Here is a 230,686-nt window from a genome sequence, read left to right as displayed (position 1 = left end):
GCTCGAAAGCATTGTCAACGGCACTGAATCAGTGGGTGATGCTTTATCCACAATGATTTCAGGTTTCGGCCAGACCGTGATCCAAACCCTGGCAGACATGGCCGCTCAATGGTTGGTTTATCAGGCCGTTCAATTGCTTGTAGGAAAAACAACCCAAGCCTCGGCTATTCCTGCAATGGTAGCTAACGCTCAGGCAACGGCATTTCAGGCACAATTGGCCGCATACGCTTCAACAGCAGCCATCCCTATTGTCGGTCCAGCACTGGCGCCGGCTGCCGCAGCTGCGGCTGCAACTTATTCTCAGACTCTGGTTGCCGGGGTTTCTGCGTCAGCTCTTTCTGGTATGGCTCATGACGGTATTGATGCAGTTCCTGAAACAGGAACCTGGTTGCTTCAGAAGGGGGAGCGCGTGACTACCGCTTCAACCTCAGCAAAACTAGATCAAACCCTTGACCGGGTTGGCAGACAGTCAACTGGGGGTGGTTCATACAACCCATCCTTTGAAATGACGATCAATGGTGATCCCGATGCTAGGACCATGGCCATGATGGAGCAGGCAGTAAAGCGAGGTGCACAGCAGGGCTACGATATGGTTACCTCGGATATAGCCGCAGGCACCGGGCGCGTAAGTAAAGGCCTTGGCACTGGATGGCAAACTAAGCGGAGAGCACGCTAATGGGTATCACTTCAGATATTAATTATCCTGATGAATATTTGCCGATGCCGATTCAGGAGGGATATGCACTCAAACCGGTGAGCCCGCTGCTTAGAACAGATCTGACATCTGGACGCGCCCGTCAGCGGCGACTTTACACATCTACGCCATCTCAGGCTCAGGTAAGTTGGTTATTTCTCGAATCAGAGGCCCAGCTTTTTGAGGTATGGTTTAGAGATTCCATCTCTGATGGTGCCGCATGGTTCAACGCAAATCTTAGAACCCCACTGGGGGTGGAAAGTTATGTTTGCCGGTTTGTGGATATTTACGACGGGCCAATCATTACTGGTGGAAAATACTGGGAATTCACTGCGACGCTGGAACTGTGGGAGAGGCCAATCCTTCCACCTGGTTGGGGGGAGTTTCCCGACTTCATTATTAACAGCAACATTATTGATTTAGCTTTGAACCGGGAGTGGCCAGAAGCATGACAATTCTAAATCGCCTTTACGCCTCATCAGGTTCAGAGGTCATTATTGAGACGTTGGAGATTCAGATCGGCAATTCATCATACTGGCTGACGAAGGGGTGGGAAGATATCACTGCCACGTTGGAAGATGGCACAGCGCAAACTTTCGAAGCGTGCGGTATAGATATCGCTCTGCCTGCGCGTAATGCTGATGGTACGCAAGACCTTAAATTTGCAATCAGCAATATTAAGGGCGTTGTTTCCACGGCGATACGCAAGGCATTGAAAGATTTGAGCTCTGCGTCTCTGACCTATCGTTGCTTTATTTCAACAGACCTTACTACTCCCACCGAAAATCCTTACTCAATGTCGATAAAGGGGGGCTATTGGACCGCCATAGAAGTTCAGATAACAGCTGGTTATTTAAACGTACTTGATACGGCGTGGCCCCGCTACCGCTATACCCTGCCTTATTTTCCCGGTCTGCGTTACATCTCGTAAGGAATCCCATGCTCAACATTGACAAATACCTTTCCGTCACCTGGCGGATGGGCGGGCGCTGCTATCCATTCCTTGACTGTTATGGAATTGTTCATGAGATCCGCAGGGATTTAAATCTTCCTGAGTGGCCAGCTTTCGAAGGCATTATCCAGGAGGATTCACAGATGGATCTGGCTGCGCGGGAACTGATGCTTTCTGTCGAACAGTGCAAAGCGAGTCATGGTGTGGTGGCCGCCTGTTATAAGTCTGGCATGGTTACGCATGTGGGTATCGTTGTTGAAATTAATGGTTTGCTTCACGTGATTGAAAGCAATCCAAAAAGCAACGTGACGATTTTGCCGATCGGCCGATTTGAACGCCGATATGCGAAAGTGGAGTATTATCAGTGACGATTAAAATTTATCCCTCTCGGCTACCGGGCGAGCCTCTGGAAACCCATGAACACAGGGAAGCAACCATCCACCGCTGGTTTCTCGAAAACGTAACCGGTTATGAAAATGGGATGGATCACCCTATTAGGGTTGAAGTTAATGGGGTGAATATCCCGTCATCTGAATGGCCGCTATGCTTCATAAAGCCTGATTCTGATGTGAGAATTTACCCAGTTCCACAGGCAGCGTTTATGGCGGCGTATGGCGCATATATTGCCATCGCAGTAGCCGTGGCCGCCGCTGCGTATTCAATCTATATGCTGAGCACCTTAGATACGGGTGCCAGCAGCCAGGCATCGGGTGATTCCCTCGACCTCAGTCCGGCTAAGGCCAACAATGTCAGTCTTGGCGATCCTATCCGAGAGGTATTCGGGAAGTACCGCGTGTTCCCGGATTATGTGGTTCAGCCAATTTCTCGTTTTGATCCTGATGACCCTGAAATTTTCCGCACAAGCATGTTTCTCTGCGTCGGCGTTGGTCATTTCAGCATCCCGCAATCAGGAGTTCGGATAGGTGCAACGCCAGGGGCAAGTTTCGGCGCTGACCTTTCCTATACAATCTTTCCTCCTGGCGCGAACGTGGGTGCAGATTTCAGGTCAGAAAACTGGTGGTCATCAACAGAAGTTGGCGGGACGGCAAGCGGTTCCGGATTAGATACAAACTCAACGGCGCCCGGGAGTATTTATGCCAACTCTGACGCCATTCTTTTCGATGGAAATACCATTACCCTAATTGGCGTGAATAACGAAAACGATGACGACAATGATGATTCGGATGACCTCAGCATTCCAAGTTCCTGGGTGGAAGGCACGGTATTAACCATCGTCGCGCCTGACAGTTACGTCATTAGTACAGCTGGTGGTTACAGTATCATTTATGGTGATTTTTCTGAGCTTGTGCCGGTCGTCGGGATGCCGGTCACGCTCACCTACAATGACAACAGCTACAACCTGTTTGTTTCTTCCTATACAGAAGCGGTCGCACCAGTGCCCGGCGTTGGTGGTAGCGCGGCAAGTATCACCGCCAGCGCCGCACCATCAACCTACGACTTTACGACCAGCAGCTACACGTTCACTATCACCTGGCAGGGCATTACCTATACGGTGAACCTGGTCACAAATTACGTGAACATGAGCGGGTTGGTTGACGCTATTACGGATTCTTTGACGGGCTCAGGACTGGTAGCCATCGACAGTTCGGGTAAGGTAGTGATCCAGGAGGAGTCCAGCCCATTCACAGGGGGCACTATCATTAATTCGACGTTACCGATCGAAGTATTTGGTAGCAACCCGGTTAATACTGCTGGCGTGGCATCAAGCGGAGGCGCGGCGGGTGTTCAGGCTCACATCAATCTGTCCTATACCTCAGCAACAGGATCTGCTTTCAGTGGGATCCCGGTCGGTACCGAACGCCTGTCCGTTATGTATGGGGCCGGACAGTTCGTGATCACAGATGTTGATGATACGACCATCACTGTCGCCAGACTCTTGGTCACAGAGGATGGATCAACGGTAATTGATAACTCTTGGCCGGGCTTTAATAGTCGTACAGTCCTCGATGCCTCGGTGTCTGGGGAAAATGACGCCGAAAACTGGCTCGGTCCTTTCCTGGCATGCCCCAATGGAGAAACTACGACAACTATCGAGAATAACTTCATCTTTCCTAATGGACATATCCAGTACAAAAATAATGGTGATTCTCAATCACACAGTGTTCACGTGCTGGTGCAGTATCGTAATGCCGCAACAGCTGGAGCATGGAGCCAGACCGCGTATGACTTCAAAGGAAGGACTGTAAACGGGCACGGGTACACGAAGCGCATCAGCGGCCTGCCCGCCGCGCAGTATGAAGTTCGCGTGCGGCGGACAACTAAGATTGGCGGTTCAAAAACCGTCAATAATCTGTTCTGGCAGGCATTGCGTTCCCGACTTGCAAACAGGCCATCAGCTTATGCCGGTGTCACCACTTTAGCGCTGACCATCCGCACCGGTAACCGGCTGGCGAGCCAGTCAGATCGCCGCGTTAACGTAGAAGCCACACGGCTTTATGACGGGTACGCGTCACGCTCTATCAGTGGTGCTCTGATGCATGTCATGACCAGCCTTGGTATGACTAACATTGATAGCGATACTATATCTTCTCTGGAAAGCACCTACTGGACGCCAAGAGCCGAGACATTTGATTTTGAAGCAAGCGACAGCAGTGCTTCTGCTCTCGATATATTGCAGAAAATCACGAATGCTGGGATGGGGTATTTTCTTCTGTCGGACGGCCTGGCATCGGCGGGGCGGGAGGGTGTGAAGAATTGGACTGGTGTTATCAGTCCGCAAGAAACTACTGATATGTTGCAAACATCATTCTCCGCACCGTCTCAGGACGATTATGATGGAGTCGATGTGACATATATTAATGGCACTACATGGGCTGAGGAAACAGTACAGTGTCGTATCGCTGGTAACCTTACGCCAAGCAAGGTGGAGAACTACACGCTCGATGGGGTATTAACTGCCGACAGGGCCTATCGGATCGGTATGCGTCGTCTCATGAAGTATCAGCAACAGCGCCTGACTTTCTCGGTCAGTACCGAGATGGACGCGCTTTGCTACAACTACATGGACCGGCTTGTGCTGACCGATGATATCCCGGGTAACAACACAATCAGTTGTCTTGTGGTATCAGCGTCGTTGTCTGACTCGGTTCTAACTCTTGAGGTGAGCGAGCCGCTCGACTGGACATTCCCTAATCCTCGGGTATTGCTCAGGCTGCAGGACGGAACGGCGACCGCGTTGATAGCTCCGACGCGTATTGATGACTATGCGCTATCGATACCGCTGAGCAACACATTAAATTACGAAGAATGGGAAATGGATAACCCATCTCGAGAGCCACCGCGTCTAATTTTCTGCTCATCTGAGCAAGTTGGTTACGATGCGATTGTTACAGAAATATCACCATCTTCAGACGGGACATGCCAAGTTACAGCTTCTGAATACAGTTCTGAATATTACACTTATGACGACGCCATATATCCCGGCGACGTCGCTTAAATAAAATCACTTAAAAAAACCCGCCTCGGCGGGTTTTTTTAGTTTATGAGGCCACCAATGACGACGTATAACACTGGCAACCCGCTGGGGTCTGCTGCTGCAAAGGATTTGTTCGATAACGCGCAGAATCTGGATTTTGCGGTTAACAGCATTACTCAGATTATCTGGATGGACCGTTTTGGTAGAGGACGTAAAACCTGGTACGGAATTGAAAAAGAAGCTGAGCAGGCAATGCTTGCATTTGGTTATGTAACCATTGATAGCTTTGAGGAAGGAGCTACGCTGACACTCCCAAACAAAGTGTTACGTTTGGAGAGCAATGGTGAGTATTACCGCTGGGACGGAACCTTTCCAAAAGATGTCCCAGTGGGCTCTACACCTGCGTCTACAGGTGGAATAAGCATCGGTGCTTGGTTATCTGTAGGTGATGCAACCCTGCGATCCCAGATATCAGATGTTGATGGAGCTACTAAATATCCTGAGTTGCAACGCGCCCGCTGGAAAGATGAGGGAGATGTACGCTACTGGGGTGCAAAAATGGATGGTGTGACAGACGACACGCTTGCGCTAAGTGCCGCTTTTAGTAGTGGTAAATTGGTTAAGTTTCCAGAACCAGCAAATGGTCCTTGTATTATTTCGGCTCCGATTGCGGTTTCTGACAATACAAAAATTTACGGACCCGGTAAGGATTTCATTGTTATTAAGTGTTCAGATAACATGGATCCAGATCTTCATGCCATTGTCACAAATAACTATTCAACAGGCACAGCCTCAGCAAATAAAAATATACATATTGAAGGCGTTTGCGTTGATGGTAATGGCTATATTCGTGCGCCTGGTACAGATAAGCCTGATGGATGCTGTTTTGTTATCAATGCTGAAGACTCAACCCTAAAAAATTGTCATGGAATCGCCGGACCCGTTTGGAATTTATTCGTAACATCAGCAAATCCGTTCGATACTGTGGGCCATAATGGCACAATTTCAGCTCCTTCCAAGAGGATTGTCATTGAAGGCTTTACCTCAACCGACCCAATCCATGGCGATGGCGGTATCATCCAAGGCGCTTTTGATACACTCATTCGCGACTACTCAAGTATTTATACTGCACAACTTGTCTCACTTGGACAAAAAGTTAGAGCAGATACCGGCATTCAAATAATCGAAGGGTGCAGGGGCGTAACAGTTGATAATGTTATGGCAGATCACGGCGGCACTGTAACCACTGCCGTTGGGGTTAGCGCTCACACCAACAAACCCCACTTGCGTGACATAACGATAAATGGGGTAAATGGCTATGGATTAAATACCCTGATAGGGGTATTTAACGACACATCGGTTGTTGCAATCACTGATAGCTCGTGGAACTGCAAAGGGCTTTCGATTAGCAACTGTGTACTTAATCAGCCAGTTACAGACAGTTCAAGCACTGTCATGCAGGCCAGAATCGTTGACGTGCAAAATATGTACGATGTAAAAATTAACGATGTGAAAGTTGCCCTGTCAAATTCTGATGGTAGCTACAATTCACCAACCGCTGTAGTTAATTTAGATGGTGCGAGGAATGTTGATATTTCTGGAGTGTCATTTGTAGGAGTGCCATTAATTATTGCAACGCTGAATGTGTCCAGGGCTAATGGATGGATAATGCTGCGTAACGCTAATAACAGTAATGTCAGTGTTAGCGATGTTTCATTGGACTCAGCAGGATATTTCAACCGTATAATTGGTGACTCAACATCGAACGCCCTCGTATCCGTTCATGGCGTCAAGGTTCTTACCCTTCCTGCTGACTCGCAAACAAAAGAGGGCATTGTTTCCGGGTCTGGCGTGGTTAACGTTAGAAATATGTCACTCCCCTCTGGCATGACTCAGGGCCGCTTCGGTGGTGTATTTACCGCTATTAACGGCGCGAACGTTGACGTGAAGCAGTCTGCTCCTCGTAGGACTTTGGGATCACATCAAATTAGGGCGTATAACGCCTCAAACGTACAGTCTTACCCTACCTTGGTTCTAGAGCGAGGGTACGTTGGTTCGGGGGGTAAGGGCAACCTTGCTTTCTGGACAAGTGATGGAACTTTAGGAACGCTGGGTGTTGGGGCATGGAATGAAGATACATCAACTTTTACTCCTATCCATATTACTGCATATCAACCAGCGCAAAGCGTAACGAAATATCTTTCTCCGGCCGTAAACGGAGACACTAATCTTGGAAATTCATCATCAGCGTGGCTCAATGCATATTTCGTTAATGCACCTCAGACCGTATCTGATGCAACCCTGAAAACAGACGTTAGAGATATGACCGAGGTGGAGATGTCTGCTTTCTATGAGATAGCCAAGCTACCAATGGTCTGGAAGTGGATAAATCGCGTTGATGAGGAGGGTGACACAGCTCGCTGGCACTCAGGACCCACAGTACAAGCCGCTATACAGGTCATGGATGCTTACGGCCTGGATTGGACGCTCTACTCATGCATATGTTACGACCACCAGGAGTCTGTTCCTGCCTCTACCAAAACAGTGGAAACGATTTTTGATGAGGATGGGACAGTACTTGCGGAAGGGTATGAAGTAATAACCCCCGCAGTTGAAGAGGTGAGCAAATACTCATTCCGTAAAGAGGAACTATCCTGGTGGTGTATGAGGGCTATCATAGATAAGCAGGAAAAGATGGAGGAAAGGCTGTTGAAGCTAGAGTCTAAATAACATAAGGCCCGATCCACCGGGCCTTTAACTATAAATTTATTTCAATTCCTTTATTATGAACTCTTCATCTCTTTCATAATTGAACTCATAATCTGAAATGAAGGCCTGAGGGGACCATCCATTATCATGCTTCACGAGAGAATCTGCCCAAATGTATGTCAGATCAATTCCTTTGATGGCGCATATGTAATATTCATTATTGGCGGTGTATGAATCAGCACCTATAATGAACATTTTCTTAATGCTAGAAGAAAACATTGCATTAAATGTTCCGCTTCCAGCATATCCTGCTATCTCCGTTGCCTCTGAAAACACTTTTTCCTGTTCTTCCCATGGGTGATTCTCTGGGTGATAAAACTCAAATCCACTTTCTAGGAACAATCTTTCAACCCTTTCAGGGTTAAGGCATTTCCTGCGACCACCTTCTGGTCTTGCTATGAAAATCTTTCTATCTTTCTTGCCGGTTTTTCTAGAAATACCTGTTGACCCTATTTTATTCCACACGTATTTAATTTCTGGATTTATAAAACTTCCGATTACATACATTGGGGTAGCGCAGTAAAGCTTTTCAACATGAACTGGTGAGTCGAATGTGACTATGTCGCAATCTGAAACGTCAAATCGATTCAATATGGCTTTTACAAATCCTGGTAATGACTTACCTTTTTCTAGGCTCAACAACACTTTGACTGGGCCATCTATAAATCGAATTTTCTCCAACGACCAAAGCCTTGATACTACTTCCGATGTGAAGTGCCCAAAGTGACAGTAAAACTCAGAGTCGAGGTACAAATAAGAACCATGAAGGGTAGTGCTCGTTGATGTATTATCATTTATAATAAAATTATCATCATAAACTTGTGTTAAGTTTTTATTAGATAAATTATTATGATGCTGCAACCTGAATGAGTCTGGCAAAGCAACGGAACCCTTAGTAGCTATTTGACCAGGGTAACAAACTGCATCTTCATAAGAGACAATGAAAGAGTTAGGGGTCTTAAATCTCTTTGGAAACCTTGACTCCAAAGATGCACTGTTTGTTTTTGTTTTAATTTTCGCGTCAAAGTTGCTATGTGACTCGTCGTTAAATACCAACTTGCCATCCAATAAGCCATCAGAAATCATTTCTATAGCCTGATAATTTCTAATTCCCTTAAATGTATCAACCTCCTTAACCATTACGCCAAGCCTTCCACGCAACTCAACCTTTTTACATATATTTGAAAGTGACGCAGCTAAGGAACCATAAGACGATTTAGCGTTAGGTGGGCAAATTTTTGCCTGAGCTATGCTGTTTAACAAATCTATAGCATGCGGACCATCACAATCACTGAGCCCTTGAATGAACTTCGCATGCAACTCCTCTATAAAATAAAACCCTCCTGAAATTAATTTCAGGAACATGCTTTTAATTAGCTTTATTTTTTCGGACTTTTTGTTGTTTCCATGCTCAATTATAGCGCTTAGCTGATTGAACTCATGACTTAATGCCAAGTCATCTACGGATTTAAATTTGTGAAATCTTATATTACCCACACTGAAATTGGTGTCAGACTCTACCCCATAAGAGGCAATATGTATTTCAGCAAGAGGGTATTTTTTCGAGAAAACATTACCTAAGTTTATTTGGTTCTGATTGGATATAATGAGTATTTTAAATTTCTCATTTTCAAAATATGATAGTTCTTTCTCATAGATTGAAAGATATCCGTTTTTATACGATGACTGAGGCAACTTTTGCTCTAACCCAAGAGCGTCCAGAGAAAACATAGATGAAATCCTATTTACTTTTTAATAAATGATACCCTCACAAGCCATATAAATCAGCAATTTTTATGAAAAATCATAGCAATATCACCGAGCATTACCGTCTGGTATCAGCAAGTCTTTGCAAGACATCCACATGCTAACCTCAACTATATTCCCTTTCCCATCAATCCCTTCGCGATCCACCATCTTGCTGCAGGCACAAAAAAAACGGCTCGATGGCCGGGTTCATATCAACTCGCGTAACAGCGCAAATACTGGGAATATATCAGGGGATAGTAAGATAGAAAATTTTATGGAGATGGGTTGAGACAGGCGAAAAAAAACCTCCGTTGGTGACGGAGGTTCTCTTAACAGAAGGAGCCGCGTATCTTTTACGTATCCTTTTCTGTCTAGATGGTGTCAGCGCTGGGTCTTAAATCTGCTCATAAGTTACTGGTTTATATGAGCTTGTCCTGCCACTGTCCTATCTAAATTGGTGGAGCTGGGGGGATTTGAACCCCCGGATATTTCCTGTCAATTATCGCGGCAAAAAATTAAAAGTCCCAAAAAACCTTTCCCCAAAACCATTTTCAACTATTTGAAGTAAAAGGGATTTATTTAGCACTCAAAGGCATTGGTAATACTCGGGAAATTAGTGTTATGTAATTGATTCCAAAGTTTTTAATACGGTTTTTACCGTGCTGCCGCACAGGCAGCTTAGAAAGTTACTGATGTCGTAATCAATAATCGACTGAAGTTCACTGCCGCACAGGCAGCTTAGAAATGCGTCACCAGGGCGGCGGAAGTCCACTGCTGCCAGCCCCCCAAAACTCATCCCACCAAATCCCGTTCAACAAACCCCTTGCGCCATTGTGTCGGCGACATGCCCAGCCGCTGGCGGAAATGATGACGTAAAGTTTCCGGCGAACCGAAACCGGCCTGTTCGGCAACGCGGTCAATACTCAGTGTGCCGTTTTCCAGCAGGGCGCAGGCTTTTTCCAGCCGCACGGTCAGCATCCATTCTCCCGGTGTGGTGCCGGTAGCATCATGGAAGCGGCGCAGGAAGGTGCGGCGGCTCATACCGGCTTGTCTGGCGAGCTGATCAATCACCAGCGGTGTATTGAGATGGCCGCGTAAGTCATCGAGCAAGGGCGCCAGCGTTTTTGTCTGATGCCGTGGTACCGGTTGCTGGATCAACTGAGCCTGATTCCCTTCGCGCAGCGGCGGCGTCACCATGCGGCGCGCTGTACGGTTAGCGACTTCGATACCATAATCGCGGCGGATCAGATGCAGACACAAATCGACGCCCGCCGCACCTCCGGCAGAAGTGATGATGCTGCCTTCATCGACATAAATCATGCCGTGCTCAACCTGCACGTCAGGGAATTTTTGCGCCAGAACATCGGTGCTGTTCCAGTGCGCCGTCGCGCGTTTACCGTCCAGCAAACCCGCAGCGGCCAACACGAAACTTCCCGCGCAGATCGACACAATTCTTGTCCCGTTGTGATGGGCTTTTTGCAGCGCAGCAATCAGCCGCTCAGACGCCGGTTCGTGAATGCTTCGCCAGCCGGGGATCACAATCGTACCGGCGTCTTCCAGCAGTTCCAGCCCGCCATCCACCACCAGCCGCACGCCGCCTTGCGCGCCGAAAGTCCCTTCTTCTACCGACGCGACGGCTAACTCGTACAGCGGTTCGCCCGTGAGTTCATCGGCACGGCCAAAGGCTTCGACGGCGATGCCAAACTCGAAGGTACACAGACATTCATAAGCCAGCAGCACCAGTCGCCGGTTGGGCGCAGCGGGATGGCGGGAGGAAGACATCAGCGGCAGATCAACTTTTTGCATGAAAGGATAACCCTCAGGTTGGCACGATCTTGACGATACATGGCATACCGGCAGATTTCTACTCTGACGCCAATCTTCCATGCTATGCGTCTCTTATCCCCGCAGGATTTAATCATGAAAAACACACTCGCACTGATGGCGGTTTGTCTGGCCGCCCTGATGTCGGGGCTGGAAATTTCCAGCGTCCCCGTATTATCACCGGTACTCGAACAGGAACTGCATGCCAGTTTCCGCGAGCTTCAGTGGATCATGAACGCTTACACGCTCGCCTGCACCACGGTACTGATGGCGACCGGTACGCTGGCAGACCGCTATGGACGGAAACGTGTTTTTATCATCAGCATTACAGCGTTCGGGCTGACCTCGCTGATGTGCGGTCTCGCCGGTAGCGCGCAATGGCTTATCGCAGGACGTTTTCTTCAGGGACTGAGCGGCGGCGCAATGCTGACCTGCCTGATTGCGATCCTTTCGTCGCAGTTTCCGCAAGGGAAAGCGCGCAGTCAGGCGTTTGCCGCATGGGGGATTACGTTTGGTTTCGGGCTAGGGTTCGGCCCGATCATTGGTGGCACGCTGGTCGCCTGGCTGAGCTGGCGATGGGTGTTTCTGATCCACGTTGTTATCGCCGTACTGACCCTGATTCTGGCGCTGAAAAACGTGGTGGAATCCCGTGACGGACAGGCTAAAAAACTGGATCTGGGGGGATTGATTACCCTTTCGGTCACGGTCTTGGGCGCGACGTTCCTCATTACTCAGGGCAGCAGTCTGGGCTGGAGCAGTGTTACAGCAGGCGCTGTTCTGCTGGCTACCGCCGTCAGCGCGGTGATGTTCATCCGCATTGAAAAACGCCATCCGCACCCGATGTTTGATTTTTCGGTCTTCCGCGTCCGGGCATTTTCTGGTGCGCTGATGGGGTCGGTAGGGATGAATTTCAGCTTCTGGCCGCTGATGATTTATCTGCCGGTGTATTATCAGGGCGGGCTGGGTTATGGCAGTGTCGCTACCGGTATGGCACTGCTGGCTTATACGTTACCCACGTTGCTGATGCCACCGCTCGGTGAAAAACTGACAACACGTTTTGGCGCGTCACGTCTGATCCCGCTGGGATTATTCACAATAGGCGCAGGTTTTATGCTGATGCAAATCGCCGTCGTTCATCACCTTAGCCTATTGCCGGGTGCGCTGCTGGCAGGCATTGCGCTGGGGCTGACCAATACACCGGTCACCAACACCACAACCGGCTCTGTTGCGGCCAACCGCGCGGGAATGGCGTCGGGGATTGATATCAGTGCGCGCCTGATTACCCTGGCGATCAACATTGCGCTCATGGGAAACCTGCTGGTGGCGGGAATTGCCGCGAGCCTGAAAAAAGTCATGCCCGCAGCCGGGGAATTATCTTCGCTGGCAGAACGTATTGCAGGCGGCTCAGCCATTGAACCCCTGCAAAGCGGACAGATTGCGCAGGCACTGACTGATGGCTTTGCAGGCATTCTGCTCTATGGCGCGGCAGGCGTCTGGGTACTGGCACTTCTCAGTTATTTGCTTTTTAACGGCAGGGGGCGGCGTAAAACGGTGTCTTGCGAGCCGTCCTGAGTTTACAAATCCGCGTTGCATATCGTGCAGCGCGTTTTTGCGTAATGTCTTCCATTTGTCTGAAAAATAATCATTTTCCCTGCGCATCTTTTTACTGAATATGGCGTGATAGCCCTGCGGGACGGGGCTTCACGGAAATAGTCGTGATGCAAAATGATAATTTGATTAAGTACGACAACTGGCGTACATTGAGGGCTCATGAGTTTCAGAGAGATCAAATGGAAGGTGATCGAATGTTTGAAGAATGGAAATATTGAATTTGAGGCAAGACGCGGGATTCAGCTTAAGAATTTGTTAAGTACGGGTGACATCTCGCCCTTTGAAGTGGCTGCCTTAATCGGCAGGGCATCCGGAGATCATTATCAGGTTCGCCCCTACCATTTTGACAGCAGTATTGATGTCCACATCATCACCGTCAGTAGTGCCGGAGTACCCTGGTACATCAAGTGGTATTTTACAGAGCCCACCAGTGTTTTTATCAGCGTTCATCATTAAGGAAGAATATGATTATTTATAAAGTCGGGGACGAGAAAAAGGCGATGTGTGGTGTCTGTGAGGCTTTTCGCATTGTCAGCTATCAGCTGCGCGATGTGCCGTTTGATGACGGCAGCGGTATGGTGAAAAATATCATTGCGGGCGTATGTAAAACCTGCGACAGCGTTGCGGTGATCCCTTTTCAGTCTGTGCCTGCCATCAAAAAGCAGTTGCAGATACAACGCAAAGCCGTGGAAACCCGTGTGCCTGCGCACATGATTGATCTGCTGAACATGGCGAGTGCGGAATTGGGGGCAACCCCTGATTTCGTACCGTTACTGCTCAAATATTATATTCATCAGCTGGCATCAAACCCTGAAGCGGCCCTGCGCCTGGTGACCTTGCTGACGTCCGAACTGGCGACCGGTCTGGCCAATAAGCGCCTTTCCCTGAAAGGGCGCGAGATCGGTAATGATATCGAAAAACTCAAATCCCTGTCCCAGATCGACAACACCACAGAGTTACTTAAAGGCGTGGTGCTGATGATTCATCACGACCTTCTGGTCAATCCGGATGCCCATCGCATCGCAGTTTTAAAGAGTTTTGTCGCCACCGTTGCCTGATCATTTCCCCCGAAAAAATTTGACCCCCATCACATAAAGTTCCTGTTCTTCCTGCCGATAACTGTTCCAGATAATTCTCATTTGAAAAGGAACAACATGTTTAACCGTATGAAAGTGGTCACGGGCATCGTGATCTTACTGGTGGTCTTCGGTGCTTTACAGTTGGTATCCGGTGGCCTGTTCTTTAAATCGTTAAAGACAGACAAAGATAATTTCACCACGTCTCAGCAAATCCGTTTACAACAGGCAGAATTTAACGCCAGCTGGATTTATCTGCTGCAAACCCGCAACACCCTGAACCGTGCGGGTATCCGTTTCATGCTCGACGCCAACCAGATGGGCAGCGGCGCAACGGTCAAAGAACTGATTGATACCGCCACCAAAGATCTGCAAATCGCCGATCAGCACTTTGCCAGTTATCAAAAAATCCCCGCTGATGCCAGCCAGAACCCGCAATTTGCCGCCGACGCCAAAAAGCAATATCAGGTGCTGCATGACGCGCTTTCGGAACTGATTGAGCTGATTGGTCTGGGGCGTATCAATGACTTCTTCGAACAACCGACTCAGCAGTATCAGGACAACTTCGAAAAAGCTTTCGTCACCTATATCGATCAGAACGACCGTCTGTATAACGAGGCGGTGAAAGTGAGCGAGAATTCCTTCACGCATGCCATATGGATGCTGGGTACCGTGTTGATTGTGCTGGCGATTTTCATCCTGCTGGCCTGGACTGGCGTGCAACGCATCCTGATCCATCCGCTGAAAAATATCGTCGATACCATCCGTAAAATTGCAACCGGTGATCTGACGCACGAAATAGTCGTGAAAAGCCGTAATGAAATCGGCCAGCTTGCCGATAGTCTCAAGTACATGCAGGACGAACTGATCCGCACGGTCTCCGGTGTACGTCATGGCGCTGATGCAATTTACAGCGGTGCGAGCGAGATCTCCGCAGGCAACAGTGATTTGTCTTCACGTACTGAACAGCAGGCGTCTGCGCTGGAAGAAACCGCCGCCAGTATGGAACAGCTGACCGCGACCGTGAAACAGAACGCCGAAAACGCCCGTCAGGCCAGCCAGCTGGCACTGAGCGCGTCCGAAACCGCACAGAAGGGCGGGAAAGTGGTAGCAAACGTGGTCGATACCATGAATGACATCGCCAGCAGCTCGAAAAAGATCACCGACATTACCGGTGTGATCGACGGGATTGCTTTCCAGACCAACATTCTGGCGCTGAACGCCGCCGTTGAAGCGGCGCGTGCCGGTGAGCAGGGCCGTGGATTTGCGGTCGTGGCCGGTGAAGTCCGTACCCTGGCGCAACGCAGCGCGCAGGCAGCAAAAGAAATTAAAGGGCTGATTGATGATTCTGTCAGCCGCATTAATACCGGTTCAGTGCTGGCGGAAAGTGCCGGTGAAACCATGCATGACATGGTGAATGCCGTTACGCGTGTGACTGACATTATGGGCGAAATCACCTCGGCATCGGATGAACAAAGCCGCGGGATTGAGCAGGTCGCACAAGCCATCACTGAAATGGATCGGGTGACGCAGCAGAACGCCTCACTGGTTGAAGAATCCGCGTCCGCTTCTGCGGCGCTGGAAGAGCAGGCGAGCCTGCTGACGCAATCAGTGGCCGTGTTTACGCTGAGCCAGACCGCAAATAACAACGTGCGCCAGAATCCGGCATCTTCGGCGAGGCTGTCTCTGTTGACTCCGAACCTTTCTGGTTCTAAAGCCGGTAAGGGTGGAGCGCAGGGAACAGATTTAACCGAAAACTGGGAAACCTTCTAAGCACGTACATAACATCGCGACCCGAAAGAGTCAGGTTTGCCGTTAACGCAAAGGCAGTCCCGAGTATGTAGGGTATAAGAATAAAGGTGCCGGTCTGGGCTGGCACCTAATGAGGTTATCCATGTTTAAGCACATCCGTGTGTCCACCTGCATGTTTTTGTTATTGATAGTGTTCTTTGTTATGCAACTGGTTAACAGCGGGTTATCGCTGCAGGCCGCCCACACGGATAAATTGAATTTTGAGCAGATATCCAACACCGCTGAACAGCGTGATGCGCTCAGCCAGTCCTGGTCTTATCTGTTGCAGACCCGTAATACCCTTAACCGCGCGGCAACGCGTCTGGCGCTGAAACAGCCCCAGGAAAACATCACTCAGCTGATGTCGGATGCCAAAGCCAGCCTGAAAAAGGCCGAAGACGCTTACGCTGCATTTCTGGCTCTGCCCCGCAGAACAGAAAAAGCGGTGGCACTGACTGCTGTGAACAAGGCGAGTTATCAGCAACTGCACGATATGTTGCAGACGCTGACTGAGCTGCTGTCCAGCGGCGACATGAACGGTTTTCTGAACGGTCCGGCGCAAAAGTATCAGGATCAGTTCCAGAAAGATGTCGGTGATTACACTGCCTACGTCAGTGCCCGCTTCGGGGAAGCGCAAACGCAAACCGCAGCGTCTTACCAGAATGTCATGATCAACACCTCCGTCGCCCTTGTTCTGCTGATTGCCCTGACGGTACTGGCGCTGGTGGTGACCCGCCGCATTCTGTTTACTCCGCTGACCATTATGCGCGGACATTTTGACCGCATCGGGGCCGGTGATATCTCTTCGCCCATCGTTGCAGAAGGGCGCTACGAAATTAAAGTCATGCTGGAAAGCCTGCAGCAGATGCAAACGTCGCTGGCAGACACCGTCCGCACCGTGCGTCACGGCGCTGACACCATGTTCTCCGGCCTGAAAGGGATCGCGGCGGGCAACACTGATCTGTCTTCACGGACTGAACAGCAGGCGTCGGCGCTGGAAGAAACCGCAGCGAGCATGGAACAACTGACCGCCACCGTGAAACAGAATGCCGAGAATGCCCGTCAGGCCACGCAACTGGCACGCGATGCGTCGAATACCGCAGAAAAAGGCGGTGAACTGACCGGCAACGTGGTGAAAACCATGAATGATATTGCAGGCAGCTCGAAGAAAATCAGCGCAATCACCAGCGTCATTGATGGCATTGCGTTCCAGACCAACATTCTGGCACTGAACGCGGCGGTTGAAGCGGCACGTGCCGGTGAGCAGGGCCGTGGATTTGCGGTCGTGGCCGGTGAAGTACGAACCCTGGCACAACGCAGCGCACAGGCCGCGAAAGAAATCAAAGCACTGATAGATGAATCTGTCAGCCGCGTCAGTCAGGGTTCCCAACTGGTTGAATCCGCCGGAAATACCATGGATGACATCGTTCGTGCTGTCACCCGCGTAACTGACATCATGGGCGAAATCGCCTCGGCGTCTGACGAACAAAGTCGTGGCATCGAACAGGTATCGATTGCCGTGACCCAAATGGATCAGGTTACACAGCAAAACGCCACGCTGGTTCAGCAGGCCGCTTCTTCCACGCATGCGCTGGAAATCGAGTCTGAAAATCTGACCCGTGCGGTATCGGTGTTTCGCCTTGCCACCACTGACGGCGCAGGTCAACGCCGCAGCGGACTGGCTCAGGGCCTGACATCCCGCCAGGTGGCCCAACCCGCATTACTTCCGGCAACCGCAGGCGCGGTATCGGCAGATAACTGGGAAACATTCTGATACCAGATGAAGAGTGAATTGGGTACCCGTTACACCACCTGTCCCTCTAATGGAGCTGCACCATGAATCAACCAGGCTCGCCAATGAGTGCTGATAACACTTCGATCATGGCACAGATGATCCAGCGTTTACCGCTGTCCGATACCCATTTCCGCCGGATAAGTGAGCTTATCTATCAGCGCGCGGGTATTGTGCTGGCGGATCACAAACGCGAAATGGTCTACAACCGCCTGGTCCGGCGGTTGCGGATACTCGGGCTTAATGATTTCACCAGCTATATGGCGCTGCTGGAAAACGACAGCAACAGTCCGGAATGGCAGGCGTTTATTAATGCGCTGACCACCAACCTGACGGCGTTTTTCCGCGAAGCGCATCACTTCCCGATCCTGGCAGAACATGCCCGTTCGCGTCCGAACAGTTACAGCGTCTGGAGCACGGCGGCGTCGACCGGCGAAGAACCTTATTCCATCGCCATGACGCTGAGTGAAGCGCTGGGGCCGCGGATGGCAAGCTGCCGCATTCAGGCCAGTGATATCGATACGCAGGTGCTTGAGAAAGCCACCGCCGGGGTTTACCGCCTCGAAGAACTGCGCACGCTCAGCCCGCAGCAGTTACAGAAATTTTTCCTCAAAGGCACAGGCCCGCACAGTGGCCTGGTGCGTGTGCGTCCCGAACTGGCGCAGATGGTGGCTTTCCAGCAACTGAATCTGCTGGCGAACCAGTGGCAGCTGAACGGTCCGTTTGATGCAATTTTCTGCCGTAATGTGATGATTTATTTCGATAAAGAAACGCAGGAGAAAATTTTACGCCGATTTGTTCCGTTACTTAAACCGGGTGGTCTGATGTTTGCCGGACACTCCGAAAACTTCAGCCAAATCAGCCGGGAATTTTATTTGCGCGGTCAGACTGTCTATGGCCTCGCCAAGGAGAGGTAATGAATAAAATCAGAGTGTTGAGCGTCGATGACTCGGCGTTAATGCGTCAGCTGATGACTGAAATCATCAACAGCCATCCGGATATGGAAATGGTCGCGACCGCCCCCGATCCGCTGGTGGCGCGTGATCTCATCAAGAAATTTAACCCGGACGTGCTGACGCTGGATGTTGAAATGCCGCGTATGGACGGCCTGGATTTTCTCGAAAAGCTGATGCGTCTGCGTCCGATGCCGGTGGTGATGGTCTCCTCACTGACCGGCAAAGGCTCGGAAATTACCCTGCGTGCACTGGAGCTTGGCGCGATTGACTTTGTGACCAAACCGCAACTGGGTATCCGTGAAGGTATGCTGGCCTACAGCGAGATGATTGCCGATAAAATCCGCACGGCCTCAAAAGCGCGTCTGAACAAAAGCGTCAACATTGATCAGCCGCGTATTCTCAGCCATACGCCGCTGCTGAGCAGTGAAAAACTGATTGCCATCGGCTCATCAACGGGCGGCACAGAGGCTATCCGCCACGTGCTGCAACCGCTGCCGCCGACCTGTCCGGCGCTGATGATTACCCAGCATATGCCACCGGGTTTCACCCGTTCTTTCGCCGACCGTCTGAACAAGTTATGTCAGATCACGGTGAAAGAAGCGGAAGACGGAGAGCGTGTTTTGCCGGGCCATGCGTATATCGCACCGGGTGACAGACATATGGAACTCACGCGCAGTGGCGCCAACTACCAGGTTAAGTTGAACGACGGTCCGGCGGTGAACCGCCATCGTCCGTCGGTCGACGTTTTATTCCGTTCGGTGGCGCAGTTTGCCGGACGCAATGCCGTTGGGGTGATCCTGACGGGAATGGGCAATGACGGCGCCGCCGGCATGCTTGAGATGCACCGGGCAGGGGCTTACACCCTTGCACAAAACGAAGCCAGTTGTGTGGTGTTCGGTATGCCCCGTGAGGCTATCGCCACCGGTGGCGTAAACGAAGTGGTGGATCTCAGCCAAATCAGCCAGCGGATGCTGGCGCAAATATCAGCCGGTCAGGCATTACGTATTTAATTTTTCAGCCTTGTGCTGGGTAGCAAACCTTAGGAGTAGATAAAACATGGCCGATCCAAATCTGAGATTTCTGGTAGTAGACGATTTCTCTACCATGCGTCGTATCGTGCGCAACCTGCTGAAAGAGCTGGGCTTCAACAACGTTGAAGAAGCAGAAGACGGTGTTGATGCGCTGAACAAACTGCGCGCCGGGGGCTTTGACTTCGTGGTATCCGACTGGAACATGCCCAACATGGACGGTCTGGATCTGCTGAAAACCATCCGTGCTGACGCTGCGCTGGGCAAGTTGCCGGTGCTGATGGTAACCGCAGAAGCGAAGAAAGAAAACATCGTCGCCGCCGCACAGGCCGGGGCCAGTGGTTATGTGGTTAAACCCTTTACCGCCGCCACGCTGGAAGAAAAACTGGGCAAAATCTTCGAAAAACTGGGCATGTAGGAGTCCGTATATGGCAGAGATACCAATGCCTGCAAATGATGCAGCAACCGCGGGCGAAATTATCGCCCGCATTGGGCAACTGACCCGCATGTTGCGTGACAGCATGCGTGAACTTGGTCTGGATCAGGCCATTGCTCAGGCAGCCGAAGCAATTCCGGATGCCCGCGATCGTCTTGATTATGTTGTCACCATGACGGCTCAGGCGGCTGAACGCGCCCTGAACTGTGTTGAGGCTGCGCAGCCTCGTCAGAACAAACTTGAATCTGCCGCGAAGAAACTTGATAAGCGCTGGGATGAATGGTTTGAAAATCCGATTGAATTATCGGATGCCCGCGAGCTGGTCACTGACACCCGCAGCTACCTGAAAGAAATCCCTGAGCACACCAGTTTTACCAATGCTCAGTTGATGGAAATCATGATGGCACAGGACTTCCAGGATCTGACCGGTCAGGTCATTAAACGCATGATGACCGTGGTACAGGAAATCGAAAATCAGCTGTTAATGGTGCTGATGGAAAATATTCCTGAACAACAGGCTAAAGCGAAGCGCGAAAACGACAGCCTGCTGAACGGCCCGCAACTCGATTCCAACGGTGTCGGTGTTGTGGCCTCACAAGAACAGGTAGACGATCTGCTGGATTCATTAGGTTTTTGATGTGCCAGCACGTCAGCAATAAACACCTCTCCGTCTCGCACTGAGGGGTGTTTTTCTTATCTGGAATTTTTACAAATAAATTCATCTGCTGAATAGCCGCCATTTTTCCTCTCTAATTCACCAATAAGACTTCGCCGCTTTTGTCATGCTATCCCTGCGTCATTGAATCTGTAGCGTCGTTCGTTCACCCGAATCACTGACTCATATCAGCTCATCGGGATCCTCTCGCTTGCTGCCTTGCTACAACTCCAGTGACGTTGGGAGTTTGCATGAAATTGTGCCCGTCGTGTTTTACATGCCGGGTAAACCCTGACAGGAACCGCCGGTGGCTGAAGAAAGCGATCTCGAAAAAAGTGAGGCCCCCACCGCACACCGGCTTGAAAAAGCGCGTGAGGAAGGGCAGATACCGCGCTCGCGCGAACTGACCTCAATTCTGATGCTGGGAGGCGGCTTAACGCTGCTGTGGATGTCGGGCGAATCTATGGCGCGGCAGCTTGGCGTGATGATTTCGCAAGGTCTTAAGTTTGATCACGGCATGGTCAGCGATGACCGGCAGGTTTTGCAGCAGATGGCGACGCTGCTGGGCCGCGCAGTCTGGGCATTATTGCCGGTGATCGGCGGCCTGATTTTGATCGCACTCGCCGCGCCGCTGTTACTCGGCGGCCTGATGTTCAGCGGTAAATCCTTTGAGTTCAAGTTCAGCCGTATGGATCCGATTGCCGGTTTGAAACGTTTATTCTCCGGTCAGGTGCTGGCGGAACTGCTGAAAGCCGTTCTGAAAGCCTTGCTGGTCGGCACCGTCGCCGGGTTGTATTTGTGGCATAAATGGCCGGACATGATGCGGCTCATGGCGCAACCGACCATTCCGGCGCTGGGTGAAGCACTGAACATGGTGGTGTTCTGCGGGCTGATGGTGGTACTGGGATTAACGCCGATGGTGGGTTTCGACGTGTTCTGGCAAATCTGGAGCAACCTGAAAAAGCTGCGCATGAGCAAGCAGGATATCCGCGACGAACATAAAAGTCAGGAAGGTGACCCGCACGTTAAAGGGCGTATCCGCCAGCAGCAACGTGCAATGGCCAGGCGCCGCATGATGGCCGATGTGCCAAAAGCGGACGTTATCGTGACCAACCCGACGCACTACGCCGTTGCGCTGCAATACAGTGAAAACAAAATGAGTGCACCGAAAGTACTGGCGAAAGGCGCGGGAGACGTGGCGCTGCGTATCAGGGAACTCGGTGTCGAGCACAAAATTCCGATGCTGGAAGCGCCGCCTCTGGCGCGTGCGCTTTACCGGCACAGTGACATTGGTCAGCAAATTCCGGCGACGCTGTATGCCGCCGTGGCTGAAGTTCTGGCCTGGGTTTATCAGCTGAAACGCTGGAAGCGCGAAGGCGGGCTGATCCCGAAAAAACCTCAACATTTACCAGTCCCTGAAGGTCTGGATTTTGCAGCAGGAGAGAGTGATACCCATGGCTAATCTGGCCGCGATACTGCGTTTACCCGCCAACTTTAAGTCCGGACAATGGCAGGTACTGGCAGGCCCAATTCTTATCCTGATCATCCTGTCGATGATGGTGTTGCCGTTACCACCGTTCATCCTTGACCTGCTGTTCACCTTTAACATTGCGTTATCCATCATGGTGTTGCTGGTGGCAATGTTTACCCAGCGCACGCTGGATTTCGCGGCATTCCCGACCATTCTGCTGTTTTCCACCTTATTACGTCTGTCGCTGAACGTTGCCTCAACCCGTGTGATCCTGCTGGAAGGGCATACCGGCGGCGCGGCCGCGGGGCGGGTGATTGAAGCCTTCGGTCACTTCCTGGTCGGCGGCAACTTCGCCATCGGTATCGTGGTGTTTATCATCCTGGTGCTGATCAACTTCATGGTTATCACCAAAGGTGCCGGGCGTATTGCCGAAGTGGGCGCGCGTTTTGTGCTTGACGGGATGCCCGGCAAACAGATGGCGATTGATGCGGATCTGAACGCCGGTCTGATTGGCGAAGACGAAGCGAAAAAACGCCGCAGCGACGTGACGCAGGAAGCGGACTTCTACGGTTCAATGGACGGTGCAAGTAAATTCGTGCGGGGTGACGCCGTTGCCGGTCTGATGATCATGATTATCAACGTCGTCGGCGGCCTGCTGGTGGGTGTGTTGCAACACGGTATGGATCTCGGCCATGCGGCTGAAAGTTATACGCTGCTGACCATCGGTGACGGTCTGGTTGCGCAGATCCCGGCGCTGGTTATCTCTACTGCAGCCGGTGTTATCGTCACCCGCGTCGGCACCAATGAAGACGTCGGCGAGCAGATGGTGACCCAGTTGTTCCGCAATCCGCGCGTCATGATGCTGAGTGCCGGTGTTCTGGGGTTACTCGGTATGGTGCCGGGCATGCCGAACTTTGTCTTCCTGATGTTCACCGCCGGGCTGCTGGCGCTGGCGTGGTGGACTCGCGGTCAGGAGCTGAAAAAACCGGCCACCGCAGCGGCCGCACCGGCCGTGGCAGACAACGGTAAACAAATGGTAGAAGCCAGCTGGCAGGACGTTCAGCTTGAAGACCCGCTGGGTATGGAAGTGGGCTACCGTCTGATCCCGATGGTGGACTTCGCCCAAAACGGCGAGCTGCTGGGACGTATCCGCAGTATCCGTAAAAAATTCGCACAGGAAATGGGCTATCTGCCGCCGGTTATTCATATTCGCGATAACCTCGAACTGCCGCCAGCGGGCTACCGTATCCTGATGAAAGGCGTGGAAATCGGCACGGGTGCGGCGCATCCGGGCCGCTGGATGGCGATCAACCCGGGCAGCGCGATTGGCGAATTGCCAGGCGAAGCGACGGTTGATCCTGCATTCGGGCTGGCGGCGGTCTGGATTGAACCTGCTATGCGTGAGCAGGCGCAAATTCAGGGTTATACCGTGGTGGAAGCCAGTACCGTGGTCGCAACGCATCTGAATCACCTGATCAGCATGCACGCCAAAGAGCTGTTTGGCCGTCAGGAAACGCAGGAACTGATGGAACGTGTCACCAAAGAAATGCCGAAGCTGACGGAAGATTTCATTCCGGGCATCATTTCCCTGACCAATATGCACAAAGTGTTGCAGAACCTGTTATCTGAACGCGTTTCGATCCGCGATATGCGCACCATTGTTGAAACACTGGCGGAATATGCCCCGAACCAGCCGGATCCTAACGAACTGACGTCCGTGGTGCGTGTTGCGCTCGGCAGGGCGATTACCCAGCAGTGGTTCCCGGGCAGCGGTGAAGTGCAGGTTATCGGACTGGATACCTCCCTGGAACGTCTGTTGTTACAGGCGCTGCAAAGCGGCGGTGGTCTGGAACCGGGTCTGGCTGAACGTTTGCTGACCCAGTCCGAGGCGGCATTACAACGTCAGGATATGCTCAGTGCGCCACCGGTTCTGCTGGTGAATCACGCACTGCGTCCGCTGTTGTCACGCTTCCTGCGCCGTTCACTGCCCAATATCGTCGTGATGTCGAATCTGGAAATGAGCGACAGCCGCCAGATCCGCATGACCGCCACCATCGGCGGTGAATAACATGCGCCGCGCCACACTGTTGTTGCTGACCACACTGAGCCTGCCCGCGCTGGCCGCGTCCGGTTCATGGTCTGATACCCAGCGCGGCGTGGTGCTGCAAAACCGTGGCGTGATGATGTCGTCGGGCGCGTTAGCACCGCCGGCATCCGCGCCCGTGCGCAGTTCAGGTTCTGCAACCATCACAACCCTAAGCTGGAAATATGAAGTGCTCGGCGCAAGACCCGCCGGTTTACAGGTCAGACTCTGCAACACCATGAATCACTGCATCAATCTGGACGCCGAAGGCGGGGTGACAAAATCGTTTTACGGCCAGTCCGCCACTTCACCATTAAGACTGGTTTATTTTGTCCCCGGCGCTGGCGCAATGAATACGCCGCTGCGGGTGATCAGTAATGAAGTGATCGTGAACTATAAGTAAGCCCTCCACCGGCTCTAGTAATCCCTGAAAACCTTCCGGACGCCGTCTCCCATTCTCAATGTTTGCCCATTTTATCTGTATGGATGTTCAGCTATCACCGGAACTCATCTGGCCGGGTCGCTACACCAGGATCACCTGTAACTGAGAACGGCTCCCTCCCCTGCGAAGGGGAGGGTTGGGGTGGGGTATTAAATAAAAATCAATATGTTGAAGTTTGCACTGACCAGGTGTTAGCCCTTAAAACCCCCTCCCAACCTCCCCCTTCGCAGGGGGAAATATCACACTTGCAGGCCATTGCACACCATTGCATCATCGGTATAACCAATTGTTTTTAAAGTGATTTAGTGTTGCTTGCGCTGGCGTGCAATTGCTAGACAGCGCACATCAAACCGGATATAAAACCGGATATCAACTTACTCGAAAGGATATCCGAATCATGCCGATCACAGACACTAAAGCCCGCACCTTTTTCTTTAAAGATACCTTCATCTTTTTTCATCAAAAAAAATAATAATGAGCAATTAAGAAAATGAAGATAATTGCGGATATTATAATCAAAGAAACTTCAATCATTCCCCATAATTTAAACTTACTTGTATTTATAAAATCATGCCAAAAATAAAAATCCTTTTTGATCAGACGATTTTCTTCCTTAAAAAAAGTGGGAAGTAAACATAGGATATTTTTTCAACCGGGACACTTATATATACAATATTAAAATTGAAATATTTAAATGACATAACTCCGGGGGGGGTGATGTTATGTTTCTTTTTGTATTCATTACATAGTTCTTTATAACGTCTTTCATTGAAAAATGTTACTACCAACTCTAATATTATTACTAATATAAGTAGTAAGAATGTAATCATATCAATGACGTTTTTATCACTCACTATAGAATGCCTCATACAGAGCTTGCCCGGCACTACTACCGAGGTCTTGCCCTACCGATCCTAAAACCTCTCCCCCGGCTAAACCTCCTGTCACTGCTACAGCAGAACATAACAACGCTCCTGCACCACCAATTTCACTTGTAAGCAAACCCAGCCCCCACACACAGGCCGCCCCTGATAATCGAGCACCTATTATCCCACCGAATAATCCGCCAGTTTGAGAACCAGCAAATTTACTGTACTCAACAACTGTCATTTTCTTACACTCTGACTCTCTACCAACTGTACAAGCATCATAAATAGTATTAGTCGTGTTTGCAAAATCTAAGGTGATACCAACATATCCCAATTTTTTCATTGCTTTAATCAGCTTCGCTGATTTTTCAATATACGTTGCATAACCTTCTATCTCTGTTACGCCAGTTTGCGACCAATGCCGCATTATGCTTCTACTTGATAGACCTAATGCCCGTCTAATGTCAGAATACTCATTCATACCCAATTTGTATTTCATGAAATTATTAAGCAACAAATTGAGCTTTTTGAAATGAATCTTCCTTTGAGTATAGAATTGCTCACCAATTAATGCACCTCTTGTAATATAAGCATTCTTGTAAGTTTCTTGTATTTCTTTTAATACCTTTTCAATTTCTTCAAAATATTTTCCGCCGACTTCTGATGCCATGCCAGTAATACCACTTCCAAAACCGATGAAAGTATCTATTGTATCTTTGTGTTTATGTAAGAAACTGGCTTCATCCATAGTTAAATCACTTAATGCTGTATCAACTTTTGCTTTTGCTTTCTTCAAAGTTTCGATTTGGTTTGGATCTTGTTTCTCAGGATCAACTAACAAAAGAATAGAAGCGGGTTTGATTGGTCCGCTGCCGTTGAGTGTATCGTATAATTCTCTTGCACCTGCTACAGGGTTATAAAATAAATAGTCACCAAAATCTTTTACATTCGCAGGTAAATCAACAATACAGAATCCAGCATCCACCGGTTCGCGTGGTGGTATATCCTCTTTTAGAGGGGAAGCTGGTGCCGATTCTGGTTTAGTTTCAGTAACCATCTGTTTCTTTGCCGCCTGTGCGTGTTGCTCAGGTTCATTGTCAGTGGTTTTCTGTGACGCCATTTTCGGCGCTTCAGGATAGTAACTGGATGAAAATTCACTTGCGAATAATCTCGCCTTACAAGGGCAACTACTAGAACTCTCAAGCGTACCGATGCAGGGCAGACCGTCGCTCGTATAGTTATGAATTCCACCTAATAAGATAAACACACCTTCATTTTTACCGCATGTAACTTTGTCACCAAGTCGAGCTAAATTTAAACCGTGGTGTATAATACGACTTGTTGCACTTACTACTTTTCCGCCGCATGAGGTTTTATCACCCAGCCGTATAAAATATCCAATAGCCATTTTTATTTCCTTCTAGTTAAATGAAATTATCCATTTTTGTTTGTCTATTGAATAATGTGATATGCAGTCACAGTCATTAACTTTATCTATTTTTGATAGGTTCATTTTCTTTATAGCTTCTAACGCTATATTCATAAGCAATGAATTATCCATTAAATTCTGTTTTTTGATGCTTTCGCAATAGTTTTGGTAACATTGCTCCCAATAAAAATTAATTTCATCAAAATACGACTTATTAAATTTAAGCGTTATGGGTGATAATGCAGACATTTCCTTTTCAATTGTAAAACTCTGTATAAAACTTCGGGTTTTCAAATTATCGTTTTTAAATAATAGGCATTCTTTATTATCTATACTGAAACCGAATGCTATATGGATGTGATATTTTGCTGTGATTGGTGCAACATCGATCATCATTTCTGTAACGCTGACATCATTAAACGAATATACATTCCAAGATTCACCAGAGCTTTTGTTTAGTACAAAAGCACATATTAGAGCGTCAAGTTTTGAAGTGAATAAAAGCAGCCCGTTTTTATCGGGCGTCAGGCCAGTTGACCAAACCGGTTCCAGCCAGTGAATGCCATTCTCTCTTACAGATATCTTTGAGACTACGTACATATCAAGAGGGGCAAGATGGAAATGATCACCGGGAGCATAGAAGTAGAGACGCTTTGTCGTGTGAGGCATAATGATTACCGTTTCGTTGAGAAAACGATAATATACACCTGCATTTTATGTGGAAATAATGTCAAATTTCAATGAATTCAATGAGTAAAATTTATCCAGTGAATTGTAGTTTTGAATAACGCTTGAACTATTTGTGCTCTTTTCTTCACAACAGAAATTAGTTTGTATAAGATTTATTTGCTGGATAAAAAACAGGATATAAATTCATAATAGAAAATTAATATCTTTAATATTCAATATGATGTGTAGGCTATCCTCCCACTTCGCAGGGGGAGGAGCCAGGTAAACCACGTTGACAACTTATCTGAACCGGGGGCAGGGCAAAGCCCAGCAGGCAAGCCATTCTGCTCATCAGACGGGTGGAAAAAATCGGAATAAATCAGAAGACTGGCTAATCTGACAGAGGTATCAGCAGAAGTCGGGATGTGAATAGCGGGGAAAATACGAATACGGAGGGGAAACCGTTCCCCTCGTCTGGCGTTAAACGGAGATCTTCCTGACGGTTTGCCCCGATACGGTTTCCTGCCCGTTCGGTCCGTAGAATTTCTGCGTCTGACTGGCGTTAAGGATCGCCAGCGCCTCGGTGTTATAGGCGATTTGTTTGCCCAGTAACATGCCGTTGTGACGATTTATCTGACTCAGCCTGGCGGTCATTTGCACAATATCTTGCCACATCGCGGCGATTTCCGGCTGACTCTGCCCTTGTGGATCTGAGTAGGGTGCGGTTTGTCTGAGGCGTTCGTCATGCTGACGACGCTGTTTATCAAGATAGTCTACCGTGGCTAACAATGAACTTTTCTGCTCGGTTATATGCTGCAAGGCTGCACCATTTACGCGGCCAGAGCACAGTATCGTTTGTTCGTGATTAATCACCTGATCCAGCGCTTGCAACGTTTCAACCAAGGTAGTCATGGTCTTGATAAAGTTCTTCATCGGGCCTTATTACCTTCCAACTTTTTGTCTTCACACTGAGGTCTTCAGCTTAAAAACCTTTGAGATAATCCTGCGTGTCCTGTAACAAAGCATCAGCGATTTTGCCGGTATCCATCGTCAGTTTACCGTCGCGGATAGCTTGTTTCAGTTCTTCGACACGTGCCGTGTTAATGTCCTGCGCACTTGACTGAGTCAGAGATGCCTGTGCTGAACTCAGGGTCACCGCCGTACCGCTGGTGGTGGTGCCAGAAACAGTGCCTTCTTTACGCGTGTTCTGTACTGAAGCTTCAGACGGTTCGCGTTGCTGGATCGAGGTTAAAGGTGAAACACCTTGAGTACGATCGATAGCCATAAATTTCTTCTCCAGTATGGGGATCAGGGTTTTGAAAATCTCATGAAAACCCTTAAAAATGCCGTCGCGGACGACTCTGATACGTGTGTTATCGACATGTGGCGAAATAACTTTAGCTTTTATTGCAGCTTTTTGCAGAACAACGGCTGCACTTTAGGATTATATCGTCACTGTCACAGACCCATCTGAGCCTACTGTTCCGTTCACAATTGCACCTGACGGCATTCTGATCCGCACTGATTCATTCGCTGCAGCATTGTTCATCGCCTTACCGGCACTCGATACATTAAAACCACTGCCTGTTGCCTGAACCTGAACTTCCTGCCCCGCATGCACCATCCACGGACGGCGCAGCATGGATAAGGTTAACGGCTGGCCGATGCTGATGTTTCGCAGCGTGATGCCATTCACCGCCTGTTGACTGTCAAGAATGGTTTTCGGTGGCAGCAGATCCAGTCGCCCGGTTTTTTGTTGCATATCGGTTTGTGTCAGGTGAGCGCCCGCTGGCACGTTCTTCGCCGCCACCCAGTACGTTCCGCTGACCTGCACTTTGGTCTGTACGTAACTTTTCTTGCCGTTACAGTTCACCGCCACGGAGACATTGCCCCAGGTGCGACTGTTCGGTGAAAGCATAAATTGTGGTGATAAACATTGGGGCTGACGCGCCGCCGGGGTGTTCACGACCACGGTCACCTGCATTCCGCTTTCAGCATATTGCTGGCGGAAGAACTGCTGAATTTGCGAGGACAGCAGTGTATCGCTATTGGACGAGGCCGGCACGCTTTTGACTTGCACTGGCAAAGACTGCGCATAGCTCACAGCACCAGACGTCGCACCGGTCATGATGCAGCCCAGCGTAATGCCTGTACGACATATTTTCAGCATGTTCATTCGCGTTTTACCTTTGTGCCAACCTACTACTGGCCACAAGTCTACGCTCACTTTGCAATTCCTAAAGGGACAAATAGCGCCCGATTTCATGCTTATTCAGACGATAGCCAGTTGACACTCGCATTTATGCTGTCGACTCCAAAATCTCACTTTGCGGAGGGCGCATGCTCGACAAATTGAACGCCGCACTACAGTTCCAACAGGAAGCGCTCAACCTGCGCGCCCAGCGGCAAGAAATTCTTTCAGCCAATATCGCTAACGCCGACACCCCCGGGTATCAGGCGCGCGATATCGATTTTGCCAGTCAGTTGCAGAAGGTGATGGAGCAGGGGCGTGCGAGCGGCAGCGGCATCTCCTTGTCTCTGACGTCTGACCGCCATATCCCGGCGTCCAACGTACAGCCTGCTGATATGGATCTGATGTACCGGATCCCTGACCAGCCATCGGCAGATGGCAACACGGTCGATATGGACCGTGAACGTACCAATTTTGCGGATAACAGCGTGCGCTATCAGACCGATTTGACCGTTCTCGGCGGGCAAATCAAAGGGATGATGTCGGTGCTGCAAGGATAATAGCCCATGTCAATGCTTGGTATTTTTGATATCGCCGGTTCTGCGCTGGCCGCGCAGTCTCAGCGCCTGAACGTCAGCGCCAGTAACATGGCCAACGCCGACAGCGTCACCGGCCCGGATGGTAAGCCGTATAAAGCGAAGCAGGTGGTTTTCCAGGTGGATGCGGCACCGGGTCAGGAAACCGGCGGCGTGAAAGTGGCGCAGGTCGTTGATGACCCGGCACCCATGCGCATGGTGTATGAGCCGGGCAATCCGATGGCGGATGCAAAAGGCTATGTGCAGATGCCAAACGTAGATGTGGTCAGCGAAATGGTGAACACCATCTCCGCTTCCCGCAGTTATCAGGCCAACGTCGAAGTGCTTAACACCACCAAGTCGTTGATGATGAAAACCCTCACTCTGGGGCAATAGCGGAGCGAATCATGGCAATTACCACGTCGATAAATGACACCACTGATAACACCACGATCGCCAGCACCAGTTCCGGTGGTTCGTCCACAACCGGAACCAGTTCTGCGGATGATTTATCCAGCAGTTTCCTGACGCTGCTGGTCGCCCAGCTGAAAAACCAGGATCCCACCAATCCGATGGATAACAGTCAGCTGACCAGTCAGCTGGCACAAATCAGCACCGTCAGCGGGATTGAAAAACTCAATACCACGCTGGGCAGCATTTCCGGACAAATCACCAGTGGTTCATCTGTTCAGGCAAGTTCATTGATCGGTCACGGCGTGATGGTGTCCGGCAGCGCAATTCTGGTCGGCAGCGACACTGACGGCACTGTCAGCACCACGCCATTCGGATTTGAACTGGAAACGGCCTCCGATACCACCACCGCTACAGTCAGCGACGCCACCGGTAAAGTGGTGAAAACCATCACGCTGGGCTCCCAGACTGCCGGTGTGCACAGCTATACCTGGGACGGTACACAGGACGATGGCACCAAAGCACCGGATGGCAGCTACACCTTCAGCATCAATGCCCTGAACAATGGTCAGCAAATGGTGGCGACACCGCTGAACTATGCGCTGGTCAATGGTGTAACGACAGATTCAGCCGGGAATACCGCGTTGGATCTGGGCGTACGCGGAACCGCGAAAGTCGATTCTGTACGCCAGATTTTGTAAGTGAGTCACTCAGACCGCTCCCTCCCCTTCGCCGGGGCAGGAGCTAAAAACACTACACACAGTACAATGGAGCTAACATGAGCTTTTCCCAAGCAGTCAGCGGCCTGAGCGCGGCATCGACTAACCTCGATGTGATTGGTAACAACATTGCCAACTCCGCGACCGTCGGTTTTAAAACAGCCACCGCCTCTTTTGCCGATATGTTTGCCGGTTCCCAAACCGGTATGGGCGTTAAAGTCGCCGCTGTCACTCAGAACTTCAATGACGGTACGACCACCAACACCTCCCGCGGTCTGGATGTGGCCCTGAGCGGCAACGGTTTCTTCCGTCTGACGGACACCAGTGGCGCGGTTTATTACTCCCGCAATGGTCAGTTCTCACTGGATGCCAACCGTAATCTGGTGAACATGCAGGGTCTGAGTGTCACCGGTTTTCCGGCCACCGGCACCCCCCCGACTATCGCCGCAGGCGCACAGCCGGTTGCCCTGAACATCCCGACCACTCTGATGAGCGCGAAAGCCACCACGGTGGGTACGATGGTGGCCAACCTGAACTCAACGGATACGGCGATCCCGGCCGCCAAAACGTTCAGCAGCAGCGATGACACCAGCTACAACTACGTCAACAGCATCACCACCTATGACTCACAGGGTAATGCTCACGATAACAACGTCTACTTCGTGAAAACCTCTGCGAACAACTGGGATGTTTACGCGCAAGACGGCAGCGTCACAGGTTCAACAGCTGGCAAAATTGGTGCAATGCAATTTGATACCAGTGGTGCGCTGGTGAGTACCACTAACGCCGCAGGCGTCGCCAATGCCGGTCTGGCACTGACGTTGCCAATGAACACCGCGACTAACGGGACGGTGACGCCACAAACCGTTTCCCTGGATTTCACCGGCAGTATCCAGCAGAGCACCGGCAGCGACAGCATCGGTTCCCAGACTCAGGATGGTTATGCAGCGGGTCAGATGACCGGTTACACCATCAATGACGACGGCACAATCTCCGGCACTTACTCCAACAACAAAACCCAGTTACTGGGCCAGATTGTGCTGAGTAACTTCTCCAACCCGGAAGGTTTGAAATCTGAAGGCGACAACGTGTGGACGGCTACCGCGTCTTCCGGCCAGGCTGTAACCGGTATCGCGGGTCAGGGCGGTTTAGCGTCAATGACCAGCGGCGCGCTGGAATCTTCCAACGTCGATCTGAGTGCGGAACTGGTCAACATGATTGTTGCTCAGCGTAACTACCAGTCGAATGCGCAGACCATCAAAACTCAGGACTCCATCCTGAACACGCTGGTTAACCTGCGTTAATACGCGTTTTATCACCTGAGAACAGGGCAGCATTATGGATCACGCTATCTACACCGCAGGCGGCGCAGCCAGCCAGACGCTGGTTCAGCAGTCGGTGACGTCGAGTAACCTGGCTAACGCCAATACACCGGGCTTCCGCTCGCAGCTTTTAGCGATGCGCGCAGTGCCGGTAGACGGTGAAAGCCTGCAAACCCGCACGCTGGTCACGGCATCCACGCCGGGCGCAGATATGACGCAGGGCAAGCTGAACTACACCGGCCGTCCGCTGGATGTGGCTTTACAGCAGGACGGTTTCCTTGCGGTGCAGATGCCTGATGGCTCTGAAGCCTATACCCGTAACGGTGACATGCAAGTGTCACCGACTAACCAGCTGACCGTTCAGGGTCATCCGGTGATGGGGGATAACGGCCCGATTGAAGTTCCGCCGAATTCTCAGCTCACGGTTTCTGCGGACGGGACCATTGCCGTGCTTGAAGCCGGTGCTGACCCCAACACCATGGGCCAGCTCGGTAAGCTCAAGCTGGTGAAAGCGGCCAACAATGAAGTCACCCGTGGCGATGATGGTATGTTCCGGCCAACGCCGGCGACCGTTCAGGCACGGGGTGCGGCTTTACAGCCTGACCCGACTATTCACGTTATGCCCGGAACGCTTGAGGGCAGTAACGCGGATCCGGTTTCAACCATGGTTGACATGATCGCCAACGCCCGCCGCTTTGAGATGCAGATGAAAGTCATCCACAGCGTCGATGAAAATGAACAGAGTGCCAACAATCTGCTGTCAATGAGCTGATGATGGCAGAGGAGTAATGACATGATCCCATCGCTGTATATTGCGAAAACCGGTCTGGATGCCCAGCAGACCAATATGGATGTAATCGCCAACAACCTGGCGAACGTCAGCACCAACGGTTTTAAACGCCAGCGTGCGGTATTTGAAGACCTGCTTTACCAGACAGTCCGTCAGCCTGGTGCGCAGTCTTCTGAGCAAACCAACCTGCCATCCGGTTTACAGATTGGTACCGGTGTGCGTCCTGTTTCTACTGAGCGTTTGTTCTCGCAGGGCAACCTGTCGCAGACCAGCAACAGCAAAGACATTGCCGTCAAAGGGGAAGGTTTCTTCCAGGTTCAGTTGCCGGACGGCACGACGGCCTATACCCGTGACGGGTCTTTCCAGGTTGATCAGAACGGTCAGCTGGTGACCTCCAGTGGTTATCAGGTTATTCCTGCGATCACCGTTCCGGCGAATGCGCTGAGCATGACGGTCGGGCGTGACGGTATCGTGAGTGTGACCACGCAAGGTCAGACGGCGGCACAGCAGGTGGGGCAACTGACGCTGAGCACCTTCATCAACAACAGCGGCCTGGAATCACTCGGTGAAAACCTGTACCAGGAAACCCAAAGCTCCGGCGCACCAACCGAAAGCACCCCCGGTCTGAACGGCGCGGGTCTGCTGTATCAGGGTTATGTGGAAACCTCTAACGTCAACGTGGCGGAAGAACTGGTCAACATGATCCAGACCCAGCGTGCTTACGAAATTAACAGTAAAGCCGTGTCCACCTCGGACGAAATGCTACAGAAACTTTCCCAGCTGTAATGTTTGGCGGTTGATTGAAAACAAGAGGGCAGGGGCGGAAACGCTTCTGTCCTGAACCGGTTCAGATCCCTACCAGGTCGATTTTTTAAAGGCGATAACTGTGGTGACCAAAAAAAACACGTCGGTAATGACTTCTTCTAAAGACCGACCAGGCAAGCTGGTGCTGCCGCTGTTAATCACGTTACTGGCGAATGGCTGCGCGTATATGCCGCATACCCCGCTGGTACCCGGAGCAACCACAGCGACCCCTGCGCCTGCGGCACCGCCGGTTCCTAACGGTTCGATTTTCCAGTCAGTTCAGCCGATGAACTACGGTTATCAGCCTCTGTTTGAAGACCGCCGTCCACGCAATGTCGGCGACACGCTGACCATTGTCTTGCAGGAAAATGTCAGTGCAAGCAAAAGCTCCTCAGCGAACGCCAGCCGCAACGGCGCGACCAGCTTTGGCGCAGCGACAGCGCCACGTTATCTGGAAGGTCTGTTCGGTAATGCCCGTGCCGACCTCGATATGACCGGTGCCAACACCTTTGCCGGTAAAGGCGGCGCAGCGGCCAATAACACCTTCAGCGGCACCCTGACCGTGACGGTTGGGGAAGTGCTGGCAAACGGCAACCTGAAAGTTGTCGGAGAGAAACAAATCGAAATTAATCAGGGAACTGAATTTATCCGGTTCTCCGGTGTGGTCAACCCGCGCACCATCAGCGGTTCGAACGCCGTTATCTCCACGCAGGTGGCAGATGCACGCATCGAGTACGTCGGGAATGGCTACATCAATGAAGCGCAGAACATGGGCTGGTTGCAGCGGTTCTTCTTAAACTTATCGCCGTTATAACGAGGCAATCATGCGAAAACTCCTTTCCGGTATTCTCTGTCTGGCGATGTCCGCCCTGGTGGTACTGCCCGCATCCGCCGACCGTATTCGTGATCTGACGACGGTACAGGGGGTGCGTGATAACGCCCTGATCGGCTACGGTCTGGTGGTGGGCCTTGACGGTACCGGTGACCAGACCACACAAACACCTTTTACCACCCAGACGCTGACTAACATGTTGTCCCAGCTCGGTATCACGGTACCGGCAGGCACCAACATGCAGTTGAAAAACGTGGCGGCGGTGATGGTCACCGCCAAAATGCCGCCGTTTTCGCGTGCCGGTCAGGCCATCGATGTGGTGGTTTCATCCATGGGTAATGCCAAAAGTATTCGCGGCGGCACCTTGCTGATGACCCCGATGAAAGGGGTGGATAATCAGGTTTACGCACTGGCGCAGGGTAACGTGCTGGTCGGCGGTGCAGGCGCTTCCTCCGGTGGCAGCAGCGTGACAGTTAACCAGGTTTCAGGTGGGCGTATTACCGGCGGGGCAACCATTGAACGCGAATTGCCGAGTACGTTCGGCACCGAAGGCGTGATCAGCCTGCAACTTAACGACGAAGATTTCAACCTGGCGCAGCAGGTCAGTGACGCCATCAACCGTCAGGGAATGGGGGTGGCGTCAGCACTGGATTCCCGCAATATTCAGGTGGTGGTGCCGCGTGGCAACACCTCTCAGGTGCGCATTCTGGCGCAGATCCAAAATATCGAAGTGAACGTCGGGCCGATGGATGCGAAAGTCATCATCAACTCCCGTACCGGTTCGGTGGTCATGAACCGCGATGTGACCCTGGATAACTGTGCGGTTGCACAGGGCAATCTGTCTGTGGTGGTCGATCGCCAGAACGATGTCAGCCAGCCGAATACGCCATTTGGCGGCGGTCAGACGGTAGTGACGCCGAACACCAATATTTCCGTACGCCAGTCCGGCGGGTCGATTCAGCAGGTGCGTTCCAGTGCCAGCCTGAACAACGTTGTCCGTACCCTGAACGCGTTAGGCGCGACGCCTATCGATCTGATGTCCATTCTGCAGGCGATGAAAACAGCCGGATGCCTGCGTGCTGATTTGGAAATTATCTGATGAGCGATCTGATGTCGATGTCAGGGGCGGCGTATGACACGCAATCCCTTAACAAACTGAAGCGGGATGTGGCGCAGGATCCTCAGGCGCACATCAAAGAAGTCGCGAAGCAGTTTGAAGGGGTGTTCGTGCAGATGATGCTGAAAAGCATGCGTCAGGCACTGCCGCAAGGGGGGATTCTGGATAACGAATCCACCAAACTTTATACATCGATGTACGATCAGCAAATTGCTCAGGACATGTCCGACAAAGGGCTGGGCATGGCCGACATGATGGTCGAACAACTGACCGGTGGCAGCAAGCAACCGTCAGAACTGGCGGGAACGGTGCCGATGGCGCTGGACGGCGAAGTGCTGAAAACCATGCCGTTGCAGGCAATGGAACAGTATCTGCGCAAAGTCATTCCGACTGCGCCGGACCGCACCACCGGCGGCGCACCGTTGCCAGCCGACAGCGGACAGTTCGTTTCCAGCCTCACCATTCCGGCACAGGTCGCCAGTAAAGACAGCGGGATTTCGCATCAGCTGATCATGGCGCAGGCCGCGCTGGAATCTGGCTGGGGGCAGCGCGAGATCCCGACTGCCGACGGCAAACGCAGCTTCAACCTGTTCGGTATCAAAGCGGGCAGCAGCTGGGACGGTCCGACCACCCAAATCACCACCACGGAATATACCAGCGGCGTGGCGAAAAAAGTGCAGGCCAGTTTCCGCGTGTACGGCTCCTATGTGGAAGCCATCAGCGACTACATCAAATTGCTCACCAACAACCCGCGTTATGCGCAGGTTGCCTCGGCCAGTACTCCTGAACAAGCCGCGCATGCCTTGCAACGAGCAGGTTACGCGACCGACCCGAATTATGCCGACAAACTGGTGAGTGTGATCCAGAAAATCAAAGGCGCGGGCGAGCAGGCGGTGAAAGCCTATAGCCATGATTTAAAAGATATCTTCTAGACCCGCAAATCCTCGTTTTTTTTCTCAAGTTTTAGCGGTGCAGGCCGATAACACGATCAGAATGGGAAAAGGGGAAACCCCCGGCTCAGCTTCCTTAATTACACGGTGGTAAAAAGTCACCGGCAGCCAAAAGGTCACTCATGTCCAGTAGCTTAATTAATACCGCAATGAGCGGACTGAACGCAGCGCAGGCGGCGCTCAGTACCACCGGGAACAACATCGCTAACGTGAGTGTGGCCGGTTATAACCGCCAGACCGCCATTATTACGCAAAGTAATGGCATCTCTACTCCTGCCGGTTATATCGGCAACGGTGTGACGGTGACCGGTGTGAATCGTGAGTACAACTCTTTCGTGGTGAAGCAGCTTCTGGGTGCCAGCGCAACCGGCAGCGCGCTGTCAACGCAGCTTGATCAGGCCAGCTCTATCGATGACCTGCTCGGCGACAGTTCCACAGGTATCGATGCCACCATGTCGACCTTCTTTAAAGGCCTGCAAACGCTGACCAGCAATGCCAGCGACAGTGCGGCTCGTCAGGCAGTGCTGGGTGAGGCACAGGGTTTAACCGCGCAGTTCAACAGTTCAGCCAAATACCTGAACGACATGAATACCGCCGTTAACCAGCAAGTCACGCAGAATGTTGACCAGATCAACACCTATGCGTCGCAGATTGCCAAACTAAACAGTCAGATCACCGCGACGCGTGGCAGCACCGGACAGGAACCTAACGCCTTGCTCGATCAGCGTGACCAACTGGTCAGTCAGCTGAACAACGTCACCGGTGTGGTCGTGACCCAGCAGGACGGCGATACTTATAATATTTCATTCGCCAACGGCACGCCGCTGGTGAGCGGCGGCAACGCCAAAACGGTGGTTGCGATGCCGTCCAGTGCCGATCCTTCCAAACTGACGGTCGGCATGACCCAACCGGACGGTTCGGTTTCAGAAATTCAGGAAAGCCGTCTGACCACCGGTTCGCTCGGCGGCACGCTGACTTTCCGTAAAGACAACCTGGAACCGGCCATTAACCAGCTCGGGCAACTGGCGCTGGCGCTGTCTGACAGCTTCAACACCACCAACAAAGCCGGTTTTGACCTCAACGGTGACGCGGGGACGGACTTCTTCTCCTTCACCGGCGCGACCACGGTCAGCAACACCAAAAATACCGGCAGCGCCCAACTGAGCGTGGCATATACCGACACGGCAGCGGTGAAAGCCAGCGATTACACCATGGCTTACAACGGCACCAGCTGGGATGTAACCCGCGTTTCCGACGGGGCAAAAATCACCCCGACGGCGGGCACCGACAGCAACGGTGATCCGACGATGAATTTCGATGGCTTGTCGGTTTCCGTCACCGGCACGCCGAATACCAATGACAGCATCACCATCAAAACGGTCAGCAATGTTGCGGGCAGCATGAATCTGGCTATCAGTGATTCTTCATTGATCGCCGCAGCGGGTGCGGCAGACAGCGGCGTGAGTGACAACACCAACGCGCAGAAACTGCTGAATCTGCAAACCGCGAAACTGGTGGAAGGTAAATCCACCCTGTCGGGCGCATACGCCAGCATGGTAAGTAACGTGGGTAACCAGGTTTCCACGCTGACCACCACCAGCACCTCACAGGCGAATATCGTCACGCAGCTCACCGCTCAACAGCAGTCTATCTCCGGGGTTAACCTCGATGAAGAATACGGCGATCTGCAACGTTACCAGCAATATTATCTGGCGAACGCGCAGGTCGTGCAGACGGCTTCGACGATATTCGACGCGATCATCAACATTCGCTGATCCCAGAACTGATAAGGAACTGATGCCATGCGTCTTAGTACCAATATGATTTACAACCAAAACATGAATGCGGTACTGGATGGTCAGAACCGTTTCCAGGCGACCGGTTTACAGTTGTCGACCGGCAGCAAAGTGAGCAAGCCTTCGGATGACCCGCTGGCGGCGTCGCAGGCGGTGCTGGTACGGCAGGCGCAATCGGAGAACAGCCAGTTTTCCGTGGCCCGTACCTTTGCTAACCAGAGTATGAGTCAGGAAGAGTCGATTTTAAGCAGCGTGACCTCGACCATTCAGGATGCACAGACGTTGATCGTTCAGGCCGGTGACGGTTCTTTAAGCGATGACGACCGTTCTTCTCTGGCGACCAAACTGGACAGCCTGAAATCGCAACTGGTGAACCTGGCGAACAGCACCGACGGTAACGGCCGCTTCATCTTCGCCGGTTACAAAAGTGATACTCCGCCTTATACGCAGGACGCTACTACGGGTGCGGTAACCTATTCCGGGGGCACGACGTCTATTACTCAGCAGGTTGATACCAGTCGTACCATGACCATCAACCATACCGGTAACCAGATTTTTAATGCCTTAACCGGTGATGCGAAAGCCGAACCGGACGGTTCTCCGAGCGAATCAGATTTATTCAAAACCATCGACGGTGCGCTGACTGCGCTGAGAACGCCATCGGCGGATAACACCACGGATACGCAATACACCGATGCCATCGATAAAGCTAACCGTGGCCTGAGTAACTCACTCAACAACGTGCTTTCCGTGCGTTCAGAGTTGGGTACGCAGATGTCCGAACTGGATAATCTCGATACACTGGGCGACAACCGTGATGTATCGAACTCGACCAAGCTCAGTAATCTGGTCGATACCGAATGGACCTCAGCAATTTCGACCTACACCTTGCAGCAGGTTGCGCTTCAGGCATCCTATAAGACCTACAGCGCCATGCAGGGTATGTCACTGTTCCAGATGAATTCGTAATACTCTCCGGCGCGTAAGCTTACGCGCCAGGCTCCATCTCTTCGTTATCGCTGCCTGTCTGCTTTTACGGCAGACCGGCAGATTCTTTTCTGACTGTACTTAAACCGGGTACTTTCAGCTTTGTATGTCACTTTTTCTAAGGTTTAAGTGACATACACTTTTTCCTCGTCCTGCTTCAAATTGTCTCTGCGTTGGCTGCCTTCGTTCACCCCAGTCACTTACTTATTGTAAGCTCCCGGGGATTCGCTCAGTTGCCGCCTTGATACAATCCGAACCCGTTAGAGGAATCTGTGCTCGTTATAGGTTAATGACCGAAGAGGGCGAGAAGGACGGGGAACAGGAACGGGGCGAGCAGGGAGGTGATGATGCCGCAGATCACCAGCGCCAGTGAACTGAATGCGCCTTCCTGATAATCCATTTCTGCACAGCGGGCGGTACCCAGTGCGTGTGATGCGGTACCCATCGCCAGCCCGCGTGAGGCTTTGGTGGTGATCTTCAGAACATTCAAAATCGTATGACCAAAGACCGCGCCGAGGATGCCGACGAAAATCACGCACACGGCGCTGATGGCCGGAATACCATTGATCGACTGCGCGGTGGCCATGGCAATCGGCGTGGTGACGGATTTCGGTAATACCGATGCGGCAATTTGCGGCGTTGCTCCCATCCATAATGCAATCGCGGTGCCGCTCACCATCGCCACCACGCTGCCGATAAAGCAGATACTGATGATGGATTTCCAGCGGGCGCGGATCTGATGCAGTTGTTCGTACAAGGGAAACGCCAGCGCCACGACGGCGGGTTGCAGCAGATCATTGAGGATCTTGCTGCCCGCGAAATAGCGTGCGTAAGGGATATGGGTGACCAGCAACAGCGGAATGATCACCACCATCGACATCAGCAGCGGGTTGAGCAGCGGCATTTTAAGTTTAATAGCGAGCTTACGGGTGGCGAAAAACACCACCAGCGTCAGCGGCAGCGACCACAATATATCAATCATTTTTATCCTCCGCTTTATCCGTCACCGCACCGCGTTCGCCATGGATATAGTGGGAACAGTAGGCGACAACCAGCAATACAATCAGAGTACTGACCAGACACGACACCACCAGCGGCCCGAACTGCGTGCGCAGTTGCTCGTAATAATTCATGACCCCGACGCCGATAGGGACGAACAGTAACGCCATATAGCGAATCAGAACATTACAGCCCGGTTTGACCCATTTGAACGGCAGAATTTGGGTTGAAAGCAAACCAAACAGGATCAGCATGCCGATGATGCTGCCAGGAATGGTGAGCGGTAAAAGAGATGAAATCGCATTCCCGGCGAATAAACAGAGATAAATCAGAATAAACGCCCGAACATATTGGAATACCAGAGAGATTGCGGTGCTCATGGTGTATCACCCAGTTGAATAATGTATTCATCATACAATTAAGATGTGATCTGCGCCACAAAACGGAGTATGAAATTTAGGAATGAAGTGTATTCCAAAATGGCGTTTGGTAAACGGGGAAAATACGGATTGTGGGTTGCGGGCGATTCAGAAAGCTTGCTGAATGAGAGGTTCCAGCCTGTCGCGGTGATACCTGAAACATAGCCAGCGAGCGGAGCGCTGGTTGAAAAAGCGAAGGGAGATCCGGGAGGGAGAAAGCACTTCTCCCTCCCGGGCGGTTTCGGCGCAGTGCGTCAAATGAGCACTGCACGTAAGAAACCGAAATATTCCCGGTCTTAAGAAATACTAAATTTGCCAGTCTTAAAGCACCTTCTCCAGAAAAGCCTGGGTTCTGGCATGAACCGGCCGTTCCAGCACCTGTGCGGCAGCGCCGCTTTCAACCACGCGACCATCCACCATAAACACCACCTGATCCGCCACCTGGCGCGCGAAGCCGATTTCATGGGTGACGACCACCAGCGTGACGCCCGACTGCGCCAGCTTCTTAATCACATCCAGCACTTCGCCAACCAGTTCGGGATCGAGGGCGGACGTCGGTTCATCAAACAGCATGACTTTAGGATTCAGCGCCAGCGCACGGGCGATGGCGATGCGCTGCTGCTGTCCGCCGGACAAATGACGCGGCCATGCGTGCGCTTTTTCGCGCAGACCGACCGTGTCGAGCAGTTCATAGGCACGGGCGATGGCGTTTTTGCGGCTCAGCAGACCGTGAACCACCGGCGCTTCGATGATGTTATCCAGCACCGTCATGTGCGGGAATAAATTGAAATTCTGAAAAACGTAACCGACATGTGTGCGTTGTTTGAGGATGGCGCGCTCTTTCAGTTCATACAGCGTATCGCCTTTGCGGCGGTAGCCGATGTAATCGCCGTCAATCTGAATAAAACCTTCGTCGACGCGCTCAAGATGGTTAATCGTGCGCAGCAGGGTCGATTTCCCCGAGCCGGACGGGCCGAGGATCACGGTCACGGTGCCCGGTTCGATGCACAGACTCACGTTATCCAGCGCTTTGTGCGCGCCGTAGTATTTGCTCAAATTATTGATTTCGATGCGCCCGACGGTAGCAGCCTGAGGTTTGCGTGGAAACAGCTGCTCAACAGGCGCTTCCTGCGGGCGGTTAACGAATAAATCAAAGGCTTCTGACATAGTGCTTTCCCTTTATTAAGAACGGGCGACGCGCCACTGACGCAGGCGCTGCAAGGGTGTCGGCGCGACCTGACGCACGGTGCCGCGGGAGAAATAGCGTTCGACGTAATACTGCAAAACCGACAGCACGGTGGTGATCAGCAGATACCAGATGGTGGCGACCATCAGCAGCGGGATCACCTGCTGTGTGCGGTTGTAAATCACCTGCACGGTGTAAAACAGTTCCGGCATCGACAGGACGTAAACAATCGATGTGCCTTTCGCCAGGCTGATCACTTCGTTAAAACCGGTCGGCAGAATTGAACGTAACGCCTGCGGCAAAATGATGCGGAAGGTCCGGCGGTAGGCCGGTAATCCCAGCGCGGCCGCAGCTTCATGCTGGCCGTGTTCTACCCCTAAAATACCGCCGCGAATGATCTCGGCGGTATAGGCCGACTGCACCAGCGACAGACCGAGCACGGCAACGGAAAACTGATCCAGCAAATCCACCGTCGGGGTACTGAAAAAGGAAATCGTGGTGAACGGAATGCCGAGCGAAAGGTTGTCGTAGAGATAGGAAAAGTTGTAGAGAATGATCAGCACCAGCAACAACGGCAGGGAACGGAACAGCCAGATATACCCCCAGGCCAGTGCGTTCAGTAAATAGGATTTCGACAGGCGGGCGAGGGCCAGTGCCGTGCCGAAAATCACCCCAAAAAGGGTGCCCAGCAGCGTGAGCAACAGGGTTTTGCCAAGCCCGGACAGGATCACCGGATCAAAAAACCACTGACGAAATACGCCCCATTCCCAGCGGGAATTCGTGGCAATCGACTGGATGATGCCCAGCAGAATAAACGCCGAAAAAACCGCACCGGCAAGACGCCACGGATAGCGCGCTGGCACCACTTTCAGCGGCGGATGATTCACAGATGAAGGGGCATTTTCGCTCATCATTTTCTCTTTCTGTTACGTTGCAGATGACGTGACCGGCACGTCCGCTTTCAGCGTTTTGGTAAACGGCAGGCGCCCGTCATACGGTGGCCGGGAATAGACCTCCGGATCGAGGCGGGTGTCGAATTGCGGCTGATAACCGTGGGACAAATATAATCCGACCGCTTCGGGCTGGCGGAATCCGGTGGTGAGAAATACCCGCCGGTAACCGTACGCGGCTGCGCGACGTTCCAGTTCATGCAGGATTTTTTGTGCCAGTCCCTGACGGCGCAGCGCGCGGTGAGTCCAGATGCGTTTGAGTTCGGCAGTCTGCTCGTCGTAGCGTTTGTACGCGCCCATTGCAATGGGCGCGCCGTTTCTCAGCAGAACAATGAAGGTGCCATCGGGCGCGGAAAACACGCTGTCATCTTCCGGCGGCTGGCTCGAGAAGAAATCGCCGTAACGGTCGCGGTATTCACCGAATAATCCTTCGATGACCGGCGCAATCAGCGGGTCTTCCGGCACGGTCTGAATGAAAATATCTTCGCTCATCGTTTCTGCTCCTGATCAGTCGCCCAGCCCCGGCGGGTTAATTTCAGAGTGATCGATTTTCTCGACGCTTTCGCCCCAGCGGTCCAGCACTTTGATATAAGCCCCGCTGGCAATGGCGCTGTTCAGCGACGCCTGCACGGCATCCACCAGGCCATTCCCTTTTTTCAGCGTCACAGCGATATTGGCGGTTTTCGGCCAGCCGCCCGGCACCGTGCCGACCAGTTTGGTTTTGCCGGTCAGCAACGCTTTATACGCGCCGGTGACGTTCGGGCCGAACGTGGCATCGGCGCGACCGGACTGGATAGCCAGCGTCGCGGCAGCGTCATCGGTGACATATTGCGGTTTCAGCGCCGGTAATCCTTTGGCCTGATTCTCTTTGTCCCACGCCAGCAACACGGCTTCCTGATTGGTGCCGGAGCCGACAATAATGCGTTTACCGGCGATATCCGGTGCAGAAGTAATGGATGTGATTTTGCTGTCGCTTTTCACGTAAAAGCCCAGCGTGTCCTGACGATAGGTGGCGAAATCAAACTTGGTTTTGCGGTCTTTGGTGACGGTAATGTTGTAGATGGCCGCATCGTATTTCCCCGACGTCACGCCCAGCGGCCAGTCTTCCCACGAAGCCGGAACCACTTTGAGTTTCAGGCCTAAACCGTCGGCGACCAGACGGGCGATATCCGCCTCGCTGCCGATCACGGTTTTATTGTCACGGGCGTACAGCCCGAAGGGTGGGGCGCTGCCGAGCACAGCCAGCGCCACGGTCAGCGTACCCGGTTCGACAAACTTAAAGTTGGCCGGGATTTTTGCCACGGCTTCCGGGCTTTTCGGTGTATTCACCGGCGTTTCATTGGCAATCAGATCAATACCTGGCGCGGCGTATGCCGCTGATGAAAAACTTAATATTGCCGCGATGGCGGTGGCTGTGATGGTTACGCTATGTTTCATCATTATTATTTTTACCCTGCATTCTTATTTTAAGGGGTGATGACCGTGAGGTGACGCTTTCACTATTCCCGAGTGTTACAGGGATGTAAAACAACAAAATTAAATAATCAAAGAGAGAAAGTGGAAATACATTGCGCCGGAAATTTTGCACGAAAAATGCCCGGAATATCCGGGCGTGAGGAAATAAAGTCAGGTATGAAAAGGTTATTTTCCGGTTAATTCACTCAGCGCTTTTTCTGCCAGTTGCTGGAAATAATTCGCCGCCGGGTAAATAGCCGACTCATCAGGATTAAATTGCGGATGATGCAAGCCGAAATCGCTGGCAGAGCCGATGCTGACAAACGCACCCGGCACATGATGCAGATAAAATGCAAAATCCTCTCCACCCATTTGTGCCTGCGCCACTTGCGCGTTATAGCCAAATTCCGCAGCGGCCTGTAAGGCAAAGTCTGCCCAGCGCGGTGTATTCACCACCGCTGGCGGCCCGCCAAACCAGTGCAGTTCGGCCTTCGCCCCCAGCGCATCTGCCACCCCGGTAATCACCTTGCGGATCCGCTGAGGGATTTGCTCGCGGATCCCGTTGCTGTAGGTGCGCACCGTGCCTTCCAGTTCCACGGTTTGGGGTAATACGTTCCAGGTGTTGCCGCCTTCAATACGGGTGACGCTGACTACCGCCGCCTCCTGAGCGCTGACGTTGCGGCTGACTACCGTTTGCAGCGCGGTCACAATGTGGCTGGCGGTGACAATGCTGTCGGTACCTTCTTCCGGATGTGCGGCGTGCGCGCCTTTGCCGGTCACGGTTATCTGGAAGCGGTCCACATTGGCATAAAATGCGCCGCCTTTTGTCTCAAAGGTGCCGACCGGCAGTTCTGGCGCATTATGCAGGCCGAAAATCGCATCAACGTTTTCCAGTGCACCGGCTTTAATCAGTTGCGACGCACCGCCAAACCGTTCTTCAGCAGGCTGGAAAAACAACCGTACGCGGCCCGGTAGCTGGTCTTCCCTTGCTTTAAGCAGATGGGCCGCGCCGAGAATAACAGAGGTATGAAAATCGTGGCCGCAGGCGTGCATCACGCCGGGTTGTTGCGAACTGAACGGCACACCGGAGGCTTCTTCAATCGGCAGGGCATCGATGTCACCGCGCAGGGCAACAACCGGGCCGTGTTCCGGGCCAATTTCAGCCACCACGCCGGTTTTCAGCCCGAGCGATAAAATGCGGATCCCGGCAGCATTCAGCCATTGGGTAATCTTTTGCGTGGTCACAAATTCCTGATTGGATAATTCAGGATGCTGATGTAATTCACGGCGATAAGCGATGAGTTGTTCTTCCAGTCCTGTCTCATGTCGGGGGGCAATGCTATTCGTTTCTTCGGCAAGTGAAATGCTCATGGCGAAATAACCTTATTGTCTGAAAATGATTGTTACCCAAATGTAGCGCTTCATTTCATGCTAGTCAGACAGAAGCCAATCACTAAATACTCAGTCGCTATAATTTATAGTCGTTTTGCACAGTGGCCTGCATAGCAAAATACTGACTATAGAAACGTGTTTTTATTATTTAGCTTTGAACTTATTTCGTGGAACTCTTTTTATCACAACGGATAAAAAGGGATGCGCAGGTGAATTACCGACTGAGTTTATTAGATCAAAGCCCGATCAATGACGGGCAGACCGCTGCGCAGGCGCTAGACGCCACGCTGACTTTTGCGCTGGCAGCAGAAAAACTGGGCTATCACCGTTTATGGGTGTCAGAACATCACGATACTGAAAAGCTGGCCGGTAGCTCGCCGGAAGTGTTGATCGCCTGGCTGCTGGCGCGCACTTCCCGGCTGCGGATCGGCTCCGGCGGTGTGATGCTGCAACATTACAGCCCGTTTAAAGTGGCAGAGAATTTCCATCTGTTGTCATCACTGGCGCCGGATCGCGTGGATATCGGCATCGGCAAAGCGCCCGGTGGTTTACCCCTGTCAACCAAAGCGCTGCGTGCCCACGCACCGGCCGAATCATCGCCTGGTTTCCCGGCGCAGTTACAGCAACTGACACATTATCTCACGCATCTGGATGACCATCTGGCGGGCACAGAAGCCCGTGCGTTGCCGCGTCCGCCGGTGGCACCGCAGCGATTTTTACTCGGTGCCAGCAAAGAAAGCGCGCGTCTGGCCGCGTCACTGGGCTGGAACTTTGTCTTCGCCGGTTTTATCAATGCTTCAGCGCAAGTGATGACCGAATCGGTGCTGGCCTTCCACGAATATTCCGCCGGACAAGGGCAGGCGCTGGTCAGTCTGGCGGCCCTGGCGGCACAAACCCGCGAGCAGGCCGCTGAACTGGTGACCGGCCAGCATAATTTTCGCGTCACGCTGGGCGACCGGCACGTTACGGTGGGTTCCCGCGAACAGGCTGAAGCCTTTGTGCGGCAGTCAGGTGCGACGCAATACCAGATCGAACAGCAGCAAATCAGCGTGCTGCACGGCACGCCGGGCGATATCCACGAGCAACTGCGCGATATTCAGCGCCGCCTGTGCGTGAACGAATTTGTTATTCACACTCCACTGACTGAAGCCGGTGTGCGGCTGAAGTCCATCGAATTGCTGGCTGGCCAGCTTTAAGGAGATTTCATGAGCCATTCAAAAAGTATCAAGCTGGGTCTGATGTTGCACGGTGCCGGCGGCCACATGAATTCGTGGCGTCACGAAAAAGCGCCTGCGGATGCCAGTGTCAATTTCCCCTATTTCCGTGATTTAGCCTTGCGCGCCGAAGCGGCTGGTTTTGATTTCCTGTTTGTGGCCGACGGATTACACATCAACGAAAAATCACTGCCGCATTTCCTCAACCGTTTCGAACCTGTCGCGTTGCTGTCTGCGCTGGCTTCGGCTACCCACAGCATCGGGCTGGCAGGCACTATTTCCACTTCCTACAGCGATCCCTTTACCGTCGCACGTCAGCTGGCGTCAATAGATAACATCAGTCAGGGACGGGCGGGCTGGAACGTGGTGACTTCGCCGCTGGCCGGTTCGGCGAAAAACTTCGGCAAAGACCATCCTGAACATGCGCTGCGCTATCAGATTGCCGAAGAATACATCAGCGTGGTGCAGGGACTGTGGGATTCGTGGGAAGACGGCGCGTTTGTGCGTGACCGCGAAAGTGGTGTGTTCTTCGACGCGGCGAAGCTGCATAAACTGAATCATCAGGGACAGTTTTTCTCGGTCGAAGGGCCGCTGAATATCCAGCGTTCACCGCAAGGGCAGCCGGTGATTTTCCAGGCTGGCGCGTCGGATGCCGGTATCGCGCTGGCAGGTAAATCTGCCGATGCCGTTTTCACTAACGCCCGGACGCTGGAAGAAGCACAGGAATATTCGGTAAAATTACAGGCACAGGTCAGCAAAAATGGCCGCCATCCGGTGGGGATTTTCCCTGGCATCAGCCCGATTGTCGGCAAAACCGAAGAGGAAGCCGAGGCCAAATATCAGTATCTTCTGTCGCTGTTGTCACTTGACGATGCGCTGGCCTATCTCGGGCGATTCTTCGATCACCATGATTTCAGCCAGTATCCGCCGGACGGCCCGTTCCCTGAACTGGGCGATTTAGGCCAAAACACTTTCCGCTCCACCACCGACAGCATCAAGAAGCTGGCGCGGGAGGAAAACCTGACGCTGCGTGAAGTGGCGTATCAGACCACGCTGCCGCGCGGCGAATTCTTCGGCACGCCTGAGCAGGTCGCCGACCAGTTGATCCGCTGGGTGGAAGAGGGCGGTGCCAGCGGATTCATCATCAGCGGACCGGTACTGACCGAAGCGCTGGACGACATTACCCGGCTGGTGTTACCGGTGCTGGAAGCCCGTGGCTACTGGCATCCCTCGCAGGTAACGACGTTGCGTGAGCGCCTGAATATTCCGTTCAAAACCAACCGTTACAGCGTGCAGGAAACCCGCCGCGAGACAGTGAACGAAAAATAGTTACAACATACTCATGCTGTATCACAGGCCCGCTCCGGTAACTCCGGGCGGGCTTTTTGCTTTGCAGGTTTTTTAGGTCCGGGACTTTTTACCCTGTAAAAACATTCACGGACTTGCCCGCCTAAAAAATTGGGCGTAGGCTTTCTGCAATTAAAAAACGATCGGTCTAAATGATGAGTGCTGAGCTTTCTACTGAACCTGACGTGCCAGTCAAACCGCGCCGCGGGCGTCCGCCGAGAACGGCACGCGAGTTTGATGATACGCGTGAAGCGCTGATCCGTTCGGGGCTTGAAGTGATCACCGAAACGGGCTACCTGTCGGCAGGCATCGACGCGGTGATTAAAAACATCGCGGTGCCGAAAGGATCGTTTTATCACTATTTCAAAAGTAAGCAGGATTTCGGCATGGCCGTTCTGACGGCTTACGGATCATTTTTCGCCCACAAACTCGACAAGTTTCTGCTCAGGGCTGAGGTGTCACCGCTGCAACGCATCGGTGCGTTTGTGACCCATGCCGGTGAGGGAATGGCAAAGTTTGATTTCAGACGCGGCTGTCTGGTCGGCAATTTATTGCAGGAATCCCCGCTGTTGCCGGAAGATTTTTCGCAGAAACTCAAATCGATTTTGGGCGAATGGGAAGGCCGTGTTGCCACCTGTCTGGAAGAAGCCCGGCAGGCCGGAGATATCGCATCAGACATGCCGCCTGCGCAACTGGCGCAGATTTTCTGGTCTGGCTGGGAAGGCGCGGTGATGCGCGCAAAACTGTACCGCTCGGCCGAACCGCTGGATCAGTTCTGGGCGTATTTCCGTCATACGCTGCAGTCACCTGTTCATTCATAAACTCGTCGGCCATAAATTCAAAAAATAGCACCTGCAATCATTACGTGAGTCATCGCATATCTCATGACAAAAACTTTAATCTCCTGAAATCATAAAGGGAAAAAAATGAAAGCATTGGTTCTGGAACAACAAGACAAGGCCACGCTGGCCGAAGTGAAAGAGATTGCGCTGCCGGACATGGCGGCAGGCGACGTACTGGTTGATATCAGCTGGTCAGGGCTGAATTACAAAGATGCACTGGCCATCACCGGGAAAGGCAAAATCATTCGTCAGTTTCCGATGGTGCCGGGCATTGATTTTGCGGGCCATGTCAGCCGCAGCAACGACCCGCGTTTCTCCGTCGGGCAATCCGTCATTCTCACCGGCTGGGGCGTCGGCGAAACGCACTGGGGCGGTCTGGCGGAGCAGGCTTGCGTCAAAGGTGACTGGCTGGTCGCGCTGCCGGAAGGTCTGGCTGCGCGCAATGCCATGATTATCGGCACCGCCGGTTTCACTGCCATGCTGTGCGTCATGGCGCTGGAAGAGGCGGGCGTGACACCCGAAAGCGGCACCGTGGTCGTGACGGGTGCCAGCGGCGGCGTGGGTAGTACGGCGGTGGCCTTGTTGCATACCCTCGGTTACACCGTGGCTGCGGTGACGGGTCGTGAATCTACGCATGATTATCTGCGTAAACTGGGTGCCAGCGAAATTCTCTCCCGCGATGATTTTGCAGAGACCCGTCCGCTGGAAAAACAAGTCTGGGCCGGTGCGGTCGATACCGTCGGCGACAAAGTGCTGGCTAAACTGCTGGCGCAAACCAACTACGGCGGTTGCGTGGCGGCCTGCGGTCTGGCCGGGGGCTTTAACCTGCCGACGACCGTGATGCCGTTTATTCTGCGCAACGTCCGTTTGCAGGGGGTGGATTCGGTTTCGGTTCCCGCTGAACGCCGTGCTGCCGTCTGGGAGCGTTTACTGAATACACTGCCGGATGATTTTTATCAGCAGGCCGCGACGGAAATTACCCTGGAACAAGCTCCGGCTGTCGCAGCCGATTTCCTGAACAATAAAATTCAGGGACGGACGCTGGTAAAAATCGGCGGCTGACCCTTTTTGCCCGGTATTTCCGTGATACCGGGTGCTTTCCCTTCAATTTTCTCCCCGCTATAAAGAATTCCTCCTGAGCGGCCGATATAAAGAATGTCCCTCTGAGAAAAAAGAGAATGGAATTCCTTATTTTCCGAATGACGTACAGCGCAAACATAGTCAAAAACGAATAACAACAGGCATGGGGAAAGTATGGATAATTTTCAGAAAGAAATTGATGAGAGAACCAATCTCACTTCATCAAACCGGTTTGAGCTTTTGCTGTTCCGTCTGGGGACCTCTCCGGATGATGAGCAATCTGAACTTTTTGGTATCAACGTTTTTAAATTGCGCGAAATCGTGCCGATGCCAACGCTGACCAAAGCCGCCGGAATGGTCTCGCCGATGATGGGCATGGCGAACATCCGTGGCGAAATTATTCCGGTCATCGACCTGCCTGCCGTGGTGGGATGCGTACCAAAAACCGGCCTGAACATTTTGCTGGTCACCGAATATGCGCGCAGCACCCAGGCGTTTGCAGTGGAATCCGTAGACGACATTGTGCGTCTTGAATGGAGTCAGGTGCTGGCCGCCGAAGCCGGTGTGAAGAGCCGCAACATCACCAGTATTGCGCGTCTGGACAGCGATAAATCCAGTAACCGTCTGGCGCTGGTGCTCGACGTCGAACAAATTCTCCATGACATTATTCCCAACAGCAATATCAACATGGATAAGAAGAAAACCAGCGCGTTTAAACTCAAGCCGGGTACGGTGGCGATTGTCGCCGAAGACTCTAAAGTTGCCCGTCAGATGCTGGAAAAAGGCCTGAACATGATGGAGATTCCGGCGCAGATGCATGTCACCGGTCTGGAAGCCTGGAATAAAATCCGCAAAATGGCCGAAGAATGCAAAGCTCAGGGGCTGCCTATTTCCGATAAAATCTCCTTTGTCTTAACTGATCTGGAAATGCCGGAAATGGATGGCTTTACGCTGACACTCAATATCAAGCGTGATGAATTCCTGAAAAATATTCCGGTGATCATTCACTCTTCATTATCCGGCAGCGCCAACGAAGATCACGTGCGTAAAGTGGGCGCAGACGGTTACGTGGCGAAGTTTGAAATCAACGAACTGGAAGCGGCTATTCATAAAGCGCTGGATGCGAAGAAAATCGCCCATGTGTAATTTCATCAAACACTGATGTATAAAAGGCCCGTTCTCTTGTGCGGGCTTTTTATTATCAGCGGCATACCGAACAACGTGCAGAAAAATTATTGCCTGCAATTCCTGCTGCGCAGCATTTCCCCGGTCAGTCTGTTCCTTCGCCACGTTTTCCCCTATTAAGATCTGCCCCGTATCTACAATTTCGATAGTGATATCGAAATTATCCATTAGAGCGACGATAAGAATTGTTCTAATAATAACAGCGTTAACAACGTATTTAAGGCTGACCCTCATAACGAAAAAATTTATTTGTATGAAACTGAAAAAATAATATCAGCATGTCGTTATGAATACGTTGCGACTATGGCGTAGCAGAATTCATGGTTCTATAAGCAGGACGAGACGTCGGATCAGGTAATGCGTGACGGAGAGCCGACGAAACAGAAGCAAAAAGAATATGGAGTATTAAATGTTTATCCGGCCACTTAAATTAACTCAGCACGTCGATGTGCAAGGTTCTGAAAATGCAACGACATTGGTACTTCTTCATTCTTTGGGGACGGATTTGCACCTTTGGGATTTGCAAATGCCGCGTCTGAGTGAACGTTATCGTGTTATTCGCCTGGACATCCGTGGGCATGGATTAAGCGCAGTCGATTCCCTGCAGTTTTCAATGTCAGATTTGGCCGACGATGTGGTGGCGGCGTTGGATCATCTTCACATTAACGAGTTCTATGTTGCCGGGGTCTCAATCGGCGGAACAATAGCGCAATGGATTGGGTTCAAGATCCCCAAACGAGTTCAGGGAATGATCATTGTTGATACTGCACTGGTGAATGCCGCTCCGCCTTCGCTCTGGCGCGCCCGGGCTGAAGATGTATTTCACCACGGTGTTGAGCATCTCGAAATGGGGATTCTGAGCAAATGGGTCACACCGAAATTTATCGACTCGCCCTATGCGGATGGTATGAAACAGATGTTGCGCCGCACTTCGGTTGAAGCCTTCGCGGGTTGCTCTTATGCCATCGCCGACACCGATCTGACCGATATGAATATTCCGGGGGTAAGGGCTGTGGTGGTCAGAGGAAGTGAGGATCAACTTACGCCTCCGGACTACGCGCAACGTCTGGCCGATAAGCGCAATGCCCAATTGCATACCCTACCCGGCGCCGCCCATTTACCGAATTATGAGCAACCCGAAGCGCTCACTGATGAAATCATCTCGTTCATTGATAACAAGAATACGCATTAACAATCAGCGCAGGCAGTCAGCGCCTGTAAGGACGTACGGGCGCTGTTAATGAGCAAATCTGGCATGGCAGACGATGAAAAGTCTGATGCGCGAACGGAGTAAATTCTATGAATCGTCGGTTATTTATTGGTGGAAGCCTGGGCTTGTGCGCGGGTGTTGCAATGCTTCCGGCTGCCTTCAAAGGGGTAATGGCTCAGAGAGATATTATCGAGATGCAACTGGAGAGTGGAACCGTGAGCATCCGCTTATTTCCCGATTTGGCCCCCGGGCATGTTGAACGCATAAAATCGCTGGTACAGGCCAAATTTTATGATGGCATGCCGTTTAACCGGGTCATAGAAGGCTTTATGGCACAAACGGGTGACCCGATAAAAGATACAGGGCTGGATTACACGAAATTACCGGCGCTGGCCGCAGAGTTTAACCGATTGCCTTTTGAACGCGGTACCGTCGGCATGGCCAGATCACGGCATCCGCACAGCGCCCGTCATCAGTTTTTCATCACCTCCGCGAGGGCAGGTTTTTTAGACCAGAATTACACTGCTTTTGGGAAAGTAACGAGTGGCATCGAGTTAATTGACCAACTCCGCCGGGGGGCTTCGGACATTGGCACGGTGGTAAATCCCGATGTCATAAAAAGCATGCGATTAGTGTCTGTCAGAGCCGTATAAAATAACCTGGCGGCGTAAATATCCATTCGAAGGAGTCGAAGATGCCCAGTATTACTCTCTATACCGCTGCAAGCCACCGGTTAGATGCAGAGGCCTTTGCGGAATTTTCAACGGCTTTAGCCCGTCTCGCCATAGAGATCCTGAAAGCGAAAGAAAATAATATTCACATCAGCTACCTCACCGCAGAGATAGGTTTTGGCACACCGGTCTATTTCGAAGCAAGACTACGCCAGGAAGTTTTCCGAACCCTGTCGGTGTTGGATGAATTCATGCATCAGGTTGATTTATTAATTAAGGAGAAGACAGGAGTCATAGCGAGAATTCGCTGTTTCTCTTTTGAAGCGGGTAATATTTATGCAAAGAACTAAGGAACGGATTATGAATGTTAATTTTCCAACAAGAGATCTCGGCGATATATCAGTTACTGCGGTAAGTGATGGATATCTGCATGTCGACTTCGGAATGCTTTCAAATGTGGATGAGGACGAGTGCAAGGAAATTCAGCGCAGTGCACAAGTCAGTGAACTCAATGCGGTGCATATTAATACTTTTTTAGTCCGCCAGAAGGGTAAAAATATTCTTATCGATAGCGGGGCAGGAGGCGTTAAGGGCTGGGGCGGCAAACTGGTTGCTAATCTGGATCTGCTGGGGATACAACCTGGCAATATTGACGCGGTATTACTCACACATGCCCATCCTGATCATATTGGCGGATTGTTAAACGCAGAAGGTGAGGCTGTATTTGCTAATGCCGAATTGATCATAAACAGCGATGAATTTAATTATCTGCAAGATGATGAAAATTTCGCTGCCGTCAGTGACCGCGTAAAAGGCAATTTCCTGCTGGCGCGAAGTATATTCAAAAAGTATCAGAAAAATCTTCGTCTCATCGATAAAGGCGAGGTATTTCCTGGTGTTTTTGCGATCCCGCTGAAAGGTCACACGCCGGGTCATACAGGTTACCGGATTGAGGGTAACAGAGATAGCCTGTTGATTTGGGGTGATATTGTTCATTTTCCTCATATTCAACTGCTAAAACCGGATGTTGCCATTGCCTTTGACTATGATCCTCAAATGGCGGCAGAGACACGTTCCCGCATACTTGAAAGCGTGAGCTCGGACAGCGTTCTTGTCGGTGGTATGCATTTTGGCGAACAAGGATTTGGTTATATTGAAAAACGTAAATCCGGATACGTGACCGTCGATATCCACTAGTTAAAACTTTCATCAGAACGTTCTGCTCTGAAAATACTTTATTTCCTGACCGGCAACGCAACGGTTAATTATTGGTAACCGGTCAGGCTCTGCTTAAGTTGCTTTGCCGCTATTTATTTTTGCTGTGTAACATTGTCGCTATGCTACTGAATAAATCTTCCGGTATAAAATACTATCCTCAGGGGGAACACCATGAATCCTGCAATAAACAGAGAAATAAGTATTGATGCTATTCATGCTGACGCCATTGAAATGGCGGGGAGTCAGCCAATAACAACCGGGAAATTACCCCCGCAGATCAAACTTCCATCGCTTACCGGAAGCAGATTCTGGGCGGCTTTATTAGTTTTTTTATTTCATTCATCGCTACCCAGCGATCTCGCTCCCTTTTCAGATCCAACCATACAGCACATTTTCACCGTTATTGTGGGTAAAGCGGGCTGGCTCGGCGTTTCATATTTCTTCATACTCAGTGGATTCATTATGGTGTGGTCTGCGAGAGATAATGACACCGTGGGAGATTTTTACCTGCGACGTTTTGCAAAGATTTACCCTACGCATTGTCTGACCTGGGCTATAGCATTCATTATTGGTGCCATGAGTATCTATCAATATAAACTTTGGTCATCAAACCTTCTGTTATTGAATACCTGGGTTGATGATGTTCACTATTTTTTCGTCGGTAACAGACCCAGTTGGTCTCTTTGTATAGAAGCGATGTTTTATCTTTCTTTCCCCTTTCTTTTCAGAGTAATGAAGACAATACCTGAAAAATTCGATTTAGCCGGATTAATAATAGTAACGGCGGCATCCTTATTGGTTCAAACATATATTTACCTCTGGGTTGAGCCGGACAAGATGATGGGGGCGTTTCCGATCTCGCAGCAACACTTTTGGGTTTCGTATATTTTTCCCCCATCACGCATATTTGAATTCCTTGCCGGTATGTTTGCAGCCCGGCTGCTGATGAACGGACGAATGCTCGTGCTGACGAAAACGGCGTCGTTTACCCTGCTTGCAGCAACTTACATCGGTTCCATGTATATCCCTTACCAGTTCAGTATGAGCGTGGTTTTCATCATCCCGGTGTGTTTATTAATCGTTTCGATTGCGGGTGATGATTTAAAATACCGAAACACTCTGTTAAACAGTAAAACATCGGTGTGGTTAGGAGAAATATCCTATTCCTTCTATATGGTTCATTTCTTAGTGCTCTTTTATTTTTTGAATCTTACGGCAGGAAGAAAGTTTAGCTTACCGGAGGGAATTGCGCTTATCGCCGTCGCGTTGGTTTTATCCGTCTCATTTGCCTCTTTTTTATATAAGTACTTTGAAGTGCCCGTGATGAAATTAATACTGGAGAAGTGCAGAGCGAAAGCCTTAGTGGCTCTGCGTAAACCTTCATAACGGATAACGGAGTATTGATCATCTTGTCGTCAGAATACGACGAACGGGGGAGGGCAGGCTTATGGGATGGGAGGGCATACGGCAGATGTATGCTCTCCCATTTGTATTTGAGATGAGGGAATTTCACTAACATGGGGAGTGTACGTGTTGGTTACGAATGCCCTAATAACCGATATTGTGCAGCCGGGGATCCTGAAAAAGTGAGGTCATTATGCCTCTGAATTTAGTGCTATCCAGATAAGGTGAATCTGTACGATAAACAAGCTCTATTTTGAAGTCATTGAACTGGCCACTGAGTTCATGAATTTTTATCTTATTTTGTACCTCGCCGCTGATAGAACAACGTAAAACTAACGACACGCCTTTGCCGGCAGCGATGCTGGAGAACAGTACGGGATAGGAACCACATTCTACCACCCGCTTAGGCGTGATATGCCCTTCATTAAAAAGAACATTATAATTGCGGGTAGTGGTTGCACATTTTTTGCTGCTGAGTAAAAAAACTTCGCCATCCAGACTGGAGATGTCTTTAATGGTGGGGTAATTTTTCTCTGTAATAATAACCAGTTCGCTGGAGAGTAATATGGAGCGCGCATGTTGCGTGTTTGAAAAACCTGCACCGATTATTACCGCATCAAATTCGTTTTGGTCGAAGGCATTAAGCAAGCTTATGGTGTTCCCAATCGAAATATCGATATTCCAGCCCAAATCATGACCTAAATCGATCAGTGAACTGACAATATAGGGGGGTAGACATTCGATTATGCCAATACGTATATTCAGCTGGCTATTTTTGGAGTGGGAAATGTTGTTTTTACAATCATCCGCAAGATTCAATATTTTAAGTGCGTAGTCATAAAGTATCTGGCCTTGCGCAGTCAGTGAGCACCCATCGGTTTTTCGATCTAACAGGGTGACATCCAGATTATCCTCCAGGCTCCTGATTCGGTGGGAAATACTCGATTGCACGCGATTCAGACGCTCGGCTGCCTGGGTTATGTTCCCTGTCTCCACGACTGTCACGAACGCAAGAAGTTCACTTAGCTTCATTTGAGACCTCATGCTAAAAATTAGTTCACCGTCACAACAATTATTTATATTCTGTATTAGTGAGTTTGTCACTATGTTTTAAAATCTCCGCTCCGGGCTACCACTGCGGGCACTGCGTGGCCACATCAGGGTGCGTGTCATTATTATTACCTTTCCGGCAGACATTAATTCTGAATTACGAATTTCAACAACAGACTGTGCTTATTTTCACGCTCTGTAACTCATGCTCATTTCCCTGAACTTTCCGTCCTCCTCAACAGGCATTTTGTCAGGGCATCAATACTTTCGATGAATGCCTCGATTTTATTCGCTGGTCTTTTATTGCCATGCCCATTACGATTTTATGAGTGATGGAGAGTATTCTCATATAAATCAACGCGTTGTCTATTTCTATTATCTGGATATATATATTACCGGATCTCAATTACGTGTATTTCGACAATTCATTTTTGTTTATGGGGTGAAATATGGCGCATGCAGAGTTTGATGAGGTAATGGTTGAGCTGGTTGACTACGCCTATGAGCGGACAACCTTTGATAATGAGACTTTACGCCTGGCGCGTTATTGTCTGCTGGATTCGATAGGTTGCGCAATTGCCGCCTCTGCCGATCACGACTGTCTGAAACTAATGGGCAGCGCTCAGTTCAGCAAGAGCCAGGCGGGTGTCCCGGTTGTCGGTACCGGACTCAGACTGGGACCGATCGAGGCGGCCTTTCATATCGGTTCGATGATCCGCTGGCTGGAGTTCAATGACACCTGGCTTGCGCAGGAGTGGGGGCACCCGTCCGATAATCTGGGGGCCATCCTGGCTGCCGCAACCTGGCATAGCCTGACTGACGGTAATCAGCCGCCCGCTGATATGACAGCCGTCCTGAATACGATGATTCGTGCTTATGAGATCCACGGCGTGCTGTGTCTGTCGAACTGTTTTAATGCGCTGGGGATTGACCATGTGGTGTTGGTGAAAGTGGCTTCTGCCATCGCCTCAGCTCAACTCCTCGGCTTGTCAAAAGACCAGGCACTGAGTGCACTGTCCAACGCTATTATCGACGGTCACTCTCTCCGAACCTACCGGCATGCGCCAAATGCCGGTACCCGTAAGTCATGGGCCGCCGGAGACGCCACGGCGCGTGGCCTGCAACTGGCGCTGTTCGCGCAAACCGGTGAAATGGGTTATCCCACCGCGCTGACGGTCAGCCGGTGGGGATTCAATGATGCTGTTTTGCGGGGCAAACCCTTCAATCTGTCGCGCAACCTGTCAGATTTTGTCATTAAGAACATCTTGTTCAAGGTTCCCAATCCCGCTGAGTACCACGCCCAGACTGCTGTAGAAGCGGCCATTAACCTTCGGGAACGGATACTGGCAGCCGGGTTTACGTCTGAGAGCATCGAGTATGTGCGGGTAGAAACAACCCGACCGGCGATTCAGATTATTGATAAATCAGGGCCGCTGAATAACTCCGCCGATCGCGATCACTGTCTCCAGTACATGGTTGCCGTGGGGCTGCAAACCGGAAATCTGACGATTAAAGATTTCCACGAACCGCTCGCCAGCGATCCTCAACTGGATGCACTGCGATTGAAAATCACCTGCACTGAACGCCCTTCCTTTACAGAGAGCTACTACGACCCTGATAAGCGCGCCATTCCCAATGCGCTCTATCTGAAGTGTCATGGCATGACTGAAGAGATCTCTGAAACCATTGAATATCCGCTCGGCCATGTTCGTCGCCGTGAAGAGTGTTTCGGGGCGCTGCTGACGAAATTCCATCTGAATCTTTCAGACAGCCCGCTGCGTGACCGCGCCCATATTCTGGCCGAAACCCTGATTTCGGAATCGAAGCTTGATGCCATGTCCGTCACTGATTTGCTGAAAATGTTCTCCTGGGACTAGGCCGCATTTAACACACTTACCTATATTCATTTAGCGCGAGGTGATGAAGTGAAAAAAGCCATATTAGTGGGTTGCGGAGCGGAGATCGGCGCGAATTTGCTGATTCAGAATGATCCGGCGAAGGATGGTTTTGCTATTCAAACCGTCGTCACGAATCCTCCTTCTTTAGATAAACATTATCCTGAGCTGCGTCCGATAGATGGCATTGTGGCCCGTCTGGCGATGGCGCATCCCGGCATCCAGTCTCACATCGACATTATCGATCATGACACCCTGCGGATCGACGGTCGTGAGGTTCACTTTTTCTTTGGTGATCTTGCCAAAGATCTTCCTCCGCAGACAGGTCGCTTCGACATTGGCTTTATCGCAACCAGCAAGCTGGATATGGACAAAAACAGCCCTGTCGCCCGCAACATGCAAGAACTCGCGGACGTGGTGCTGGGCGTTGCAGAGGCCAACGAACTGCCGAGTATCTATGGCTGTCTGGAAGATCTGACCCGCGATGATATCGACACGATACAACGCCAGGTGGTCGGTTCGGGCATGTATTGCCTCGGCTCCTGCCAGACCAATGGCATGCATGCCTCACTGCGCGTACTCACCGAGGCGCTCAGGGCTATCCAATGCAACGCCTCGCATATTGTGTCGGTTGAAACCGATATCGTGCATCCGGATACGCCTAACGGTGTACTCGGCACCCGATCGTTTGAAGGACGCCTGCAGGATGCGCGCGACAATCTCCGTCCGAGCTTCTCACAAATTGCCATGAGTCAGGACAAGGTGATGCCCTGGGCACCGTTAGTGAATACCGTCTCATTACGCGCGCCTGTGCATGCACCCGGCTATCAGATTAACCGTTTCATCGTTAAGGATGGCGGTGCGTTAACCCCCGGTCTCATTGAGGCGGCGATTGAGCGGGTGAGCGGGACGCATCCTCATGTTGTGAAAGCATCGCGGTCACCGTTAGGAAGCCGTGCATATGCCTTCGAGCGCCGGTGTTCAACCATTCTTTCCGATCAGAATCACTTGCTCATTCTCCGGCCAGCCTATCTGGCCAGTCAGAATTTGAGTGAGGTCATCATCCAGTCGTTTGTTAACAACACCGTCGGCTACAGCGCTGTGGTACGTGCTGTAGCGCGCAGCCTCGCGCTTGGCCTGCCAGTGGCAACTTTCCAGGGGATTGAAAAATGACAAGCTCACATACTGTAGATTTTTTGAGTTCAGGCTTCGTTGTGAAGACGGCCATGTCCGAAATGTTCAATGGCAAACTGAAAGCCGAAGTCGATCAGATCCGGGCATTGCACGATATTTATCCGGAACTGATGGTGCCGGTCTTGCACGACGGACTGGCAGCCGGGCGGCAATTTTATATTCTCGAGAAGATGGATTCCCTTCCGCTGTCCAGGATCGTCTTTGACGAACAACGGTCGCTGGCTGAGCGCAGGATGATCGTCAGAAACGCACTGGAAAATGTACAGAAAGCGATCAGCCTGGAATCAGAAACCTCGTCGGCAATAACCCACGAGATGCCTGCCAGATTACAGGAAGAGTGGGAAGGCACGCGCTTCGCTCATGAGCTGTTTGATAAACCTATTCTGCTTAACGGGGTGCGTTTCAGTACCACGGCCCGGGAAGTCTATGAAAGAGCGCTGGAGCTGGCCCGGACTGAAGAGTTCAGATCGGTAGAAAAAGCCCATTTCAATTTTCACTTCGGCAATGTGCTCTATAACGAGGAGCATGCTCAGACACGTTTCATTGACCCTGACTTTTCCGTACGCGGGCTGGATCCGCTTTTCGGCTTCTCGCGGTTTGCTTTTTCGTTCTGGCATGAGCTTGCGGCAGAGGTAAAGGATGCAGTCAAAATGGTCCCGATGGCGGATGCACTGATGTTCGTGCTGGCGAAACCGGACTACGGCAGCATTCTTAGCGAGATCCCTGAGTTAGGCGGTATTTCCGGCCTGCTGCCGCTGATGGGGGAAAGTATGCGCAACCGGTTCTATGTCCTCACCACCTACTGTTTCCTGAGGAGTATCCGCATCAACGGCAGTAAACAGCCCTGGAAAGCGCCGCGCTCTCCCGTTGTTGCCAGCCCGGAAGAAGTGCTGATGCTGGGCCTGCTGGCCTACCTCGAAGGACCGGTTGCTGAGGCTGAAAGCCTCTGTGCGTAATTTCAATTCAATATAGGATGATAAGGATATGTCGCTGGTAAGCAGTAGTCCCTTAGAACAAGGATTTGAGGCGCCAAGGCGCTATCTGGCGGCTGCCGCCATTTTGATTGGCGTGGTTATGGCGGCGCTGGACAGTTCCATCGTCAATATATCCTTGCCCTCTATTGCGGAGGCTTTACGGGTAGATTCTGCCTCTGTCATCTGGGTGACCAACGCCTATCAGGTTGCCAGCGCTGCAACGATGTTGATCTGTGCATCGCTGGGTTCGAGGATAGGGGAGCGGCGCTTCTACACCGCTGGCATGGTGCTGTTTACGCTGGCATCGCTGGGCTGTAGCCTCTCCCCGACCTTCGGCATGCTGGTTGCCATGCGTATACTTCAGGGGGTGAGCTATGCGGTCATGATCAGCGTCGGGCTGGGTCTGTACAGGGTTATCTTTCCGCCGCATACGTTGGGCACCATTTTAGGGCTGAACGCGCTGGCTTTTGCGGTGGGGACGGCCATCGGCCCGGCGTTAGGCGGCCTGATCATCTCTTATCTGGACTGGCCATGGTTGTTCTACATCAATCTCCCGCTGGGTGCACTTGCCATTGTCTTCTCCCTGATCTCCCTGGGCGTCGATACTGAGAAGGAAAAAGGCTTCGACTGGGGAGGTGCGGTGACCTCAGCCGTCGCTTTAGGGCTGATGGTCATCGCTGTGGATCAGATCGGGCGCTGGGATAGCCGCATACTCATGCTTTGCGGCGTCGCCTCGGTGCTGCTGCTGGCCATCTTTGTCAGCGTGCAGACGCGCTCAAAAAGCCCGTTGTTGCCGCTCGATATATTCCGTTCAAGGCGGTATACCTTTGCGGTGATCTCTTCTGTCTCAATGTTTGTGGCACAGGGGATGGCGCTGGTGGGGTTGCCCTTTGTACTGCAGCATGCCTATCACTATTCGGTGCTGGAATCGGCGTTCATCTTTACACCGTGGCCGGTTGCCGTTGCAATCTGCGCCCCGGTGGCGGGCAGGCTGTCCAATCGTTTAAATCCTACCCAGATATCGACAGCCGGCGTGGTGATTTTCTCTCTGGGTTTAGGATCTCTGGCTCTGTTGCCGCAAGCGGCGACGGTGAATGATTTTCTCTGGCGCGTGGCGGTTTGCGGGATTGGCTATGGACTGTTCCTGCCGCCGAATAATAAAGAGATGTTCTCGAATGTGGCACCGAACCGAACGGTCACGGCCTCGGGGGTATTGTCAACCGCCAGGACAGCAGGGCAATCCATTGGTGCGGCGCTGGTCGCGATGGTTATTGCACTGTTGAACGGACTGACGGGGCAGGCGGGGGCACAGTTCGCCGTCTATGTCTTCGGGCTGGCCTGTCTTATCTCTGCGCTATCTTCTGTCTCAAGTATGCTGCGCCTGCACCGGTAACAGAGGTTATGCGTTATGCCCGCCGCAGGATAAATGCCATTCTGCGGCGGCTTTTCTGACGAATGGGTTATTCAGGCATTCACCGGTCAGATGACAAAAAATCCGCATATCCTGCTTTAGTGTCCGCGCTCTTTGACGCGTTAATGGCGATGCTGGCAGTCATGCCCGCCACTAATTCGACCCCGTTGGGCAGATGATCAATATGGATGCGTACCGGAATACGCTGAGCGAGTCGCACCCAGCTAAACGTGGACTCTACATCCGGCAGGCCCTGGCTACCGGGTGCGTCATTGCTATCATCTATCCCGCGACCAATGCTTTCTACGTGGCCTGTCAGCGCAGGTGCATATCCCATCAGCACGATTTTTGCCGTGCTACCGACATGAATACGCTGCATTTTCGTTTCCTCAAAATAACCCACTACCCAGAAACTGCTGGCATCAATAATGGCAACTTTTGTCTCCCCCGCGTTGGCATAATCGCCGGGACGCAGTCTCAGATGCGTGACATAGCCGTCTGCCGGAGAATGAATTGTCGCGCGGGAAAGATTGAGCTTTGCCAGTTCCAGCGCGGCCAGTGCCCCCTGATATTCCGCCGCCGCAACGCCCGCCGCACTGCTGGTATTTTGTATATCTTCTTTAGAGATTACTCCGCTAATCTGACTGCGACGTCTGGCAGCATCCTGACGCATTTGCATTTCATTTCGCTTCGCATCAACCTCAGCCTGAGCGCTGAGCACCGCCAGTTTCAACCATTGCGGATCGATTGAATAAAGAATATCTCCGCGATTAACCCATTGGTTATCCATCACGGCAACGCGGTTTACCGGCCCGGAAATATCTGGCGTGATTTGCACCACATCTGCCCGTACCCGACCGTCACGCGTCCAGGGCGTCTGTGCATAATGTTTCCACATCATGAAGGCAATAATGGCTGCCACCATGACGGCGCTTAGTGTAAATATATAGCGGCCTAACAGCGAAAAAAATGGTTTCATACTGATAATCCTGACGCGTCCAGCCCCTGCATTAACAAGGCAAAGATAATAATAAAAGTCGTGAAATCAATGAGCGGCCGGCAGGGTAAACGCCGATAGAATCTGCTAAAAGATAAAAAGGGTGTGATTAAAATCGTGCCGGAAAATGCCATCAAAGCCATGACTAATAAGCCAGGCAAAAAGACGCCACCGATATTAATGTCAGTAATCATGTGACTGTTCCTTATCCCTCTCTTTTAATGCACAGTTTTTTAACGCACAGTGCAGATCAATAATATGCTCAATAAGAGCGTGCGGTTGTTGATGTGAAACCGGCGGGTTAATGGCGAGTATCAGGCTAATACGTTTCTGTAATTCACCGGGCTGCGCACCGCGGGCCAGCAGGTTGAGAAGTGTATTTACCTGTAATGCGGTTTCTCCCTCCAGCTTATTCAGTGAGCGTTTTAAATAAGTCACTGCAAGTCCAATATTTAAATAATGCAGCAGGCTATTAAGCACCGAGTCCGCCGTCTGGTTACTGTGCGGGAGCCGGGGCAGGATCAGGGCAGTTCGATCTATCATCAGATTCACCCAGGCCACATCATTCATGGATGAGAGACCCTTTGCGCGATATCTGATGTCACGGCGACATCGGTGCAGCAGACGACGGATCGCAGAATCCGCCTGTACGGTCTGTAATAAACCCATACTGACCACGGCATAGCCGGTTGCGGCAAATAACGCGACCGCCGTGTTGATGGCAGTGGCAAAGTCACCACTGTAGCGCGCGCCTAATTCAGACAAGATGGGCAGTGTCAGCGTGATGCCCATAGCCATGAACGTGGTGGGCGGTCTGGCCTGCAGAGATCCGGCCAGCAAATAAGCAGGCGCAAGTACCGCAACCAGCACACTAAATTCGGTCACCTGGGGAAGAAGGATGAAGCTATAAATCAGGCTGATAATCACGCCATAGACGGAGCCTGCAATATATTTAACGATATGAGGAACCGGCGTGTCGAAACTGCCAAATAATGTGCAGCAGACGCCGAGAATCGATACCGCTGTGGCGCCATCGGGCCACGCGGAGTAAATCCACAGCAGACAGCCACTGAAGATGATGGCAAACGCCCCCAGCGCAGCACGCGCAGCCGTAAAATGATCCCGGTGATAAACGTAACCTTTTGCCTCTTCGGCTCCATCAATCATATGCTCAGGTTTGGCCAAAAGGAGGGCATGAGAAAGCTGTTCGCATTGCTGCAAAAGCATGATTGTCTCTTCCAGCCGTTTGACAAAATTAACGCGCAGCGCTTCTTTAAAATTTAATTCGTCAGCGGATGACCGGTGTCGCAACGCCACACAACGTCGCCGCAGCCTTTCAGCACCGGCCTTACGCGCGGTTGAATCCTCACAGGCGAGCCAGTCTGTGACCTCACTGACCAGCGTCGCAATGCTGTCCGGTAAGAGGTTTAATTCGTGCAGATAATCATGTAACTGGTTACTCACAACCAAGAGCCGCGACAATCTGTCATGTATTAACTGACGTGCTTTACGTGATGATTTTGATATCGCGAAGTCATAGGGCAGATGATGACCAAACCCGTCAAGGGACTGTAACGTCAGCGCAAGCTGAAGCTGCTTTTCTTTCTCGCCGGCTACTCTTTTTAACGTGTCAATCACCATCCGGCGGGCATCACGCTGTGTTACCGCGAGCTTGCTGTTGAAAAGACCCGTAATGCGTTTGGGTATGACATAGCGGTGGATAAAGCTGGCACACAGGATCCCGATCATGATCTCCTGTACCCGGGTGATGGCGATGTCAAAAATTGCGCCGGGTTCGAACACCGCAGGAAAACCAATAAGACTTGCCGTGTAGCCCGCCAGAACAAAAGCATAGGCGCGGGGGGTACGGTCAAGCTGCGAAAAATAAAGGCAAAGTGTTATCCAGCCGGTCAGTACCAGACTGCAAATTATCGGTGTGTTGACAAAATTGGGCACAATCACCACCGTCATCGCCGCGCCTGTGATCGTGCCCGTCAGGCGATAAACGCTTCGGCTCAGTGAGGCACCGACGGATGTCTGCGAAACGATATAGACAGTAATAATTGACCAGGAAGGCCTGTCCAGACCGACAGACAAAGCGATGTAATAGGCCAGCATGGCAGCGGTAAACGTCTTGGCTGAATATAACAACGCATTCGCATCGTTAAGAAGCAAGGAGGAGGGGAATGCCCTGCGTAAAGAGTTGAACATGAGAGTAATGGCCCCTGGCAAGCGGTGGTGGCAAAGAGTCATTTGCGCATACCGGCAATTATTGCCAGATTACTCAGGGGTGGAAATACTCTATACTGCCAGAAAATACCTGAATCCGGCCAATATGACGCTTTCCCGCGACGTTATTTCACTTTTTGATCCCGACTCCACCGGCTGTGCGGCTGTGGCGCGCCACATTGATTTCACCGAGTACGAAGCGGAAGTCCCCGTTCACACCCATCGAAAGGGACAGTTCATCCTTGCCCTTTATGGTGCGGTAACCTGTCGGGCTGAGAATGACATATGGATTGTGCCGCCTCACTGCGGCGTATGGATCCCCGGAGGAACTCCCCATAGTGCGAGAGCCACCTGGAATGCGCATCTCAGCTATTTATTTGTTGAGCCGGGAGCCGCCGCACTACCAGAACAATGCTGCACATTTGCTGTTTCTCCCCTTATTCGCGAACTGATTAGTCGTCTGGTCGGGGAAGATGCGCATTACCCGCCGGACAGCCATGCGGCACGGCTGGCACGGGTCACGCTTGATGAACTGGTGAATATGCCGCAGCAGAATTTTAATTTACCGGTCTCAGAAAATCCCAAAATACGAGAGATGGCCGATGCGCTGGTCAGCCATCCGCAAGACCGCAGTACATTGCGTGAGTGGGCAAAACGCCTGGCATTAAGTGAACGTTCCCTTGCACGACTTATGGTGCGCGAAACAGGACTTTCATTCGGACGCTGGCGTCAGCAACTGCATTTGATTATTGCGCTACGGGGGCTTGCCAGCGGCCAGTCCGTACAAAATGTGGCGAATGAATTAGGCTATGAGTCAGTCAATGCTTTCATCACCATGTTTAAGAAGTCTGTCGGCTGCACGCCTGCGCTCTATTTTAGTGAAAGAAAATAAGCCTGATACGGCCCGCGGACGATGACCTTCAATGCGCCGTGGCGAGGCATCTGCTGCCAGAACCCGCAAAAATCCCCTGTTGTTAATCAAATAAACTGAATCAGTATGTTAAACAAATGATATTTATTCTCATCCTGAGTCGCGTAAAGTAAACCCATCACTAAGCCCTGTTCCGCATGACAGAGACAGGGCACCGGTTTACGGATTATGAGGATGAAGACGCTATGAAAAAGATTGGATTTTTATCATTCGGGCACTGGACGCCATCCCCCCAGTCGGGCACGCGCTCGGCGGCTGATGCCTTATTGCAATCTATCGATCTGGCTGTCGCAGCCGAAGAACTGGGGGCCGATGGTGCTTATTTCCGGGTGCATCATTTTGCGCGCCAGCTTGCGTCGCCTTTCCCGTTGCTGGCAGCCATCGGCGCGAAAACCCGCAAGATTGAGATCGGTACCGGCGTTATCGATATGCGCTATGAAAATCCGTTGTATATGGCGGAAAGCGCCAGCGCTGCGGATCTGATTTCCGGGGGGCGTTTACAGCTCGGTATCAGCCGTGGTTCGCCTGAGCAGGTCATCGACGGCTGGCGCTATTTTGGTTATCAGCCGGAAGAAGGCGAAACGGAAGCCGATATGGCGCGCCGTCATACAGAGAAACTGCTTGATGTCCTGCGCGGCGAAGGTTTTGCGAAACCTAATCCGCAACCGATGTTTGCGAATCCGCCGGGTTTGTTACGCCCTGAACCCTATTCTACCGGGCTGCGTGAACGTATCTGGTGGGGCGCGGGCTCGAATGCTACCGCCGTCTGGGCGGCGAAACTGGGCATGAACCTGCAAAGCTCCACGCTGAAAGATGATGAAACCGGCGAGGCGTTCCATATTCAGCAGGCGCAGCAAATTCGCGCTTACCGTCAGGCCTGGGCTGAGGCGGGGCATGAGCACACACCGCGTGTGTCCGTCAGCCGCAGTATTTTCGCCCTGATGGATGACCGCGACCGCGCATATTTTGGCGGCAGCGGCGATGATGGCGACAAAGTTGGCTTCCTCGATGAGAAAACCCGGGCGATTTTCGGCCGCAGCTATGCGGCGACACCGGACAGGTTGATCAAATTGCTGAAGCAGGATGAAGCGATCGCCGAAGCCGACACCTTATTGCTGACCGTTCCGAATCAGCTTGGCGTTGATTACAACGTGCATGTGATTGAGTCAATCCTCAAATATGTCGCCCCTGAAATGGGCTGGCGTGAATAATCGCTGAAGAAAGTTTTAGAAACCCAAAGCCCGCATGAGGAAACTCAGGCGGGCTTTTTGCATTTTGAGACGCTGACAGAGAAACCTCTGTCAGTCAGGGGCTATTCTATAATCAGAGCGGGTGGCATTTTGGTGATAAAACCCGCAAAAAGCGCGTATAAGTCCTAAGGCAAAATCTATCAAATACATAGGGTGATTCAGATGTGACTGGTTTCAATCCGCGTATAGAGTAGCAATGAGACTACATAACAGGAGTGTGAGCATGAGCAGTTCTATTGATGAAGAAGCAAACGACGCAAAGCCAATTGTTGAAGCAGACAGAGAAGCCGGTGCCGGTAAATGTCCTTTCCATGAAGGAAACTCAAATAAAGCCTCTGGCGGCGGGACAACTAACCGTGACTGGTGGCCTAACCAGCTCAGGGTTGACCTGCTGAATCAGCACTCAAATCGCTCAAACCCGTTGGGCGAATCCTTTGATTATCGTAAAGAATTTGCCAAATTAGATTACTCCGCACTGAAAGCCGACCTCAAAGGGGTGCTCACTGCGTCGCAGCCCTGGTGGCCGGCGGACTGGGGCAGCTACATCGGTCTGTTCATCCGTCTGGCATGGCACAGCGCCGGGACGTATCGCTCCGTCGACGGACGCGGCGGTTCCGGTCGCGGCCAGCAGCGCTTCGCCCCGTTAAACTCCTGGCCGGACAACGTCAGTCTGGATAAAGCGCGCCGTCTGTTGTGGCCGGTGAAACAAAAATACGGTCAGAAAATTTCCTGGGCCGATCTGTATATTCTGGCGGGTAACGTCGCGCTGGAAAACTCCGGTTTCCGCACCTTTGGTTTTGGTGCCGGGCGTGAAGACGTCTGGGAACCGGATCTGGACATTAACTGGGGTGATGAAACCACCTGGCTGGAACACCGCCATCCTGAAGAGCTGGCCAAATCTCCGCTGGGCGCAACGGAAATGGGGCTGATTTACGTCAACCCGGAAGGGCCGAATCACAGTGGTGATCCGGCGTCGGCTGCTCCGGCCATTCGTGCCACGTTCGGCAATATGGGCATGAACGATGAAGAGATCGTCGCGTTGATTGCCGGTGGTCACACGCTGGGTAAAACACACGGCGCAGGTCCGGCCGATAATGTGGGTGTTGACCCGGAAACTGCACCGATTGAATCACAAGGCCTGGGCTGGAAAAGCAGTCACGGAACCGGTGTCGGTGCGGATGCCATCACCTCCGGCCTGGAAGTTATCTGGTCGCAAACCCCGACGCAGTGGAGCAATTACTTCTTCGAGAACCTGTTCAAATACGAGTGGGTGCAGACCCGCAGCCCGGCAGGGGCGATTCAGTTTGAAGCCGCTGATGCGCCGGACATTATTCCTGATCCGTTCGATACCTCAAAAAAACGCAAACCGACCATGCTGGTGACCGATCTGACGCTGCGTTTTGATCCGGAATTCGAGAAAATTTCCCGTCGTTTCCACGGTGATCCGCAGGCCTTCAACGAAGCTTTTGCCCGTGCATGGTACAAACTGACCCACCGCGATATGGGGCCGAAAGCCCGTTACATCGGACCGGAAGTGCCAAAGGAAGACTTAATCTGGCAGGATCCGTTGCCGGTGCCGGTGTATCACCCGACGGCTGGCGATATCGCGCAGCTTAAAGAAAAAATTGCCGCTTCCGGCCTGAGCGTCAGTGAACTGGTCTCGGTGGCGTGGGCGTCAGCGTCGACCTTCCGTGGCGGTGACAAACGCGGCGGTGCGAACGGTGCGCGTCTGGCGCTGCGTCCGCAAAGAGACTGGGAAGTGAATGCCATTGCAGCCCGCGCACTGCCTGCTCTGGAAGCTATCCAGCAGTCATTCCAGAAGGTGTCTCTGGCGGATGTGATCGTTTTAGCCGGTTCGGTTGGTATTGAAAAGGCGGCGAAAGCGGCTCATATCGACATCGACGTGCCTTTCACGCCGGGTCGGGTGGATGCGCGTCAGGATCAGACGGATATTGAGTCGTTCGAACTGCTTAAGCCTAAAGCGGATGGTTTCCGTAACTACCGTGGCGAAACGGCCAATACATCGACTGAAAATCTTCTGATCGACAAGGCTCAGCAACTGACCCTGACCGTGCCGGAATTAACGGTGCTGGTCGGCGGATTACGTGCGCTGGGGGCTAACTACGACGGCAGTAATCTGGGCGTGTTCTCGGAAAAAACCGGTGAGCTGAACACGGATTTCTTCGTCAACCTGCTGGATATGCGTACCGAATGGAAACCTGTTGATGGCTCCGGTGAGCGTTTTGAAGGTCGTGATCGCGTCAGCGGAGAAGTCAGATTCGCCGCCACGCGTGCCGATCTGGTGTTTGGCTCGAATGCCATATTACGTGCCAACGCGGAGGTTTACGCCAGCAGTGACGCCAAAGAGAAGTTCGTGAAAGACTTTGTCGCCGCCTGGACTAAAGTGATGAATCTGGACAGATTCGAGCTTTGATCTGAACTGACCGTTTGAAAGCCAAAAGCCCGCTTAAATTTTATTAAGCGGGCTTTTTTTTCAGTCACGCAATAAAAGAGGATTGTTATCTAATTCCAGGGTGTCGCGTACCTCCCAGCCCCTGAGCTTGCCGGGGTTAAGTAACCCGTCGGGATCAAGACACTTTTTAACCGAAACGACGTCAGGTTTAATTTCTCCCTGTTTACCCTCTTCAATGCGATAAACATGCGGGTTATTTATTTTCACGTCATTATCACGGAAGATTTTCATTATTTCGTTCAGTCTTTCTTCGGTGGAATAACGCACAAGTTGTAAACCGCTGGCGGTGATATTGCCGTCATTGTCACGCAGGAACTCAATATGCGAAATCACCTCGTCGCCGAACAAAGCCGCCATATCGATGATCTGCTGGCGATAATTCGTATAATTAAACGCCGTCTGTAAATAGGTCAGGGTGCTGTCAATTTTCAGCGCGTGCAGCGTGGTGTGGTTCCAGCAATATTCCATCAGCGACGCATTAGCCTCACGCGCCGCGTCGGCAGACTGACGCACTGCGCTGTGCCCGTGGTACTTTTCCAGCAGATGGGCGCAGAAACCTTCGCTTTCCTGCGCAATCACGCTGATCACCGCATGCTGGCTGGCCTGATAATGCCCGTTCAGATGACTGAAATAAGACGGGATCGGCGCGGCAAACAGCGCGAGCTGGCGTTTGACCAGCCCCGGTGAACGGGCAACGGCGTTGGCATAATCCAGTGCGTCGGTGAAGTCGTCGAACACGTCCAGCCGTTCAATCCACTGATGAACCGGTGCCAGCGCCAGTTCAACCTCAAGCACAATGCCGTTGCTGCCATACGCGTGATGCAGCAGCAATGCCTGCGGGGCGGGCACATGCAGAATGCGCGGTTCGGCTTCCATGGTCATGACTTTTACGCTGAGCACATTGCCCGGCGCGCCGAGCGGGCCGTAGTTGATCGAGCCGATACCGCCAAAGCCGCCGCCGTAAAGGCCACCCAGGCTGGCGAGCCGGTAAGTGGAGGGCATGCAGCGCAGTTCCCAGCCTGCCGGACGGGTCAGGGTTTCAATCTCCGCCAGCCGGATCCCCGCCTGTGCCCGCACCACGCCGTTGCCCAGTTCGCAAACCTGATTAAACCCGGTCATGTCCACCAGAATTCCGCCTTCCAGCGGCACCAGTTGGCCGTAGTTGCCGGTCGCGCCGCCGCGCAAAATCAGCGGTAACTGGTGCTGAACGCAGGCTTTCACCAGCAAAATCAGCTCTTCTTCGCTGCGCGGCCTGACCACAGCATCGGCCTGTTTGTCTTCCAGTTGCCGCTTGAGCACCGGGCTGAACCAGTGAAAATCACGGGAAAGGCGTTTAACCTTCGGCGCCTGTAAAGTCCAGTCGAGATCAGGCAGCGCCTGCTGAATCAGGGCGAGCGCCTGTTGACGTTGTTCGCTGTCCATATTCTTCCTGCCAAAAATGAATGAGGTTAATGAGATTGCACGGCTTCGCTTTCATGCCAGGCGCTCAGGGCGCGCCTCGAAATCCACGACATCACACCAAACAGCGCGATACCGGTGAGTGAAATTAACAGCAGGGCGGCAAACATCAGCGGGATGTCGAGCTGATAGCCCGCCTGCAATATCTGGTAGGCCAGACCGGTGTTATTGCCGCCGGTGCCCGCCACGAATTCAGCCACCACGGCACCAATCAGCGACAGGCCACTGGAAATGCGCAGCGCGCCGAAAAAATACGGCAGCGCAGAAGGGATGCGTAAGCGGATCAGGATTTGCAGACGGCTGGCGCGGCTGAGCTGGAAATAACTCAGCAGGCCGGGCGAGACACTGCGCAACCCCTGCGTGGTGTTAGAAATGATCGGGAACACCGCCATCAGCGTCGAACACACCACCAGCGACAACGTGGTGTCTTTGACCCAGATGATGATCAGCGGCGCGATGGCGACAATCGGGGTCACTTGTAAAAACACGATGTACGGGAACAACGCGGTTTCAACAAAGCGGTTCTGCACCAGCACGAAAGCCACGACCGAACCGATGACGATAGAGAGTAAAAACGAGATCAAAGTGATTTTCAGCGTAAACAGCAGTGACATGGTCAGCGTACCGAAGTTGGTCCACAGGCTTTCCAGCATCACTACCGGCGAAGGCACCAGAAACTGGGGGATTTTGAAATAACTCACCCAGCCCTGCCACAGCAAAACCACCACAATCGCGACCACTGCCGGATACAGCACCTTGCGAAAGGTTTGGTTATTGATCCACGGAGAGGATTTTTGAGTTTGCATAGCGTTACTCCATACCCGATTGGCTGGCTTGCAGCAGGCTGTCCTGCAACTGCTTCGCATAGCGTGAAAATGCCGGACTGACGCGGAAATCGTCGTTGCGCGGGAAGGGTTCGTTAATGGCGATATCTTCCACTACCCGCCCCGGACGGGCGGCCATCATGATCACCCGCTGCGACAGAAATACCGCTTCGTGAATCGAATGCGTGACGAACACCACCGTCAGCCCCTGTTCCCGCCACAGGCGCAGCAGATCGCTGTCGAGCTTGTTGCGGGTGATTTCATCCAGCGCACCAAAAGGTTCATCCATCAGCAGCAGTTTCGGACGCGTCACCAGCCCGCGGGCAATGGAGACGCGCATCTGCATGCCGCCTGACAGTTCGCGCGGCAGGACTTTGGCAAATTTCCCCAGTCCTACCAGTTCCAGTGCTTCACTGACGCGGGTATTGGCTTCGGCTCGCGGCACGCCCGCCAGATCCAGCGGCAAACGAACGTTGTTCTGCACGTTGCTCCACGGCATCAGCGTGGCTTCCTGAAACACGAATGACAGCGGCACCTGCGCTTTTTCACGGCTGTCGCGCCGCCACAGCACCAGTTTGCCGTCGCTGGGTTCCGTCAGCCCGGCGACCATTTTTAACAGCGTACTTTTGCCACAGCCCGACGGGCCGAGCAGGGTGACGAATTCACCCTGATTGATGGTCAGATTGACCGGCAAAAGGGCGCGGGTGCCGTTGCTGTAAATTTTCTCCGCCGACAGCACTTCGATGGCAGGCACGGGCGGCGGATTGGCTGAGCGGACATCGCTCATCACGGTCAGTTTGGGGGCTGAATTCATGGCATAACCTTCGCGTCTTTGATCATGTCGAGGGTATAAGTCTGCTCAAACGGCACTTTATCCGCGTCGATCAGCTTGTTTTTCACCAGCATGTCCCAGGTCTTTTTCAGACGCGGTTCAGTGATGATGCCGATACCGCCGGTTTGTGCGTCGCCGCCGGTCACCAGCTCATACTTCTTCATCTGTGCGATGCCGAAGGCAATCTGGTCTGCCCCCATACGCGGGTTGGCCTGAGTGATAAGCTGGTTGCCTGCGGCCGGATCCTGCAAATACTCTTTCCAGCCCTGCATCGACGCTTTCACGAAAGCGGCCACCGCTGCCGGGCGTTTTTTAACAGTATCCGCCATGCAGATAATCGAGTTGCCGTACGGCGGGTAACCCCAGTCGCTGAGCATGTAGACGTAGAACGGTTTGCCGCCTTTTTCGATCGAGAAAGGCTCGGAGGTGACATAACCCTGTTGCACCAGATTATTGTCTGCCAGGAACGGCTGCACGCTGAAGGTGTACGGACGGATTTTGGCACTCCCCAGCCCCAGTTCACTTTTCGCCCACGGCCAGAAAGAGGTATATGCCTCGGTGGCCAGCAGGAAGGTTTTGTCTTTCAGTTCCTGACCTTTCTCCACTTTGTCGTGGCTGATAAACACCGTCGGCGAATGCTGGAATACCGTCGCGACGGTCACCGCATGCACGCCTGCCTGCCAGGTTTCCAGCGCCTGTCCGTTGTCGCCGAGCGTACAGTCAGCCTGTCCGGCGGCCATCAGTTGCATCACATTGACCTGCGGGCCGCCCATTTTGATGCTGACATCCAGACCGGCGGTTTTGTACAACCCTTTGGCCTGCGCCTGGTAAAAACCGCCGTGCTCCGCCTGCGCGTACCAGTTGGTCAGGAAGGTAAATTTCTCTTCCGCCATGCTGGTGGTGGAAACCCCGGCCAGCAGCACGGCCAGCAGGCTGTAAGTGAAGGGACGCTGTATTTTCATCTTGAGAATTCCTTTATTCAGAGGCCAGAGAAGACGAAGGAGGAGTGAAGCTGGTTTGCACAAAGCCGTTCCAGTGGTGTTTTCCCCAGGTTGGCTCGCTGCGGGCTTTCCATTGCATGTGATGGATTTCGGTGATCGCCTGCGCCCAGCTTGCCGCCAGCGAATCGAGGATCGCGTGGCCCTGTTCAGCGGTTGCGCCGGTCGGGTCGCCAATGACGCCGCTCGGGCCAAAATCATAGGAAACCCAGGCAGCGGCAGGGCGGCCCGATGACAGCGTCGGGCACGGGAATTCCGGCGGATAATTGGCGACGGCATGTTCGATGTGAACACATTCCGGTGCCAGCGCCAGCATTACAGCGGTTTCGCTGTGACCGGCATGCATCGCCATTTTCTGCTCCTGCGCGCTCAGGAACTGATTTTCCACGTTGGGCACGCGGAACACGTCGTGAGGGATCATGATCATGTCGCCGTGACGCAGGCGCATTTCCCGCGAAGCCATTTGCAGCACCTGCGGTTGTCCGCCGTGACCGTTAATCATCAGCAGCTTGCGGAATCCGGCGCGATACAGGGATTCGGCAATTTCTAAAACCGTCTGCAACAGCGTGTCGCCGGTTAAGGTCAGCGTGCCGGGGAAATTTAAATGTTCGTCAGATTTGCCGTAGGTGATGGGCGGAATAGCGTAAGCCGGAATAGCTTCCGGCAGCCGCGCCAGCGCATGGCCCGCCACGCCGGAGGAGATTACGCTGTCAACCGAACACGGCAGATGCGGCCCGTGCTGCTCAATCGCACCGGTCGGTAAGACGATCACGGTGTTGGCTTTGTCGGGCAGGGCGGCAATGGCCGTCCAGCTCAGAAAAGGGAGAAAACGCGCTGCGGGAATATAACCGTTAATCATGCTGTGCCTCGTGGTCGGACATTTTAGGGTTAGCGGGACTGGGGTAACCAGGCGGTGGCTTCCACCTCAATCAGCACCCCGGCGTCTGGCAGCATTTCGCTGACCTGTACCACGGTAGAGACCGGTGGCTGCCCGGGATAAAAGAGTTTTCTGACCCGGCTGTAATACGGGAAGTGATCGAGATTGCGAAAATACTGCACCAGCTTGATCACATCGCTCATTTGCCCGCCCGCGTCTTCAATGGTGTGGCGGATGCTTTCGAGCACATACCAGCTTTGCGCCAGAACCGGCCCCTGTTTGGCGTCAGTGGAGAATTCGCCTGTTTCGCCCAGCAGCAGGCGTGCTTCGGCGGGGATATCCTGAAAACCGCGCACGATGGTCGCCGTCTGCGGGTTAACGGGAATAATGCCGGAGAGAAAAACGAAATCACCGGCACGACGCCACGCGGCATATTTGGCGAGCGGTTTTCCCGCTCCCGCTTCAAGACTCATGGGATAACTCCTGATTCCAGGTACGTTGGTGCGTCAGCCTGCCGTGGTGAATAACCAGACGGGCCGCGCTGTGTAAAGGCCAGGTCAGGCTGTCGCTGCCCGGAAAGAGAACCAGCGTTGCGTCGCTGCCGGGCGCAAACGGCAGGGCGTTCTGAGCCTCACCGGTCAGTGCGCCGACATCGCAAATAAGCCGTGACTGCTGATCAAAAACGTTTTCAAGCTGAAGCGCGAACAGGGCGCAGCTCAGCGTATCCAGCGGGTCATAACTGCCCGCCGGACAAAAGGCGTCCTGTACGTTATCGCAGCCAAGCAGCATCGGAATACCCGCCGCCTGTGCTTCTTTCAGCAGGGTGATACCGCGCTGGCGCGGCGTGCGACTTGTGACGGCGTCCTGCAACAGCAGGTTGGTCATCGGCAGCGCAATCAGCGTGACGCGCTGCGCCGCCAGCACACTCAAAATCTCCTGCGCCTGTTGTTCACTGCCGGAAGCCAGCGCACAGCCGTGGCTGCAACAGATATGGCTGCTGAATGTGCTCTCCGACAGGTAATCCGCCAGCCAGCTCAGGCCGTGTGCCACCGGCGAAAGCTCCTCGTCGATATGCAAATCCAGATTCAGTTGCCAGCGTGCGGCACTTTGCATCAGGTGGGTCATCGCCGCCGGATCCCAGTTTGAGGAGTGGATAAATCCGCCCAGCAGGCAGTCTTTTCCGCTTTGTGCCACCGCGCGGGCGATGCGGTCAGCCGCTTCGGCATCGGCGAAAAAGCTCAGCGGTGCCAGCGCCACCCGCTCCAGTGTGACGCCCGGTTGCGCCATCCCGCCCAGCTCAAGCCAGGCCTGCGGTGGCACCACGTCAAACCAGTCAATGTGAGTGCGCAAACGGGTCACGCCGTTCGCCGCTGCCCAGGTCAGTGCCTTGCCGGCACGCTGGCGAATGTCAGCCGCCGTCCAGTGCTGACGGTCCTGATGCAGGGTTTCAATGGCCACCAGCAGACCGGGTTTTGACGGGCGGCTGCGGGCAAGGGTGAAGGTTTTATCGAGATGCGCATGGGGTTCAACCAGCCCCGGCAGCGCCAGTGCGCCGTGTGCGTTCCACAAATCATCTTGTTCTGGCTGATAAGGCGTCACGGACGCAATTTTGCCTGCATCAAAACGCACATCTGCCGTCACCGGTTCGCCTGCCTGCAAAGGCCATCCGTCGGGCAGCAACCACGCGGGGAGGCGAACGTTAGCAATGCCATTAAGTGTTGCAGCGGGGGTGGGAATGTTCATCGTCAGGCTCCGCGTGGACATTACAGGTCGAGGACCAGAACGGGACTTTTGGATCGCGAACAGCACAGCGTTATCTGCGTGTTCTCCGCTTTCTCTTCTTCAGTCAGCACGCAGTCACGGTGATCGGGAATACCGTCGATCACGTCAGTAATACAGGAGCCGCAAATACCCTGTTCGCACGACAGCATAATATCGACTCTGGCACTTAATAAAATTTCAGCAATCGTCTGGTGCGGGCCGACTAAATAACGTTGTCCGGTGGAGTTAAGCTGAATATGAAATGCCTGGCTGTCGGTTTCATTATTCAGATTCGCATTACTGAACCGTTCGAAAGATAATTGATTTTCCTGCCAGTGATGGGTCTGCATAATGTCTTTAAGCCGCTGAATAAATCCGTCCGGGCCACAGGCCAGCACCCGCGTATTTTCATCCGGCTGCAACAAACTCAGTGGCGTGTTATGGCGCAGGGAATCGTTTGCGCTGCTGTCATGAAAAAAGACGTGTTTCGCTAAGGCAGGCGCGGTTAAACGCGGCAGAAACGCAATGTGCTCGCTGTCTGAAACAGAGTAATGCAGTTCAAATTCAATCTGTTGCTCAGCCAGGTGTTCCGCCATCGCCAGCAACGGCGTGATGCCGATCCCCCCGGCAAACAGTAAATATCGCCCGGCCTGTGGCAGCGGAAAATGATTGCGCGGTGCCGAGATCATCAGGTTATCGCCGGGGCGGAAATGATGATGAATGAAGTGCGAGCCGCCGGTGGAGTGTTCCGCCAGTTTGACGCAAATTTCATAATATTCACCGCTGCTGTTTTCACTGCACAAAGAATACTGGCGCGGGCCGAGTTCGGGAATAAAAACGTCAATGTGTGCTCCCGGTAAATAAGCCGGTAATAAACTTCCTTGCTGCGCAACAAGCTGCAGGGAAATATTCCCGACACCGTTGATATTGGCGGTTTTAATTGTGACAGGGATTAATCCGGCATCTTTCATCGTCATTTACCGTATTGACTCTGGTGAAACATTCATAAAAAGGGGAGTCGGTCCGTTTGCCGCATAACCCGCTGTCTTAACGCGCATTACTGCGCGGAGCCGGCCTGATGAGCGGTGAAACGATTGTTCCCGTTGCAATGAAAGCTACGTTATTGTTATAAAACTGTTGCGTCCAGCGCTTTGATTCGCACATCCCGTTGCATAAAAGAGAGCACTCATTATGTTCGCATTCTCCCGGTTTCTGCTGTACTTCACTGAGGTCGCCCGCCAGGGATCGTTCCGTAAGGCGTCGGAAACCCTGCACGTTGCCGCATCGTCAATTGACCGGCAGATATTGCGGGTTGAAAAAGAATTAGCCATGCCGCTGTTTGAGCGACATCCCACCGGGCTGCGGCTGACGGCGGCGGGCGAGCTGTTACTGCATGCTGCTAATAACTGGAAAAAGGATTTCTCGCGTGTCTGCGAACAGCTCGACGATCTGCGCGGGTTACGGCGCGGACACGTGCGCATTGCCACCATCGATGCCATCAACCGGCAGTTTTTCTCGTCGATGCTCAAAAAGGTGCATCTCGAGTATCCGAACATTTCATTCACACTGACCACCATGAACAACGTGGACATCCAGCAGGCGCTGATGTCGGGCGATGCTGATTTCGGACTGATGCTGAATCCGCAAAGCTCCCGCGAGTTGCAGGTGCGGGCTTTTGCCGAAATCGATTTGGGTGTCGTTGTGCCCAAAGGGCATCCGCTCGGGGGCAGAAGCGGCGTGCGTTTTAATCAGTGCATGGAATATCCGTTTATCCTGCCCGCCGCGCCGCTGATGCTGGCCGAGCCGGTGCAGGCGCTGATGAATATCAACGGCGACATGATTAATGAGGTCGCGGTATCGAATAACATCCACATGATCCGCTCGCTGATTAAGGAGAAAATGGGCATCGGCATTCTGTGCTGGCTCGATATCATGGATGAGGTGGAAAGCGACGAACTGCAGTTTATTCCGCTGACCGATCCGCAGTTAAAAACCTTCACGCTCTCCCTGTGCGTCGCCCCTTCACGACAACTTTCTCTGGCCGCTTCGATGATGCTCAAACAACTGGAGATGCTATTCAGCCAGATCCAGACGCCGGGGCGCGACCGGCACTGATTTGGTGCCTGGCGCTCTGTGATGAATCAAAGGTTGCAGGGTGTGATGTCTGTTTATCCCGACAAGGCGCAGGGAAAGCGCGTCTGCGAAGTTGGCATCGTTTTTGTATAGTTAAACGTGAGTAGAAGCGGTCAGTGCAGGCAACTGCGCGGGACATTGCTCAGCAACCATTTCGCGGTTCATTTTGAGCCGGTCAGGGGGCTGAGCCGCGTTTGCTTATCCTCCCTCCGGCGATGATTAGGAGAGGAGCAATGAAGTCAATTTCCCGCATTCCCCTGTCTTGCTGCGTGCTGAGCACGCTGATTGCTGGTGCTTTCTCACTGTCGGCGCAGGCCGATGAGAAAATCGCGCTGCTGACTTCCTGGTACGCGCAGGCTGAACAGGGCGGCTATTATCAGGCGCTGGCGACGGGCATTTACAAACGTTACGGGCTGGATGTCAGTATTCAGTCCGGCGGCCCGCAGATCAACGGCATGCAGTTACTGTTGTCAAAACGCGCGGATGTGATCATCGGTTATGACCTCCAGTTGCTCGAATCCGTGCAGCGTGGTTTTCAGGCCAAAGCTATCGCCGCCCCTTTCCAGTTCGACCCGCAGGGTTTACTGACGCATGCGTCCGTGACGTCGCTCGACGGCCTGAAAGACAAAACCATTCTGGTGTCCAGCTCCGGGCAATCGACCTGGTGGCCGTGGCTTAAGGCGCGTTATCAGCTCAGTGATTCTCAGGTTCGTCCGTATACCTTCAACATTCAGCCTTTCGTCGCCGACGGGAACGTGGCGCAACAGGCGTATGTCAGCTCTGAAGTGTTTCAGGCGCAGAAGGCTGGCGTGAAATCCAATTTCTTCCTGTTCTCGGAGCACGGCTATCCGCCTTACGGTGGCATTCTGATCACCCGTCCTGAGCTTATCAGCAGCCGCAAAGACGCGATGGCGAAATTTGTGCAGGCGTCGATGGAAGGCTGGGTGAGTTATCTGCAAAATCCCGCGCCGGGTAATGCGCTGATCAAAAAGGATAACCCGAAGATGACCGACGACCTGCTGGCCTGGGGTGTTGAGCAAATCAAAGCGCACCACCTGATTGATGGCGGCGACGCAGCGACGCAGGGCTGGGGCACCATGACCGAAGCCCGCTGGCAGAAAACCCGTGATTTCATGGTGAACGCCAAACTGCTAAACGCGGATACCGACTGGAAGCAGGCGTATACCACCGAATTTGTTGAGCACATGCAGGTTAAACCCTGAGGAGTGTTGCGATGTCATCTGACTCTTTACTGATTAAAAATGCGCACGCCATCCTCACCGGTCTGCCGGGAGAAGCCGCGCGTCACGCCGGGCCGGATATCCGTGTGCGTGATGGCGTCATCGAGGCGATCGGCTCCCTGACGGCGTTGCCCGGCGAGCGGCTGATGGATGCCCGCGACTGCGTGGTCTATCCGGCCTGGGTCAATACGCATCATCATCTGTTTCAGTCATTGCTCAAAGGCGAACCGCAGGGGCTGAACAAAAGTCTCACTGCATGGCTAAGCGCGACGCCTTACCGCTTTCGCGCCACGTTTGATGAATCCACCTTTCGCCTCGCGGTGCGTATCGGCCTGACCGAACTGCTGCGTTCCGGCTGCGCCACCGTGGCGGATCACAATTATCTTTACTGGCCGGATATGCCGTTCGATACCTCGGAAATCCTGTTCAGTGAAGGGGAGGCGCTGGGCATGCGCATTGTGTTGTGCCGGGGCGGCGCAACGCAGGGGCGGGCGATTGAGCAGGATTTACCGCAGGCGCTGCGACCGGAAAATTTCGACCACTATATGGCGGACATGGAACGGCTGGTTGGCCGCTATCACGATCCAAAACCGGCGTCTCTGCGTCGTGTGGTGATGGCACCGACGACGCTGCTGCATTCGGCGCCCGGTGCGCAGTTGCGTGAAATGGCGAAACTGGCGCGCAGTTTAGGTATCCGGCTGCACAGCCATTTGTCAGAAACCGTGGATTATCTCGATGCGGCGCGCGCTAAATTCGACATGACGCCGGTGCAGTTTTGTGCGGAACACGACTGGCTGGGGGACGACGTGTGGTTTGCGCATCTGGTTAAGTTACTGCCGCAGGAGATTGCGATGCTGGGGCAAACCCGTACCGGTATCGCGCACTGCCCGCAAAGTAACGGGCGTCTGGGCAGCGGCATCGCTGATTTGCTGGCGCTGGAACAGGCTGGCGTACCGGTTTCGCTGGGTGTTGACGGCGCGGCATCCAACGAAGCCGCGGATATGCAAAGTGAAGCGCATGCCGCCTGGCTGTTGCAGCGCGCCCGAAAAGGCATGCTGGCGAAGCCGCGCTATGACGGCGGCACCTTTGAGGGCGGCGGCGATGCGGCATCCATCGAAGACGTGGTGCGCTGGGGCAGCGCGGGCGGGGCGCAGATCCTCGGCCTGCAACAGAGTGGCACCGTGCAGGTGGGCATGCTGGCGGATATCGCCATTTACCGGCTGGACGACCCGCGTTACTTCGGCCTGCACGACATGGCAATCGGTCCGGTGGCCTGCGGCGGCCGCGCCTCACTGAAGGCGCTGATGGTCAATGGCCGCGTCATCGTCGAAAACGACGTCATTTCCGGTCTCGATCTGGACGCCATGCGCCATGAGGCAATGTCTGCCGTTCGTACCCTGCAACAGCGCGCTGCGGGCCAACCTAATTGATTCTGAAGGATAAAAAAATGACACAATCCACTCACACATCATCAGCTCAAACACAAGGCTATGCATTACAGGAACTGGAGAAAGAAGCGGGAATGGGCGCGATGGGCGAAGAGACATTTACCCGCGAAGTGCGTTGCATCGATCTTTCAGATTTCGAAAACCGTAAAAGTGAGATCGCCGACGAACTCTGGCGTGCAGCGGTGGAAATCGGCTTCTTTCAGGTGAGCAATCACGGCATTGCGCTGGCCGATATCCGTCAGGCATTCAGCATGACAGAAGATTTCTTCTCGCTGCCCGAGGAAGTCAAAGCGCAGTATCCGCTGGCGCGTAACGCCGGTTGGGAAAATAAGTCTCAGGTACGTCCGTCGACCCGAACGCCGGATCAGAAAGAGTCCTACCAGATCACCCGTCCGCTGATGGAGTCGCTGTGGCCGGGCGAACAGGAACTGCCAGCCTTTAAAGACACCATGCTGAGTTTTGAATCGCAATGCTGGCAACTGGGCATGAAATTGCTTTCCTGTTTTGCGCTCAGACTGGGTTTCCCCGAACACTTTTTCGAGCAGGCACACAATCCTGATCAGCAAACCTATCAGAGTACGCTGCGTATGTTGCACTACTATGCCACTGAACAATCGGAACAAGGGATGTGGCGTGCCGGTGCGCACACGGATTTTGACTGTCTGACGCTGCTGTTCCAGCGTCCCGGTCAGGGCGGCTTGCAGGTTTGTCCGGGCAAGGATCGCGAAAGCCAGCAGTGGACCAGTATCGAACCGCGCGAAGACGTGATCACCTGTAATATCGGCGACATGCTGATGCGCTGGAGCGACGATCAGTTGCCCTCCAATTTCCATCGGGTGAGAAGTCCGCTGCCCGGCGAATATCAGGGCGCGCGCTATAGCCTGGCGTTTTTCTGTCAGGCTAACAAAGACGTCGAAATTCTGGGGCCGCAGGCGAAGTATCCGGCCATCAGCGCGGAAGCTTATCTGCAACAGCGTATTCAGGCGAATTTCGCTAAAGGGTAAGCGTCCATAAAAAACAAAAAGCCCGCTGAGTTTACTCACGCGGGCTTTTTTGTCTCTGTCAGGCGGTGGTATTGATATTGCGACCGATTGCCGGATTAGCAGGTAACGCGGGGATCGCGTCAATCATGCTGGTCACTGCCGTCTGCTGACTATCCAGCGACTTTTTCAGCAGGATATTGTTGACCTGAGTGCTGGTATCCAGACTATTAAGGCCGGTCGCCAGCGATGCAATTTGCGAAACATCCATTTTGTTCTCCTGTTCGGTACAACATAAAAGGAACTGATGCGGGCGTGAAACTGAAAGGTTATCGGCAGTTTCCGTAATAACTGTAGCGATAAATACTGCTGACGGAGCAGCCGCTTAAAGACGCTCCCGATTCCGCACGCAAGTGGAAAAGGCTCTGTAGCCTGTATCGCCTCAGGAATTACGGTTATAATCGCACAAATTATTCAACGGATTTAGAAACGAAAATGACAAAACTCTCCTTACAAGAGCAACTGCTGAAAGCAGGATTAGTCACCAGCAAAAAAATGGACAAAGTGCAGAGAACGGCGAAAAAATCACGCGTTCAGGCGCGCGAGGCCAGAGAGGCGGTGGAAGAAAATAAAAAAGCGCAGATGGAGCGTGATAAGCAACTGAGCGAACAACAAAAACAAGCTGCCTTATCTAAAGAATATAAAGCGCAGGTGAAGCAACTGATTGAAATGAACAAAATCGTCATTTCAACAGGCAATATTGATTTTAACTTCACCGATAATAATCTGATTAAAAAAATGGTGGTAGATAAGACCACCCAGTCTCAGCTGATTAGTGGTCGTCTTGCCATCGCGCGTCTGGTTGCTGATCACAGCGGCGAGACGCAATATGCCATTATTCCCGCAAGCGTTGCGGATAAAATTGCCCAGCGCGATGCCAACAGTATTGTATTAAACAGCGCGCTGAGTCAGGAAGAGCAGGATGAAGAAGATCCGTATGCTGATTTCAAAGTACCGGATGATTTGATGTGGTAGTTCCGCTTGCCCGGCGCTGCCCGTGACAGATAATGACACTCAGTTACGGGCATCTGCCGGGGCGTCTGAATACAGCCACTTTTCTGCCGCTGCGCGGATCCGGTGTTAACCTGAGACGATCAGTAGGGGATGCCCTCACCAAAAGCGCCGTCAGTTAAACAAATCTCTGCTGCGAAAAGGGCGCCCTGACGCAAGCTTTGGGACAGCGTATCGCCTTTAACATGCGCCAGCAAAAAAGCCGTGATAAAAGCATCTCCTGCCCCAAGCGTGTCTGCCGGCGTGATATTTTCCGATGGCTGACTGATCCAGATACTGCCATTGAACAGTAACGCCCCCTCAGACCCGCGCGTTGCAACAGGCAGGCGACATCCCGCATGCCATGCGGTTTCCAGTATCTCGCGGGTTTCTTCCATGCTGCGTTCAGCGCATGAGAAAAACCCGTAGTCTAACTGACGACATAACGGGCCTATCTTTCCGGCATCAAAATCATCAGAAAAATCATAGGATAAGCTGCCGGGTAGCATACTTAATTCGGGCAATAGCGCATCAACATAGCTATAAGCGCTGGTATGTATCAGCGAAAACTGACCTAGCCAGGGCATATCGGTTAACACAAAATCCATCGACGTCGTCTGCCGGATCCCCCCGGCGTTGGAGTCAATAAACCGTCGCTCCCCCTGATCAACGGTCAGACTGGCATAACCATTTTCACCCGGTACAACCCGGCAATGAGAGGTATCAATCTCCCTTGCTGCCAGGACGCGGCGAATATGTTCTGCCGCGCTGTCGTCGCCGAAAACGCCCAGATACGCCGCATTTGCGGATAATAAGCGGGCGTACACACTGAAGTTAAGCGCGTTTCCTCCCGGATAACCGATACCTGTATGGGTATACCGGTCAATCACGTTATCGCCCAGGCCAAGTACTCTCATGTTGTCATCTCCTAATAAGCGACCTGTCCCATGTATCGTCGTGTTTCCAGCGGATGTTGACGTATCTTCGCTAATGCCGCGCGATATTCGCACATCACACTGTAGAAGAGGACGGGGTTAAAATACTCCACCACGCTGGCGGGTATGACGCCAAGCCCCAGCTCTTTTGCATCCACAATTTCCACCTTATTTCCGTACTGCCGAAGGAAATCGCGCACTCTTTCATCAAGTGCCCTGGTGCGGCCTTCGTTCATCATCAGGATCCAGGGGGTATTCATATCTGTCACTTCAAACGGACCATGGAAGAATTCGCCACTATGAATCGATGCCGCATTCAGCCACTGCATCTCCATTAATGAACATATGGCAAAACCATAAGCATGTCCGTAGGAAGCCCCGCTGGACAGAATGTAAAAAAGTGATTCCCGGCTGTAGCGCTCAGCAAAGGCGGCGCAGCGCGCCTGAACCTGCTGTCTGGCCCGGAAGATAATCCCATCAATTTGCGCCATGCCTGCCTGGAAATCGGCATATCCGTCATAACCCCCGGTCTGTTGCAAGGCTTCGACGCAAAGACTCAAAATGATTGCCATCGGGTTATTAATCACCTGGCTGTCATCTCCCCAGGCATAAAGCAAATTACTGTCAGAAAAGCCGATAAGGTCTGCATTTTCATTGTGCGTCAGTGTCACCGTAACGCTGCCCCGGCTTTGGGCCAGTTTGGCCGCCGCGACAGACTCTGTGGTATTCCCGCCATGTGAGCAAACAATCGTCAGGGATTGAGGGCCTAATGTCTTTGGCGCGGCATGAACAAACTCGTTTGCGGTCATCATGTAACTGTGTAAAGCCGTCGACTCACTGTTAAGAAAATAATTTGCCGGATACATATCCACCAGCGACCCGCCGCAGGCCACAAGAAACACCTGTTTCAGCCCCCCCTGCGGGAGGAAACGCTGTTCGATAAGAGAGGAGATAATTGCTGAAGTATTCATAAATCAGTCACCGTACACATTGAAATTGAAATATTTTTTAGCCAGCCGGTCATAAGTACCGTCATTGCGTATCGCCTTAATCGCCCCGTTGAGTTGTTCCAGCAGTTCGGCATTTTGCTTCGAAATGCCAATACCGGTACCCGGGCCAAAAATGGCATCATCTTTTACCTGCGGTTCAATCAGGCTGAAATTCTTTCCCTGGGGTTGGTCCAGCAACGCGGTGGTCACCACCGTCGCATCGTCCAGCGTCGCGTCCAGACGGCCGACGACTAAATCGGCATAAACTGCCTCTGCACCCGGATAGGAAACCAGTTCGACGCCTTGTGATTGCCAGTGTTTCTTCGCGTAGGCTTCGAACACTGAGCCTTGCTGCACGCCCACACGCTTACCACGCAGAGATTCGGCCAGAGGTTTGAGGCCGCTGTCTTTTGAAGCCACCAGATACGCCGGTGTGTTGAATAATTTATCGGAGAAGTTGATCGCTTTTTTACGCTCATCTGTAATCGACAACGAAGAAATAATGGCATCGAATTTACGCGCCTGGAGCGCGGGGATCAGACCATCAAATCCGTTTTCAACCCAAATACATTTCGCCTTGAGCTGAGCGCAAATCGCATTACCCAGATCAATATCAAACCCCTGCAGGCTGCCATCGGCAGCTTTAAACTCAAAGGGCGGAAATGTCGCGTCAGTACCAAACCGGATTTGTTGCTGCGCTGATGCGTGACCGGAAAGCCCGATCATCGCAAGGCCAAGGGAAAATAGGGCAAGCGTTTTTTTCATCATTCACTCCCGTTAAATATACCGTAAAATGTACCATGAGAGATATACGCCAGCAGGTAAGAATACGCAATCAATTTAATGATTTTAATCAGGTATAATAATAAGTTATGATGTCATGGTCTGTTTTTTTATCGGTAATCACCGTTCTGTGAAGGATATTTCCGGTGACAGATCAACGACTCATTGGCTAGAATAACTCCTGTTTTTTAATTTTATTGGGCTATAAAACAGACCATGACTGAGTTAAGTGAAAGTAAACGCCGCCCGCGGAAAGCCTATCTGGCGGCCAGGCAGGTGCTGCTGAATTTGTTAAACACGGAATTCAACGAAGGCGATCAAATTCCGGCAGAACGTGATCTGTCGGGCCTGTTGGGTATCAGCAGGATGACATTACGAAAAATTACAGATGAGCTTGTGAGCAGCGGAATGCTGGAAAGGCGGGGAAACCAGGGGACATGGCTGACTGAGACCACGATACAGCGGCCACTGACGCAGACAATCGAGCACGGCATCAGCAAAATCACGGAGTTAAATGGTGCGGTAGCGGGCAGCCGGTTGATTTATTTTCAGGAGGCCCAAGCCAGCCCGCGTATTGCCGCATTACTAAAAATTCAGGCTGGCGACCCTTTGGTGATGATTAAACGCCTGCGTCTCGCTGACGGTGAGCCTTTTTGTCTGGAAACCAGCTACCTGCCAAGGGCGATTATTCCGGACCTGACCGCTGAGATGCTTGAGCAGAGCGGTTCGCTGTATCGTCTTCTGGCAGAAAACTACGGTGTTTTAGGCGTTTCAGACGAAGGCACGCTCCGCGTGACCCTAATGAATGAAGAAGAACAGACGTTATTAAATGCACAACCCCATAGTCCTGCTCTGGTGTATCGGGGGGTGATTACTGACCGCTTGAATCAACCGGTTGAATATTTAGTGTCAGTAAACCATCCCCAGCGGGTGACATTTCGCATAAGCCACGGTAAATAGGTTTCAGTTCAGGCTCATGAATCACCAGACATCCCGGTGCTCAAAATCCGGCTGCGGCAAACCTCCAGAATCTCATCCGCAAGAGACGAATCATCAGGGCAGGCGCGGGATAACACCAGCGCACCGACAAGATGGGCAATCGTGTCAATCAGGTCGGCACGCGTGCTGCCTTCCACCTCTTTTTCATTTCCTAAAACTGCCAGCTGACGTTCAATTCCGGCGGCAAATGCCGCCCTGATTGACGCAGACTGACGGGCTGTATCGGCGCCCAGTGCCGACATCACACAACCTTTTCCCATATCAGCCCGATGTTGTCGGGAGAGGTAGTATTCAATAAATTTTTCCCGGTCCACACCTGCCGTGCTTTCTGCGGATCGCCTGAAACCGCAGCTCATCGCCTCCGACATCAGATCAGCCTTGGAACCAAAGTGTTTGTAGAACCCGCCGTGGGTTAAGCCTGCCGCAGACATCAGTTCCGCCACGCCCACGCCATCGTAACCGCGCTCACGAAAAAGTTCTGAGGCCGTTTCTACAATGCGCATCCGGTTTTCCCGAACCTGCTCTTTTGACACTTTCATGCTTTCCTGCCCCTCTCAAAAATAGGGTTTAAGTATACATTGATGATGACCATAATCAAACCGGTTGACTTTATAGATGATGATCATCATCATTACATTAACCTTTGACCCACCACTTAGCAGGCGAATAAACATGACCAACCGACCACTATTTCAACCCTATGATCTTGGCTCAATAACACTGGCCAACCACATCGTGATGGCACCGCTGACACGTAACCGGGCCGGAGTGGGGCTGGTGCCGGGCGAACTGGCAGCGACCTACTACGCCCAGCGTGCCACCGCAGGATTGCTGATTACCGAAGCGACGCAGATCTCCGCACAGGCGCAGGGTTATCAGGATACACCGGGGATCTATACACAAGCTCAGATCGATGGCTGGCGCAAAGTGACTGACGCCGTGCATGCCAAAGGCGGGCGCATATTTGTACAGTTATGGCACGTGGGACGAATTTCGCATGTCGATTTACAGCCCGGTGGCGCTGCGCCGGTTGCGCCGTCCGCCATCCGTGCTGAGACCAAGACCTTTGTGAACAACGGTTTTGCTGATGTCTCTGAACCACGTGCGCTGGCGTTGCAGGAAATACCGGGGATTATCGACGATTTCAGAAAGGCATCGGCCAATGCCATTGCCGCCGGATTTGACGGCGTGGAGATCCACGGCGCGAATGGATATCTGCTGGAACAGTTCCTGAAAGACGGCGCAAACCAGCGTACCGATGAGTACGGCGGCTCTGTCGGGAATCGTGCGCGCCTGCTGCTGGAAGTCACGGCGGCCGTAAAAGATGAGATCGGCGCAGAACGCACTGGCGTACGCATTTCACCGGTGTCACCTGCTAATGCGATTTCATGCAGTGATCCGCAGCCACAATATGATTACCTCGCTGAACAACTCGATGCATTGGGCATCGTGTATCTCCATGTGGTTGAAGGCGCGACGGGCGGCCCGCGTGATGTATCACCGTTCGATTACGACTCCCTGCGCCGCCGTTTTAAAAACACCTACATCGGTAACAATGGCTATGACCTGGAACTGGCGTCCGCTCAGCTTGCGCAAGGCAAAGCCGATCTGTTCGCGTTCGGTCGTCCGTTCATCTCCAACCCGGATCTGGTCGAAAGGCTGAAGACGGGCGCGCCTCTGGCCTCACTCAATCCTGAAACTCTTTATGGCGGTGGCGCAGCGGGATATACCGATTACCCGTCGCTGACGGAGACCAGCAAGTAAAGCCCTACCTACATCGCACATTGCGGATTCTGTTTACACATTAAGAAAGAAGATCAACTTATGACTAAAGCTTCAGTTCTCATCACAGGCGCATCCACGGGTATTGGTGCTGTTTACGCGGAACGGTTTGCCCGCCGGGGCCACGATCTGGTTCTGGTCGCGCGCGACAAAGCGAAGTTAGAAACACTGGCCGCGCGTCTGCGACAGGAAAATGGCATTTCTGTCGACGTTCTGCCTGCCGACCTCACGCAAACGCGTGATTTAGCCGCGGTTGAAGCCCGTCTGCGTGAAGACACACGGATTGGCATCCTTATCAATAACGCGGGTATCGCGCAGTCCGGCAGTTTTACAGAGCAGACGCCTGATTCGATAGAAAGCCTTATCGCGCTTAACGTCACCGCCCTGACCAGACTGGCCAGTGCCGTGGCACCACGCTTTGTGCAAGCGGGGGGAGGATCGATCGTCAACATCAGTTCCATCGTCGGACTCGCCCCGGAATTTGCCATGACGGTTTACGGTGCAACCAAAGCCTTTGTGCTTTTCCTGTCTCAGGGAATGAATGTCGAGCTGTCATCTAAAGGCATTTATATCCAGGCGGTGCTCCCTGCGGGCACTTACACGGAAATCTGGGACCGTGCGGGTATCGACATCAGTAACTCGGCAAAATTCATGGAAGTGGGCGAGTTAGTGGATGCCGCACTGGTGGGCTTTGACCGCCGTGAACTGGTCACCATCCCGCCTTTACATAATGCTGCCCGCTGGGACACCCTTGATGCTTCACGTCAGGCGCTGCTCTCAGACATCAAACAAGATGAAGCCGCTGAACGATATAAAACACGGTAATCAATGAGGTGCACTGTGCAGAACGGTCTTCCGGCTGTTCTGCACAGCGGTAAATCCGACATAAATCCCTTACAGCCTGTCGTCTCATCAGCGATGAGAAACCTTAAACACATCATGAAGGCCTTATTCAGCATGACAAAAAAACGTGTAGCACTGGTTACCGGTGCGTCCTCAGGTATTGGCGAAGCGTCTGCCTGTAAACTTTTAGCCGCTGGATTTACTGTATATGGCACGAGCCGGCGTGGTTCACAGGCGGGAAAACATCCGTTTCCGTTACTGACGCTGGATGTGACCGACGACGCTTCTGTCGGGGCCGCCATTGAGGAGTTGCTGGGTCTGGAGGGGCGGATCGATGTTCTGGTGAACAATGCGGGCTTTGGGGTCGCTCCGGCGGCGGCGGAAGAAAGTTCTGTCGATCAGGCCAAACACATTTTCGACACCAACTTTCTGGGCATCGTCAGGTTGAGCCGGGCAGTGATCCCTCATATGCGCCGTCAGGGCAGCGGGCGCATCATCAATATCGGTTCGATACTCGGCATCGTTCCGTTGCCGTATGTGGCACTTTATGCGGCCAGTAAGCATGCGGTGGAAGGGTATTCGGGTGCACTGGATCATGAACTGCGCACGCAGGGCATCAGAGTTTCTGTCATCGAACCTGCTTACATGAAAACACAGTTTGAAGCCAATAATATCGAGCCGGATGCCAGGCTTGAAGAGTATGACCAGATCCGGGCTAAGCTGACGAAAGTGGTGAGCAAGGCAATGGCTGAGGCGGAAAGTCCGGAGGTGGTGGCTGACGTGGTGGTTAAAGTGGCTCAGACTTCACGTCCGAAGATTCGCTATACGGCGGGAAAGCTGGCAGGTCAGTTGAATTTTATTCTCAGATTCGCCCCTGCGTCATTCCTGGATAAGGTGGTGCGCAAAAGTCTTCAGCTTGATGCGAAAAAATAAATGAAGAATAAGACGATGAAAGCATTTACGTTTAAACGCTACGGTAAATCCCCTGAGCCGTACACTAATCAGATATCTTTGACACTGACGCCTGTTTGGCGCAGGCGGATGCGCCGGTTAATCCTGAGGATTTTAGCGGTCAAAAACGACACTCTGAGTTCGGAGTGTCATTCGACGTTGGAAAAAAGAGTATTTCATTTCAGCGGGTTATTTGCGCAGCGGGGTTTTCCTGAATTTCCGATAAAACCGTATCAGAAGCCACATGCCAGGGGGTAAGCGCCGCCATTCGTGCAAGAACCTCAACCCCCTGCGACATACCGGGTGCAGCAGATGACATATCCTGCCCCAGTTCCCCGAGGTTGATGGACGGGTGATAACCCGCATATTCAGCACAGTCTTTCAGACCGTTAAGGACAAGCTGGCGGGCAGTGTCATCCGCCATACCTTTCCCGGTCAGCCAGCACGCTAAGCCCTCCGCCAGAAAATAAAAGCCATGACTCATACAAAGACTGACCGTGGCTAAGTCAAAGTCCGGCTCGTCAGGCAATACGGTCAGGGGGCCCAGCAGGGAAAATAAACGCTGAACCTCTTGATCAGCACCAGTCAGGATCACGCTCGATTTATTGATTTCAGCGGCGAAGGAAAACATCAGTCTGACACAATCAGTGTGTCTGAATAGCTTTCGCAGACTCTGTGATGGCAGCCCCGGCACCAGTGAAACCAGCGTTTGCGCGCTTCGCAACTGCACCTGATTTGCCATTTCATTCAGAGCATGGCGATCTACGCCGGTAATAATGACATCAGTCTCATTGATGACATCCTGGTAACTGTCCAGCGTCCAGCAGGGGAACTCTCTTCCCAGCTTGCGCACGCGTTCGTTGTTTCCCGAAACCAGAAATACCTGTGCATCAGGCGCGGCAAGAAACAATCCTCGTACCAGTTTTTCAGTTAACGCGTCTACCTCCAGAATACCTATCCTTTTCATCAGTCCCCCGGTTATCAGTACGGCTCTGTCGTGTTATCAACGGTAAAAAGGTCGTCACGTCTGTGACACAAGTAAGGGAAGATCTGCGGCATCTTATGGTGTGGCCGTTTCCGGTGGCTGCCAGCCTCCGCCGAGCGCCCTGAACGTTGCAACAGCCGCGCGCGCAGATTCTGTCTGCGCCTGCGCCCTGGCGTCGGAAGCCTGTAACAGGTTTTCATCGTTGTGCAGGACGTCCATCAGGCTGGCCGTTCCCTGCCGGTAAGCGATAAAAGATGACTGGCGGGCGCTGGCCAGGGCGGTTTCACCGCGGGTCAGCGTGGCGGCCTGTGTTTCACGATTGACCAGAGCAGAGAAAGCATTTTCGACGTCTTCGGTGGCGCGTAATACCGACAGGCGATAGGCCGCGAGCGCTTCGGCTTCCTGGCCTTTCGCCTGATCTATCTGGGCGTTGATGCGACCAAAATCGAAGAGCCGCCAGCGCAGTCCCAGCACGGCTGCCGACTGGCTGGCACCGCCGGAGAACAGGTTGTCGCCCGACACAGCCGTCGCGCTGCCGAGCAGGGCACTGAGTGAAAACTTCGGATAATACTCACTGACCGCCACGCCGATACGTGCACTCGACGCCGCGAGATGGCGCTCCGCCACGATAATATCGGGTCTGCGGCGCAACAGGTCGGCAGGTGTGCCCGTTGAGGTTATCTGCGGAGCCTGCGGTATGGCACCCGGCAACGCTAACTCACTGCGATGGGTGCCGGGAGGCGTGCCGAGCATGACATCTAATGCATTCATGGCCGCATCAAGCCCGGTACGGAGAACCGGTACGGTTGCCTGAACCTGCGCCAGTTCCCCTTCGGTCTGGCGAACCTGATACGCCGGAGCCAGTCCTTTAGCATTCAGGAGTTGTACCTTTTCCAGCAGTTCCTGCTGCGTACTGACCTGTTTCTCCGCGATGGACAGCCGGGTTTGTAATCCGCGCAGGGTGATATAGGTATCGGCAGTCTGAGCCGCGACGGCAAGACGGGTGGCGGTGACACCCGCTTCGGAAGCCTGATAGTCAGCCAGTGCAGCCTGACGCCCGCGTCGCAGCCCCCCAAAAACGTCAATCTCCCAGCTTGCGTTGAGATCGGTTTCATAGCTATTGCCGTAGCGATTATAATCCGGTGTTGCGCTGAGAACCTGACCCAGCGGGGTTTCGGCCGACTGATACGCGCGTGCCGCTTGCCCGCTGACGTTCCCTGAAGGTAACAGCGCTGCTGTGGCCGCGCCCAGTCCGGCGCGTGACTGGGCCATGCGGGCGGTGGCCTGTGCGAGATCGAGATTCTGCGCGAGGGCGTCGGTAACGTACTGACTTAACAGGGGATCGCCGAAGCCGTCCCACCAGACGGCAAAACTGGCGGGTCTGGAGGCGCTTCTCTGCTGGACGGCAGACTGTGCCTGATAGCGTTCAGGAAGGGGGGCATCCGGGCGATGATAATCCGGCCCGACGGCGCAACCCGCCAGTAAGGCGCTGCTCACCACCAGTGCAAGAGTACGGAGGGGGAACATTGATATTCCTTGAGTCAGTTTTGAAGTGTGACTACATTACCAAATGGTCACTCGTTGTCAATCAGGGCTCATTGAGCTAAGCTGGAAAAATGACTAAACACATAAATGTACATCCCCCAAGGGGGCCATCAGATCACAGTGTGCGTGATCAGGTCGTTGACGCTGCCACAGAGCATTTCGGGCATTTTGGTTACGAGAAAACCACGGTGTCAGAACTGGCTAAATCAATAGGGTTTTCAAAATCCTACATCTATAAATTTTTCGATTCCAAGCAGGCGATCGGCGAGGTGATCTGCACTAACCGGCTGGCGATGATCATGGCGATTGTCAATTCAGCGATTGCAGATGCCCCGTCGGCCTCCGAAAAATTGCGGCGTTTATTCAGGGCACTGACTGAAGCCGGCAGTGATTTGTTTTTTCACGATCGCAAGCTTTATGACATTGCTGCCGTGGCGGCGCGGGATAAGTGGCCGTCGGCAGAGGCTCATGAAGAGCGTCTGAGAACACTGATTGAACAAATCATTGTTGAAGGGCGGCAGGCGGGCGAGTTTGAACGAAAAACGCCGCTGGATGAGGCGGCGCACGCGATATATCTGGTCATGCGGCCTTACATCAGTCCGGTACAGTTGCAATACAATCTGGAAACGGCACCGGCGGCTGCGGCACTCCTGTCCTCACTGATACTGAGAAGTCTGTCACCCTGAGTGGTGACTATTGACATTATTGGTCACTAGTCTGAGAATGCGGTTACTGTCCTGCTAATTCAATTAAGGGAACCCATGCTCAGGCTTAATCCTGCCACCTTTGCTGTTTGCCTGTTGCCGCTTGCCCTTGTGGCCTGCGGCGACTCTTCCGGCACCGACGATCCCCGTACTCAGCCTCCTCTGGTCAGGTCTGCGACCGTGGTGAGTGCTGCCGATGCCTCCCGCGCATTTACCGGCGTTGTTGTCGCCCGGATTCAAAGCGACCTCGGTTTCAGAGTGCAGGGCAAAATCCTTGAACGCCTGGTCGATACCGGCCAGACCGTTAAACGCGGTCAGCCATTGATGCGTCTGGATCCGGTTGACCTGAGTCTGCAGGCACAGGCTCAGCAACAGACCGTCGCGGCGGCACGGGCCCGTGCAAGACAAGCGACTGATGACGAGGTGCGCTATCGCGGTCTGGTCGCTGCAGGCGCAGTGTCGGCATCGGCCTACGATCAGATAAAGGCCGCCGCCGATACGGCCAAAGCGGAACTCAGTGCGGCTCAGGCCCAGGCCAATGTGGCGCAAAACGCCACGGGCTACGCCGTGCTGCTGGCTGACGCCGACGGCGTGGTCATGGATACGCTGGCTGAACCTGGTCAGGTTGTCAGTGCCGGGCAGCCAGTGGTCCGGCTGGCCAGAGCAGGGCAACGCGAGGCCATCGTGCAGTTGCCTGAGACGTTACGCCCGGTTGCCGGAAGCGAGGCCGAAGCAACGTTGTACGGTACCGGTAAACAGGCTGTCCCTGCGAAACTGCGGCTCCTTTCCGATGCGGCAGATCCGCTAACCCGTACCTTCGAGGCGAGATATGTACTTGAGGGAGCACTGGCGAATGCCCCGCTGGGATCCACCGTGACGCTGCATATTGCAGACGATAAATTACCGGGCCAGGTGATGCAGGTGCCTTTAGCGGCCATCTATGATCCGGGCAAAGGGCCGGGTGTCTGGGAGATTTCGGGTAAGCCCGCCAAAGTGTCATGGCGGCCCGTGCAGGTGCAGGGATTGGGTGACGATGCGGCGAGGGTGACCGGTTCCCTTAAGCCGGGAGAGCAGGTGGTCGCTCTCGGGGCGCATCTGCTGCATGACGGTGAGGCCGTACGCCTGGCCGAACAAAGCGATGCCAGCGTCGCCGGGAGCCAGCCATGAGCGCGGGGCGATTCAATCTTTCTGCGCTCGCCGTGCGTGAGCGCTCAATCACGCTGTTCCTGATTATCCTGATTACCGTGGCCGGTATTCTTTCGTTTTTTGAACTGGGACGGGCTGAAGATCCGCCGTTTACGGTCAAGCAGATGACCATTATTTCTGCCTGGCCGGGTGCCACCGCGCAGGAAATGCAGGATCAGGTGGCTGAACCGCTGGAAAAGCGTATGCAGGAGCTGAAGTGGTATGACCGCAGCGAGACGTACACGCGTCCCGGTCTGGCTTTTACCATGCTTTCGCTGAAGGACAGCACACCGCCTTCACAGGTGCAGGAAGAGTTTTATCAGGCACGTAAGAAGCTGGGGGATGAGACCAAAAACCTGCCAGCAGGCGTCATCGGGCCAATGGTCAATGATGAATTCTCTGACGTGACCTTTGCGCTCTTTGCGCTGAAGGCCAAAGGGGAGCCACAGCGACTGCTGGTGCGCGATGCGGAATCGTTGCGCCAGCAAATTCTGCATGTGCCGGGGGTCAAGAAGGTCAATATCATCGGCGAACAGGCCGAACGCATCTTTGTGTCGTTCTCGCATGACCGGCTGGCCACGCTGGGTATTTCGCCTCAGGATATTTTCTCCGCCCTCAACAGCCAGAACGTCCTGACGCCCGCCGGTTCGATTGATACCAAAGGGCCGCAGGTCTTTATCCGCCTGGATGGCGCCTTCGACAAACTGGAGAAAATCCGCGAAACGCCCATCGTCGTACAGGGCAGAACCTTGCAGCTTTCTGACGTGGCAACCGTTGAACGGGGCTACGAAGATCCTGCGACCTTCCTGATCCGCAATCAGGGTGAACCGGCGCTGCTGCTGGGCATCGTTATGCGCGACGGCTGGAACGGTCTGGATTTGGGTAAGGCGCTGGATGCGGAAACGGCCAAAATCAATGAGGGCATGCCGCTGGGCATGACCCTGACCAAGGTCACCGATCAGTCAGTCAACATCAGCTCCGCCGTTGACGAGTTCATGATCAAATTCTTTGTCGCGCTGCTGGTGGTGATGGTGGTGTGCTTCGTCAGTATGGGCTGGCGCGTGGGCGTGGTGGTTGCCGCCGCGGTGCCGCTGACGCTGGCAATTGTCTTTGTGGTGATGGAGGCTTCCGGCAAAAACTTTGACCGTATTACCCTGGGCTCGCTGATCCTGGCGCTCGGGTTGCTGGTCGATGATGCCATCATCGCCATCGAGATGATGGTGGTGAAAATGGAAGAGGGCTACGACCGCATCAAAGCCTCGGCCTATGCCTGGAGTCACACGGCAGCCCCGATGCTGGCAGGCACGCTGGTCACCGCCGTCGGATTCATGCCCAACGGTTTTGCCCAGTCCACTGCCGGTGAATACACCAGCAACATGTTCTGGATTGTCGGTATCGCCCTGATTGCTTCCTGGATTGTGGCGGTGGTGTTTACGCCTTATCTGGGCGTGAAAATGTTGCCGAAAATCAAAAGGGTGGAGGGCGGGCATGCGGCGATTTACGACACCCGTCATTACAACCGTTTTCGCCGGGTGCTGACCCGCGTCATCGCGCGCAAGTGGATAGTCGCCGGTACCGTTATTGCCGTCTTTACGGTCGCTATACTTGGCATGGGGCTGGTGAAAAAACAATTTTTCCCGACCTCTGACCGCCCGGAAGTACTGGTTGAAGTGCAGATGCCTTATGGCACTTCTATTGAGCAGACCAGCGCCACCACGGCGAAAATCGAAGCCTGGCTGAGAAAGCAGAAAGAGGCAAAAATCGTCACGTCCTACATCGGGCAGGGGTCACCGCGTTTTTATCTGGCCATGGCGCCTGAGCTGCCTGATCCGTCGTTTGCGAAAATTGTCGTGCTGACGGACAGTCAGGAAGCACGCGAGGCGCTCAAGTTCAGGCTACGTGAAGCGGTGGCCAGCGGCCTGGCACCTGAGGCGCGCGTGCGTGTGACCCAACTGGTGTTCGGTCCGTATTCTCCTTATCCGGTGGCCTACCGGGTGATGGGGCCGGATCCTGATAAACTGCGCGAAATTGCAGACAAGGTCGAAAAGGTGATGCAGGCCAGCCCGATGATGAGGACCGTCAACACCGACTGGGGGCCGCGTGTACCGGCGCTGCATTTCACGCTCAATCAGGATCGCCTGCAGGCGGTGGGGCTGACATCGAATGCGGTCGCACAGCAGCTTCAGTTCCTGCTTTCAGGGGTTCCGATCACCTCGGTGCGTGAAGATATCCGTTCGGTGCAGGTGATGGGGCGGGCGGCAGGAGATATCCGGCTTGATCCGGAAAAAATCGCCGGTTTTACCTTAGTGGGTTCTTCCGGCCAGCGCATTCCGCTGTCGCAGATCGGGGAGGTTGAGGTGCAAATGGAAGATCCTGTTCTGCGCCGTCGCGATCGTACGCCGACCATTACCGTGCGGGGAGACATTGCCGAAAACCTGCAGCCGCCGGATGTCTCCACGGCAATGATCAAAGCGTTACAGCCGGTCATTGATACGCTCCCGGCCGGATACCGTATCGAGCAGGCGGGTTCTATTGAAGAATCCGGGAAAGCCACCGAGGCGATGGCACCGCTGTTCCCGATCATGATTGCCATGACGCTGTTGATTATTATCCTGCAGGTGCGGTCAATGTCGGCGATGGTGATGGTCTTCCTCACCGCGCCGCTGGGGCTGATTGGGGTGGTGCCAACGCTGCTGCTCTTTAACCAGCCGTTTGGCATCAATGCGCTGGTCGGCTTAATCGCGCTGTCGGGCATCCTGATGCGTAACACCCTGATCCTGATAGGGCAGATCCATCACAACGAACAGGAAGGGCTGCCGCCATTCCATGCGGTGGTGGAGGCAACAGTGCAGCGGGCCAGACCGGTGTTGCTGACGGCGATGGCGGCCATTCTGGCGTTTATCCCGCTGACCCACTCGGTGTTCTGGGGAACGCTGGCTTATACGCTGATTGGCGGGACGTTTGGCGGCACTATCATCACGCTGGTCTTCCTGCCGGCAATGTATGCCATCTGGTTCAGGATACGGCCCGATGAACAACAGCAGAACGCACGGACGGAATTAGCGTAAGCAGTCCCGGACGAATGGCTGAAGCGTATTTTTGTCGTGCAGTCTCACCACAGATCCTTGTCACAGGGCAAGGGTCTGTGGTTTTTCCCGTCCCGGCTGGCTTTTCTTGAGCAGCAGGGCATTCTTGCGAGAGTGCCCGGCCCCGACGACAGGCGCAAAGATTTCTGCACGCTGACCGAGAAAGGCCTCGACCTCATTCCTGTCGTGCTCATTTCTGCGAGTGCAGTGAGCGGAGCTGAAATCAGATTGCGGGTGTCCGCATCTGTTATTGTTATGTTGCTGGTTTGCGGATCGCCCGGGTATTTGGAATTCAGTCTTTCAGATCATTAAGCAAAGGAAACAGTACTTCTCCGGCTTTAACTGCCGGTAGTTGTGAAGCCCTCAGAAGGGATGGGCAGTAATGGAGTTCTTTCGTAAGGTAAATGGCGGTTATAACGATTAAAGGGGAGTCATTATGGGAAGATTTCACGGTAAACGTGTACTTATAACGGGGGGCACCAGCGGTATGGGGCTGGCAGGAGCGCTGCGAATTGTGAAAGAGGGTGGACAAGTTGCCATCACAGGGCTGAGTGAAGAACGTCTGGCCCGGGCCCGTAAGCTGTTGCCGGACACTGCACTGATCCTGAAAAGTGATGCTGCAAGTGAGGCAGATATTGATGCGCTCGCAACGGCAGTCTGCGGCTGGGGGCACCTCGACGGATTGTGGCTGAATGCGGGTTACGCAGAGGTTGGTGCACCGGAATCCGTTACGGCCGACGCCTTTAATCGCATGATGAATGCCAATGTTCGCGGGCCTATGCTCCAGCTTGCATCACTTTCCAACATTTTGAACCCAGGTGCATCAGTGTTGGTCACTGCATCGTCTTCAGTCTATGAAGGTGCGCCAATGACGAGCTTATATGCTGCAACAAAAGGTGCCGTTGTCGCCATGGTAAAAAGCTGGGCCGCCTCGCTGGCTACACGCAACATTCGCGCCAACACGCTGGTGCCAGGGCCTGTCGAGACTAATTTTAGACACTTCATGCCCGAGGAGTCTCGGCAACAGTTTGAAGATTTTGTAGTAAGCCAGGTGCCTCTCAGACGAGCCGGTACAGCTGATGAAGCGGCTGCCGTCGCACTTTTTCTGCTCTCAGATGATGCGTCTTACGTAACCGGAAGCCAGTACGCTGTGGATGGCGGACTGGTTCACTTGTGAGTTCAATCTGCCTCAGCGGCTTATTAACCGTATTTTCACTCATTGGTTTATAGAAATTACGGATGCCGGGGCAACGTGTTTAAAGGATTTTTGCGGATGGTTTAATTTGCGGATTTTTGAATCGTTAAGAGATATTTGGGGGTCACTGCGTCATCGAACTCACCTGACCCCAAATCTGACCACCAAATTCTCCCGATGCGGAGGGAAAACTGAAAATGCATCGGGAAGGTTTTCACGTTCACTGATCGCCTCAACGCCATACAGGCAGGGGCTCCGGCGTATAAAAAGCAAAAGGCCCGCTTAAGTTTCCTTAAGCGGGCCTTTCTAATTTGGCTCCTCTGACTGGGATCGCCTTTGCCAGTAACTGGCTAATAAGTAAGCTAAACTTGAATCTTCATCCTGTCAAGACCCCCAGACTGACCCCTATATCAGAAAGTTAAAATAATATGCTATTTATGAGTATGTTTGGGCTGTCACTCTAAGCGTGAATTGGGCTTTTTTAATATCTTGCTAAAGGGTAAGAGCTTTGGAGTAGTATAAGAATGTTATCTTTTGACCTTCGGTGGAGGGGCTCGTCCCACAGTGCATCGTTGGTAGCGAAGAGCACAAATACTTTTAGCCTACACATGCTTGATCACTAAACGATGTCAAGCTACTTTTTACACAGCCAAAGAATTGAAATAAAATAAATATCTTTAAATTCATATAGTTATGGTTATTTCTTTATATAGATAGAACTCGCAAAAATATGTTAAGATTACGATTATTTTTTTAGCGTGGTTGACGGATGTCTAAACCTTCTCATTTCAAAACTCCCCTCCGTTATCCGGGAGGTAAGGCAAAATTTTCACACCATATTGAGCAAGTCATTCAACATAATGATCTTGTCGGTGGTAGCTATGCCGAACCATATGCAGGCGGTGCGGGAGTTGCATTAGGGCTTCTAATAAACGGGCTTGTAACAGATATTTATATTAATGATATTGATCCAGCTATTTATGCATTCTGGTTTGCGGTAATAAATCACAATGAAAAATTATGTGAAATGATAGAAGAAGCTTCTGTTACGATTGAAAATTGGCATTTTCAACGTCAGATTCTATTAAATAATGAAGAGCATAATATAATTGATACTGCTTTTGCTACATTTTTCCTCAATAGAACTAATCGCTCGGGTATCCTCAAAGCAGGAGTAATTGGTGGTAAAACGCAAAGTGGGAAATGGAAGTTAGATGCCCGCTTTAATAAGCAGGATCTTATAAAGAGGATTAAATTAATTGGGACTTTAAAAGATAAAGTCCATGTGTCGAACCTTGATGCAATTGATTTTATCTTTGAAAAGGTAAAACCGTTACCTAATAAAAAACTTATTTATTTAGATCCTCCTTACTATGTTAAGGGAGCTGAACTTTATAGAAACTTTTATCAGCATGAAGATCATGTGAAAATTGCCAAAGTACTTGAGGCTATAAAGTCACCTTGGATTGTTTCATATGATAATGTTGATGAGATTAAAGAGATTTACAAGTCTTTTCGTATGGCTGATTACTCGTTAAGTTATACAGCTCAAGACAAGAAAAAAGGGTCAGAGGTAATTATATATAACAATGGATTGATTGCTCCAAAAATTGGAGTTTAAGAAGGTGATGAAATGATAAAAGAAATTGATTTCAGAAAATTTAAGAAACTCATAAATATCAATTTTTCTTTTGATGATTGTGTTAATCTAATCTCTGGAACTAATGGTACATGTAAAACAACACTACTCCATTTAATTAGTAATAGTTTTCAAATGCCACTTATTCGGTCACCTAACTACGCAAATACCAATTGTCTCAAAGTAATTAAAACAATAAATAAAATAGCGAATCCTAAAATGGAAGCTATCGTTAGAGAATCCAAAAATTATACAGACCCGGCAGAAGGGACTAAAGGAAATTTATTCTCTATCAATTACTTAGACGATACAACACTCGATTTTCGAAAGCATAATTCTAAAAACCCTGATGAAGCTCATAGATATGCTATTAAGCCTTTATATCCTAGAGGGGGGGTTAAGCAATCCCTTCCTTCAAAACCAGTTTTATATCTTGGCCTTTCAAGACTTTTTCCGATTGGAGAGACAAAAGATGGGGATCTTACAGCAATACCGTTAAACCTGCCTGAGAAATATGTGGAAATTATTTCCAATATATATAAAGATTTTTTAGGTATTAATATAACAAATATTCAATCAAATAACATTGGGGATTTTAAATCTGGGCCTTCTTTTGATACGGATAATCCAGAGATTGACTCAAATACTATATCTTCTGGTGAAGATAATCTTTTTATAATAGTTAAAGCACTAGTCAGTCTGCGCTACTACTTTGAATCACTAATTGAGTCCAATGATAGTAAGGAAAGTATTCTATTAATTGATGAGTTTGATGCAACTTTACATCCATCGCTACAAATTAGACTTCTTGATAAGATACATGAATATGCGAAAGCTTTTAAAATTCAGGTTTTCTTTACTACGCATAGTTTAACTTTATTAGAACATGCCTTTCATAAAAAGTATTGTGTCATATATTTAATAAATAACATTACTAAAGTGTTGCTTATGGAAGAGCCAAACCTTTTAAAAATAACTATGCATTTAAAAACACAAACTAAGGACGAAACCTATACACGAAATAAAATACCAATATTTACTGAAGATCGTGAAGCAAGATTTCTTTTTAAAGAAATATTTTCATACTGGATTAGTAAAAATAGCAAGTTAGCGATTGTTGAAAGCTATCTCCACCTTGTTGATTGTTCCATTGGTGCCGATAATTTAAAAACAATTTTTTCCGATCCACATTTGAAAGAAACATCATTAAAGTCAATTTGCGTTTTGGATGGTGATCATGGCTCCGATTTGAATAAGGGTATTGTGGCTTTACCTGGGGGGAAAGCTCCAGAACAGTTAATTTTTGAACATTGCGAAAAAACATTTAACGATGATGATGCTTCATTCTGGGAAAATGAAGATATATTGAATAATGGTTTTACTAAAGAATTGTATCTTTCAGTAATTAGGCCAAAAATAATATCCATTGAAGAAAAAATTCAGCAGAAAAAAAATAACGAAGAATCAGTTTCTGGTTTAAGACGTGCGTTAAATAAAGATGTTTTCATAAAACATATTGAATTCTTTAGAATGATTACAAGAAATTGGTTGGATAAAGATGAAAATAAAGCTGTGCTTTCTTTTTATTATAAGGGATTGCAGACATTATTTTTCAAAGCAACCGCTACTACCGGAGTTGATAGGAAAATTTGGGATTTCGATTATTCTGAGATATTTAAAAAGTAGCAGGGTTAGTTTTTAAATGGGTTTTGTGAATTAATAGGGGGCACTTAAAAATTGCTTCAGTTACTCACCTGTATTTAGACTCATAAAACCGCATGGATTGTCTCTTTTGAATTTATCAATCCATGCCAGCATAAGAAGTATTTCTTGCCGAAAATAGTTAGGGAATGATCAATCTACACACCACTTTTTGATAACTTAATATAATTGTAGCTTTGAAGACTGTATGATTTTTAACCGCCAACTGACTTGCACTCACTTTTTTTCAGAAAAGACACATATAATAATTGGATAGATTCAGGATTTTTTATTACTGCCAAAACTGGGTCAGTCGCAGGTGAGGGTTCAAGCATTAGAAGAACGTTGCTTAATCCTATCAACTTGTTGACTTTCTTGATATACTACCGTCAATGGTTTAAAAAATTATGGTCATAAAGTGAAAGTATCTGTTGTTTTGGAACATGGGAGACAAAGGTAATGGTCTATATCCCTAGTAAAAATTCACAAGAAATTTCATGCAAATGCAGATTTTGTGAAATTGTAAACAAAAATATTAGCATTGACATTGATAGTCCGTGGCTTTTTGACGAGCATCATGCAGCTCTCGTATCACTTGGATCGTTAGTTCCGGGGTGGGCTTTGGTTTGCCCCAAAAAACATGTTCTTAATCTGAAAGAGAGCTATCTTGAAGATAGTTTTTGGGAATTTACTTCTGAAGTGGTTAGAAATCTTGAACTGCGCTATGGGAAAGTTACTATTTTTGAACATGGTTCAATTAAAGAAAACTCCCTAACTAGTTGTGGGACCGCTCATGCGCATCTGCATGTTGTTCCGTTACATTTCTCGTTAACTAATTCTGCTAAGTTGTTTTCCGATAAACTCAAATGGTTTGAATGTAAAGTCTCGGCTATAAAAGAAATTTCGCAGGGGCAAGAATATCTTTTTGTTTCTGATAGTTATGATGCTGGAAATTCTAAGGGTATTATTTGCCTCTTGGGCGATGAGGTTTCTCAGTTTTTCCGAAAAGTTATTGCTAAAGAGTTGGGTATTGCTGAAAAGTATAACTATAAAGAATTCAAAATGAATGAATTAAGCGCTAGTACTTTTGAAGAGCTAAAGAATAACCATTCTGAAGTTAATGCTTTTTGATATAGAACTCACAGAAGAGAATGTTATGCAAAGAGATGACGATACTCCAGCTTCTACTGCATTTTCTCCCCCTGCAGATAATATCAACCATGATGGACGCAAAGAACTTGATTGGAAGAGCAGATGGCCAAAAGAAGCCATAAATCATATATGTTTTGATGCCATATTTGTGGGTGTGATTCTTTTATTTACATTGGTAATGATATTCTTAATATGGCGCGGAACTGCTTTTTCGATTTTAGCAGGAGATTGTCAAACCTGCAGTATTAAAAGATTCAACCAATTTGCATTGTTTTATTTTGGGGGAATGCTCGGTGGAACAATGTTTGGTATAAAGTATCTTTATAAGGTAGTTGCTCGAGGATATTGGAATCTTGATAGACGCTTATGGCGTATCTTTACACCTTTCTTGGCTGGTGTTTTGGCTCTAGCTATTGGTTCCCTAATAGATTCAGGGATGCTTGGGTTAAGCATGAAGTCATCATCGTCAACATTTTATTTTTCTTTGGGTTTTATCTCAGGTTACTTTGCTGATAGTGCTTTAGCAAAAATGCAGGAAGTAGCTAATACAGTATTTGGTACAGATAAAAAATAAATTAAGGATCTTATAATGAGTTCCGTTGTTAAAACAAAATTCACTCCTCTGAATCCAATAAATATTATAGAAAATAATAATATTATTCATCTTAATATTGAAGATATTCTTCCTGATAGAGTTGGCCTTAAAGCGTTTGGATTATGTTCTATACCTAATAAATGGACTCCTCCTTTCTTTGTTATTTCTAGCAATAATCCAGAATCTATTAATTGCTTAGAGGGTTTTTTAAAAGAATTTGAAATCTCATCTGCGACACAGCTAATTGTCCGTTCTAGTGGAATTGATGAGTCAATTGATGATCGTGGATCGTTAGAGTCTCAGGTATGTAATGCTAATGATGTTCTTTTAACTATATCAAATTTAAAGTCAGTATTGTTATCAAGATACGAAAAATTAGATTTAAATAAAATCCATTGGGTGATTCAAATCTTTATTTCACCGCAAATGAAAGGTCATCTCTCAAATGAAAGACGGCTGAGTAAAGTACCCCGTGACTGGATTACAGAGATAGAAGGTAGTGGTGAGTCTTCAAGCGAACGAAATTCATTGTCTATACGAGCATGGCGAGACTCCAGAATTCCTGAGATAACTGAACTTAATTGTGAATACAGAATGCATTATGCTGATAGTTTAAAATCAGTTGCTGTATGGGCTTATAATATGTTATCTCGGCTTCATTTTGAATGGGTTTGGGATGGACGGACAATGTATATTGTCCAGGCAGACGAATGTGATGCTGTAGAAAAAGGAGTTAATCCAACAACTTTAGTTAAAGAATATATTACCGAAAACGTAAGTGAACATTTGAATTTATTTAGCACAGCATCCGAGGGCGATTATAAAGTATATAGAAAACTTAATAATGCCAAACTGTATAGAGAATTAGGTTATAAAGGAACGAAATTTTATATTTTAAAAGATGCCCAAACTCTATCAAAGCTATTAAATGAGGCTCAATGTTCTACTGAATTAATAAGTGACTTAGAGCAATTAACTAAGCAACCGTTAGTAATTAGAACCGATGGGACTCATATTCCTTCTAAGCATCATCAAATGCTGCCCAGAAGTGATGAACTGCGTAGTACAGACGATGCTGTAAAATGGTTAATTGAAGTCTTTAGGGAAAAGATATTAAGCCTTGATATAAAGGATAGTGGCTTGTGTCTTATTGCTCACCATTTTATACCTGCATCTGCATCTGCTTGGTGTTTAGCGCACCCTGACAAAAGAAAAGTCAGAATAGAGTCTTTATGGGGGATCCCGGAAGGATTGTATTGGTATCCACACGATGTATATGACGTAGATACAAAATTGTCGACCATATCTGCTTCCTCGGAAAAGCCTGGAAAATTTATCGTTCGTGAGCGCTTGAGATATAAAGATAAATTTATTGCTCCAAATAATAATGGCCAATGGGTTCTTCATCAAACATCAAAAAGTTTTGATTGGAAAGCGACTATTAATAAGCAAGAATGGATCAATGAGATCGCGTGGACATCTAGAATTATAGCTAATAAATTAAATCAGTCTGTAGTAATCATGTGGTTCATTGACGTTAATAATAATGCTTCTTCAAGCCCTGTAATTCCTTGGTATCACGAGTTCTGGGATTCATCACAAAACTCACCAGTGTCTGCACCAAAAAAGAAAAATATGGGAGACGCCTTCTTTTCTATAAAAACAAGAAATGATTGGGAAAATTTAAAGGGTACTAATTTCAAAAAATTTAAAATATCTAGAATATTAATTGATCCGATGGAACCCGAACTTGTCAGAGACCCTGAGTTTGCTAAAGAGCTTGCTGATCTAGCTAAAAGAGAGAATATCGTTGTTGAATTAGCTGGTGGAATTCTTTCTCATGCATATTATTTACTCACCAAAATGGGTTGCAAAGTAGAATGTGCTGATTTATATGCAGCTGACGAAGAGGAGATAGAATATAATAAACTTGTTCGTGACAAAATCCCTGAGTTTATCAATTCTCAAGGAGAAGACGTTAGACTAATAAAATTGAAAAGTGAAGCGTTAATTTCTGCAATGAAAAGAAAGGTCGTGGAGGAATCTCTTGAGGTCTTTGATGCAAAAACAAGCGATGAAATAATTGAAGAGATCGCTGATTTACAAGAAATAATTAATGCTCTTACTAAAGAATTAAAAATATCTAATAAGGAAATAGAACGTGTAAGAAAAGCAAAAAAAGCAAAAAGAGGCGGGTTCGATAATGGGATAATGCTTGGTAAAACAGCGCTAGGCCCCTCTTTGAGTCTATCTGATGAAGGGAAAAATAACTTTGAAGAACCTACAAAAAAATATGAACAAACAATAAGTAAGTCAGAACTTTTGCCACCACATCCAAATGATTTTCATTCGGACAAGCGTCATGATAATAATGGTATTTTTGAAAGGCAGTTGAGGTTTTCACTACCTATTTATGGCGATGATTTTAGTACTCCAAATAGTGTAATTACTCTTGAAAATAGTGAAAAGAAAGACGATAAGTATATTTTCACTCTTCAGATGGAACGATCTGAGGGTGTTATGAAATGTAAGGTTAGAATTGTAAGTGCTCCAACGCAATTATCATTGGAGTTGTGATAGTTACATAATAGAATTTATTTCTAGTGGTGTTTTTTTATTTGGGGGGCGCGAGGTTTTTGTTTTTAGTTGGTTTTTAAAATTTCATTTCAAGATGTTAATTTAGCGGTTGTATATTGCTTAATGGCTTGTTATGAAAGAAATTTTCTTTTCTTTATGTGTTTCTTGCTTGTTTTTTGAATTTAGTAAGATTGGCTAAAATTAATATGAGTAATATTGAATTCCCTTGAATTTTCTCCATTCACCTCTTTAATCCTTATTCTTTAATCAAGGATTTCTTAATTTTAAATAATTCATTATTTTCTTTTCCTAATTAAGGGCGGCTATGCCCATGTATTCCGGGGGGCTCCTGTGTGCTTTTCATTCCTCGAATCAGCTTCCGGTTAATCGTTTCCCAGCACAACCCGTTCCGCAAGGGTAAATAGCACGCATGTTGCGCCCTTGCGGGACGGAACGATGTCGGGAAAGCGAACCGTCAGGCGATACGAAGACGAAAATCACACCACTGACGGAGAAAACCCATGACTATTTCCCTGCATACCCAGACTAGCGCCCCTAACACCGCAACGGCGACCAGCGTATCCCCGCTGGAGCAGTCAGGCTCCTCAAAAACGAAATTTTCCAGAACCAAAACAGATATTTATCAGACAGTCACTGACAGCATCATTTCTGCCCTTGAAACAGGCGTTAAGCCGTGGTCCTGCCCGTGGCAGCGCGTACCGGGCATGTCAGGATTACCTTCAAACTACGCGACTGGTGCTGCTTACAGTGGAATGAATATCATGTTGCTATGGTGCAGTGCCTCAAAACAGGGATTCAGTGATTCGCGCTGGATGACCTACAAACAGGCAGAAGCGGAAGGCGGGCAGGTACGCAAAGGAGTACACGGCACTACCGCCATTTTCTATACCACGCTGGAAAAGGAAAATGACGACGGAGAAACTGACTATATCCCGATGCTGAAAACTTTTACCGTGTTTAATGTTGAGCAAATTGACGGTTTGCCTCTGAGTGACGCAGCAGTTTGCCCGGCAGAGACCTTTGAGCCGTTACCGCGTGCGGAAGCGCTTTTCCGTAACAGTGGTGCAACTATCATTGAGAAAGGTCAAAACGCCTTTTTCCAACCCTCTACCGATGAAATCTGGCTGCCGGAACGGTACCTTTTTTCTGATGCCGCCAATTTCTGCGCCACCGGCCTGCATGAGCTGATTCACTGGAGCGGGGCAAAAAGTCGGCTGAACCGTGAAATGAAAGGGAAGTTTGGCAGTGAGGATTATGCTTTTGAGGAGTTGATCGCCGAACTGGGAAGCGCGTTCCTGATGGCGGATCTGGGTATCACTGGAGAGGTTCAGCATGAAGGTTATATTGCTTCCTGGCTGAAAGCACTGAAGAACGACAAGCGCTATATTTTCAAGGCCGCCAGCGCGGCATCAAAAGCTCATCGTTATTTGATTGATAAGCTTTGAGCGGGAATGCACTACAAAGGAATGCGGCTTTGCGTGTAGGGGCCGTTTAAAACAGTAACGCTGTAGGGACATGAGTGAGGCGGAGCGCAGACAGGGCGAGCACCGAACAGTCATGTTCCTGCAGTGGAATTAAGACAACCCCAAGGAGGGATTGATGTATAGTTACTCCATGTGATTAACTGCATTAGCTCATATCGCCTTACGGCTTTCTCGTACAGCACACAACCATATACGGCAGTCAGTTAAGAGCGCAGGCTGTGTGAAAACTCATAGCTTCAAGTAACCAAACAATATTTCTCATCTGTGTTTTAATAAAGTCGTTTAAGTTGACGAAGTAATCTGTGTTTTTTTTCGGGTGACTCAGGAGTTTTTAAAGCGGGGAAGAACCTGATATTTGTTGTTACTGGAGGGCAAAACGGCTGGAACCGTTAGCCGTATTGTTCCTGCAGTTGAATTATCAATCCTTCAGTACCCCATATTGATAGCATCCTTTTCAGGTTATAAGCCAATATATGAAGGCTGATTTCTGTACTGACATTTTTAAATTTTCGCATCAGGAAGTGTGTTGCACCCATCCACATTTTAATTGTCCCAAACGGATGTTCTACCGTTTGCTTTCGCATGACTACCGCTTGAGGAAATGCCTCAAGCCGGGCATGCATTTCTTCCATTTCAGCTTCATGAACCCAGCGCCGTATACGCCTTGGATCGCGTTTTGATGTCGTGCACCTGGAACGCTGGCTGCAATCGCGACAGGCAATATTGTTAAAGTACAACTGTTGCTCCAGTCCGTCCTCTATTGAGGTAAATCGATTCTGAAGCTCATTGCCCATTGGGCATACATAAACATCTTTTTCCCTGTTATATCTGAACATTGAGCGGTTATAGAGCCCCTTACGTTCAGCACCAGAGGTATCTCCCTTTGGCACCAACGCCACGGCTCCGCTATCCAGAACTGTTTTAATATCGCTGCGACTGTAATACCCTTTGTCGGCAAGTACTGTTATGTCCTTCCGGCCAACAGCTTTCTGAGCCAGTGCTGCTACTGAACCAAGTTGCCCATTATCTGTTGTGTTGGTGACTTCATGCGCAACAATCAAATGGTTCTTCGTATCCACAGCTGTCTGAACGTTGTAGCAAACTTGCCGGTTCATATTATTTGTTTTCATCAACCGGGAGTCAGGGTCGGTTAAAGAAAGTTGTTTATCTGGCTGTTGTGCAATTGCTTGTTGGATCTCCTGAAGCTCACGTAAACGCTTTTTTAGCCAGGCCAGTTTAGTGGCTGTTAACTTTGTGTTTGCATCGGGCTCAGTATTCTTGTCGGCTTCATCCAGCTTGTTTAAATAAAAAGTAATACTTTGCTCAACGCGCTCAATATGGTCTTTGGCTTTCTGGGATGTGAAGTTGTTGGGTTTGCTGTTTACTGCTTTGAATTTGCTGCCGTCAATGGCAACAACGACATCAGTGAACATTTACATTTGCCGGCACAGGCCAATAAAGGCCCGACAGGCATTCCTGATACCTTCACCGTTATCTTTTCTGAAATCTGCAATGGTTTTAAAGTCAGGCGTTAATCGTTCAAGTAACCACATCAGTTCAACGTTGCGATGGGCCTCTTTTTCCAGTCTGCGGGAGGACTGAATTCGGTTGAGATATCCGTAAATGTACAGCTTCAGTAGGGTGGCAGGGTGATATCCGGGCCGTCCGGTTCGTTTTGCATCAACTCTTCTGAAACCAAGAGAATCAAGCTGTAACCCATCTACAAATATATCAACCACTCTGACGGGGTTATCTTCAGTGACAAAATCGTCCAGCGCATCAGGGAGCAATGTCACCTGATGCCTGCCATGTCCTTGAATGTGATTGGCCATGTCGGTACCCACAGTATTCACTTGTATGTTTATAATTTTAATAGAAAAGTAAGTATGTTGCATGGGTTTATAAAGAATGGTTGATCATATGCAACCATCGCTTAGACCAAAAAGTGATCAGGTGTTTTCACACAGCCTGAGCGAAGAGCGGAAGTTGGCAAAACAATACTACCATCACGGTATACTGATCGGCAGGGAGCAGGTCAATCGCCAAACTAATATTTATCGTTTAGCTGCCTTTGATATATCAGCAAGTCCAGTTCGGGTGCCTCCCCAGATACTCGGGTCAACATTGCATGGACCTGCCCTCTGTGATGGGTTTGATGATTAAACCAGTGACCCAGAGCAGACCAGATTACCTGCTGCTTAAGTTCTGGTGTTGAAGCCCGCCGGTAGGAGACTATGCCAGCTAAATCGGTTTCTGATAATCCCATGATAAAATCTACGATCTTTTTATCTTCTTCTCTTCGCGCCATTTCCAGACCGAGAAAATCACTGTCGAACAGTATCTGGTCCAGCCGATACCCTGTTTCAGGTAATGCGTTTAAACGATGTCTCCAAATCCTGTCCGTCACTAGCAGGTGATTCAACGTCGCCTCGATAGACCCAAAAAAAGCGCCGCAGTTTTTACGGTAAGCATCTTCTCCAATCTTTCCAACGCTGGAATATAACCGTTCATTCGCCCAGGCGTTGTAGCCGGCTAGAATGTTGAAATGCATGTTGAGTGAACTCATAATTTCATCCATTTAAATGAACAACCGTTTTAATTATAGTTGCGCATTTGGCAGCGCAATAAAGATACTTTGACCCGTTCCCTTTTAGTCAAAGCTGTGCGGACTCAGTAATGTCTGCTCCTGGCACGAGGACGACCGAAGGGTGGGTGTGCAGGTCTATTCTGAGCGAACAGCGGACATCCCAGTTGAAAGATAAAATTGGATTTTATAAGGATTTCTTCATAAATATCCGACTTGTTCCTTCCGGCTCGCAGCCAATACGCCCAAACTCTTCCCAACCGTGTTTTTTGTAGAAATCAGGAGCTTGAAAGCTTATCGTATACAAAAATGCTGCAGTACATCCCCTTCTTCGCCCTTCATTCTCGAAGCGCTTAAGAATATCTGTACCCAGTCCCATTCTCCGCAACTCTGGTGGAAGATAGAAAAGATCTATAAAAAGGAGGCCCAGTGACGAACGTCCCTGCATTCCTCCAAGTACTTCACCCGTTTTAGTTGATTTTATTAATACCGATAATGGCTTACGATCACTGATCCCCGTCATTAAATCGTTGAAATCATTAAGCCCTTCTTCAATGGGCAATGATTGTTCCGCATCAGCATTTTCACAAATCTCAAAACTAATCTCATCAGCAGTGCTATTCATTTCAAATGTCCTATTTAGCTGCTTAAATCACTGTGTAAATATACAGTCATAAATCCGGATTCCCAGCCTTTTTTCTGCTCTGCCACTTGCACTAATGTGGCGTCAATGTCCGCTTCACGCCCTGAGACATTCGACAAGCTTTCTACGGCATTAGTAAGGGCGATTTCGCGCTTCCAGTGCCAGCAAATATTTCGCTTCGTCATAACGGGTTCTGGTCTTCCAGCAGCGGTAAATAATTCTTATCCATTTGAATGCCAGAGCTCGGATCGCTGATTGATGAGATTTTCCTTTTTCTCGCATCCCCTGATAATACAGCTTGGCCCAGTATGATGAGTTAACCGTCTTGGCAGCCCATTCGACAAAGGTTTGCCTGACGAACTTGGCACACTGCCATCGCCAGTGAACCCAGGATTTCTGGCCACTCCGTTCAGTCACCGGAGCAATACCTGCGTAGTTTTGAATTTCCTCAGCGCTGTTGAAGCGGTCGCGGTTATCACCCAGTGCGGCAAGCATACGTGGGCCCATACACGGCCCCATGCCCGGTAGTGATTTGAACAGCTCTGCATCCGGAAGCGTATCGAATAACGATTCGATTCGTTCGTCGTAGGTTCTGATAAGTTCACCTACAAGTTTGGTTTGATTTGTGATGCAAGAGCTGTTGCCATTAGCGCGTTCGCCTCGATGACACTTTTATCAGTGGTCAGGGGAATCGCGTTGGCAATGCTTGTAACCCGCTGTTCTGTATACGCAACAGCGGGACCACCTCTTGCGTTCATAAAATGACGGACGGTATCACTCCGGGCACGTTTGAGCTGTTGCAGGCTTGGCCAGCGGATTATGAGCTCACAGAACAATGAACTGTCCCGATGCGAGAACCATTCCAGGGGTTGAGGATAATACTGCTTAAGCGTGTTAATGAGCCGATTAACAAAGCGGCGTTTGTCTTCTACCAGCAGCCTACGCTGCTCGACTAGTTGTAGAAGTAAACGGATATCAGCATTGTCGGGTTCAATGGGTTTTATCTTTTGGGGATAGCGAAGCATCAGATCTAACGCCAACTCGGCATCCTGAGGATCATCCTTCGCACCACTTGGCCAGAAGGTCTGCCGATAGCGGGCCAATGATAACGCGTGTATGGGAAAGACAGTAATAAAGGGGTACTTCTGGAGAGCATATACTACCGGGCCTTTCTTCAGTTCAAGGGCGATAGCGATCCTGCCTTTGACCTTCTGGTGCAACTCATTGAGCCAGGTATCAAGCGCTTCCGGCGTATGGTTAATCACATGGAATGTGCGCTCACCGTTTTTAAACTGAACGCAGACATCGTGCTTTTTATCCGCCCAATCCAGACCAACATGAGCAGCAAACAGATCTATAGCAGTCATCACCAACTCCTTTAACCGGGGATTGGTATGCATTCCACGCCCTTCGAGAGAAATATAGTCAGCAGTTTATCTGCATGCCCTGAGTATTCGTTAGCGAACGTGGAGCACTTACTGGCTCGAAAGCAAAGCGGCAATCATCAGATCACATGATTCTGGCACAATATTCGTAACCAGTAAGCGCATACCCTGAATCACTTAAAAGTGTAACCCTCAGGGTTCGAATGACTATACCTGGCACGAAGCAGACATTGGCAATTGAATAGCCACGAGTATTTCTAGTATTGCCGAAAGTGAATAAATGAGGGGGCCAGGTCACTATTGTTAATGGGAGTCCCAGAATGCCTCTTCTTGCGCAACGAGTGCCAACAATACGTCAGGCTGTAGGTTTTTTGCGGCCAGACGGCGTTTCTCGATCATTTCAGGTGTCATATCGGAACGTAGTTCACCCTGTAGGCACTCCATGAAGATAGCTCTGAACTCTTTTTCATTCTGGCGTGCAAGTTGTACTCGATGGTCCCGGTCATCGATGACCATCATGTTTACCGGGCTTAGCTGTAATAATTTACGCCAGCGACCATCATTGGTGACGAAATAGGGAATAAAAAAGGATCCATTCTGAGACGCGGTGGCAACCTGCTCAAGCAGACGTAGCAATGTCAAATCCCATGCCATGCCGCGTATTGCCTTAAGCATTTCGCGAGACTTTCCTATTATAGGGCCAAAAAATGGCGCTACTGGCGATGAAGTCATACCCCTCCAGATGAGCTGCAACTCCGTGAGTGGTATCGCCCCAAGTTTCCTGACGGAATAGATGAGGAGCTGGCGCAAAATCAGCTTGTGATCGAGCTTACTATCACTGTGCCAGAGTGTGGCAAAGCGTAACAACAGTGCCTGATTGAATGCACTCTTAGCTTCCTGCTGTGCTATGTACTCACTGCTTTGTATTTTCTGCATAAAAGCTTCTGCATCTACAAGAAGTTCCGCCCGGAGGATGTCTGCAGATTTGCTATACACAAATGTGCCCGGTGATTCTCGGAAGCGCTTCCAGTCCAAGTGGTCAAGCATACGGAAGGCAATCAGGGTATTAAGCGGGCGCTTATTTTGCGGGTTGTCCCGCGAAAGGCGAGTGTTTTCGATGAGAAACGGCTGCAAATCGAACTGCACTCTGGGGTTGTGCGCCTTCAGCATCAGGATTTCAATAACGCGATTACGCTCAACCTCCTGAATATTCTCTCCTGATACGACTGCACGCATTTTCTCAGCAAAATTGGAATCGAAGCTCAGTGAGTAATCGATCAATACGTTACTTTTTCCGCCCGTCAAATGTGCCTGAAGACTTGCGCCTGCAGACATAAAGTAGGCACGAGGGCCTTCAAAAAAAGAAATGATTTGTTCGTTCTCCGCCAGTCCTGGCCCGAGTCCGAGCTCAATATCGATCGCTCCTGTTTTATTGGTGCATATGATAGTGCGTAAGGAGAGCATATCCTCTGGCCTCTCCGCACCAATGGCATCCAGTGCTTCCAGATCACGGTTAAGGAGGGCAAAGTAAAGAACATCAGATATAGGGGGGCGTGGCATAACTCATTCCTTTTTTGCTTTACTGGGATAACATTTTCTGGTTGGTGGTTCTGCAGTCTATATCAGCATACTTTTAGGCGGCATCCGAGACTACCATTTATCCTGTTTCACACGGGAAAATGCTAGGAGTTGGTGCGCTGCTGGCAAGAGGATGGCTGCTAGCTGTAAGCCGCTCGACGCGTCTCTGTGCTTCCTTTTTACCGCCAACGATGTAATCAAGTGACCTGCTCCTCTCTAATCAACTTGACATGGAGTTAACAACTTCCGCTCCTGGCACGGAGCGGACAGAAAGCAAGGTCATAAGGTCCGCTGTGAGCGCAGGCTGTGTGAAAACCCTGACCAAAAACTGAAGTGCGCACGTCTACGCAAAATCTGGAATTGATCGACTGGTTAGTAGATCCGAATTTTACGTATGAGCGCGGTTTTCAGCTCTGTTTTTGGCAGTTTCAGCGGCCAAAAAAGTTTTCACACAACCTGAGCGAGGATCGGAAGTCGGATCGGACTCACTTCTAGGGATATTTCTAACCGCATGTTGATGTTCTTTCCATGCAATAAATCTAATGTAACTGAGCTGATTATATTGTCAGAAACTGATTTGAACTGCTTCATATTAACCTGGCTGATAACTGTAAAATAATCCATTACAGCCAGATTTAGAATAATTTAATGTTCTTCTTATACATCTATGAGTATCGACTTTAAAAACTGCTGCTCCCGCAGAACCAACCTCGCTCTCTAAGTCTTTGCTGCACATGTGATGCTGTGTTTATTAGCTCATCAACTAGAGTCCTTTCATTGCTTTGAGAGAGCTGCAACGAGGAATCACGATTGGCAAAGAGGTCATGAAACCTAGTGTCTAATGTAATCAGGACGGGGGGGAGATTATATCCCCTGTCATTAAACTGATCCGCAGTCAAATCAACAATCCATCCATTCACGACCAGCCAAGCATGTGAATTACCGTTTGAAAGACCGCAGGCGGGGGACCTATGGTCAAAATCATTGTAACGTCCTGAGACTAATTCTGGGACTATCCCGAATTGCTGATAAAGCAAGTAAGCAAGCAGTTTCGATGTATCTCCGCAGCATCCCACCGGAAAGTTTGACTGTCCAAAAGATGACCTCCAATAATGATCCTTTTTGGTCATGTTACCAAGCACTTCGCGCACATCAACACAGAAAGTGATTAACTCATCTTGATTCATCGCATTACCTTACATTCGCTACACCGCGATATAATTAGATTTTATTGGCCTATGGCGCAAAACTGTTCACTTACTAAATCAAATAGGATTAAAATGTAGCGCAAATTCGCCATATTTTTTTTCAGCCTGATAGAATTTCACATGATTTAGGCCATTTTTACTACATGTATTTTTTATTTTTGCAATATCATTTTTTTGGGTTTTTATACCAAAAAAAACGTCAGTAATTGCTACAGGGTCAATTTTATGAACTCCAACAGTACTTTTATAAACTCTAATCTCTTCTTCATATTCCCAATCTATTGATTTTATGGAGAGTGTATCCTGTATTGATTTTTTAGAGTCTCTGAGGTAATTCAACGGGTTATATTGCTTTGTATATATTATATTTTTAGGTGTTACAAAAAACTCCGGGTCCTTAGCAATATTGAGTTTTATAGCAACCCCTGTATGGTTCTCCGCGTAATGAGACCATAAAAGAATATTTTCATTAGTTTTAGATAGAGCTAAAACCCCACGATTATTTACGGCTTTTGATTTTATTTTTTTAACTAGATTGTGAAATACTTGTCCGTTTTGTGTATGCATTTTTGTTAAGTTTTGTTTTTGTGTGTCATTTAATCCATTCTGAAATGAATTTATCCAAGTATTAAAATCTGATAAAGAGTATTTTTTTTCCTCATCCAGTGCACAATCAAATGGATCATTAAAATTTACAGCCGATGAAAAGTAAAACTCCAGGCTTTGAAGAATTTCATTTGCTTTTTCTATAGTTCTGAACTTGTAAACTGATTCTGGATATAACCCCTCATTTATTCCTTTAATAATTAAATATTTTTTTTGCGACTTTCCTATTCCTGACATTTAGCGCTTCCTTATTATTAATGAGTTTAAATGTTTTTCCACACCACACGTTTAGACTAAATACAATACAGATCAGCATGATTGTAGCGTCGGTGATTGCCTTAGTAGGCACCTAATATTATACCGCCAACATCAGATTAAAGCGCAATGATTATTTATTCTATAGCAAACCTTAGAGGCAGGGAGTATCGAGGGTCGTGTAAGTATCCCTGCAAAACAAACCATCAACTTTTAGATAGTCTCGGCACTCCAACTTCCGCTTTTGGCACAGAGCTGCCTGTCAGATTAGGTTTGGCCCTGTGTCGTAGTTGTGCCAGGTAAAGTCTGGGCTAATACAAATTATCAGTATCTTTCTGAAGCGTCTGAAGGCGCTGTTCCAGACTATCCAGTCTTTCTTCGAGATCATGGCTCTGCTGCTCAATATATTCCAGTGTTTCTGACAGAACATCACGTAGCAGCACAAAATTAGCCTGAAGGGCGTATACAAAATCGTTACCGCGAACCAGTAATGCTTCGCGCGGTATGTCGTGCAATACGGAATGCGTCATCCATGTGACCAGCGCTTTGGCGCTCATTTCAGTCAGTACATCAGCAAGTCGGTCAGTTTCTTTGTTCATTTTGATGTCCTGTCTGTTCTGATTTTGGGTGAGTATCTCGAGGGGCATTATTTCAGGTCGTTACGCTGCTGGTGGGCGTGGGGGGCTGTAGGTGCTACAGAAAAACTATATGCAGTGGTCTAAATCGAGCCGTTTCAGCTCGTCGAGCGTATAGATGTGAAAGACATTCCGGTGGCGGGTTTCCAGCGGGATGTGCTGATGGTTAACGATGACGTGCCTGATGCTGTCAAACAGCCGCTCAAGACCGCGCTTTTTCTGCGGGTCCGGCACGATGTAGAAAACGTAAATCCAGTTTTTACGGGTCCGTGCCAGTAAATGGCTGGCGAGGATCGACTGATAACGGGCTTTGGTTTTCAGGCGGCGCTCGGTCTCAATGGCGATCACGGTACCGCCGGGCAGGGTGATCAACCCGTCCGGCCGGTGGTTGACCTGATAACGACTGAGGAAGGTCGTGCGATCGCCGTTTATCCACCCGGTTGCGCCTTTTTGCTCAAGGATGATGCGGGCTGCCTGATTATCAAGGTGATGGTCCAGCGTCCAGCCGGTAATTTTTGACGGCTCAAACCGCGCCGGAAAAAGCGCATCGTCGGGAGTTAACACAACGGCCAGCCCGTCACTGGTTATGCCCCACAATGAAATTTTCATCGTACGCGATACCAGGACGTGCTTTTGTATTAAGCCCATGTCCTCGACTTTTGAAAGCAGGGAGTACAGCGATTTATGATCCCTGAAGCCAAACAGCAGTATCAGCGTTTTAAAGTCACTGTACGTTTCTTCTTTCAGGAAATTCAGCAGTCGTTGTATTTTTTCGTGGTGTCGCGTCTGGCGCTCGTGGTATGCGGTGATCAGCATCATTCCCCCTTTAAAAATCCAGCAATGGCGGTTTTTCCACTTTATCGGCATTCGGTATTGTCGTGTCTTTTTCGCCCACCTCATCAAAAAAAAAGATCGGGCCGCGTTGTGGTGATATCCGGCGTTGATGCCGGTTCGGGGGAGGTTTCCTCCTCGCTAAAATCCAGGGTGATGTTTACCGTTGCTGCGTTGGCGGCAATTGCGGGCGACACGGCACAGATCTCCAGTTCGCGTTTTTTCACCCTGATGGGCGAAATCAGAGAGGCAGAGGGGAGTGCTTTTGTCGTAAAGATGAAGCTGACAAAATCGGGTAGGTTCAGGATCATATTGCTGTCGGTAAAGAAGCGCTCGGCCTGCCTGATGGTGCGTTCATCGTCGATAGTCTCTGTCAGTACGGCATCGGTTTTCGCTTTGCGGACCTCATCATCGACTAATATGGTGCCGGACATCCTTGCCACCCATTCAGCGGTGTCCGGATCCATGACCCGATAAACCAGTTTGAATTTGGCGTTCTCAACGACCGCGCCGACAACGGCGTCACCTTTCAAATCTGCCGGGCAGTCTTTTAAATCGGCAATCGACTGATGGTCCATAATAATGTGCACGCCTTTATCGCGTGCCGCGCCTAAACCTTCCAGCGCGGGCCTGGATAAATGGTATTTCAGTTCGGAAAGATAAATAGCAATGGGGCGGGGCACTTTTTTCACTCGCTCGCGCTTTTCCGCTAGCTGATACAGGCGAACCAGCAGCATGCGCTGAGCGGTAATGATTTTGCTGTTGCGCATTGAGCCAATCACATAACAGCAACCGCCTTCCTCAAAAATCGTATTAAGCGAAAATCCAGTCGGCGCATTGATGGCATTGAGCAAGGCCAGCTCCTCAATTTTCCCGAAGAAGGCTTTTATCTTATCGGCAATACCCTGAACGTAGTCTCCGTTATAAACATCCCGAATGGTTGAGGCAGTATTACGGGTGACAAATTGTGCGGCTATTCGGGCCGCTTTCCGGTCGTCAATGCGATAAAAGTCAGATTCCTGACCTTTCTCTGCCAGGCTGAACCCGGCAACAAAAAGCTCTTCCAGTTCATCGGCGGTGATCGCTTCAATCAGGTTTAACTGGTATTGGGGTTTTCGCAGGTCAATCAGGGCAAAAGGTTTGCCTGCGTCCTCGCAGGCTTTACGGTAAAGGTGGGGGGCCCATTCATCATCCTTGGGGTCCATAACAAAAACGCCTTCACCGGCCAGAATACTTTGATAAAGTAATATCCCGGTGGCCACCCCTTTACCGGCCCCGGTGGTGCCGATGATATCCGCGTGTTGTCTTTGCCAGTCTTTTAACGGTAGGTACATCGGCTGAATATCGCGGTCCATGCCAATAAATAACCCTTTGTTCAGGTCGATATAATCCAGCGGGTCATAATGCAATGTTTCCGGCAGCAGGGATTTCACAGTACGGACATCGGTGCGTAATTCCCGTTCAAGCGTGGTTTTCCTGACGAGGCGTTTCTTTATTGTGTCTAACTCAGGTGTTAATACCCTGCGCAGCAGAATATGCAAAATAAAACCCGTTACGGTAAAGGTAATCAGCACCGGCCATGCCAGAACGGGAATGCTGGCGATAACACGGCCCCGATAAAGCCACTGGAAAATCCAGATAAGTACCGGCCCCATCGTACCGCAAAGAAAACACAGTATGGAAAAAGCCATAATCAGCTTTTGCCACAACGGGGCTTTTTGCCGTTCATCGCTTTTCATCGACGCGAAAAACGGCATCGTCAGCCCCGATAATAGCGCCAGCATCAGCTGATGCTGTTGCATAAAAGCAATGAGGCTCAGCGCGCCATTCACTATCGGCGACAGTGAAACGGCCAGCTTATTTAAAATCACGATGCCTCCTTCGTCAGCAGTTCGCCCCATGACATCGCCCCATCAATTCGCCCCACGGTGTCGGGTTAAAAGGTGGGGCGAACGTCAGGGACGAAGAAGATGGCCGCGTTGCGGCCATGTGCAGGAAAGCATGCTCCCCTGCACCAAACGGCGTGCGCCAGTTCATGCGGGCTGGACGCCCTTATGATATGTCGCATGGGGGTAATGTCGCGGCTGGACGCCGCGCCAAAACCCCCAACGTCAACGGCGGCACACCGTCGCCCGCTACGCGCGACCACCCCCTTTAAGACGGTCGCTTTCGCCTTTTTCTTCCCTTAGCTCGTTCCTCGCAGCGGGAATAAAAGGGAAGCTGACCTTTAAAGAGGGTGGTCGCGCCACGCTACCGGCTTTTGGCCGGAGACTTAGCCGCGACGGTGTGCGGGGCGATGCCCCCCAAATAAATCGCTGTCGTGGGCGACAGCTTTTCGCTCGCCGGGGCGGCGAAATTTATTCGGCTCCCCCCGGCCGGCAAAATCCGCGTGGGCGCGGCTGTTTGCCGGTGAGACGCGGTGCCTGAAATATTTTCGCTCCTTAACCCGCGAAAATAATTCTGTCCGCTGCCTCATTTTTACGGCCCGCATTTCTTCACTCCTTAATTCGCGAAAAATGTGGGGCCGTAAAAACCTGAAAACCGTCACGCCTTAAGCAAGAGTCGGCTGAAATATTTGGGCACTATAGGAGACCTGCGAATAAAACTAAGGCAGGGATTAATATTGGCTCTCACGGACTACCCTGATGATGTCGGAATAACACTGACGACTTTCTTTAATTCTTGTTTCATCCAGTGTAAATCCACGTAGGTTAGTTTTTTCTGTCAGTGCAATTTTGTCTGGCAGTTCCTCGAACCGTGTAACGCCAACCTATCATTGGAAGAGATCAAGCGCCAGGCGCAGTCGCTGAACGAAGAAGAAACGGTGATCGATTTCCAGATTTAACAGGCAAATCGTAGAACGGTAGGGGTGATCCTCTTTTTCGATCGGACCTTAAACACCGCGGTTGACCGAAAAAGAAGGTCAACCCCTACCGGTTACGGCCACTTAGAATTCCACAGCATAAAATTTCGTTTCGCCGCGCAAAACCTCTTTCCGAGCTTCTCTTTCTACCTGATAACGCAGCATTGATTGCCTCGCCTCCGTTAAAGTGAAATGAACTTATTAAGGAGACGCTATGCTCGCACAACGTTTACAGGATGCTACACTGCTGCGCCAGCAGGCTTTTTTTAACGGTCACTGGCAAGGCGCGCTTAACGGCGAAATGCTACCGGTCACCAACCCATCAACGGGCGAAGTGGTTTGTACCATTCCGGCGCTCGGCGCGAAAGAAACCGAGCAGGCGATTGCCTTTGCCGATGCCGCACGGAAAAGCTGGGCGAAAACCCCGAACGCGCAGCGTGCGCTACTGCTGGAAAAATGGCATCAGCTGATCCTCGACAACACTGACGACCTCGCCGCCATCATGACCGCCGAGCAGGGCAAGCCGCTGGCGGAAGCGAAGGGCGAAGTGCTGTACGGTGCGGGCTTTGTGAAGTGGTTTGCGGAAGAAGCGCGCCGCATTTATGGCGACACCATTCCGGCACCGAGCGATGACCGCCGTATCTTGGTACTGAAGCAGCCTGTAGGTGTGGCTGCCGCAATTACCCCGTGGAATTTCCCGATTGCGATGATCACCCGCAAAGTGGCCCCGGCTTTGGCCGCGGGCTGCCCGATCATCGTCAAACCGTCGGAGCTGACCCCGCTGTCGGCGCTGGCGCTGATTGAGCTGGCGCAGCGTGCCGGTATTCCGTCTGGCGTACTGCAGATTGTCACCGGTTTGCCGAAAGAGATTGGCGAAACCCTGACCAGCAGCCGCACGGTGCGCAAAATTTCCTTTACCGGTTCCACGCGCATAGGCCAGATGCTGATGCAGCAGAGCGCCGACAGTATTAAACGCCTGAGCCTGGAGCTGGGGGGCAACGCACCTCTGATCGTCTTTGACGATGCCGATCTCGACATTGCCATCAGCGGCGTGATGATGAGTAAATTTCGCAACGCCGGGCAAACTTGCGTCTGCGCTAACCGCATTCTGGTGCAGCGCACTATCTACCCACGCTTTGCTGCCCGCCTGCTGGAAGAAGTGGCGAAGCTGAAAGTGGGCGATGGTTTTGCCGACGGCAGCACCATCGGACCACTGATTAACGCAGCGGCAGTCAGCAAAGTGAACAATCATATTGAAGATGCGCTCAGCCACGGTGCCGAACTGTTAACCGGCGGTATCAGTAACGGCAACGGCACCTTTGTGGCGCCGACGGTGCTCGGCTACGTCACCAGTGCGATGCGCATTGCTCATGAAGAGACTTTTGGCCCGGTAGCGCCGCTGTTTATTTTCGATACCGAAGATGAAGCGATAAATATGGCGAATGATACCCCTTACGGTTTGGGGGCTTATTTCTTCACCGAAGATATTCGACGCGCATGGCGCGTGGGTGAGTCACTGGAATTTGGCATGGTCGGTTTTAATACCGGTTCTGTTTCTTTAGAAGTGGCGCCGTTTGGCGGAATTAAGCTCTCCGGAGTGGGGCGTGAAGGCTCGCGTTACGGCATTGAAGAATATCTCGAATCAAAAGCATTTCATTTCGGCAATCTGTAAATAAAAAATAAAATTAAGCCATCACTGAGGCCCACACACTGAAAAGGTGCGGGCCTTTTTTTTAATTAATTCCGAGGGTTAATCAAATTCTCACAAAACTCCTGCGCTTAATCGGTGCAAGGTTAGTATCGAATTCACGACGGTGGTGCATTCGTTTTATGATGAAAATCATCTATTTAAATAATCGGCTTAACAGGAAAAAAAACACCTTCATTACGGCACAAAATTTTTTTCACCCCGTTATTACGCATTATTATTTTTCACAGGGCTGGCATGCTTTCTGCATTACTTAATACAAATGCAATATTGCTCAGTACCAGAAAGCATTAGTTAGCAGGCTAAATAAGGAAAACTCCATGCTTAGTTTTGACCCGGATAAAATCGCACTGCCCGCAGGACATTTCATTAATGGTAAGCATATTCGCGGGCAGGGTGAGCAGCTGGCGGTTAAGCGTCCTTCCGATGGCCTGCTGGCGGGTGAACTGTATCAGGCGGATGCGGCGCTGGTGGATGAGGCGGTGAGCGTGGCGGATGCTGCCGCCCGTGACAGCGGCTGGGCCAGCTGCCCGCCGCGTCAGCGCGGCGCGGTACTGAAGCGCTGGGCGGACATGATTGAGGTCGATCCGCTGCTGGCACAGCTGGAGTCGCTTGGCTCAACGCGCCCTATCTATGACGTGGTCAATCACGAGATCCCGTTTACTGCCGAAGCCATTCGCTTCTATGCCGAGTGCGCCGACAAATACAGCGGCGACGTGCTGCCGACCCGCGATGTCAGTCTCGGCATGCTGGTACCGGAACCTTACGGGGTGATCGGGGCGATTACGCCGTGGAACTTCCCGCTGTCGATGGCCTCGTGGAAATGTGGCCCGGCGCTGGCAGCAGGAAATGCCGTGGTGCTGAAGCCTTCAGAGCTGACGCCGTTCTCTACCGTGCGCATGGCCGAACTGGCCGTGCAGGCGGGCCTGCCTGCCGGAGTGCTGAACATTATTCAGGGCGGCGGCGCGGTGACCGGCAGCGCGCTGGTGGCGCATCCGCTGGTGCGCAAAGTCTCCTTTACCGGCTCAACGGCCACCGGCGCACGCATCATGAGCGACGCGGCGTTTAACGGTATGAAGCCGGTGACGCTGGAGCTGGGTGGCAAAAGTCCGCAGCTGGTGTTCGACGACTGCGGCGATATCACTGAGGTGGCCGGGCGTATCCTGCGTGGTTTTACCGCCAACGGCGGCCAGGCCTGCGTCGCCGGGACGCGTCTGATTGTACAGCGCGGCGTGCACGATGCGCTGATCGGCAAACTGATTGAGCTGTGCCAGGGTTTCCGGGCTGGTGTGACTTGGGACGAGAGCAGCCGCTATGCGCCGATGATTGATCGGCGCCAGGCCGCGAAGGTGGCCTCGGTGGTCAACAGCGCCCGCCAGCAGGGAGCGGAAGTGCTGGTAGGCGGGCAGCGCTTTGCCGATACCGGCGAAGGGTTCTTCTGGCAGCCGACGCTGCTGGCGGGCGTGGCTAACGACAACCCGGCTGTGCAGGAGGAGATCTTCGGCCCGGTGCTGACCGTACAAATCTTTGATGAGGAAGCCGAAGGGCTGGCGCTGGCTTCCCACCCGACCTACGGCCTGTGTGCCGGAGTACACACCAAAAATATTGACCGTGCGCTGCGGGCGATGCGCGGCATTGCCGCCGGCACCGTGTGGATCAACCGTTATGGCCGCTCCGGCGACTTTATTATCCCGACCGGCGGCTTCCACGGCTCCGGCATCGGTAAAGATCTGGGCCGCCAGGCGTTTGAAGCCTGCCAGCGTTATAAAAGCGTACTGATCGACTTCTAGCCACTGTTTTTCATCCTTAAACCGAACTCTGAAGAGGTAGCGTAATGGCTGTGTTTAAACCGAAATTCATCACTTTCGACTGTTACGGCACGCTGATCAACTTCGATATGGCCGGTGCTGCTGCCGCCATCTTCGCCGATCGCATCAGCCCGGAACGTATGGAGGCCTTCACCACTGATTTCTCTTCCTACCGTATGGACGAAGTGCTGGGGGCATTCAAACTTTATCCGCTGGTGGTGGCCAACGCGCTGTACCGGACCTGTAATAAATGGGGCGTCGAGTGTACCGATCAGGACTGTGCTGCGGTGATGACCGCCTGCGCGACCTGGGGACCGCACCCGGACGTTCCGGCTGGCCTGGCGATTGTCGCCAAAGAGTTCCCGCTGGTGCTGCTGACCAACTCCACCGATGAGCTGATCAAAAACCACGTGCCACGTCTTGGCGCCCCCATCCATATGACCATTACCGCCGAAGAAGTTGGCGCCTATAAGCCGCAGATGAAGGGGTTCGAATACATGCTCAACAAGCTGAACTGCGGGCCGGACGAGATCCTGCACGTCTCCAGCAGCCTGCGTTACGACCTGATGACCGCTTATGACCTCGGCATCAAAAACAAAGTGTTTGTTAATCGCGGTCACGGTCCGGGTAACCCGGCATATGAGTACACCGAGATTAAAGATATTGGCGGACTTCCGGGCGTGGTAGGGCTGTAGGCCTCAGAGGAGCAGGGCGATGAAACTGGAATCATTCTGGCAGGCAACAGCACCCGTATTCACCGGTGCAAAAACGGGCGATCTGCCTGCGACCGCCGATGTGGTGGTGATTGGCGGTGGCTTTACCGGCATCTCGGCGGCGCTGACTCTGGCGCGCAGCGAAGTGAACGTGGTGGTGCTGGAAGCGGGCGAGGTGATGAGCCAGGCATCTGGCCGCAACGGCGGCCACTGTAATACCGGCGTGGCGCAGAACTTCTCGGCGCTGGTGGAGAGCCAGGGCGTTGAGCAGGCGACCCGCTATTACCGGGCGTTTGCCGATGCGGTCGACTACGTGCAGAGCGTGGTGGCTGACGAGCAGATCGACTGTGACTTCCGCCGCTGCGGCAAGCTGAAACTGGCCAGTAAGGCGTCACATATGCCGTCGCTGGTGGCGGCGTGCGAGATGATGAAGCGCCATGTTGATCCGGATGTTGAAATTCTCAGCAGCCAGGATGTGAAGCGTGAAATCGATTCGCCGTCATTCCACGGCGGGCTGCTGCAGCGCCACGGCGGGCAGATGCATATGGGCAAATTCGGCGTTGGGCTGGCAGAAGCGGCTGCCCGTGCTGGTGCCGCCATCTATCCGCAGCGCGCCGTGACCGGGCTGACGCGCCTCAACGGCTACCGTCACCGCGTCAGCACCGCCCAGGGCGATATTGTCGCCGAGAAAGTGCTGATGGCGACCGGCTGCTCCAATATCGGCCCGTTTGACTGGTTCCAGCGCCGCATTATTCCGGTTGGCAGTTTTGTCACCGTGACCGCGCCGCTGTCCGAATCGTTACTGCAGCAGATCCTGCCGGGTGACCGTACCTACGTCACCTCGCTCAATCTGGGCAATTACATCCGTACCACTGCCGATCGGCGTCTGGTGTTTGGTGGCCGTGCGCGTTTCGCCATCAGCAGCCCGACCTCAGACGCGAAAAGCGGTGATGTGCTGAAAGCCGGGATGCAGAAGATGTTCCCGACGTTGGGTGACGTACCGATTGATTACTGCTGGGGCGGACTGGTGGATATGACCGCCGACCGCCTGCCGCACGCGGGTGAGCACGAAGGGGTGTTCTACTCGCTCGGCTACAGCGGTCACGGTACGCAGATGTCGGTGTGGATGGGCCGGGTCATGGCGGACCTGGTAGCAGAAAAAGCCAATAACAACCCCTGGCAGCGCAGCGCCTGGCCTGCGGTTCCCGGCTACTTTGGCAAACCGTGGTTCCTGCCTGTTGCTGGACTGTACTACAAAGCGAAGGATCGTTTTTCATGATCCCCGCCATACTTCGAACCGCAGATGCGTTGGCTTTCCTCGCTCACCCCAGTCACTTACTGGCGTAAGCTCCTGGGGATTCGCTGTGTCGCCGCCTTCCTGCGACTCGAATTATTTAGGGGATCCAAAGAGTTATTAATTTTTTTGAGGGTGTGCAGATGAGTAAATTTCGCAAAGAATTTAGCAGTGTTAACCCGAATTTGACCCAGGTGATTACGGATGTCGCGATTTCACGACGTGGCATGATGAAGCTGCTGTCCGCAGGCGCGGTGATGAGTACCGGCCTTATCGGTTTCCCGGAGTTCAGCTTCGCAGCGGAAACCCCGGTGATGGGCGGCAAACTGCGCGCGGCGGTGGCGAATGCCTCGGCCAGCGATACCCTCGACCCGGCCAAAGGCAGCAACAGCGGCGACTACTGCCGCCAGTTTATGTTCTACAGCGGCCTGACCGAGCTGGATAAAAACCTTAAGGCGCAGCCGGCGCTGGCGGAATCTTTTGACAGCACTGACGGCATCAACTGGAATATCAAACTGCGCCCGGGCGTCACCTTCCACGACGGTAAAGCCCTGACCGCAGCCGATGTGGTTTACTCGCTCAGCCGCCATAAAGACCCGGCGGTGGCCTCGACGGTGATCACCCTCGCCAGCCAGATGAAAGAGATTAAAGCGGTCAGCCCGAAGGAGGTTTCCATCGTGCTGGAACAGGCCAACGTTGACCTGCCGTCGATCCTCTCCACCAGCTCTTTCCTGATTGTGCAGGACGGCACCAAAGACTTCAGTAAAGGCATCGGCACCGGGCCGTTCGTGTTGAAAGAGTTCCAGCCGGGCGTGCGTACCTCCGGCGCGAAGAACAAAAACTACTGGAAGCCGGGCCTGCCGCACCTCGACGAAGTGGAGCTGATGGGTGTCACCGACCCGGCGGCCCGCGTTAACGCCCTGATGTCCGGCGACCTGCATATCGTCTCCACGCTCTCCGCCAATGATGTGAAACGCCTGAAGCAGAACGGCCAGTTCACCATCATGGAGAGTAAGTCCGGCATGTACAGCGACCTGATCATCCGTACCGACCAGGCACCCGGCAGCAACCCCGATTTCGTGCTTGCGATGAAGTATCTGCAGCCGCGTGAAATGATTGTCAAAACCGTGCTGCAGGGCTTCGGCACCGTCGGTAACGACACCCCGGTTCCGCCATGGCACCCGATGTTCAACAAAGATATCCCGCAGCGTCCGCTGGATCTCGACAAGGCCAAATTCCACCTGAAAAAAGCCAACATGGTCGGCGCGAAAGTGGAAGTGATCACCACCCCGAATATCGAAGGGGCAGTGGAAGGCGGTCAGCTGTTACAGCAGATAGCGCGCAGCGCCGGGCTTAGCGTCTCAGTACGCCGTGTGCCGTACGACGGCTACTGGTCAGCTCACTGGATGAAAGATCCGGTCGGTTACGGCTCGGTAAACCCGCGCCCGACGCTGGATATGCTGTTCTCCCAGTTCTATCAGTCCTCCGCGCCGTGGAACGAATCCGGCTGGAAAAATGCCCAGTTCGACCAGTTGGTCACCGCCGCCCGTGGCGAGAGCGACCAGGTGAAACGCAAGCAGATGTATGGCGACATGCAGCAGCTGGTGTATGACAACTGCGGTACATTGATCCCGGCCTTTATCAGTACCATGGATGGCTGTAGCAACAAGGTGAAAGGGGTGGAGGCCTGGCCGTCGGGCATGATGATGGGTTACCGCTTCCATGAGTTCGCATGGCTGTCGGCTTAATCCCTAAATATTGAGCAGGAGAACGGCGATGAACCGATACATTCTCACACTGATACTCCGGCGCATAGGGTCGGGTTTACTTACGCTGCTTATTGTCTCGGCGCTGGTGTTTCTTATCACCAGCATGCTGCCGGGCGATGCGGCGCAGATGATCCTTGGCCAGTCGGCGACCCCGGAAACGGTGGCGGCCCTGCGCCAGCAGCTCGGGCTGGACCAGCCGCTGATCATGCGTTATTTCAGCTGGCTGGCCGGAATGTTTCAGGGCGATTTCGGTACCTCGTTCGCCAGTAACCTGCCGGTTACGCAACTGGTGGCACAGCGTATTCCTGCGACTTTCCAGCTGGCAGCGACTACCACGCTGGTCTCCGTGCCGGTCGCGCTGATTATCGGCATTACTGCCGCGATGAAGCGCGGCTCGCTGCTGGATCGGGCGCTGGTGGTCAGCACCATGGCGGTGGTGGCGGTGCCGGAGTTTCTGGTGGCGACCGTGGCGGTGATCATCTTCGCCGTCAAGCTGCACTGGGTGCCGGCGATGTCGCTCGGCTCCACGCATCAGGACTTCCTCGGCTTCCTGCGCACCTTCGCGCTGCCGGTGATGACCCTGTGCTGCGTGGTGGTGGCGCAGATGGCGCGCATGACGCGTGCCGCTATCGTCAACCAGATGGACAGCCCTTACCTGGAAATGACGTTGTTGAAAGGCGTCTCCCCGCTGCGTGCCATGCTGCGCCATGCGCTGCCTAACGCGGTCGGGCCGATTGCCAACGCCATCTCCCTCAGCCTCTCCTACCTGTTTGGTGGGGTAATTATTATCGAAAGTATCTTCAGCTATCCCGGGCTGGCCAGCCAGATGGTCGATGCGGTGAGCAACCGCGACCTGCCAGTAGTGCAGCTGTGCGTGATGTTCTTCGCCGTCTGCTACCTGGTGCTGCTGCTGATTGCTGATGTTCTGACTATTGCGTTCAATCCTAAGTGGAGGGGCTGATGAACACACTCACGCTGCCGTGGCGCTTCTTTCAATCTCTCTCCGTCAGCGGCCGTATCGGCCTACTGATCACCGTGTTCTGGATTTTTATGGCGGTATTCGGCACTGCGCTGGCACCGCACAATCTTGAAGATATCGGCGGCGGTCCGTTGTTCGGTGACTTCAGCCGCGAGTTCTGGTTCGGCACCGATTACCTAGGGCGCGATATCTTCAGCCGCATTCTGTTCGGCGCGCGCTACTCCATCGGCCTGGCGCTGACTGCCGCGCTGCTGGCCAGCCTGGTGGGTACGCTGCTGGCTCTGCTGGCGGCGGTCGCCGGGCGCTGGCTGGAGGAGATCCTCGGGCGTATCAACGATGCGATGCTGGTACTGCCGGGCAAAATCCTGGCGCTGATGATCGTCGCGGTGTTTGGGTCTTCGCTGCCGATGCTGATTATTACCGCGATGTTTACCTACTGGCCGGGCGCTTATCGCATCGCCTATGCCATGGCGTCGAACCTGCGCTCGATGGACTATGTTCAGGCCTCGCGTTTGCGCGGCGAGAGCCGCCTGTATGTGGCTATCCACGACATTCTGCCGAATATGCTGCACCCGATGCTCACCGACTTCGGCCTGCGTTTTGTCTACATCGTGCTGCTGCTTAGCGGCCTGAGCTTCCTCGGCCTTGGCGTACAGCCGCCGTATGCCGACTGGGGCACGCTGGTGCGCGAAAACCTGCAGGGGCTGTTTGACGGCTCCCCAGCGGTATTGATGCCTGCGGTGGCGATTGCCAGCCTGACTATCGGCGCCAACCTGTTTATCGACAGCTTACAGTCCATGCGTTCATTAACCGTGGTCGCCAAGGGGGTTGCATGAATATTACGTCACACGCATCCACACCGATGGTGTCGGTCGAGAATCTGCGCGTCACCGCCAGCGCCGACGACGGGCATGAAATCAGCCTGGTTTCCGATATTCGTTTTACCGTGCAGAAGGGCGAAGTGCTGGCGCTGATCGGCGAGTCCGGCTCCGGGAAAACCACCATTGCGCTGGCGTTAATGGGCTATGCGCGCCACGGCTGTAAGATTGCCGGGGGCACGGTACACGTTGCCGGGACCGACGTCACTTCGTTAACGCCGTCGCAGCTGTGTCAGTTCCGCGGCAACAAAGTGGCCTATATCGCCCAGAGTGCCGCCGCCTCGTTTAATCCGGCGATGAAGATCATGGACCAGGTGGTCGAACCGGTGGTGATCCATGGGGTGATGAGCCGCGCCGACGCCGAAACCAAAGCGATTGAGCTGTTCCGCGAGCTGGCGCTGCCCAACCCCGAAACCATCGGCGACCGCTATCCGCACCAGGTCTCCGGTGGGCAGCTGCAGCGCCTGATGACCGCGATGGCGCTGATTAGCGACCCGGAAGTGGTGATCCTTGATGAACCCACCACCGCGCTCGATGTGACCACGCAGGTAGAAGTGCTCAAGGCGTTCCGCCGCGTGGTGCGCCAGCGCGGCACCACCGCTATCTACGTCAGCCACGATCTGGCGGTGGTGGCGCAGATGGCGGATAAGATCCTGGTGCTGCTGAAGGGCAACATCGCCGAATACGGCACCACCGAGCAGCTGCTGCGCGCTCCGGTGGCGGAGTACAGCCATCTGCTGCTGGAAGCGGCGAAGCAGAAAGCCCGCCCCAGCCCATGGCAGGAGCAGGATGAGAGAGTGCAGCCGCTGCTGCAGGTGCGCGATCTCTGTGCCGGTTACGGCCCCCTCGACAGTGCAGGGCAGCCGAAGATTAAGATCCTCGAAGAGATTAACTTCAAGCTGTATCGCGGCCAGGCAATTGGCATTATCGGCGAGTCCGGCTCCGGCAAAACCACGCTGGCGCACGCGATAGCCGGGATGAACAAGCCGAGCGGCGGCCATATTCTGTTTAACGGTCACTACATTGCCGGGGATATGCATCAGCGCCCGGAAAACGAGCTGCGCCGCATTCAGTACGTGTTCCAGATGGCGGACACCGCGCTGAATCCGGCGCACACCATCGAAACCATTCTCAAACGCCCGTTGAAGCTGTTCCACGGCCTGCGCGGCGCGGCGCTCGAACAGCGTATGTTGCAGCTGCTCGACCTCGTTCGCCTGCCGCGCAATGTGCTGTGGCGCAAGCCGTGGTCACTGTCCGGCGGGCAGAAGCAGCGCGTCAACCTGGCACGTGCGCTGGCCGCCGAACCGGACCTGATCCTCTGTGATGAAGTGACCTCGGCCCTGGATACCGTGGTGGCCGCCGCAGTGCTGGATCTGATCACCGAACTGCGCCGCGAGCTGGGCCTGTCGGTGCTGTTTATCAGCCACGACCTGCACGCGGTGCGCTCGGTGTGTGACGAAATTATCGTGGTGAAAAATGGCCGTATGGTGACTCAGGTGGCGCGCGCCGATTACGACAAGCCATCGACCGAGCTGTACTATGAGCGGCTGAAACGCGCCGTGCCGGAGCTGCGCCAGGGCTGGCTCGACGAGCACCAGGAAAGCGATATCGCGTTGTAAGCAGATACATTTTCGCGGGTTGACCACGACGATGAGTCATATGTAGGGGGGGACCTTTTTTTTCGGTCCGCCCGCAATACAGACAAAAATTTTCAGGTAAGGAACAACATGCCAGCACCGATTCGATACGTACAGGACAGCCCACATTTTCCACCGGCAGCGGATGTGGTGGTGATTGGTGCCGGAATTGCCGGGGCGGCTGCAGCCTATGAACTGGCAAAAAAAGGGGTCAGCGTGGTGCTGATTGAAAAAGGCCTGGTCGGCGGCGAACAGTCGAGCCGCAATTGGGGCTGGTGCCGTCAGCAGAACCGCGACGAGCGCGAACTGCCGCTGATCAAATATGCCCTGCAACGCTGGGCCGAACTGGGCGAGGAGACCGGCGAAGAGCTGGGCTTCCGCCGCAGCGGTCTGGTGTATGCCACCAAAAATCAGGCCGACATCAACGCCTGGGAAGCGTGGAACACCATGGCGAAAGGCTATGACTTCCACAGCGAAATCCTGACCGCCGAACGCGCGAAGGAGATGACGCCGGGCAGCTCCAGCAGCTGGCTGGGCGGCGTCTCTTCACCTACGGACGGCCACGCGGAGCCGTCACTGGCGGCACCGGGCCTGGCGATTGCCGCACAGCGCCTCGGCGGGCTGGTATTCCAGCAGTGCGCGGTGCGCGGTCTGGATATCACCAACGGCAAAGTCAGCGGCGTAGTGACCGAGCGCGGCCTGATCAAAACCAGCAGCGTGATCTGCGCGGGTGGGGCGTGGACTTCCATGTTCTGCCGCCGTCACGGCATCGATCTGCCGCTGGGTAACGTGATCGGCACCGCGTTCCGCACCGCACCCATCGAACAGAAAATTGCGCTGCCGCTGTATACGCCGGGCTTTGCCTGCCGCCCGCAGCTTGACGGCAGCTACACCGTTTCCGTCTCCGGCCGTGGTCGCCTGGAGCCGGGTGCGCAGGGGCTGCGCTACGCCCGTCAGTTCTATCCCACTTTTAAAGCGCGGCGCAAAAATCTGACGATTAACCTCGGTATCAGTCCGTTTATCAGCGGCCCGGAATCGCTGGCGCGCTGGCAGATGGATGGCGTGTCGCCGTTTGAAAAAGTGCGCATCCTCGACCCGCGCCCGGATATGGCGATGGTGGAGGAGGGGCTGGCCGCGATGCGCAACGAGTTCCCGTCGATGGCGGGCGTGCGCCTTGAGCAGGCGTGGGGCGGAATGATCGACAGCACGCCGGACGCAGTGCCGGTGATCTCCACCGTCGGCAAGCTGCCGGGGTTGATTATCTCGGCGGGTTACAGCGCACACGGTTTTGGTATCGGCCCCGGTGCCGGGCGCCTCGCAGCCGATCTCGCCACCCACGATACCCCGATTGTCGATGCGAAGCCGTTCCGCTATGAACGCCTGATTGACGGTTCCGGCCTTGATGCGCCGGGCATGATGTAAGGAACAGTGATGACTCTTGAATTCAAAGCAATGAATGAAACCCATCTCGATGCGGCTTTCGCGCTCACGCAGCGGCTCAAATGGCCGCACCGTCGCGCTGACTGGCAGCAGGCGCTGCTGCTGGGCGACGGGCTGGTGGCGGAAGAGAACGGTGCGCTGGTCGGCACGATCCTGTTCTGGCGCTGGGGCAAGGAGTACGCCACCCTCGGCCTGGTGATTGTCGATGACGCTCAGCAGGGGCGCGGCATTGGCAAACAGCTGATGCAGGCGGCGCTGGCAAAACTCGAAGGCAGCAATGTGCGCCTGCACGCCACCGCTGCCGGGCAGCCGTTGTATGAAAAACTCGGCTTTGTCGCCACCGGCCATGTGGAGCAGCACCAGTGTCGCGAGCTGGCGGCGGTACCCGCCATTCCCTGCGGGCCGCAGCAGAGCATTCGCAGCGCTGGCGTGCAGGATGCTGCGGTGCTGACCGCGCTCGACCGCCAGGCGCACGGCCAGCATCGCCCGCTGTTAATCACCCATCTGCTCGACAGCGCCGAACGTTTTGTGGTGCTGGAAGAGAACGGCACCGCCGCCGGGTTCGCCATCCTGCGCCGCTTTGGCCACGGCTATGCCATCGGGCCGGTCGTGGCGCGCAACCTCGCCAACGCCAGACTGCTGGTCAGCGAACTGTTGAGCGGCATGAGCGAGCAGTTTGTGCGTATTGATACCGACCGTTCTGCCGGGCTTGGCCCGTGGCTGAATGAGCTGGGGCTGGTGGAAGTGGACGCCCCGACCACCATGGTGAAAGGGCAGCCGTGGCAGCCGGAAAGCAGCGGTATGCAGGCATTCGGGCTGATGAGCCAGGCGATGGCGTGATGAATATTGTCTATAAATCAGAACCCGAGCGCGGGCAGAAGTGGGCCGCGCTGGTGGCGCAGATGGCCCCGGCGGCCAGCTTCCGCCTGTGGCCGGAGATTGGCAATCCGGAAGAGGTCGAGTATCTGGTGGCATGGGTGCCGCCGGACAATATCATGCAGCAGTTTCCCAACCTGAAAGTGCTGTTTTCGGTCGGTGCGGGAGCCGACCAGTTCAATTACGCCAGCCTGCCACCGGAGTTGCCGGTGGTGCGGATGATCGAGCCGGGGCTGACCAGCGGCATGGTGGAGTATGTGACCTTTGCCGTGCTCGGCCTGCATCGCGATATGCCGCGCTACCTGCAGCAGCAGCGCGCGGGGCTCTGGCAGACGCATCCGGTACACACTGCAGGAAAACGACGCGTCGGCGTGATGGGCCTCGGCACGCTGGGGGAAGCGGTGCTGAAACCGCTGGTGGCGCTCGGGTTTGACTGTGCCGGCTGGAGCCGCACCCCGCGCGATCTGCCCGGCGTGCAGTGCTTTGCCGGTAACGATCGCCTTAACGAATTCCTCGCGCGCAGCGATATCCTGATTTGCCTGCTACCGCTCACCGCCAGCACCGAAGGGATGCTCAATGCCGAACTCTTCAGCCAGTTGCCACCCGGCGCGGCGGTGGTGCAGGTCGGGCGTGGGGAGCAACTCAATCACGACGATTTAATCAGGGCACTCGACAGCCAGCAACTGAGCGCGGCGGTGGTTGATGTCACCGCGCCGGAACCGCTGCACGCCGGGCATGCCTTCTGGCAGCATCCTGCCATCTGGCTGACGCCGCATATTGCCAGCCAGACCCAGCCGGAGAGTGCGGTCAAAGCGCTGCTGGAGAATATTCGCCGCTATGAGCGCGGTGAAAGCATGGTCGGCGTGGTCGACCGCGATAAAGGATATTGATATGGATATTGCAGCATTAGTCGCGCTGCGGCGCGATCTTCACCAGCACCCGGAGCTGGGCTATCAGGAGCACCGCACCAGCGGGCTGGTGGCGGAGTTTCTTACCCGGCTGGGGCTGGAAGTACATCAGGGCATCGGCAAAACCGGCGTGGTCGGCGTGCTGAAGCGCGGAACCCGCCCACGTGCCATCGGCCTGCGTGCCGATATGGATGCGCTGCCGATGGAGGATAATGGCACGCAGCCGTGGAAAAGCCAGCAGACGAACGTCTGCCACGCCTGCGGTCATGATGGCCACACGGTGATGCTGCTCGGCGCTGCGCAGGCGCTTGCCGCCGATGCGCAGTTCGACGGTACGGTGAATTTTATCTTCCAACCAGCGGAAGAGGGGCTGGCTGGCGCGCAGGCGATGATCGATGATGGTCTGTTCGAACGCTTTCCCTGCGATGAGGTTTACGCCATCCACAACTGGCCGCAGCTGCCGTTCGGCGTGGTAGAGACGCGCCCGGGGCCGATTATGGGCGCGGGGGATGCATTCTCGATCACCGTTGAGGGCGGGGGCGGTCATGCCGCACAGCCGCAGCTGACGCCGGACACGCTGCTGGCAACCAGCGAACTGGTGGTGGCGCTGCACACCATTGTCAGCCGCGACATCGACCCGTGCGACCCGGCGGTGCTGACGGTGACGCGCATCAACGGCGGCTTCTCGCACAACATGATCCCATCGCAGGCGACATTAAGCGGCACGGTACGCAGCTTTGACAGCGCGGTGCAGGACCGAATCGAGCAGCGTATGCGCGAGCTGGCGCAGCACGTCACCGCCGCGCATGGCCTGACGGCACGCGTTCAGTACGACCGTTACTACCCGGCAACCATTAACAGCGCTGAACAGGCGGCAACCGCATTACGTGCTGCGGCGCGTGCCGGGCTGGCACACGGCGAGGCGCGCAAACCGGCGCTGACCTCGGAAGACTTCTCGTTTATGTTGCAGGCAAAACCCGGTGCCTATCTGTGGCTCGGCAGCGCCGACAGCCGCCCGCTGCACCACTCCGAATATGATTTTAACGATGCGCTGATCCCGTTCGGCATCCGCTGGTATTGCGCGCTGGTGCAGGAAACGCTCGGGTCTGAAATTTAACCGAAAGATTAGCCCGAATTACGAAAGTTAATGCCGCTGCCGCTCCCGGAACGGCAGCTTAATGGTCCGGCTTATTGCGATACTTTGCAGATGCCCGTTGGGGCAATTCTTCATCTTCACGTCAATGAGGCATACAATGCATAATTTACTGGCTGAGCAGCAGACATTTTCTGATAACGCCCTGTTACTGGACGCCCGTGCCGAGAACGTGCCACGTGGCGTCGTCACCGCACACCCGATTGTGATTGCCAAAGGCAAAGGTTCTGAAGTGTGGGACGTGGAAGGCAATCGTTATTTAGATTTCGTTGGAGGCATCGGCGTATTAAACGTCGGTCACAGCCATCCGGCGGTGATCAATGCCGTGACCGAGCAGTTGCAGTTAGTGTCCCATGCCTGCTTCCAGGTGGCAGCCTATCCGGGCTATATCGAACTGGCCAAGCGCCTGAATAAGCTGGTCGGTGCTGGTGAAGAGTTCAAAAGCGTGTTCTTCACCAGCGGTGCGGAAGCGGTAGAAAACGCGGTAAAAATTGCCCGTGCGCACACCAATCGTCCCGGCATTATTGCGTTTGATGGCGCGTTCCATGGCCGTACCTTATTAGGCGTAACCTTAACTGGTATGAGTCAGCCGTATAAGCAGAATTTCGGCCCGTTCCCCGGCGATATTTACCGCGTGCCGTTCCCGAATGCGTTCCACGATATTTCAGAAGCTGACTGCTTAAAAGCGCTGGATACGCTGTTTGCGGTGCAGATCCTGCCGGAGCGCGTGGCGGCGATTATTATCGAACCGGTGCAGGGCGACGGCGGCTTCCTGCCAGCTTCCCCGGCGTTTATGCAGGCGCTGCGTGAGATCACCACGCGTCACGGCATTCTACTGATCTGCGATGAAGTGCAGACCGGCTTTGGACGTACCGGCAAGATGTTTGCCTTCCAGCATACCGGGATTGTGCCGGACCTGGTGACCGTGGCGAAAAGCCTCGGCGGCGGCCTGCCGATTTCCGGTGTGGTCGGTAAAGCGGCGATTATGGATGCGCCAACACCTGGCGGTCTTGGCGGCACCTACGGCGGTAATGCGCTGGCCTGCGCGTCGTCGCTGGCAGTGCTGGATCTGCTGGAGCATGACAATCTGCTGGAGCGCTCCAACCAGCTCGGCGAGCAGATGAATGCACGCTTGCAGCAGCTGGCGGATAAATATGCCTGCATCGGCGAAGTGCGCGGCATCGGCTTTATGCAGGCGGTAGAGATTATCGACTTCGAAACCAAACATCCTGACGCGGCGCTGACGCAGAAGATCCTCGACAGTGCCTGTCAGGAAGGGCTGCTGCTGATCAAATGCGGCCTGCACCGTAATACCGTGCGCTTCCTCGCACCGCTGGTGACCAGCGATTCGCAACTGGAAGAAGCGCTGCATATCTTTGATATCGCACTTGCACGCGCCACGGGGCGCCTGGGCTGATAATTCTTCCTCATTGATATTATTGCATTTATTGATAATTACGCTCGGATAGCACGCGATGTTAAATCACTGGCGTATCAGTGATTAAGCGTGCTATACCATTTGGGTGATGTGAACCAATGAGGGGTTTTATGAACGGCTTAATGAAACTGGACCGTATCGACATCAACATTCTGGTACAGCTACAGAAAGATGGTCGTATCAGCAATGTCAATCTTGCCGATACAGTCGGGCTTTCGCCCAGCCCCTGCCTGCAACGCGTAAAGCGCCTGGAAACTGCGGGTTTTATTACTGGTTACGAAGCGCACATTAATCTGACCAAAATCACCGATTCGGTGACGGTGTTTACCGAAGTGACGCTATCCGGACACCGACGCGAAGATTTCCTCAAGTTCGAGAATGCGATCCGTGAAGTGGACGAGCTGATGGAGTGCCACCTGATCACCGGCGGCTACGACTATCTGCTGCGTTTTATCACCCGCAGTATTGAGCATTACCAGGAAGTGATTGAAGGGCTGCTGGACGCCAAAGTGGGCATCGATAAGTACTTCAGTTATATCGTGATTAAATCACCGATTATGAAAAGTAGCGTCCCGCTACGCTCGCTGATCGCTCGTCATACGCAGGTTGAGTTTTAATTTTTACCTGGTCAGGCCGGTTGTTGTATGACCGCACCTGGACTGTCAGGTTATGCATACCCGGAAGATGTAGGGGCGGACCTCTTTTTCGGTCCGCCCGTGATGCAACATCGCACCGGCAGAATATTTCCCCGCCCGCCCGCAATTCCCCACAAAACGCTGTCCTTACCCTTATCAACCAAAAAACTCTCACCGTTATTGGCCTTACACTGTTTTTAACATCAGAAAACAGTCAGGGCTCCCTATGCTAAAGCCGTTTGTGCCTGCCGTTGCTGAATGGCAGCGCGATGATTATCTGTTAAGCAGCGACCCGCAAAAAATTGATATTGCCTGGGTTCACGGGCAGATCTCCGAACACAGCTACTGGGCGCAGGGGCAGACGCTGGAGATGACCGAACGCTCCCTCGCCGCATCGATGACCTTCGGCATCTATTACCAGCAGCAGCAGGTGGGATTTGGCCGCCTGATCACCGACTACAGCCGCTTTGCCTATCTTAGCGACGTGATGATTGACGCAGCGCACCGTGGCAAAGGCTTAGGGCGCTGGTTTGCTGCCTCGATTGTCCATCACCCTGAACTGAAAACCATAAAACGCTGGATGCTGGCGACCGACGACGCGCACGACGTCTATCGCCGCGCGGGCTGGAAGCCAGTGGCACAGCCACAACGATTGATGGAATTTATTCCCACCCCACCAGAGGACCGTACTCCATGACCTACCGCGTTGGCGTCGATATCGGCGGCTCGTTTACTGACTTTGCGCTGCTCGACGAGCGCGATAACAGCATCCGCACCCTGAAAGTCTTGTCGCGGCCCGACAGCCCCGGCAATGAAATCACCACCGGGCTGGCGGCATTCCAGCAGCGCGACGGCATCAACCCTGCCGATATTCACTACTTCACCCACGGCACCACCGTCGGGGTGAATGCGGTCATCCAGCGCAAGGGCGTTAAGCTGGCGCTGTTTGCCACCGAGGGCTTCTGCGACGTGCTGGAACTGGCGCGCCTGAAAATCCCGCATATCCACGATTTGTTCTCGCGCCGCCCGGCACCGCTGATCACCCGCGACCGCGTGTTCGCCATCAAAGAACGCAGCGACCGTGACGGTAACGTACTGCTGCCGGTTGACCGTCAGAGCGTGATCGAGGCGGTGGATGCCGCACGGGCCGCCGGCTGCCAGGGCATTGTCGTCTCGCTGCTGCACAGCTATCGCAATGGCTGCAACGAAGCGCAGGTGCGCGAGATCGTCGCTGAAATCGCCCCCGACCTGCTGACCTCCTGCTCGGCCGAGATCTGGCCGATTATTCGCGAATACGAACGCACTATTACTGCGGTGATCAACGCTTACGTGCAGCCGAAAGTGATCCATTATCTGGACTCGTTCGAGCGCGCGCTGAAAGAGATGGGCGTGCCGGTGCTGCCGCGCATTACCAAATCCAACGGCGGAGTAATGGGGCTGGCACAGGCCAAAGCCGAGTGCGTGCAGATGGTGCTTTCCGGCACCGCTTCCGGAGTGATGGGCGCCAGCTACATTGCCGAAAGCTGCGGTTTTGATCGCCTGCTGAGCCTTGATATAGGCGGCACCAGCGCCGACGTGGCGGTCATCATCGACGGCCGCCCGGAGTACGGCAGCGGGGAAATTATCGGTGATTTCCCGATCTACATCCCATCGGTGTCGGTCACCTCGGTCGGTCAGGGCGGCGGATCAATCGCCTGGCTCGACAGCCTTGGCGTCCTGCAGGTCGGGCCGGACAGCGCCGGTTCACTGCCTGGCCCGGTTTGCTTCCGGCGCGGTGGCACAGAAGCCACCGCCACCGATGCCTTTGCCGCCTGCGGGCTGATCGGGCACGGCGATCTGGGCTATAACGCGGTGCAGGTTGATGTGGCTGGGGCGCGTGCGGCGGTAGAAAAACTGGCCGCACCGCTCGGTATCAGTGTTGAAGAAACGGCTGAAAACATCATCGCACTGGCGATCTCCAGCATGTACAGCGACACCAGCGGATTGATATCGCGCTTCGGCCTCGACCCGCGTGAGTTCTACTTCCTCGCCTTTGGCGGTGCCGGCCCGATGATGGGCTGCTTCCTGGCCCGTGAGCTGAAACTAAAAGGCGTGGTGGTGCCGCCAACGCCAGGCGTGCTGTCAGCGCTGGGCGGGCTGGTGGCGGATGTGAAAAATGACTTTATCCGCACGGTGTACTGCGACCTGATGGCGGCGGCGGCTGAAGACCTGAAGGACAGCTCGCAGGATTTGCGCACCGAAGCCAAAGGCTGGCTGGCGCGTGAATACGGTGCCGATTTGCCGTATCAACTGAGTTTCTCCGCCGATATGCGCTATCGCGGCCAATCGTTTGAAATTGATGTGGCGCTGCAGGAATCGTGGCTGCTGGCGGGAGATCTCGCTGCCGTGCGCGCCGCTTTTGACGCCCATCACACCCGCCTTTTCGGTCATCATGACGAGCTCGCGGCAGTGCAATTGATTAACCTGCGGTTGGTGCTCTCTTCGCCAACGCCGAAACCGCGCCTCATCACCCTTGCGCAGGCCAGCGGGCCGGTGACGGTACTGAGTGAAGTGAATGCGTGGATCGACGGTCAGTGGTGGCAGGTTGGTGTGGTATCGCGTGGCTCGCTGCTGACTGGGCACCAGTTGAGCGGCCCGGTGATTATCGCTCAGGATGACTGCACCACCTGTGTTCCGCCGCAAATGCAGGTCGATGTCGACCGCTTCGGCAATCTGATTATTACCCCGCAAACCGGAGCGCATCATGGCAATTGATGGTCGTAACCTGCAAATTCTCGCCAATTACTGCGCGGCCGCCGCCGATGCGATGGCGTTTACCCTGATGCGCACCGCGCACTCCACCTTCGTTAAAGAGACGGAGGATTTCTCCTGCCAGATTGTCAGTCGCAGCGGAATGGCGTTCGCCTCACCGCGCAGCTTCGGCGCGCCGTGGTACAGCGGCATCGACTACGGTCCGGTGCTGGAACTGATCGACGGCTATCAGGAAGGGGATATCTGCATCACCAACGACTCCTACGCCGGTAATGTGGCCACTCACTCGCCGGATATCCATATCTGGAAACCCGTGTTCCACCATGGTGAGGTGGTGTGCTTTGTGGTCGGCCATATCCATAACACCGACGTTGGCGGCGCGGTTCCGGCCTCGCTGTCGCGCTCGCTGACCGAAATCGTGCAGGAGGGTATCCGCATTCCGCCGCTAAAAATCATCAGCGGCGGGGTGCTGAACGAAGAGGTGGCGCGCATTATGCGCCTCAACGTGCGAGCGCCTGAGCAGAACTGGGGCGACTTCAACGCACAAATCGCTTCGGTAAATATCGGCGAGCGTAAGGTGCAGGAGATCATCGCCCGCTTCGGTGTCGACGACTTCCTCAGTGGCATTGAAGGCATTCTCGACTACGCCGAGCAGCAGGCGCGCAGCATTATCAGCACCATTCCCGACGGCGACTATTTCTACGCCGACTATGCCGATGAAGACGGCGAGGGCGGCTATCCGTGCCGCATCGCCGTCACGCTGCGCGTCAAAGGCGAGGTGCTGGAACTGGATTACACCGGCAGCGATCCTCAACTAATGTCGTCGCTGAATATGCCAACCGGCGGGCGCGAACGCCATCCGCTGGCGCTGGTCGGCGTCACCTATGTGCTCTCCACCCTTGACTGTTCACTGCTGCTGAATGCCGGAACGCTGCGCCCGATGCGGGCAATATTGCCGCCGGGCACCATTATGAACTGCGAAGCTCCGGCGGCGGTGGGAATGCGTTCGCTGACCTGCGCAATGTCGCAGATCGCCACCGTCGGCGCGTTTTCTCTGGCAATGCCGGAGCGCCTGCCGGCTAACTCGCCGGGCGGCAATTCCATCATCAATATCCGCACTGTCGACGGGCAGAATCGCAGCGTGGTTGCCTCGCTCGGTCCGGTTGGCGGCGGTGCGGGCGGCACGCCGAAGCACGATGGGCCCGATGGCTCCGGCGGCCTGTCGGCGTTTCTGAAGAATACGCCGATTGAGATTAATGAAACGGAAGTGCCGGTGCGTTTCCACCGCTACGGGCTGGCGCCCGACAGCGCCGGGGCAGGGGAGTATCGCGGCGGGCTGGCAACGGAGATGGCGTTTGAGGTGTTCGTGCCGAATACCACAATTACCGCCCGCAATCGCAATCGCTCGGTGTTCTCCTCGGCGGGCGCGGCGGGCGGCAGAGCGGGCAGCACCTCGTGGTTCCGCACTGAACACGCCGACGGACGCGTCACCGAGCACGGCAATACCGACGTGATCCACTGCGGACCGGGGGATGTAGTCGCCATTAAAGGCCCCGGGGCTGGCGGCTACGGCCTGGCGAAAAATCGCAGCGCGCAGGCGGTATTACAGGATGTGCAGTGCGGTTTTCTCAGCGAACGGGCCGCGCGAGAGCAGTACGGCGTGATGCTACAGCAGGGCGAGATTGATGAAGTTGGCACTGCGGGTTTACGCAGCCAGATGCCGGAAAGTAACGGGGAGCACTTTGACGTGGGTAGCGCCCGCCGTGAGTTTGAAACGCTGTGGACGCCGCAACGCTACCAACTGCTGACCACATTCCTCGCGCAGCGCCCGGTGGTTTGGCGTCACTTCCTTAAGCATCAGGTTTTTGCGGCGGTGCAGGCAGGCGAGGGTAGCGAATTAGCGTTGGAACAGCAGATGTCTGAGCTTTTCGCAAAATTACTTAAACGCTTTCCCGCTTTAAACGCCGCGTTATAAATGTAACGCTGATGATTGGCCTCGATGAGTTTTGCAATCCGCCACGGAAAACAAAGTTTGTCGGGGCTTTTTATTTGCTTCGCTAATGTTTTTCTATTTTAAGGGGGTAAGATTATCACGTTGATAATAAACAACGGGTTTATTAGTGGAATAAGTAAGAGAGGTTAAGATGGATTTCAACCTAGAAGATTTTTTCGGTGCAATGGGAAGTGGTTTGGGCATGGGGTTTGGTGTTGCCAGCCTGATTCCTCTGTGGTTTACACTGATCATATTACAAAGTGTGGTGCGATATCAGGCGCGGTGATTTTGAGCGCGGTGTATCTGTACTCCATCTGGAGAGCTAAATGATGCAGCCTGACGGCTTTGTTGAATAAATCGGATTTAGATAAAAGCGCCTCCCGTCACTGACTTCCTCAGGCAATCCGCACACTTTCTGGCATGCCTGCTCGCGTCATTTTGTTTAAGGCACGGATCATGGCCATAGCTTCTCCAACCTGTGCATCATAATCCCGCAGAGTCAGATGCCCACCGAACAGGTGTTTAACCCGGTACATCGCCGTTTCTGCCACAGAACGCCGGTTGTAAAGCGTGTGCCATTCCCAGTAAGCATTGCTCCCCGTCAGACGTGGCCTTGCCACTGCCTGATTTCTGTCGGCATACACCGCCGGCCAGTAACCGGCCCTCGTTCGCGGCGTGATAAATGCCATAATTTTCTTGCGCCTTATCTCGTCGTGGCACCGTTTTGTGTCATAAGCCCCGTCGGCGCAGGCGACCCGAATTTTCCTGTGCGTCTGACGGATAAGCCCCGGGAATGCCTCTGCATCAGTCACATTGTTCAGGGAAAGGTCAGCGCAGATAACTTCATGCGTACCGGCGTCTACCGCCAGGTGCAGTTTACGCCAGACGCGGCGCTTTTCCTGGCCGTGTTTTTTTACCTTCCACACACCCTCACCGAAGACTTTAAAGCCGGCGGAGTCGATAACCAGACGGGCAATCTCGCCTCTCGTAGGGTTTTTAAACGGGATAGTGACGGATTTTGCCCGTCTGCTGACGCAGGAATAGCCCGGGCAGCGGAGCGGGATATTCATTAGCGTAAAGATGGAGTCAATAAATCCCTGGGTGGCGCGCAGCGTGAGGCGAAAGATGCGTTCGAGCATCAGAACGGTGGAAATAGCCAGTTCAGAATAACATTGCGGACGACCACGCGAAGAGGTTTTTGGTTCGTCGTACCAAACCTGGATGGTCGAGTCATCAAGCCGAATACTAGCGAACCGCGATTGACGAGAGCCTTGTTGTAGGCCGCTCAGTTTTTGATATTAAATTTTTGTTTTGCCACGGGATATCGCTACAGGATCAAGAATATGATGAGCTGATCCTGATTGCAGCCAGAAGTCCTATTTATTCAACAAAGCCGCAGTTACTCTTAATGCAGAGTTCGGGGATTTACCTGTATTTTGGCTCTTAATGGTTATTAAAACCCTCATGAAATTTTAATTTAATTGATGTGATTCAATAAGATAACCTTAATTGCTAAAGCTTGATTGAGTTAAATGTCAGCCATAAGAAAAAGCTATTTGTTGAAATGAAACCATAGTGTTAATAATGATTATGAAGCTAATCATTAAGTGATCTAATATTTTGTTATGGTTTAATGTTTTATTGTCATACCGTTTGGGTGACCTACTTAAAATATCAATAAAATCATTCACTTCAGTAAATAATACAGAGGTTCATGATGATAACCGAGCAGGAAATCAGGACTCTAAGTAAAAAAAACGCAAGAAGAAGTGCTTTCAAGACAATACTTTATCTTATGTTATTATGCTCAGCGATTACTTTTAGTGTGATTACAACCAATGATTTTGTATATTTTCTGTCAGTAGTCATTTTGGGAATCGTCATCGCGCATGGAGTCGAACTACAGCATGAGTGCCTCCATCATAATTTGTATCGGTCAATAAAAGTTAATCGATTTTTTGGCATCATTTACGGTCTGCCAATGCTAGTAAGTTATACACACTATCAAGCCCAGCACCTCCATCATCATACTTTCCTCGGCACCGATAAAGACGAGGAAATAATTGATTATAAATCTGAGCAACTTAAGACTATTAGTGGGTTATTTACTCGCATTACTAATGCCAATCGTTTTTTTCAATTTATGGTGACAATGATAAATACTACTCAGGGAGTATACCCAGAGGTTATAAAAAGTAAGCGACAGCAAAGAAAGTTTAGACATGAGTATTATTTTATTTTCTTGTTTATATTAATGTTAATATTTTTATATCAGGTTTGGGGTGTTAATATTTTATTTACTTGGTTTTTCGCTTGGTTTTTTATAAGCGAGCCGCTGCATTTTTTTATTGAAGTTACCGAGCACATTGGTAAAGATAAATCCAACAGGGTGATTTCAGAAAATACGAGAAGTTACAAAACAAATCTGATTTGGTCATACATTAGCAATCACAATAACTATCATATTGAACATCATTCATACCCTAATGTTTGCGCCCATAATTTAAAAATTGTAAATGAGAAAAAAAGTGGTGAATATTATACTGAAAATTCGTACATTGAGGCAATGAAAAATGTCATATCTGGAATCCGAAACGAAAAAAGTGCTGAAGACAAAGTTATCGCTAAAGTTGCAAAACAGGATTAAGGGGGTCTCTGCCGGTATCGTTGCTGTGATAATTTATGCATCAATGTTTCTTGTCTCTAGATATGGCGTTAAAAATAATATTGGTATTTATGAACTTGCATTTATTCGCTACAGCATTGCCGGTATGCTCTTGCTTCCACTCTTTTTCCTAAGGAAAACGTCAGGGCGCAGTGTACTGACTTTATCGCAGGGTGGACTGCTTGCCATTGTGGCAGGTATTCCCTACATGTTGTTGATCTATTTTGGTCTGAAATACGCTCCTGCAGCTCATGCTGCGGCCATTAACACAGGTACGGTACCGTGTGTAGTTGCATTAATGACGTTGGCGAAAGAATCAAGCCTGCGGGATAAACTCTTTAAACTTGGCAGCTATGCTGCTGTCATTGTTGGATTGTTCATTTTTACCGGTGTCTCCGTTCTACAAATGAATCACCAAGTCATTATCGGCGATATTCTGTTTTTCTTATCGGGAGTTTCTTGGGCAATTTTTACTTTATTGTCAAAGAAGTGGCAGGCTGACTCCTATGAACTGACCTCCACAATATCGGTCATTTCACTACTATACGTGCCAATTTATCTTTCCCTGCAAGGGTTCAGCAAACTGGCGGCTATTCCTACGCGAGATATATTAATTCAGGGGCTTTTGCAAGGCGTTGGGAGTTCCATTGTTGCTATGCTGCTATTTACTTACAGCATAAGAAAAATAGGTGCCAACCATGCAACATTATTATCACCTTTTATTCCCTTACTAACTGCGATGATGGCAATACCTTTACTGCATGAGCTTCTTAGCCCAGTACAATGGCTCGGAGTGTTTTTGATTATTAGTGGCATTATTTTCGCTGCTCGATTTCAGGCAGGAAGAGGATGATGGTATGAATAATATAGAATGGCAGGTTATTAAGGCTACTGGCGACCTCACTGAGGTGCTTAAAATAAGACATAAAGTTTATGTTGAAGAAGCCTCTCGTCTAAATCATGTTGATGACACCTTATCCTCATTTGACAGGTTTGATAATTATTGTGTTTATATCATTGCAAAAATTGACAATCAACCAGTAGCTACGGTCAAAGTAATTACTGATTCACCTATAGGTTTACCCTGTGACGAATTTGCAGATCTGAGTAAATACCGTCGTCCTCAACACCATCTGTACGAATTTGGCCATCTTATATCATTGCCTACGGTACGCAATGATAAACTCGGACCTGCGATGATGCGTGCTGCGCTTATTTATGCCGTTAATAGAGGTGCCACGCATATTCTTGGCGATTTTTTTGCTGATGGCACCCAGCAAGATTTACATTATTACTATAAAAATATTGGATTCATTGCTGCCTGTCATCCCTATAGAGATCCACGTTTTACTGGAGCACCTCTCAGTATTATTGGATTGCTGGATATTAGTCAATCCTACAGTCTTTATCTACGTGGGAGCCGTGTACAAAAACGTCTTCTGCATTATTTTTATAATGATTATGCGATTTATCGAGACACTGATAAGCCGGAACTGTATTTTACTCATCAGGTTGAAGGGCGAAAAAATCAGCGCCAGTTATTAGCAGAGCTAAAGGCAAAAGTTAATCACCCTTCTTACGCCCGCTTATCTTATCTGATGGGGTGCGGTATCCAAATGCGCGGCGAGGACGAATTTGTTATGGATGAGAATGGCCGTGAATTCTATGCCCTATTTGATCAATATGGTAATCAATCATTTGGTTATAACCACTCTCAATTCACCGATGCTCTCAGGCAGGCAATAGCCAGTAAGAACATTAACAGTACAAAGATAATGTTTGAAGAGGCCTCTATCAAGCTGGCAGATGAATTGATTGAGGCGACTGGCAATAATTTTGACTGTTGCTATTTTGCCAATGGTGGCGGAGAAACTATTGATAACGCTTTTAAAATAGCGATGGCGGTGACGCGCAGGAAAAAAATCATCGCCTTTGAAAACTGTTTTCACGGTAAAACTATTGCCACGCTCAGCGCTGCAGGAAGGGAAGAACATTATCGAGTCTATCCGGGTTTGATGACAGATACCTTTGTCATCGTCCCCTTTGGGGATAAAGCAGCATTGGATGCGGCATTAACAGATGAAATAGCGGCTGTAATTATCGAACCTGTTCAGGCCGAGGGTGGAGTCAACACACCTTTCGCAGGCTATTTACCGTTTATTGCAGAGCGCTGTCGCCAGCAGGGTACATGTCTGATTTTTGATGAAATGCAGACGGCGTTTGGGCGTCTTGGTCATCTATTCGCATTTCAAAAATACCAGGTCGTTCCGGATATTATGTGCATAGGCAAGGCATTTGGTGGTGGCATCTTGCCGATTTCTGCAGTGCTCGCTAGGCGTGAACTGTGGGGTGTTCTGAATGACCATCCTTCCTCATTTGGTTCAAGTCTTGGAGGAAATCCTGTCAGTTGCCAGCTCGCACGTCAAGTACTCAGGACGGCTTCAACGCCATCATTTCTCGCCCATATCAACATGCTCTCAGGTATGTTACTGCCGGAACTGAAGCGTTTGGCGAAAAATTATCCGTTGCTTATCAGCAAAATCAGCGGTGATGGATTGATGTTCGGTATTCATTTTACCTCTCCGCTTATGGTTGGCCTGGCGTTACGTTTACTTTACGAGAATGATGTCACCTCTTCCTATTGTTTGTATAACCTCAATGTCCTACGGGTTCAACCGCCATTAAATAGCCAGCCGCACAATCTGATAAAAGCTTGCAATACTCTCGATGGTGTTTTGAACAAGATTAATAATATTGATATTGCGACTTGGAGCCTTAATCACGCTTCTTTTGAACTCATATTACCTACACCTATCAACAACGTTTTAAAGCAGGTACAGGATTACCCCGCGTTGTTTGACCCATTCAGTGATGGGCGGACACACTACCCTTGCGATCAATGGGTAAACTTTTATGGAAACTTAGGAGATGACCGTGCCTGCTGGAAAAATCTAACGGGGTTGCTGGAGGACGGTTTTGTCTCCACGGCAGCAGAAGGATTCATCTGGAAAAGCTGCATAAGGCAGCTTAGGCTGAGTGTACTGACGCCTGTGATGACGCAAGTTTCTCTCACAGTGGAATGGGATAACGCTATGCAGCCTTATGACATGCTTACCAATGTGAAAATTAATCTGTATCTGAATGAACAGGGTTTTCAGCGGATAAAAAATGAATTAATGCGAGGAGGGATGAATGAAACATTTTTACGAAACGTTGTCTGACCCCGACATTGCCTGGCAGGGGGAAATTAGTTTCTTTGAGGGCGGACGCCTTATCACCCGTACCGGTAGCGACTTTCAATCTGAAGTCATTCTTTTATCCACATGGCTGGATTCATTATCGTTGGCAGAGGGAACGCTGATAGGGATATTTTCAGAAAATACTGTCAGTTGGCTCTTATGGGATTTGGCCACGATGCGCTGTGGGCTTAGATTGAAAGCATTTAATAAAAAACCTCAATTCAGTATGTTAGAGGATTTTCTTACTGAACATTCGCTGGCATTACTGATCGCAAATGATCCATTGCTAATTGCCACGGGTGCACTGGATATTACCGTGGCAGAAAATCCTGTAAAAATTGGTGATGAAGTAATCATCAAACGTGGAGAGTGTCCCTTCTTTAATCAGGACTGTCTGTCATTGGTATACTCCTCTGGGACTACTGGCCATGATAAAGGGCTGATTATAAGTAAAAAGGGGGCTGATTTCGTCATTAAACGTTTTATTCAGGATTACCAGCTCAGTGAGCGAGACCGTCATCTGATATTTTTGCCTTTGGCCAATTTTCAGCAACGTTTGTCAGTATATGGTTGCCTGCTTAGCAACGCCAGCCTGTGCCTGTGTGATTACAAGAGTGTTTTCCCTGCGATGCAGGCCTTCAGACCAACCTTTCTGATTGCTCCACCAGTGTTTTACCGTACAGTGGTACAGGTCTTTAAGATGCGTGAGAATAAAGACGTAACGCTAAATGCATTGATGGGAGGCAATATCAGGTTTTGTATTACCGGTATGGCACCGATCGATAGGGCAACAGTTAACCACTATGAGCAAGGCGGTGTTAGGCTGTTAGAAGCTTATGGTACCACTGAGACCGGAATGATCACTTGGAGTACCCTTGATAGTTACAAGCCGGGCAGTACTGGCAAGCCGCTGGACAGGGCACATTTACTAATTAATGCGGACGGTGAATTGTCGATAAATCGCCCATGGCCACTTTCCCAAGGCTATTTCGATCTTCCAGATGGAGAATCCACTGAAATTTTTCTGGCGAATGGCAACATTGTTACTGGTGATATTGTGACTGAGGATGAAGACGGTTTTTTTTACATCGTCGGACGTACAAAAGAAGTCATTATACTCGATAACGGGAAAAAAATTCACCCAAGCGAAATTGAAGACACTTTTGAGATAAATGGAATAGACTGCGAATTAGTTGTGTTTTTTTATGCGGATAAACGGGCACCAGCAATGTTGGTATCGCGTAATAATATGAGCGAGTCTGATTTTTTACAATGCCAGAAAAAGATTGAAAGTGTGAATCTCTCGTTACCACAGGATTATAAAGTAAAATATATCTACTACTGTAATGAGCCAATTAAAAGTAATCCGGATTTTATGACTGCAAATATGAAGATGAGTAGAAAAAAAATAGAAGATTTTATTTTACATGATATCAGATAAAACCACCAGTCTTATACATTATACAGGGTGCCACTATGCCATATACGGTGATAGATACGCATATTAATGTTGCCTCCGATAAACTTGTACCTGAAAAATTTCTTTATGATCAAGCAGTGAATCTACAAAATAAAATGCAAGCACTAGGCGACAGGATTGAAATTAACAAACTCTTAGATAAGCTAAAATCTTATTATCAGGATCATAATGGTGACCACCTAGTCAGTGAGATGGGTCATAGTGGTATTCATCAGGGGATACTAATCGCTCCAGATTTTTCATATCTTTACCCCTCGGTACTGACGCCGGAAGAGTCAATTGAGCTGCATGAAAAAATTTGTGCTCGTTATCCCGGGCGCTTCCATGTATTTGCTGGAATTGATCCACGTTATGGCAGTGATGGTATTACACTTTTTCATAATAAGGTAAAATCAGGGAGTGTACATGGCCTGAAAGTCTACCCTCTTTGTGGTTTTTCTCCATCAGATAAGAGGCTGTTTCCCTATTATGAAATCTGTGAAGCTTATGGGCTTCCTGTTCTTAGTCATTCTGGGCCAGGTTGGCAAGATCTCAATTACAGCTTCGGTAACCCGGTATTAATTGATGAAGCTGCACGGTGTTTTCGAGGAGTCAATTTCATCCTTGGCCACGGTGCAATCTATAATTTCCATGAAAGTTCTTATTTGGCAGTTTACCGAGAAAATGTTTATCTAGATTGTAGCGGCTTTGCTAATCTGGGTAGCAACTCGTTGTGGATATCACACCTGAAGAACACATTCAAATGTGGGTTTAATCATAAAATACTCTTTGGAACCAGTTGGCCAGCGTATAAGATGACTCTTTCTAATAAAAGAATCATGGATATTATGTTTTCTGAGGATGGTCCATTAACTGAGTTGAAAGAAAAAGAAGTTGGGATGATTATGGGTAAGAACTTATTACGTATTCTATCAGTAAGTGATAAGGGGGAACAAAATGGATGAGACAATGCAGGTTATTCACCGCTATATTATGTCGCGTGATGATGATCTCAAAGAGGAAGTTGGACTGGATGACGATCTTTTTGCAAGTGGCATTCTAGATTCTATGGGTTTACTTGGGCTAGTATCGCACTTAGAAGATGTTTACCAGACTAATATCGATCTCAGTGAAATTGATATTGATAAAATATCAACTATCCGAAAGATTTCTCTGGAATTGGTACCAACTACTTCAGCGGAGTAGAGGATGAAAATAATTGACGGACATTGTCATTTGGCCTCCACGCGCTATATACCGCAGCAATTTTTTGAAGATGTTGCAGCCAATATAACTTGTAAAATGATAGCGTATGGAGAAAAAGTATCTTATAGCAAGATTCTGCAAATGCTACTGATGCAGCATAACGATCATTATGGTGATAGGTTAATTGTTGAGATGGATGCTGCATCCATCAGTCGCACGGTACTACTTATCCCTGATTTCTCCTCGGCCATGGCTATGCCGCTTCCGCAGCGGGAGATCTATGAAGCACATTTTCAGGTCACACAAAAATACCCGGGGCGTTTTTATGTCTTCCCTGGAGTTAACCCATTGCGGGGTCAAGTCGCGCTCGACGAGTTTGTCGAATCCATTGAAAATTTTGGTTTTCATGGACTCAAACTTTATCCTCCATGCGGCTATTCACCTTCTGATAAATGTCTCTATCCGTTCTATGACTTCTGTCAGGAAAAATCTTTACCGGTGCTGCTTCATACCGGTCCTACGGTGCAGTCTCTCAATCTCACGCTTATGCCACCTTCGTTAATTTGTGCGGCGGCCAGGGACTTTCCAGGTGTGAATTTTATTCTGGCGCATGGAGCTGTTGCCTATGTTGAAGAGGCTGTTGAACTAGCGCGAAACTGGCCAAATCTTTACATCGATACTGGCGGGATAAGTGGGGCAATTTTCCCAGGTAAATGGCAGAAACAGCTGTTATCTGTTTTACTCGCAGATATTGAAAACAAAGTGATTTTTGGGTCAGACTGGCCCGTCACGAGGATGTCCGGCGGCCTTAAAAATCTAGTCACTGGAATCACCTCCAACCCCGCGATAACACAACAAATTACGCCTACCGCGCTACAGGTATTTTTCGGTGAGAATATTACCCGACTGATTGAGGGAGGTTGATCAATGTATAAATTTTTTGAGTTAACCACAACGCAACAAAATTTTATCACTGCGGAACGAATTAACCAGAACCCTGCACTCAACCAACTGACTGTTGCAATCACATCAGATATTCCATTCGATCCTATGCGGTTGAAAAATGCGATCAATACCGTTATTAGACAGAATGGTCGTGAGTTGCGTATGCAGATCCACCATGAGGGGAAAAAATTTTACCCTACACGTGACATCTGTTTACAGCAGGGCGCTTTGTTCGTTGATCAACAAGATTTAGATCAGGCGATTGCCAGTTGGTTAATCGGAAGGTCGATAGCAGTTATGGACGAAGAGTTGATTCGCTTCACCCTACTGGAGCTATCAACTGGAGGTAACCTGCTGATAATTGAATCCAGCCATATTATATGGGATGGCATTTCAGTTGCTATTTTCCTTCAACGTACGCTGGACTGCTACCATGCCCGCTGCGAAGTATCACTGTACCATGATGACTACAATATGTTCGTGCAACAACTAGCCAGTAACAGGGATACTGATGGCTACCGCCGAAGCCTTAACTACTGGCAAAAGCTAGTCAGTGATACTCCAACAGTTGCACTTTTACCGCTTAATAAAAAACATAGCAGCAGAAAACTGAAAACTACAGGATATCGCTATCTACCAATGAGCGAGCCACTTAGTGCCTCCTTGCTGACAAATAATCATCCTCTATCTCGTTTTCTATCCGCGTTCTGTCGGTATTATCGCCAGTCGACACAGCAGGAAAATTTGCTGGTCGGTATTCCTTATGCAGGACGTAGCCATGAGCGCGATCGCCATCAAATCGGGCTGTATGAGAATACTTTACCTCTGCTGCTGACAGCAGCTATGGCGGAGAGCGGGGGGGATAAGCTAATCAGAAAACAACTGCTGACCAATAGTTTTCATCAGTTGGTGTCGCTGAACGATATAGTCAGACATCTGGGACTTAAAAGTTCTTCCTCTACACATCCCTTGTTTCAGATACTGGTTAACTATGTTGATCTCACAACTCAAGATAACGCCATCACCCGATTATTTATTTCGAATAGCGCTTCATTGTTCACTCTTTCTTTTCATCTTTTAAAGATTACAGAGCAGCGATTCGCGTTGCAGATTGAGTTCGATCGCGCAGTTTATTCTGATGTTGATATTGACTTTCTTTCTAGCACTTTGTTCAGAGTGATCGCAGGTGACATGGCTTTATCGGATGTAGCAGTTGATCCTGAGCCCAGAATCAGCCTGCTCAGTGAACCGCATCTGCCAATTACGGGCAATAAGTCAGTGCTGAACTGTTTGCAGCAGATAACCGCACGGCGGCCAGATGTTATTTGCCTGCGCAGCCCGCATGGGACCTCACTCACTTTTGCGCAGCTTGAACTACGTAGTAAAGAACTTGCACGATATTTTCTAGAAAATTTCGCTTTTGCCTCCGATGAGGCGCGAATTGTCGCATGCGATTTGACCAGAACTGTCGATAGCATTGCTGTGCTGATTGCGCTGTTGCGTTGTGGCATGGCGTTTATGCCTATGGATCATAAGTTTCCTGCAGCGCGCAAACAGCAAATTCTCGATGCCAGCCACTGCCGTTTTCTGGTGACGGATAGAACTTTAGAGTGGGTGGGTGAGGATGTATTACAGAAACTGGTTATGATTAATGTTTCATTACCTTTACCGCTCAGCCTCTATAAGCTGGCTTGCGAACAACCCGTCAGCAGTCAGCAGTTGGCATATTGCCTTTATACCTCCGGTTCAACAGGGACACCTAAGGGGGTGATGCTTAGCCACGGTAATCTCACAGCCTTTATTGCATGGTCGCTGACCGCAGGTGAAGAGATCTTCCGCCGTGTACCCTTTGTCACTTCTTTTTCATTCGATCTAAGTATCTATGAAATATTTGCCACGCTTTGCAGCGGCGGATGTTTAACGGTGCTGGATAATGCTATTCAGTTGCAATATCACGATGACTATACCTTGTTGAATACGGTTCCCTCGGTGCTTGAATACCTGCTTGAACACCGGGCATTACCACATGCACTGCTGCGTGTTAATGTTGCAGGGGAAGCGCTGTCACCAAACGTGGTTAAAAAGTACTTCTTTTTCGCGACAAAGATGCCAGAGTTTTACAACCTTTATGGTCCTACGGAATTTACTACCTATGCTACGGAATACCATATTACCGGGCCGGAAGAGTCGATACCAATAGGTGTACCGATTGCTGGTAATCAGGTTGCGGTAATCAATGATGCAATGGAGCCGCTGCTGCGAGGGCAAATAGGGCAAATTGTGTTGGCTGGGGTTAACCTGGCAAGCGGCTATATGCATGCACCAGAGCTTACCACGCAGCGTTTTGTTTTCCTCACTGCGTTAAACGCTATTGCTTATCTTACAGGAGATAGTGGTTATATTGATGGTGCAGGTCGATTGCACTATATCGGGCGGCAAGACAACCAAGTGAAGATTCGTGGCCACCGGGTGGAACTAAGTGAGATTGAACTGGCGGCGGAAAACCTGGAGGGTATTGGTCGTGCAGTCGCATGCCCTGTGGAACATTCAGGCCATAAAGAGATTATCTTGTGTATAGTTACTGAAAGAGGGTTCAGCACGAAACAGCAAGTATTAGCGGCGTTACGTGAGGTTCTGCCCGGCTATATGATTCCCAACTGGATATATATCCTGGAAGCTTTCCCTTTAAATCACAATGGCAAAATTGACCGCAAAGTACTTGCCAAGCAGTCAGATCAATGGCTAGACGCGTTATTAAGGCATCATAACCAGCCTGCCGGGCCGGAAATCCCTATTCCAGTAAAGTTGGAACAGCAGTTGCTGGCAATCTGCTGCTCAGTGCTACACGATCCTTTCCTGCACAGAGATAGCGATCTTATTGCATCCGGCGCCAACTCGTTAGACATACTTCAACTGCTTGAGCGTATTGAGTCAACATTTTCCCTTCGCCTAAATTACGAAGATATTTTTACGGCGCCAGTGATCGCCGATCTGACGCTGAGCATCTTTCATCGCCTGAGGAATGAGGATGCAGTCCCTCCCGTCAAACGGGGACAGACACTATATTTTTTGCCTGGAGCTGGTACGTTAGGGGCGGTATATCAATCGTGGTTTAAGAAGCTGACGCCTGATTTCGCAGTAAAAATACTAAATTACAATCATGATTTGCCTAGCGCCACCAGTTTTGAGGCACTGGCAGATAAAACTTGGCAGCGTTTGAAAGCGGAGTGTCAAGTAGGGGAGACCATACATCTGGTTGGTCATTCCTTTGGCGGCTGCCTCGCATATGAATTAGCTCTGCGCTCTGAGCGGCAAGCTCAAATCTGCTATGTCACCATTATCGACAGCTTTCTCGACTTTATGCCAGATAATTACCGCTGGGAGAACTTTACCGGAGCTGGGGATACCCGATTAGCGTCGCTTCATGACCTGCTTGATAAGGCGATGGTGCTTCATAAGCAGTTCCGTATCATTGCAAATGACGTACCACGTAATATCAATTTACTTTACGCGCGGGGCGGTGTTGGTGGATATTTTAGTAAAGACCTACTTTTACAAAACATACGACGACTGGGGGCCGGAAGAAATATTACACTGGTAGATGGCGGACATTTTTCACTATTCAGCGATGTAGCTGGGCAGTCCATTAATAATTTAAAAAACTTCCACCGCATAGGCGATTGAACTGACATTTGCGTTTATATAGGAGCCGATGCATTGACCGGTTGAACTCACAGAACACGAAGGATGGTCAAGTGCCTCACGACACCGAAGGGGAAATTCACTGCTTCGCCAGATTTTCACGGCTTCTGAGCGGGTTGTCACCTCACCTGATGAAGAACTAGAGGCTTACCCACCGGGCAAACTGGTAACCCGCTTGGTCCTGGGTAGATGAACGATTTGACCGCCTGGGTGAAGGGAGAGGCACTGCCGATGTTACTGGATAAAGCGCAAGGCCAGCTGTTTATTGAAGGAAGTAATTAGCAATAATAGCACCTGCCCACGAGGAAAGTTCAAGTGGTCACTTGGCAATAAATGTGATGATGGAATTTTTGTGATTACTTTGTTGATAATAATAGTAGCGGCCGTCGAAAACCGTTCCGGCTGTAATATTTCTGGTGAGGGATTTCGTTAGACGTAAAGAGAATTTACCGAGTTTTTCGTTTATGTCTATTATCTCTGCATAGGAAAAATCGAAAAAATATTTTATCGTCGGCCATAACGCTTTAAATAAACTCTCTTTCGCCGAAAACGCGATCAACAAAGCAACATCATAATCTAAGGATAATGATGAAAAATAACCTTGCTCACCGGTTGAAGTAAATTCATTAGCCATATCGACAAAAATCTTTGGCTGTCTTATCTCAATATCAATGCCGATATAGGTCAATTTACTCGAAAAACCAGCCACCGCGATAGCAAAGTTATCAGTATGAGAAATAGATCCCAACACTCCGGCAGGCCATACAGGTGCCCTCTCAGGAGAGACAGCAACCTTGGTCTCCTCACATCCCAAGAGCATTAATACGTTACTGGCGCAGTATCGACCGGCAATAAATTCAGCACGCCTTTTTGTCACTGCGTTGTTTAGTGTTTGTGGAATGTCGATATTATACTCGATGAATAAGTCATCATGATAATTTTCTTTTATATAAGAGATACTAAAACATCTCACGCCTGGATGGCGAAGAGTAAATTCATGCTCGATGGGATTTAGGAAGCTTTTAGTGTTTTTTGACATCGGCTGGTCTTAGTTGGGATGTGTATCATCTGATTTTAGCATAAAATCTATTGTGGATTTACCAATGGGTATTATTAAATAACGGGTAGTGATGATCAATTAAAACCGGGCAAAGATTTATGCACTTGGTTTAATCGGTTTTCATATACATTCGGCGATATATTTTACAAGACTTTTTTGAGTAAATAGAATTTTTAGCTACAACCAGGATCAGATCAACACATTCGTGACTCTGTAGCGGTATCTTGTGGCAAAACAAAACCTCAAAATCACTAACTGGAACGCCTACAACAAGGCTTTCGTCAATCGGGGAACACTGATTCTGATTGGATGAGCGGGCCATCTAGGACTGTTACGACGGTCCCAAAAAGCCTTCGTGGGTTGTTCTCAACGTTATTCTGAGACCGTTCTGATGCTCAAGCGGGTCTTTCGCCTCACGTTGCGCACCGCGTCTGGCAGAAAAAGTACCTGGCTGTGGACGCCGATATTCACGAGGTTATCTGCATCGAAATGTTATTCAGGATTGATGCGAGCCGCTCATGGCTGACGTCGGCACCTAACCTCTGCTGTAATTCTTAACGCTTAAGCTTAAGGTGACGATTCTCTGCTTCACTAACTGCTAGCTCCGAATTGGGTATGAGGCCCGACTTATCAGTTCACAGCCAGCAAAGATTAAATAGTGTTGCCAGACAACTTAACGAGAGACCAAGAAAAACGTTAAGCTATGAGTCACCAGCAGAACTATTTAGCAACTGTGTTGCATCCATCGATTGAACTCAAAGCCATAAGCGGAATTAACATTCTGATAAATTAAGTAATTGGGCCGGTCAAAAACTAGGTCGAAGAGGCCAAGGAACTGTGGTACCTATGATATTAACCCTTATGTCTTTATTTAATGCAACGCTGATACCATGAGATATTTCAAAATTGGATAACCATCTTGAGTTGTTTAAATTAAATCTATTATCTATAACAAAGCCTAATATTATTATTCTGTATTCAACGTCGGGATGATTTTTACGGAAAAAAGATAATCTATTAGTAATTTCTTCTGGCTTTGATGGATTTGCTAAAGAACTTCCAACAATATGCCAAAGTGAATTTTTAGTGAATTCAACAGCAGCCGAACAAACATTCATTTCTGATGGTTCATGCACCCAGCATATAGAAACATCAAAAAATCCGAGATTTTCAGTATGATTTTTTAATTGAATCTTCAGATTTTCAATGTCGTGATAATCACACGATAGATGATAAAGATTATTTGTGCCTAAATCCTTAACCAGTTTGCGGAACTTTTCGTCTCCACGGGATACAATGGAAACGATATTTCCATCTTTAATCAATGCCTTAACCACTCCTGATAACATCCCTGTACCACCAACAACAAGGTAATGTGAAGTCATAATTCATCCTTACTTTTCTGATTTAGGTTTAGATGTTACCCCAGTATGTCTTCCATAATGTTTTTAATCAAAAAATGTGCTTTGCATTTACTTCTCTGCTGAACATTCATTAACAAACAATGACATTGGTCATGTCCACATGGACCGAGGGATTTTAGTGGTCAAGCAAAACTGGCCACGGCTTTAGAGTTTTTCCAGAACAATTATTCTGATTCATTCGGCATCATACCACCATTATATTGATGAGGTCTGAGCTGGTTTTGCTAAAGTTTGCATACCCATATTCCTGCACACAATCTCCCTATTCTCCTATCTTAAGCGATAGAATGATGTTGCGAATAAAAAGGGGATCTTTCAAGTTCGGCATGAAGATGCTCATAAACGGTTTAACAATTTCTTCGAGTTGAAGCCAGAAAAATACCGTACCAGTACAGACTGATACGGCTATCTCTGTGGTTTATTTTGTCAGAAGATTTATCCCATTGTGTAACTGATTTCCTTCCCACAAATATAAGGTGGCACATACTCTTTCCGGCACATATCCAGATAATCCGACCACCATTGCATCATCGCTTTACGGGCATCGAGATATTCTGCTTTATGGATGTAAGCCGCTCGAACGCTGTTACGCTCCTGGTGACTCATCTGCCGTTCAACCGCATCCTGCGCCCATAGGCCAGACTCCATCAGGGCACTACAGGCCATTGCCCTAAATCCGTGGCCGCAGATTTCATCTTTTGTGTCATAGCCCATCAGGCGTAGCGCCTTATTGACCGTGTTTTCGCACATCGGTTTATACGGATTATGATCGCCGGGGAATACCAGCACCTGATGCCCGGATATTTCCCGTATCTGTTTCAGAATAGCAATGGACTGACGGGAGAGTGGAACGATATGTGGAGTGCGCATTTTTGCACCACGCCCAGAGTAGCGGACACCGGGGATGGACTCGCGAGTGGCAGGAATGGTCCAGATTCTATTTTTGAAATCGATCTCAGACCAACGGGCGAAACGCAGTTCGCTGGAACGGATGAATAGGTGCAGGGTGAGTGATACTGCCAGGCGGGTTAACTCTCGTCCTTGCTTGTAGTCCTTAATACGGGTTAACAGTTCTGGTAGTTGTTCCAAGGGAAGGGCAGGGTAGTGGCGTTTAACCGGAGGGGCGATTATACCGTCCAGATTGGCAGCCGGATTCTGCTCTATCAACTCATTATGTACGGCATGACGCATGATGTTGCACATATGCTGCCGCGTACGTGCTGCGACTTCCAGCAGACCTTTTTGCTCAATGCCTTTCAGCAGGTCGATAAAGTGACGAGGTTTCAGTTCAGCTACCGGCAAGTGTCCAATCACAGGAAATATATGATTGTTCATGCTGGCAAGCAGACGGGAGGCGTGGTTCTCTGACCATGTTCGGTTGCTTTTATGCCAGTCCAGTGCCACATACTTGAAACTTTTTTCTGGCGAGGAAGTGGCTTTTTCAGCAGAGCGCTGCTGTGCTGGATTGATATTATGCGCCAGCAATTTACGGATACCATCACGTTGTTGACGGGCATCAGCCAAAGACACATCAGGGTAGGCACCCAAGCCGAGGCGTGATTCTTTTCTATTGATACGATATTTGAGATACCAGAGACGTGAACCGCCGGGATTGATCAAAAGGTACAGGCCGTGAGAATCGGAAACTTTGAAGGGTTTTGCGGATGGCTTTAAGCTGCGGATTTTTGTGTCGTTAAGAGACATTTGGGGGTCACTCCGTCATCGAACCAACATGACCCCAAATCTGACCACCAAATTCTCCCGATGCAGAGGGAAAACTAAAAATGCATCGGGAAGATTTTTCGCGCTAACTTATTGAATCTAAATCACATAAGGATTCGCAAAGAGGCATGAAAACAAGAATTTGGCTCCTCTGACTGGACTCGAACCAGTGACATACGGATTAACAGTCCGCCGTTCTACCGACTGAACTACAGAGGAATCGTTGGAACGGGGCGCATAATATCCAGAGGGCTGCGGAGTGTCAACGCTAAATTCGTCAAAAACGTCCGACTGCTCAGCAACTAATCAATGTCGCCATAAAAGGGTACTTTACTGCGGAAAAATGTCCGTCAAAACGGAATTTAACAATCGCAGCGCTGACCGCGAAGTTGCCTTGCCAGCGGGTCCTGTTGATAAAAACGGCTGAAATGGCCGTATACCAGCGGAAAACGCTCTGAAAGTAATTCTGGTGCACTAAAGAAATACTCTGACAGTACCGCAAAACATTCGGCCGCATCGGTCGCCGCGTAGGCGTCCATGCTGGCAGCCTCTTCGCCGACAGTGTCGATTTCATCCTGCAGATTTTGCATCGCGGCGTGTAAATCGTGTTCCCATGACACCACCTCACGCAGCGGAATAGGCGGAATACCCGTGACTTCGCCGCCGTTGCGCATATCCAGTTTATGCGCCGCTTCGTGGATGATCAGGTTAAAACCAGAATTGTCGAATGAGTCCTCGATGTCCTGCCAGTTGAGTACAATCGGGCCCTGATCCCAGCTTTGTCCGGCATGAATTTGTGAACCGGCATGCACCAGCCCGTTTTCATCCTGCCAGGGAGCATCAACCACGAACGGGGAAGGGTAGAGCAGGATTTCGTGAAAGCCATCGAGCCAGGAAGCGCCCAGTTCCATCACCGGCAGCGCAAAAAGCAGCGCGATACGGGCCTGCATCAGTTCAGTCAGCTCAACGCCTTGCAGAGGAACCAGCCTTTTTTGTTGCAGCAACTGGCTGGCGACCTGAATCAGACGCAGTTTCTCATCTTCGTTGAGGCAAGATAAAAGTGGGATATTCAGCGCGTCATTCCAGGCGTCTGATTTCTCAATTTTCAGTTCATTCGCTTTCCACGGCCACTTAATCATCATCTTGCTCGCAAAGTGATCATTCTGATTGTCAGCAGGGTTCTCCGCCAGAGTACTCCAATACAAGTAACTTCAACAAGTTAGCTTAGTTATCGGACTCATCCTGTATGGATGTTACACACCGGCAATTTTTTAGCAAAAAGCACAGACATCTTATAAGACGCAGCTCACGTTATTAGTCTAGTCACTGAGTCACGAATGTGCCCGCAGTATGAAGAGATAGCGCCCGCCACAGGCTGCATGAAAATCAGAGCCATTTCCGGATAAAATCGGCGGGCGGTACAGGCTTTCCGAAAAAGTAACCTTGCAGGAATTCCAGCCGGTACGGGGCAAGATAATTTACCTGTGTCTGGGTTTCAATGCCTTCGGCCACGATGATCATTTGCAGACGTTTAGCCAGGTCAATCACGTTATCAACAATGTGCCCGGCCAGCGCGTCTGTACCAATCCGGCCTATGAAACTCTGGTCAATCTTCAGAATATCAATGTGGAATTTTTGCAGGTACGCCAGGCTGGAATGCCCGGTGCCAAAGTCGTCCAGCGCGATCAGCACGCCCATCTGGCGAAGTGTGTGAAACAGGCTGGAGGTGATTTCACCCGGCTCGATTAATTCACGTTCAGTCAGCTCAAGCACCAGATTGATCGGGTTCTCCCTGAAGGCATCAATAAATGCTTTGCAGTCTTCAGCCAGTGAGAGGTCTTTGAAATGGCTGGCGCAGATATTGAAACCGAAATGGAAATTTTTAGGCAACTGTGCTGCCAGCGGGCCGAACTGTTCACGTACCTGCGTCATGATGAGGCGCGTCATGGGCACAATCAGGCCGCTCTCTTCTGCCAGCGGGATAAACTGATAAGGCGGGATCAGCCCTGATTGCGGATGCTGCCAGCGCATCAGCACTTCAGCGCCGGTCACCTCATGCGTGGTGCCATCCACCACCGGCTGTAAATAAGGAATGAACTGTTTTTTCTCCAGCGCTTCTCTCAGCGCCGCCGTCGGGCTGCCGACACGACCGAGCAGGCTGTAGGTCATGAAAGCGATAAATAAGCTGAGCAGCGGGAACAATATCAGGCTGACGGTGGCGTAATCAAAAACATAACCCCAGTGGTCACTGGGTCGGATCACTAAGCGAATCGCGTAGGGGTAGTTCTGAGAAGCAAGCTCCATACGTTCACCGTCCGGCCAGCCTTCACCGGTGTGAATGCTGCCATTGCTGTCCATCCACTGGTCGCCTACCTGCAATACCAGATAAGCGTGAGTGCTGAGCAACGACAGGATGTTGTGCAGAAAATAGCCATCCACACCAACCAGCACGCCGCTGCCGTTAACGTCATGACGATAGGCAATAAGAGGATGATCGGGCGTGATGCTGTTGCCACGCATCAGCATTAACCGTCCGTCGATATATTTGTCGGTCGAGATATTGTCAGCACGCGGGCCGAATAAGGAGGCGCAGTAAATCGTATTCTGGCGGTAGAGGTTGACCGTGCGGACATTGGGCACTTTGGCTACCTGCCAGCGTAGCGCCTGCACGGTGTTGGCATCACAGGGGACGCCAATCAGATTCTCAACGGCACTGGTGGCAATGGCGGCATTATCCAGCGTCATATCCACCAGCCTCACTGACTGTTGCAGGTTTGCGGCGGTATCACGGCGTAATCCCTGAGAAGTTTGCCACGAGATCGCCAGTATGCCGAGAGCAGCAACAACAAGGAATGCGAGTAGTGAAAGGCATATTCGGACAGAGCGTCGGGTTAACCAGTTTAGGGCCAAGGGTATCCCCCAGTGAGAGTCAGAGAGCGGCATTTTGTCCCGTTAATATACCTCATAATCCCGCTCTGCGGTGTGGAGCTTTGCGAAGAAGATTCGGTATGGCACTGATTTAAAGGTGACGTTTTGCTCAAAAATACCTATCTGAACCGATATTTCTACCCTGACAATATATAAAAATAGTTTTTTAATTTAATGATGGGTTTTTTATATCATTATGTTTGTGTTTATATCCCGCCGGGGGATATGTGATATTTATTATGTTAAGAAAGATGGAATATTCCCTGTCCTTATGAATAATTATCTCAACAGGTGTCTTAAGTCAGAAATGAAAAAATATCTTTGCTTCACACTGACGAAAGACCTTTATTAACGTTAAGTGATGGGTCAATCATAAGGTGTGAAATATGTCTGAGAATAACGCCATATCACAATTATCCGGAATATTGGATAAGTGGTTTTCCTGACGGCGTAAAGTTTGTAGCATAAGGCTTTACGCCGTCGGTTCCGTGAACACCACCAGGACAACCCCATGCTTCCCCGTTTTAAACTGCTCTTTTGTGCTGCTGTTTTATCGTTCTCCTTCTCCGGCGCGTCAATGGCTGCCGATGCGCCTTCTTACGGTCCGCAATTGCAGGGATTTGATTATCCGTTCCCGCTGAAACAATTCTCTTTTAATTCCCAGGGTGCCCCGCTGCAAATGGGGTATCTGGATGTGCCGCCCACCGGGCACAAAAATGGTCAGACCGTGGTGCTGATGCATGGCAAGAATTTCTGTGCCGCGACCTGGGGTGACACTATTTCGGCGCTGGTCAGTAAAGGCTACCGGGTTATCGCGCCCGATCAGGTCGGGTTCTGTTCGTCGACCAAACCTTCGCATTACCAGTACAGTTTCCAGCAACTGGCGACTAATACCCATGAGTTGCTTAAAAGCCTGAAAATAACCAAAGCTGTGATTGTCGGGCATTCGACCGGCGGTATGCTGGCGACGCGATACAGCCTGATGTTCGCACCGGAAGTATCGAAACTGGTGCTGGTGAACCCGATTGGTCTGGAAGACTGGAAAGCTAAGGGCGTGCCGTATCGTACCGTCGATCAGTGGTACGACCGTGAGCTGAAAACCTCGGCGGAAAGCATTAAACAGTACGAACTCAAAACCTATTACGTGAATAAGTGGAAACCGGAATACGACCGCTGGGTCGATATGCTGGCAGGGCTGAACAACGGGCCGGGGCATAAACTGGTGGCCTGGAACTCGGCGCTGATATACGACATGATTTTCACGCAGCCTGTGTTCTACGAATTCAAAAACCTGCGTGTACCGACCACGCTGATGATCGGCACGGCTGACACCACAGCCATCGGCAGCGATATTGCGCCGCCTGCGGTAAAAGCAAAAATCGGTCATTACAATGTGCTGGGTAAACAGGTTGCGAAGCTTATTCCGCACGCGAAACTGATTGAGTTTAAAGGTCTGGGCCACGCACCGCAGATGGAAGAACCGGAAAGATTCAATGCGACGCTGCTGAAAACGCTGGCGCGCTGATGTTCCTGTACTCCTGAAACGGTATTCATGAAAAAACCGCAGTCATGACTGCGGTTTTTTTATGTCTGCGGGTTAACGATTAACGCAGATTGTCCGGGAAGTTAGCCGGTAACTCGCTGGCAGCGCAGTCAATCACAGTGTCATTGTCAGCGCCGCAGTCACGGACGAAGGTAATGGTGGCGAATTCGTCGATGACTTCAGTCGGATAAGCGGGTCCGGCATCGCGGTAAGCATTCATCAATGGAATATGTTCGTTCTGGAAGCACACGGTTTTTTCCGGGTTGTTCATAATCCAGCGTGGGAAGAAAATGGTGCCGTGGAACACGTTGTCGCCCAGATTTACAATCAGGCTGACATCTGTACCGGTCGGTTCTGTCCAGGAAATTTTGTACACATCAGAAGCCACACGCACGATATAGGCTTTCTGGTCTTTCACCCAGCGGTTACCGACCAGCCCGCTATGGATGCGGTAATCCAGCGTTTCGGCATTTTTCACATAGATTTCATAATTCCAGCCGTTGTCGTAAGTGTAAACAACGTGTTTGCCGATGAAATTGCTCAGGTCATGTTTATCAAAGTTGCTCATGGTAATTCTCCTTAACGCAGTAACAGGTGAAATGTTTTGTTTCGATGAGGAGAATATTACGCGCTAAAAAATTGATAAAAAAACGCTGATTTCAGATTAAAATAATCTAAAATTTAGATGTGTTTTTATCTGAAGGAAGGAACAGTATGGCACTTCCACGCACCACACTTGAGCAGTGGGTGGTATTACAAACGGTGATTGAACAAGGAAGTTACGCGCAGGCCGCAGAGGTACTGAACCGCAGTCAGTCTTCCGTCAGTTATGCCCTGAGTGGGTTACAGGAACGTCTCGGTCTGCCGTTGCTGGAGATTCATGGCCGTAAAGCGACACTGACGGAACAGGGGCGGGCGTTGCTGATGCAGGCCACGCCGCTGATTTCCGCCTTTTTGCAACTTGAGCACCGCGCCGCCGGGCTGAAAGACGGGACGCGCACCGAACTGAGCCTGGTTGTCGACAGTGTCTTTCCCAAATACCGTCTGTTTCGCGCACTCAAAAATTTTCAGCAGCAGTTTCCCGATACCCGTGTTCATCTGACAGAAATTCTGCGCGGCGAAAGCCTTAAGCAATTAAATGAACGATCAGCGGATTTATACATCACCACACTGGCACCGGAAAATGCGATACAGGGGCGCTTCCTGCTCGACGTGGATTTTGTGCCGGTGGCCAAAAGCGATCATCCGCTGATGAGCCTCACCGTTCCGCTGACTGCGCAGGATCTGGCGCGTTTTCCGCTGATTAGCGTGGCCGACCGGCACACGCCGCGTGCAGAAAATGTGTCATCCGGCCCTGTTGCCAGCTGGACATTCACCACTGTCGGGGCCGCAATGGAAGCCATTGCGGTGGGCGTGGGGTACGGCTGGCTGCCGCTGGAAAGTGTGGAAAAAGCGCTGGAGAGCGGTTTGCTCCGCCGACTGGAATTATCAGCCAGAACGGTGCGGCAAACGGCTTTGTATATGGTGATGGATAATGAATCTGAGCGGTTTGATAAAACGGTCAGCACGCTGGCAAAAAGCATTCTGACGGAGTGCGGTTTGCTGCCATAACGTTCTGGCAGCAAACCGTTTCAACAGGGGCGTGATTACCTTTGTGATGTACGACAGGCTGCCAGAATATCCAGTTGCGGATCACGTTCCGAGGTTTGCACGTCCATCGCGCTCAGCACGGTGTGGAACAGGTTATCCTGTGAAACGTCTTTGTTCACGGCATACGATTTCAGGCATTGCAGATCAATTCCCTGCGCTTTCACATAACCGCTGGATAACCAGAACAGCATCGGCACGTGTGTCTGTTGCGCCGGTGCCACGCTGTAAGGCGTGCCGTGCAAATACAGGCCATTTTCACCCAGCGATTCGCCATGGTCAGAAAGATAAATCACGGCCACGTTGTACTTATCCTGATACTGCTTCGCCTTCTCAATCACCTGCGACACCGTGTAATCCGTGTAAAGCAGGGTATTATCGTAGGTATTCACCAGTTGTTCCTGAGAACAGTTTTCAATATCGCTGCGCGGGCAGTCAGGCATAAACTTACGGAATTCCTGCGGATAGCGTTTGTAGTACGTCGGGCCGTGGCTGCCGATCAGATGTAAGCCAATCAGCGTATTTTTGCCGTCAGGTTTGATGTCGTCATCGATATTCTGCATCAGCGCCATGTCGTAGCAGGTATCGCCATCACAGTATTTACCGTCTTTTTTTGTATCGATGGTGATATTCGGCACACGGTCGCATACGCCTTTACAGCCTTCATCATTGTCTTTCCAGAACACCGAAACACCGGCTTTATGCAGGATATCCAGCAAGCCTTCACTGTTACGGGCGCGGTTGGCGTCGTAGCGGGTGCGCTTCATATTCGAGAACATGCACGGCACAGAAATCGCCGTTGCCGTGCCGCATGACGTCATTTTATTAAAGAACACCACGTCAGGAATAGCCTGTGTGTACTGATTAGTCGGTTTGGCGTAACCCTCAGATGACTGATTTTGCGCCCGCGCGGTTTCCCCAATCACCAGGAACACCAGATTTGGTTTCTGCCCCGGTTGCTGCACCAGTTTTGCATCGTTGCCAATAGTCTGGAACGGCATTTTCGGCGTGAAGTAACGGTGATTGATGTACTGGAACGCGCTGTAGAGGTAGTTTGTCGGCACAATTTCCAGATTCAGGGTGCGGTTGTTACGGCCCACAGAGGCGTAATCTTTGTAAAAAATCCCGGCAATGGAGGCAACCACCAGCAATGAAATCACCATCGACACCAGACGGACACCGAGACGGCGTAACGGCGTTTTTTCATAGCTGACCGGTGTCAGGAAAAGCAAAATAGCGGGCAAAACGCCGGTGAAGACAAACCACAGTATCACTTTCAGATTCAGGTAAGACGACGCTTCAGCCGATTGCGTCTCGAGAATATTTTCGATCATGCCGCGATCAAATACGACCTGGAAGGTCATCATCGCAAAACTGGCGAGGGCACTGACCGGCAGCACGATAATAAAGAATGGCTTAAGCAATGGACGAAAGCTGAAAGGGGTGAACACAAAGTTCAGTGCGGCAAACAGCGCAACCGGAATGCTCAGGGCAAAAGCCAGGTTGTACGCGGGCAGTGCCTGTAAGATGTGATAAAAATGCAGCAAAATCGGCAGATTAACGATAAAGGTAAAATACAGGGTCAGCAGTAAAGTCAGCGTAAAGTAGCTAATCTTCGGAAATATAGAGCGCAATGAAAACTCCCAACAGGGTGGTGGTAGCAGCGTTGATGTGAAGGAAACATAACGTATAGAAATGAATATCCAATAGAATATTCATCCAAGCTTAAGAAAGCCTTAATCTACCTGTCATAAAATTTTCATTATGCAGCGTTTCCGAAAAGGTTCAGAAAATAAAAAAAATATAAGAGACCGCCTTTTCGATCCTGAAGCCTTATGCTGTGCCGTGTAGCGATGCGGATGTTCAACGAAACACTCCCCTTGTTTAAACCTCTCTGAGTGCGTTTCCCTCCGCTCATTTTGATCTTTCCCTGATTATGCCTGTCCGGTTTAATTCACTACTGACTGCCTGCTGGCTGTCAGAAGGATGTTCGTGTTGATTTCATCTTCGGCCACAATTGCGGCCAGCAGTATCATAGAGCCAGGTGTCATTATCGGCCCGCGAGTGGTTATCGGGCCTTTCTGCTTTATTTCCGCCGGTGTGCAAATCGGCGAAGGAACACACATTTCTTCTCATGTCGTTATCAACGGCAATACCAAAATTGGCACGGATAACCAGATTGGCATGGGCTCATCCATTGGCGAGATCAGCCAGGATTTGAAATACGCCGGAGAACCCACCGGGCTGGAAATCGGCAATGGAAACCGCATTGGCCGCCACGTGACACTGCATCGCGGCACCGTGCAGGGCGGTGGTATGACCCGGATCGGGCACCTGAATGTGTTTGAAGGGGGCGTGCATGTCGGCCATGACTGTCAGATAGGAAATGCCACGTTTATCGGCGAACACAGTGCTCTGGCGGGGCATGTTTCATTAGGCAGTGATGCCCGGATTGATGCCCTGAGCGCGGTGCATCAGTTTTGTATTATTGGCACGGGCGTCCATCTCCTTGCTAATACCTGTGTGGTGCAGGACGTGCCGCCTTTTGTGATAGCGGGGGGAAATCGCGCGGTGCCGAAAGGGATAAACGAGCAGGCAACGGAATTTTGCCGGGCCGGCAAAGCGCAGCAAAATGTCATCCGCTATCTGTACGATTTGCTTTATCACCAGCCGGAATCGGTGGAACGGGTGAAGGGGGAAATTGAGCAGCTCAGCGCGGAATATCCGTTACTGTGCCACTTCAATGCATTTTTCCTTGATTCAGCGCGCGGGATTATTCGCTAACGATTTCACGGAAACCCTGCGGCTGAACAGAGGAAGAGGGCTGTCAGGCTTCGAGTGCCAACAGGGCAAAGGTCGCCAGCCAGTGTTCGCCCATGTAGGTGCTGTCGAGATGGTTCAGCGCGCTGTGCAGATGGGCTTCTGCCGTCTGGCACAGCAAGGCCGCACGCGGATCGCCCGCTGGCAGCGCAGAGGCCAGCGAACGCTGACACCAGGCGCGGCTGAGATTCAGTCCGTCCAGATGGCCAATTTTACCGTCACTGCGGTCAGTGACCGTGGCGGGGGTGAAAAGCGTGGCAGGCTGACTGTGAGCCAGATCCGGCAGGAAACGGCCAAACCAGGTCACAAATGCTTCGCCCGGCAGAACGCGCCGCATCAGTTCAGCCTCCATCAGGGAGGGTGACAGGAATTCATCACCGCCTGGTTCCCACGCCTGACAATGCACATCTTCCAGATGCCAGCGCAGCGCCGTTTCTTCGATCAGTTCTGCCAGTTTGTGATGCTTAACGCAGCGCGCATAATCAAGCGTTAATGCCAGTGCAAACGCGGTGTTAAAATGGCTGCCGACCCGCAGGGGATAGGTGGCTTTGGGCAAAAACTCACTAAAACTCTTTTCGAAGAACCGGCTCATCGGCGCCAGCGTTTTTGCCCATTCAGCAGCCTGCGGCAATGCCATCTCATGCAATTGCTGGCTCAGCGCCAGAAACCACGCCCAGCCATACGGTCTTTCAAATCCGGCATGTTGCGGTTGTTGCAGATAGGCCATTTCACCGGCGACGTTTTCTGGCGTGAAATGCTGGCCGATCACCGCAATGATTTTTTCAGCTTCCGGTAATTGCGGAAAGCGATCCAGCAGGCGCAGCAATAACCAGTATCCGTGCACGCAGGAATGCCAGTCATAGCTGCCGTAAAAGACCGGATGTAACTGGCGTGGCGTTTGCGCATCTGCCGCGCTGCTCATGGCATGCATGAGTTTGTTCGGGAATTCACGGGTTAAATGATTCAGCGCCAGTGAGGCAAAACGGGACGCCATCTCTGGCGTCAGGGCGGTACTTTGTTGCGTCGTCATCGTCTTTCCTTATCAGAAACGGAACACAAAGAAATACATAAACGCGGTATTCACCAGCAACAGCAATACACCGGTTTTCCACTGCGCTTTAATCACGCCATTCTTGTCCTGCAATTCGAGCAGCGCCGCGGGCACGATATTGAAATTGGCCGCCATCGGCGTCATTAAGGTGCCGCAGAAACCGGACAACATGCCGATCGCGCCCATAATCGCCGGATTTCCACCGAACTGGTTGACGATGAGTGGCAGCCCGATCCCCGCGGTCATCACCGGGAAGGCGGCAAAACCGTTGCCCATGATCATGGTGAACAGCGCCATGCCGAAGGTATAGGCAATCACAATCGCCAGCGGTGAGCCGAGCGGAATGATGTTTTTGACCAGTTCCGATACCACGCCACCGACCCCCGCCAGCGCAAACAGCGCGCCGAGTGCGGCCAGCATCTGCGGCAGAATAGCCGCCCAGCCGACGGTATCCATCGTCTGTCCTCCCGCTTTCACGGCTTTGACCGGCGAATCACGCAGCATAATCAGCGCCACAATAAAGGCCACCAGCGTGCCGAGTACCAGCGAAATCAGCGTCACGTTTTTGGCTTCTACCAGCGGCGTGTATTTCAGCGTCAGGGTGCCGATCAGGGTCACAATCGGGATCAGCAGGGCAGGAATAAACAGTTTGTTGCCGAAGCGTTTTGCCCCCGTTTCGCGTTTTTCGACCTGTCCGGGCTGCTCACTGTCTGATTTGCCTTTACCCAGTTTCCCGCTACCGGCGATGACCGCCAGTAAAATCGCCATACAGCCGGTCACGAAGTGCGGCAATTCAGCGCCAAACAGGAAAGTGACACCGTAAATGCCCCAGAACAGCGCGTTGACATAACGGCGGGAATGGCTTTTATCGCGCACGTTGAAGAACGCATAGGCGCAGAACATCAGGCCCGCAAGAATATAAACAGTCTGCAGGTTAATCATTTCGCTGCACTCCCGTGATGAACGTCGAAGCGTTTAGCCAGCGAGCGGTCAAGCAGCCATAACCGTATAAAGTGGATAATCAGCGCAGCAATGGCGGTAGGGATCGCCCAGACAGACAGGTGCAGCGGTTCAACGTTAATGCCGTACTGTTCCAGAAAACCTTTGATCAGCAGGATAGATTGCACGGCAATGAAAATGTCTTCACCGAAGAACACCGCCACGTTATCGGCGGCTGCCGCGTGAGCACGGATTTTCTGTCGCACATCATTAGGCAAATCGCCGTATTTGGTGGTGGCCGCAGCTTCAGCCATCGGCGCTATCAGCGGGCGAACCATCTGTGCATGACCGCCCAGCGAGTTAAGCCCCAGTGCGGCGGTCATCTGACGCAGGAAGAAGTACAGCATCAGCACACGGCCGGTAGTGGCGGCATGCACTTTGGAAATCAGATGACGGGCCTGTTCTTTCAGGCCGCTGCGTTCGAGGATCGCGATCACCGGCAGTGTCAGCCAGATCAATCCCATATAGCGGTTATCGGTGAACGCTTTGCCGAAGGCGCTGATGATATCGATAGTATGCATGCCGCCCGCCAGACCGGTAGAAATACCGGCCACGGTCACCACTAATAAAGGATTAAACCGCAGTGCAAAACCCAGCACGACGATCGGAATACCAATTAAAACCCACATATTTTGTCCCTCAATAATGTTGTGTTTGTTTTATATTTTTAATGGATCTGAACAGCGCTATACGCGGGTAATAACTGCGTGTTATTACTTAGAATTAATGCGTATATAAAAGCGTGAGGCGGAAAGTAACAAGCGTTAACGGTGAACGCAAGATGCAAAGGCCGGAGAGGTCATAGGAAATTATTCTATGAATCTGATGTTTAGCATTCTGACGAAATAAATAACTGGTATGGAAATAGTGACTGGCGTATCTGACAGGGCGCGGGCGAAATAACAGAATAAATAACCCGGCCTGATGGACGGGTATAACAAAAAGAGAGGGGCTGGGGCGGGGTTATTCGCCGTCTTCGTCGCCGTAATATTTCACACCGAGTTTGATTAAGTCCCGGCCCTGAGATTTACGGTGTAAGTTGCTGTCGCGCAGGGAATAAACACAGCCGCAATATTCCTGCTGGTAAAAGCGTTCGCGTTTGCTGATTTCAATCATGCGCGCAGAGCCGCCTTTTTTACGCCAGTTATAATCCCAGTAAACCATGCCCGGATAAGGCGCCGCAGCGCGTTCGCCACTGCCGGTAATTTGCTTCATGTCTTTCCAGCGGGAAATCCCCAGACAACTGGTGATGACGCTGAAACCATGTTCAAAGGCGTATAACGCCGTACGTTCAAAACGCATGTCAAAACACATGGTGCAGCGCACGCCGCGCTCAGGTTCATTTTCCATGCCCTTCGCCCGCGCAAACCAATTATCGGTGTCGTAATCTGCATCAATAAAAGGAATGCCATGCTGTCCGGCAAATCGCATGTTTTCTTCTTTGCGCAGAAGATATTCTTTCTGCGGGTGAATATTCGGGTTGTAGAAGAAAATTGTATAGTCGATCCCCGATGCCTGAATGGCTTCCATCACTTCGCCCGAGCAGGGTGCGCAGCAGGAATGCAGTAATAATTTATCGTGCCCTGCAGGCAGGCTCAGTTTATCGCGGATTAATTCAGACATACTTTTCTCCAGACTCTCAGATTTTCTTTACGACTTTTTCAGGGGGGATAATAAAAGAACCTCCCCGCCAGTCAAAATTTTCTTAACTGTTTAACTTACCGGAGGATTGTGCGCTGGCGTTCAGTGCTATGATGTGACCACGTCAGGGCAAAGCCCGGTGAACAGAGATTTAAGGATACAGGCAATGCAGATTATGAGATCGAATCAAATTCGCTGGCTCAGTGTGTTGATTGTGATGGGCGGGCTGTTACTGATTCTTCCTCTTCATTTACTGGCATGTTTTATTGCCGGTTTTTTAGTGTTTGAACTCATCAATGCGCTTACCCCGTACTTTCAAAAAATCATCAGTGGCGAACGTGCCCGCTGGGTGGTGGTGGCCATTATCGCGACCCTGGTGATCAGTTGTCTCACGCTGGCGATTGCGGGCATTGCGGATTTTCTGATGGAGGATATGCGTAATCCGGTGGCGTTTAACGCCATGGTCTCGCATCTGCTGACAGACGCACAAAGCCGTTTATCGCCGGTATTACTGCATTATTTACCGGCGAATATTGAAGAGTTGCAGCGCAGTTTCCTGCAATGGCTGCGTGAACATATCGTGATGATTCAGGCCGTTGGCAAGAATGCTGCCCACGTTTTCCTGACCATGATTATCGGTATGATCCTCGGTGCGATTATCTCGCTTCAGCAGCCGCGCAAGGGCGAACTGAACGCCCCGCTGAAAAAGGAGCTGTTGCAGCGGATGCATTTGCTGGGCGAAGCCTTCCGTAACGTGGTCTTTGCGCAGTTCCAGATTTCCCTGATCAATACCGTGCTGTCAGGTATTTTCCTGTTTGGCATTTTACCGCTGTTCGGCATTCATCTGCCGCTGGCAAAAACGCTGGTTGTCGTGACCTTCGTCTGCGGGTTGCTGCCGGTTATCGGTAATCTGATTTCGAATACGCTGATTTTCATCGTCGGCCTGTCGCTGTCGCTGTGGGTCGGCGCGCTGGTGCTGGCGTATCTGATCATCATCCACAAAGTGGAATACTTCCTGAATGCCCGCATTGTTGGCAGTCGCATCAAGGCGAAATCCTGGGAGGTTTTACTGGCGATGCTGATCTTCGAGGCGGCGTTTGGCATACCCGGCGTGGTCGCTGCACCTATCTATTACGCTTATCTGAAAAGCGAACTGAAAGAAGCGGGTCTGATTTAATCCTTTCTTAAAACGTGGCGCTTTGCGGGCAAAGTGCCACTGTTTAGTCTCTGCACAATCCCGCCTGAAAATCCTGAAATAAACAGATTCAGGCAAGTAATGGCGAGGATCGTTATATCAGTAAGTCATCTTAAACCGTCATAATTTTGCGGTGCCTGCCTTTTCTGCGGGCATGAAGTATTCCGTAATCCAATCAGGAGATAAAAATGACGCTTAACGTTCGTGGTTTCGCTGCACTTTCAGCGGATGCGCCTCTTGCGCCTCATAATTTTGTTCGCCGTGACCCGCGTGATACCGACGTTGTGATCGACATTCTGTACTGCGGTGTTTGCCACTCTGACATCCACCAGGCGCGTAATGAATGGCATCAAAGCATTTATCCGATGGTTCCGGGGCATGAAATTATCGGACGCGTGAAACAGGTTGGCGCGAAAGTCTCTGGCTTCAAAGTGGGCGACACCGTCGGTGTCGGTTGTATGGTCGATTCTTGTCAGCATTGTGAATCCTGCGCGGAAAGCCTGGAACAGTACTGTGAAGAAGGCGCTACCATGACCTATAACAGCCATGATCGTCATGACAATATGATGACCTACGGCGGTTATTCCGAACAAATCGTGGTTTCAGAAAAATTCGTTCTGCGTGTTTCTGAAAAACTGGACATCAAATCTGCTGCACCGCTGCTGTGTGCCGGTATCACCACGTATTCTCCGCTGAAACACTGGAAAATCGGTAAAGGTCACAAAGTGGCTGTGGTGGGCCTGGGCGGTCTGGGTCACATGGGCCTGAAATTTGCCAAAGCACTGGGCGCAGATGTGACGCTGTTCACCCGTTCCAAAGGCAAAGAGCAGGAAGCTTACCGTCTGGGCGCGGACCACGTGGTGCTGTCTACTGATGAAAAACAAATGGCCGCCGTAAAAAGCCACTTCGATTTCATCCTGGACACCGTGCCTAATCCACATGATCTGAACCCGTATCTGGACACGCTCAAACGTGACGGTACCCATATTCTGGTCGGTTTGATTGAGCCAGTCGAGCCTGCGCTGCACAGCGGCAAACTGGTTATGGGCCGCAAAACCGTCGCCGGTTCCCTGATCGGTGGTATCGCTGAAACCCAGGAAATGCTGGATTTCTGTGCTGAGCATGACATTTCCTGTGATGTGGAAATGATTGACATGCAGGACATCAACGGCGCGTACGAACGCATGCTGAAAAGCGACGTGAAATACCGCTTTGTTGTTGATATGGCGTCATTGAAAAACGCCTGAAAGGCCGTATTGCGCTGCGTTGATTAAATAAGCAGCTAAATAGCGACCTGATGCGCCTGTCCGGCTTACGACTCTCTGTGTAGAAGAACCCGGCAGGGCGGGCGCATTGTGGCGAAATTTACTCTTTACACGTTTCTGTGACTTCTCGGCTTGAAAGCGCGGTGGTATCCTGCTGCCTTTCGCCGGGCGAAGGAAAACCAGTGGCTAAGAGTTTTGACGAACTCATCAGAGACATGGATCTGATGATTGAACATGTGGACAGGCTGAAAAACTTGCCACCACGGGTTGCTCAACCAGCGGCCTCTGACAAACCTGCGTACGATTCTTTCGGTGAGATTTTCGCGCTGAAAGCCGTCATGCGGGCTTTTATCTCTTCAGTCGACACTATTGTTAAAGTGCAGATTGCCAAAAAAGTTGAACAGGATATCGGCCATCTGGAGAATACCGTGCGGTCGATTGGCGGCGGCAGTGCAGACGCAGACGACGTCGCGCAAATCACGGCATATGTTCGTCACGCGGTGTCTGAATTAATGGATTAATTCTCCGTGGCGTCAGTCAACGCCGGTCGCACAGTGTATTTCACCAATACCTTGTGCGACCGGCGTTTTTTTTGGACTTTTTGTCCGCAGGCGCGGGCGATGAAAAGCGTCTATTCTTGCCATAATTCCTTTTTGCTGGTGCCGGTTATGTCTCAGGATTACCGCTTTTTTGCGTCAGCCCGACGCCGCTGTTATGCCCTTTTATTTGAACACCGCACCCGCAGCGGCCGCCGGATGGAAATATTCTGGGTCCTGGCGTCACTGCTCAGCGTTCTGCTGCTGTTTATCGAATCCAGTGCATATGACTTGTTTCCGGCGACACCCAATATCATCCCGTTGTTCGGCCTGGTCGAAATGGGGTTTACCGCGCTTTTTACGGTGGAATACGTCTTACGGGTGGTCTGTTCGCCGCGCAAAACCCGTTATCCGGTGAGTTTTTTCGGCATTATCGATCTCTGCACCATTCTGCCCATGTACATCCTGTGGATGCTGCCTTCCTTCGCGGGGGCGGGGAATCTGGAGATCCTCATCCGCCTGCTGAGAATTTTACGTGTGCTGCGGGTACTGAAATTGTTGCGCTACATGAGCGACGCCGGGGTTTTATGGCGCAGCCTGATGCGTGCGAAACGTAAGCTCTGCATCTTCTTTGGCTTTGTCGCCATTATTCTTTGTCTTTTCGGCGGGCTGATGTTTGCTGCCGAAGGCGGCAACGGCGGATTTACGTCGCTGGGCGCGTCTGTTTACTGGGCCGTGGTGACGCTGACGACGGTCGGATACGGGGACATTACACCGCATACTGCACTGGGAAGAATGCTTGCGTCGGTGCTGATCCTGCTGGGGTATTCGATCATTGCCGTGCCGACCGGGATTTTAACGGCTTATATGTCGCAGGAATTGGAAAAAGGGCGTGCTGCCCGTTCTTGTCAGACTTGTCTGCATTCTGGCCATGAAATAGATGCAAAATTTTGCGCACATTGCGGAGCGGTCTTAGCGGCCGATAAACCACAACCTGTTGAAAAATAGCCTGATAATTGTACATCTATTGAACTGTTCGGTACAAAATTAGACTAATTTCGCGCTTTACCGCAGCATTGCATTAAAAAGAGTTGCTATTAAAGGGCAGTCATGAGTAAATACATACCGGCCTGTGGTACAGACCTATTTATGCACGACATCCTGAGTAAAGTTGTTCCAATTTAAAGCGTTATCCATGATAACCCTGCTCTGACGAATTTCCTTCTTAGTGCCTCCATAAGTAACGACTGAAATCCGGCTATAACATGCCCATGGTGGCGAAATTTATTTTTAAAAGGTAATTCTTATGTCAATGATGAAAGGTCAGGTTAAGTGGTTTAACGAGTCTAAAGGCTTTGGCTTCATCACTCCTGCTGACGGCAGCAAAGATGTGTTCGTACACTTCTCCGCTATCCAGGATCAAGGTTTCAAGACCCTGGCTGAAGGCCAGAACGTACAGTTCACTATCGAGAACGGTGCTAAAGGTCCGTCTGCGGCTAACGTTACCGCTATCTAATCTTACTTTACCGCTGTTTCAGCGATAAAAGTACAGATGACAAAAACCCGCATGCGCGGGTTTTTTTACGTCTGTTGTTTGTCATTAACCCCTTGTCAGTTAACCGTATCGTTGATACGCCGTTTGTCATTTCTGCGAGCGTCTGCTGTTTTATCCGGCGGTCTCTGGCAAAAAGATAAAAAAAAGCCCGCATAACGGCGGGCAAAATATTTCTTATGACATTCATTATGTACTTCCTCGGGGGGTAAGCACACCGCCAGTATAGAGAAAATGAAAGTCAGGATTCTTGCTTCAATTCGTTAAGAAAATGAAAAGGAGTCCCGCAGGGGTATTTTACCGTTTCGCATTATCTTTCCTTTCATGCCATGCCTTTGTGCGGTGGTCTGTACTACAATAATCATAATTGAAAACCATGGGATAACCTGATGAAAGTTAATGATCTTGTGACAGTGAAAACCGACGGCGGGCCGCGCCGCGAAGGTAAAGTATTAGCCGTAGAGGAGTTTTACGAAGGCGTCATGTATCTGGTTTCACTGGAGGAATATCCGGCGGGCATCTGGTTCTTCAATGAAGGCGACACCAAAGACGGCACGTTTGTCGAACCACGTGAAGGTTCTGAATAACGTTACGCTACATCCGTTACGAATAAAAAAATACCGGGGCAGAAGATTTGCCACCGGTATTTTTTTACTTATTGCCCGTCAGGAATAACGCTGACGCGACTATCAGAACGTTTCCCAGTTCGGCTCATCGTTCACCCCTTTTGACGAACGGGAAGCCGGGCCGGGCAGGGCGCGGGATGATGCCGGGGACTGTGGCTGCGCACTGCGTGTGTTGCCATCCAGACGGAACACCGCGACAGCCTGTGTCAGGCGCGCGGCCTGTTCTTCCAGTGACGCTGCCGCCGCTGAGGCTTCCTGCACCAGTGAGGCGTTTTGCTGCGTGACACCATCCATTTCCGACACCGCCTGGCTGACCTGACTGATCCCACGACTTTGTTCATCCGATGCGGAAGCGATTTCACCCATGATGTCCGTCACATGGCTGACCGCGGTGACAATTTCTGACATCGTGTCACCTGCATCGCCCACCAGAATGCTGCCTTCGCCGACGTAATCGACGGATTCTTCAATCAGCGCTTCGATTTCTTTCGCTGCCTGTGCACTTCGTTGTGCCAGGCTGCGCACTTCGCTGGCCACCACCGCAAATCCGCGCCCCTGTTCACCGGCGCGTGCCGCTTCCACGGCGGCATTGAGCGCCAGAATGTTTGTCTGGAAAGCGATGCTGTTGATCACATTGGTGATTTCAGCAATTTTGGTCGAACTGCGGGAAATCTTATCCATGGTACTGACAACCTCCGCCACAATATTCCCGCCTTTTTGCGCTTTATTGGAGGCGTCGGCGGCCAGTTTGCTGGCGTGGTGGGCGTTTTCGGAGTTCTGTTTCACCGTAGCCGTCAGCTGTTCCATGCTGGCAGCCGTTTCTTCCAGTGCCGCCGCCTGTTGTTCGGTTCGCGATGATAAATCGGTATTGCCTGAAGCAATTTCTGTCGACCCCTGATAAATAGACACCGCGCCTTCACGTACGGTCAGCACCGTTGACGCCAGCGAGCGTTGCATTTGATCTACGTTGTTACTCAGTACGCCGATTTCATTCCGGCCATGTGCCCGGGTGGGCTGCGTCAGATCTCCCTCGGCAATTTTCTGAATGCGCATCACCATCCGGTTCAGCGGATGAATAATCACTTTGCGCATGACCAGATAAGTGATGAAGGTCAGGACCAGCGCCAGCAGGAACCCGCCGCCCATCAGGGTATAACCGAGCACGGCATTGCGCTGCGCTTTATCATTGATGGTGTTAGCGGTTTGGGTGCGATAGGCAATCGCCGCCAGCAGCGGGACGTTATTGGCGAGATCCAGGCCACGTACTGTTTCTGCTTCCTGAGAAATCACTTCTTCGAAATGTGCCTGTTTGGCCGATTCCAGCATCGGCGCCATGCCCTGAGTCAGATAGGCGTCGTAGGCTTTTTTCAGCGGTTCATCGAGCGCCCGATCTTTATCGGTTTTATTTGGCCGGTTGATATACATATCAAACGAGGTTTGTGACTGTTTAATGCGGCTGGCAGCGTCCTTCAGGTTTTGGCTAAACACATCCTGATCGCCAATACGCGCGGCTGCAGCGGCCTGAATCAACAGCAAACGTGCGGTACGCAGATGGTTTGAACTGTTGGAAAGCGCCAGACGGATTTGCAGCTCCTGGGTGGCGTTTGCCAGCGCGGCATTACTTTGCTTCAGAAAGAAACCGGAGGTGCCGATGGACACAGCAAAAAGGAAAAGGATCCCGGTAAGAATCAGGCTAATCAGGGTAACAAGGCGAATATTGCTGATAAAGGAGGTTCTGGTCGTTAACTGTGTAGGAGTATCCATTTTATTTTGTTCCGCTCAATTGATCCTGTATACCGCCTGTTCCGGGCGGTCAGTGACAGCGATAAAGGCATTGCCAGCGGGCAAGTCCGGCCTTGACGAAAAAAACGCCATAGGGTGTCATCGGCATTCCGGCGCAGGGATTCAGTTTATATTTGTGGCGGAGATCTCATTTTCAGAGATTAACGACGATTTCTACAGGCCACACCGTTGCGTAGCCTGTAGCAGGAGGCCGAAAGAGAGGGGCGGGGGGTTAATTGACGTAGATGCCGTTGGTAAGCTGATCACATAAACGGACGACGTGATAAATAATATGTTTATTCGGTGATTTTATTTTCCTTTTAATATTTCCCTTATAGGAAGACACCGTTTTGGTTTTAATTTGTAATTTATCGGATATTTCAATGGTACCGTTGCCGGACATCCACATCTTGAGCATCGCTGATTCAGAACGGCTGAGCATCACGGGCCGGGTATCGAGCATTCCGCTGCTGGCAGGATCCTGCGACTGCGGCAATAACGGATGATTGATTAACTGCTTAAGGGTATCGGCCTTAATGGATTTCGACGTGATAATCACGTTCTTACGCACAAAAATATACTCTTCAAAATGAATACGCGTACGGGACATAAAAATAAAAAACAGCGTATCAGGGTATTCGGTGATCAGTTCTCCCAGACGCTCTTTATTACCTGAATGAGGCGATATGCAATCCTCGTTAATAAAAACAAGGGAAGGATTCAGTTTGCTGCAACCATTGAGAAGCTGCTCAAAATGGCTGACGTAACTGATGTCTTGTTCACTGGCGAGAAATTGTTGCAATCCGAGACGCGTATACCGGCATGGATCCAAGATTATCGTTTGCATAGTAAGTCCCCATAGGACATCCCTGTTCTGCATAATGATTGGATTCTTTGGTGTCAGCACAAAAGGCACAAACTGCATGCTGACTCTACTTTTTGCATGAAATCTGTCCGGTTGGAAGTGATTTTTTTACCCCGTAAGAGGTAGGAAGGGGTTTGGTAAATTTGGTTTATGTCACAATTTATTTTGTGACTGAACAAAAAAATGACTCGAATTAAGACTATTCTTAATGGATGTAAGGACATAGAAGAAAAGCTAATTGATTATGATGTTACAGTAACACTCTTGAAGACATAACAATATGCTGATAACCCTGCGTATGCTTAAAAACAATTCACGAATGAAAATGGCAGGAAAAGCGGACGCAGTGCGTAAACACTGCGTCACAGAGATTACCAGTAGGACTGCCAGCATTGCGTCACGCGTGTCAGCGCTTCGACATAAAAATAGTCCCCCCAGCTGCAACACTCATCTACGCCTTTACCGCTCGCCATGTGATAGACAGAATGCTTAAGCAAACCGTCACAATCCTCCTGATCACCGGTAAGATAATTCTCAGTCAGTGAGTCCATCATGCGCAGCGCCATTTCTTCATAGCACGCACGTTTATCATCGGTGGCTGGCAGCGCGGTGGCCAGACTCAGCAGGCCGCAGACCGCAATAGCCGCAGCCGAACTGTCGCGAACGGCATTGGTGCCAAGCAGTGCAAGATCCCAGTGGCAGACATCGTCTTCCGGTAAGCGGTTAAGGAAATAATGCGCAAGACGCCGTGACAGCTCAACCTGATCTGCATCGCCGGTATAACGATAGCTGAGCAGAAAACCGTAGATGCCCCAGGCCTGACCCCGTGACCAGCAGGAGTCATCAGCATATCCCTGATGCGTATTACCAAAACGCGGCTCGCCGGTCACGGTATCCATGTAATAGGTGTGATAGGTCGAGGCGTCCGGGCGGACAATATATTTCGCCGCCTGTTCTGCATGGGCGCGGGCAGCCTCGGCGAAGCGCGGTTCACCGGTTTGCTCACTCGCCCAGTACAATAAAGGCAGATTCATATTGCAGTCGATAATCATGCGGCCAGCCTGTTCCGGGTCATTTAAATCGCCCCACGCCTGAATGATTTTCGCCTGGGTATTAAAACGTTCCATCAGCGCTTCAGCTGCGAGGAGTGCAAAACCGCGCGCCTGCCGGTTGCCGGTCAGTTTATACGCGCTGACGCATGAGAGGCTGTAGAGAAAACCGAGGTCATGCGTCGCGGTATCAATGCGGTTGGCGATACGGTTACCAAACGACGTGACCTGTTTTTCTGCCGCCAGCCGGTAACGATCATCGCCGGTCATTTCCCATGCCAGCCATAGCTGACCGGTCCAGAAACTGGTGGTCCACTCCACATTCTCTGTCAGCGGGTAATGGCCGTTTTCGCAGGTTTCCGCCGGGAACTTATTGCCGAACTTCTCCAGATTGCGGGAAATTTTGCTGAGCACCGTCTGGCGCGCGCGCTGCATTTTTTGTGCAAAGGCGATCTTATCCAGCTGATTCAGTTCCACGGGTAACAACGTCTCTTTCGCGATGGTGATAGTCATACCTTCTCCCTTTCCATTCCAATAGTTTCAACTTCAACCTGTTCAGCCGGTACGGGTGTGCCTGAGCGCAGGCTGTGGCAGGCCGATAACGTGAAGGCGGAAATCAGCGTAAAGCACAGTGCGATACCGCCCATAATCAGATAAGTGTGTTCAAAACCGATGCGGTCGTAGAAGTAACCAGCAGGGGGGGCGACCACAATCGAGCCGACATAAATCATGGCCTGATAGCCCAGCAGATACATGGTGGCGTTGACGCGTTTGCTGAAATGCTCGGCGATGTACTTAAACACTGACACCAGCAGCAGCGCGATTTCCAGCCCGTAGAACGGCTTGATAATGGAAATCAGCAGCGGATCGTTGGTCAGCCCGGAGGCAATCAGGCGTAATCCCACCAGTGCACCGACCAGCAGCAGGCTTTTCTTGGCGCCGAAATAATTCACCAGGAAAGGGATCACCATCATCATCAGGAATTCGAGGCCGGACTGCACGGTGCTCAGATAACCGTACCAGGCGTTGCCTTGCTCTTTAGTGTCGAAGAAGGTGACGAAATAACGTGAAAATTGCTGTTCGGCGACAAACATCATCCACGCCACACCGGCGACATAGAGCGAGAACATCCAGAACTTGCGGTTTTTGAGCAGTAAAATCACATCGCTGAACACGATCTTTTGTTGTGAAATCACGTCGTTATCTTTGAGTTCTTCATCACCGATTTTCAGCGACAACAGCACCGCCAGCATGACCAGCGAGGTGGCGCTGCTCAGCCCGAAGTTCCAGGCCGGGGAGAGATTAAACAGCACGCCGGAGAACGACGCGGCCAGCGCCCAGCCCAGCGAACCCCACATGCGGACCTGCCCGAACTCCATGTGATACAGGCGGCTGAAGCGGTCGGCGTAAGATTCGGATGCTGCGACACCGGCGTACCAGCCGAGGCTCAGATACAGCGCACCGACGATAATCCCGAGCATCAGATGGCTGTCCAGCAGGGGCTGATAAACGAAAATAAAGAACGGTGCCATCAGGGCAGAAACCAGCACGACAAAGTACAGCAGAGATTTGCTCATGCCGATTTTGTCCATGATATAGCCGTAAACCGGCTTCATGATCACCGCGAACACGCCGTTAACGGCAAACACGGTACCGATACTGACACTGTCGAGTCCGGCTTTTTGCCCCAGCCATAAGGCATATAGCCCGAAGCTTGAAGACCAGGTGAAGAAATACAGGAATATAAAGCTGCTCATTTTGTAGTAAGCCGTTTTACTGGCTGTTTTTATGGCTTTCATAGTGACTCCTGAAACGGATCCTGAGGATTAACCTAACGTGATGTGCCCGCTGTTACCCTGATATTGCCAGCGCAATTGTTGCCCCTGACGACTGACTTCCGGCCCGGCCAGCGCGCTGATATCACGGGTAGCAGACGCACATACGGCGCATATCAGCCAGTGAGAACCGGCAGGCAGTGACGATTTCAGCACCGGAATGGCGGCGGTTTCGGCGAACATAATGCTGCTGTTGGGCGGGGTGATAACGGCGGAGGCTTCGCGTGGTTCGCTTTCTTCAAGTGCGACAATCCGGCTGACGCCGTTGCGTGCCGTGATCGTCACACCATGTTTTTCTGCCGACAGCTGTGTTTGCGTTGAAGGCTCCTGCATTACCGCAAAACCGCCTTCGGCCGTCTCCAGCGGACGCTGATTCTCGATGTGATGAACGCGCAGATGCCAGTCGCCGCAGGGGATCAGCCAGGTACGCACGGCAACGTCGTGCCACGGCAGCCAGCGGGAGTAAATCATCTCGCCGGTGATCCGCGTCTCTGCACAGTCCCGGCGTCCGCGGAAATAACCGTCACTTTCCGAGAACATCAGCATTGAATCGCAACCGGCATGATTCAGCCCGTACCTGCCACGATCTAAAGTGAATCCGAACTGGCTGGAATAGGCGAATTTGGTGTATTTGGCTTCGGTATTCACAAAGTTATTCAGCTCAAGCTGCCCGGATGTCAGCATCACGACATGCTGGCCTTCGGCATCGCGGGTCAGGATCTGACTGGCATGAGGAATACAGTAAGCCGCGGGCAGTGCGGGAAGCGGGGCTTCTTCTGCCTGCCAGAAGGCATCGTCCGGCGGCAATGCCAGCACCAGGAACAGTTTGCATGCCCAGTAAGGTGAACCCGGCGCGTTATAGTCTTCAGCCATCACCAGATTTGGTGTGTGGTAACCAATGCTGAGCACGCCGTCGCGGTCGAAAATCGGCTCTTTTAGCCAGTGACGCAAATGACGCAAAATCAGCCCCTTGATAATACCCGGGCTGAACACCTCCAGTTTGCTGTACGCCGCCGCACTCCAGAACGCCGCTTCGGCAAAACGATAAGCCAGGCTACGTCCGAAAGGCACCGCCGCGCCGCCTGCTGAAAACATCGTAATGAAATCCTGTGCGAAACGTTGTGCGCGTTCACGTAACATGGCCGCACGCGGCGCATCCACATCGGCCATATTCTGTGCATACAGCAGCCCGTAATAATGAAACGCCATCGAAATGTAGTAATCACGCGGCCTGCCGGGACCGTCGGAATACCAGCCATCGCCCAGATAATATTCTTCCATCAGCGCAAATCGGGCCGCCACGGCTTCCTGATCCCAGGGTAATCCGGAGACTTTAAAACCCATCTGCACCATGACCGGGAAGAAATTCCAGTTATTATTCGGGATGGTGGCATCACGTCCCTGATTCAGCCAGTCAGCCAGATTCTGTTGCTCCTGCGCGCTGAAATGCTGCAACAATTGCTTGTTCAGCAGCGTCAGCCCGACGCCAAACGCCGCCATTTCCACACAGCGCTGATCAAAATCACGGATTTTTCCCCAGTATTGCGGATGCTGCGGATCGGTACCGAAACGAATGGCATTCAGATAAAAAGGCAAATCTTCACATTCACCGCCACCCGCCAGCAGCGGGAATATTCCCCACAACATGCGTGACAGCGCTTCCATTTTGGCAATCTCTTTGCCGTAATGGGTGGTGGAATTGCCCAGACTGATTCCGCTTTTGCCTTCTTCTGTATAAGGCGACACCGCCGCGAGCAATTCTTGCAAGAGATGCTGCACATCATCGCGGGTCTGTAACGGATTATTGATGTTCACTTTTTTCGGCGTCATAAAAACTCTCCCGGTGATGTGAGGGAAGCAGAAAATAAGGGTTTATTAATTTGAAATATTATTTCAATTCTTTGTGCTGCGAGTGAAATATAGAGAACTGAAAATCGCTGATTGTTACGTGCTTCACAGAATGGCGTGATTTTTGAAATTGTGATTACCAAACCACGATTAAAACGGCTTAAATTATAAAAAACTGACTGAAAATTGTGTTTTGTTGTCCTTGCCGTTAATGGCGTAAAAATGAACTGAGGAAAACAGGAATGCCGGTATCTGATTATCTGGAACGCATTGCCCTTAATGAACGTCAGGTTTCTTTTAACCGGATGAACCGTGGGAGTGCTAATTATTTCCACTGGCATCAGTGTCTGGAGTTACTTTTCGTCAGTCAGGGTTACGGCATTGTCATTGTGGATAATCAGCAATACACGTTGCGCCCGGGACGGTTGTTTGTCTTTCCGCCTTTTAAACTGCACAAAGTGTTTGTCGAATCCGGTGAAAAGAACCTGTATTTGCGCACTACCATTCATCTGGACCACCAGTTGCTGGATGGCTGCCTGCAATCGTTCCCGCAACGCCGGGCACGGTTCGCAAGTTTGTGGGATGCCGACCGCGCGGCACACATTTATGATCTCAGCGAACATGCCAGCCATATAGAAGTCATTCTCGAGCAGTTCAATCAGTTGTCTGAAGCGCAGGCCGATCAGTGGGAAGAAATTACCCTACTGATTTTGCAACTGATGGCCTTTATGCCCGCAGAGGACGCAATGCCGAAAACCATCAGCCGGACAACGGCCTCTAAAGTGATGCAGTGGATTGAAGAAAATTACGTGCAGAAGTTTTCTCTGGCGCAGCTCTCAGCGGCCATCGGGTTGTCAGAAAGTTATATCTCGCGGGTTTTCGGGCAGGAAACCGGGGGCTCCATTCAGGATTACCTTGCCACCCGGCGGGTTAAAAGGGCATGTGAATTACTGCGTTCCACCGACCGTTCGGTCGAAGAAATCGGACTGCAATGCGGATTTACTGACGCGCCGTATTTTATTACCCGTTTTAAAAAGATGATCGGCAAAACGCCGTTGCAGTATCGCAAGGCGGCATTTTCTCTGACGACTTAACGCCAGCTGGCGGGGGCAGAGCCGAGCGGTGAAGCCGGGAAGCGCCAGTGTAATGTCGTATTTTCCAGACGAACAGGAGGAAGCAAACGCCGGGCATTGCCCCAGACCGTACGTTCCTGTTCGGGCAAAAAGTCGGCCGGATCCGCGGATTCAATCAGTGGTTCGCCGCTTTCTGCTAAGGTGCCATTTTCCATCAGTTCGCGGGCGGTACGTGCCAGTGAAAGGCGGCATTCGCTGCCCTGACTGGTTTCCATACGTTGCGCCAAACCCTGCAGCACTGCCGCAGCCATCAGATAGCCGGTAGTGTGATCCAGCGCCTGAACCGGCAGCGGAACAGGCTTGTGACGACCGGAACGCTGCATTCCCTGTTCAGCGATCCCGCAGCTCATTTGCACCAGACTGTCAAACCCGCGCCGTTCGCGCCACGGCCCGCTCCAGCCATAGGCATTCAGGCACACATCCACCAGCCCTGGCGCAATCGCGCGACGCTGTTCACTGCCGTAACCCAGTTTGTGCAGCGCGCCTGCGCGATAGCCATGCACAATCACATCCGCGTCCCGCAGTAATTCTTCGAAACGGTGCCGGTCCTGCGGGTTATGCAGGTTCAGCCGCGCACAGTGTTTACCCAGCGTGACATCCGCTTCCTGACTGGGTTCATCCCAGCCAAAGGGATCAATGCGTAATACATCCGCGCCCAGTCCTGCGAGAAAACGCGTCGCCACCGGCCCGGCGATAATCCGTGTCAGATCGAGTACTTTCACGCCCGCCAGCGGCTGTTGCGGGGATAATTCCCAATGCGGCGGTGCCACTTTAACGGACAACGCATGCTGAAAAAGAGGTTCCGCAATCAGCGATTTTCCCTGAACATGCTGCTGCCATTCTTCCGGGCTGAGCATCTGCGCGGCACATCCACCCGCCCGCACCACGGCGTGTTCCAGTGCTGCTTTTTTCCACATCACCACCCGCAGCGCCAGCGCCTCGCGGTTTTCCGCTTTGCCGAGCAGTGTTTCAACTACCTTACGGTGCGCGGGGGCATTGGTATGCAAACGGATCCAGCCGTCTGCCGTGGCGTAATCACCCGCCAGACTGTCCCAGGCTGGCGGTATTTCCCAGCCGTCAGGCCGGATACTGGTTTTACACCACAGCGAGGCCAGACGGCGATCCACGGTTACGGCATCGTGTTTGCCGTTTCTGAGGGCGACCAGTTGCGACACTGCGATTCCTGCCAGCGCAACAGAGGCGGCAATCAGCGGGGTTACCGGATAATAAGAGGGAAGATTTCCGGCACCGCTGACATGGAGCGTGCAGGGGAGTGAAATTTTGCCGGTTAACTGCGCGTATAGCGCACGGGCTTTCTCCTGAATCAGTTCATCGGACATGCTGAAACCTCTTGCAGTAAAACAAAAAATCACAAAGCGATGAGATTTCAGCATAGCAGGGCGGACACAAAGGCGTGCTAACCCGGCGCGGATAACACGCTGAATCATGAGTGATAGTAACCTTCCGGTAACAGAATGTTCCTAAAGTCACCGGGGGATTACGCACCTCAACAGGGCAGGAATTACGGCTAAAACCGGCGTTTCTGAAAACCGGCTCATCCCCTGTCATACGGGGGATGAGCACTGTCATAAGCGCTAACTTTTTCAAGTGAAATATTAGCTGAATGCATTCAATTTCTTGTACTCGGCTTGTGAATTTTACGTTAGCCTTAGGGTCGAAAATTCTGAATACGCGGGGACTGCGTTTTTGTGACGAAGCCCCCGGATTTTTTTGCCCAGTACAGGAAACGATTCTGGCATGGAACGAAGAGCATTTATTAAAGCATCTATGGCATTCGCCGCCTGGTGTGGTGTGCCGGCTATGTCCACACTGTTCACCCGTTCCGCAGAAGCGGCAGAGGCGAATGTGGCAGACGGCGGCGAATTGCCGTTTGATTTCAACGCGCTGAAAAAAATGGCGAAAGATTTGGCGGACAAGCCCTACGGTGGCGCGCCGCAGCCGTTGCCGAAGACGCTGGCTGAACTCACGCCACAGGCCTACAACGCGATTCAGTATGATCATGCACATTCGCTGTGGAATGGTCTGCCTGACCGTCAGCTTGATGTGGAACTGTTTCACGTCGGCATGGGCTTCAAACGCCGCGTGCGCATGTATTCTGTAGATCCGGTGAAACACATGGCGCGCGAAATCCATTTCCGCCCTGAATTGTTTAACTATCACGATGCCGGTGTGGATACCAAACAACTGGAAGGCTTCTCAAATCTTGGTTTCGCCGGTTTTAAAGTCAATAAAGCCCCTGAACTGACGCGCCGCGACGTGGTTTCCTTCCTCGGTGCCAGCTATTTTCGTGCAGTAGATGATACCTACCAATATGGCCTGTCAGCCCGTGGTGTGGCGGTCGATACCTTTACCGATCAGCCGGAAGAATTCCCTGATTTCACCGCATTCTGGTTTGATACGCCAAAACCTGGCGACACGACTTTTACGGTTTACGCCTTGCTGGACGGCATGAGCATTACCGGCGCGTATAAATTCGTGATCCACTGCGAACCGACCCGTGTGGTGATGGAAATTGAAAACCATCTGCATGCCCGCGAAGATATCAAACAACTGGGCATTTCTCCGATGACCAGCATGTTCAGTTGTGGCACCAGTGAACGTGGCCGTTGCGACACCATCCACCCGCAAATCCACGATTCTGATCGCCTGGAAATGTGGACCGGTACCGGTGAGTGGATTTGTCGCCCGTTGAACAACCCGCAGCGATTGCAGTTCAACGCCTTCAGCGACAACAGCCCGAAAGGTTTTGGTCTGTTGCAACTTGACCATGAATTCAATAATTATCAGGACGTGATTGGCTGGTACAACAAGCGTCCGAGCCTGTGGGTAGAACCGGTCGGGGACTGGGGGAAGGGCGCCGTCAATCTGATGGAAATCCCGACTACGGGTGAAACCCTGGATAACGTGGTGTGCTTCTGGCAACCGGAAACACCGGTGAAATCCGGTGCTGAATTTAGTTTCAGCTATAAGCTGTACTGGAGTTCCGTACCTCCTCACCGCAGCCCGCTGGCGAATGTGCTGGCGACCCGTACCGGTATGGGCGGTTTCCCGGAAGGGTGGGCGCCGGGTGAGAACTATCCGCAAGTCTGGGCGCGTCGTTTTGCTATCGATTTCATTGGTGGCGAGCTGAAAGCCTTTGCTGATAAAGGGATCGAGCCGGTGATCAACGTCTCGGCGGGTAAAATCAAAAACATCGAAATTTTGTATGTGCAGCCGTTCGACGGTTACCGCATCCTGTTTGACTGGTATCCTGACAGCGATTCAGTCGCGCCGGTCGAGCTGCGTATGTTCCTGCGCAACGGCCAGACTGCGCTGTCTGAAACCTGGCTGTATCAGTATTTCCCGCCAGCGCCGGATAAACGCAAGTACATTGATGACCGTCAGATGACGAAGTAGTCCCCGTCATCCTTCAAACCGCAGGTGCGTTGGCTGCATTCGCTCACCCGAATCACTGACTTTAGTCAGCTCATCGGGATTCGTTCGTTTGCCGCCTTCCTGCAACTTGAATGATTTAGGGGAGTTGTCATTAATAAATACAAAAAGCCCCGACTATTCGGGGCTTTTGCTTTTTTTCTATTTTATTTTTGCAGATGAACCCAATACAGGCACGTGCAAAATACTTCCACGGGTAAAGCAAGGGTAACGCACGACACTTAACTGATGAAGGGCAAGATGGCAATCAAAACGCCTTCACCAACATTCCGTTCTGTGGCTGCTGCTGCGGATTTCGCAGCGCCATGTCGAAAGATTTCTCGATCTCTTTCAACTGTTGTAAAAATTCGTTCGGCGAAAAGTCGTGTGGTTTGCTGCTCATATAGGCAAGCGCCAGTTCTTTGGCGTTATAGCGCTGAAAGTTGTACATGCTGTTCCTTATTAATTTCAGAAATATTAATGGAATGGCTAACAGCGAGCTGGCTAATGACCACTGCTTACGACGTGCTGCCAATGCGATGAATTCTACGGGGTTTACTGATAAGGGAAAGTCGCTTTTATTGATGCATTCAATAGTTAAAAGCTAACAGACTGCGCTTTATCTATCAGCGATGAATCATGCGAATTTTAATAATCATTAAGAGGTATTAAATCGTTCAAATATGAATTACCTCATTATTTTAAACTTCCGCATTAATTGAAGAAATTCTTTGCGAGTCATGCTGTTAATGTGAATTAAAAGGGTTGGGCTTCCTGTCATGCTGCGTTACCCTCGGAGAGTTATTCACTTTCACATTATCAACGAAAAGAGGTTTTTATCATGAGTAAATTTATCTTCTCTTCGCCAAGAAAATACGTTCAGGGCAGCGGTGTACTGGATGAGTTAGGGGATTATCTGCCCGACCTGGGGGGAAAATCATTCCTGATTGCTGATGATGTTGTTTGGGGAATTATCGGTGACCGCGTACAGAAATCATTGAAAAAAGCGGGCGTAGAATTCCACTACGAGCGCTTTAACGGTGAAGCCTCTGCCAGCGAAATCACCCGTCTGGCAGGTATCGCCCGTGATGCGGGAACACAGGTAGTGGTTGGGCTCGGTGGCGGTAAGACGCTCGACACGGTTAAAGCCATTGCAGATGAACTGAAACAAAACGTAGTGATTGTGCCGACCGTGGCCTCTACCGATGCGCCGTGCAGTGCGCTGTCGGTTATCTACACCGATGAAGGCGTTTTCGAATCCTACCGTTTCTACAATAAAAACCCGGATCTGGTGCTGGTGGATACCCATGTTTGCGCACAGGCACCGGTACGCCTGTTCGCCTCCGGTATCGCTGACGGCCTGGCGACCTTTGTTGAAGCGCAGGCGGTATTGCGTTCCCATTCCCAGTCTATGGTAGGCGGCGACCCGACTATCGCCGGGATGGCCATTGCCGAAGCCTGCGAAAAAACGCTGCTGACTTACGGCTACAGTGCTTACACCGCAGTTGAGCAGAAACTGGTGACGCCAGCGGTTGAAGCCGTGGTGGAAGCCAACACATTGCTGTCCGGTCTGGGCTTTGAAAATGCCGGTCTGGCGGGGGCGCATGCCATCCATAATGGTTTTACTGCGATCTCTGGTGATATTCACCACCTGACGCACGGTGAAAAAGTGGCATACGGTACATTGACGCAGATGGTGCTGGAACAGCGTCCGGACGAAGAAATCGCGAAATACGTGCGCTTCTACCGCGCCATCAAAATGCCAACCACGCTGAAAGAAATGCATCTGGAAAACGAATCTTTCGCCAATCTGGTGAAAGTGGGTGCGCTGGCAGGCGGCGAGGGCGATACGCTGGGCAATCTGAACCACAACCTGTCCGCCGAAGATGTGGCGAATGCCATTCTGGCGGTGGATGCGTTCAGTAAAACTGTGAAGTAATTATCGGCTTGTGCCTTTGGGAAAAGTGAGGCATGCGGGTGGTAAGGCGAATGCACACGTTAACTCATTCATTTGTCTTTAATACCCCAACCCTCCCTTCGCAGGAGAGGGCGCCGGTCGAGCTATTTCCGGCCTGGCTTTTTGCTACTCCCCCTGCAAAGGGGGAGTCTGAGAAGAGGTTTTAAGGACCAGAACCGGGGTAAAATACAGGTTGTTCAGGCGCCTTAAATCCGCGCCATCACCCAGGGAATCGCCACCGGCAGTTGTGACAGCAGGTAAAGCACCAGGCCGATAAAGGCACCGACCAGCGTGCCGTTGATGCGGATAAACTGCAAATCCTTACCGATATTCAGTTCTATTTGCCGCGACATATCGCGCGCGTCCCAGCCTTTCACTGTGTCGCTGATGTGGCGGGTCAGGAATTCGGCGAATTCCGGCGCGACTTTCTCTGCAATACTTTCCATCTGCTGATTCAGCGAGAGGCGCAGCTTTTCGTCCTGCGCCAGCGCATTACCCAGCCATTGCCCGGATTCGGTGACTTTGGCGAACACCCGCGAATCCTCGCTTTCTAAATCTTCTTTCAGCCAGTTACGCATATCGCCCCACAGCTGCAAAACATACGTATTCAGCTTTTCGTCATCTTTCAGATACTGTTTGATCTCTTCAGCTTTCTGCGCGGTCGCCGGGTCATTTTGCAGCTTCCAGATAAAGCTTTGCACCGAGCGATCGAAGCCTTTGCGGAAAGCGTGGGTTTTATCGTTGCCCATATCGTCGAGCACGGAATTCACGGCATTGGAGACCATATCCGCGCCGTTGCGCCCCAGCCAGCCGGTGGGCAGTAATTTGGCGGTCAGCGGATGTTCGCGTTTCATCCAGCCGACAATCTGCGCGGAGATAAACTGCCGCGTGCTGTCTTTTGCCAGCAGGATTTCCAGCTGATCCATCGCCTGATCCAGCAGTTCCTGATGGCGGCCGTTTTTGGTCAGGCTTTCCAGCAAGGTGGCAATCGACGCCGACAGGTCGATTTTGTCGATCACCCGGTACAGCGCACGGCGGATAAGCTGGGCGATGCGCTGATCGTCAGTGACGTCCAGAAAACCGCGGATCATCTTCACGGCATAGTTGGCAAACCGTTGTGCGTTGTCGGGCGCGTTCAGCCAGTCTGTCAGCATCCGCGCCGGGTCATGCTGGCGGATCAGTGTGATAAGTGTGGCGGGCGCGAGGAATTTCTCCTGCACGAACACCGCCAGATTATCGGCAATCTTGTCTTTGTTTTTAGGGATGATCGCCGTATGCGAGGCGACAAACGGCACCGGCACGCGGCGGAACAGTGCCACGACGGCAAACCAGTCAGCCATTGCCCCGACCATCGCGGCCTCGGAAATGGCTTTCAGACCGGACACCCAGAAGTTGGGCGGCAGGAAAAGGGTGATGACAAACAGGGCGGCGGCAACCAGCAGCAACCCCAGCGCGTTACGTTTACTTCGGCGAAGTTCTTGTTCTTTATCCATTACCTCAGTTTAGGAAGCGAGCGGCGGACTGTCAGCTTTTTTCTTGCGATTGCGCCACTTGCCGTGCAGTGCGCGATAACCAGTTGCCGGAACGCCGCCAGCCCGACACCGGCGCGCACCAGCCCGAGAATAGTGTGAGTCTGGCTGCAATGTTGCACGTAATGCGGCACGACGTTGGCCTGTGCAAACAGCCCGGCGATACAGTCGTAAAAGTATTTTCCTTCGCTGGCGGAATACATGATGAAAGGTTGTCCGGCAAAGTCCCGCAGACGGAGGCGTGGTTTGGCGGTCAGCGCGGATGAAGCAGGCAACGCAACGCATAAAGGCTCACGCAGTACGCAATGATAGGCCAGCGGAAATAACGTCACCGGCTGGCGCACAAAGCCGATATCCAGCGTGCGCGCCGCCAGTGCCTGAAGCTGGGCTGACGACACCATTTCCTTCATTACCAGCGTGATTTCCGGCAATTCTTGAGCTGCCAGCGCGATAATCTGCGGGATTTGCCAGTAACTTTGTTTCCACTGATGCGGCGGTGATTGCGTTTATGACGCTGGCATTTTTTGGCAAAGGTTTATCGGCCATCGGCTGGGCAGTGATGTCAGATACCGCGCCGGAGAAAATGATCGGCCTGAGCGGCGGGGTGTTTAACTGTCTGGGTAACGTTGCGGGGATTATTACGCCCGTCGTGATCGGTTATATCGTCGCGGCAACCGGCTCCTTTAACCTCGCGCTGTGGTTTGTCGGCGCACACGGTTTGCTCGGCATGTTTGGCTATCTGGTGGTCGCCGGTAAGTTCGAGCGCATGGTGATCCGCCAGGATACGCGGGTAAAATGAGAATTGTTCTTGATATGACAATGCGTGTCATTAAACTGCGTGCAGCATCATTTACCTGCATTCAGAATGAGAAAAATTCATGGAGTTGTTACGTGTTGTCTTTAAGCAATACCGCTGGCCGTTTTTAGGGGTGATGGCGCTGAGCCTGCTCAGCGCCGTTCTGGGCATCGGGCTGATCGCGTTTATCAATCTGAAACTGATTGAAACCACCCAAGGCTCGCTGATGGTTCTTCCGCAATTCCTCGGATTACTTCTGTTGCTGATGGCGGTCACGTTAGGCTCTCAGCTGGCGCTGACCGTGCTCGGTCATCACTTCATTTACCGTCTGCGTGGCCAGTTCATTAAACGTATTCTCGATACCGATATCGAACGCATCGAGCAAATCGGTAATGCGCAACTGCTTGCCAGCCTGGGCAGCGACATCCGTAACATCACACTGGCGTTTGTGCGCCTGCCGGAGCTGGTGCAGGGGATTATCCTGACCCTTGGCTGTGCGGGATATCTGGCCTGGCTGTCACCGGAAATGCTGCTGGTGACGGTCATCTGGCTGTTGATCACTATTTTCGGCGGTTTCAAACTGGTGTCGCATGTTTACCGTCATCTGGCGAAAGTGCGTGATGCGGAAGACAAACTGCAAACCGATTATCAGAAAGTGATCGAGGGGCGCAAAGAGCTGGCGCTGAACCGCGAGCGTGCGCGCCATCTGTTTGATGATGTATACCGTAAAGATGCCGAAGAATATCGTCATCACATCATCCGCGCCGACACCTTCCACCTGAGCGCCGTGAACTGGTCGAATATCATGATGCTGGGCGCGATTGGCCTGGTGTTCTTCATGGCGAATACGCTTGGCTGGTCGGATACCGATGTTGCCGCTACTTATTCCCTGACGCTGTTGTTCCTGCGGACACCCATGTTACAGGCTGTGGGTGCGCTGCCGACGCTGCTCAGCGCACAGGTGGCTTTTGGCAAACTGAAAGCATTGAAACTGGCGGAATATAACGCAGCCTTTACCCCCGCCATTGTCGCGAAAAAGTGGCAAACCCTTGAACTGCGCGACCTGACCTTCAGTTACGCAGGCAAAGAAGAGGGCGCTGGTTTTGGCGTCGGTCCGCTGAACCTGACGATCACCCGTGGCGAGCTGGTATTTTTGATTGGCGGCAACGGCAGCGGAAAATCGACAATGGCGATGTTGCTGACCGGCCTGTATCAGCCGCGTTCCGGGCAAATCCTGCTCGACGGCGTGCCGGTCACCGCCGAAAACGCCGAACAATACCGGCAGATTTTCTCGGCGGTGTTCACTGACTTCCACCTGTTCGGTCAGCTCATGGGTCCGCAAGGCGAGATGCCGGACCCGCTGCTGGTGGAAGACTGGCTGCAACGCCTGAAAATGAAAGAAAAACTCCAGTTCAACGGCAATGAAGTGACCAATCTGCAACTGTCTGCCGGACAGCGTAAACGGGTGGCGCTGTTGCTGGCCGCTGCTGAAGGGCGTGATTTCCTGCTGCTTGACGAATGGGCGGCCGATCAGGATCCCCAGTTCCGCCGTACCTTCTACCGCGAGCTGTTGCCACAATTGCGTGATATGGGTAAAACCGTGCTGGCAATCAGCCATGATGATCACTATTTTGAACACGCCGATCGTCTGCTGGAAATGCGACAGGGCAAATTGCACGAACTGCACGGGCAGGCGCGTATTGACGCCAGCCGCGATGCGGTCGCACAGATTGGAAGTCACTAAATTGTTTACTGAAGGCAAAGGAAAATGAACTGGAATGAAGTGATGGTGTGGGGCATCAGCGGTGCGGTCATTGGCTCGCTGATCGGGGCATTACACAAAAAAGGCAAAATTGGCCGGGTACCTGCGGTGATCTTATTTCTGGTGTTGATCATCGGCGGTAACCTGCTGTGGGGGGGCGTCATCAAACCGCGTCTTGCCGGTAACAGTGAAGAGCAGAAAATCGATCAGGCGCTGGCCGAATTGCCGCTGTACAACACCATCAGAATGCAGGAACCGGCACTGTATGCGCAGATCCGCAGCAATATCCTGAATATGAAGAAAGAGGGTAAACCGCAGCAGGAAGCCATTGATACCGTCAAACCGATGGTGTCATTGTTACTCTCGCAACGCATCAGCCACGCACCGGACGCCAATGTGAACCAGGCGATGCAGGTAAATCTGGAAGAAATGCAGACGCTGCAGGCACGCAAAGACGGCAGTTGCTTTAAATTCCTTTATCCGCAGGTCAGCGGCGGCGTGAATACCGCACAGGTGCTGCCACCGGAACTGTTCCGCAAAGATCTCGACACCATGAATGATTTACTGCTGGCGACCGGCAGCGGGCAAACGGTTATGCCTGCCCCTGTGAGCACGGAAAAAGTGGTGCAGATGATGGTGCCGGTGCGTGAAGCCCTGGCCAGTATGTACGGAGAACAGTTGCAGATGTTTAATGACCTGACCAAACCGGATGTCGATCGCGAAAAAGTGTGCGAAATTTCCATCAGCCTGTACTCCGGCATTCTGGCGCTTCAGCCTGCGGAGTCTGCGGCTATACTTCGCCAGATGCTCGGTCAGCACTAACCGTCATCCCTCAGGCTGCCTCTGCGTTAGCTTCGTTCGCAAACCCCGGTCATATACTTATGTATGCTGCCGGGGATTTGCTCAGTCGCTGCCCTGATGCACCCCGAATGATTTAGGGTTATGCACCGCAGCCTGAGAAGCAGAAAATCCCTACTCCTTTTGGCACGAGAAAGCGTATCCTTAGCCGGATTTTTCAAACAATAATTTCCCGAACTCCCGGAATCATCCTTCTATGCAAAAAATGTTAAGAGTGCCGTTGTTGCTGGCATTGTTGTCATGTCTGCTGATAACGCCGGTGCTGAGTCAGGCTGACGAAAGTACAGGCCAGCCTGCCACGGCGGAACAACCGGTTAAAGTGAACGTCACGACCGCGTTACCGGCATTACAAAAGCGTCTGGATCAGCTGAAACAGCAGGTCTCTTCGGCGAAAACCGACAAGAAATTTACCGGCCTGACTGATGCTGCGCAGAAACTGGCCGAAGATGCCGACAAGCTGACGGGTGCGCTGACGCCGGATCTGGCGCAGGTGCAGGCACAGCTCGACGTGCTGGGTCCGGCGCCTGCACCGGGCACGATCACGGAAACGCCGCAAGTGATCAGCCAGCGTAATAAGCTCAACAACAGCAAAACGCTGCTGACCACGCAAATCGAGCAGACCAAAGCCATCTCCCTTGGCGCGCAAAACCTGTCTTCGCAAATCGCCGGATTACGTCGTGATGCACTGAAAACCCAGATTGCGCTCAATACCGGCAGCATTCTCGGAGGGAATTTCTGGGCACCGCTTATTACGCCAAACGATGATGATGCGGCGCGTTTTGATGACTTCGGTTCGCAGGTTAAAGACGCGTGGATGCAGGCGTGGAGCGAGGAATGGCGCATCGGCACCGCAATTTATCTGTTACTGGCGCTGGTGATTGGCCTGGCCGGTCGCCGCGTGCTGGACAGACCGATGAACTGGATCCTGCCGCGCTGGTTGCCGCAGGGGCGTTTCCGTCGCAGTTTTCTGGCCTGTTTCACTACGCTGAGCACCACCCTGACGCTTGGCATCAGTGTTCAGTTGCTCGGGTATATTTTCACCCGTCTGCCGGATACCTCGCCGTGGGTGACGGAATTTGCCGGACAACTGGTTGAACTGACCTATTTCTCTGCCGTGATCGCCGGTCTGGGGATTGCATTACTTTCCAATAACCATCCGTCGTGGCGTCTGCCGGGCATTGCCGATCCGCTGGCAAAAACACTGGCATCATTCCCGGTGCTGCTGGCGGGCTTTATTTTCCTGTTCGGTATCATCGAACAGCTGAATAACCTGGTCGGTGCCAGCGTCTCAGCAACGTTATTTGGCAACGGACTGGCGGCGTTACTCGTGGCGCTCAACTGCCTGATCGCGCCAGTGCGTATCAACCGTATGCGTCGCAAGATGAAGGCCGAAGGGGAACAGACCGAAGCACGTTCCACGCTGGCCGGGCTTATCCATCTGGTGATAAGCCTGACGGCGTTTGTCATTCTGATGGCGCTGCTGATTGGTTATATTCCGCTGGCGCGTTTTGTGACCTTCGAACTGCTGTGGATCGGGCTGGTAGTCAGTTGCCTGTATCTGCTGATCCACTTTGTCGTGGACCTGTGTGAGAGTCTGTTTGCGCCGACCACGCACAGCGGCAAAATCCTCAAAAGTACGCTGAGCGTCAATGACCGTCACCTGTCACTGGCGGCCACGTTATTCTCGGCAATCGGTAAAACCGGACTGCTGCTGATGGCCGCTGTCGCGCTGCTTAACGGTACTTTCGGCACGACGACGCCGCTGGAGCTGCTGGCAAAAATCGTCGATATCTGGGGCGGTAAAGGTCTCGAAAGCATGAACATCATTCCGGCGCACGCGGTCAACGCGGTGCTGTGTCTGGTGGTCGGCTGGTATATTTTGCGTTCCGCACGCAGGTGGCTGGATAACGATTTCCTGCCAAAAACCATGATGGATCGCGGTATGCGTGCCTCGCTGGTGACGCTGTTCACCAACGTCGGCTACGTGCTGATCATCCTGCTGACGCTGTCTTCGCTGGGCATCGAATGGAACAAACTGGCGTGGATCGTCAGTGCCTTGTCGGTCGGTATCGGTTTTGGTTTGCAGGAGATTGTGAAGAACTTCATCTCCGGTCTGATCCTGCTGACCGAACGGCCGGTGAAAGTGGGGGATTTGATCAGTATCAGCGGTGTGGAAGGGGATATCCGCCGTATCAATGTCCGTGCAACTGAAATTCAGCTAAGCGATAAATCCACCGTGATTGTGCCGAACTCACAATTGATTTCACAGAACGTGCGTAACGCCACCATGGGTAACGCGCAGGGCGTGGCGACTATCACGTTGACCTTCCCGCTGGATATCGACCCGGAACAGGTTAAGACATTGCTGCTGGAAGCCTACAACTTGCACGAATCCATTCTGGAAAACCCACCGGCCTCGGTCAGCTTTAAAGAACTGGGACCGACCGGAATTGTGCTGAGTGTGACAGGTTTTGTGAACAGCCCGCGCATGGTCAGCGGTACGCGCAGTGATTTGCTTTACGAAATCCTGAAGATGCTGCGGGCCGCGGGGATCAGTCTGAGTCAGACGCAGACGATGATTCTGGAGAAACCGGCAGAGAGGATCGTTCCGGTTGAGGAGTAAAATCCAAAGCATGATCCGGTCGACTCCCTCCCCTGCGAAGGGGAGGGTTGGGGTGGGTATTAAAGAAAAATCAATAAGTTGAAGTATACCTTGACAAGATGTTAGCCCTTAAAACCCCCTCCCGACCTCCCCCTTCGCAGGGGGAGGAGCCAGGACAAAACCCTAAGAATGATCCGTTCGGCTCCCCGCTGCGAAGAGGAGGGGCTTTCCCTTAAACTTTTTTATTCCTTCTCCGATGCATCAGCAAATACACCGCCGGGATCACCAGCATCGACAACAACGGGGCACTCACCATGCCGCCGATCATCGGCGCGGCAATACGCTGCATCACTTCTGAACCGGTTCCGCCGCCCCACATGATCGGCAGTAAACCCGCCATGATAGTGGCAACAGTCATGGCTTTTGGCCGGACGCGCAACACCGCACCGTGGTGAATGGCGTCGCACAGTTCTGCCTCACTCATATCCCCGCCGGCTTTTTGCTGACGTTGCACCGCCTGATTCAGATACAGCACCATGATCACCCCGAACTCGGCGGCAACCCCGGCCAGGGCGATAAACCCGACGGCGGCGGCGACCGACAGATTGAAACTCAGCAGGTACAACAGCCAGACGCCACCGGTCAGGGCAAACGGCAGTGTCGCCATGATCAGCAGGGCGTCGCGCACGCTGCTGAACGTCACGTATAACAGGACGAAGATGATCAAAAGTGTCACCGGTAGCACGATTTTCAGTTTTGCCGTGGCGCGTTCAAGATACTCGAATTGCCCCGACCAACTGACCGTCACCCCTTCCGGCAATGTTACCTGCTGGCTGACCGCCTGTTGCATGTCTTCGACGGCAGATTTCAAATCTCGTCCGCGCAAATCCACATAGATCCAGTCTGAAAGACGGGCGTTCTCACTTTTCAGCATCGGCGGGCCATCGGTGACGTTGACGGATGCCAGCGCCGACAGCGGCACCTGTGCGCCGGAGGCGGTCAGCACCGGTAAATCCCGCAGCGCCTGCACGTTGTCGCGCAGCTCACGCGGATAACGCAGGTTGATGGGATAACGCTCGCGGCCTTCCAGCGTTTCGCCGATATTTTCCCCGCCGACCAGCGTTGAGACCAGCGACTGTAATTCAGCCACCGTGACACCGTAACGTGCCGCTTCGCGCCGGTTAATATCAATATCGACGTAACGGCCACCTTCCAGCCTTTCGGCCAGTGCCGAGGTCACGCCCGGCACCTGTTTCACGATATGCTCGATCTGCTGGGCGATCTGCTCGATTTGTGCAACGTTATTGCCGTTCACCTTGATCCCCACCGGGCTTTTGATGCCGGTGGCCAGCATGTCGAGACGGTTGCGGATAGGCGGCACCCAGACGTTGGCGATGCCGGGCAATTTCACCGCGTTGTCGAGTTCAGTCACCAGTTTGTCCGGCGTCATGCCCGGTCGCCACTGGTCCCTCGGTTTAAAGCGGATGGTCGTTTCGATCATGGTCAGCGGCGCCGGGTCGGTGGCGCTGTCGGCGCGTCCGGCCTTGCCAAATACACTGGCGACTTCGGGCACAGTTTTGATTAACCGATCCGTCTGCTGCAACAACCGTGCGGCTTCGCGGGCTGAAATCCCCGGCAGCGTCGACGGCATATACAGCAGGTCGCCTTCATCGAGCGGTGGCATAAATTCACTGCCCAGTTTTGCCAGCGGATACAGAGACACCAGCAGGAACAGGCCGCTGAATAACAGCGTGGTTTTCGGACGTTTCAGCACGGCAGAAAGCACCGGCTGATAGGCGGCAATCAGCCAGCGGTTGATCGGGCTGGCGTTTTCATCAGGAATTTTGCCACGAATAAAATAGCCCATCAGTACCGGCACCAGGGTGATGCCCAGCCCGGCAGACACCGCCATCGCGTAGGTTTTGGTGAATGCCAGCGGGGAGAACATCCGGCCCTCCTGTGCTTCCAGCGAAAACACCGGAATAAACGACAGGGTGATGATTAGCAAACTGCAAAACAGCGCCGGACCCACTTCCGTGGCGGCACGCTCAGACACCTTCCAGTAATCCGCCGACGCAGGCTGCTGGCCGGGATGATCGTGCCGCCATTGCTCCAGCACCTTATGCATATTCTCGATCATCACAATCGCCGCATCGACCATGGCGCCGATGGCAATCGCAATACCGCCGAGCGACATAATATTGGCGCTGACCCCCTGATAATGCATGACGATAAACGCGCCGAGAATACCGAGCGGCAGGGTGATGATCGCCACCAGCGCCGAGCGGAAATGGAACAGAAACAGCGCGCAGACCACCGCGACTACCGCGAATTCCTCCAGCAGTTTATGCGACAGCGTTTCGACGGCGTTTTCAATCAACGGCTGGCGATCGTAGACCGGCACGATTTCCACCCCCGCAGGCAGCGTGCGGGCGAGGGCATGTAGCCGCTCTTTCACCGCCTTCAGGGTTTCCAGTGCATTTTTACCCGAGCGCATAACAATCACGCCGCCCGCCACTTCACCTTCACCGTTAAGTTCCGCCACGCCGCGCCGCAGTTCAGGGCCGGTGCGGACGGTGGCGACATCCGCCAGCAGCACCGGAATACCGCTGTTGACTGTCACGACCACATTGTTGAAATCATCCAGACTTTTCAGATAGCCGGAGGTGCGCACCATGTATTCGGCCTCGCCCATTTCCAGCAGCGAGCCACTGCTTTCCTGATTAGCGTTTTGCAGCGCGGTCACCAGTTGCTGATGTGTCACGCCCCGGGCGCGCATCCGTTGCGGATCGGCCACCACCTGATACTGACGCACCATGCCGCCGATGCTGGCGACCTCAGAGACATTCGGTACGGTTTTCAGGTCATAACGCAGCGTCCAGTCCTGCAGGGCACGAAGTTGTTCGAGGCTGTGTTTGCCGGTTTTGTCGATCAGCGCGTATTCATAGATCCAGCCGACGCCGGTGGCATCCGGCCCCAGCGAGGCTTTGGCTCCGGCGGGCAGTGAGGATTGAACCTGACTCAGGTATTCCAGCACGCGGGAGCGCGCCCAGTAAGGATCGGTACCATCATCGAACAACACATAAACATAGGCATCACCGAACATCGAAAAGCCGCGCACGGTTTTCGCGCCGGGCACTGACAGCAGAGTGGTGGTCAGCGGATAGGTCACCTGATCTTCGATGATTTGCGGTGCCTTGCCCGGATAACTCACGCGCACGATCACCTGCACATCGGAGAGATCCGGCAGGGCGTCGAGCGGCGCTTTCTGCAATGACCAGATGCCCCAGCCCGCCATCATCAGCGCGGCGAGTAACACCAGCAGCCGGTTCTTCAGCGACCAGCGGATCACAGCGGCAATCATAAATCACCTCCGTGCTGGTGCGCGTCCGGCGCCGGGGCGTCGGTGGCAGGCAGTGCGCTGCGCAGGCTGGCTTCGGAGTCGATCAGGAACTGCCCGGAGGTGACAACAGACTGACCTTCTTCCAGGCCTGAAAGTACCTGCGTCCAGCCATCACGCGTCACGCCGATGGTGACCTTCTGCGGGGTGAAATGTCCGTTGCCGTCGTCGAGCAGCACGGTATTGCGGCTGCCGGTCTGGATCAGCGCTTCCTGCGCAATGGCCAGAACCGCCGTCTGCGCACTGACATCTGGCGATAAATTCAGGTACATGCCGGGACGCAGTTTTTCCTGCGGATTATCAATCACTACGCGGGCTTTCAGCGTACGGCTGACGGCATCCACATCCGGCAGCAATTCGCTGACCGTACCGTGAAATACCTCGCCCGGCTGACTGTCGGCACTGGCCGTAATTTTGCCGCCGATCTGGATCTGACTGGCGGCAGAAGGCGGATAATCCATCACAATCCAAACCTGTTTCAGACTGGTCAGTTCGAACAGCGGCTGTGTAGCGCTGACCTGCGCCCCTTCACGCACGGAAAGCAGGCTGATATAACCGTCTTCCGGCGCGACCACGTCGATGCGGGTTTGCGGCTGACCGGTTTTATCGACGCGGCGCAGAATGTCTTCCGGCATAAACTGCAAAGCCAGCCGCTGACGGGCGGCAGCGGTCAGGCTGCGGTCGCCAAGCTGACGCACGGCCAGATATTCCTGCTGCGCGGCGGTCCAGTCGGGGATCCACAGTGTGGCCAGTTTCTGACCTTTTTTCACAGGCTGCTGGCTGGCAGCGACGTAAAGTTTTTCGACTAAACCATTCGCACGCGCGGCGACCGTGCGCAGGCTGCGTTCATCGGCGCTGACCGTGCCATACACATTAAGCGGTGCGGAAATCATCCGTCGCTGTACCTTTTCACTGCGCATACCGAGATTTTGCTGCTGACGGGCGCTGACCGTCACACCGCCGTCATCCGTGGCTTCATCGGCGTAACGCGGCATCAGATCCATATCCATAAAGGGCGATTTGCCCGGTTTATCGAAACGCTGGCCGGGCGTCATCGGGTCATACCAGTACAGCACTTTGCGTTCGGCCGGAGCAGCAGAAGCCTGCGTTTGCGCTGCAGGGCTGTGACGGCCAGCCACGTAACCGGCGGCGAGTGCGGCCATGATGGCGACGGCCAGCAGGCTGTAAGTTTTAGCGGAAGTCATTAATGAATCTCCTGGGGGGCCAGATAGCGCAGGGCGACCCAATAGCGGGCCACTTCCAGCCCGGCATTGCGTTCGGAAATCTGGCTGTCGATCAGGTTGCGGCGGGCGTCGAGAACGTCATTCAGGCTGCTTTTTCCGGCGCGATACTGTGCCTGAATCACGCTGATGCGTTGCTGTTGCAGGGGAATAACGTTGTTTTTTTGCCGCTGCCATAACGTGGCGGCGGCCTGATATTGCGCCAGCAAACTGGTCAGCTGCGCCTGATGGTCGCGCATCAGTTGCGCCAGCCGGTCATTGCTTTCCATTGCCATCGACTGATCGGCGGCGTGATCTTTATCCTGACGCGAAGCGGTAAACAGCGGCAGATCGACGGTAAACATCACCCCTGCCAGATCTTCATAACTGTCGGCACGATGGGCGTAATAGACTTCCACGCCGACATCCGGCAGCGCCGCAATGGCTGACTGCGAGGATTTCGCCTGCGCCACATCGGCTTCACGCCGAGCCTGAATAATTTCAGGATGTTGTTCGACGCTTGTCGCCTGTAACGCCTGTGGAGGAAGTTCGGTGAAAGGTGGAATGGCACCGTTAATTTCAGGCTGATCGATGCCGGTCAGCTGGCTTAAGCGGGTGCGCGCCAGTTGAACATCCCGTTCGGCTTCGGTCAGTTTGTCTTGCATGCTGATGAGCGTCAGGTGCGCGTCCAGCACCGAGGCGGGCAGCGAACTGCCGCTGCTGACACCGCCCCGCTGAACCCCAATCTGGCGCTGACTTTCGTCCACCAGTTTTTGTAATTGCGAGACGGTTTGCCCGCCGATAGCCAGTTCCATCCAGGCCAGTGCCGCATCGCGTTGCAAACGTGCCCGGATACTCTGGCGGGTAGCCGCCACTTCCCGGGATTCTGCACGCAGCGTGTCGGCTTTGCGCTGGCGCTTATCGCTGCTGATGTAATCCTGCATGATGCCGATACGTTCCATCGTCATCCCTTCACGGGTAAACCGGTCGGTGTTGCCGCCGCTGACCGGCAGGTTTTCGATACCGAATTTCAGCTTCGGATCCGGCAGTTGCATGGCCGAATCGGCACGGTTATCCAGCGCATTGATCTGGTGACGACTGGCAGAAAGCTCGGCGGAATAATCCTGTGCAGCGACCAGCGCCTGCGGCAGGGTAACGGGTGTGGCAAACGCGCTGACCGGCACAAAAGCCAGCAGCCATTGCCACGTCATCCGGTGATGGCGCGGTAAAGTCAACATGGTGAATCTCCCGGTCAGCGTTTCAGCGGTGTCAGTGTCTGTAACTGATAAGCGGACTCAGTTTTGACAAAGCTAAAGGTGACCGGCGTACCGGCGGGCAGGGAGTTGGCGGCGATCTCCGGCGGCAGACGGAAATTCATGGTCATGGCCGGCCATTTCAGCGCAGGAATGGCGTGATGGGAAATCCCCACGCGATCAGACTGCCACTGAGTGATCACGCCTTCGGATTCATAGGCCTGCATATTATGCTGCATCGCCATAGCATCGTGATTCATTGGCATAGCATCGGCAAAAGAATAAGCTGAAATAAAGAAAAGACTTGCGGTAAATACATTTAAAATTGCACGCATGGGAAATACTCCAATACTGTCATTAGATAAAAACTGGCCATTAATCTGGCAAAACAATTTCATTTAATATTGAGTGCGGAAAAACACTCAGGACAGCAGGGGCTATTCTCTGTATCGGCAGAACTGAACTTCAGCGGGAGGCGGAGTGACGGTTGGCGCAATCCAGTCCGCGGTGGTGACCGCTGTGCTGGCATCGACGGTGAGCATGGCTAATGCCGGAGCGACGGGCAATGCCACCAGTGGCACGGAACCACTGTCAGACTGGGTTCTTTCAGGGGCACAGTGCTTCTCACACAACAGCGACTGACTCTGCATGTGCTCTGGAGAATCAGGCATTTGCATGGTGATGTTATGTGCCATGGCGGTGTTTTCCACCGGCGGGCGCATATCGCACTGATGGCTGGCGAGCGCCAGTTGGGCATTCAGGACAAGCCAGCATAACGCGAACAGCAACACACTGACCCGCTTGCCGGGCAAGCGCAGCGAATGCATGAACTGTGAAATCGCGAAACGAACTGACATGATGAATATTATTTCCGTAAGGAAGATGCGACCGAGTATATAAGGAAATAAGGCGAAGAGGAAAGGACAAACAGAATAAGTCAGGATTAAAATTGTCAGGATAATTAAAGAACGCGAATAACAGCGGTTTCTGTTATTCGCATGTTAATTAACGTGTGTTTTCAGGTGATAATTAACTTACAGCCAGCCTGATTTTTTAAGCTTCCAGTATAACCACACACAACCGGCGACAGTGACGCCCAGCGTTACCGGATATCCCCACCAGTCATCCAGCTCCGGCATGTTTTTGAAGTTCATGCCGTACAGACTGAAAATCACTGTCGGGATCGCCAGAATCGCGCCCCAGCCCGCCAGTCGCTGTACCACTTCGTTCTGATGCACCGACACCAGCGCCAGATTCACATGCATGGCGTTCGACAGCATTTCGCGCACATCGTCCGTCGTGCGGATCACCTGATTAGCGTGGTCCTGCACATCACGCACATAAGCCCGCAGGCTCTTAGGCATCAGTTCTTCGTAGTGATGGCTGAGCTGATTACAGATATCTTCCATTGGTACCGCGGCGTTGCGCAGCGAGAGCAGATCCCGCCGCAGACTATAAACCTGCTGCACCGCCTGCTGATTAAAGGTGTTGCGGAACATCAGTTTTTCGATGGCATCAAACTGTTCGGTGTACTGATGCAGGATTTCCAGATAGTTATCCACGATGGAATCGAGTACGCAATACAGTGCATAAGCTGGCCCTTTACTCAACATTTCCGGGCGTTCTTCGGCGTGTTTACGGATTTCTTTATAGCTGGATGACGCACCGTGACGCACGGTGATCAGAAAGTTTTTGCCGAGAAACAGGTGTGTTTCGCCGTACTCGATGGTTTCATTCACTTTCTGCGCAGTGTGCGTAACGATAAACAGCGATTCGCCGTACTGCTCAATTTTCGGTCGCTGATGGGCGGTCAGTGCATCTTCAATCGCCAGGTCATGCAGACCGAATTCTTCCTGAATGCTGCGCATATAGGCATCTTCCGGCTGCCACAGTCCGAGCCAGACAAAGGTATCGGGCTCTTTCAGGACTTCGCTGATGTCTTCGACCGTCACATCCTGCAATCGTTTACCGTCGCGGTAAGCCACGCTGTTAATCACTGAATCACAGCTGGGTTTTTTATCTTCGTTGGAAATGGAATTCATTGTTTTACCCGATTGTTATTCAGACGAAAATCCTGCCCGCAGGCAGGACGATTTCAGTGTCTGAACAGAATAGCGCAGTCTCCGGGAAATGCGCTGACGGGATCTTTAAAAGAATGTTTCAGCCATCGGCAGACCGGCTGACCGTTTCCCAGATATCGATATCTTCACGCATTTGTTGCATCTTTTCCCTGACAAATTTAACGGCGTCACTGCCGAGTAACAGCGAGGCAGGCGGCTCAGGCGCATCGAGCAACTGCAACATCGCTTGTGCGGCCTTTAGCGGGTCGCCCGGCTGATGACCGCTGCGTTTTTCCCGCGTTTCCCGCACGGGGTCGAAACTGGCATCGTAATCACTGATGGCACGTGGTGAGCGCACCATCGAACGTCCCGCCCAGTCGGTACGAAAAGACCCGGGCTGAATGGCCGTGACGGCAATATTGAACGGTTTGAGTTCTTTGGTCAGTGTTTCAGAGATCCCCTGCAAGGCGAATTTACTGCCGCAGTAATAGCTGATGCCCGGCATTGTAATAAAGCCTCCCATCGACGTGATGTTAAGAATATGTCCACCGCGGCGCTGACGAAAATACGGCAGGAAGGCTTTGATGACCGCAACCGCGCCAAAAACATTGACGTCAAACTGATGCAGCGCCTCGCTTAACGGCGACTCTTCCATAATACCTTCATGCCCGTAACCGGCATTGTTGACCAGCACGTCAACGGCGCCGATTTCCTGTTCCACGGCGGCCGCGAGCGGGGCGATGGCCTCAAAATCAGTGACATCCAGCATGCGACCAAAACTACGGCCGGGGACCAGCGCGTCAAATTCTGCGCAGGCTTGTGCATTACGCAGCGTGCCGACCACGCGATGTCCTGCTTTCAGGGCTTCTTCTGCCAGCGCACGGCCAAATCCGCTGCTGACGCCGGTGATGAATAATAATTTTGACTGACTCATACAAACTCCTCAGTAAAAAGCGGACTTGCAGAATAGGGGGGACAGCAGCAAATCCGTAGCCCCGATCCTCTCTGATGTTTGCCTGTTCCTCTGAGGCGTCTGGACGCGACTGATTCCCGGTGCGACACTTCATTCACTTTCCGCTGCATATTTTCAGGTTCATATGACGTTTCCATCTTTGACAGTGACTGAGCAAATGATCGCGCTTTTGGACCAGCTTACGCCCCATGAAGGCTACAACCTGACGACGCTGGCAGATGTGCGTTTTTTACGTTCAAACCGTCCGCTGCTGCGCACGCCGGTTTTGTATGAGCCGGGGATCGTGATTGTGGTGCAGGGGAGAAAACGCGGATTCTTAGGTAATGATGTCTATTTGTATGATGCACAGCATTATCTGACTGTATCGGTGCCGGTGCCTTTCACCATGGAAACTGACGCCACCGCCAGTGAACCGATGCTGGCAATTTACCTGCGACTCGATTTCAGCCTGGCGGCTGAACTGATGTTGCAGCTCGATGCTTATGACGCCCCGCAGCCGGAATCGCCGAAAAGTATGGTGTCGAGCCTGATGGATGACGCGATGCGGGCTTGCGTATTACGTTTTTTGCAGGTGATGGCATCTCCGCTGGATGCAAAAATTCTGGGCAGGGCGATGATGCGTGAGTTGTATTACCGCGTGCTGACCGGTGCTCAGGGCGGCACGCTGCGCAGCGCACTGACCCTGCAAGGGCAATTTGGCAAAGTGGTAAAAGCCCTGCGAAAACTGCACGCAGAATACCACTCGCATCTGGATGTGAATGCGCTGGCAAAAGAAGCGGGGATGAGCCTGCCGACGTTTCACAGTCACTTTAAAACCGTCACTGATACGTCGCCGATGCAGTATCTCAAGTCCACCCGTTTGCATCAGGCCAGATTACTGATGTTGCGCAATAACCTGACCGCCTCGGCGGCCAGCGCACAGGTAGGCTATGAAAGTGTGTCGCAGTTCAGCCGCGAATTTAAACGCTTATTCGGGCTGACGCCGGTGAGAGAAGTGGCGCGGATGAGGCAGAATTTTTCATTGCCTGCCCCGTCCACGCCGTCAGATTTTATCTCTTCACATTAATAAGGCGTTACGGTGTCACGCCAGACGTGGTTTGTACCTTCACATCCGGCGTGGCTGCCGGACCAAAGACGGTGTAGGTCGGCAAATCGACGTTCTGATACGGCTCCCAGCCGCCGCCTAACGCTTTATACAGCGAGACCAGATCGGTGCTGGTTTTCACTTTCGCTTCAGCGGATTGCTGATGCGCCTGTGCCAGCTGGCGCTGGGCATCAAGCACGTTGATAAAGGTAGAAAGCCCCTGGCGGTAGCTGTCGCTCGCCAGATCAAACGCGGTCTGTAGCGCTTCGGTCGTCTGGTCTAAACCGCTGACCTGATCCTGATCGGTGCGGTAATTCACCAGCGCATTATCGACATCCTGCAACGCTGTCAGCACGGTCTGGCGATAATTCAGCGCCGCATTCGCCTGTTGCGCACGGGAAAGATGCACGCTGGAGACCAGACGTCCGCCCTGGAAAATCGGCAGGGAAATCTGCGGGCCAAAGGAGTAGAAATGGCTGCTCCAGTTATCGAGATAACTGACGTCTGTGTTACGCATGCCGAACTGGCCGGTGAGCGAAATACTCGGGAACATCTGCGCGACGGATACACCAATATTGGCGGTTGCCGCGTGGAGATCAGCCTCGGCTTTGCGTACGTCCGGACGACGGCGTGCCAGCTGTGACGGCACACCGACCGGCACGGCAGCGGGCAGGGCAGGCATCGGTTTAGGGGCAGAAAGTTCAGCATCCAGCGAGCCAGGCGTCTGACCGAGCAACACGGCCAGTCCGTTCATTGCCTGACGTTCCTGCGCCTGATATTGCGGCAACTGGGCGCGCAGGGAACCTAACTGTGCGCGGGCATTTTCGACATCAAGCTGCGGTGACAGTCCGTTTTGCTGACGGTTTTGTGTCAGATCTAAGGTTTGCTGCGCGACATCGATTTGCGTCTGTATCGCTGCCGTCACGCTTTGCGCGCCACGCAGTTGCAGATAGGCACGGGCGACCTCAGCTTCCAGCGAAACTAATGCATCGTTGCGTTGTTCTATGGACGATTGCGTCTGGGCATTGGCGGCTTCGACCTGACGTCGTGTGCCGCCGAACAAATCCAGCTCCCAGCTGGCATCGAAATTGCCCTGATACAAATTCACCGGCCGCGTAGCCGTGCTGATCGCGCCGGAGGCTTCCGGTCCGAGATCGTCAAGCTGTTGCGAGGCGCCGCTGGAATCGAGAATACCTTTCAGACCGAGCTGCTGACGGGTCATTTTCGCGCTGCCCTGCACCGATGGCAGCCAGGCGCCTTCGGCCTGTTTCACCTGCTCGCGGGCACCGGCGATACGCAGTACTGCCTGTTGCAGGGAAATATTCCCGGCAATCGCACGGGTGATCAGGCTGTCGAGTTGCGGGTCATTAAAGGCTTTCCACCACAGCGGATTTGGCTCCGAGGGCAGGGCAATCGATGCGCCGTCTTTGTCTTTCGGCTGGGTCATATCGTTATAGGCCGAGGGTGTCACCGGATTCGGCTTCTGATAATCCGGGCCAACGGAGCACGCTGCTAATACCAGCGTTAATGTCGAGAGAGTCAGAAAACGGGTGCCTGAATGTAAAACCCCCTTCCGGCCCCGGCCTTCGCAGAGGGGGGAGCAGGACGGCATCACGGATGGCTGATTTCTCAGAGTAGAGCTTTTCTTGTTCAACTTAATGTGCTCCGGCATTACCTTCGCTCTTAACTGGCGAAAGCAGGAAACAAAACGGGATCAAAATAACGGCGACGATGGCGCAATAACCGAATACGTCGATGTAGGCCAGAATGCGCGATTGCGAAATCATCTCCTGATACATGCGCACGGTCGCCAGTTGCATCGGGTCGCCGACCACGTGGGCAAAATCACGGATCGCCTCAGCGCTTTTGCTCACCGCCTGATTAAACTGTTCATTGAGCGGCGACATGTTGTGCGCCATATGCGCACTGTGTGCCTGCGTTCGCTCGGTGACACCGGCTGTCGCCAGCGAAATACCAATCGACCCCGCGACGTTACGGAACATGGTAAACAGCGCGGCAGCGTCGGCGTTCATTTTTTGCGGGATGGTAATAAATGCGATAGTGGTCAGCGGCACAAACAGGAAACCGAGCCCTATAGACTGCGCGCTGCGGTACAGCACCAGCGTTTCAAAATCGACATCAGGTGTCAGCGTTGCCGAATAGATAAACGAGGCCGCCAGCAGGAAGAAACCGAAGGCAATGATGTAACGCGTTTGTACAACGGGCATCAGCTTCAGCACCAGCGGGATCGACAGCACGATCAGCACCGCGCCCGGCGACATCACCAGCCCCGAGAGTGTGGCGGTGTAACCCAGTTGCTGCTGCGCCAGTTGCGGAATGACCACCGAACTGCCATACAGAATCATCGCCATACCGGCCATCAGTAAACCGGCGACAGCAAAGTTTTTATCCTTCAGACAGCGCAGATCGACCACCGGTTTTTTGGCGTACAGCAACCAGTAAACCGCGCCGACAATCCCGGTGGCCGCCAGCACAGCAAAGGTGACAATAAAGCCGGACTGGAACCAGTCATCGTCTTCGCCGCGATCCATCATCACCTGTAAGCAGCCCAGACCCAGTGCAATCAGCCCGATACCGATGTAATCAATACTGAGTTTGCCTTTGGCCTTGCGCTCCCACGGCGGATCTTCCAGCAGCTGATAAATCGCCAGCAGGGCAATAATCCCGACCGGAATATTGATCAGGAATACCCAGCGCCAGCTGAAGTTATCCGTGATGTAACCGCCAAGTGTCGGGCCGACGACCGGCGCGACAATAATGGCAATCGATGAAAGGCCAAACGCTTTGCCGCGATCTTCCGGTTTAAAGTAATCCAGCAATACCGATTGCTGGATCGGCTGCAAACCGCCGCCGAAAAAGCCCTGCAGGATGCGGAATAAGATCATCTGCCACAGTTCGGTGGCGATGCCGCACAGGAAGGAGCAAACGGTGAACATGCCGATACAGATCAGGAAGTAAGTTTTGCGGCCCATCACGCGGCTGAGAAACGCCGAAATCGGCAGCACGATACCGTTCGCCACCAGATAGGACGTCAGCACCCAGGTCGATTCGTCATAACTGGAAGATAATGAACCGGCGACGTGCGGCAGCGCCACGTTAACGATAGTGGTGTCCAGGATTTCCATGAACACCGCAATGGTCACGACGGCGGCAACTGCCCACGGATTGGCCTTGGGTTTCCAGTAGCTGCGATCTTCATTCATTCGACGGTCACCGTCGGTTCAACAGACAGACCCAGCGGCAGGTGATGATTTTCATCCAGCCCGCTGTCGATGACGATTTTCACCGGCACGCGCTGAACGATTTTCACGTAGTTGCCGGTGGCGTTTTCAGCCGGGAAGGCCGAGAAGCGCGAACCGGTGCCTTGTTGAATACTGTCAACGTGGCCGTGAAGTTTGATGTCCGGGAAGGCATCGACGGTAATTTCTACCTTGTTGCCGGGGCGCATGCGTTCGAGCTGCGATTCTTTGTAGTTTGCGGCGATCCAGATATCTTTTGAAACCACTGAGAACAGCGAGGTTTCGGCCTGAACCAGCGTACCGAGCTGCACATTACGCTTGGTGACGTAGCCGTCGAACGGTGCGCGCACCTGCGCATAGGAGAGGTTGAGCGTCGCCGTTTCCAGCTGGGCTTTCGCCTGTTCAACCTGCTGCTGACGAGCTTCGACGTTGGTTTCAGCCTGACGGATATTCAGCTGTACCTGCGCGGCAACCTGCACCTGCGCTTTGGCATTTTCCAGATCAGCGGCTGCAGAGCGCACCTGCGCGTTGGACGTATCAATATTTTGTTGCGTGGTGGCTCGCGGGTCTACGCCGCGCTGACGACGGAAATCGGCAGTGGCATTCAGCAAATTGGCTTCCGCCCGCGTCTGCTGGGCTTTCGCCTGAGCAAGCTGCGCCGGATATTGTACTTTCGCCAGATCGTATTGCGCCTGCGCCTGATGCAACTGCGCGACCGCCAGACCGAGCTGAGCCTGTGCCTGATCGCGCTGCGCGGTCGCGTCACGCGGATCGATTTCCACCAGTAAGTCGCCTTTCTTCACGAACTGGTTATCTTTCACCGCAAGATGAGTGACATAACCGGCAATTTTCGGCGCGATGGTGACGGCATCACCTTCGGTAAAGGCGTCATCGGTGCTGACCTGATCTTTGGTCATCAGCCACCAGACCAGTGCCACGACCACCATCACCACTACCACAATCCCGAGGATGATCAGGGGTTTCTTGCCGGGGCCTTTACGCTTTTCATCGTTATCCTGTTTACTGTCGTCGGGATTTTTCTGGTCTTTGGGATCCCGGGTGTGACCTCCTCCTGATTTTACCTGGCTGGAATCGAGTTCAGTATTTGCGTCGCCGGACGCGGAGGGCTGTGTCTTGTTATCGTTTGTCATAATGCTCTTCTGAATAGTGCTCTTCTGATTATCGGCCGCCACGCGCCGGAACAAAGAAATCTTGTTTTAAGCTAGAACGTATTGATGTAAATGCAAGTAAATCCATGTCAATTAATCTTAGGGAAAGCACAAAGATCCAAACCATAGGGAACGTCTTAAAAGTTGGAAATGGGTTATAATGCCGGGCTGGTATTTGTATTTTTCAAATAAAGTTGATTCTCTGCTTCAGGACATTTTTGTGAAACATTCCCAACAACAACCATTCTTGTGGGTCAACCCATGACCCGTCCCGCGCCTTCCTATAAAGGCCTGACACGTATTGCCTCGCTGGTGTCGCTGTGCGTCGCGCTGATCCTGGTTTGCGTCAAAGTCTGGGCATGGGCCGCCACCGGTTCGATTGCGCTGCTGACCTCTGCCGCCGACGGTCTGGTCGATGTACTGGCCTCGATGGTGACGCTGATCGGCGTGCGTTATGCCGGACGGCCGGCAGACAAAGGCCATCGTTACGGCCACGGCAAAGCCGAAGCTGTGGCCGCGTTTGTACAAGCGCTGTTACTGGGCGGCGCGGGGCTGGTGCTCGGCGGTGAATCCATCGGGCGCATCATTAATCCGGAACCCCTGGCGCAGCTCGGTCTTGGTATCTGGGTGATCATCGGCAGTTCGCTGGCCGCCACCGGACTGGTGCTGATGCAAACCTATGTGGTGAAACGTACCGGATCAACGGCCATCGCGGCTGACCGCGCGCACTACATTACGGACGTCGCCGTGAATATTGCCGTACTGCTGGCGCTGATTTTCGAGCGTTACTTCGGCTGGACGCGTTCCGACTCCATCGGCGCGCTGTTGATTTCCTTCTATATGATCTGGAATGCGCGCGGTATGGCGGCAGATGCACTGACCCAGTTGCTTGATCGCGAACTGAGTGCAGATGACCGCAAGCGCGTGAAAGCGGCAGTATTAAGTGTTGAAGGCGTGCGCGGCGTACATGACATTCGCACCCGCAACGGCGGCGACCGCGTATTTGTCGAGTTTCACGTCGAGGTTGATGGCAATCTGACGGTGGATGTCGGGCACGATATCGGTGATGCGGCTGAAATGGCGGTGAGCAAGTTGTTTAAGTCTGCGGATGTGACGGCTCATCTGGAGCCGGACGGGATTGATGACGACAGACTGGATAATTTATTGCACTAAGGTCAAGGTTGTGGGTTTGCTCCCTCCTCTGCGAAGGGGAGGGTTGGGGTGGGGTATTAAATAAAAATCAAAGAGTTAAATTTTTTAGTGTCAGTATTTACCCTTAAAACCCCCTCCCGTCCTCCCTCTTCGCAGGGGGAGGAGCAAAGCAAAACCCTCATTTTCAAAACTATTGCGCTTTAATCGCCATGGCATCCCGCATGGTATAGAACAAATCCGTCTGATCCGTCAGACCCACCACATTCGCCGCATGCGGGCCAAACGCGGCAATACGCAGCTGCGTCCCGGTGTGTCCCTGTGAATCATCTTCTGAGTTGCCGTAGCTGATGGTCATCGGTGCACCGTCCCTGGTGGTCAGCGTCTGGGTCAGACCGGGGGCTTTGGCATCGGATTCGATAATCTGGCTGGAATGGGCGTGGTCGGCGGTGACGATAACCAGCGTGTTGCCGTCCTGACGGGCGAACTCCAGCGCTTTTTGCACGGCCTCATCCAGATCCACCGTTTCACCGAATTGTCCGCACGGATTAGCGGCGTGATCCTGTTTATCAATCGATGCGCCTTCAACCTGCAGGAAGAAACCGTTCTGATTAGCTTTCAGCAAGTCGATGGCTTTTTCAGTCATGGCGGCAAGCGTCGGGATGTCAGCGGTGCGCTGCGGATTGGCTTCACAGGTGACAGCCGGTTTATCAATGTTGCCGTGATAAGTGGCTTTCGGACCCTGCCAGCGCACCGGCATGTTGCCTTCGGAGAACAGGCCAAGAACCGGTTTCTTCTGGTCTGCCTGCGTGATGGCACTGAGCTGTTCTGCGTTTTCCACCCAAACATAACCCTGTGTCAGCGCCTGTTCTTTGAGGGATTTATCCTTAAATTCACCGGCTTTCGCCAGCTGGCTGAACGATTTTCTGCCGCCGCCCAGCGTGACATCAGCGCGAGCCTGCAACAACTGTTCCGTGATCGAACCGCGTCCGCCATTTTCCAGCGCGTTGCTGGCGCATTTCTCTGCGGTTTCTTGCGGGCCGTAGCACTTGCGTGAGGTCACATGCGCAATCTGTGCGGCCGGCGTTGCATCCTGCAATTCTGCGGTGGAGACGTTGCCGGTGGCCTTGCCTGCGGCTTTGGCGATCTCAAGAATGGTCTGGTGATCTTTGCCGTTTACATCCACACCAATCGCGCCGTTATAGCTTTTAACACCGGTCGCCCAGGCGGTGGCTGATGCGGCGGAATCGGTCACGTAACTTGGTTTTTGCGTTTTCTTATCCACAGAATAATGCGTGTACTGGCCGGTCAGCGGCAGGGCATCAATGCCTTTGAAATAGCCGCCTGCGCCTTCTGCATAGTTACGTGCAGACGTGATTTCAGAATCACCCATGCCGTCGCCAATCAGCAAAATCACGTTTTTCACCGTTTTGTCTGACAACGAGGCTTTCAGCGCTGCTGTCTGATCACCGCTCAGACGGCGGGCACCACCCGGTTCCGTCAGCACGCCTTTTGCCGCCCGGTCGGTCAGCGTGTCGGTGTCAGCGGCGAGGGTGGAGGCAGAAGCGGAAAGCAGCAGGGCGGCAGTGACTGCGCGGGCGACCAGAGATACGGATTGTTGCATTATCAAAACTCCTTTTTATAAACCATCGGAAATAAAAATATACATATCGATATTTTTTGTTACCGGAAGGTTAAGGGAGAGTTGTGACGTTTTAATGACAGGCGCCGGACTGGCCGTGAGACTGGGTTTTAACTTTAACTTTAACTTCAACTTCAACTTCAAGGTCAAGACCTTGGGTTGCCACCCAAACTGGCCTTAAGAGGCGCCTATCGCCGCGCCTCTTAAGAATCTCCGGCTCTTTTACTGCGCGCTCCGCTCGCTGGCTATGTTTCAGGTAGCACGGCGACAGGCTGGAAATCTTGCCGCTTTGCGGTTCCTTCACTCGGTCCTGGAGCCTCTGGTCTCCAGGCCGCTCCGTTCAGCAAGCTTTCTGAATCGCCCGCGACTTTTTAAAGAATGAAGTAAGTGAGGTTGTGAAGTAAAAGCCTGAGGCCGGTTCCAAAATATCGCCTGAGGAGAGGTGGAAAACCGCGCGTCTTTTTGCGCGGGTTGTAACCCGAACGAAGGGAACCGTGCAGCGGCGGGATTTTGCGGCTATCACTGCGGCTGATGAAACATAGCCAGCGAGCGGAAGCGCTTGTTGAAAAAGCGAAGGGAGATCCAAGAGGGAAAAAGCACGTTTCCCTCTTGGGCGGTTTCGGCGCTGCCCGATAAGTGATCACCACAATTGAGAAACCGAAACTTTCTCGGTCAGCTTTTCAGTGCAACTGAGAAGCCGCCTTTGCATCGGCACTATGCAAAAAAAAGCCCCGATGAACGGGGCTTTTTCACAACAACGTCAAAGACGTAATTAGTTGATCTGTACCGGCATACCGGAACGCATCTCGATAGCGCGCTGAACAACAGTCTGGTTGACCGCCGGATCCATCGATACGCTGCTTGCGCTGCCTGCCAGAGTGATTGGCAGTGGCTGCTGAGAATCAAACTCTTCCTGGTTAGAGGACAGCGGGTTGTGGATCTCAATATAACGTTTGCCGTCTGGTTCCACGGTGGCTTTCACCGGCTCGTTGATGAACTGAACGCGGGTGCCTTGCGGGACGTTGTCGAACAACCATTTGATGTCAGCATCACGCAGACGCACACAACCGTGGCTCACACGCAAACCGATACCGAAATTGGCGTTGGTGCCGTGGACTGCATACAGACGCCCGACATACAGCGCGTACAGCCCCATCGGGTTGTCCGGACCCGCAGGGAAGACGGCTGGCAGGAATTCGCCACGAGAAGCATATTCTTCATGCATTTTCGCCGTCGGGGTCCAGGTCGGACCGGCTTTTTTACGCTGAACGGTAGTGACCCAGTTCATCGGGGTGTCTTTGCCCAGCTCACCGATACCGATCGGCAGCACGACCACAGTATTGGTGCCTTTCGGGTAGTAATACAGACGCATTTCAGCGCTGTTGATCACGATGCCTTCGTGCGGGGTTTCCGGCAGGATCAACTGCTGAGGAATGGTCAGCACGGTGCCCGGGGTTGGCAGGTACGGGTCAACGCCAGGGTTAGCTTCGAGCATGTTGCTCAAACCCATCTGGTATTGCGCTGCAAAATGTTCCAGTGGCAGGCTGCTGCCCTGCGGAACAGTAACTGTGATGTTTTCACCGACCAGACGACCATTATTGGCCGGAAGAGGGTAGACCACAGCAAAAGACGCCTGGCTATATGCAGCAACTGCCAAAACCAGGGTAAGGATTGCGCGAATGCTCATTTTCATATTTTCGTTGGTCGTTAATGCCACACTGGCAGTTGTCAGGATGTTGATTCCCCCCGATCCGATAGAAACCGGCCGGAGGAATAGTGTACTTGCACATAGCACTTGAAAGGGATCCGGTATGTGTAACGAATCGCATTTCAGGGCCGCTAATTATAAGGATTTATTTCAAACAGGCCAAAGCTTTCTCACCTTGTTAGAAAAGTTCCCTGCCACAACCGCATTTTTTGCGGCAGCCTGCACATTTCCTTCACATTCCTGACCTTATTTACGGCAAAACGGCACCATAACCAGTGCGGCAATAAACATCCAGGCCATGACCTGAAAGATGTCGTTGAACGCCAGCGTCAGCGATTGCGCCGCGACTTTCGCCCCAAACACGCCTTTCGCCATCAGCAATGCCTGAGCGGTATCAGGTGTCAGATGGCCGATTTTTTGTGCCAGCGATCCCATCACTTCCTGCGCATGATCCCCGTATTGCCCCAGCGATTCGCCGAAACGTGCCGCATGAACGCGGGTCCAGTCCTGCAACCAGGTATTCACCGTGGCAATGCCAATCGCGCCGCCGAGATTACGCATCAGGTTAAACAGCCCGGAGGCGTAGCGCAGTTCCGGCCCCTGAAACGCGGTCAGCGCCATGTTCACACTCGGCACGATGCACAACATAATGAACAGGCCGCGCACCACCTGCGGCCAGAAAAACTGTTCTGCTCCCCAGTAAGGGGTCACGGCGGTCGTCAGCCATAAACTCAGTGCGAAACCGGATAAACCCACGGTGATCAGTATCCGCCGGTCAACGCGGCTGATTAATCTGGCGGCAATAATCGTGCTGAAGAATTGCCCGACACCCACCACAAACACCGTTGTACCGATTTGCAGGCTGTTGAAATCGCGGATGCGGCCGAGGAAAACCGGCGTCAGATATGTAGAGGCATAAAGACCAAATCCAACCACCAGATTGAACAGGCAGGCGAAGGTGAATGTCGGGTCACGGAAGGGCGTCAGGCGTACGATCGGGTTTTTCGAATAAAAGGATCGTTCGAGAAACAGCACAAAGGCCACCAGTGAGAACCACGCCGAAATCTGGATTTGCGGATCGCTGAACCAGTTCTTGCGCGGGCCTTCTTCCAGCACATATTCCAGACAACCGAGCGCTATCGCCATCGACAATAAATGTATCCAGTCGATACGTTTAAGCATCGGATAATCCGCTTTATCCACATGAATAAACAGCACGGCACCGGTGGCAACCAGAGCGCCGGGCAGAATGTTGATGAAGAAAATCCAGCGCCAGTCGAGTAACTGCGTGACTATGCCACCCACAGTCGGCCCAAGTGTGGGGGCCAGCACGCTGACCATGCCGAGGATCGCCGGGATCAGCGCCTGCTGTTTGCCCTGAAACATGGCGAAGCCGGTCGCGAATACTGTCGGTACCATCGCGCCGCCGGTAAAACCCTGCAACGCGCGAAAGAAGATCATCGACTCGATATTCCACGACAATCCGCACCCGATGCTGCTGAGGGTGAACAGCGCCGCCGATGCGCTGAACAGCCAGCGGGTGGAAAGTGCCTGCGTCAGAAAAGCCGAGAACGGGATCATCACCAGTTCGGCGATCAGATACGAGGTTTGCACCCAGCTGATTTCATCCGGTCCGGCGGAAAGCCCGGCCTGCACATCGTTTAACGAGGCGGCGACAATCTGAATATCGATCAGCGCCAGAAACATACCGAACGCCATAATGCTGAAAATCAAAAACTTACGTGATGTCGGATAATCCGCAGGCGAAAGCGTCGCGGCTGGAGTCAGGGTGACAGACATGGCTATGAGATCCCGGGGACTTGTTTATATGATGGTCATCATATTAATATGATGACCATCATACAATGAGTGAAATTAAAAATGAGCGAAGTAACAGCAGATGAAGGGAGCCCGTCCCCGGCAGTAAAAGCCACTAAACGGTCAAAGCGGATCTTTGTGGTCAGCGGTATTGCGCTGATGGTAGCCCTGAGTGGCGCGGCATGGTTACTGGCTGCGCCCGCGTCGGAATCCACGGATGATGCCTATCTGACGGCAGACACCACCAGCGTTGCGCCAAAAGTAAAAGGCTTCGTTTCGACGGTGCTGGTGCGTCATAACCAGCGGGTACATGCCGGCGATAAACTGGTGCTGATCGACAGCGAAGAGTTTACGGCTCGTCTGGCGTCTGCGCAGGGAGAACTTGAAGATGCCCGCGCGCAGGTGGCGCAACAGGAAGCGGCGTTGCTGAGCCAGCAGGCGCAGGAACAACTGGCACTCACCCAAATCGAAGCCGCGCGCACGGCGATCCGTTCGTCGCGTGCGGAACAGCAACATGCTGAAGCCGAGCAGCAGCGTTATCAGTCGCTGGCGGTCAGCGGTGCCACATCACGCAATGATGCCGACCGGTATAAAACGGTGGCGGTGACGGCAGAACAAACCTCGGCGCACGCCGCGGCAATGCTGGATGTTGCCCAAAATCAGGCGGCGGTGACACACGCCCGGCGGGCAGAAATTCAGGCGGCGCTGGCACTGGCGAAGGCCGCTGTGGTGAAAGCGCAGGCGGCACAAGCGCTGGCGCAGCAGGATCTCAATCACACCACTATTGTTGCTGCCATCGATGGCATAGCGGGAAACCGGCAGGTACAGGTTGGCGATTACGTTACACCCGGTCAGCGGCTGATGACGCTGGTACCGGAACAGGGCATTTATGTGACGGCCAACTTCAAAGAAACACAGACCGGCAGAATGCAGCCGGGACAACGTGCGGACGTGCATGTGGATGCGCTGCCGGGCGTGACGTTTCGCGGTGAAGTCGACAGCCTTGCGCCGGGATCAGGTTCGACGTTTGCATTGCTGCCATTTGAGCCGGGCACGGGTAATTTCACCAAAATTGTTCAGCGGGTGCCGGTGCGGATCCGGCTTGACGCTGGTCAGCCAGATTTAGCGGCGCTGCGCCCCGGATTATCCGTGGATGCGCGCGTTTCGTTAACCGATGCGGTCAGGTAAGCTATGACAGCAATTTTCTGATTATCAGGGTGTTATTATGCGCTATGAGAGTGAACATAAACCTAAAATCCGCGAGCGGATCCTGAAGGAGGCGGCGAAAGACATCCGTACCAAAGGGCCGTTGCAGGTCAGCGTGGCAGGTGTAATGAGCAAAGCTGGCCTGACGCACGGTGGGTTTTATGCGCACTTTGCCTCAAAAGAGGCACTGATTGAGGCCGCCATCGGGCAGATGTTTAATCAGGTTATGGTCCGCTGGGATAAAGAAAATCAGGGGCTGACGGCGCAGCAGCAACTGGCAGGGTATATCGATTTCTACCTGTCGCCCGGGCACCGCGATAACCGGGCGCAGGGCTGTCCGGTGTCGGCGCTGGCCTCTGAAACGCCACGCTTGTCAGCGCCCTGTCAGGCAGAGTTCGCGCGCGGCATCGAACGTATCCGTGGGATGATTATCCGCCAGCTGACAGAGATGGGCGTGGACAACCCGCAAACGCAGGCGATATCGGTGAGTGCGGAACTGATGGGCAGTTTGTCGCTGGCACGTTGTGAGCCTGATCGTGAAGTTTCAGATGCGTTGCTGGAAAGTGCGAAGAAAGCGCTGAAGGCGCGGCTGGATCTTGCAGAAGAATAAACCGTATCCGGGCGATTCACAGACCTCCCCCTTTTCAGGGGGAGGCGCTGAAAAATCTATCAGAAATCATACCCTACCGTAGCAACCACGGTACGTTCCTGACCCCAGTAGCAGTAGCTGGTGCCGTAACAGGCTGCGACATATTTCTTGTCGAACAGGTTGTTAGCATTCAGCTGCACATACGCGCCTTTCAGTTGCGGATTGAACTGCACCAGATTCATACGCAGTGACGCATCAACCAGCGTGGCAGAAGGCATGTGGCGGGTGTTTTCGTTATCCGCCCATTGTGTGCCGATGTAACGCACACCTGCACCCATATCCACACCAATCGGCGTGTTGTACTGACCCCAGATGGAAGCCATTTGTTTTGGCGTCACATACGGCGTGTTGCCGTTGTTCTCAGCCGCATCACGGATACGCACTTTGTTGTAGGTGTAACCGGCCATCACGTTAAAGCGTTCGGTAACCTGTTTCTTAGCTTCCAGCTCAAGACCCTGTGAGCGGATTTTCCCTGCCGGCTCGTAATAGCTGCCAACCACCACGCGGTTACCCACGTCTTTTTGCGTCAGATCATACAGCGCCGCGGTGTACATATCGGAAGTGCCGACCGGCTGGTATTTGATCCCGGCTTCGTATTGCTCACTCTGCATCGGTTTCAGCAGCGTGCCGTCAGCGCCTGGCAGGGCAGATGGCGTCATCGCCTGGCTGTAGCTGACGTACGGAGAAATGCCGCTGTCAAAGGCGTACAGCAGGGAAGCGCGGCTGTTGAAGTGGCTGTCTTTACGTTCGCTGTTGCTCTGCGTGCCGTAAATGCTTTCGTAACTGCGGCTGGAGGTTTTCAGTGTGTCGTAACGGCCTGACAGGGTCAGATACCATTTGTTCCAGTTCATCTCATCTTGCAGATAGGTACCCATCTGCTCATAACGGTTTTTACCGCGTTTATGACTGTAATAATCCAGTGCATCACCGCCAACGCCAGTGTACGGGTTGAGGTTTTCAGCGTAAGCAGCGTCAGATTTCACATCATTGATAAAGTGGGAGTAATCGAAACCGATCACCACTTTATGTGCCAGTTCGCCGGTCGCGAAATCCGCTTCGAGCTGGTTATCAATCGCAAAAGTATCCAGCGAGGACTTCTCACCGGAATAATAACGACTCATCTCGGTACGGTCCGCATTCCAGCCCGCCTGATACACCTGATCCAGTTCGGTGTTGGAATGGGTGTAGTTGGCATTCTGGCGGAATGACCAGACGTCGTTAAACGCGTGCTGGAATTCGTAGCTGTAGATTTGCTCCCAGCGTTTGAACTGATTGCGGGTGCTTTCGCCATCGAAGAAACCCCGGCTCAGTTTCTGTCCGTAGAGGCTGCCGTCAGCCGGAACCGCGGCGTGGTAGCCACCGGACGGATCTTTTTGCAGATACGCGCGCAGTAAAAGCGAGGTATTTTCATCCGGCGTCCACAGCAACTGTGGCGAAATCGCGTAACGCTCTTCACGCTGGTGATCGTACTGCGTATCGCTGCTGCGGGTCATCCCGGTCAGACGGAATGCCAGCTGATCGTTGATGGCATTGGTGTAATCGAATGCGCCGCCTTTGGTATTTTGCGTGCCACCGGAAAGCTGGAAGTGACCTTCTTCAGCAAACTGCGGGCGCTTGGTGGATTCCACCACCACACCGCCGGGAATGCTCTGGCCGTAAAGCGCAGAAGACGGTCCTTTCACCACATCAATACGTTCCAGGAACCACGGATCAACCTGAATGGAGTTATAGGTCGAGCCATCGCTCAGGATCCGCAGGCCATCGAGGAAGGTGTTGTTGACGTCACCGCCGTGGAAACCGCGCAGGGAAATGGTGTCATAACGCGTTGCGCCGCCGGCAAAGTTGGTGAATACGCCTGGCGTGTAGTTCAGTGCAGCGTTAACCGTGGTGGCGTTCTGGTCAGTCATTTGCTGACGGGTCACAACAGAAACGGCCTGACCGGTGGTGATCAGCGGCTGATCCGTTTTGGTCGCACTTTTACTGGTTTTCGCGCTGTAACCCTGCGTCGGAGCATCGGCGGTATCCGCAGGCGCGGCTTTGACAATGACGGTGTCTTCAGCAGCCATTGAGGCAACCGGCATTGCCAGCGCGCACATAAGCACCGAGCGTTTGAGGGGGAAAGCCAACAACATATTCATAATCCCTATAAATAACTCAATAATGATTGAGTGATTAATTGATGCGTGTGTAATAAACCCAAAAGCCAACATGTGTTCCGCACAAAAGCATGACGTGCGAAGGGCAGTCACTTAACCGAAACGTGACGGATGTTAAACTTAATGATAATTGTTATCATTATTATTTTACAAATTCAAGGGAACTTTACGCCAAAAATGTGAAGTGACGCATTTTTAACCTGATGAAAACGAGGGTTTTTTAATTGCGGCAATAAAAATCTGAGCAAAATGGCCGGAAGTGATTAGGGTTAATAGTGAGTTTTTTAATCATGTTCTCTATGTAAAATTCACGGCCGGGAGGCGAAAATGGGTCAGGGGAGTCCGGAGGAATACAGCAGGAAATGGGCAGCGGTTGACAACTATCTGGTGAGTCATTTAGTGGACAGCGATCCGGTTCTGGATCAGGTACTGAAAAACAATCATCAGGCCGGTTTACCCGCACACGATGTAGCACCCAATCAGGGAAAATTACTGGCGCTGTTCGCCCAAATCATCAGCGCACAGAAAGTCTTAGAAATCGGCACGCTCGGCGCTTACAGCACTATCTGGCTGGCGCGGGCGTTACCGGCGCTCGGAAAAGTCGTGACGCTGGAAGCCGATCCGCATCATGCGCGCATCGCACAAACCAACATTGAGCTGGCCGGTTTGCAGGATAAAATTACCTTACACACTGGGCCTGCGTCAGAAACCTTGCCCACGCTCGCGGCGGAAGCGCCGTTTGACCTGATTTTTATTGATGCCGATAAACCCAGCAATCCGCTTTATCTGGAATGGGCGCTGAAATTGTCGAAACCGGGGACATTAATTATTGGCGATAATGTGGTGCGGGACGGCGCGGTGGTGGATCCGCACAGCGACGACGCCCGGGTGCAGGGTGTGCGTCGCTTTATTGAGATGATTGAACAGGAACCGCGTTTATCAGCGACCGCGCTGCAAACCGTCGGCAGCAAAGGCTGGGACGGTTTTGTGCTGGCGCGGGTCACCGGTTAACAGGGCTTAACGCGCCAGACCAAAGCCAATATCAAACAGCGGATTTTCGCTGTCATGTGGCATATCGGATTGTTGTCTGAGCACGGCTTCTTCAGACGATGGCAGTTCAAACGGCAGCTTACCGGTATAGGCTTCGGTGCTGGTCAGGCGCGTAAACAAAACGGTATCGCTGACACCGAAATTGCCGATAATCACTTTCGCTTTGTCCTTCACGTTGGTCAGGATCGCCGGACGGTCGAGATAAACGGTGACGATTGTCGGCACTGCTTTGCTGGCTTTCACGATCGCCTGATAATCCGCGTTGTCACCGGTAAAGGCCAGTGAGCCTTCGTGATGGCGCTTGCCAAAGAACCAGGCTTTATGCGGTTGCTCGTACGGGGCATGGGCGCGGATCAGCGCAATATCGGCTTTCTCCGGCGCATCCACCACGGTAAAACCGGCTGCCGTCGCGGCCTGCGGTGCTATGCCGTACAGCCAGATCTTTTTGCCTTTTTTCAGCGGTAATACATCATCGGTATTTTGCAGCAATACCAGTGAATGTCCCTGCGCCGAATTGGCTTCTTTTTGCCAGTCTGCGCGCCCGACGGTTTGGGTGGCTTTCTGCACATCGACATACGGATTTTCAAACAGTCCGGTCTGGAATTTTTGCTCAAGAATACGCACAACAGATTCATTCAGGCGCTGTTCAGTCAGTTGCTTTTCATGCACTGCGCTGACCAGCAACTGTGAGTCGGTCACGCCGCCAAACTGATCGACACCCGCCAGCACCGCCTTCACGAAACGCTGTTGCGGCGTCAGATTTTCGACACCCCACGACATGCCACCGGGCACCGGTTCTTTACCTTCCGGCGAACCGTTCAGGCATTCGTTTTCGCAATTGCTGGTGATCAGCCAGTCGCTGAGAATGACGCCTTTGAAACCGTATTGTCCGCGCAGAATGTCGGTCAGCAACTGATGACTGAATCCGGCACCGACCTGTTCGAGCGGTTTGCCGTCCACGGAAACATTTTTCAGGATTGAATATGTCGGCATGACGCTGGCGACCTTGGCTTCAAACGCGCCGGTAAACGGATAGATGTGTTCTTTGAGATTATTGCCGGGGAAGACGGCGTTTTTGCCGTAGACGTTATGGCTGTCAAAACCGTTCTCAGCCGCGCCATAGCCGACCCAGTGTTTGACCACGGAAATCACGCTGCCCTGATTTAACCCGTCAGGACCGTTTTGCATCCCTTCGATATACCCGCGCACCATGTTATGCACCCGTGTCGGATCTTCGCCGAAGGTGCCACTGATACGCGCCCAGCGCGGCTCTGTTGCCAGATCGGCTTGCGGTGAAAGTGCCTCACGGATACCGACGGCCAGATATTCCTGACGGACGATATCGGCGTAACGGCGGGTGAGTTTCTCATTGCCAATCGCCGCCAGTCCTAAGGTTTCCGGCCACTGGGTGAATTTACCGGAAGAGGTACTCGCACCGACCAGATACTCGAATGAGTTACGCGGGTCGCTGCTGACGGTGACCGGAATACCCAGGCGCGTCTTTTCGGCAATCTGCTGCAGTTTATTGTTTTCTTCCGCCATCATGGCGGGGTCGTTCGCCGAAAGCCGGGTGATCAGGCTGTTGACCTTCGCGCCGGTAATCATCTTTTCCGCCGCTGCCATGTCATAATGCGTGCCTGCGCCGATCGGGCTGTTGGCCGTCGGTGCCGAGCCATGCATCATCACCCCGGCTTTTTCCTCCAGCGTCATGCGTTTCACCAGATCCGCTGCTCGTTCTTCCGGCGTCAGTCGCCAGTCTTCATAAGGTTCCAGTTTCCCGGAATGGTCGAGATCTTTGAACTGTAAGCCGTCGACAGTCAGCAGCGTCACTTCGCGCTGGCTAAGTTCCGGTTGATTATCGGCGGCAAAAACAGAAGGTGAGGAAAGCAGCAGGGCAGCGACAGCAAGGCTCAGAGGTTTGATTTTCATCATCGTCCTTAATGGTTGATAACTATAGAAGAACTCAATTCCCAATCAATAACCTATTTGCCTGCTGAATGTTGCGATCTGCTTCGCAATGATGTCAGCCGAATGCCAGTCCGAGCACCGCGCCAACGGCCAGTACCCATAACGGGTGGATACGCTTACTGAGCGCCAGCAGGGTACACAAGGCGATCACCCCCGCAAGCGTCAGCGTGGTGGCTGAGGCTTTGGCGATCAGTAATCCGCTCGACACCACCAGCCCGACCGTCACCGGCACCAGCCCGCGTTGCACTATCTGCCGCCACGGACGGTCTTTGTAACGTTTCCAGCCGCCCATCACGACAAGTGTAATGATTGACGACGGACCAAATTTTGCCAGAGAAGACACCAGCAATCCTGACCATCCGGCAACCTGCCAGCCAATCAGCGGCACGATCATCATATTCGGGCCGGGAGCGGCCTGTGCCAGGGCGAACAGCGCACTGAACTCCTGCGCACTCATCCAGTGATGCACCTGCACCACTGCACGTTGCATCTCAGGCAGAATGGTATTTCCGCCACCAAATGCCAGCACGGAAAGTTCGGTAAATAACAGGGCAAGAGAAAGTAAAACTGGCATCAGAATTTACTCCTCGCGCAGATGAAAATACTGACCGGGGCCAGCACCAGCATGACCGGCAGCATCGGGATCCGGAACACGGCAATTGCCATTACGCCGACGGCAACCAGCAAAAGTTGCAGCCATTTCCCCCGCAAAGGAGCAAGCATTTTGATGCCGGTCGAGAGCAGTAAACCGGCCGCCGCCGCCGCCATCCCGGCGAACAGATGTTCCACCAGCGGTTCATTCTGATAACGTGCATACACCAGGCCGAGCAGCACCACACAAATCGTCGGCGCGAGAATAAGTCCGAGTAGCGCCGATAATGCGCCGCGTAATCCGCGGAACTCCATCCCCAGCGCGACCGACAGGTTAATGATGTTGCCGCCGGGTAAAAACTGGCACAACCCGAGCAACTCGGTGAACTGAGCGGCGGTCAGCCAGTGGCGTTTATCCACCAGCATGTGTCGCGCCATCGGCAGCACGCCACCGAAACCGGTCAGGCCAAGGACGAAAAAGCCCATAAACAGTTGCCTGCAATCGGGTTGTGGCGCGGTATTTTCTTCTGTCTCAGGCATTAATTTTTCCTGCGTTTGCGCTGACATTTTCACACTCTCCCTCAAAAGTAATCCAAAGCCGCCAGAGGCGTAAATTCTGTTAAGGATCATGCGCGTGGATGTGCCATGATGTCTAATGCATTTATTAATGGCTAAAGATACCCTGAAGGTATGGTTATGATTGAACTGAAACGTCTGAATGCGTTTGTTACCGTGGTGGAAGCGGGCAGCATTACCCGCGCCGCAGAATTGCTGTTTATTCAACAGCCGCCGCTGACGCGCCTGTTACAGGGACTGGAGCAGGAATTTGGCATCCCTTTATTACAACGCTTGCCGCGCGGGGTGATCCCGACCGAAGCGGGTGAAGTGTTAGTGCAGGAAGCCCGTGCCGTGCTGGCACGTGCCGCTCAGCTCAGCGCTGCCATGCACCGTGCCGCGCAGGGCGAACAGGGTCGGATCCGCATCGGTTTCACCAGCTCGGCCGCGCTGCATACTTTTGTGCCCGCGCTGTTGCGCCGTTATCGGGAAATTTATCCGGCCGTCAGCACTCAGCTTGAGGAAAGTGGCAGTGGCGAATTGCTGGCCGCCGTGGTGGCGGGCGAGCTGGATGTCGCC

At 52.0% G+C, this 230,686-nt stretch carries 192 protein-coding genes, 1 tRNA gene and 5 pseudogenes (2 of these 198 running past the window's edge); 115 read left to right on the top strand and 83 right to left on the bottom strand.

The genetic code is table 11. The features are described 5' to 3' along the window. The 6 genes in view from LC431_RS05575 to LC431_RS05550 are tightly spaced (at most 57 nt apart) and all read left to right on the top strand, a layout consistent with a single transcriptional unit that may run on beyond the window. Positions 1-676, top strand: the 3' portion of a protein-coding gene (locus LC431_RS05575) for a phage tail tape measure protein (protein ID WP_223509416.1). Its footprint begins 1,859 nt before the window's first position; 676 of the gene's 2,535 nt are visible here — the last part of the coding sequence; its start codon lies beyond the left edge, outside the window; its stop codon occupies positions 674-676. Further along, complete coding sequence (locus tag LC431_RS05570; RefSeq protein WP_223509415.1) at positions 676-1,146, top strand: hypothetical protein; 471 nt, start codon at positions 676-678, stop codon at positions 1,144-1,146. The genes LC431_RS05575 and LC431_RS05570 overlap by 1 nt, the downstream gene beginning before the upstream one ends. After that, positions 1,143-1,625: a DUF1833 family protein gene (locus LC431_RS05565; protein ID WP_223509413.1), complete on the top strand. Its 483-nt coding sequence runs from the start codon at positions 1,143-1,145 to the stop codon at positions 1,623-1,625. Before LC431_RS05570 ends, LC431_RS05565 begins: the two co-directional genes overlap by 4 nt. Before the next feature lie 8 nt (positions 1,626-1,633). Continuing rightward, on the top strand, positions 1,634-2,014 hold the full coding sequence (locus LC431_RS05560; protein WP_223509412.1) for a nitrite transporter: 381 nt from the start codon (positions 1,634-1,636) through the stop codon (positions 2,012-2,014). Continuing rightward, complete coding sequence (locus tag LC431_RS05555) at positions 2,011-5,103, top strand: host specificity factor TipJ family phage tail protein (protein WP_223509410.1); 3,093 nt, start codon at positions 2,011-2,013, stop codon at positions 5,101-5,103. The genes LC431_RS05560 and LC431_RS05555 overlap by 4 nt, the downstream gene beginning before the upstream one ends. 57 nt (positions 5,104-5,160) lie before the next feature. Beyond that, positions 5,161-7,812, top strand: coding sequence for a glycosyl hydrolase family 28-related protein (locus LC431_RS05550; RefSeq protein ID WP_223509408.1), 2,652 nt, complete (start codon positions 5,161-5,163; stop codon positions 7,810-7,812). Positions 7,813-7,848: 36 nt separating this feature from the next. Here the strand turns inward: LC431_RS05550 and LC431_RS05545 are convergent, their stop codons facing one another. Both LC431_RS05545 and ftrA read right to left on the bottom strand, forming a co-directional pair. Next, entirely contained in the window at positions 7,849-9,582 is a 1,734-nt protein-coding gene (locus LC431_RS05545) for a DUF563 domain-containing protein (RefSeq protein ID WP_223509406.1), read from the bottom strand. A gap of 810 nt (positions 9,583-10,392) precedes the next feature. Further along, positions 10,393-11,406 (bottom strand): transcriptional regulator FtrA, encoded by a 1,014-nt coding sequence (gene ftrA / locus LC431_RS05540; RefSeq protein WP_013575146.1) that lies wholly within the window; start codon positions 11,404-11,406, stop codon positions 10,393-10,395. 114 nt (positions 11,407-11,520) lie between these two features. On the opposite strand from ftrA, the gene LC431_RS05535 reads away from it, so the two are divergent. The 12 genes from LC431_RS05535 to LC431_RS05480 all read left to right on the top strand — a co-directional run bounded on the left by LC431_RS05535 (position 11,521) and on the right by LC431_RS05480 (position 24,726). Then, entirely contained in the window at positions 11,521-12,996 is a 1,476-nt protein-coding gene (locus tag LC431_RS05535; protein ID WP_112151836.1) for an MFS transporter, read from the top strand. A gap of 198 nt (positions 12,997-13,194) precedes the next feature. After that, the gene (locus LC431_RS05530) at positions 13,195-13,491 is read left to right on the top strand and encodes a hypothetical protein (RefSeq protein ID WP_013575148.1); all 297 of its coding nucleotides are present in this window, start codon (positions 13,195-13,197) and stop codon (positions 13,489-13,491) included. An 8-nt stretch (positions 13,492-13,499) separates the two neighbouring features. Further along, positions 13,500-14,093 (top strand): hypothetical protein, encoded by a 594-nt coding sequence (locus tag LC431_RS05525; protein ID WP_037034841.1) that lies wholly within the window; start codon positions 13,500-13,502, stop codon positions 14,091-14,093. Between the two features lie 96 nt (positions 14,094-14,189). Continuing rightward, positions 14,190-15,884, top strand: coding sequence for a methyl-accepting chemotaxis protein (locus LC431_RS05520; protein WP_013575150.1), 1,695 nt, complete (start codon positions 14,190-14,192; stop codon positions 15,882-15,884). A 121-nt stretch (positions 15,885-16,005) separates the two neighbouring features. Then, a complete protein-coding gene (locus LC431_RS05515; RefSeq protein ID WP_112151837.1) occupies positions 16,006-17,676 on the top strand; it encodes a methyl-accepting chemotaxis protein in 1,671 nt (556 codons plus the stop codon). A gap of 62 nt (positions 17,677-17,738) precedes the next feature. After that, entirely contained in the window at positions 17,739-18,611 is an 873-nt protein-coding gene (gene cheR / locus LC431_RS05510; RefSeq protein WP_013575152.1) for a protein-glutamate O-methyltransferase CheR, read from the top strand. Beyond that, on the top strand, positions 18,611-19,660 hold the full coding sequence (locus LC431_RS05505; RefSeq protein ID WP_013575153.1) for a chemotaxis response regulator protein-glutamate methylesterase: 1,050 nt from the start codon (positions 18,611-18,613) through the stop codon (positions 19,658-19,660). Before cheR ends, LC431_RS05505 begins: the two co-directional genes overlap by 1 nt. Before the next feature lie 46 nt (positions 19,661-19,706). Then, the gene (gene cheY, locus LC431_RS05500) at positions 19,707-20,096 is read left to right on the top strand and encodes a chemotaxis response regulator CheY (RefSeq protein WP_013575154.1); all 390 of its coding nucleotides are present in this window, start codon (positions 19,707-19,709) and stop codon (positions 20,094-20,096) included. Between the two features lie 10 nt (positions 20,097-20,106). Further along, a complete protein-coding gene (gene cheZ / locus LC431_RS05495) occupies positions 20,107-20,751 on the top strand; it encodes a protein phosphatase CheZ (RefSeq protein ID WP_013575155.1) in 645 nt (214 codons plus the stop codon). A gap of 325 nt (positions 20,752-21,076) precedes the next feature. Next, the gene (gene flhB / locus LC431_RS05490; RefSeq protein ID WP_013575156.1) at positions 21,077-22,231 is read left to right on the top strand and encodes a flagellar biosynthesis protein FlhB; all 1,155 of its coding nucleotides are present in this window, start codon (positions 21,077-21,079) and stop codon (positions 22,229-22,231) included. Continuing rightward, positions 22,224-24,308 (top strand): flagellar biosynthesis protein FlhA, encoded by a 2,085-nt coding sequence (flhA, locus tag LC431_RS05485; protein WP_015689760.1) that lies wholly within the window; start codon positions 22,224-22,226, stop codon positions 24,306-24,308. The genes flhB and flhA overlap by 8 nt, the downstream gene beginning before the upstream one ends. Position 24,309: 1 nt before the next feature. Beyond that, on the top strand, positions 24,310-24,726 hold the full coding sequence (locus tag LC431_RS05480; RefSeq protein WP_015689761.1) for a flagellar protein FlhE: 417 nt from the start codon (positions 24,310-24,312) through the stop codon (positions 24,724-24,726). A gap of 885 nt (positions 24,727-25,611) precedes the next feature. On the opposite strand, the gene LC431_RS05475 is transcribed toward LC431_RS05480, so the two are convergent. The 5 genes from LC431_RS05475 to flgA form a co-directional block, all read right to left on the bottom strand. Next, positions 25,612-27,042 carry a PAAR domain-containing protein gene (locus tag LC431_RS05475; protein WP_223509405.1) on the bottom strand — a complete coding sequence of 477 codons (1,431 nt, stop codon included), beginning with the start codon at positions 27,040-27,042 and terminating at the stop codon, positions 25,612-25,614. A gap of 12 nt (positions 27,043-27,054) precedes the next feature. Next, positions 27,055-27,732, bottom strand: coding sequence for a hypothetical protein (locus tag LC431_RS05470; protein ID WP_121019422.1), 678 nt, complete (start codon positions 27,730-27,732; stop codon positions 27,055-27,057). A 480-nt stretch (positions 27,733-28,212) separates the two neighbouring features. Beyond that, positions 28,213-28,665 (bottom strand): flagella synthesis protein FlgN, encoded by a 453-nt coding sequence (locus LC431_RS05465; protein ID WP_013575160.1) that lies wholly within the window; start codon positions 28,663-28,665, stop codon positions 28,213-28,215. Positions 28,666-28,714: 49 nt separating this feature from the next. Then, positions 28,715-29,017, bottom strand: a complete 303-nt coding sequence (flgM, locus tag LC431_RS05460) for a flagellar biosynthesis anti-sigma factor FlgM (protein WP_112151916.1) — start codon at positions 29,015-29,017, stop codon at positions 28,715-28,717. A gap of 159 nt (positions 29,018-29,176) precedes the next feature. Further along, the gene (gene flgA, locus LC431_RS05455; RefSeq protein ID WP_015689767.1) at positions 29,177-29,908 is read right to left on the bottom strand and encodes a flagellar basal body P-ring formation chaperone FlgA; all 732 of its coding nucleotides are present in this window, start codon (positions 29,906-29,908) and stop codon (positions 29,177-29,179) included. 164 nt (positions 29,909-30,072) lie between these two features. Between flgA and flgB the strand changes: the two genes are divergently transcribed. The 11 genes from flgB to flgL all read left to right on the top strand — a co-directional run bounded on the left by flgB (position 30,073) and on the right by flgL (position 40,208). Next, complete coding sequence (gene flgB, locus LC431_RS05450; protein ID WP_013575163.1) at positions 30,073-30,483, top strand: flagellar basal body rod protein FlgB; 411 nt, start codon at positions 30,073-30,075, stop codon at positions 30,481-30,483. 6 nt (positions 30,484-30,489) lie between these two features. Next, positions 30,490-30,894: a flagellar basal body rod protein FlgC gene (flgC, locus tag LC431_RS05445; protein ID WP_013575164.1), complete on the top strand. Its 405-nt coding sequence runs from the start codon at positions 30,490-30,492 to the stop codon at positions 30,892-30,894. Positions 30,895-30,905: 11 nt separating this feature from the next. Further along, complete coding sequence (flgD, locus tag LC431_RS05440) at positions 30,906-31,610, top strand: flagellar hook assembly protein FlgD (RefSeq protein WP_013575165.1); 705 nt, start codon at positions 30,906-30,908, stop codon at positions 31,608-31,610. Positions 31,611-31,687: 77 nt separating this feature from the next. Continuing rightward, positions 31,688-32,932, top strand: coding sequence for a flagellar hook protein FlgE (gene flgE / locus LC431_RS05435; RefSeq protein ID WP_013575166.1), 1,245 nt, complete (start codon positions 31,688-31,690; stop codon positions 32,930-32,932). Between the two features lie 34 nt (positions 32,933-32,966). Further along, positions 32,967-33,722, top strand: a complete 756-nt coding sequence (locus LC431_RS05430; protein ID WP_013575167.1) for a flagellar basal body rod protein FlgF — start codon at positions 32,967-32,969, stop codon at positions 33,720-33,722. Positions 33,723-33,743: 21 nt separating this feature from the next. After that, on the top strand, positions 33,744-34,526 hold the full coding sequence (gene flgG, locus LC431_RS05425) for a flagellar basal-body rod protein FlgG (RefSeq protein ID WP_013575168.1): 783 nt from the start codon (positions 33,744-33,746) through the stop codon (positions 34,524-34,526). Between the two features lie 127 nt (positions 34,527-34,653). Continuing rightward, the gene (locus LC431_RS05420; protein WP_071823641.1) at positions 34,654-35,358 is read left to right on the top strand and encodes a flagellar basal body L-ring protein FlgH; all 705 of its coding nucleotides are present in this window, start codon (positions 34,654-34,656) and stop codon (positions 35,356-35,358) included. A gap of 10 nt (positions 35,359-35,368) precedes the next feature. After that, the gene (locus LC431_RS05415) at positions 35,369-36,475 is read left to right on the top strand and encodes a flagellar basal body P-ring protein FlgI (RefSeq protein WP_013575170.1); all 1,107 of its coding nucleotides are present in this window, start codon (positions 35,369-35,371) and stop codon (positions 36,473-36,475) included. Beyond that, complete coding sequence (flgJ, locus tag LC431_RS05410; protein WP_013575171.1) at positions 36,475-37,425, top strand: flagellar assembly peptidoglycan hydrolase FlgJ; 951 nt, start codon at positions 36,475-36,477, stop codon at positions 37,423-37,425. Before LC431_RS05415 ends, flgJ begins: the two co-directional genes overlap by 1 nt. Before the next feature lie 140 nt (positions 37,426-37,565). Continuing rightward, positions 37,566-39,218 (top strand): flagellar hook-associated protein FlgK, encoded by a 1,653-nt coding sequence (gene flgK, locus LC431_RS05405; protein ID WP_037034827.1) that lies wholly within the window; start codon positions 37,566-37,568, stop codon positions 39,216-39,218. Positions 39,219-39,245: 27 nt separating this feature from the next. Then, positions 39,246-40,208 (top strand): flagellar hook-associated protein FlgL, encoded by a 963-nt coding sequence (gene flgL / locus LC431_RS05400; protein WP_013575173.1) that lies wholly within the window; start codon positions 39,246-39,248, stop codon positions 40,206-40,208. A gap of 304 nt (positions 40,209-40,512) precedes the next feature. On the opposite strand, the gene LC431_RS05395 is transcribed toward flgL, so the two are convergent. The 7 genes from LC431_RS05395 to LC431_RS05365 form a co-directional block, all read right to left on the bottom strand. Continuing rightward, entirely contained in the window at positions 40,513-41,208 is a 696-nt protein-coding gene (locus LC431_RS05395) for a CidB/LrgB family autolysis modulator (RefSeq protein ID WP_013575174.1), read from the bottom strand. Further along, the gene (locus LC431_RS05390; RefSeq protein ID WP_013575175.1) at positions 41,201-41,605 is read right to left on the bottom strand and encodes a CidA/LrgA family protein; all 405 of its coding nucleotides are present in this window, start codon (positions 41,603-41,605) and stop codon (positions 41,201-41,203) included. Before LC431_RS05390 ends, LC431_RS05395 begins: the two co-directional genes overlap by 8 nt. Before the next feature lie 360 nt (positions 41,606-41,965). Next, positions 41,966-42,811, bottom strand: a complete 846-nt coding sequence (locus LC431_RS05385; RefSeq protein WP_013575176.1) for an amino acid ABC transporter ATP-binding protein — start codon at positions 42,809-42,811, stop codon at positions 41,966-41,968. Between the two features lie 15 nt (positions 42,812-42,826). Beyond that, positions 42,827-43,741, bottom strand: coding sequence for an amino acid ABC transporter permease (locus LC431_RS05380; protein WP_013575177.1), 915 nt, complete (start codon positions 43,739-43,741; stop codon positions 42,827-42,829). A gap of 15 nt (positions 43,742-43,756) precedes the next feature. Beyond that, positions 43,757-44,272: a GNAT family N-acetyltransferase gene (locus LC431_RS05375; RefSeq protein WP_013575178.1), complete on the bottom strand. Its 516-nt coding sequence runs from the start codon at positions 44,270-44,272 to the stop codon at positions 43,757-43,759. 15 nt (positions 44,273-44,287) lie between these two features. Continuing rightward, positions 44,288-45,220, bottom strand: a complete 933-nt coding sequence (locus LC431_RS05370) for an ABC transporter substrate-binding protein (RefSeq protein ID WP_013575179.1) — start codon at positions 45,218-45,220, stop codon at positions 44,288-44,290. Positions 45,221-45,421: 201 nt separating this feature from the next. Then, positions 45,422-46,606, bottom strand: a complete 1,185-nt coding sequence (locus tag LC431_RS05365) for an amidohydrolase (protein ID WP_013575180.1) — start codon at positions 46,604-46,606, stop codon at positions 45,422-45,424. A gap of 230 nt (positions 46,607-46,836) precedes the next feature. On the opposite strand from LC431_RS05365, the gene LC431_RS05360 reads away from it, so the two are divergent. From LC431_RS05360 to LC431_RS05315, 10 genes are all read left to right on the top strand, one after another. After that, positions 46,837-47,823: an MsnO8 family LLM class oxidoreductase gene (locus LC431_RS05360; RefSeq protein WP_166860168.1), complete on the top strand. Its 987-nt coding sequence runs from the start codon at positions 46,837-46,839 to the stop codon at positions 47,821-47,823. Between the two features lie 9 nt (positions 47,824-47,832). Then, positions 47,833-49,170 (top strand): LLM class flavin-dependent oxidoreductase, encoded by a 1,338-nt coding sequence (locus LC431_RS05355; RefSeq protein WP_223509403.1) that lies wholly within the window; start codon positions 47,833-47,835, stop codon positions 49,168-49,170. 170 nt (positions 49,171-49,340) lie between these two features. Next, a complete protein-coding gene (locus LC431_RS05350) occupies positions 49,341-50,009 on the top strand; it encodes a TetR/AcrR family transcriptional regulator (RefSeq protein WP_223509402.1) in 669 nt (222 codons plus the stop codon). Positions 50,010-50,114: 105 nt separating this feature from the next. Continuing rightward, positions 50,115-51,092: an oxidoreductase gene (locus LC431_RS05345; RefSeq protein ID WP_013575184.1), complete on the top strand. Its 978-nt coding sequence runs from the start codon at positions 50,115-50,117 to the stop codon at positions 51,090-51,092. A gap of 192 nt (positions 51,093-51,284) precedes the next feature. Next, a complete protein-coding gene (locus LC431_RS05340) occupies positions 51,285-52,256 on the top strand; it encodes a chemotaxis protein (RefSeq protein ID WP_013575185.1) in 972 nt (323 codons plus the stop codon). Positions 52,257-52,704: 448 nt separating this feature from the next. Then, complete coding sequence (locus tag LC431_RS05335; RefSeq protein ID WP_223509400.1) at positions 52,705-53,487, top strand: alpha/beta fold hydrolase; 783 nt, start codon at positions 52,705-52,707, stop codon at positions 53,485-53,487. 107 nt (positions 53,488-53,594) lie between these two features. Beyond that, positions 53,595-54,158, top strand: coding sequence for a peptidylprolyl isomerase (locus LC431_RS05330; RefSeq protein WP_013575188.1), 564 nt, complete (start codon positions 53,595-53,597; stop codon positions 54,156-54,158). Between the two features lie 41 nt (positions 54,159-54,199). Next, the gene (locus LC431_RS05325) at positions 54,200-54,526 is read left to right on the top strand and encodes a hypothetical protein (protein ID WP_013575189.1); all 327 of its coding nucleotides are present in this window, start codon (positions 54,200-54,202) and stop codon (positions 54,524-54,526) included. Between the two features lie 10 nt (positions 54,527-54,536). Continuing rightward, a complete protein-coding gene (locus LC431_RS05320; protein ID WP_037034806.1) occupies positions 54,537-55,373 on the top strand; it encodes an MBL fold metallo-hydrolase in 837 nt (278 codons plus the stop codon). Positions 55,374-55,565: 192 nt separating this feature from the next. After that, a complete protein-coding gene (locus tag LC431_RS05315) occupies positions 55,566-56,780 on the top strand; it encodes an acyltransferase (RefSeq protein WP_121019419.1) in 1,215 nt (404 codons plus the stop codon). 162 nt (positions 56,781-56,942) lie between these two features. On the opposite strand, the gene LC431_RS05310 is transcribed toward LC431_RS05315, so the two are convergent. Then, positions 56,943-57,830, bottom strand: coding sequence for a LysR family transcriptional regulator (locus tag LC431_RS05310; RefSeq protein ID WP_013575192.1), 888 nt, complete (start codon positions 57,828-57,830; stop codon positions 56,943-56,945). Positions 57,831-58,297: 467 nt separating this feature from the next. Here LC431_RS05310 and LC431_RS05305 point away from each other — a divergent pair, with 467 nt between their 5' ends. Genes LC431_RS05305 through LC431_RS05290 form a run of 4 tightly spaced genes read left to right on the top strand, consistent with a single transcriptional unit; the run spans position 58,298 to position 63,304 of the window. After that, entirely contained in the window at positions 58,298-59,725 is a 1,428-nt protein-coding gene (locus tag LC431_RS05305) for a bifunctional 2-methylcitrate dehydratase/aconitate hydratase (protein ID WP_013575193.1), read from the top strand. A gap of 48 nt (positions 59,726-59,773) precedes the next feature. Beyond that, positions 59,774-60,916: a hypothetical protein gene (locus LC431_RS05300; protein WP_223509398.1), complete on the top strand. Its 1,143-nt coding sequence runs from the start codon at positions 59,774-59,776 to the stop codon at positions 60,914-60,916. Between the two features lie 53 nt (positions 60,917-60,969). Next, complete coding sequence (locus tag LC431_RS05295; protein WP_223509396.1) at positions 60,970-61,893, top strand: aminoglycoside phosphotransferase family protein; 924 nt, start codon at positions 60,970-60,972, stop codon at positions 61,891-61,893. Between the two features lie 28 nt (positions 61,894-61,921). Beyond that, positions 61,922-63,304 carry a DHA2 family efflux MFS transporter permease subunit gene (locus LC431_RS05290; RefSeq protein ID WP_013575196.1) on the top strand — a complete coding sequence of 461 codons (1,383 nt, stop codon included), beginning with the start codon at positions 61,922-61,924 and terminating at the stop codon, positions 63,302-63,304. Between the two features lie 79 nt (positions 63,305-63,383). Here the strand turns inward: LC431_RS05290 and LC431_RS05285 are convergent, their stop codons facing one another. The 3 genes from LC431_RS05285 to LC431_RS05275 are packed head-to-tail and all read right to left on the bottom strand — an operon-like array spanning position 63,384 to position 66,530. After that, the gene (locus LC431_RS05285; protein WP_223509394.1) at positions 63,384-64,301 is read right to left on the bottom strand and encodes an HlyD family secretion protein; all 918 of its coding nucleotides are present in this window, start codon (positions 64,299-64,301) and stop codon (positions 63,384-63,386) included. Next, a complete protein-coding gene (locus LC431_RS05280; protein ID WP_013575198.1) occupies positions 64,298-64,513 on the bottom strand; it encodes a DUF1656 domain-containing protein in 216 nt (71 codons plus the stop codon). Before LC431_RS05280 ends, LC431_RS05285 begins: the two co-directional genes overlap by 4 nt. Beyond that, complete coding sequence (locus LC431_RS05275) at positions 64,503-66,530, bottom strand: FUSC family protein (protein WP_223509502.1); 2,028 nt, start codon at positions 66,528-66,530, stop codon at positions 64,503-64,505. The genes LC431_RS05280 and LC431_RS05275 overlap by 11 nt, the downstream gene beginning before the upstream one ends. Positions 66,531-66,654: 124 nt before the next feature. Between LC431_RS05275 and LC431_RS05270 the strand changes: the two genes are divergently transcribed. The 3 genes from LC431_RS05270 to katG all read left to right on the top strand — a co-directional run bounded on the left by LC431_RS05270 (position 66,655) and on the right by katG (position 71,163). After that, on the top strand, positions 66,655-67,440 hold the full coding sequence (locus tag LC431_RS05270; RefSeq protein ID WP_013575200.1) for a helix-turn-helix domain-containing protein: 786 nt from the start codon (positions 66,655-66,657) through the stop codon (positions 67,438-67,440). Between the two features lie 224 nt (positions 67,441-67,664). Further along, entirely contained in the window at positions 67,665-68,690 is a 1,026-nt protein-coding gene (locus LC431_RS05265) for an LLM class flavin-dependent oxidoreductase (protein WP_223509393.1), read from the top strand. Positions 68,691-68,952: 262 nt separating this feature from the next. Continuing rightward, entirely contained in the window at positions 68,953-71,163 is a 2,211-nt protein-coding gene (gene katG / locus LC431_RS05260; protein WP_013575202.1) for a catalase/peroxidase HPI, read from the top strand. Positions 71,164-71,223: 60 nt separating this feature from the next. Here the strand turns inward: katG and LC431_RS05255 are convergent, their stop codons facing one another. The 8 genes from LC431_RS05255 to LC431_RS05220 all read right to left on the bottom strand — a co-directional run bounded on the left by LC431_RS05255 (position 71,224) and on the right by LC431_RS05220 (position 78,929). Next, positions 71,224-72,624 (bottom strand): FAD-binding oxidoreductase, encoded by a 1,401-nt coding sequence (locus LC431_RS05255; RefSeq protein ID WP_223509391.1) that lies wholly within the window; start codon positions 72,622-72,624, stop codon positions 71,224-71,226. A 26-nt stretch (positions 72,625-72,650) separates the two neighbouring features. Next, on the bottom strand, positions 72,651-73,466 hold the full coding sequence (locus LC431_RS05250; RefSeq protein WP_013575204.1) for an ABC transporter permease: 816 nt from the start codon (positions 73,464-73,466) through the stop codon (positions 72,651-72,653). Positions 73,467-73,470: 4 nt separating this feature from the next. Next, positions 73,471-74,298: an ABC transporter ATP-binding protein gene (locus tag LC431_RS05245; protein ID WP_013575205.1), complete on the bottom strand. Its 828-nt coding sequence runs from the start codon at positions 74,296-74,298 to the stop codon at positions 73,471-73,473. Beyond that, complete coding sequence (locus LC431_RS05240; protein ID WP_223509501.1) at positions 74,295-75,209, bottom strand: ABC transporter substrate-binding protein; 915 nt, start codon at positions 75,207-75,209, stop codon at positions 74,295-74,297. Before LC431_RS05240 ends, LC431_RS05245 begins: the two co-directional genes overlap by 4 nt. Before the next feature lie 82 nt (positions 75,210-75,291). Next, positions 75,292-76,173 (bottom strand): creatininase family protein, encoded by an 882-nt coding sequence (locus LC431_RS05235; protein ID WP_217244296.1) that lies wholly within the window; start codon positions 76,171-76,173, stop codon positions 75,292-75,294. A 29-nt stretch (positions 76,174-76,202) separates the two neighbouring features. Next, a complete protein-coding gene (locus LC431_RS05230) occupies positions 76,203-76,664 on the bottom strand; it encodes a RidA family protein (protein ID WP_013575208.1) in 462 nt (153 codons plus the stop codon). Continuing rightward, on the bottom strand, positions 76,654-77,934 hold the full coding sequence (locus tag LC431_RS05225; protein ID WP_223509389.1) for a cytosine deaminase: 1,281 nt from the start codon (positions 77,932-77,934) through the stop codon (positions 76,654-76,656). The genes LC431_RS05230 and LC431_RS05225 overlap by 11 nt, the downstream gene beginning before the upstream one ends. A gap of 20 nt (positions 77,935-77,954) precedes the next feature. After that, entirely contained in the window at positions 77,955-78,929 is a 975-nt protein-coding gene (locus tag LC431_RS05220; RefSeq protein WP_223509387.1) for a PDR/VanB family oxidoreductase, read from the bottom strand. 214 nt (positions 78,930-79,143) lie between these two features. Here LC431_RS05220 and LC431_RS05215 point away from each other — a divergent pair, with 214 nt between their 5' ends. The 4 genes from LC431_RS05215 to LC431_RS05200 all read left to right on the top strand — a co-directional run bounded on the left by LC431_RS05215 (position 79,144) and on the right by LC431_RS05200 (position 83,778). Beyond that, complete coding sequence (locus LC431_RS05215) at positions 79,144-80,067, top strand: LysR family transcriptional regulator (RefSeq protein WP_126124788.1); 924 nt, start codon at positions 79,144-79,146, stop codon at positions 80,065-80,067. Positions 80,068-80,318: 251 nt separating this feature from the next. Continuing rightward, positions 80,319-81,308 carry an ABC transporter substrate-binding protein gene (locus tag LC431_RS05210; protein ID WP_119261492.1) on the top strand — a complete coding sequence of 330 codons (990 nt, stop codon included), beginning with the start codon at positions 80,319-80,321 and terminating at the stop codon, positions 81,306-81,308. A gap of 11 nt (positions 81,309-81,319) precedes the next feature. Continuing rightward, complete coding sequence (locus LC431_RS05205; protein ID WP_223509386.1) at positions 81,320-82,756, top strand: amidohydrolase family protein; 1,437 nt, start codon at positions 81,320-81,322, stop codon at positions 82,754-82,756. A gap of 17 nt (positions 82,757-82,773) precedes the next feature. Then, positions 82,774-83,778, top strand: coding sequence for an isopenicillin N synthase family oxygenase (locus LC431_RS05200; protein ID WP_013575214.1), 1,005 nt, complete (start codon positions 82,774-82,776; stop codon positions 83,776-83,778). A gap of 58 nt (positions 83,779-83,836) precedes the next feature. Here LC431_RS05200 and LC431_RS05195 read toward each other — a convergent pair whose 3' ends face one another. Beyond that, on the bottom strand, positions 83,837-84,025 hold the full coding sequence (locus LC431_RS05195) for a YjfB family protein (RefSeq protein WP_013575215.1): 189 nt from the start codon (positions 84,023-84,025) through the stop codon (positions 83,837-83,839). A 224-nt stretch (positions 84,026-84,249) separates the two neighbouring features. Between LC431_RS05195 and LC431_RS05190 the strand changes: the two genes are divergently transcribed. Beyond that, positions 84,250-84,789, top strand: coding sequence for a DUF2058 domain-containing protein (locus LC431_RS05190; protein ID WP_013575216.1), 540 nt, complete (start codon positions 84,250-84,252; stop codon positions 84,787-84,789). A gap of 119 nt (positions 84,790-84,908) precedes the next feature. Here the strand turns inward: LC431_RS05190 and LC431_RS05185 are convergent, their stop codons facing one another. From LC431_RS05185 to LC431_RS05175, 3 genes are read right to left on the bottom strand one after another with little or no spacing between them, the layout of a single operon-like run. After that, the gene (locus LC431_RS05185; RefSeq protein WP_013575217.1) at positions 84,909-85,721 is read right to left on the bottom strand and encodes a PfkB family carbohydrate kinase; all 813 of its coding nucleotides are present in this window, start codon (positions 85,719-85,721) and stop codon (positions 84,909-84,911) included. Positions 85,722-85,732: 11 nt separating this feature from the next. Next, positions 85,733-86,710 (bottom strand): SIS domain-containing protein, encoded by a 978-nt coding sequence (locus LC431_RS05180; RefSeq protein WP_013575218.1) that lies wholly within the window; start codon positions 86,708-86,710, stop codon positions 85,733-85,735. Between the two features lie 3 nt (positions 86,711-86,713). Continuing rightward, positions 86,714-87,493, bottom strand: a complete 780-nt coding sequence (locus LC431_RS05175; protein ID WP_223509500.1) for an ABC transporter substrate-binding protein — start codon at positions 87,491-87,493, stop codon at positions 86,714-86,716. Positions 87,494-87,727: 234 nt separating this feature from the next. On the opposite strand from LC431_RS05175, the gene LC431_RS05170 reads away from it, so the two are divergent. Then, positions 87,728-88,471, top strand: coding sequence for a GntR family transcriptional regulator (locus tag LC431_RS05170; RefSeq protein WP_013575220.1), 744 nt, complete (start codon positions 87,728-87,730; stop codon positions 88,469-88,471). A 14-nt stretch (positions 88,472-88,485) separates the two neighbouring features. Here LC431_RS05170 and LC431_RS05165 read toward each other — a convergent pair whose 3' ends face one another. Then, positions 88,486-89,049: a TetR/AcrR family transcriptional regulator gene (locus LC431_RS05165; RefSeq protein WP_015689776.1), complete on the bottom strand. Its 564-nt coding sequence runs from the start codon at positions 89,047-89,049 to the stop codon at positions 88,486-88,488. Positions 89,050-89,182: 133 nt separating this feature from the next. Between LC431_RS05165 and LC431_RS05160 the strand changes: the two genes are divergently transcribed. The 3 genes from LC431_RS05160 (at position 89,183) to LC431_RS05150 (ending at position 92,068) form a co-directional block, all read left to right on the top strand. Beyond that, positions 89,183-90,274 (top strand): alkene reductase, encoded by a 1,092-nt coding sequence (locus tag LC431_RS05160; RefSeq protein WP_112151857.1) that lies wholly within the window; start codon positions 89,183-89,185, stop codon positions 90,272-90,274. A gap of 60 nt (positions 90,275-90,334) precedes the next feature. Beyond that, complete coding sequence (locus LC431_RS05155) at positions 90,335-91,117, top strand: SDR family oxidoreductase (protein ID WP_119261498.1); 783 nt, start codon at positions 90,335-90,337, stop codon at positions 91,115-91,117. 132 nt (positions 91,118-91,249) lie between these two features. Beyond that, positions 91,250-92,068 (top strand): oxidoreductase, encoded by an 819-nt coding sequence (locus tag LC431_RS05150; RefSeq protein ID WP_223509384.1) that lies wholly within the window; start codon positions 91,250-91,252, stop codon positions 92,066-92,068. A gap of 199 nt (positions 92,069-92,267) precedes the next feature. Here the strand turns inward: LC431_RS05150 and LC431_RS05145 are convergent, their stop codons facing one another. Both LC431_RS05145 and LC431_RS05140 read right to left on the bottom strand, forming a co-directional pair. After that, positions 92,268-93,053 (bottom strand): NAD(P)-binding domain-containing protein, encoded by a 786-nt coding sequence (locus LC431_RS05145; RefSeq protein WP_223509383.1) that lies wholly within the window; start codon positions 93,051-93,053, stop codon positions 92,268-92,270. A gap of 93 nt (positions 93,054-93,146) precedes the next feature. Further along, complete coding sequence (locus tag LC431_RS05140) at positions 93,147-94,598, bottom strand: efflux transporter outer membrane subunit (RefSeq protein WP_223509382.1); 1,452 nt, start codon at positions 94,596-94,598, stop codon at positions 93,147-93,149. Between the two features lie 89 nt (positions 94,599-94,687). Here LC431_RS05140 and LC431_RS05135 point away from each other — a divergent pair, with 89 nt between their 5' ends. The 10 genes from LC431_RS05135 to LC431_RS05090 all read left to right on the top strand — a co-directional run bounded on the left by LC431_RS05135 (position 94,688) and on the right by LC431_RS05090 (position 109,916). Then, the gene (locus tag LC431_RS05135) at positions 94,688-95,302 is read left to right on the top strand and encodes a TetR/AcrR family transcriptional regulator (protein ID WP_013575227.1); all 615 of its coding nucleotides are present in this window, start codon (positions 94,688-94,690) and stop codon (positions 95,300-95,302) included. A 75-nt stretch (positions 95,303-95,377) separates the two neighbouring features. Next, positions 95,378-96,487: an efflux RND transporter periplasmic adaptor subunit gene (locus LC431_RS05130; protein ID WP_013575228.1), complete on the top strand. Its 1,110-nt coding sequence runs from the start codon at positions 95,378-95,380 to the stop codon at positions 96,485-96,487. Then, on the top strand, positions 96,484-99,573 hold the full coding sequence (locus LC431_RS05125; protein ID WP_223509381.1) for an efflux RND transporter permease subunit: 3,090 nt from the start codon (positions 96,484-96,486) through the stop codon (positions 99,571-99,573). The genes LC431_RS05130 and LC431_RS05125 overlap by 4 nt, the downstream gene beginning before the upstream one ends. Positions 99,574-100,027: 454 nt before the next feature. Continuing rightward, positions 100,028-100,768, top strand: coding sequence for an SDR family oxidoreductase (locus tag LC431_RS05120; protein ID WP_223509380.1), 741 nt, complete (start codon positions 100,028-100,030; stop codon positions 100,766-100,768). A 787-nt stretch (positions 100,769-101,555) separates the two neighbouring features. Then, positions 101,556-102,407, top strand: coding sequence for a DNA adenine methylase (locus tag LC431_RS05115; protein WP_223509379.1), 852 nt, complete (start codon positions 101,556-101,558; stop codon positions 102,405-102,407). 12 nt (positions 102,408-102,419) lie between these two features. Continuing rightward, on the top strand, positions 102,420-104,111 hold the full coding sequence (locus LC431_RS05110) for an AAA family ATPase (RefSeq protein ID WP_223509378.1): 1,692 nt from the start codon (positions 102,420-102,422) through the stop codon (positions 104,109-104,111). 474 nt (positions 104,112-104,585) lie between these two features. Further along, a complete protein-coding gene (locus LC431_RS05105) occupies positions 104,586-105,257 on the top strand; it encodes an HIT family protein (protein ID WP_223509377.1) in 672 nt (223 codons plus the stop codon). A 25-nt stretch (positions 105,258-105,282) separates the two neighbouring features. Then, on the top strand, positions 105,283-105,852 hold the full coding sequence (locus LC431_RS05100) for a hypothetical protein (protein WP_223509376.1): 570 nt from the start codon (positions 105,283-105,285) through the stop codon (positions 105,850-105,852). A 15-nt stretch (positions 105,853-105,867) separates the two neighbouring features. Continuing rightward, positions 105,868-108,450: a hypothetical protein gene (locus LC431_RS05095; protein ID WP_223509374.1), complete on the top strand. Its 2,583-nt coding sequence runs from the start codon at positions 105,868-105,870 to the stop codon at positions 108,448-108,450. 521 nt (positions 108,451-108,971) lie between these two features. Next, entirely contained in the window at positions 108,972-109,916 is a 945-nt protein-coding gene (locus tag LC431_RS05090; protein WP_223509372.1) for an ArdC family protein, read from the top strand. 428 nt (positions 109,917-110,344) lie between these two features. Here the strand turns inward: LC431_RS05090 and LC431_RS05085 are convergent. The 11 genes and pseudogenes from LC431_RS05085 to LC431_RS05030 form a co-directional block, all read right to left on the bottom strand. After that, a pseudogene (locus LC431_RS05085) lies at positions 110,345-111,787 on the bottom strand (IS1182 family transposase). Positions 111,788-112,002: 215 nt separating this feature from the next. Next, the gene (locus LC431_RS05075) at positions 112,003-112,521 is read right to left on the bottom strand and encodes a DinB family protein (RefSeq protein ID WP_223509370.1); all 519 of its coding nucleotides are present in this window, start codon (positions 112,519-112,521) and stop codon (positions 112,003-112,005) included. Positions 112,522-112,726: 205 nt separating this feature from the next. After that, positions 112,727-113,164, bottom strand: a complete 438-nt coding sequence (locus LC431_RS05070; protein ID WP_223509369.1) for an N-acetyltransferase — start codon at positions 113,162-113,164, stop codon at positions 112,727-112,729. 150 nt (positions 113,165-113,314) lie between these two features. Then, positions 113,315-114,549 (bottom strand): annotated as a pseudogene (locus LC431_RS05065) (IS110 family transposase). Positions 114,550-114,870: 321 nt separating this feature from the next. Then, positions 114,871-116,127, bottom strand: coding sequence for a hypothetical protein (locus LC431_RS05060; RefSeq protein WP_223509367.1), 1,257 nt, complete (start codon positions 116,125-116,127; stop codon positions 114,871-114,873). A 698-nt stretch (positions 116,128-116,825) separates the two neighbouring features. Beyond that, entirely contained in the window at positions 116,826-117,332 is a 507-nt protein-coding gene (locus LC431_RS05055; RefSeq protein WP_223509366.1) for a hypothetical protein, read from the bottom strand. Between the two features lie 78 nt (positions 117,333-117,410). Next, complete coding sequence (locus tag LC431_RS05050; RefSeq protein WP_223509365.1) at positions 117,411-118,196, bottom strand: DUF2971 domain-containing protein; 786 nt, start codon at positions 118,194-118,196, stop codon at positions 117,411-117,413. A gap of 329 nt (positions 118,197-118,525) precedes the next feature. After that, positions 118,526-118,813 carry a hypothetical protein gene (locus LC431_RS05045; RefSeq protein ID WP_223509364.1) on the bottom strand — a complete coding sequence of 96 codons (288 nt, stop codon included), beginning with the start codon at positions 118,811-118,813 and terminating at the stop codon, positions 118,526-118,528. A gap of 105 nt (positions 118,814-118,918) precedes the next feature. Next, positions 118,919-119,665, bottom strand: a complete 747-nt coding sequence (mobC, locus tag LC431_RS05040) for a MobC family replication-relaxation protein (protein ID WP_223509363.1) — start codon at positions 119,663-119,665, stop codon at positions 118,919-118,921. Between the two features lie 83 nt (positions 119,666-119,748). Continuing rightward, on the bottom strand, positions 119,749-121,551 hold the full coding sequence (locus LC431_RS05035; protein WP_370633750.1) for a type IV secretory system conjugative DNA transfer family protein: 1,803 nt from the start codon (positions 121,549-121,551) through the stop codon (positions 119,749-119,751). A 13-nt stretch (positions 121,552-121,564) separates the two neighbouring features. Further along, the gene (locus LC431_RS05030) at positions 121,565-121,717 is read right to left on the bottom strand and encodes a hypothetical protein (protein WP_223509362.1); all 153 of its coding nucleotides are present in this window, start codon (positions 121,715-121,717) and stop codon (positions 121,565-121,567) included. A 688-nt stretch (positions 121,718-122,405) separates the two neighbouring features. On the opposite strand from LC431_RS05030, the pseudogene cbl reads away from it, so the two are divergent. From cbl to LC431_RS26285, 19 genes and pseudogenes are all read left to right on the top strand, one after another. Further along, positions 122,406-122,525 (top strand): annotated as a pseudogene (gene cbl / locus LC431_RS05025) (HTH-type transcriptional regulator Cbl); the annotation flags it as partial. Positions 122,526-122,757: 232 nt separating this feature from the next. Beyond that, positions 122,758-124,215 carry an NAD-dependent succinate-semialdehyde dehydrogenase gene (locus LC431_RS05020; RefSeq protein ID WP_223509361.1) on the top strand — a complete coding sequence of 486 codons (1,458 nt, stop codon included), beginning with the start codon at positions 122,758-122,760 and terminating at the stop codon, positions 124,213-124,215. 356 nt (positions 124,216-124,571) lie between these two features. Continuing rightward, the gene (locus tag LC431_RS05015) at positions 124,572-126,041 is read left to right on the top strand and encodes an aldehyde dehydrogenase (protein ID WP_223509360.1); all 1,470 of its coding nucleotides are present in this window, start codon (positions 124,572-124,574) and stop codon (positions 126,039-126,041) included. A 44-nt stretch (positions 126,042-126,085) separates the two neighbouring features. Beyond that, entirely contained in the window at positions 126,086-126,754 is a 669-nt protein-coding gene (locus tag LC431_RS05010) for a haloacid dehalogenase type II (RefSeq protein ID WP_223509359.1), read from the top strand. 19 nt (positions 126,755-126,773) lie between these two features. Beyond that, entirely contained in the window at positions 126,774-128,051 is a 1,278-nt protein-coding gene (locus tag LC431_RS05005; RefSeq protein WP_223509358.1) for an FAD-binding oxidoreductase, read from the top strand. A 158-nt stretch (positions 128,052-128,209) separates the two neighbouring features. Then, positions 128,210-129,814, top strand: a complete 1,605-nt coding sequence (locus LC431_RS05000) for an ABC transporter substrate-binding protein (protein ID WP_223509356.1) — start codon at positions 128,210-128,212, stop codon at positions 129,812-129,814. A gap of 28 nt (positions 129,815-129,842) precedes the next feature. Next, a complete protein-coding gene (locus tag LC431_RS04995) occupies positions 129,843-130,796 on the top strand; it encodes an ABC transporter permease (RefSeq protein WP_223509354.1) in 954 nt (317 codons plus the stop codon). Further along, entirely contained in the window at positions 130,796-131,650 is an 855-nt protein-coding gene (locus tag LC431_RS04990; protein WP_223509352.1) for an ABC transporter permease, read from the top strand. Before LC431_RS04995 ends, LC431_RS04990 begins: the two co-directional genes overlap by 1 nt. Then, a complete protein-coding gene (locus LC431_RS04985) occupies positions 131,647-133,311 on the top strand; it encodes an ABC transporter ATP-binding protein (RefSeq protein WP_223509351.1) in 1,665 nt (554 codons plus the stop codon). Before LC431_RS04990 ends, LC431_RS04985 begins: the two co-directional genes overlap by 4 nt. Before the next feature lie 108 nt (positions 133,312-133,419). After that, on the top strand, positions 133,420-134,751 hold the full coding sequence (locus LC431_RS04980; protein ID WP_223509350.1) for an FAD-binding oxidoreductase: 1,332 nt from the start codon (positions 133,420-133,422) through the stop codon (positions 134,749-134,751). Between the two features lie 9 nt (positions 134,752-134,760). Beyond that, entirely contained in the window at positions 134,761-135,609 is an 849-nt protein-coding gene (locus tag LC431_RS04975; protein ID WP_223509349.1) for a GNAT family N-acetyltransferase, read from the top strand. Continuing rightward, a complete protein-coding gene (locus tag LC431_RS04970; protein WP_223509348.1) occupies positions 135,609-136,535 on the top strand; it encodes a glyoxylate/hydroxypyruvate reductase A in 927 nt (308 codons plus the stop codon). The genes LC431_RS04975 and LC431_RS04970 overlap by 1 nt, the downstream gene beginning before the upstream one ends. Before the next feature lie 7 nt (positions 136,536-136,542). Further along, positions 136,543-137,670 carry a M20 aminoacylase family protein gene (locus LC431_RS04965; protein ID WP_223509498.1) on the top strand — a complete coding sequence of 376 codons (1,128 nt, stop codon included), beginning with the start codon at positions 136,543-136,545 and terminating at the stop codon, positions 137,668-137,670. A 136-nt stretch (positions 137,671-137,806) separates the two neighbouring features. Next, a complete protein-coding gene (gene gabT / locus LC431_RS04960) occupies positions 137,807-139,123 on the top strand; it encodes a 4-aminobutyrate--2-oxoglutarate transaminase (protein WP_223509347.1) in 1,317 nt (438 codons plus the stop codon). A 131-nt stretch (positions 139,124-139,254) separates the two neighbouring features. Next, positions 139,255-139,761, top strand: coding sequence for an Lrp/AsnC family transcriptional regulator (locus LC431_RS04955; protein WP_013202841.1), 507 nt, complete (start codon positions 139,255-139,257; stop codon positions 139,759-139,761). A 244-nt stretch (positions 139,762-140,005) separates the two neighbouring features. Further along, positions 140,006-140,476 carry a GNAT family N-acetyltransferase gene (locus LC431_RS04950; protein WP_223509346.1) on the top strand — a complete coding sequence of 157 codons (471 nt, stop codon included), beginning with the start codon at positions 140,006-140,008 and terminating at the stop codon, positions 140,474-140,476. Beyond that, the gene (locus LC431_RS04945) at positions 140,473-142,533 is read left to right on the top strand and encodes a hydantoinase/oxoprolinase family protein (protein ID WP_223509345.1); all 2,061 of its coding nucleotides are present in this window, start codon (positions 140,473-140,475) and stop codon (positions 142,531-142,533) included. The genes LC431_RS04950 and LC431_RS04945 overlap by 4 nt, the downstream gene beginning before the upstream one ends. After that, the gene (locus LC431_RS04940) at positions 142,523-144,505 is read left to right on the top strand and encodes a hydantoinase B/oxoprolinase family protein (RefSeq protein ID WP_223509344.1); all 1,983 of its coding nucleotides are present in this window, start codon (positions 142,523-142,525) and stop codon (positions 144,503-144,505) included. The genes LC431_RS04945 and LC431_RS04940 overlap by 11 nt, the downstream gene beginning before the upstream one ends. 169 nt (positions 144,506-144,674) lie before the next feature. After that, positions 144,675-144,809: a hypothetical protein gene (locus tag LC431_RS26285; protein ID WP_255611155.1), complete on the top strand. Its 135-nt coding sequence runs from the start codon at positions 144,675-144,677 to the stop codon at positions 144,807-144,809. 109 nt (positions 144,810-144,918) lie between these two features. On the opposite strand, the pseudogene LC431_RS04935 reads toward LC431_RS26285, so the two are convergent. Then, positions 144,919-145,841: pseudogene (locus tag LC431_RS04935) on the bottom strand (IS5 family transposase). A gap of 396 nt (positions 145,842-146,237) precedes the next feature. On the opposite strand from LC431_RS04935, the gene LC431_RS04930 reads away from it, so the two are divergent. The 8 genes from LC431_RS04930 to LC431_RS04895 are packed head-to-tail and all read left to right on the top strand — an operon-like array spanning position 146,238 to position 157,721. Continuing rightward, positions 146,238-147,170: a fatty acid desaturase gene (locus tag LC431_RS04930; RefSeq protein ID WP_223509343.1), complete on the top strand. Its 933-nt coding sequence runs from the start codon at positions 146,238-146,240 to the stop codon at positions 147,168-147,170. Next, positions 147,097-148,041 carry a DMT family transporter gene (locus LC431_RS04925; RefSeq protein ID WP_217158944.1) on the top strand — a complete coding sequence of 315 codons (945 nt, stop codon included), beginning with the start codon at positions 147,097-147,099 and terminating at the stop codon, positions 148,039-148,041. Before LC431_RS04930 ends, LC431_RS04925 begins: the two co-directional genes overlap by 74 nt. Before the next feature lie 4 nt (positions 148,042-148,045). After that, positions 148,046-150,409, top strand: coding sequence for an aminotransferase class III-fold pyridoxal phosphate-dependent enzyme (locus LC431_RS04920; protein WP_217158947.1), 2,364 nt, complete (start codon positions 148,046-148,048; stop codon positions 150,407-150,409). Then, positions 150,381-151,868 (top strand): AMP-binding protein, encoded by a 1,488-nt coding sequence (locus LC431_RS04915; RefSeq protein WP_217158948.1) that lies wholly within the window; start codon positions 150,381-150,383, stop codon positions 151,866-151,868. Before LC431_RS04920 ends, LC431_RS04915 begins: the two co-directional genes overlap by 29 nt. A gap of 35 nt (positions 151,869-151,903) precedes the next feature. After that, positions 151,904-152,851, top strand: coding sequence for an amidohydrolase family protein (locus LC431_RS04910; protein ID WP_015689834.1), 948 nt, complete (start codon positions 151,904-151,906; stop codon positions 152,849-152,851). Beyond that, the gene (locus LC431_RS04905) at positions 152,844-153,092 is read left to right on the top strand and encodes a phosphopantetheine-binding protein (RefSeq protein WP_015689835.1); all 249 of its coding nucleotides are present in this window, start codon (positions 152,844-152,846) and stop codon (positions 153,090-153,092) included. Before LC431_RS04910 ends, LC431_RS04905 begins: the two co-directional genes overlap by 8 nt. 3 nt (positions 153,093-153,095) lie before the next feature. After that, positions 153,096-154,016, top strand: coding sequence for an amidohydrolase family protein (locus LC431_RS04900; protein ID WP_015689836.1), 921 nt, complete (start codon positions 153,096-153,098; stop codon positions 154,014-154,016). 3 nt (positions 154,017-154,019) lie between these two features. Further along, the gene (locus LC431_RS04895; RefSeq protein ID WP_223509341.1) at positions 154,020-157,721 is read left to right on the top strand and encodes an AMP-binding protein; all 3,702 of its coding nucleotides are present in this window, start codon (positions 154,020-154,022) and stop codon (positions 157,719-157,721) included. 337 nt (positions 157,722-158,058) lie between these two features. Here LC431_RS04895 and LC431_RS04890 read toward each other — a convergent pair whose 3' ends face one another. Continuing rightward, a complete protein-coding gene (locus tag LC431_RS04890; RefSeq protein ID WP_217158952.1) occupies positions 158,059-158,778 on the bottom strand; it encodes a 4'-phosphopantetheinyl transferase in 720 nt (239 codons plus the stop codon). Between the two features lie 645 nt (positions 158,779-159,423). Here LC431_RS04890 and LC431_RS04885 point away from each other — a divergent pair. Next, positions 159,424-159,552: pseudogene (locus LC431_RS04885) on the top strand (IS30 family transposase); the annotation flags it as partial. Between the two features lie 53 nt (positions 159,553-159,605). Here the strand turns inward: LC431_RS04885 and LC431_RS04880 are convergent. From LC431_RS04880 to LC431_RS04860, 5 genes are all read right to left on the bottom strand, one after another. Continuing rightward, complete coding sequence (locus LC431_RS04880; RefSeq protein WP_223509340.1) at positions 159,606-160,184, bottom strand: hypothetical protein; 579 nt, start codon at positions 160,182-160,184, stop codon at positions 159,606-159,608. Positions 160,185-160,658: 474 nt separating this feature from the next. Then, positions 160,659-161,927: an integrase arm-type DNA-binding domain-containing protein gene (locus LC431_RS04875; RefSeq protein ID WP_223509339.1), complete on the bottom strand. Its 1,269-nt coding sequence runs from the start codon at positions 161,925-161,927 to the stop codon at positions 160,659-160,661. Positions 161,928-162,088: 161 nt separating this feature from the next. After that, a tRNA-Asn gene (locus tag LC431_RS04870) sits at positions 162,089-162,164 on the bottom strand. A gap of 143 nt (positions 162,165-162,307) precedes the next feature. Continuing rightward, positions 162,308-163,084 carry a DgsA anti-repressor MtfA gene (gene mtfA, locus LC431_RS04865; protein ID WP_013575231.1) on the bottom strand — a complete coding sequence of 259 codons (777 nt, stop codon included), beginning with the start codon at positions 163,082-163,084 and terminating at the stop codon, positions 162,308-162,310. 247 nt (positions 163,085-163,331) lie between these two features. After that, positions 163,332-164,855 (bottom strand): EAL domain-containing protein, encoded by a 1,524-nt coding sequence (locus LC431_RS04860; RefSeq protein WP_013575232.1) that lies wholly within the window; start codon positions 164,853-164,855, stop codon positions 163,332-163,334. Between the two features lie 529 nt (positions 164,856-165,384). On the opposite strand from LC431_RS04860, the gene LC431_RS04855 reads away from it, so the two are divergent. Beyond that, positions 165,385-166,398 carry an alpha/beta fold hydrolase gene (locus LC431_RS04855; RefSeq protein ID WP_223509338.1) on the top strand — a complete coding sequence of 338 codons (1,014 nt, stop codon included), beginning with the start codon at positions 165,385-165,387 and terminating at the stop codon, positions 166,396-166,398. 79 nt (positions 166,399-166,477) lie between these two features. Here LC431_RS04855 and LC431_RS04850 read toward each other — a convergent pair whose 3' ends face one another. Beyond that, positions 166,478-166,984 (bottom strand): phenolic acid decarboxylase, encoded by a 507-nt coding sequence (locus LC431_RS04850; RefSeq protein WP_013575234.1) that lies wholly within the window; start codon positions 166,982-166,984, stop codon positions 166,478-166,480. A gap of 146 nt (positions 166,985-167,130) precedes the next feature. On the opposite strand from LC431_RS04850, the gene LC431_RS04845 reads away from it, so the two are divergent. Beyond that, positions 167,131-168,027, top strand: a complete 897-nt coding sequence (locus LC431_RS04845) for a LysR family transcriptional regulator (RefSeq protein WP_013575235.1) — start codon at positions 167,131-167,133, stop codon at positions 168,025-168,027. 35 nt (positions 168,028-168,062) lie between these two features. Here LC431_RS04845 and LC431_RS04840 read toward each other — a convergent pair whose 3' ends face one another. Further along, entirely contained in the window at positions 168,063-169,697 is a 1,635-nt protein-coding gene (locus LC431_RS04840) for a phosphoethanolamine transferase (protein WP_223509337.1), read from the bottom strand. 361 nt (positions 169,698-170,058) lie between these two features. On the opposite strand from LC431_RS04840, the gene lpxA reads away from it, so the two are divergent. Continuing rightward, complete coding sequence (gene lpxA, locus LC431_RS04835; RefSeq protein ID WP_041673215.1) at positions 170,059-170,847, top strand: acyl-ACP--UDP-N-acetylglucosamine O-acyltransferase; 789 nt, start codon at positions 170,059-170,061, stop codon at positions 170,845-170,847. Between the two features lie 43 nt (positions 170,848-170,890). Here the strand turns inward: lpxA and LC431_RS04830 are convergent, their stop codons facing one another. From LC431_RS04830 to LC431_RS04815, 4 genes are all read right to left on the bottom strand, one after another. Continuing rightward, on the bottom strand, positions 170,891-171,913 hold the full coding sequence (locus LC431_RS04830) for a DUF2891 domain-containing protein (RefSeq protein WP_223509336.1): 1,023 nt from the start codon (positions 171,911-171,913) through the stop codon (positions 170,891-170,893). Positions 171,914-171,925: 12 nt separating this feature from the next. After that, positions 171,926-172,873 carry a DUF979 domain-containing protein gene (locus tag LC431_RS04825; protein WP_370633753.1) on the bottom strand — a complete coding sequence of 316 codons (948 nt, stop codon included), beginning with the start codon at positions 172,871-172,873 and terminating at the stop codon, positions 171,926-171,928. Continuing rightward, positions 172,873-173,562, bottom strand: a complete 690-nt coding sequence (locus tag LC431_RS04820; RefSeq protein ID WP_013575240.1) for a DUF969 domain-containing protein — start codon at positions 173,560-173,562, stop codon at positions 172,873-172,875. The genes LC431_RS04825 and LC431_RS04820 overlap by 1 nt, the downstream gene beginning before the upstream one ends. Before the next feature lie 334 nt (positions 173,563-173,896). Next, a complete protein-coding gene (locus LC431_RS04815) occupies positions 173,897-174,556 on the bottom strand; it encodes an epoxyqueuosine reductase QueH (protein ID WP_166860197.1) in 660 nt (219 codons plus the stop codon). A 184-nt stretch (positions 174,557-174,740) separates the two neighbouring features. Between LC431_RS04815 and LC431_RS04810 the strand changes: the two genes are divergently transcribed. The 6 genes from LC431_RS04810 (at position 174,741) to dsrB (ending at position 179,709) form a co-directional block, all read left to right on the top strand. Continuing rightward, positions 174,741-175,751 carry an AI-2E family transporter gene (locus tag LC431_RS04810; RefSeq protein ID WP_013575242.1) on the top strand — a complete coding sequence of 337 codons (1,011 nt, stop codon included), beginning with the start codon at positions 174,741-174,743 and terminating at the stop codon, positions 175,749-175,751. A gap of 206 nt (positions 175,752-175,957) precedes the next feature. Then, entirely contained in the window at positions 175,958-177,016 is a 1,059-nt protein-coding gene (locus tag LC431_RS04805) for an NAD(P)-dependent alcohol dehydrogenase (protein ID WP_015689853.1), read from the top strand. A gap of 200 nt (positions 177,017-177,216) precedes the next feature. Beyond that, entirely contained in the window at positions 177,217-177,555 is a 339-nt protein-coding gene (locus LC431_RS04800) for a hypothetical protein (RefSeq protein WP_013575244.1), read from the top strand. A gap of 99 nt (positions 177,556-177,654) precedes the next feature. Then, a complete protein-coding gene (locus tag LC431_RS04795) occupies positions 177,655-178,578 on the top strand; it encodes a potassium channel family protein (protein ID WP_223509333.1) in 924 nt (307 codons plus the stop codon). Between the two features lie 298 nt (positions 178,579-178,876). After that, complete coding sequence (gene cspE / locus LC431_RS04790) at positions 178,877-179,086, top strand: transcription antiterminator/RNA stability regulator CspE (protein WP_013575246.1); 210 nt, start codon at positions 178,877-178,879, stop codon at positions 179,084-179,086. Between the two features lie 425 nt (positions 179,087-179,511). After that, on the top strand, positions 179,512-179,709 hold the full coding sequence (gene dsrB, locus LC431_RS04785) for a protein DsrB (protein WP_013575248.1): 198 nt from the start codon (positions 179,512-179,514) through the stop codon (positions 179,707-179,709). A 102-nt stretch (positions 179,710-179,811) separates the two neighbouring features. Here the strand turns inward: dsrB and LC431_RS04780 are convergent, their stop codons facing one another. From LC431_RS04780 to LC431_RS04760, 5 genes are all read right to left on the bottom strand, one after another. Next, positions 179,812-181,512 carry a methyl-accepting chemotaxis protein gene (locus LC431_RS04780; RefSeq protein ID WP_112151872.1) on the bottom strand — a complete coding sequence of 567 codons (1,701 nt, stop codon included), beginning with the start codon at positions 181,510-181,512 and terminating at the stop codon, positions 179,812-179,814. Positions 181,513-181,762: 250 nt separating this feature from the next. Then, positions 181,763-182,377: a transcriptional regulator RcsA gene (gene rcsA / locus LC431_RS04775; protein ID WP_015689856.1), complete on the bottom strand. Its 615-nt coding sequence runs from the start codon at positions 182,375-182,377 to the stop codon at positions 181,763-181,765. A gap of 389 nt (positions 182,378-182,766) precedes the next feature. Beyond that, the gene (locus LC431_RS04770; protein WP_015689857.1) at positions 182,767-183,957 is read right to left on the bottom strand and encodes a glycoside hydrolase family 88 protein; all 1,191 of its coding nucleotides are present in this window, start codon (positions 183,955-183,957) and stop codon (positions 182,767-182,769) included. After that, positions 183,954-185,243: an oligosaccharide MFS transporter gene (locus LC431_RS04765; RefSeq protein WP_013575252.1), complete on the bottom strand. Its 1,290-nt coding sequence runs from the start codon at positions 185,241-185,243 to the stop codon at positions 183,954-183,956. The genes LC431_RS04770 and LC431_RS04765 overlap by 4 nt, the downstream gene beginning before the upstream one ends. Positions 185,244-185,270: 27 nt before the next feature. Continuing rightward, on the bottom strand, positions 185,271-187,109 hold the full coding sequence (locus tag LC431_RS04760; RefSeq protein WP_223509331.1) for a DUF2264 domain-containing protein: 1,839 nt from the start codon (positions 187,107-187,109) through the stop codon (positions 185,271-185,273). Between the two features lie 260 nt (positions 187,110-187,369). On the opposite strand from LC431_RS04760, the gene LC431_RS04755 reads away from it, so the two are divergent. Continuing rightward, positions 187,370-188,221, top strand: a complete 852-nt coding sequence (locus LC431_RS04755) for an AraC family transcriptional regulator (RefSeq protein ID WP_112151875.1) — start codon at positions 187,370-187,372, stop codon at positions 188,219-188,221. On the opposite strand, the gene LC431_RS04750 is transcribed toward LC431_RS04755, so the two are convergent. After that, positions 188,218-189,600 carry a CoA transferase gene (locus LC431_RS04750; RefSeq protein ID WP_126124823.1) on the bottom strand — a complete coding sequence of 461 codons (1,383 nt, stop codon included), beginning with the start codon at positions 189,598-189,600 and terminating at the stop codon, positions 188,218-188,220. The two genes, LC431_RS04755 and LC431_RS04750, sit on opposite strands and share 4 nt — an antisense overlap. A gap of 418 nt (positions 189,601-190,018) precedes the next feature. Between LC431_RS04750 and LC431_RS04745 the strand changes: the two genes are divergently transcribed. Then, positions 190,019-191,677: a glucan biosynthesis protein D gene (locus tag LC431_RS04745; RefSeq protein WP_013575256.1), complete on the top strand. Its 1,659-nt coding sequence runs from the start codon at positions 190,019-190,021 to the stop codon at positions 191,675-191,677. Between the two features lie 283 nt (positions 191,678-191,960). Here the strand turns inward: LC431_RS04745 and LC431_RS04740 are convergent, their stop codons facing one another. Further along, positions 191,961-192,143, bottom strand: a complete 183-nt coding sequence (locus tag LC431_RS04740; protein WP_013575257.1) for a hypothetical protein — start codon at positions 192,141-192,143, stop codon at positions 191,961-191,963. 390 nt (positions 192,144-192,533) lie between these two features. Here LC431_RS04740 and LC431_RS04735 point away from each other — a divergent pair, with 390 nt between their 5' ends. Further along, positions 192,534-193,631 (top strand): glycerol dehydrogenase, encoded by a 1,098-nt coding sequence (locus LC431_RS04735; RefSeq protein WP_013575258.1) that lies wholly within the window; start codon positions 192,534-192,536, stop codon positions 193,629-193,631. A 224-nt stretch (positions 193,632-193,855) separates the two neighbouring features. Here the strand turns inward: LC431_RS04735 and LC431_RS04730 are convergent, their stop codons facing one another. Both LC431_RS04730 and LC431_RS04725 read right to left on the bottom strand, forming a co-directional pair. Continuing rightward, on the bottom strand, positions 193,856-195,142 hold the full coding sequence (locus LC431_RS04730; RefSeq protein ID WP_119261561.1) for a DUF445 domain-containing protein: 1,287 nt from the start codon (positions 195,140-195,142) through the stop codon (positions 193,856-193,858). Continuing rightward, positions 195,142-195,633: a LysR substrate-binding domain-containing protein gene (locus LC431_RS04725; RefSeq protein WP_370633752.1), complete on the bottom strand. Its 492-nt coding sequence runs from the start codon at positions 195,631-195,633 to the stop codon at positions 195,142-195,144. The genes LC431_RS04730 and LC431_RS04725 overlap by 1 nt, the downstream gene beginning before the upstream one ends. 53 nt (positions 195,634-195,686) lie before the next feature. On the opposite strand from LC431_RS04725, the gene LC431_RS04720 reads away from it, so the two are divergent. From LC431_RS04720 to LC431_RS04705, 4 genes are all read left to right on the top strand, one after another. Then, the gene (locus LC431_RS04720; RefSeq protein WP_112151879.1) at positions 195,687-195,977 is read left to right on the top strand and encodes a glucarate transporter; all 291 of its coding nucleotides are present in this window, start codon (positions 195,687-195,689) and stop codon (positions 195,975-195,977) included. Positions 195,978-196,056: 79 nt separating this feature from the next. Beyond that, positions 196,057-197,718, top strand: a complete 1,662-nt coding sequence (locus LC431_RS04715) for a multidrug ABC transporter permease/ATP-binding protein (protein WP_037034745.1) — start codon at positions 196,057-196,059, stop codon at positions 197,716-197,718. A gap of 24 nt (positions 197,719-197,742) precedes the next feature. Continuing rightward, positions 197,743-198,558 carry a hypothetical protein gene (locus LC431_RS04710; protein ID WP_037034743.1) on the top strand — a complete coding sequence of 272 codons (816 nt, stop codon included), beginning with the start codon at positions 197,743-197,745 and terminating at the stop codon, positions 198,556-198,558. Between the two features lie 232 nt (positions 198,559-198,790). Beyond that, positions 198,791-201,217 (top strand): DUF3772 domain-containing protein, encoded by a 2,427-nt coding sequence (locus LC431_RS04705; protein WP_013575264.1) that lies wholly within the window; start codon positions 198,791-198,793, stop codon positions 201,215-201,217. A 211-nt stretch (positions 201,218-201,428) separates the two neighbouring features. On the opposite strand, the gene LC431_RS04700 is transcribed toward LC431_RS04705, so the two are convergent. The 7 genes from LC431_RS04700 to LC431_RS04670 all read right to left on the bottom strand — a co-directional run bounded on the left by LC431_RS04700 (position 201,429) and on the right by LC431_RS04670 (position 210,063). Continuing rightward, positions 201,429-204,560, bottom strand: coding sequence for an efflux RND transporter permease subunit (locus tag LC431_RS04700; RefSeq protein WP_126124828.1), 3,132 nt, complete (start codon positions 204,558-204,560; stop codon positions 201,429-201,431). Beyond that, positions 204,557-205,801, bottom strand: coding sequence for an efflux RND transporter periplasmic adaptor subunit (locus tag LC431_RS04695; protein WP_013575266.1), 1,245 nt, complete (start codon positions 205,799-205,801; stop codon positions 204,557-204,559). Before LC431_RS04695 ends, LC431_RS04700 begins: the two co-directional genes overlap by 4 nt. Then, the gene (locus LC431_RS04690; protein ID WP_112151881.1) at positions 205,801-207,054 is read right to left on the bottom strand and encodes a TolC family protein; all 1,254 of its coding nucleotides are present in this window, start codon (positions 207,052-207,054) and stop codon (positions 205,801-205,803) included. Before LC431_RS04690 ends, LC431_RS04695 begins: the two co-directional genes overlap by 1 nt. 14 nt (positions 207,055-207,068) lie before the next feature. Then, the gene (locus LC431_RS04685; RefSeq protein WP_112151882.1) at positions 207,069-207,404 is read right to left on the bottom strand and encodes a copper-binding protein; all 336 of its coding nucleotides are present in this window, start codon (positions 207,402-207,404) and stop codon (positions 207,069-207,071) included. Between the two features lie 102 nt (positions 207,405-207,506). Beyond that, the gene (locus tag LC431_RS04680) at positions 207,507-207,926 is read right to left on the bottom strand and encodes a hypothetical protein (RefSeq protein WP_015689866.1); all 420 of its coding nucleotides are present in this window, start codon (positions 207,924-207,926) and stop codon (positions 207,507-207,509) included. A gap of 177 nt (positions 207,927-208,103) precedes the next feature. Beyond that, the gene (gene corA, locus LC431_RS04675; RefSeq protein ID WP_013575270.1) at positions 208,104-209,111 is read right to left on the bottom strand and encodes a magnesium/cobalt transporter CorA; all 1,008 of its coding nucleotides are present in this window, start codon (positions 209,109-209,111) and stop codon (positions 208,104-208,106) included. Between the two features lie 118 nt (positions 209,112-209,229). Next, positions 209,230-210,063 carry an oxidoreductase gene (locus LC431_RS04670; protein WP_013575271.1) on the bottom strand — a complete coding sequence of 278 codons (834 nt, stop codon included), beginning with the start codon at positions 210,061-210,063 and terminating at the stop codon, positions 209,230-209,232. A 163-nt stretch (positions 210,064-210,226) separates the two neighbouring features. Here LC431_RS04670 and LC431_RS04665 point away from each other — a divergent pair, with 163 nt between their 5' ends. Then, complete coding sequence (locus LC431_RS04665; protein ID WP_126124830.1) at positions 210,227-211,168, top strand: AraC family transcriptional regulator; 942 nt, start codon at positions 210,227-210,229, stop codon at positions 211,166-211,168. A gap of 7 nt (positions 211,169-211,175) precedes the next feature. On the opposite strand, the gene LC431_RS04660 is transcribed toward LC431_RS04665, so the two are convergent. The 3 genes from LC431_RS04660 to LC431_RS04650 are packed head-to-tail and all read right to left on the bottom strand — an operon-like array spanning position 211,176 to position 215,597. Beyond that, complete coding sequence (locus LC431_RS04660; RefSeq protein WP_121019397.1) at positions 211,176-212,858, bottom strand: efflux transporter outer membrane subunit; 1,683 nt, start codon at positions 212,856-212,858, stop codon at positions 211,176-211,178. After that, complete coding sequence (locus LC431_RS04655) at positions 212,842-214,410, bottom strand: DHA2 family efflux MFS transporter permease subunit (protein ID WP_013575274.1); 1,569 nt, start codon at positions 214,408-214,410, stop codon at positions 212,842-212,844. The genes LC431_RS04660 and LC431_RS04655 overlap by 17 nt, the downstream gene beginning before the upstream one ends. Beyond that, a complete protein-coding gene (locus LC431_RS04650) occupies positions 214,407-215,597 on the bottom strand; it encodes an HlyD family secretion protein (protein ID WP_223509330.1) in 1,191 nt (396 codons plus the stop codon). Before LC431_RS04650 ends, LC431_RS04655 begins: the two co-directional genes overlap by 4 nt. Positions 215,598-215,876: 279 nt before the next feature. Here LC431_RS04650 and LC431_RS04645 point away from each other — a divergent pair, with 279 nt between their 5' ends. Beyond that, entirely contained in the window at positions 215,877-216,788 is a 912-nt protein-coding gene (locus LC431_RS04645; protein WP_112151885.1) for a cation diffusion facilitator family transporter, read from the top strand. 169 nt (positions 216,789-216,957) lie between these two features. Here LC431_RS04645 and phoA read toward each other — a convergent pair whose 3' ends face one another. From phoA to LC431_RS04630, 3 genes are all read right to left on the bottom strand, one after another. Beyond that, positions 216,958-218,388, bottom strand: a complete 1,431-nt coding sequence (gene phoA / locus LC431_RS04640) for an alkaline phosphatase (RefSeq protein WP_223509329.1) — start codon at positions 218,386-218,388, stop codon at positions 216,958-216,960. Positions 218,389-219,178: 790 nt separating this feature from the next. Then, a complete protein-coding gene (locus tag LC431_RS04635) occupies positions 219,179-220,099 on the bottom strand; it encodes a L,D-transpeptidase family protein (RefSeq protein WP_015689872.1) in 921 nt (306 codons plus the stop codon). Between the two features lie 261 nt (positions 220,100-220,360). Next, complete coding sequence (locus tag LC431_RS04630) at positions 220,361-221,914, bottom strand: DHA2 family efflux MFS transporter permease subunit (protein ID WP_013575279.1); 1,554 nt, start codon at positions 221,912-221,914, stop codon at positions 220,361-220,363. An 81-nt stretch (positions 221,915-221,995) separates the two neighbouring features. Between LC431_RS04630 and LC431_RS04625 the strand changes: the two genes are divergently transcribed. Together LC431_RS04625 and LC431_RS04620 are read left to right on the top strand one after the other, a co-directional pair. After that, positions 221,996-223,120, top strand: coding sequence for an HlyD family secretion protein (locus LC431_RS04625; protein ID WP_112151887.1), 1,125 nt, complete (start codon positions 221,996-221,998; stop codon positions 223,118-223,120). A 37-nt stretch (positions 223,121-223,157) separates the two neighbouring features. Next, entirely contained in the window at positions 223,158-223,748 is a 591-nt protein-coding gene (locus LC431_RS04620) for a TetR/AcrR family transcriptional regulator (protein ID WP_223509327.1), read from the top strand. 59 nt (positions 223,749-223,807) lie between these two features. On the opposite strand, the gene LC431_RS04615 is transcribed toward LC431_RS04620, so the two are convergent. Beyond that, positions 223,808-225,919: a TonB-dependent siderophore receptor gene (locus LC431_RS04615; protein WP_217244013.1), complete on the bottom strand. Its 2,112-nt coding sequence runs from the start codon at positions 225,917-225,919 to the stop codon at positions 223,808-223,810. A 351-nt stretch (positions 225,920-226,270) separates the two neighbouring features. Here LC431_RS04615 and LC431_RS04610 point away from each other — a divergent pair, with 351 nt between their 5' ends. After that, positions 226,271-226,954 carry an O-methyltransferase gene (locus LC431_RS04610; protein WP_112151889.1) on the top strand — a complete coding sequence of 228 codons (684 nt, stop codon included), beginning with the start codon at positions 226,271-226,273 and terminating at the stop codon, positions 226,952-226,954. 6 nt (positions 226,955-226,960) lie between these two features. Here LC431_RS04610 and LC431_RS04605 read toward each other — a convergent pair whose 3' ends face one another. The 3 genes from LC431_RS04605 to LC431_RS04595 form a co-directional block, all read right to left on the bottom strand. Continuing rightward, positions 226,961-228,922 carry a glycoside hydrolase family 3 protein gene (locus LC431_RS04605; protein ID WP_166860213.1) on the bottom strand — a complete coding sequence of 654 codons (1,962 nt, stop codon included), beginning with the start codon at positions 228,920-228,922 and terminating at the stop codon, positions 226,961-226,963. A gap of 94 nt (positions 228,923-229,016) precedes the next feature. Then, positions 229,017-229,535, bottom strand: coding sequence for a chromate transporter (locus tag LC431_RS04600; protein WP_013575285.1), 519 nt, complete (start codon positions 229,533-229,535; stop codon positions 229,017-229,019). Beyond that, complete coding sequence (locus tag LC431_RS04595; RefSeq protein ID WP_173362069.1) at positions 229,535-230,092, bottom strand: chromate transporter; 558 nt, start codon at positions 230,090-230,092, stop codon at positions 229,535-229,537. Before LC431_RS04595 ends, LC431_RS04600 begins: the two co-directional genes overlap by 1 nt. 150 nt (positions 230,093-230,242) lie before the next feature. Between LC431_RS04595 and LC431_RS04590 the strand changes: the two genes are divergently transcribed. Continuing rightward, positions 230,243-230,686 carry the start of a LysR family transcriptional regulator gene (locus LC431_RS04590; protein ID WP_194286517.1) on the top strand. The gene runs 474 nt beyond the window's last position, so only the first 444 of its 918 coding nucleotides appear in the window; the start codon lies at positions 230,243-230,245; its stop codon lies beyond the right edge, outside the window.

Source organism: Rahnella sp. GSA61A (genome assembly GCF_019969905.1).
GTDB lineage: Bacteria > Pseudomonadota > Gammaproteobacteria > Enterobacterales > Enterobacteriaceae > Rahnella > Rahnella aceris.
The sequence above is the reverse complement of the archived record's forward strand: the minus strand, read 5'-3'. Positions and strand labels throughout refer to the sequence as shown.

Bases quoted from the DNA above. Each gene is read 5' to 3' on its own strand.
- LC431_RS05285 (WP_223509394.1), bottom strand. From the start codon at position 64,301: ATGAAACCATTTTTTTCGCTGTTAGGCCGCTATATATTTACACTAAGC.
- LC431_RS04645 (WP_112151885.1), top strand. From the start codon at position 215,877: ATGACCCGTCCCGCGCCTTCCTATAAAGGCCTGACACGTATTGCCTCG.
- LC431_RS04990 (WP_223509352.1), top strand. From the start codon at position 130,796: ATGAACACACTCACGCTGCCGTGGCGCTTCTTTCAATCTCTCTCCGTC.
- LC431_RS05145 (WP_223509383.1), bottom strand. From the start codon at position 93,053: ATGAAAAGGATAGGTATTCTGGAGGTAGACGCGTTAACTGAAAAACTG.
- LC431_RS05395 (WP_013575174.1), bottom strand. From the start codon at position 41,208: ATGATTGATATATTGTGGTCGCTGCCGCTGACGCTGGTGGTGTTTTTC.
- corA (WP_013575270.1), bottom strand. From the start codon at position 209,111: ATGAATTCCATTTCCAACGAAGATAAAAAACCCAGCTGTGATTCAGTG.
- LC431_RS05290 (WP_013575196.1), top strand. From the start codon at position 61,922: ATGTCGCTGGTAAGCAGTAGTCCCTTAGAACAAGGATTTGAGGCGCCA.
- LC431_RS05515 (WP_112151837.1), top strand. From the start codon at position 16,006: ATGTTTAAGCACATCCGTGTGTCCACCTGCATGTTTTTGTTATTGATA.
- LC431_RS05475 (WP_223509405.1), bottom strand. From the start codon at position 27,042: ATGGCTATTGGATATTTTATACGGCTGGGTGATAAAACCTCATGCGGC.
- LC431_RS05520 (WP_013575150.1), top strand. From the start codon at position 14,190: ATGTTTAACCGTATGAAAGTGGTCACGGGCATCGTGATCTTACTGGTG.
- LC431_RS04625 (WP_112151887.1), top strand. From the start codon at position 221,996: ATGAGCGAAGTAACAGCAGATGAAGGGAGCCCGTCCCCGGCAGTAAAA.
- LC431_RS05340 (WP_013575185.1), top strand. From the start codon at position 51,285: ATGGATAATTTTCAGAAAGAAATTGATGAGAGAACCAATCTCACTTCA.
- LC431_RS04730 (WP_119261561.1), bottom strand. From the start codon at position 195,142: ATGGATAAAGAACAAGAACTTCGCCGAAGTAAACGTAACGCGCTGGGG.
- LC431_RS05245 (WP_013575205.1), bottom strand. From the start codon at position 74,298: ATGAATTCAGCCCCCAAACTGACCGTGATGAGCGATGTCCGCTCAGCC.
- LC431_RS05165 (WP_015689776.1), bottom strand. From the start codon at position 89,049: ATGAAAGTGTCAAAAGAGCAGGTTCGGGAAAACCGGATGCGCATTGTA.
- LC431_RS05240 (WP_223509501.1), bottom strand. From the start codon at position 75,209: ATGGCGGAAGAGAAATTTACCTTCCTGACCAACTGGTACGCGCAGGCG.
- LC431_RS04895 (WP_223509341.1), top strand. From the start codon at position 154,020: ATGTATAAATTTTTTGAGTTAACCACAACGCAACAAAATTTTATCACT.
- LC431_RS05205 (WP_223509386.1), top strand. From the start codon at position 81,320: ATGTCATCTGACTCTTTACTGATTAAAAATGCGCACGCCATCCTCACC.
- LC431_RS04740 (WP_013575257.1), bottom strand. From the start codon at position 192,143: ATGTACAACTTTCAGCGCTATAACGCCAAAGAACTGGCGCTTGCCTAT.
- LC431_RS05120 (WP_223509380.1), top strand. From the start codon at position 100,028: ATGGGAAGATTTCACGGTAAACGTGTACTTATAACGGGGGGCACCAGC.
- flgL (WP_013575173.1), top strand. From the start codon at position 39,246: ATGCGTCTTAGTACCAATATGATTTACAACCAAAACATGAATGCGGTA.
- LC431_RS05325 (WP_013575189.1), top strand. From the start codon at position 54,200: ATGCCCAGTATTACTCTCTATACCGCTGCAAGCCACCGGTTAGATGCA.
- LC431_RS04905 (WP_015689835.1), top strand. From the start codon at position 152,844: ATGGATGAGACAATGCAGGTTATTCACCGCTATATTATGTCGCGTGAT.
- LC431_RS05015 (WP_223509360.1), top strand. From the start codon at position 124,572: ATGCTTAGTTTTGACCCGGATAAAATCGCACTGCCCGCAGGACATTTC.
- LC431_RS05150 (WP_223509384.1), top strand. From the start codon at position 91,250: ATGACAAAAAAACGTGTAGCACTGGTTACCGGTGCGTCCTCAGGTATT.
- LC431_RS05310 (WP_013575192.1), bottom strand. From the start codon at position 57,830: ATGAAGCTAAGTGAACTTCTTGCGTTCGTGACAGTCGTGGAGACAGGG.
- flgG (WP_013575168.1), top strand. From the start codon at position 33,744: ATGATCCCATCGCTGTATATTGCGAAAACCGGTCTGGATGCCCAGCAG.
- LC431_RS04995 (WP_223509354.1), top strand. From the start codon at position 129,843: ATGAACCGATACATTCTCACACTGATACTCCGGCGCATAGGGTCGGGT.
- LC431_RS04700 (WP_126124828.1), bottom strand. From the start codon at position 204,560: ATGATTGCCGCTGTGATCCGCTGGTCGCTGAAGAACCGGCTGCTGGTG.
- LC431_RS04720 (WP_112151879.1), top strand. From the start codon at position 195,687: ATGACGCTGGCATTTTTTGGCAAAGGTTTATCGGCCATCGGCTGGGCA.
- LC431_RS05115 (WP_223509379.1), top strand. From the start codon at position 101,556: ATGTCTAAACCTTCTCATTTCAAAACTCCCCTCCGTTATCCGGGAGGT.
- LC431_RS04850 (WP_013575234.1), bottom strand. From the start codon at position 166,984: ATGAGCAACTTTGATAAACATGACCTGAGCAATTTCATCGGCAAACAC.
- LC431_RS05355 (WP_223509403.1), top strand. From the start codon at position 47,833: ATGAGCCATTCAAAAAGTATCAAGCTGGGTCTGATGTTGCACGGTGCC.
- LC431_RS05075 (WP_223509370.1), bottom strand. From the start codon at position 112,521: ATGAGTTCACTCAACATGCATTTCAACATTCTAGCCGGCTACAACGCC.
- LC431_RS05100 (WP_223509376.1), top strand. From the start codon at position 105,283: ATGCAAAGAGATGACGATACTCCAGCTTCTACTGCATTTTCTCCCCCT.
- LC431_RS04760 (WP_223509331.1), bottom strand. From the start codon at position 187,109: ATGACGCCGAAAAAAGTGAACATCAATAATCCGTTACAGACCCGCGAT.
- LC431_RS04910 (WP_015689834.1), top strand. From the start codon at position 151,904: ATGCCATATACGGTGATAGATACGCATATTAATGTTGCCTCCGATAAA.
- LC431_RS05155 (WP_119261498.1), top strand. From the start codon at position 90,335: ATGACTAAAGCTTCAGTTCTCATCACAGGCGCATCCACGGGTATTGGT.
- LC431_RS05570 (WP_223509415.1), top strand. From the start codon at position 676: ATGGGTATCACTTCAGATATTAATTATCCTGATGAATATTTGCCGATG.
- LC431_RS05375 (WP_013575178.1), bottom strand. From the start codon at position 44,272: ATGAGCGAAGATATTTTCATTCAGACCGTGCCGGAAGACCCGCTGATT.
- LC431_RS04735 (WP_013575258.1), top strand. From the start codon at position 192,534: ATGAGTAAATTTATCTTCTCTTCGCCAAGAAAATACGTTCAGGGCAGC.
- LC431_RS04650 (WP_223509330.1), bottom strand. From the start codon at position 215,597: ATGACAAACGATAACAAGACACAGCCCTCCGCGTCCGGCGACGCAAAT.
- LC431_RS04715 (WP_037034745.1), top strand. From the start codon at position 196,057: ATGGAGTTGTTACGTGTTGTCTTTAAGCAATACCGCTGGCCGTTTTTA.
- LC431_RS05225 (WP_223509389.1), bottom strand. From the start codon at position 77,934: ATGAACATTCCCACCCCCGCTGCAACACTTAATGGCATTGCTAACGTT.
- LC431_RS04685 (WP_112151882.1), bottom strand. From the start codon at position 207,404: ATGCGTGCAATTTTAAATGTATTTACCGCAAGTCTTTTCTTTATTTCA.
- LC431_RS04780 (WP_112151872.1), bottom strand. From the start codon at position 181,512: ATGGATACTCCTACACAGTTAACGACCAGAACCTCCTTTATCAGCAAT.
- LC431_RS04660 (WP_121019397.1), bottom strand. From the start codon at position 212,858: ATGCCGGAGCACATTAAGTTGAACAAGAAAAGCTCTACTCTGAGAAAT.
- LC431_RS04980 (WP_223509350.1), top strand. From the start codon at position 133,420: ATGCCAGCACCGATTCGATACGTACAGGACAGCCCACATTTTCCACCG.
- LC431_RS04615 (WP_217244013.1), bottom strand. From the start codon at position 225,919: ATGTTGTTGGCTTTCCCCCTCAAACGCTCGGTGCTTATGTGCGCGCTG.
- LC431_RS05505 (WP_013575153.1), top strand. From the start codon at position 18,611: ATGAATAAAATCAGAGTGTTGAGCGTCGATGACTCGGCGTTAATGCGT.
- LC431_RS04765 (WP_013575252.1), bottom strand. From the start codon at position 185,243: ATGAAAGCCATAAAAACAGCCAGTAAAACGGCTTACTACAAAATGAGC.
- LC431_RS05095 (WP_223509374.1), top strand. From the start codon at position 105,868: ATGAGTTCCGTTGTTAAAACAAAATTCACTCCTCTGAATCCAATAAAT.
- ftrA (WP_013575146.1), bottom strand. From the start codon at position 11,406: ATGCAAAAAGTTGATCTGCCGCTGATGTCTTCCTCCCGCCATCCCGCT.
- LC431_RS05135 (WP_013575227.1), top strand. From the start codon at position 94,688: ATGACTAAACACATAAATGTACATCCCCCAAGGGGGCCATCAGATCAC.
- LC431_RS04670 (WP_013575271.1), bottom strand. From the start codon at position 210,063: ATGAGTCAGTCAAAATTATTATTCATCACCGGCGTCAGCAGCGGATTT.
- LC431_RS04915 (WP_217158948.1), top strand. From the start codon at position 150,381: ATGAAACATTTTTACGAAACGTTGTCTGACCCCGACATTGCCTGGCAG.
- LC431_RS05470 (WP_121019422.1), bottom strand. From the start codon at position 27,732: ATGCCTCACACGACAAAGCGTCTCTACTTCTATGCTCCCGGTGATCAT.
- LC431_RS05390 (WP_013575175.1), bottom strand. From the start codon at position 41,605: ATGAGCACCGCAATCTCTCTGGTATTCCAATATGTTCGGGCGTTTATT.
- flgC (WP_013575164.1), top strand. From the start codon at position 30,490: ATGTCAATGCTTGGTATTTTTGATATCGCCGGTTCTGCGCTGGCCGCG.
- LC431_RS04620 (WP_223509327.1), top strand. From the start codon at position 223,158: ATGCGCTATGAGAGTGAACATAAACCTAAAATCCGCGAGCGGATCCTG.
- LC431_RS04630 (WP_013575279.1), bottom strand. From the start codon at position 221,914: ATGTCTGTCACCCTGACTCCAGCCGCGACGCTTTCGCCTGCGGATTAT.
- LC431_RS04985 (WP_223509351.1), top strand. From the start codon at position 131,647: ATGAATATTACGTCACACGCATCCACACCGATGGTGTCGGTCGAGAAT.
- LC431_RS05030 (WP_223509362.1), bottom strand. From the start codon at position 121,717: ATGAACTGGCGCACGCCGTTTGGTGCAGGGGAGCATGCTTTCCTGCAC.
- LC431_RS26285 (WP_255611155.1), top strand. From the start codon at position 144,675: ATGGATTTCAACCTAGAAGATTTTTTCGGTGCAATGGGAAGTGGTTTG.
- cheY (WP_013575154.1), top strand. From the start codon at position 19,707: ATGGCCGATCCAAATCTGAGATTTCTGGTAGTAGACGATTTCTCTACC.
- LC431_RS05250 (WP_013575204.1), bottom strand. From the start codon at position 73,466: ATGCAAACTCAAAAATCCTCTCCGTGGATCAATAACCAAACCTTTCGC.
- cspE (WP_013575246.1), top strand. From the start codon at position 178,877: ATGTCAATGATGAAAGGTCAGGTTAAGTGGTTTAACGAGTCTAAAGGC.
- LC431_RS04855 (WP_223509338.1), top strand. From the start codon at position 165,385: ATGCTTCCCCGTTTTAAACTGCTCTTTTGTGCTGCTGTTTTATCGTTC.
- LC431_RS05235 (WP_217244296.1), bottom strand. From the start codon at position 76,173: ATGATTAACGGTTATATTCCCGCAGCGCGTTTTCTCCCTTTTCTGAGC.
- LC431_RS05525 (WP_037034841.1), top strand. From the start codon at position 13,500: ATGATTATTTATAAAGTCGGGGACGAGAAAAAGGCGATGTGTGGTGTC.
- cheR (WP_013575152.1), top strand. From the start codon at position 17,739: ATGAATCAACCAGGCTCGCCAATGAGTGCTGATAACACTTCGATCATG.
- LC431_RS05055 (WP_223509366.1), bottom strand. From the start codon at position 117,332: ATGAATCAAGATGAGTTAATCACTTTCTGTGTTGATGTGCGCGAAGTG.
- LC431_RS05330 (WP_013575188.1), top strand. From the start codon at position 53,595: ATGAATCGTCGGTTATTTATTGGTGGAAGCCTGGGCTTGTGCGCGGGT.
- LC431_RS04750 (WP_126124823.1), bottom strand. From the start codon at position 189,600: ATGTCCGATGAACTGATTCAGGAGAAAGCCCGTGCGCTATACGCGCAG.
- LC431_RS05110 (WP_223509378.1), top strand. From the start codon at position 102,420: ATGATAAAAGAAATTGATTTCAGAAAATTTAAGAAACTCATAAATATC.
- LC431_RS05010 (WP_223509359.1), top strand. From the start codon at position 126,086: ATGGCTGTGTTTAAACCGAAATTCATCACTTTCGACTGTTACGGCACG.
- rcsA (WP_015689856.1), bottom strand. From the start codon at position 182,377: ATGCAAACGATAATCTTGGATCCATGCCGGTATACGCGTCTCGGATTG.
- LC431_RS05565 (WP_223509413.1), top strand. From the start codon at position 1,143: ATGACAATTCTAAATCGCCTTTACGCCTCATCAGGTTCAGAGGTCATT.
- LC431_RS04755 (WP_112151875.1), top strand. From the start codon at position 187,370: ATGCCGGTATCTGATTATCTGGAACGCATTGCCCTTAATGAACGTCAG.
- LC431_RS05140 (WP_223509382.1), bottom strand. From the start codon at position 94,598: ATGTTCCCCCTCCGTACTCTTGCACTGGTGGTGAGCAGCGCCTTACTG.
- LC431_RS05195 (WP_013575215.1), bottom strand. From the start codon at position 84,025: ATGGATGTTTCGCAAATTGCATCGCTGGCGACCGGCCTTAATAGTCTG.
- LC431_RS04795 (WP_223509333.1), top strand. From the start codon at position 177,655: ATGAAAAGCGTCTATTCTTGCCATAATTCCTTTTTGCTGGTGCCGGTT.
- flgB (WP_013575163.1), top strand. From the start codon at position 30,073: ATGCTCGACAAATTGAACGCCGCACTACAGTTCCAACAGGAAGCGCTC.
- LC431_RS05020 (WP_223509361.1), top strand. From the start codon at position 122,758: ATGCTCGCACAACGTTTACAGGATGCTACACTGCTGCGCCAGCAGGCT.
- LC431_RS04975 (WP_223509349.1), top strand. From the start codon at position 134,761: ATGACTCTTGAATTCAAAGCAATGAATGAAACCCATCTCGATGCGGCT.
- LC431_RS04815 (WP_166860197.1), bottom strand. From the start codon at position 174,556: ATGTCTGAATTAATCCGCGATAAACTGAGCCTGCCTGCAGGGCACGAT.
- LC431_RS04695 (WP_013575266.1), bottom strand. From the start codon at position 205,801: ATGACTTCCGCTAAAACTTACAGCCTGCTGGCCGTCGCCATCATGGCC.
- LC431_RS05365 (WP_013575180.1), bottom strand. From the start codon at position 46,606: ATGAGCATTTCACTTGCCGAAGAAACGAATAGCATTGCCCCCCGACAT.
- LC431_RS04665 (WP_126124830.1), top strand. From the start codon at position 210,227: ATGACGTTTCCATCTTTGACAGTGACTGAGCAAATGATCGCGCTTTTG.
- LC431_RS04635 (WP_015689872.1), bottom strand. From the start codon at position 220,099: ATGAAAATGAGCATTCGCGCAATCCTTACCCTGGTTTTGGCAGTTGCT.
- LC431_RS05345 (WP_013575184.1), top strand. From the start codon at position 50,115: ATGAAAGCATTGGTTCTGGAACAACAAGACAAGGCCACGCTGGCCGAA.
- LC431_RS05560 (WP_223509412.1), top strand. From the start codon at position 1,634: ATGCTCAACATTGACAAATACCTTTCCGTCACCTGGCGGATGGGCGGG.
- dsrB (WP_013575248.1), top strand. From the start codon at position 179,512: ATGAAAGTTAATGATCTTGTGACAGTGAAAACCGACGGCGGGCCGCGC.
- LC431_RS04925 (WP_217158944.1), top strand. From the start codon at position 147,097: ATGTCATATCTGGAATCCGAAACGAAAAAAGTGCTGAAGACAAAGTTA.
- LC431_RS05545 (WP_223509406.1), bottom strand. From the start codon at position 9,582: ATGTTTTCTCTGGACGCTCTTGGGTTAGAGCAAAAGTTGCCTCAGTCA.
- LC431_RS04810 (WP_013575242.1), top strand. From the start codon at position 174,741: ATGCAGATTATGAGATCGAATCAAATTCGCTGGCTCAGTGTGTTGATT.
- LC431_RS05230 (WP_013575208.1), bottom strand. From the start codon at position 76,664: ATGAGTCTTGAAGCGGGAGCGGGAAAACCGCTCGCCAAATATGCCGCG.
- LC431_RS04655 (WP_013575274.1), bottom strand. From the start codon at position 214,410: ATGAATGAAGATCGCAGCTACTGGAAACCCAAGGCCAATCCGTGGGCA.
- LC431_RS04945 (WP_223509345.1), top strand. From the start codon at position 140,473: ATGACCTACCGCGTTGGCGTCGATATCGGCGGCTCGTTTACTGACTTT.
- LC431_RS04970 (WP_223509348.1), top strand. From the start codon at position 135,609: ATGAATATTGTCTATAAATCAGAACCCGAGCGCGGGCAGAAGTGGGCC.
- LC431_RS05320 (WP_037034806.1), top strand. From the start codon at position 54,537: ATGAATGTTAATTTTCCAACAAGAGATCTCGGCGATATATCAGTTACT.
- LC431_RS04710 (WP_037034743.1), top strand. From the start codon at position 197,743: ATGAACTGGAATGAAGTGATGGTGTGGGGCATCAGCGGTGCGGTCATT.
- flgJ (WP_013575171.1), top strand. From the start codon at position 36,475: ATGAGCGATCTGATGTCGATGTCAGGGGCGGCGTATGACACGCAATCC.
- LC431_RS05160 (WP_112151857.1), top strand. From the start codon at position 89,183: ATGACCAACCGACCACTATTTCAACCCTATGATCTTGGCTCAATAACA.
- LC431_RS04930 (WP_223509343.1), top strand. From the start codon at position 146,238: ATGATGATAACCGAGCAGGAAATCAGGACTCTAAGTAAAAAAAACGCA.
- LC431_RS05305 (WP_013575193.1), top strand. From the start codon at position 58,298: ATGGCGCATGCAGAGTTTGATGAGGTAATGGTTGAGCTGGTTGACTAC.
- LC431_RS05190 (WP_013575216.1), top strand. From the start codon at position 84,250: ATGACAAAACTCTCCTTACAAGAGCAACTGCTGAAAGCAGGATTAGTC.
- LC431_RS05430 (WP_013575167.1), top strand. From the start codon at position 32,967: ATGGATCACGCTATCTACACCGCAGGCGGCGCAGCCAGCCAGACGCTG.
- gabT (WP_223509347.1), top strand. From the start codon at position 137,807: ATGCATAATTTACTGGCTGAGCAGCAGACATTTTCTGATAACGCCCTG.
- LC431_RS05415 (WP_013575170.1), top strand. From the start codon at position 35,369: ATGCGAAAACTCCTTTCCGGTATTCTCTGTCTGGCGATGTCCGCCCTG.
- LC431_RS04595 (WP_173362069.1), bottom strand. From the start codon at position 230,092: ATGCCTGAGACAGAAGAAAATACCGCGCCACAACCCGATTGCAGGCAA.
- LC431_RS05295 (WP_223509396.1), top strand. From the start codon at position 60,970: ATGTCCGAAATGTTCAATGGCAAACTGAAAGCCGAAGTCGATCAGATC.
- LC431_RS05335 (WP_223509400.1), top strand. From the start codon at position 52,705: ATGTTTATCCGGCCACTTAAATTAACTCAGCACGTCGATGTGCAAGGT.
- LC431_RS05385 (WP_013575176.1), bottom strand. From the start codon at position 42,811: ATGTCAGAAGCCTTTGATTTATTCGTTAACCGCCCGCAGGAAGCGCCT.
- LC431_RS05255 (WP_223509391.1), bottom strand. From the start codon at position 72,624: ATGGACAGCGAACAACGTCAACAGGCGCTCGCCCTGATTCAGCAGGCG.
- flgD (WP_013575165.1), top strand. From the start codon at position 30,906: ATGGCAATTACCACGTCGATAAATGACACCACTGATAACACCACGATC.
- LC431_RS04830 (WP_223509336.1), bottom strand. From the start codon at position 171,913: ATGACGACGCAACAAAGTACCGCCCTGACGCCAGAGATGGCGTCCCGT.
- LC431_RS05050 (WP_223509365.1), bottom strand. From the start codon at position 118,196: ATGTCAGGAATAGGAAAGTCGCAAAAAAAATATTTAATTATTAAAGGA.
- LC431_RS04605 (WP_166860213.1), bottom strand. From the start codon at position 228,922: ATGAAAATCAAACCTCTGAGCCTTGCTGTCGCTGCCCTGCTGCTTTCC.
- LC431_RS04745 (WP_013575256.1), top strand. From the start codon at position 190,019: ATGGAACGAAGAGCATTTATTAAAGCATCTATGGCATTCGCCGCCTGG.
- LC431_RS05280 (WP_013575198.1), bottom strand. From the start codon at position 64,513: ATGATTACTGACATTAATATCGGTGGCGTCTTTTTGCCTGGCTTATTA.
- LC431_RS05535 (WP_112151836.1), top strand. From the start codon at position 11,521: ATGAAAAACACACTCGCACTGATGGCGGTTTGTCTGGCCGCCCTGATG.
- LC431_RS04880 (WP_223509340.1), bottom strand. From the start codon at position 160,184: ATGACTTCACATTACCTTGTTGTTGGTGGTACAGGGATGTTATCAGGA.
- flgA (WP_015689767.1), bottom strand. From the start codon at position 29,908: ATGAACATGCTGAAAATATGTCGTACAGGCATTACGCTGGGCTGCATC.
- LC431_RS05170 (WP_013575220.1), top strand. From the start codon at position 87,728: ATGACTGAGTTAAGTGAAAGTAAACGCCGCCCGCGGAAAGCCTATCTG.
- LC431_RS04875 (WP_223509339.1), bottom strand. From the start codon at position 161,927: ATGTCTCTTAACGACACAAAAATCCGCAGCTTAAAGCCATCCGCAAAA.
- mobC (WP_223509363.1), bottom strand. From the start codon at position 119,665: ATGCTGATCACCGCATACCACGAGCGCCAGACGCGACACCACGAAAAA.
- LC431_RS05125 (WP_223509381.1), top strand. From the start codon at position 96,484: ATGAGCGCGGGGCGATTCAATCTTTCTGCGCTCGCCGTGCGTGAGCGC.
- LC431_RS04890 (WP_217158952.1), bottom strand. From the start codon at position 158,778: ATGTCAAAAAACACTAAAAGCTTCCTAAATCCCATCGAGCATGAATTT.
- LC431_RS05350 (WP_223509402.1), top strand. From the start codon at position 49,341: ATGATGAGTGCTGAGCTTTCTACTGAACCTGACGTGCCAGTCAAACCG.
- LC431_RS05380 (WP_013575177.1), bottom strand. From the start codon at position 43,741: ATGAGCGAAAATGCCCCTTCATCTGTGAATCATCCGCCGCTGAAAGTG.
- LC431_RS05215 (WP_126124788.1), top strand. From the start codon at position 79,144: ATGTTCGCATTCTCCCGGTTTCTGCTGTACTTCACTGAGGTCGCCCGC.
- LC431_RS05465 (WP_013575160.1), bottom strand. From the start codon at position 28,665: ATGAAGAACTTTATCAAGACCATGACTACCTTGGTTGAAACGTTGCAA.
- mtfA (WP_013575231.1), bottom strand. From the start codon at position 163,084: ATGATTAAGTGGCCGTGGAAAGCGAATGAACTGAAAATTGAGAAATCA.
- LC431_RS05480 (WP_015689761.1), top strand. From the start codon at position 24,310: ATGCGCCGCGCCACACTGTTGTTGCTGACCACACTGAGCCTGCCCGCG.
- cheZ (WP_013575155.1), top strand. From the start codon at position 20,107: ATGGCAGAGATACCAATGCCTGCAAATGATGCAGCAACCGCGGGCGAA.
- LC431_RS05370 (WP_013575179.1), bottom strand. From the start codon at position 45,220: ATGATGAAACATAGCGTAACCATCACAGCCACCGCCATCGCGGCAATA.
- LC431_RS05180 (WP_013575218.1), bottom strand. From the start codon at position 86,710: ATGAATACTTCAGCAATTATCTCCTCTCTTATCGAACAGCGTTTCCTC.
- LC431_RS04940 (WP_223509344.1), top strand. From the start codon at position 142,523: ATGGCAATTGATGGTCGTAACCTGCAAATTCTCGCCAATTACTGCGCG.
- LC431_RS05315 (WP_121019419.1), top strand. From the start codon at position 55,566: ATGAATCCTGCAATAAACAGAGAAATAAGTATTGATGCTATTCATGCT.
- LC431_RS05200 (WP_013575214.1), top strand. From the start codon at position 82,774: ATGACACAATCCACTCACACATCATCAGCTCAAACACAAGGCTATGCA.
- LC431_RS05005 (WP_223509358.1), top strand. From the start codon at position 126,774: ATGAAACTGGAATCATTCTGGCAGGCAACAGCACCCGTATTCACCGGT.
- LC431_RS05060 (WP_223509367.1), bottom strand. From the start codon at position 116,127: ATGCCACGCCCCCCTATATCTGATGTTCTTTACTTTGCCCTCCTTAAC.
- LC431_RS04845 (WP_013575235.1), top strand. From the start codon at position 167,131: ATGGCACTTCCACGCACCACACTTGAGCAGTGGGTGGTATTACAAACG.
- LC431_RS05530 (WP_013575148.1), top strand. From the start codon at position 13,195: ATGAGTTTCAGAGAGATCAAATGGAAGGTGATCGAATGTTTGAAGAAT.
- LC431_RS04770 (WP_015689857.1), bottom strand. From the start codon at position 183,957: ATGACTATCACCATCGCGAAAGAGACGTTGTTACCCGTGGAACTGAAT.
- LC431_RS05070 (WP_223509369.1), bottom strand. From the start codon at position 113,164: ATGAATAGCACTGCTGATGAGATTAGTTTTGAGATTTGTGAAAATGCT.
- LC431_RS05210 (WP_119261492.1), top strand. From the start codon at position 80,319: ATGAAGTCAATTTCCCGCATTCCCCTGTCTTGCTGCGTGCTGAGCACG.
- LC431_RS04680 (WP_015689866.1), bottom strand. From the start codon at position 207,926: ATGTCAGTTCGTTTCGCGATTTCACAGTTCATGCATTCGCTGCGCTTG.
- LC431_RS04920 (WP_217158947.1), top strand. From the start codon at position 148,046: ATGAATAATATAGAATGGCAGGTTATTAAGGCTACTGGCGACCTCACT.
- flgM (WP_112151916.1), bottom strand. From the start codon at position 29,017: ATGGCTATCGATCGTACTCAAGGTGTTTCACCTTTAACCTCGATCCAG.
- LC431_RS05105 (WP_223509377.1), top strand. From the start codon at position 104,586: ATGGTCTATATCCCTAGTAAAAATTCACAAGAAATTTCATGCAAATGC.
- LC431_RS04950 (WP_223509346.1), top strand. From the start codon at position 140,006: ATGCTAAAGCCGTTTGTGCCTGCCGTTGCTGAATGGCAGCGCGATGAT.
- LC431_RS05270 (WP_013575200.1), top strand. From the start codon at position 66,655: ATGACGCTTTCCCGCGACGTTATTTCACTTTTTGATCCCGACTCCACC.
- LC431_RS04610 (WP_112151889.1), top strand. From the start codon at position 226,271: ATGGGTCAGGGGAGTCCGGAGGAATACAGCAGGAAATGGGCAGCGGTT.
- LC431_RS04805 (WP_015689853.1), top strand. From the start codon at position 175,958: ATGACGCTTAACGTTCGTGGTTTCGCTGCACTTTCAGCGGATGCGCCT.
- flhA (WP_015689760.1), top strand. From the start codon at position 22,224: ATGGCTAATCTGGCCGCGATACTGCGTTTACCCGCCAACTTTAAGTCC.
- LC431_RS05265 (WP_223509393.1), top strand. From the start codon at position 67,665: ATGAAAAAGATTGGATTTTTATCATTCGGGCACTGGACGCCATCCCCC.
- LC431_RS05185 (WP_013575217.1), bottom strand. From the start codon at position 85,721: ATGAGAGTACTTGGCCTGGGCGATAACGTGATTGACCGGTATACCCAT.
- LC431_RS05130 (WP_013575228.1), top strand. From the start codon at position 95,378: ATGCTCAGGCTTAATCCTGCCACCTTTGCTGTTTGCCTGTTGCCGCTT.
- LC431_RS04690 (WP_112151881.1), bottom strand. From the start codon at position 207,054: ATGTTGACTTTACCGCGCCATCACCGGATGACGTGGCAATGGCTGCTG.
- LC431_RS05090 (WP_223509372.1), top strand. From the start codon at position 108,972: ATGACTATTTCCCTGCATACCCAGACTAGCGCCCCTAACACCGCAACG.
- LC431_RS04705 (WP_013575264.1), top strand. From the start codon at position 198,791: ATGCAAAAAATGTTAAGAGTGCCGTTGTTGCTGGCATTGTTGTCATGT.
- LC431_RS05175 (WP_223509500.1), bottom strand. From the start codon at position 87,493: ATGAAAAAAACGCTTGCCCTATTTTCCCTTGGCCTTGCGATGATCGGG.
- LC431_RS04820 (WP_013575240.1), bottom strand. From the start codon at position 173,562: ATGTGGGTTTTAATTGGTATTCCGATCGTCGTGCTGGGTTTTGCACTG.
- katG (WP_013575202.1), top strand. From the start codon at position 68,953: ATGAGCAGTTCTATTGATGAAGAAGCAAACGACGCAAAGCCAATTGTT.
- flgE (WP_013575166.1), top strand. From the start codon at position 31,688: ATGAGCTTTTCCCAAGCAGTCAGCGGCCTGAGCGCGGCATCGACTAAC.
- phoA (WP_223509329.1), bottom strand. From the start codon at position 218,388: ATGCAACAATCCGTATCTCTGGTCGCCCGCGCAGTCACTGCCGCCCTG.
- LC431_RS04900 (WP_015689836.1), top strand. From the start codon at position 153,096: ATGAAAATAATTGACGGACATTGTCATTTGGCCTCCACGCGCTATATA.
- LC431_RS05000 (WP_223509356.1), top strand. From the start codon at position 128,210: ATGAGTAAATTTCGCAAAGAATTTAGCAGTGTTAACCCGAATTTGACC.
- LC431_RS05420 (WP_071823641.1), top strand. From the start codon at position 34,654: ATGACTTCTTCTAAAGACCGACCAGGCAAGCTGGTGCTGCCGCTGTTA.
- flgK (WP_037034827.1), top strand. From the start codon at position 37,566: ATGTCCAGTAGCTTAATTAATACCGCAATGAGCGGACTGAACGCAGCG.
- LC431_RS04600 (WP_013575285.1), bottom strand. From the start codon at position 229,535: ATGCCAGTTTTACTTTCTCTTGCCCTGTTATTTACCGAACTTTCCGTG.
- LC431_RS05045 (WP_223509364.1), bottom strand. From the start codon at position 118,813: ATGAACAAAGAAACTGACCGACTTGCTGATGTACTGACTGAAATGAGC.
- LC431_RS05220 (WP_223509387.1), bottom strand. From the start codon at position 78,929: ATGACGATGAAAGATGCCGGATTAATCCCTGTCACAATTAAAACCGCC.
- LC431_RS05550 (WP_223509408.1), top strand. From the start codon at position 5,161: ATGACGACGTATAACACTGGCAACCCGCTGGGGTCTGCTGCTGCAAAG.
- LC431_RS05275 (WP_223509502.1), bottom strand. From the start codon at position 66,530: ATGTTCAACTCTTTACGCAGGGCATTCCCCTCCTCCTTGCTTCTTAAC.
- LC431_RS04955 (WP_013202841.1), top strand. From the start codon at position 139,255: ATGAACGGCTTAATGAAACTGGACCGTATCGACATCAACATTCTGGTA.